Source organism: Erythrobacter sp. (genome assembly GCF_039988855.1).
Classification (GTDB): domain Bacteria; phylum Pseudomonadota; class Alphaproteobacteria; order Sphingomonadales; family Sphingomonadaceae; genus Erythrobacter.
The window spans coordinates 1-228466 of record NZ_JBDXIY010000016.1; the positions used below are offsets into that span (position 1 = coordinate 1).

Genomic DNA, 228466 nt, shown 5'->3' on the forward strand with positions numbered 1-228466 from the left:
GTCCTTCACCACCAGCTCCGCGGACGCTTTGGAATTTGCTCGTTTTGATCTCATCTTCGTTCCTTACAGTCACTACGATGAGACCAAAACACTCCTCTATCCAACTACCTCAGTCTGTCTCATGAACGCTGACGGGGAACATCCGCGCATGCGCTTGGATCATCTTGTCTCGCCGCACTACGTTAGCTCGGCAGGGAGAGGTAGCTGCGCTTCTCCCGTGTACCCTCTCAGCTAAATCGAGCTCTGCTCGCTAAAATCGTAATGCCCATCAATCAATCACAAACATCAGGCGTGTTTGCATCCAACATAATGTAAGAAAGTCAGCATTGCATCGTTTACGGCTGAGAGCCGACATTCCGCAATCGACCCAATTGCGGACAATCAATTGCAATATTTTTGATCCCGCCCCTTGAAAACGAGATTTAGTCTGAGCGTCGATAGCGCAAATGACCTATCGACTTTTCTTTGTGTCTGTAATCTGGTGCGGATGTGCGATTTTGCCTTGGGGATTGCTAGTCTTAGAGTGCCCGGGGCCAATCTCACCTCCGTTTTGTAGCAACAGGAAGCGTAACCAAATCAGCATGAGAGGTACCGCTAAGTTTCGCAGTCTTTTTCGATGGCCGTCACGGCGAGAGAGCATTTCCCTCATTTTGCTCATCGCCTTTATGGGAGTGGTAGTGCCATTCGAACCCTATGATTGGTTTCAGCGGTCGATAACCGCTTCAACCAATTCAAAACTCTACACCGGCAATGGGGTTGTTGTCGCAATTGATGCGAAGACCGAACGGGAGCTTACCTCAAGAGTCTGGTCAGAAGCAGATCTGGCAAAATTGTTGGAGGAGGTTTCCAAGCACTCTCCAGAGCAAATCGTAGTAGCCAATCAATACTTCGATGAAAGGAGTAAGACAGAAACAGCGAAGCTTGCAGCTGCGTTGACAAGACTGCCCGTTACCCCCGCTTGGCAAATCGATCTAGCACCCGAGGACGTCCGTGAACTGACCGAAGACACCGCGCTTGCAACAAGTGAACAACTGGCGCCCTCATCCGCGTGGCTCGCGCCAAAGATTGCTCAGCATGTTACTCCTACCGTCATTGTCTTTCAAACCCTTTGGTTTCGTGCGCCAACCTTCACGCCCTATGCAGTTCAAACAAATGACGGAATCGTCCCCGGAGCGGCAAACGTCTTGGCAAATAAGGCAAAGATCCCGCCGAGAGCCACATTCGAGATAGATCTGAGCTACGATCCAAAATCGATCCCTAAGTTGAGCGCGATTGATGTTCTCAATCAGGATTTTTCACCTTCGGAGCTTCGAAACAAGAAGGTAGTGATCGGCTTCACAGAAAGGCTTGGCAGGGACACGCGCCAAACGCCTTTGGACCAGTACACCTCAAGCGCGACTCTCGTCATCCTCGCCGCGCAAACGCTCGAAGACGGACCTCCCATCGATCTCGGCTGGGCTCCAGCCTTCATAGTTTCGATAGTGGCCGCGCTGTTCTGGGTTGTGTTCCAGAGACCCTATGGCCGGTGGATTGCTCTTGCGACATTTGCGGTAATTACGTTCAGCCCATTTCTTCTCGAAAGGTACCTAGTCTACCAGGGAACATCACAAGGCGTCTTTCTCATACTCATCGTGGGTGTCGCCAAATTCTGGCAACGAGGCAGGGAAGCAATCCAAGTGTATCGCAGCGCGGCCGAAACGAAATCGCAGTTTTTGGCACAAGCGAGCCACGATTTGCGGCAGCCCATCCATGCAATTGGCCTTTTGGCCGACAGACTTTCGCAAACTGACCTGACGCAGGATCAACAGGAAATCATCTCCAAGATATCCTGGTCGGTCGACAATGCACGCCGCATGTTCCGCGCTCTGCTCGACATAGCAGCGATCGAGAGCGGCACTTTGCAAAAGGAAATCGGCGCAGTTTCGGTGAACGAGCTGCTCGCCCAAGTGGACAGCCAAAATGCACTCGCAGCGGAGCAGGCCAATGTGGACCTTCGCCTTGTGCCTTGCGACCTAGTGATCAAGACTGACCGCGCGCTCATCGGAACTATGCTGCAAAATCTGGTGTCTAACGCAATCCGATATTCGCCGGGGGGTAGAGTCGTTGTCGGCTGCCGCCGCGAAGGCGCTGGCTTGTCATTGTCAGTCATCGACAACGGCCGTGGCATTTCCTCCGACGAATTGGAGAATGTGCAGAAGGAATTCTATCGGTCTGTCCAAAGGTCAAACCTGACAACCGTGAATAAGGGTTTAGGTCTGGCCATCGTCAATCGGCTTGCAGGCATCTTGGGCCTGCGGTTTGAACTGAGATCAGAGCTGGGAATAGGGGCGTCAGCAAGGATACACGGTCTGAAAATTATCCCGGCTGCGGCAAAGACGATACCGCTCGCAAAGGAAACCAGACTGCCGTTGTCAGGAGTGCGAGTCGTTTTGGCGGACGACGATGAGGAGACCCTCGATTCCACCCGCGCTGTACTTGATAGATGGGGATGTGAGGTGAGTTCGTACACCGAGCTACCCGATACGATCCCCCCTTGTGATATTGTCCTGAGCGATTTTGACTTCGGATTTGCAGGCACCCTTGCCAAGCGGGCAGAAACCCTTGAGCGCATTCAAGCAAAGGGTTCTTCACTGATCATCATCTCTGGGCACCACCCAGAACAAATCCGCGAACTCTTGCCTTTGCATGAGGGCCTCATTCTCACGAAGCCCTTACGGGCAGCACAATTGCGCTCAGCCTTGATGTCGCTTCGGACGACGAAATCGGTCAGTTAGTACGTCTTAGCTAGTGCACCTACGGCTGCCATGTGTATTCTCAGACTTGCCCCGGCCAAGACGGTCGGACGAATCGAACGGACTGGAGAGAAACCTTGGAAACGAAAGATATTCAGCCATTGCTTGATGCTGAGATTGATGCGGTCGTTGGCGGTATCGATGGTACGGAACCAATCGGCTTTTGGGACGATTGGAGGCCACCATGGTGGGGTGGCGGTGAAAGCAACCCCGGATTGCCACAGTAAATCGCACAAAAAGGGCCGCTCAAAGCGGCTCTTTTTTTGTGCGATTTAGAAAACCTTCAAACGCCGTATTTCGTCGCCATGGCAGCCGCCGCTGTACGCGTCTCGACCTTGAGTTCTCTCAGTAGTGCAGAGACATGGATCCGCACTGTGAAAGGAGAAATGCCAAGATCCTTTGCAATCTGCTTGTTCGAATGGCCCTCAGCGATGCCGCGCAGAACATCCAGTTGACGCGGAGTCAGGCTTGAGAACTGAGAAACCGAAGACGCTCCCTCGATACCTCCAGACGCGCTGACATTGACGAATTCGCCCTCGATGACAGCAAGAATGCCGTCCCGGATTTGTTGCTGACTGGCGGCCTTGCTTATAAACCCATCGACCCCGGTAGACATGATATGATCAGTCGAACGGCGGTCATCTGCCATCGATATGATCACGATTGAAGCGAGCGGGAACTTGGAGCGAAGCTGCGGTACGGCCTTTTCGATATCCATACCGGGAAAGCGCAGATCTAGGAGGAACAGCTGCGGATCACTGCCCGCAAGCGCGACCTCCATTAACTCGTCATAGGTGCTCGCGTGCTCCACCTCAATGTCCGGATCAATCTGATGCAGGATCGCCTCAACGCCCTCTCGAAAGATCGGATGATCGTCGGCGACTAGCATTCTGTGCCCGGCTGGCGGGTTGTCGCGTTGAACTCTCAATTCAGATAACTCCTGTACCGACGCAATCGTGCCTTTTCCGCGCATGCCTGGCTATAGTCCATCGACACTATGGACCTGTATTCAGCCAAAAGAGCTAATTCAATCGGTCTAGATCCTCAATTCTAGTGCCTAAGGGCTAGATAGATGAGGTTAGAATAGGACAACTAGGTCACTGTATCTATTGTGAAAATCTCTCCAGGGTCGATCATAAGTCCATCAGTAAGTGGCTGATACAGAACTTAGGAGACAAGCAATGAACACGATGAAGATGGATTCGCTCAGTGCCACGGAAATCGAGCTAGTGGTTGGCGGTATTGGTGGTGTGCCTGGTGAGCCCACGATCCAAGATTTGATTGATCAGGCCGATCAGTTTGATGAGATCACTCGCTGGCGCCTGGGTATCACTTGATCAATCCTGCGGTGAAAGCCCCCCTTTTCGCTGCAAGTTGGCGCTGAATTGATCGGACTTGGCATTTGGGCGCAAGTCTAAGGCTCTTCCCTTAGAACGACCAACCACCCCACCCAGTCCGGGGATCATCGTCCCTTCAATCAGCGCATGAGGCCGGGGGTAACCGAGCCAATCGCTTGGGCACCTCTGGCCTCCCACAGATCATTGGGTCGAGATCAGATGACCAGCACGGAGCAAGAGTGCCATCCGGGACTGGCCGAATATCCAAGGCGGTTGCGCCTTAGCGGGCGAGGAAGCTCGTCATTTTTCAGGCACTCGAACGTTGGAGAAGACAGATGAAAACTTTGACGAAAACCGAAATCGAAACTGTTGTTGGTGGCTTTAGGCTTGTGGCTCGCCCTGTGCGCCCGACCCCTCTGCCTGCAAATGAGCCTGTGATCATCAATGGCCGCCCCTCAGTGTTTTCATTCTAATCGAGAAGAAAAGGAATATGTCCATGAAAAATCTCAACACACAAGAGATCGAAACCGTTGGCGGCGCATTTGGCGCGGTGCTCGTAATCATTGGGCCGATCGGCCCGCTGATCGCTGCAGGCGAAGCCGGTAAAGAAGCCGCGGAAGACTGATCGAGCCTGACCTGAACGCGGCTGAGGGCTGCGGGCAGGTCCCTCATACAAACAGATGGGAGCCAGGCGACGCATCGGCGTCCTTCGCTCCTGAGGAATTTCGTCGCGCCAAAACAGCGCTTCGGGAGGCGGGGAAGTTGTGTGCCGGAAACCCGCGCTGGCAACCACATTGGAGAAGTGAAATGTCTAACATGAACCATGCCGCGTTCGCGCAGTGCGGAATCCAAGAACTGAGCTTTGATGACATCGAAATGGTCGGCGGTGCTGTTGATTGGGGCGGTGTTTTTGAAGGAGCCGCCACAGCCGCAGCGGGTGTCCTCTTGGTAACTGCGGGATCTGCAGCGACTGCAGGGACGGCTGGAGTCGCATCTATTCCTGGTGGGATCGCCATCGCTGCAGGCGCAGTCGCCATTGTTGCGGGCGGTGCGCAGGTGATCGAATCTGCTATGAAGGACTAAATTCTAGATTGGAGAGGTAAGATGAAAGAACTCACGTTCATTCTGCTCGGATTGATGTCTTTGTATTTCGCATACTATGTTTTCAAGACCGGGAAAGGGCACATGCCTTTGATCGCTTTTGTCGCAGCAAGCGTGTTTGCAACCGCTATCGCGGTATTAGGGTTTGAGAGACCAAGCAGTCTTCTGCAAGTTGGTGGGATTTTGCTTCTTATTTCTCTGATTTTTCTTTGGAAAAAATCAAGAAAGAAACATCATGAAAATTGAATCTGAAAATCGAATTGCCGAACTGAATTTTGCTGAGATTGACGCGGTCAATGGCGCTGGCGAGGACGACAGCTATTGGGGTGGCGTTGGCAAAATTGCACTTGGAGTAGGCGCCGTTGCAGCGGGAGTGGCCACAGGCGGAACCGCGGTGATCGTAGCAAGCGTTATTGTCGGTGCCTACACGGCATATCAAGGATACGACGAGGCGTCAGGCGCTCTCGAATCTGCAGGCAAGTAAACCGGGTGTGGTGCTGGAGTTGTGTGTAGCGCTCCAGCACCCTAACCCACTTGCACTATTCCGCTTTCCCGCCGAACGCGGTTAGTGCTGTGCCATCAAAGGCGCGCCAAGCATAAGGGAAGGTGCAACACCGAGCATGGCATCATTATTCCGCAAAGAAGTCCTCACCCAAAAGAAGGACCGTCTATCGGGCGATGTTTCGATTGCGGTGCCTATGCCGTGGCAAGTCATCGGCTACCTCATCTTTGGCGCTGTGAACGTTGCGCTTATCTTCCTCAGCCTTGCGAGCTACTCGCGGGTTGAGACGGTCACGGGGACAGTGGTCCCTGATCGCGGGGTCGCCTCAATCATCCCGACCCGCTCTGGCACTATCACCGAGGTCATGGTCGACGATGGCCAGCGTGTCGAAGCGGGCGCTACGCTTGTAGCGATCCGCGCGGAAGAGGATGCAGCTTCGGGCCTTTCTGCTGCTGCTCTTACCGAACAAGCCATTGCGCGTCAGGACGCAAGCCTAGAAGCACAGCTTATCGCCTCGCAGCGTTCCGCCGCAGCCCAGCGCAGTCAGATCAGCGTGCAAGCCGCAGGCCTTCGCACCGAGATCGATCAGCTGCGCTCGCAGATAACCTTGCAAGAGAACCTGGTCGCCTCCGCTCAGCAAAATCTTGACCAAGCACAAAGCGTGGCGGAGCGCGGATTTATCAGTCAGGTTGATTTACAAAGGCGCGAAGATACGGTCTTTTCGCGTCAACAACAGCTTGCGCAATTGCAGCAATCGCTGACATCGCGCCGCGCTACCCTTGCAGAGCTTTCGACCAGTTCCGCTAATATCGCAGCGCAAGCACAGAGCCAGGCTGCCGGTATCTCTGCCAGCCGCGCGCAAGTGGCTCAGCAGGCGGCTGGAAATGAAGGCGCACGTTCTTATGCATTGAGCGCCCCGATCACTGGTAATGTGACAGCGCTCACCACGCGATCCGGGCAAAGGGTGGGACCACAAAACCAGATCATGGCGATCGTGCCAGAGGGCTCAATCTTGCGTGCGGAGCTGAGCGTGCCGAGCCAAGCAATTGGCTTTGTGAAGGTAGGCCAAGAGGTGCGCCTTGCGATCGACGCCTTCCCTTATCAGCGTTTTGGTACCGTCACTGGCACCGTGCGCACCGTTGCCAGCAGCGCGTTGACCCAGCAGGCGCCCAATGGAGTGGTTGTCTCAGTCTATCCGGTCGTGGTGGAGCTGCAAGACACCGAAATCAGCGCCTTCGGGCGCATGGAAGCGCTGGTGCCAGGCATGACGCTCACCGCGCGGATCGTCACCGAAGAGCAGTCCCTGATCGAGTGGCTGTTTGAACCCCTCTTTGCTGTGCAGAAGCGTTAACATGGAACTAGATCTTGGATTTATGACGCGCAGCCGAGTGCGTTTGGTGCGCCAGACTGAAGTGGCTGAGTGTGGGCTTGCAAGCCTCACCATGGTTGCCAACTATCACGGCTTTGACGTCGATCTTGGCACAATGCGGCGCAAGTATTCGCCCTCGCTAAGAGGTGCACCTTTGCGGGCGCTGATTGGACTGGCGGATCAGATTGGGCTCACCCCGCGCGCGGTGAAGCTGCCTCTAGAGGAGTTGCAAAACCTCCATATGCCAGCGGTCCTTCACTGGGACCTCAATCATTATGTCGTGATCGAGACGGTGAAGGGCGGGAAGGCACTCATCCATAACCCCGATGGGCGCACCACATGGATGGCCTTGTCCGAGGTTTCGGACCATTTCACCGGCGTTGCCCTAGAGCTTCGCCCGAGCAGTGATTTCGACAAGAAGTCCCTTCGCGAACGCCTCCATCTCTCGCAGCTTTGGCAGAGTATGACGGGAATGAAGCGCGCGCTTGCGCAGATCCTGGCGCTAAGCCTTGTGCTTCAAGCCTTCGTGCTGGCGTCCCCCTATTACATGCAGATCGCGATCGATAACGCGCTGCCTGCATTGGACGGCGATTTGCTCACTACGCTGGCGTTCGGGTTTGGGCTCTTCACGCTTATCAATGTGATCGCGAGCCTCTTGAGGAGTTTTGTCCTGCTCAATGCCGGGACCAGCGTGGGCTATGGCCTCGCGACCAATATCGCACGCCGTCTGTTCCGGCTGCCGATTGAGTGGTTTGAGAAGCGGCACACGGGCGACATCCTCTCACGCTTTCAATCGATCGCGCCCATTCAAAATTTGCTTACCCAAGGCGCGGTGGCAGCGCTTGTCGATGGGGTCATGGCGACTTTCACCCTCGCGGTGATGCTCTTTTACAGCCCGCTCTTGGCGCTCATCGCGATTGTTGCATTCCTGCTCTATGGCGCGGCGCGTTTGATCAGCTTCTCTTTCCAAAGGGAGGCCGAAGAAGCGACCATCGTCACCGGGGGTAAAGAGCAAACTATACTGATTGAATCCTTGCGCGGTATGGTCACTTTGCGGCTGTTTGGGCGCGAAACCCTTCGCCACGCTCTTTGGCAAACAAGGCTGACAGACTCGGTCAATGCAAACGTTCGCCTCGCGCGTATTGGGATCTGGCAATCCGGCGCCAACCTGCTGATCTTTGGGATTGAGAACATTCTCACCATCTGGCTTGCCGTTGGCTTTGTAATTGACGGTGCTGGCTTTAGTGTGGGCATGGTGTTTGCTTACATAGCCTATAAAAACCAGTTCATTGGCAAGTCAGCGGCGCTGATCGACCAAGCGATCCAATTCCGCATGCTGGGCCTGCATTTGGAACGCCTGTCCGACATCGCTTTGTCCGAAGAGGACCGCAGCTTTGCCGATGGCCAAGAGACCCACACTGAGCTCAGCGGCTCGGTTGAACTCAAGGATGTCTATTACCGCTATTCGCCAAGCGATCCGATGGTACTGCAGGGGGTCAATCTCAAGATTGAACAGGGCGAGCATGTTGCGATTACCGGGCCATCGGGCGGGGGTAAGTCGACGCTGCTCAAGATCATGCTGGGCTTAGTCGAACCCGAAGGTGGAGAGGTGCTGATTGACGGCATCGCTCTACCGCGCTTTGGCTACAAGAGCTTCCACCGTCAGGTCGCAGCAGTGTTGCAAGATGACAGCCTGTTTGCCGGATCGATTGCGGACAACATCGCGCTGTTTGACGATGAGTTAGATATGGAGCGCGTGGCCCGCGCCGCCGTTGCTGCCTCGATCGCTGAAGACATCATGGCCATGCCGATGCAGTTTGAAACGCTGATCGGGGATATGGGTTCGACCCTATCCGGGGGCCAAAAACAGCGGGTTCTGCTTGCCCGCGCGCTTTACCGCCAGCCTAAGATTCTTCTGATGGACGAAGGCACCGCTCACCTTGATAGCAAGCACGAGACAGCAGTGAATGAGGCGATCAATTCAATGGGCATCACCCGTATCATCATAGCACACAGGCAAGAGACGATTGCTGCGGCAGACCGAACACTGACACTGTCAGCCGGCAAATTCCAACCGACAGACGACGGCTGATGCACTAAATAAGTTAGTTCCTAGTCTCAGCGATTACACTCGCCGATCTTGTCGAACCCAGACAAACCTAAATAGCCTTCGTTTCAACAGGTAGTGCAAGGATAAACTATCCGGCGAATCCAACTGAGGTTGGTCAGCCAACCCAACTCGGCGTCTACAATGAGAACCTCGGCCTAACCGGGGGCATAGGAGATGTGGAGGATGTTGAAAGTTTGGAAGAGAGTGAAACAGAACCAAGCTCGGCAGACAACACCCCGCTTCCAGTCCTCATTGACCAGCCCACAGTACCTCTGGATCGCCTTGGAAACTTCACTGAAGAAGCGATGAATGCTGGCATTGCTGTCAGGTGGTCTTTCGAGGGAATGTCGGGCTACGTAGTTGCCTCTAACGCCAATGAAGTGGGTTGCCGCGACTACTATTTCACGGACGACAGCCGTCCCGAATGGCGTTCAGCAACCCAAAGTTATTGTTCGGCGGACTGATAGGGTTAGCCTGCCTTCTCAAACCGTTTTCTGATCGCCGACGAAGCTGCTTCAAGCTGTTCATCGAGTTTGCCAGCCAAGACCATTCCGCGGACTTCACACAATGCATGTTCAACCTCATCTAGGTTCTGGCATTCAATCGATACCAGCCCTTTCTGAAGCTCTAGGGACTGCTTCCCGTACTTGATCCTCCGAATCTAGCTCACCGGCCTGTTTGGCTATTTGATCGTACCCCGGCGTCTTCCCTCCAAAATCGGATATCCGAATGCGATCCGTACATGCAGGATTTCAACCCGTTAGAAAATAGGGTCATGCTAAAGCATTGATTTTACGAAGAAAATGGAGCGGGCGAGGCGATTCGAACGCCCGACCCCAACCTTGGCAAGGTTGTGCTCTACCCCTGAGCTACGCCCGCTCACTGACGCTTCAACAGGAAATTGCTAAACAGCACTTCTCTGTCGGGGTGGCGGCGCGATTAGCAGTGGGTGCACAGACCCGCAACCCTAAAAACGCGATAAAATGCAGTGATATTCAATTAGCCGTCTAGCCATCAGCCCTCACGGCCTTCACAAGGCTCCAAAACGTCCCACATAAGGGACCAGTATCACTTAGCGGCGCGCCTTGGTTAGATCAGGTCCGCCATTTCAAAACAGGAGCATCCCCTTGGCAAGCATGGGACTCAACATCGAAGAACAAAAAGCTGTCGATCGCTTCCGCAAGGAGGTGGTTGAGCCCAGCATGACCAAGCTCGTTATTGTCGACTTCTGGGCGGAGTGGTGCGGGCCCTGCAAGGCTTTGACCCCAGTGATCGAAAAGGTGGCGGCCGATTACGCCGATAAGGGCGTCATTCTTGCTAAGATCAATGTCGATGAAGACAAATTCATCGCAGCTCAGTTTCAGGTTAAGTCGATCCCGACAGTCTATGCCTTGTTCCAAGGGCAACCGGTCGCAGATTTGACGCAGGCACGCACCGAAAGCCAGCTTGGCCAGATGCTCGACCAATTGCTGGGTCAACTTCCTATCGAGGCCGGTGCGGCAGATGGCGCGCCGCAGGGGCCTTCTCCGGAAGAGATTGAGCAATTCCTCGCAATGGGCGAGGCAGCGCTGAGTGAAGGCGATGCGCAGCGCGCTGCGGGTATTTTCTCACAGGTCGCCGAATTTGCAGGCGATAATGCCGCGGCTCCTGCAGGTCTTGTCAAAGCGCTCGTGGCGTTGGGGCAGACCGATGAAGCCGGACAGGTTCTGGCAGCAGTGGAAGCCGATCCAAACCTTGCAGGCGATCCTGCGATTGCAGCGGCTAAGAGCGCGTTGGAGCTTGCAGCGAACTCAGTCGATGATGATGAGCTGTCTGGCCTGCTCTCAGCGGCGAAAGGCAATCCCGATGATATGGACGCTCAACTTGCGTTTGCGGAGGCTGCCTTTGCAGCAGGCGCACGCGATGAAGCCGCCGACACGCTTCTTGGCATGGTTGAAAAAGATCGCGGATGGAATGAAGGAGCGGCACGCGCGAAACTTCTGAAGATTTTTGAGGCTGTAGGCCTCGAAGACGAATGGGTGGTGGCCACCCGCCGTCGCTTGTCCAAGATCCTTTTCGGATAAGAGGCCCCCTTGCCTACACGCCTCTCCATCTTTCCGTTAGCCGGTGCTGTCCTCTTTCCTGGCCTGCAACTGCCCTTGCATATCTTCGAACCGCGTTACCGCGCGCTTGTTGGCGATGCTTTAGTGCGCGACCGGCGTATTGCCATGATTCAGCCACAGCGTGCCGTCGATGGCGCACCGCTCTATTCGATTGGGTGCGTTGGGCACATTGGCGAGATCGAGGCGATGGAAGATGGGCGCTATAACCTTGTCCTCGAAGGGCAGTCGCGTTTTCGCATCCTCCATGAAATGGATGTGGCAAGCGCGTTTCGTCAGGTCGAAGCTGAACTGATCGAGGATGATGAAGACGAAACGCTAAGTTTTGCTCAGCGCGGCGGTTTTGAACAAGAAGCGCGCGAATTTGCCGATGCACAAGGATACAGTGTTGATTGGGAATCGGTAAAGCGGCTCGACGATCAATCGCTTATCAACGGTGTGTCGCAGATCGCGCCTTTTGATCCGGCATCAAAGCAGGCTTTGCTTGAAGCCAATTCGCTGACCGACCGCTGCGAACTTTTAGTGCAATTGATGCAGTTCTTTGGCCGCAGCGATGGCACCGAAGAAATCACAACGCTACAATAGCGGCGCTATTCCTCCGCGTTGGCAGCTTCTTGAACAATAGGCGGCGCAGGCAGCGTTCTCAACATTGTGGTGAGCGCGATGAATGAATTGCGCTGTGCTGTCTTGCGATTGTAGCTTTCAGATTGGACTACCAGAACCGCGTCCATGCTTGGTACGAGCGCTACGATATTACCGCCATTGCCTTTCATCATCGCCGCCCCTTCAAAGCCTCGCTGAGAGCGGATCGCCGAAAACCACCACAGATGGCCATAGTGGACATGTTCATCCAATTGGTGTGCTGGCCTGAGAATATCGCGCAACCACGCTCCAGGCAAAACCTCTGTTCCTTCCCACATACCGCCGTCAAGAACCAAGCGCCCAATTTTGAACAAAGCCTCATCCGAGATGGTCAGCTGACCGCCTGATTGTATCTCACCGCTTTTGGATGTGCGCCAGTCTGCGCCATCAATGCCAAGGGGGTCAAACAATCGACGTTGAACATAAAGGTCGAAGCGTTCGCCAACGGCTTTCTCGACCACTTGACCCAAAAGAAACACGCCTGCGGTGCAATAGGAGAAGGGGCCGATACCTCGCTCATCACGGGTAAACTCGCGCTCTGGCAGGCTCAGTGCGAAATCGCGCCATCTACGCTTGGGGTACATGCGTTCTTCTTGGCCCGGTGAGCGACGTTCCCAATCGTTGCAATCAAGCACGCTGGCCATGTTGAGAAGGTCGAGCACGGTGACGGCGTTAAACGGCGCACTACGCTCGGACCCAAGATAGGACCACACAGCCACATCCACTCCGGCTAAATCGCCATCTGCAATTGCTGCGCCCACTGCGAGGGCTGTGATGGATTTACCGGCCGATTTTATATCAACCCTATCGCCCAGCTCGCCTTTTCCGAAACGCTTGCGGTAAACCACCTTACCGCCAACCTCGAGCGCAAGGGCGCGGATTTTGCCAAGATCGCCGTCCTCGATGCGTGTCTCAAGCTCTTCGAGTGATAGGTCTGGAATAGGCTGAGCGTGCGCAATCGATGCCAAGCACAGGCTCAAAACCGCTCCTAGAACCACCGCAATTCGCATCGCCGACCTCCCAGCAAAGTCCGTTGCCCACCCGGCGCTGTTATGAGGCAAAGACTTGAAACGCGAGATGAACCTTAAACGATCCCAAAATTGCCCTTGATGCCGTCAATCACATATTGAGCCGCAAGGGCCGCCAATAGCACGCCTAAGAGCCGCGTGATAACCGCCTCTACCTTGTCACCAAGCAAGCGGATCAACGGACCAGCCGCAACGAGGGCAAGCGCGGTTAGGAACAGAACTGCGCCCAATGCCGCAAAAACCTCGATGGTTTCGGTCGCTGTTTCCGCCTCATTCATAAGCAGCATGACCGCCGCAATCGCCCCGGGACCAGCAAGCATTGGCATTGCCATCGGAAAGACAGAAACGTCCTCGACCTCGGGGTCTGCATTCACCTTGTCAGCGCGGTCTTCGCGGCGTTTGGTGCGTTTTTCAAAGACCATTTCGAACGCGATCCAGAACAGCATGAGACCGCCTGCGATGCGGAAACTATCGAGCTCAATATGGAGCGCACCCAAAAGAGCTTCGCCGAACAGGGCAAAGATCATAAGGATAACCGCAGCGATGGTCGTCGCTCGCCAAGCCATATTGCGTGCCTGTGCAGGCGTGGCTTCTTTCGTAAGGCCCGCATAAATCGGCGCGCAGCCGGGCGGATCGATCACCACAAACAAGGTGATAAAGGCGGAGAGGAAGAGTTCAGGCAACATTGTTGCCCCTCATCACTCATTCGGCGCCGATGCAAGCGTTTCTTCAATCGCAGTGACCCAATTGCCTTCGAAGAAATAATCAGCCGTCACATATTTGAGATTGCCTTCACGGTGTTCCCAACGCCAGCGCAGCGTCCCATCGCGTGATACCTGCATGGCCGAAGCGCCGCCTTGTCCCGCTGGAACTGCAGGGGCCAACGGCACTGTTTCGCCTTGGCGCGGGCAGGTTGCGATGAGGCCTTGAACCAAATCAATCGCCGTCACCACAATATCGCCATCCTCAAAGTCTGGGCGCGGTGGTGGCTGAGGGTTATCCAGGCCCGCAACATCATATGTCCACTTGAAGCTGCCATCATTTTGACGCGTCCAAGTCGTCACATAATTGCCGACCTTACCTTCTCTATCGGCGAAGCGTCCTTGGCTAAGCGCAAGCGAACCATCGCAGCTTTGAACGACAACGCGCGGGGCCCATTGGGTTTGCACGCCTGCCTCTTCGAGAGTCTGTGCAATCGCTTGTACCGGAACAACGCCATCACCTAAATGGATTTGCGCGCCCGGTGCAGCAAAGGACAAAACGGCACCGGCAAAGCCTTGCTCTTTGGCGGCTTTGGCATAGGCGAGTTCAGTCGCGACGATTGTGCTTGGCTGAGCTTTGCCCGGTGCTTTGGCCAGAACTCGCTCAATAACGCTTTTGGAAGGACCGCGCGGCGCTCTGGAAGCGCAAGCTGATAGTGAAACGGCAAGAACACCAATCATGCCATAAGTCAAAACGCGCTTCATGCAGTCTCTCCAAAAACCTTTGATGGCGTAGAGCCTAAAGCCCCTCGGGTACATCTAGATCCGCATTGCGATATGCAGCAACCAAAGTGTTGCGAAGCAAAACCGCGATTGTCATCGGTCCAACACCGCCCGGAACGGGGGTGATGGCCGCTGCAACCTCGCTTGCCTCATCGAATGCGACATCACCAACAAGTTTGCCTTTTTCCTTACCCGGTTCAGGCGGCAGGCGGTTGATGCCAACATCGATGACGGTTGCGCCGGGCTTGAGCCAATCCTTACCAACCATATGAGGCCGCCCCACTGCCGCAACGACAATGTCTGCGCGCTTAACAACACTGGCCAAATCCTTAGTCCGGCTGTGCGCGATTGTGACGGTGGCGTTTGCATCCAGCAAAAGCTGCGCCATTGGCTTACCAACAATGTTGGACCGGCCAATCACGACTGCATCAAGGCCGGATAAGTCACCCAAACGATCGGTCAAAAGCATCATGCAACCCAGCGGCGTGCACGGGACAAAGCCCGATTGCCCAACCGATAGCCGGCCTGCATTGATAACATGAAAGCCATCTACGTCCTTGTCCGGACTGATAGAGGCAATGATCGATTGTTCATCCAAGTGGCCGGGCAATGGCAACTGAACCAGAATGCCGTCCACAGCATCGTCATTATTGAGCTGATCAACCAGAGCCAGCAGCGCCTCTTCGCTGGTATCGTCGGGCAGGCGGTGCTCAAAGCTCTCCATATTGGCAGCGAGCGTAGCCTTGCCTTTAGAGCCGACGTAAACTTGGCTGGCAGGATCATCACCCACCAGAACTACAGCAAGGCCGGGCCTACGCCCCGCAGCATTGGCAAAATCAAGCGCATGGCCGCCAACACGTTCACGCAAGGTGGCGGCGAAGGCTTTGCCGTCAATTCGAGTGGCACTCATAGGGATTGGCTAATCGAGTTAAGAACAATCAAGAGGATTTGCGCGACTACAATGACAACCAGCGGCGACAGATCAAGCGCCCCGGTTTGCGGCATGATGTTGCGCACAGGCCTCAAAACCGGGTCCATCAGGCGGTTCACTGAATCATAGATCTGCATCAAAAACTGGTTCGAATTATTCACCACATTGAAGGCAAACAAGAGCCCGATCACAAACTGCACAATCACGAGCATGACGAAAACATTCACCAGCAAGGAAATGATTTGGATGAGCGTATCAATAAGTGTGGGCATTGGGTTTCAATTACCTTGTCGTTTGACGGCTCGGAAAAGCAAACAGATTGCCTCCTGACCACCAGTGTGAGTCCCTTATCTAGCGTATTACCCGACTAATACGCCATTTTCCAGCCTAGAGCAGATTCTTTAGAGCGCCTTTTCGCCCTCAGTTTATGCATGCACCAGCGTGCCTGCCCCCGTTGCCGTGAAGAATTCAAGAAGCATCGCATGCGGCACACGTCCATCCAGGACAACTGCTGCCTCGCAGCCCGATCCCACTGCCGTTACACAAGTTTCCAGCTTGGGAACCATGCCGCCTTTGACGACGCCTTCTTGTTTGAGCCGTGCAATATCGTCCGGCGTAAGGTCGGTCAAAAGCTCACCATTTGCATCCAGCACGCCGGGCACATCGGTTAGAAGGAACAGACGCGCCGCACCCAAAGCCGCTGCGATAGCGCCGGCCATAGTGTCAGCATTGATGTTGTAGGTTGCACCATCCTCGCCCCCTGCAATCGGCGCAATCACCGGGATCATTCCAGCCGCAACTGCGGTGTCGATCACCGATGTGTCGACATGGGCTGGCTCACCGACAAAGCCGAGATCAACGACTTTCTCAATCTGGCTTTCAGGGTCTTTGGACGTGCGCGTTACCTTGCGCGCCGATACTAATCCGCCATCCTTGCCCGAAAGGCCAAGCGCCTTACCGCCCGCATTGCTAAGCCATCCGACAAGCTCTTTGTTGATCCCGCCGGAGAGAACCATCTCGGCAATTTTCGCCGTTGCCTCGTCGGTTACGCGAAGACCGTCAACAAAGGTGCTTTCCACCCCAAGCCGGGCAAGCATATCGCCAATTTGCGGGCCGCCGCCATGGACGACAACCGGGTTAATCCCAACCGCTTTCAGCAGGACAATATCTTCCGCAAAATCACGCGCCGCTTGGGGTTCGCCCATCGCGTGCCCGCCATATTTCACCACAAAGGTGCGCCCTGCATAACGCTGGAAATAGGGCAAGGCTTCAATCAGCACTTCGGCTTTTGCAAGGTCAGGGGCCCCATTGGCTCCATTGGTTTTGACCATGTTTCCATCTCGCTCTTCTGCTCAGGACGATTCCCTTCACCGAGAGGCGCTTAGCGGTTATGTGCGCACTAGGAAAGAAGGCGATGGAACGTTTCTTTTACAGGGCTAACCTGACCAAGTTGCAAAATTTGCTCTTTTCTTTGTAATCAAATATTGGTTCCATCCGAATCAAGGGTCGATTGGGGGCACATATCCCCCGCCCTACTTCGAAAATTGATGGAGTATTATCATGAATACAAGTCGTCTTAACGGTTCGATCGCTCTTGCTGCGGCCGCTGGTCTTGCTGCTGCATGTTCAGGCGCTGCTGACGCACCAGCGGCTGCAGAAGCAGGTGCAGAAACCGAAGAAGTGGCCGCTACCGATGCTGATGCGAAAGAGAGATGCTTTGGCGTTTCACTTGCTGGCAAAAATGACTGCGCAGCTGGCCCAGGCACAAGCTGTGCCGGTACGTCTGTAGTCGATTATCAGGGCAATGCATGGACCTATGTCGATGCTGGCACTTGTGCCGAAACAGAGCGTCCTGACGGTTCATTCGGATCGCTCGAAGAAACCGCAAACATCAGCTAATCACTTAGCCCATTTGGTTTTTGAAAAGCCGCTCGGTTTACGCCGGGCGGCTTTTCTTTTGCGCGCAATCAAACGAGGCTTCCTTTTAGGCGCGGCGGTGCTAGCCTGACCGAAAGATGCCTCGCAAACCCTCTCGCCCTCGTTTTCGCCGACCGCGTTTGCCGCGCTCGCCTGGTCGGACGACGCTGTATAGCGGATGGCTCTCATGGCGGGTTCCCATCCTTGGGTTTATCGCGGTGGGCGTTTGGTGGTTTGCCATAAAGCCAATCACGCCAGAGCAAGGCTGGGTCAGCGTTGAGCAGAAATTTGCCTTGTGCGGTGAAGGATCGCGCCAACAGGCTTGCGTTGTGGACGGAGACACTGTCCACATTGGTTTTGGCGAAAACCGCCGCCGCATTCGCTTAACTGGATTTAACGCCTCCGAGCTGGACGGCGCGTGCCAATCAGAAAGCGCACTTGCCAGAATCGCCAGAGCCCGTCTTCACAATTGGCTTAACCGAGGGCCGTTCGAATGGGACGGCGCGCATTCACCCCCACGCGATCAATATGGGAGAGAGCTTCGCGAAGCCCGCCGCACTGCGGCTGACGGCTCACAAGAATCCTTGGCCGGTGTGATGATCCATAGCGGCCTTGCCTCTGCAACTGGCTGGGGAGAATATCCGCGCGATTGGTGCGCGCCTTAATTCACTTGAGCAAACAAACAGGAAAGGCTTGCCCTCGCGCGCGCATCGCCTAGTCTAATCTTCGTAAACACACGGCCAACCGTTAGTCAGTCATCAAAGGGGAAATGCCATGACAGAACCAGCCAAAACAGACACCAACCGAGAGGTCGGCCCAAACGGCGGTTTTGACTTCAACCAACCCACCATCATCTCACTTTGCTACCTTGCCAGCTTCGTCACGGGCATCACCGGCCTCGTGGGCATCGTACTTGCCCATGTTTGGAGCGGCGAGAGCAAGGACGACTGGTCGGCCTCGCACTTTTCCTATCTCATCCGCACCTTCTGGTTCGGTTTCGCCGGCTTTGTCATCGCCGGCGTCTTGTCATTCGTGTTTATCGGCATTCTGCTGATGCCGCTGATCGCCATTTGGGTCGGCGTGCGCAGCGTGATGAGCCTCCTCAAAGCGCAAAAGCAGGAACCCATGCCCGACCCGAACACTTTGATGTTCTAAAGCTCGGCTCGGATTTCTCGAGCCGCTTGCTGCTCCGAAACACCGTTCAAGGGTTCACTGGCCTTTGGGCGGTGTTTTACGTTCAAAGATCATTGCAAATCCAAACAGGAATGGAACGCGACATGACGGCCTTGGCGCGCTAACATGGCAGACATGACAGATATCTCCCTTCGCACCATCACTCTTGCCCCTGCCCTGTTGCTGATGGCCTGCTCTCAATCCGATCCTGCCCCCGCGTTACAGGCGGAGGAAGAGGTGCAAAACACCTTCTTCTCGGCCCTCGCCGAGCATTGCGGCAAGGCCTATTCTGGGCAGCTCGTGAGTGACGACGAGGCGGATGCGGACTTTATTGACGCGGCCATGGTCATGCATGTCAGCGAATGTTCGGATGAAGGGATCGCCGTTCCTTTCCATGTCGAACTCAATGGCGAATGGGACCGTTCGCGCACTTGGCTCATCACGCGAACCGATAATGGGTTGCGACTGAAACATGATCACCGGCATGAAGACGGCGAAAGCGACCAACTGACCATGTATGGGGGCGACACCACCGATGAAGGCACAACGAAAGAACAAAGCTTCCCCGTCGATCAATTCAGCATCGATATGTTCAACGCCCAAGGATATGAGGTCTCGGTTACCAATGTGTGGTCAGTAGAAGTAGACCCGGCGGGCAGCGAATCGCCCAAGTTCACCTATCAACTAAAGCGCACCATCGAAGGCGGCGCACCGGAACCGCGCCTGTTCCGGGTGGAATTTGATTTGAGCGAAGAGGTCGAAGCACCGCCCCCTGCATGGGGTCACGAATAGGGGCCCAATCCCGCCTCGTACAAGTCACCAAAAATAGATCAGCGCGAACGCCGCCGCGCATATTTGCAGTCCAGCGATTGTGTGCAGCTGGCTGCTGAACGGCTGTTTGCGGGTCTTATGCCGAAACAACGCCCGTCCAGCATAGGCCCCGCCAATCCCGCCAAAGAACGCAAACTGCAACAACCCCGCTTCTGGCACGCGCCTCCTGCCGTTTTCTGCCGCCGCCTTGTCCCAGCCAAAAGCAGCAAAGGCGGCAAGATTCATCACGCAAAGCGCGGTCGCAAGGTTCGCCGGTTCGAACAACCATTGGATTGCATTCATACTTGGCACATCCTCTGCATCGTTGAACGTTTTATGAAGAGCATTTTAAAATCCGCTTGAAAGCTGAGCTTTTTGAGTAAACACATGGTAGGCTGTGAACATCTTCGAAGTTATGGGGCAATGAACATGCGGTTTCCGATACAATTTTTTGTAGGCGTCGCTGCCTGTGTTGGTCTTGCTAGTCTGTCTGCACAATCAGGCCTTGGCCCAAACAGCCTTAAGGTGGACGGGATCAATTACGAAAGCGAAGTCCAAGCCATCTATCTCGGCGATTTTGCAAATGCGAGGATGCAGCGAGATGGCAATGCCTACGCCTTCCTCCTAAACAAATTCATCGCCGCCTATTCGCGCACCTGCGCCGCCCAATTGCCCAGCAATAAGGTGGAGATCATGGCCACCCGCTGCCTTAGAGAAACCGTGACGCGCAACGGGTTCGGGGTTGAGACCAACCGCTATTGCTCGCAATCGGAAACCTACGGCACCGGGCGATATGCCGACCCTGACCTGATGGCCATTTCAAAGCGGCTTGAAAGCAAGACCGCAGGCGAAGTTCTCGGCAGCATCATACCGAGGCAAGGCCAAGATCCGGGCGCAAGCTCGCGCCGCATGGTGGATCAGGCATTGGCCGCCAACGGCGATATGGAAAAATTGCTGTCGCAAAACAGCTGCAACAGCGCAGCTCTCAAACGGTTTCAGGCCAATTTTGAACGCTTCGGATCGGGCGGTGCGCCGCTAAAATTGGCAAGCGGGGCCACGCTTTCCTCCAGCAGAGGCGGCGGCGGCGCCTATGTCCCGTCCAATTACGGCAAGATGATCAATGACTTGATCGCAGTAAACGCCCAAGGGTGGATGCTAAACCGCTACATCGGAAGCAGCGTGTCGAACGTATCGGTAACCCGCAAAGACCCCGCAGGCCGCCCCCTCACAATCAGTGCCCGCTACCGCTTCAACCAATTGGGTCAGCCAAGCAATGGCACAGTGCGAGTGGAATACCGCGATGGCCGGCCCGTATGCCTATACTTCTTCGACGCGCCGGGCACATGCCGGGTGCCAAGCCCCGGAGTGGTGACCGCATATGAGAAGGGTGAGTATCGGTAGGGCAAGCCTTCGATCAAAGCGCCAATGCCGTTTCACAAGTGATGAGTTCATTGCGTGTATGCTGCGATATGTGAGGCGTCTCCTTTAAGGTTGCGGCGCGGGATTAAGGCCCGTTTTCCCGTAGGAAACCGATCCGAACCAAGCCCATGAAAACAAATGCGAAAAAAGAACTTTTGACACACTTGGCACACTGTCCAAGGGCGAAAATTATTTTACCGTCGAATCCGCTGCTTGAGAGAGGCAAAAGGCAGGCGATAAGGGGATGCGTCATGCCAACGGATGTAGCGGACGAGGTATGGTGTAGGAAAGGTCGGCGGCATGCTAACGGGCATCCGGAAGCGGGATCATGGCCGTGCCGCTCTTGGCCCAGCTGGTGATGAAGACGTCTTTGGGAGAGCCGCTTGGCATTGGCTCATAGGGCTTGAAATTGGGCTTCTCGCCAGAGGCAGCGATGCCCATTACTTCGCAAAACCCCTCAATAGTGGTCGCCTGCACGATTTTGTGTTCCATGATTCCCCCCCGGTGTGATTGTGGTGGGGAGTGTAGCGCGTGGGGAAGCGGGTGGTCTAGTCCAGCTCTTAACGCGAAAACCCCCCGAAATTGGGCAGCTCTGGATATGAGCTCTCTAAACTATGTGGCTCAAACATTGCAGGGGATTCGCGCGGTTCTGCTGTCAGTGTGCGCCAGATCTCACCCATGAATTCAGAACATTTCAGCGGGTGCAATGAAACGAAGCCGCCGTCTTTAAGGACAGGTATCTCTGAGAGCCCGAAAACATCTTCGAGCTCATCGCACACAACAGCCTGGTCAGATTTCGACATTCCAAAACTTGTGCCAAGAATTTGGACGTGCGGTTGCGCTCTTGCAGACAAGACTTTGAGATTGGGTCGATGATATCCAAAACCCAGGAAGACAATTCGATCAGCAGCGGAGATCACACCGTGAATTCCTGAGACGAGATCTTTGTCCTCCACCTGTTCGGTGAATGTGAGAATTTGGGACATTGCGCTTTGTGTATCGCCAGATCCATCGTGACCAAATCTCACGGTCTCACTGCCCTTCTCCCACTCCAACGATCCAGCCTTCCCATACGGGCGAAAGACTGGAACTGAGCTGTACAGCTCTCGGATATCTTGAACCGGCACACCGTAGTACTCTGCAATCGCGAAAGGCAGATACTGTTCTACGATTCGATCATAATTGAAGTTAATCAGCGCAAAGTTATTGAAAATATCGCCTATTTCTGACTTTCGCACGTTCTCGGTTAACAGCTTCACCAGCCGATCAAGCCAAGTATCTGAATAGCTTTGAATCTTAATCTGATCAGGGAAGTGTTCGACCCAGCCACTAAGATCGAGCTTTCCTTCTGAAGCGAGAATACTGCGTACGATCCCCGCTTTTCCTACGAGTGAGGCCTTTGGATCCTCCAACGCATCGAGCACGTTATCGATGGATAGAGCCTGCCGACTCGACTTAACGAGTTGCCAAGCAGCATGTAGGTGTTCGTTGTATCCGCCTACATCCTTTTGTGCCCCAAGAGCTGATCGCAACGCTTCGGCAACGACGTGATCGCCTCGGACCTGTCTCCCAAAGTCGTAGGATATGTCGACAAGTTGGGCGACATCTGAAAGCAAAGCACCGCCGAGAGGCAGACCAAACTCAGAGCTAGCCCCCGCGCCAACGACAAATACTGTCTTAGCGCGGAACACTTACCTACTCCGCCGCTTCGAACATATCCGGGCCGTCGCTCACAGCTTCTTCTTCATTCGCAACTTTCGCCTTTTGGCGGTTGTCAAAGCTCGACCAGACAGTGTTCCAGTCGCCCTTCGTTGCGCCTTTCGAATATTCGGTGGCGCGCGCTTCGAAGAAGTTGGCGTGCTCTACACCGTTAAGCAGCGGTGAGAGCCATGGCAGCGGGTGCTCGTCGATCATGTAGATCGGTTGCAGCTTCAATTGGCCCAAACGCCAGTCGGCGATGTAGCGGATGTATTTCTTAATATCCTTGGCGGTCATGCCCTCAACCGGGCCCATCTCAAACGCAAGGTCGATAAACGCATCTTCAAGGCGCACTGTTTTCTGGCAGATGTCGATGATGTCTTCTTTGACCGACTTGGTCAGGCAATCCCGCTCTTCGCAGAAAGTGTGGAACATCTTGATGATGCCTTCGCAGTGCAGCGTCTCATCACGCACCGACCACGATACGATCTGGCCCATGCCTTTCATCTTATTGTGGCGCGGGAAGTTCATCAGCATGGCGAAAGACGCAAACAGTTGGAGCCCTTCGGTAAAGCCGCCAAACATGGCGAGCGTGCGGGCGATGTCCTCGTCGGTGTCGACGCTGAACTGGTTCATGTAATTGTGCTTGTCGGCCATTTCCTCATAATCGAGGAAGGCGCTGTATTCGCTTTCAGGCATGCCGATCGTGTCGAGCAGGTGCGAATAGGCCGCGATGTGCACTGTCTCCATATTGGAGAAGGCGGCGAGCATCATTTTGATCTCTGTGGGTTTAAACACACGGCCATATTTGTCGTGATAGCAATCCTGCACCTCAACATCGGCTTGGGTAAAGAAACGGAAGATCTGCGTGAGCAGATTGCGCTCATGCTCAGTGATGTTTTGCGCCCAGTCGCGGCAATCTTCGCCCAATGGCACTTCTTCGGGCATCCAGTGGATTTGTTGCTGACGTTTCCAGAACTCGTAAGCCCAAGGGTATTGGAACGGCTTGTAGGTATTACGGGCTTCGAGCAACGACATCTTGTGTATCCCTATTTGCGTGTTGGGTTATAGCTATAGTTGAAAGAGGTTCGAAACCGAAGGCAAGAGTGGATGATTCGGTGGGGATAAGCCGTGCAGAAACTGAGTCGAGTGGATCGGCACGGGCGTGGGTGTGGGCGCAGGCTAAGTGACTTTACCTAGAAATTTCTCGCCAGATGGAGAGACGGCGCCTAACTTGACCGCAGCCGATAGCTAGGGGATCGCGTTCATATGACATTAGAAAACGGCGAGAATACAGGCGCAAATAGGGGGCAGGAGCCGGTCAAAAACAGGCGGCCACTGGCAACCCGAAGCGCAGGCTGGGCTAAGGCACTTGCAAGAGGCCTTGCCGCTGCCGGACTGACCCCCAATGCCATTTCGGTTCTCGGAATTTTCTTTGCCGCCGCCGGGGCGTGGGCATTTATCCAAGCTCCCTATGGAAGCCAATGGCTGTGGCTTGGCGGGGCGCTGGGCATTCAATTGCGCCTGCTTGCCAATATGCTCGACGGGCTGGTCGCGGTGGAAGAGGGCAAGTCTTCGGCGACCGGCGCGCTCTACAATGAGTTTCCCGACCGGATTGAGGATGCGCTTTTGCTGATTGCAGCGGGGTATGCTGCGAATGAACCGGAACTTGGGTATCTTGCTACAGTATTCGCATTCGGCACCGCCTATATTCGTGCGCTTGGCGGATCGCTTGGGTTGGAGCAGGACTTTGTGGGGCCAATGGCCAAACAACACCGCATGTTCTTGCTGACTTTGGGAGCTATTGCGGCGTTCGGCGCGTCATACCTCGCAGCCAATGAACGTTTGCTAGTCTCGCTACCGCGCGACGTGATAGAATGGACATTGTTGCTAATAGTGCTTGGGGCAGCCTTCACCTGCACCATTCGCCTGCATCGCATCGCGAAGCTCTTGCGCGCTAAGGAGGCTGCCGAATGATTGCGCGTCTGGTGGGCGAAGCCTTGTTCGGAGCGGCCAAATTCCTCGTCGGCGGGCAGGCACGCTGGCACGGATGCGAACCTACGACCACACAGCGCATCTACTTCGCCAATCATGCCAGCCACATGGACACGATCATCATGTGCGGCGCACTGCCCGGTTACTTGCGCGAGACCACGCACCCCGTGGCGGCCGCAGATTATTGGGGCGGCGGCGCAGTGCAACGCTTTGTTGCGCTTAAGGTTCTGAACGCAGTTTTGGTTGAGCGCGGCGGGAGCAAAGACCCCCTCACCCCTTTGCGCGAGGTGCTCGAAAGCGGGGAATCGCTGATCATTTTTCCAGAAGGAACACGGCGAGCCGAAGCACTTCCCGGAGCATTCAAGGCCGGGCTGTACCATCTGGCAAAGGAATTCCCAGACGCCGAGCTGGTGCCCGTCTACCTCACCAATTTGGCGCGCGCTTTTCCCAAGGGCGCGATCCTGCCTGCCCCGATTAGCGCCGCTGCGCATTTCGGAATGCCGATCCAATTGGGCAAAGGCGAAGAGAAACCCGCCTTCCTTCAACGCGCCCAAAAGGCGATTCTGACGCTTGCGGGCCAAGATTTGGCCGAAGAAGCGGCGGAAGGAGAGGACGCATGATGCCTGAGCTAAACCTGACCGTGGACCCAACCATGGCAACGCTGTTCGGGGGCGTATTTGCGCTCCTATTGGTCGCATCATCCATCGGTTTCGTGCTGTCCAAGCGGGTTAGCAGCGAAGGCGGGATTGCGACGGTCGAGAACCTCAATCAACGCATCAAAGCCTGGTGGTTTATGATCGCGATTTTTGCGGTCGCCTTTGTGTTTGGGAAGGGGGTGACCATTGTCCTGTTTGCGCTCACCAGCTTCTTTGTGCTGCGCGAATTTTTGTCGCTCACCCCAACGCGGGCCGAAGATCACACCGCGACGGTGGCCGCGTTCTATCTGTTTATCCCATTGCAATATTGGCTGATTTATTCCGATTGGCAGTCGCTCTTCTCAATCTTAGTCCCAGTTTGGGCCTTCCTGCTGTTGCCGCTGCTCGCCGTGCTGAAAGGTGAGACGACCGACTTTCTTGCCCGCTCCGCCAAGATCCAATGGGGCATGATGCTAGGCGTCTATTGCATCAGCCACGCGCCTGCGTTGCTGCTGCTCGACATACCGGGATACACGAACAATTTCCTGCTGCTCTTCTTCCTCATCACCGTCGTCCAACTTTCCGATGTGCTGCAATATGTGTTCGGCAAGCTGTTCGGTAAACACAAAGTCGCGCCCCGCGTCAGTCCTGCGAAAACGTGGGAGGGATTGATCGGAGGAGGCCTCTCAGCAGCCGCCATTGGCGCTGCTCTCTTCTGGATCACGCCGTTTGCCCCATGGGAAGCGGGACTGCTCGCGCTCACAATCGTCTTTGCGGGTTTTGCAGGAGGGCTGGTCCTGTCCGCAGTCAAACGCTCACTGGGAGCAAAGGATTGGGGCACAATGATCGAGGGGCACGGCGGCGCGCTGGACCGGATGGATTCGGTGAGCTTTTCCGCGCCCGTCTTCTTCCATTTGGTGAATTACTTTTTCGTAGCCTAGCGTCTGGTCCTAGTCCCGGCGCTTTTTCGATCCGAAGAAGCTGCCGCCGCCCAAAACGGTGACGCCAAGGAAGAAGCCGAAGTCGTACCAACCCCCGTTATTGGGCACCGCATAGACGGCGATGTCCGGGCTGAAGAGCGATCCGATAAAACTCCATGGGAAGATGAAGCCGTGCCATAGCCCCCAAAGAAAGCCGGGCGTGTTTGGTTCTGCGCTGATGCCTGCGTCAATCTGGCTCGCACAGGCGGAAACTGCAAAAACAAGAGTTATGGCGACAAGAATACGGCGTGTTTGCATGGCGGATGCTCGAAAGTTAGAGGCTCACATAATTGCAGCAAGTTTGACCGCCAGCCACAAAAAAGGAAATGCGATCCCACCAACCACCATGACCAATCGTCCAGTGCTTGAAAGGTCCAGTATTTGAACGGAAGCGCCGGAAGTAAGAACGCGCGGTGTGCGCGGTCAGATCATCCGGCGGACGGGAAGTCCCGAGCTGTCTGTTGCGTGAGCATCATTGGCCAAGTCCCACTCTTCTGCGGCCAAATGCTTAAGCACGCGCGCTGGAAGCGGCCGAGTGAATTCGAGGCCGACGCGGTCACCTTGACGCCAAGCCACCTCCGCCTTGTGAGGGCCCGTTCCAGCGATGATGAGGCTTACGTAAGAGCCAAGACCCAACCCGCCGCGCGGGTCTTCGACCCGGCAACCGCCGCTCGACAGATCTTGGAATGAAACATCCCATTGATAACCGTGATCGGTTTTACAGGTGCCATCCGCACTGGTTGGCACACGCTCAGAAGTACGGGTAATGATGTCCTTCTTTATCAAAGCTCGGATCCCTTAGGCCTTTGAGTGGGACCGCTTTACAAGCTCAAAGTTAATAGATGTTTGCCATGAGGCCGGCCTAGCAAGGCCAAAGAAGACCCCCGCGCGGGCACTTGGCTCGGCGGGGGTTTCGTTTCTTCGTTTAAGGGTCTCACTGACAGCTAAGGCATTCCTCGTAATCGGTTTGCTCTGCGCTCAGTTCAAACTTGGCAGCATCTGCGGTGTTATCTGCTTCCACACCGCCGGCAAAACCTGCGCGCTGAACCGACTTAGACCGGAGATAATAGAGCGATTTGATGCCTTTCTCCCATGCTTGGAAGTGGAGCATCATCAGGTCCCATTTATCGACGTCTGCCGGGATAAAGAGGTTCAGAGACTGTGCCTGATCGATGTAAGGCGAGCGGTCCGCGGCAAATTCAAGCAGCCAACGCTGGTCGATTTCAAAGCTGGTTTTGAAGCTCGATTTTTCCTCTTCGGAAAGGAAGTCGAGGTGCTGAACACTGCCGCCACGCTCAAGGATCGAATTCCACACATTGGCCGAATTCTTGCTTTTCTTATCAAGCAGTTTCTCAAGATATGGATTCTTGACGATGAAGGAGCCCGACAGCGTTTTGTGGGTGTAGATGTTGGCAGGGATCGGCTCGATGCAAGCCGACGTGCCGCCGCAAATGATCGAAATCGACGCGGTCGGCGCGATTGCCATTTTGCAAGAAAAACGCTCCATCGCGCCCATTTCTGCCGCATCCGGGCAAGGGCCGCGTTCTTGGGCAAGCAACATCGACGCCTCAGACGCTTTGGCTTGGATGTGCTTGAACATCTTAAGGTTCATGGCTTTTGCCATAGCGCTCTCAAAACCCAAGCCTTTTTGCTGCAGGAAGGAGTGGAAGCCCATCACGCCCAAACCAACCGAACGCTCCCGCTCAGCCGAATAGCGGGCACGCGCCATTTCATCAGGCGCGCGGTCGATGTAATCCTGAAGCACATTGTCGAGCATGCGCATCACGTCTTCGATGAATTGCTTATCGCCGTTCCACTCATCCCATTTTTCGAGGTTGAGCGATGACAGGCAGCACACAGCGGTGCGGTCATTGCCAAGGTGGTCAATGCCGGTTGGCAGAGTGATTTCAGAGCACAGGTTCGAGGTCGAAACCTTGAGGCCCAAATCGCGGTGATGCTTTGGCATCATGCGGTTCACCGTGTCGTTGAACACGATGTAGGGTTCACCTGTTGCAAGGCGGGTTTCCACTAGCTTCTGGAACAGCGAACGCGCATCGACCTTGCCGCGCACTTCGCCGGTTTTAGGTGATTTGAGCTCAAACTCGGACCCATCACGCACCGCTTCCATGAACTCATCGGTGAGCAGGACGCCGTGGTGAAGGTTCAATGCCTTACGGTTGAAATCGCCAGAAGGTTTGCGGATTTCGAGGAATTCCTCAATCTCTGGGTGCGACACATCAAGGTAACACGCAGCCGAACCCCGGCGCAGAGACCCTTGTGAGATCGCCAGAGTGAGCGAGTCCATAACGCGCACAAACGGAATGATACCGCTGGTCTTACCGTTAAGGCCAACCGGCTCACCAATGCCGCGAACATTGCCCCAATAGGTGCCAATGCCGCCGCCTTTGGAGGCCAGCCACACATTCTCGTTCCACGCGCCAACAATCCCGTTCAGGCTGTCAGACACAGAGTTGAGATAGCAGCTGATCGGGAGGCCGCGTGATGTACCGCCATTTGAAAGAACAGGGGTCGCAGGCATGAACCACAGGTTCGAAATGTAGTTGTAGAGGCGCTGTGCGTGTTCGGCGTCATCCGCATAGGCATCGGCAACGCGCGCAAACAGGTCCTGATATTTCTCACCGGGAAGCAAATAACGATCCGTAAGCGTTTCCTTGCCGAATTCGGTAAGATTTGCATCGCGGCTTTCATCGATCTGCACATCAAAACGGCGATCGTTCACCTTTTTGCTGTCGGTTGACGCCGCAGACTTTGCCGCCTGCGCCACAGCATTGCCAAGCGCCTCTGCGCTCTTCTCTGCGATCAGCGCATCGCTGCCTTTGTCCGCTTTTTCCATCGTTACTGCCTTTTGCGCCTTTTCTTCGGTCCCCGTGACATCACCGGTTTCGGTGTCGCTGAGCACGTCTTCGCCTGCTTTAAATTCCATTATCGCCCCAATTTATGTCACTTCGAATCAGTTGGGCTGCGTCATCAGACAATAGCACCTTTGTTCCGATTCTGTTCCAAACATATTCATCGACAGCTTTTGCCCGTTTTTTCCGTGAGGATACACACAGGTCAAAGCACCACATTTCCTACCAATCCACCACAGCTCCCAAAGACTTGAGTGAATCTTCCCCTGTTTCGCCCTTCAACGTTAAGGAAGAGCCGAAAGAAGCACACAACAATTTGGGGGTCCCATGCGAACCGAACCCCTAGATGATGAATCAGGACTTGAAATGGGTCAACGGGCAATTAACCATGAAATCGCACCAATACCGATTTAAACACTATGTTGCAGCGCAGCGACGCGCGGGAAAAGCTTGAGTCGTGCAATGCGCAAGCCCCAAATTGAATCTGTGAAGAAAAATTTGGTGATTGAATCATGTGAATCAATCCTTGAATCTTTCGCACAAAGGCTTGCAATATTGTTGCGGCATTCAATGCACGGTTCTGAAGATGGAAGCGGAGCACCCACAAACACAAAGAGAGGATTCTGCGTGATTAATTACTCTGCGTTGAACCAATGCATAGATGCGCCCGTCCTTAAAAGGTCGGTGGCCGTATCCATCGTTGTTGGCACCATCCTTTGCGCGATCAATCAAGGCGATGCCATCTTGGCTGGCGAAAGCATCGTAGTTTGGAAGGTAGTCCTCACTTATGTCGTGCCATTTTGTGTGGCGACCTATGGCGCGTACAGCGCCTGTGTCGCTCACTCCAAAATGACAGATGCCAAGCCCAATGTGCCCGGCGCAGATTAGGCGGGTTCGCGAGCTCTCACACTCACAGACCGGGCATGTTCCGCCACATGACCAGCCAAAAGCTCAATCAGTTCAGGCGGCAAGTCGTGGCCCCATCCCGGGATCGTAACAAGCTTTGCGCCGGGAATATGTTTGGCCGTGTCCTGGCCGCCTTCAAGCTTAACCAGCGGGTCTCCCTCACCGTGCAGCACCAATGTCGGCGCGGTGACAGAGGCGAGGCGTGAACGCCTGCAACCATCGTCAATGATCGCGGCCAATTGGCGCGGCAATCCCGGAGGATAGACGCTGCGGCGAACACTCTTAAGGGTCCGCTCACGGGCCCGTTCGGGGTCAGGCGGATAGCCGGGTGAGCCAATATTCCTCGCGATATTGAGCCCGTGCGCCACAAGGTCTTCTTCATCCAAGGATTTGAGCGGGGCAACCAATGCCTCCATCGCGGACTTATCCGCCATCGGAAGCGAACCGTTACCCGTGGTCGACATGATCGAGGTAAGCGACAACAATCGCTCTGGATGATTAATGCCGACAAGCTGAGCGATCATCCCCCCCATGCTCGCGCCCACCACATGCGCCTTGCCGATTTCAAGTGCCGTCATAAGGCCCACAGCATCATCGGCCATCGCTTCAAGCTTGTAAGGCACCTTTGCGGGCCAGCCGATCTTTTTGCGGATGACTTGCCACGCTGGGCTTGGCGCTTTTGCCCCTTCAAATTTTTGCGAGAGGCCAATGTCGCGGTTGTCATAGCGAATGACCCGGAACCCATGACCGACAAGCGCTGCGACCAATTCATCTGGCCACAAAGTCATCTGTGCACCAAGGCCCATGATGAGCAGGATTGTTTCATGCGCAGGGTCGCCATGATCTTCGTAGAAAAGCTCAATCCCGGTGTTGGGCGTGGTGATAGTGGGCATGGGCGCGAAGAATCCTTAAGTTGCTTTCTAGGACCTACAATGCAGACAAGCACGGCAAGAGCAAGTGTTAGTCGTCCAATTGCGGTTCGGAAGGCCCTCGCCAATCGGGCCCGCCAATCAAGAAATCTCGTGCCTCAAGCTGGTCCAGAACGCCGTCTTGCTCCGCCAGAACGCGCAAGGGCACGACTGCAAGTGTGACGCCCGGTTGAGCCGAAGCCTCCGAAATCATGCCCACCCATTGGCCCCGAATTTCATTGCCGAGATCATCATCGGCCCAAGGCCAGCATGTCCCAAGCGCGATTTCCAGCGGGTTGTCCATCACGGCGGGAATATCAAAGCTGCGCCAGTCATCGCCGCGCTTTTCAATAATCGACTGCCCCTCCTCGGTCGCGCTCATTGCGGCTTCAAGGCACGGGATATGGCTTTCTGGCGGCGCGTCAGCCAGATTGTCGAGCAGGTCTTCCCCGCGAAAGCGTTCTGGACGCGAAATCGGCACATCGGCCTTATTCGCGGCTTTCTTCACGATGTCGGTGGCGTCTTTGAGGGTGTCGTCATCAAAATCGAGACGGCGGGCAAGCAGATCAAAGCTTGTCATCAGGAAGGATCGCCGATCGTAGTCGATATCATGTTCTTCTTCGAGCGCTGCCAAGCGCGCGCGCTGCTCATCACTCAGATATTGCGCCGCTACCGTTTTGTCCGGAAGCTTCGTGAACTTGCCCCCGCTAAAGATCAGCCGAAAGGCATCTCCGGGCGAAAATTTGGCCCTAGCGCGAAGGATAACCCGGTCGGCTTCTTTGGTTGCTTCTTCCAAACGGTCCGGAAACCAAGGCGTCGATTCGGGCACAGCGCGGATTTCTCCGACAAGGATGATAGTACTCGCATCCGGGCCAGTGCCGGTATCAATCGTCCACATGGGTGCGCCAGAACGCTGAGCCGTGACGACGATTGAGTTTTGCGAATCACCAGACGCATCTTGAGCAAGGCCCGCAACCGGCGATGCAAACAGTGCCGCAGAGACGAAGCCAAACTTTGTCCAAACCATAGAGATTACATTATCCATGACCCTATGGCTGACAGGTGAACATGGGAGCCAATATCACTTCTTAGCCTGGGCGCGGCTGCGTCCGCCGGGCACTGCGAACTCCAAACGGTTGCCGCTAGGTTCGCGCAGGATCATGTGGATCGTCGGTCCTCCGCCATTGGGTTCAGGCGAAAACTCGATTGTGACACCGGGCCAATCGGCCATTTTCGTATGGAGCTCGTCCAGTGTTTCGATATCGGGCACGGTAAAGGCCAGATGGTGGAGGCCCACATTGTTCTTACGGTCAAAAGAGATCGCATTGGCAGGATCACTCGCCCGCCAAAGGGTCACAAACACGCTGCCATCGGTCACAAATACGGACGGGTAATCGGGAAAACCTCCTGCCGTGCGCCAACCTAAACCATCCACAAAGAATGCCACGCTTGCATCAAGGTCAGTCACGGTCAGCCCAATATGGTTGACGCCCTGAGTAATGGGCTGAGTGATGGGCCGAGTAGTGGAAGAAGGAGCCTCAGAAGGCGTCTCAGCCTGAGCCGAATGCGCCAAAACCGGCGATGCACAAAGGCCCATCATTGCTGCAATGAATAATGAAAAGAGCGTCATCGTTCGTATCATGGCTGAGCCTCCTGAAAGCCTGTTACCGGTTATCCGCGCGCATCAACGCCTTTGTTACAAAGCAATCGGGCCCGAAGCGCTTTACTCCTGAGCGGCAGGCAGCCGCACGATCACAGAAGTCGTCTCGCTGTCATCATCATAGGCGCAGTGAACACGCAGCAAAGGCGGTTTATTGCCTTTGCCCAAAAACCAAAACCCAAGCCATTCCGCATGATAGCATTGCTCGGCTGAAACGGTGCGTTCTTCAAAAAACTGCCTTGTTGTCATTGATGCCGAACGCGGGTGATCGGTCACATTATCAGCCATGAAACGGCCCACATGGTTCAGTTTTGCCTGAATATCTTCGCGCGTGATCCACAACGCTGGACCAGTGTCAAATTGCACTTGGACCGCGCCATCAACCATGGTGATTTTTGCAGTTGGAGTAGACTTAGGCACGGTCAACGCCGCCGTCCAAGGGAGCCCGCCTCGCGCCCTCATGACGCTGTAAGGATCAATAGACTCAATCCCGGCATCGCGCTTGATCGAATAACCGGCCAAATCGCCATCATCGGTGTAATCCGAAGAATGCACAAATTTGTCGACGACGATCACCTCCTCCTCGCCGGACCGAAGGTCTTGAACAATCAGGAATATCTCAGCACGCAAAGCTTCGTAATAGCCAAGGTTATCAGTGACCGTGCGCAGGAGAAACAGATGCGTCCCGCTCATCCCGACAGGCTCTTCGTGGATATCAATGAAGGTATCGGGCGACGCGTTTGCAGGGCTGGCCAATGCCAAGAAACTGGCACAAAATGCTGCGAAAAGGGCCCTGAAAAGGCTCACGGCACCAGCACCGTATCGCGCACGCTCGTCTTCAGCTCGGGATAATCCATTGTATAATGTAGTCCTCGGCTTTCCTTACGGGTCAAGGCCGATTGCACAATCAGCTCTGCCGATTGCAGCAAGTTGCGAAGCTCAATCAGGTCAGTCGTGACAACGAAACTGCCGTAATATTCTTCAACCTCTTGGCGCAGCAGAGCGATGCGGTTGGCGGCGCGCTCCAATCGCTTGGTCGTCCTCACAATGCCGACATAATTCCACATGAAACGGCGGATCTCGGTCCAATTCTGCTTGATCACAACCTGTTCATCGGAATCCGACACCCGGCTTTCATCCCATGGCAGGATCGCAGGGGGTTCAAGCAATTCGTCCCATTTGACCAAAATATCCTCCGCCGCCGCCTCGCCGAATACAAAGCATTCGAGCAAGCTGTTGGATGCAAGCCGGTTGGCCCCGTGAAGGCCGCTTTCAGTGCATTCGCCCGCCGCCCAAAGGCCGGGCAGATCGGTGCGCGCGTGCAAATCCACCACAATCCCGCCGCAGGTATAATGCTGTGCCGGGACAACGGGGATAGGCTCTTTGGTCATATCAATGCCAAGACCCATCAGCTTCTCATGGATCGTGGGGAAGTGTTCGCGCACAAATTCAGGCGGCTGATGACTGATATCAAGATGCACGTAATCAAGGCCAAAGCGCTTGATCTGATCGTCGATTGCACGCGCGACCACATCGCGCGGCGCGAGTTCCATACGCTCTTTGTCGTAATCGGCCATAAAACGGTGGCCGGTTTCTGGGTGGAACAGCCTACCACCCTCGCCGCGCACCGCCTCTGTGATGAGGAAGTTTTTGACTTCGAGATTATAGAGGCACGTCGGGTGGAATTGCATCATCTCCATATTGGAGACACGCGATCCGGCCCGCCACGCCATAGCGATGCCGTCCCCGGTTGCGCCGCGCGGAGCGGTGGAGAATTGGTACACCCGCCCCGCTCCGCCCGCTGCCAGAATGGTGGCGCGCGCAAGGTGGCGTTCGACCCTGCCTGTCTCTTCATTAAGGGCATAAACGCCCCAAACATGGCCTGCGCCCGAATAGTGTTCGCGGTTGCGATCGGTGATGAGATCAATCGCAGTGCGCCCGCCCAGCATGGTGATATTGGGGCTGGCCTTTGCTGCGTTTAAAAGCGCTTCTTGCACCGCCCAACCGGTCGCATCGTCAACATGGACGATCCGGCGGTGCGAATGCCCGCCTTCGCGTGTGAGGTGCAGGTCGCCTGAGTCTTTGTTGAAAGGAACGCCCAGCTCAACCAGCCGGTCAATGCTCTCCGGTGCGCGTTCGATCACAAACTCGACCGCTTCCCGATCGTTCAGGCCCGCGCCTGCAACCATCGTGTCGCGCACATGGTTTTCAAACGTATCGCCTGCATCCAGAACCGCCGCGATGCCGCCTTGCGCCCATGCGGTGGAGCCCCCGGTAAGCGATCCCTTGGCAAGGACGAGCACGCGCTTACTCGTCGCCAGCTCCAACGCAGCGGTAAGTCCAGCCGCACCGGATCCGATTATGATGACGTCAAACGCGCTTGCCGGCGCCTTTGTGCTTTCAGCTTGATTGGCCATAGCCTTACCCAATGGCGCGAAGGTTCAAAGGTGGCAAGGGTTTGAGGCCATGCGCGCTGCCTGAAAAGGCGCCAACTGAGCTTCCCCGGTTAAAGCGGGTTGCGATCCAGTTCCTGCGCAAGCAAATGGCCCGGTGTCGCAATCGTCCAAGCTTTCCAAGCGCAATCCAGTAAGATGGAGAAAATTCTGGAGGATCTTGTCTCAATGAAAAAGTTCGCGATTTCCGTCAAACATCTCGCTGCGTGCGCTGCGATTGGCACCGCTTGGGCCCATCCAGCGGTTGCTCAGGATGCGCCTATCAAAACCGTGTTTCTGGAAAAAACCGATGGCGCGCAGAACGTCACGGTTAAGGCGACCGGAACAGTATGTTCGCTCATTTGGCTCGACAATGCGCAAAACAACAGTTTTTCCATCTCTATCGGCAAGACCGTTATAACCAGTCAGATTATACTATTCAGCACTGAAAACATTGGTGAGCACGCCGGCCAAATGACCTTACGCCGTTTAACAACGGACGGCATAAAAAGCGTCACGACGCAATTCAGCAAAGGCGTGGCCGGCCGCTTCGAGGATATCGTTCTCTACAAATACATCGCGAGCCTTTACCGTTTGGGTTTGGATTTTAGCGTTCTTGAACAGAGCGGCGATCTGCTGCTTCAAACGGACACTGACGGCCCCGCCATTTTCAGTTTCCGAGGTGTTCTGCGTGATGAGGCTGTTGAAGCTTTGGGCACATGCCTTGCATCTCAAGCGCAGCATTGGACGATGGAACAAGGCACCGATATGTGACCGGCCCGCGATTTCACAAACTACAGCGCGTAGCAATCCAGATCATTGGCGACGCTAACAGGGCCTTGGTAATGTTTGCCAATAGCTTCGAGCCCCTCGTCCAGCCGCTTAAGCGATCGCTGCATATTGTGAGTAAGCACCAAGTTTGCAGGCGCAAGAGCAGAGGCCAGCTCACCAATTTGCGAAGGTGTTCGGTGGAGCCCGCGCGGTTGGCCGTCGCCGCCATGGATAACATGATGGGCAAACAGGATGGTGGGCTTGGCGTTTGTGAGATCGGTGAGAAAACGCTCGCTCAAGAAGCTTTGGTCACCAGTGATTGCAACGCTTCTATCGCCCGCTTCAATCACAAACCCCAAAGAGGGAACAGGGCCATGGTGCACGGGGTGCGCCATGATCGAATAGTCATTGGATACATCAAGGCCAGCAGGACCGGCTGATCCTTGTTCAGTGGTGATTTCGCGCGCTTCGATCAGAGGCTTATTCTCAGTCCCATCAAGAAAGCCGCCATTGTATGCAAATGCGCCGCTTTCCTTTGACATAAGGCGCGCAAGAAATTCCTTAGTCCCGGCAAAGCGCGGCGCGGCATCCGGGCCGATAATGATAAGCGGCTCCGTGCGTCCTTCAAACCCGCCAGAGTTCAATATATCGATCAGATCGCCCGCATGATCGGCATGCAGATGGGTGAGGACAATCGCATCCAATGTAGCAATCGATCCGCCGGCTTGCGCAAAGCGAAAGAAACTGCCTGACCCCGCATCCACCAAAACCCGCGCCTCCCCATCAATCCAGAGGAGATAAGACGTTCCAGCGCGCGCCTCAGCACCGCCTTCTGCGATTGGTCCGCCGCTGCCCAGAACTTGGATGGCAGCGCCTTCAGTGGGGCAATCCAGAGGCTGTCCGGCGCGCGGAACGCTACTGACTATCTGTTGCTCTGCCGCCTCGCTGGGTACGCCTCCAAACCAGCAGCCTGACAAGCCCAACATGCTGAGCAGCATCACCGTTTTACGCATAGTCCAAGGCCTTCTTGTTCAGTTGCGGCTTTAATCAAACCGTGTAATTTGTATGCTGGCACATCCGGCAGACAAGCGAAAGGCGAAGAGATGAGGCGGCGAATGAACGGGGCGATTCTCTCAAGTCTGGCTTTTTGCTTTGCGAGCCTGACATTCACAGCCGGCACGCCCTTACTTGCCCAAAGCGAGGCATATTTTAGAGCGAGCGATGCCGCCTTCGATTACCGGATCGATGCAAGACCGGAACTGTGCTCTCTGGTCTTAATCAATCGCACCGATCGATCAGGATTTAATTTCAGCGTCGGCAAAACCGGCGCCCTGAGCACTTTCACACTGTTCTCTCAGGTGGATATGGCACCTGAAAGGGGCGATGATATGCGCCTAAAAATCCACGGGGAAGACAGGACGCTTGAGCGCACAGCTTCTTTTGGTAAGTCACCCGATCCCGGCGGTGTGATCTATTATTACGTCAATCTCTCGGCGATTGGCGCTGATCACACAACGCCGAGATATATCCGCGGCTTTACACTTGAATATCAAGGCAAACAGCCGGGACGTTTCAACATCGCGTTTGACGGACCCGCATATTTGAGGAGCGTAAGCGCATTTGAAACCTGCGTCAGCGAGCTTCCCTCGCACTGGACGTTTTCACCATAGGGCGCAGATAGCAGAGCGAAGATTAGGCACCGCCCCCGGTTAATTGCACAAAGACATCTTCCAGATCCGCCTCACGGGTGGTTACGTCTTCAATCGTGAGGCCCTGGGCCTGAAGAATACCGAGCACTTGGCCTGCGTTCATTTTGTCCTTGTCATAGGTAATTTCGGCCCCGCGCTCGCCTGTGACTTCAACCTTGTTGAACGCATCATGCGAAGGCGCTTTGGCAAGATCATCCGCCACCGTCACCGCGACAATCTTCTCGCGGGCCATATCGACAAGCTCGCGCGTTGGTTTGTGCGCGATAAGTTCGCCGTGATTGATGATCGCAATCTCGTCACACAGCTCTTCGGCTTCTTCGAGATAATGCGTGGTGAGGACAATGGTGACCCCTTCACGGTTTAGCTCGCTGACCAAATCCCAAAGCTGGCGGCGCAGTTCCACATCAACGCCCGCTGTTGGCTCATCCAGAACCAGAATGGGCGGGGAATGCACCATGGCCTTTGCCACCAATAACCGCCGCTTCATGCCCCCGGACAGCGTGCGGGCATAGGCATTGCGTTTGTCGGCAAGGCGCACCGCTTCGAGCAATTCCTCGCTCCGGCGATCGCCAGCGCCAATGCCATAAAAACCGCCTTGATTCTCCAACACCTCAAAAGGAGTGAAAAACGGATCGAAGACGATTTCTTGCGGCACAATGCCGATCGCGCGGCTCGCATTGCGGCGCTGCTCGTCAATATCAAAACCCCAGATTTCAGCAGAGCCATCGGTCTTGTTAACGAGGCCGGCCAGAATATTGATGAGGGTCGATTTGCCTGCACCATTTGGGCCCAGCAGCCCGAAGATCGAACCTTCGGGTACATCAAAGCTAACCCCCTTAAGGGCCAATTTCCCTTCCGCCTCAGCGCCTTTTGCACCTTTGGGCGCAGCGTAACGTTTGACGAGATTGTCGATCCGGATGGCAGGTGCAGTCATAGGGGTCAGCCATAGACGCAAGGCGCGCGGACGCAAGAGGCCCCTAAACATGAATCGCGCGTTAAGTCTGTTTGGTTAGCACCTCGACACACAAGCGTTTTAGTCACCATCATTGTGAAACCAACGTATGACCATAAACAAGGGGCAGCGCCCGTCTTTTCGCTTGCCAAGCTGGTTGCGTCGCTGTGCGCGCTTTGGCTTGTGGCGAACCCCGCTCACGCGCAATCGTCAAGCAATGTCGATACACAGACGGTTCTCCTTGAGCCGCTAACGTTGGCGAAGCTTTCAGACATGGATTTTGGCGATTTGCTCGTCACGACGGGTGGGACAGTCGTATTATCTGCCGATTCAGTGACGACCTGTATCGCCACCGGCGGTGTGGTTCACACACAAGAATGTCAGCCAGCGACCTTTGCTGGCTCTGGCATATCAGGGCAACGTGTCCGGGTTAGGCGCCCAATCGGACGCACCATCACGCTGACGGGGCCAGGCGATGACATGACCGTCACTGATTTCACCATAGATGGCGGCGCAACGCTTAATCTTGTGAACTCCAACCCAAACTGGGAACGCTTCCGGATCAACACCCTCGACGGAGTTTTCATTTTCCGCGTGGGAGGCACTCTGAATGTGAATCCGAATCAGTTGCCGGGCGTTTACGCTGGATCATTCGACATTCGGATCGACTACCAATAATTGCGTACAACCCTTTTGGGCGCATGCACAATCAACCTCGGTGTTCAATAGAGAATTCAACGCGGTTGAATTTGTTTTGCGGTGGGATTAATCCGCTCTCCCATGACCAATACGGCACCTGAAATCATTAAAGTCGAAACTCGGCGAGTAAGCTGCGACGGCGCAAGCTCAATCCGCGGCGGCAAGGGTTATCGCCCTGCAGCGCTTGGCCACCCATTAATCTACATGGAGATTGATGAGCAGGGTTTTGTGGACTGCGGCTATTGCGATCGGCGATTTATTCTAACCGGCGGTCCTGCGGACACATAAGAACCCGTTAACGGCCAAAAACCCGGTAAAATCCCCGCAATTCCGGCAAAAACAACCAATTGGTCGGACACAAATTTCAAAGAAAATTAATGGTCTCTCTTTAATGGTCAATCGTTCGAAGCGGTTAGGCACGACTTAATGATTGACTTGAAGAAACTGATTGGATTGCTGAGCGTAATACTCGGCCTCGGGCTTTTGCCAGCCAGCGCGGCTGCGCAAGACACAGAAGCCGCCGATGCGCAGGCGTTTCTCGTCACGCCGCTAAGTTTTGTTAAGCAGCTCGATCTGGATTTTGGCCAAATCATCCCCGGCGACACGCCAGGTGTGATTGTAATGGACTCAGCTGGAGACATCGTAACAACCGGCGGCGTCACGCAAATTGAAGGCACTCAGCAACCAGCCCGTTTTGCGGGATTTGGCCAGTTTAACCAGACCGTACTCATCAATGTCGACGCCACGTCTTACATCCTGACACGCAATGGCGGAACCGAGACCATGCTGATGGATACGCTGCTTATCGGCAGTCAGCCACCCATCATCATCAACACCAATCCGCGCCGGTTTCGCATTGCCAATCCCGCTGGCTTCTTCTTTTTCACGATTGCAGGCCGCCTTCAGGTCCCCGCCAACGCGGTGCCGGGCGTCTATGAAGGCGAATTTTCGGTCACACTCGAATATGAGTGAACGCCGCCAGTCGGCACAATCGCAAGTCTCCAACCCTGATTAGTTAGTCATCTACCGTTCAGCGACCACGTCACAAGGTGTATGAAAGGGTTTGTAGGAGCTTGTTATGATTCGCACATTCACACCCAAGTTGGTCCTTTCATCTGGGATTGCCGCGCTTGCGCTGCTTGGTGCATCGCCGACCATTGCCGAAGATGTTCCCCAAGACACACAGGCCGACTCATCTGAAGAGATGAGTAAAGGCGAAGCAAGGCTTGCGCGCTTGCTTGAAGGCCGTGTCGCAGGCGAGCCGCGTGATTGCATACGCGAGTTTCGCAGTTCCCGCATGCAGACAATCAATGAGACAGCCTATGTCTATGGCCGCGGAGATACGATCTACGTTCAACGCACGCGCCATCCGGACGATATCGACGATGACGATGTCTTGGTGATCCGTAAGACGAGCAGCACACAGCTTTGCCGCTTGGACTTTATCACCTCGGTTGATCGGTTCAGCGGTTTCTTCACCGGCGGTGTTCAGTTCGACAAGTTCGTGCCTTACACCCGCGTGGACGAAGAGCAGCTTTGATCCTCATAACGCAGCACACAAGGCTGCGTATCGATAGGGCTGCGTATCAATGACGCCATAGGATTGGGCATTGCCCAGACCATTTCATGCGTGCGTCCACGCCAAGCCACCGCGTGGCGTTCGGGCTCTGCTGAAAGTTGCGCGCGGATCTTGGGGCTGTTCCAAATGGCCTCATCGCGAAGGATGGTTTTCGCCTGCGCTCTGACAGCTTCGACTGGCGGCATGCCATCAAAAACGTGACTTCGCCGCCGCTTCTTGGGCATTGGCAGAGGCGGGGTGACCGTCCCCTGGTTTACCAAGCCGCGCACATGCGAGTTGCCGCCAGCAGCAAGCAACATCCATGACCGCCGTCCAGCGAGCCATGCCAGACCAGCTGTCAAAAACAGTGAGCAAACCCAAATGCTTCCAACCACGAGAACGCTCACTACCCTGTCTCCTGACGGGGGTGGTATGGCCCCAAGACAGGAATGGCGTAGTGCAAAAACGGCTAAGGCGAATCCGCAAGGCTACGTAGTCACCCGCCAGTGGCAGATTCGAATTGTGGGCGACTGCGTAAAATGACTCACATCATAAACGAATCGGGTGAGCCGTGGCTTTAACGCCTCCGGCCCGCCCGAATGAATAAGCTCAAGAACTTAGGGGCCTCTCAGGCTGCTTGCATCGCGTTCATGCGGCCAAGGATCGCTTCGGCATCGCCCATGATACCGTCGATCAATTCCTGGCAAGTTGGAATATCGTTGATAAGGCCGGCGACCATGCCGCAGCTCCACGCGCCTTTATCCATCTCACCTTCCATCATGATGGAAGGGTAAACCCCTGCAACTTCGGGCAAAATATCTTGGATCGTTAGATCATCGCCCAACTCTTTTTCTTTCTGCAACAGGCGATCAACCGCTTCGTTTTTCATAACGCGCTCTGTGTTGCGCAGCGGGCGCATGACGAGGCGGGTGTCGAGCTCAGTGGCCTCCACGATTGCGCGCTTCACGTTTTCGTGAACCGGTGCTTCTTTCGTGGCGATAAACCGCGTGCCCATATTCATGCCCTGTGCGCCCATCGCAAGGCTCGCTACAAGACTGCGGCCATCGGCCATTCCGCCTGAGGAGACGAAGGGGATTTCCAGCTCATCTGCCGCGCGCGGCAAAAGGATGAAGTTAGGAATATCGTCTTCGCCCGGGTGACCGCCGCATTCAAAGCCATCAACGCTTACCGCATCGCAGCCGATGGATTGCGCTTTCAAAGAGTGGCGCACGCTGGTACATTTGTGGATCACTTTGATCCCGGCGTCTTTCAAGGGACCGATTAATTCCACCGGGTTGCGGCCCGCTGTCTCGACGGCTTTTACACCGCCTTCGATCACAGCCTTCACAATGCCGGGATAGTCTGGCGGAGTGAGCGTCGGCAGAATTGTGATGTTCACGCCAAACGGCTTGTCCGTCATGTCCTTGCAGCGCGCGATTTCATTGGCGAGATCTGCCGGCGTCTTTTGTGTCAGCCCTGTGATAATCCCAAGGCCGCCCGCATTAGAAACCGCCGCCGCCATTTCGGCAAAACCGACATAATGCATGCCGCCTTGGATAATCGGATGCTGGATGCCGAACATTTCGGTAATGGCGGTTTTCATGGCGCTTTCCTCTCATTTGGTTGCAATTTGAGATGGAACCAAGCCTAATATCGATCTTGGTGCAAGTCTCGGTTTCTAGCCATTGCAATTGGATTGCGCTGAGCCGCCGCGCGCCGTAGCGTAAGCAAAAGAGCAGCACTCTCCTTGTGCTGGCCGTTCCAAGCCGAAAGATGACCATGCCAACACAGCAAACCCCTATCGACTCGCCTTTTGGTTATCGTTCTACTGCGCGCGAAGTGGTGAGCGGCATCGACCTTTCCGGTAAAAATGTGCTGGTGACAGGCGGCTATTCAGGGATCGGCACAGAAACAGTGCGCGCGCTGGCGGGGGCCGGTGCACATGTGATCGTGGGAGCAAGGCGAGCTCAGCAAGCCGAAGCGGTTTTGGCCGAGGCTGAGGGGGCAATCACTGTCCTTCCGCTCGATTTGTCTGATCCTGCCTCAATCGATACCTTTGCAGCGGGGCTGAGTGAGAAATTCGGCCAGCTCGATATTCTCATCAACAATGCGGCGGTCATGGCGAACCCTTTAACCCGCGATGCGCGCGGTTATGAATCCCAATTTGCGACCAATCATTTGGGCCATTTCCAGCTTACTGCGCGGCTTTGGCCCTTGCTTTTGGCGGCGGATAAAGCGCGGGTGGTATGCGTTTCCTCCATTGGTCACCGGCTAAACGCCCTCGATCTAGATGATCTCAATTGGGAGCGGCGCGAATACGAAAAATGGCCCGCATATGGCGCTGCGAAAAGCGCCAATGCGCTGTTTGCACTGCATTTGGATAAAATGGGCGAGCCGCATAAGGTTCGCGCCTTTGCCGTCCACCCTGGCGGCATCGCAACCCCGCTGCAACGTCACCTCACGATGGACGAACAAAAGGCGATGGGATGGTACGATGATGAGGGCAACACGCATGAAGCCTTCAAATCGACCGAAGAAGGCGCATCGACCAGCGTTTGGGTAGCCGTCTCACCTCTGCTTGAAGGGATAGGCGGCGTGTACTGCGAGAATTGCAATATTGGCGCGGTGGCGGATGATGATACGCCAGCGGGCGCAGGTGTCTATCCCCACATCCGGGATGAGGAACTTGCGAACGAACTTTGGCTCAAATCACAAAAACTCACGGGAATTTCTTGGCCCGCGTAGGGCTTTTTCGCAAAACCCGATCCCGGCTGTATCCACTGAACAAAAGGTTCCTTTCAATGTCTTCAAACCCCCACGGCTTTACCCTCAATCATACCATGCTGCGGATCAAAGATCCGGATGCCAGCCTTGCCTTTTACTGCGGCGTTCTTGGCATGACCTTGCTGCGTAAGGTCGATATTGAGGTGGCGGATTTTTCGCTCTATTTTCTGGGGTTTACGGACAGCGACGATGAAGTTCCGCAGGATCCCAAAGAGGCCATCCAATACGTCTTCTCTCGTTCAGGCGTGCTCGAGCTCACCCATAACTGGGGCACCGAAGAGGAAGAAGGCGCGGTTTATCACGACGGCAATTCAGACCCCCGCGGCTTTGGTCACATTGCCTTGGATGTGCCCGATTTTGAGGCGGCTATCGCCCATTTCGACGAAGCAGGCGTGGAGTATCAAAAGCGCCCGGAAGACGGCGCAATGCGGCATATCGCCTTTATCAAGGATCCCGATGGGTATTGGGTCGAAATTCTCAGCGCAAAGATGATGGCCGGGCTTTAATTGCCGGGTTTCCTGAGGGTCAGGACAATACCGGTGAGGATCAAGGCCCCGCCGCCAACCACCTGAAGCGTGAGTGCTTCGGCGAGAAACAACGTGCCGCCTAGAGCGGCTGCAATAGGCGTCGCCAATTGCACACAGGCAACAGTCGCAAGCCCCAAGTCAGGGGCAACGCGGTACCAGATGACATATCCAATCGCTGAGGTGATCGTGCCAGAAAGGACCGCTAAGATGACCCCCTGGGCACTTGGAAATGCGCTGTCAAAGGCGAGCATCGGAGCCACCAGCAGACTTGCGATAAGGAAATAACGCGCGGTGCTGCCACTTGCGCCGCCGGGACGATCCGCCGACCCCCGCCCGATCAGCGTATATGCACCCCAAGCGATCCCTGCCCCTGCCATCAGTAGGCTTGGCAAAAGCGAAGCGGTGCCTCTGGTCGCAGCCTCCCAAGGTGCGAGAACCCACAAGAGGCCAGCGAGCGCCAAAGCAATGCCAAGGCCTCCCAGAACACCGACCTTCTCACCGCGAACAGAGCCATAGAGCAGAATGCTCGCCTGCACCGAACCGAACAGGATCATCGCACCAAGCCCGGCCTCAAGCTGCAAATAGGCAAGCGAGAACCCTGCGACATAGACGGCCAATGCGATGGCTCCGGGAAGATCAGAACGCGAGGGTCGCACACTAAGGTAGGGCAAAAGGATAATCGCGCCTGCTGCCAACCGTATCGCCGAGTAGGCGCCTGCTTCGATCGCTCCATCGCCAAGCGCCGCGCGAGCAAGAAGCGAGTTTCCCGCAAACGCAGCAATCGCGAGCGAAGCGAGGAGGACCTTCTGACCTAATCCAGACATTTTGGTCATTGGGCAAGCACCCCGCCCGACTTGCAATCAGCCCTTAAAGGGCAACCACCGCATTGCGGGGTGCGCGGCCGGCAGAAGGTTTGTCCCAGCTTCTTCAATAGCAGGTGATGTTCATCCATATCGGCCGCCGACCATTCAGACGGAACAATCGGCATGAGTGCATCATAGGTCTTGGCTGTGTCCGCCTTTGCAGGAACCGCCCCCATTCGCTGCATAGTTCGGCGATGGTGACCATCGATCACCATGGCTTTTCGATCAAACGTGCTGGCGTTCATCACGCCCGCAGAATTCTTACGCGCCACTCCGGGAAGCGTCTCCAACCATGCCATCGCTTCCTCAAGCGGAAGGTTTGAAAGATGCGCAAGGCTAACATTGCCCCGCTCGGCGATGATTGCGAGCAGGCAAGCCTTGAGCCGTTTTGCTGCCACGGAAGGGAAACTCTGGCGCTGAAGCCGCGCTTCCAATTCATCCTCTGAGACCGCGGCAACCGCCTCCCAAGAGCCAAATTCCGCGAGCAAACCGTCGCTCGAAGCATTGGACGCAGCGGTCTTGGTTTGCGCGCCGATCACACCATGGACCAACACCCACTCAGGGCTGCGCCGTTTGCTGAGCGGGCGAATGATCCGCCCGAAATGAGAAATCATCGCTTGATGGCTGCGGCGCAAAACCTCGGTCCGATCGTCAGTTCCAAGATCGAGCTGCACGCCGCACTCCCCACCCTACGAGCGCGATCACGGCACATGGAAGCCAAATCCACCAGAGCTCAGACACCAGCGTGTCCAACCCGCGTTCTGAGACGAAATTGCGTCCGATTGGCGATACTAAAATAGGGGTCTCAGGGGCAAAAATACGGGTGTTATCAAACGGCCAAAGAAGCGCAGCTCCCAGTCCGCCATTGGTCAGAGTATCGAGCAATCCGTGACTTGCCATGGACAAAGTCAGGAACGCAAAAGCAACCAAACTGCGCGCATCTTTCCAGATCGCCGACAAAACAGCAGCACAAATCGCGGCAAAGACGATCGAATGGGTCGCACCGCGGTGCCCCCATTCGTGCGCATATTCGATCCCAAACCGGAACCCGGCCACATCCGCGTCGGGCAAAACCGCAAGCACAGCGCCAACGATTGCAAGTCTAGGTGAAACGCGCGTGCGCCCTACTGCAACGGCCAAGGCCAGCGGAACAACTGCATGGGTAAAGACCGTCGGCAAGCTGGCCGCCTAGCGTTCAAAAGCAATCGAGAACGTGACCGGTACAACTGGCGTAATCGAAGAAAGCCCTGCAAGCTCCTGCAATTGGCCCAATTCATCAACAAGTTCGAAACGGCCCGCATCAAGGATGACAGGCTTATCAGTCACAGCGATCACCCGGTCAGGGCCTGCGCGCGTTACGCTTACTTCGGCTTGAAACGGCGCTTCAACGCCAGCCAGCGACAATGTGCCGTCCAGCGTGGTGTCGGTGCTTTCGCCCACGCCGATTGCTTCAAAGGCGGCAGGGTCCACTTGGGCAGTGACAATCGCTTTGGGGTTGCTTGCCACAACGAAGAAAATCTCGCGCATCCGCTCATCGCGAATGTCCACCCCAGTGGATACAGATGCGAGGTCAATCTCAATCGTCGCTGCGCCTTCAGCGGTCACAGAGCCGCTCACGCTTTCAAACGTATTCGCCTCTGCGATCTCGCCCTGCTTGATCGAGACATAGGAAAGCTCAGATGCAGAAGCGTCCACATTCCACGCAGTGCCGGTGAGAGCGGGCGGTTCGGTGGGCGCTTGCGAGCAAGCGGACAGCAGGAGAAGCGCAGCGGCCGTAAGGGTGAAGGTGGATTTCACGCGAAATATCCCGTTTCAAGAATTAAATATGGAACTTGGTTACCACATCACTGGCACTGAGCAAACGCGCTATGCTGAGCCTTGGCGACCTTCTCGTTGCCCAGCGACAAACATGAACACTTTGGCTGCAAGGATCGCTTTCAGGTTCCCGGGCAGTGTCACTTGATCGCCGGCCATCGCCGCATTGTTGGGGAGGCTAGGTCTTTCGCCTGTAATGAGGCCAATTATTCCCACTCAATCGTGCCCGGCGGCTTTGACGTAAAGTCATAGACCACGCGGTTGATGCCTTGCACCTCGTTCACGATGCGGGTCGCAACCTGCGTTAGGAAAGAGGCGTCGAAGGGATAAACATCCGCTGTCATCCCATCGGTGCTGGTCACAGCGCGAAGGCCGCAAACACTGTCATAAGTGCGGCCATCACCCATCACGCCGACAGTCTTGACCGGGAGAAGCACAGCAAACGCCTGCCAGATTTCATCGTAGAGCCCGGCATTGCGGATTTCTTCTAGATAGATCGCATCTGCCTTGCGCAGAATATCACAGCGCTCTTTCGTCACTTCTCCGGGAATGCGGATCGCAAGGCCGGGTCCGGGGAATGGATGGCGGCCCACAAATGCGCCAGGCAGGCCAAGCTCGCGGCCCAAATCGCGCACTTCGTCTTTGAAAAGTTCACGCAAAGGCTCGACCAGCTCCATATTCATGCGTTCAGGCAGGCCGCCGACATTGTGGTGGCTCTTGATCGTAACCGATGGGCCTCCGGTAAAGCTGACGCTTTCGATGACGTCGGGATAAAGCGTGCCTTGGGCCAGGAAATCGGCCCCGCCCACTTTCTTTGCCTCCGTCTCGAACAGGTCGATAAATGCCCCGCCGATAAACTTGCGCTTTTTCTCTGGGTCGGTGACGCCGGAAAGGCCTGCGAGGAAGGTTTCCTCGGCATCCACCGCGACAAGCGGAATGTTGTAATGGTCACGGAAAAGCGAGACGACTTGGTCCGTTTCATTGAGACGCATAAGGCCATGGTCGACGTAAACACAGGTGAGCTGATCACCGATTGCTTCGTGGATAAGCACCGCTGCCACCGTGCTGTCGACCCCGCCTGACAGGCCGCAAATCACCCGGCCAGAACCCACTTGCGCGCGGATTTCTTCAACCTTGGTCTTGCGATATTCGGCCATCGTCCAATCGCCTTTGAGGCCGCAGACATGGCGTACAAAATTCGCCAGCAGCTTGCCGCCATCGGGTGTGTGGACCACCTCGGGGTGGAACTGAGTACCGTAAAATTTTCGGTCCTCATCAGCGATGACCGCAAATGGAGCACCGTCAGAGGTCGCGACAATTTCAAAACCCGGAGCAAACTGTGTCACCTTGTCGCCATGGCTCATCCAAACTTGATGACGCTCGCTATTCTTCCAAAGGCCATCAAACAAAGCGCAGTCTTTGGTAACAGTCAGATATGCGCGCCCGAATTCACCGCCTTCTCCGGTTTCATGCCCGGGCTTAACTTCGCCTCCCAATTGGTGGCTCATCACCTGCTGGCCATAACAAATGCCAAGGATCGGCACGCCTGCTTCGAAGAAGCTTTGCGGCGCGCGCGGGGAACCTTCATCGCAAACACTGGCCGGGCCGCCTGACAGGATAATACCCTTGGGCTTCATTCGCCGAAATGCCTCTTCGGCCACAGTAAAGGGGGCAATTTCGGAATAGACGCCCGCTTCGCGCACACGGCGTGCGATAAGCTGAGTAACTTGGCTGCCGAAATCGACGATAAGGATCGAATCTGGGAGATGCTCTGTTTCCATGCGCGCGGCGTTACGGCAGCGCGGCGCCAACTGTCCAGCGGGCACTTCAAGCAATACCAATCCTATGAACAAAACCCATCAAAATGGGCCTGAAGAACAAGCCTGTTCGCAAATGGTGAGAAATGGGCAACATACCGCCCACCCTTCGCAGGCGCACAATAAAATGCTGTGATGCAACACAAATTTGGGTGCAACCTCCTGATAATGGCGCATTTCCAAGGCTTTTTTGATGCTGCATCGCAGTATTAGAGAGGTTGAGGTGCAAGAATACGTTGCATATCTTGCAACATCTTTGCGATTTTTGTCATTTGAGTTTCGTGCAATCGAACGCCATTTAGGCATCAGTAGCACGGAGCCAGCCTCTTCTCTCTCTCCAAACTGGCCCGACGCTGCTGATGGATCATAGCGCTTCTCCGAACGCAGATCCATCGAAACTGCCTGCCGCAAGCCGGTAGCCATTAGAGTGCGATTTGTGACGGGCCCGGTGACTTCCAGCACCCCGCCCAACAAAGTCCAAATCCCACTCAGCAGCGTTCCCCTCGCTGCGGCTACCTCCGCATCGGTTGGTCCAGCCCTGGCGGCGCTCTTTTGGGCACCGCAATCGCAGGGCTGCTGATCGATGAGGCAAGCGCTAAGCGTGCTACGCAGCTAGCGAGACGCGGCCACCACTCTCTCCCTCTCCCAATGGTGGCCGCGTCTCACAACTTTGCGTTCACACGAGCGCGCAAGGACCGCGGCTCGCAGCTCAGAAAATCTATCATAGAGCATAGGTATTCCAATCAGGAGCAGGGTTATATTACTTCGCACAATGCACTATATATTACGTATTGGCAGGCCCTCTCCCTCTCCAGCCCCTGTCGAAGGAAATTAAAATGCGTAACTTCGCTCAAAACGCGCTCGCAATGTTCGCCGCACTTCTTGTTAGCGGTGCGACATTCAACGCGCTGATCGTGTAATCCTCAGGCAGCCGGGCCGCCTTGTTAAAACAGCGGCCCGGCGCTTGAACAATCGCTAAGCGGAGCCTTCTTGTGCATTGGTCAACGCCAATTCGCGAAGGTCAGTTTTCAAGAGCTTCCCAATATGACTGCGCGGCATTTCATCGATGGCGTGCAAAGCTGAGAGGCGCTGAGTCTTACCAAGGCGTGCATTGACGCTGCCAAGGATCGCATCGATGCCGCGCGCATCCTCTCCCAACACGACAAAGCCCACAGGGGTCTCCCCCCAAGCCCGCGACGCAATTCCAACAACCGCCGCCTCAATCACGTCACTTTCACGCTCAAGCTCGGCTTCGAGGTCGCTTGGATAGATGTTGAAACCGCCGGAGATAATCATGTCTTTGGCGCGGCCAACAAGTTCGACAAATCCATCTTCATCAACCCGGCCAATATCGCCCATGCGCATCCAAACGCCGCCATCGGCATCGACATATTGCGCTTCATTTGTCTTGTCGGGACGGTTTTTATAGCCGCTCATCATGGTTTGCGACCGTCCAATGAGGTTACCCGGAATGCCCGGCGGCACTTCTTCGTCCTCATCGTTCAGAACCTTCATCTCACTACCCGGAGCAGGCCGCCCCACGGTATGAAGCTTATCGGGAAATTCGTGGGCTTGTAGCAGGCACACAACGCCCCCTTCGGTCATCGAATAGATTTCAACCAACCCTCCAGGCATCCGGCTCAAAACCTCACGCTTCAGCTCAGGCGAAAACGGCGCCGAGGTGCAATATTTGAGGATGAGCGAGGACAGATCGTGTTCGTCAAACCCTGGGTAATCCATCAAGCGCTGATATTGGACGGGCACCAACATAGTCAGTGTGGTTCTTTCCTCTTGCGCATGTCCAAGCCAGCGCCCGCAATCAAATTTGCCCATGACCCGCATGGTGCCCCCTGCAAGCAAAGCGGGCAGGAAACCCACCATCGTCGTGTTCGAATACAGCGGTGTTGAGGTGAGCGTGCGCACAGGCAGGCCGGCTTCAGTATAAGAAAGCGCAGTCGAAGCGAATTGGAGCCATCGCATCTGATGCGAATGGACAATCCCCTTTGGGACGCCGGTCGTTCCAGAGGAATAGATGATGTTGAAGGGGTCACTGGGCGCCGGTTCAAAATCGGGTGCAGTGCTGCCCGGAGGCGCCATCCAAGTGTCGATCGCCTCCAATGGCACCCGAATGAGGTCCGGCATAAAATCGGGGCCGAGTTCGGCCGCCTTTCCCGCGTCGATGAAAAGGTGACGTGCGCCGGAATCCTTGGCCATCCCTTGAAGCTGTTCTGGCGAAGCGCTGGTCGTAAGGGGCGCTGCAACGCCGCCAGCGCGAACCGCGGCTAAGAAAACAAGTGCATAATTAACCGTGCTCGTGCCCAAAATAGCGACCGATTGGCCCCGTTCCAATCCGGTCTCCAACAGCCGTGCAGCCAACCTTTCAACCTCGCCAAGAAGCTCTCCCCAAGCGACTTCGCGATTGTCATCCACCATGGCAATGGCGGCGGGTTGTGCCTGCGACCACCACCGCAATACGCCAGGAAAGGAGCCAAAGGGTTCTTTAAGAACAGCGACCAGTGCTTCTTTTGCTTCGTTATCGATCATGGCGGCGGAACATACGGCTCAGATCCCGCCCCACAAGGGGGCACCAGCAAAGAAAGGGCGCCCGGACAAGCTGCCCGGACGCCCGCAAGCATTCGAATGCTATCCGTTTACGAAGTCGGATTGTCCTCAGCTTGATAATATTGCTCTTCTTCAAGTTTCTGGTTTTCAACGCTGCGTTTGCGGAAGAAACCGTATCCACCGCAAGCCGCCGCGAGTACCAATAAAAATGTGAGCAGTGCATTGCCCGCGTTAAGCGGCTTGAGCGCTTCTTCACAGCCGTTTTCATACAATTCAACCGTGTGAACAGTTTCAGCCAATGGTTTGCTGGTGTCGGCAAAGGCACAGCGAGCATCATCTTGGTTCGCGTAGAAATAACCCACCCCGGCCAAGACAAAAAATAGCGGTGCCAAAGCAAAATAGATCATCGGTGGCATTTGAAAAATGAACTTTAAAATTCGAGAGATCATGAATTTACCCCCCTCACTTCACTGCCAACTTGCTTAACTTCAACATCACTCGCTTAGTCAAACACTTGATTGACTTATCCATGGAATAATCGAACATCAGGTTTCGCAGAAACTTAACGCGCAGGAAGCTGGCACCCATAAACTATTAGGCCGTGCTCTTTGAATGTGCAGGGCGGTGGAAAAGCTCGGGTATGGGGCCTCTACAGCTTGGGTTTCGCCAGCAAAATGCCTATGTATTCGGCATGGAAGAAACTTCTAAAAACGAGTCCACAAATCCGTCTCAACCTGAAAAGCAACAGGGCGAATACGGCGCCGATTCTATCAAAGTCCTCAAAGGCTTGGATGCGGTGCGCAAACGCCCTGGCATGTATATCGGCGATACCGATGACGGGTCAGGCCTCCACCACATGGTGTTTGAGGTTTCGGACAACGCTATTGACGAAGCACTCGCGGGGCACTGCGACCTCGTTTTGATCGAACTCAATCCTGATGGGTCTGTTTCGGTCGAAGACAATGGCCGCGGCATTCCCGTGGGCATGCACAAGGAAGAAGGCGTCTCTGCCGCAGAGGTCATCATGACCCAGCTGCACGCGGGCGGTAAGTTTGAAAACACCTCCGATGACAACGCCTATAAAGTATCGGGCGGCCTTCACGGTGTGGGTGTTTCGGTGGTGAACGCTCTGTCTGAATGGCTGGAGTTGATGATCTGGCGCGACGGCAAAGAGCACTGGATGCGCTTTGAACACGGCGATGCTGTCAATTCGCTTGAGATCAAAGGCGATGCACCAAAGGTCGATCAAAACCCGGATGATAACGGCTTCAAAAAGGGCACGCGCGTCACCTTCCACCATTCGAACGACACGTTTAAAAACGTGACCGAATACGATTTTGACAAGCTAGAGCATCGCTACCGCGAGCTTGCCTTCCTCAATTCGGGCGTGCGCATTCTTCTGCGCGATCGCCGCCACGAAGAGCCGGTGGAGCATGACCTCTATTACGAAGGCGGGATTGCCGCCTTCGTGAAATATCTCGACCGTAATAAGGACGCGCTTATCCCTGAACCGATTTCGGTTTCGGCGGAAAAAGAAGGCATTGGCATCGACGTCGCTCTGGAATGGAACGACAGCTATTACGAAAACGTCCTTACCTTCACCAACAACATCCCTCAGCGCGATGGCGGGACGCACCTTGCTGCTTTCCGTGCGGCGTTGACCACCACGCTCAACAATTATGCAGAACGCTCCGGCATTCTCAGCAAGGCGAAGGTCTCGCTTTCGGGTGAAGACATGCGCGAAGGGCTTACCGCGATTGTCAGTGTGAAATTGCCTGACCCCAAATTCTCATCGCAGACCAAGGACAAGCTTGTTTCTTCCGAGGTTCGCCAACCGCTTCAATCGCTGATGGGCGAGAAGATGAATGAGTGGCTCGAAGAAAACCCCAATGAAGCCAAGGCGATTATCCAGAAGATCATTGATGCCGCCGCTGCGCGTGAAGCGGCAAAACGGGCCCGCGAGATGAGCCGTAAGGGCGCGATGAGCGTTGCCTCGCTGCCGGGCAAACTTTCCGATTGCCGTGAACGCGATGCGACGAAGGCTGAAATCTTCCTGGTCGAGGGCGATTCTGCTGGCGGCTCTGCCAAAGGTGGCCGGGACAGCCAGTATCAGGCGATCCTCCCGCTTAAAGGTAAGATTTTGAACGTTGAGCGTGCGCGTTTTGACCGGATCATCTCATCCAAAGAAGTCGGCACTCTCATCCAAGCGATGGGCACCGGCATCCGCGATGAATTTGACCTCGAAAAGCTGCGTTATCACAAGATTGTGATCATGACCGACGCCGATGTTGACGGCGCGCACATTCGCACGCTGCTGCTGACGTTCTTCCACCGCCAAATGCCCGAAATCGTTAAGGCCGGGCACCTCTTCATCGCTCAACCCCCCTTGTTCAAAGTCGCAAAGGGCAAGAGCGAAGTTTATGTGAAAGACGAAGGCGCGCTCGACCGATACCTCGTTGATGCAGGCCTTCAAGGACGCATTCTTGAAACCAGCGGCGGCGCGCGTTCCGGCGATGATTTGCGCGCTTTGATTGACGGAGCGCTGCGCCTCAAAAACATGATCGCTTTCGTCCCGCGCCGTTACAACAGCGAGATTATTGAGCAAATGGCGCTGTCGGGCGCACTTGATCCTGCGCTAAACGATAATGAGCGCTTAACCGCGCTTGAGACGAGCGCTGCCCGGCTTGAGGCGGGCGATCAAGACGCCCGTTGGAGCGTGCGGATGTTGGAAAGCGGCACCGTTCAATTCTCCCGTCTGTGGCGCGGGGTCACCGATGTACACGAGATCGAAGGCCGCTTCCTTATCAGCACAGAGGCGCAAAAACTGCACTCTATCGCCGCCGATCAGGCAGATGCTTATGAACACGCTGTCCGCTTCGTGAAAGCAGGCGAAATCGAAGAAGCCGAAGCACCGGCGGAAGAAGATGCGGGCGATGAACCCGCAGTCTTGGCCGAAGATGCTATTTCTTTGCCGAGCCAGCTTCTCGCCGCTGTAATGGCCGCAGGACGCAAGGGCCTCTCGATCAGCCGTTATAAGGGCCTTGGCGAAATGAACCCCGAACAGCTTTGGGAAACCACGCTTGATCCGGAAAACCGGGTGCTTTTGCAGGTGAAGGTCGAGGATGCCGATGTCACCGATGAAATCTTTACAAGGCTGATGGGTGACGTGGTTGAACCACGCCGCGAATTTATTCAGGAAAACGCGCTTAGCGTGGCAAATCTCGACGTCTGATCGGCGCACCGCTGCCTTCAAGGCAGGGGAGATGAAATTCCAGTTGTGAAGGCACGATCGCCTTGCCTCTTGATGTTTGGGCCAATTGTCCCGACATCGTAGGGGTATGCCCAAAGTTGAACCAAACGACACTTCTGCGCTCGAACACTGGAGCTTTCTGCTCATTTTGGCCGCGGTTTCTTTCCTTCTGGTATGGGTCTCATGGCCTTTTGTCGGCCCGCTTATGTGGGCAACTTTGGCAGCGATCATGTTCCAACCGCTCTATAAATGGTCGTTGGTGAAAACGCGTGGGAGACGCAATCCTGCCGCCGGCCTCACTCTCTTAATCATTTTTGTTGCGGTCCTGCTGCCGGCCCTTTGGATCGGGTCAATGGTCGCCAATGAAGCGATCAAGCTCGTCAACAGATTCCAAGCCGATCCGGTTGATGTAAGCGCGTGGGTCAATGAAACCTATGCAATGCTTCCTTCTACGGCACAGGAATTCGCCGCCGAAAACGGCTTCTCCGACTTCTCTGCCATCCAAGATCGTTTGCAGGGAGTTCTTGGCGAAAGCGCTGGATTAATTGCGCAGCAGGCACTCTCAATCGGGAGCGGTGCCTTGGGCTTTGTCCTGAGCTTTAGTATCGGACTTTATGTCCTCTTTTTTCTTCTCCGCGATGGCACGCGGATCGGTGAAACCATCCTCCATTCCGCTCCAATCGACCGCGGCATCGCCGATAGGCTTGCCGAACGCTTTCTTGGCGTCGTGCGGGCGGTAATTAAAGGATCAGGCGTGGTTGGCATTGTCCAAGGCACGCTTGGCGGCATTATGCTCGCAATTGCAGGTGTTCCTTCTGCACTGTTGCTGGGCGTGGTCATGGCTATCCTTGCGCTCATCCCAGCGGTGGGCACTGCGCTTGTCTGGGCGCCTGCTGGGATTTGGTTGATCGTGATCGGCAATGTCTGGCAAGGCGTCTTTGTTCTGGGCGCAGGCTTCATCATCATCTCAAGCGTCGACAATGTCCTTCGCCCCATTCTCGTGGGCCGTGACACAGGCATTCCTGACTGGATCATCCTCCTGACTACGCTTGGCGGCATTTCGCTTGCGGGTTTCTCGGGGATCGTGCTTGGCCCGCTGGTCGCAGGAATGTTCCTCGCGAGCTGGTCGATCTTCCAAGAACAGCGCGCCGGAGATGAAGACGCTGCGGCCCGGTATCGGATGCGTGTAGGCCCTGATGGCAAGGCGCGGACCGATGAAGAGATCGACGCCATCGAGCGCTTGTCCGATCGCGGCGCGGATCCATCCGCTTCCCCGCAGAAGCAGGGATAGATCATGCATTCAATGGTCGAACCGGGAAGTCAGGCAGAAGAGGTGGGCCGCCTGATTTTGGCCGCCTTTATCGTGTTGGCCCTGCCTTCACTGCCCTTTGGCAATTTCATCGTTTATCCCTTTACGATCCTTACTACATGGTTTCACGAGATGGGGCACGGCCTGACCGCCATCGCCATGGGGCAAAGCTTTGATAGCCTGCTGATCTACGCCGACGGTTCTGGCCTTGCGCAAAGCCAAGTTGCGGCCGACGCATCACCCTTTTTGAGGGCCGCAATTGCCGCCGGGGGGCCGCTTGCACCTACGCTTTTAGGGGCCGGACTTATCGTTGCCAGCGCACATCAGAGGCTGTGGCGTCCGGTTCTTTGGGGCACAGCGATCGCCATCTTTGCATCTGTGATCATTTATGTGCGTTCGGCCGTAGGAATTGCGGTGCTGCCGCTTGTCGCAGTCGCCTTGGCTTTGATCGCGTGGAGAGCCTCGCCGGGCATTAACCGCTTCACCCTACAATTCTTGGGTGTTTTGGGCGCGATGAGCATGTTTAGCGACTATCGCTATTTCTTCACCGAACAGGTGCAGATTGGCGGACGAACCATTCTGTCCGACACAGGACAGATCGAAGCTGCCCTCTGGTTGCCGCATTGGTTTTGGGCTGCATTTATCTTGCTGATATCAGCGGGCGCCGTCGGTGCGAGCCTGAAATATGCGCTTAATGACAAGCGCCGGTTGAACACACGAGGGAAGCCCCCGGCCAATGTTCTGCAATTCAAGCGGACGTCTGATCGCAGTGAGTAGAACCGGGTCAAATAGTCAGTATCAGCTTGCTGCCACTCGAATAGTGTTCAAGCCCTTGGCCTCATCCCCCGTTTCAGCAGACAGCCCGATAAAGATCGTATCGACGATACGCGCGAGCTTATCCTCAGTCAGTTTTTCGCCAAGGTAAATCAGCGAATCTGGCACTGTGTAGTTCGAGATCATCTGGTTGATGAGTGACAAGGCCTCATCAATCTCAAGACCGGCCAAATAGCCATCAGCCTGCGCCTGAACGATTATTTCGCAAAGATAGTGGTCAGCCAAATCGACGTATGATCGAACGCGCTCAAAATTGGCAGCGCCCATTTCACACAGCATGGTGAAATTTTCAGGGTCCTGACGAAAGCGCGCCTGCGAAATCACAAACCGTCGACGGACAAATTCATAGAGCTTGCGATTTGGCGGAAGGTCACAATTAAGGACCTCTTCCATCACCTGCATATGCTCAGCAAGCCAAACAGCGGCCACCGCGTCAAAAAGGTCATCATAGTCTTCGAAGACCCACTCGAACCGGCTTCTGGAAAGACCGCTTTCCGTGTGTGCAACGTTGTAAGAAATCTCAGTCCCACGATCTTGAATCAGATCGAGAACCATGGTCGCTATGCGGGTGCGCTCTTGACGGCGGGTTTTGTCGCTCAAAGGCATTGGTCGGGGTGGCCTCCTGAATTGAGATCAAGATAGGGAGCGGGATTGCAGGTTTGAAGGCATAAGTTCACAAAAATGGTGCGACGCGGCATCCCACTTCATGAAACGGCCGAAAACAGCCTTTGCACTGTGTACAATCCGATCAGAATTCGTTCTTGCCAGCGATGATGTCTTTTGCCTGTTGTTCCAATACTTTATACCGGTCCAAATCCGGTATTTTTGATCGGAACCACTGGGCAATTTTCAGCAGGTCTTCGCCGTAGTTGCCAGAAGGCATCATCGGCGGACTAAATCCGATGGTGCGCTTGTCATTGTCGGCATAGGCAAGGACGATGGGAACACCGGCCGCCTGGGCGATATTGTAAAAGCCCGACTTCCATTTGCCATCCGAATTGCGGGTGCCCTCGCAAGCGATGACAAGGTTTAACTCATCGCGCGAGGCGTATTCGTCTTTCAACTGTTGGATCATGCCGGCTGCTTGGCGTCGATCGACCGAAATTCCGCCCATATCGAGCATGAAATTGCGCATCATGCCTTTGAAAAGTGTGTGCTTTCCCATGAAGTTGGGTTGGACTTTTTCGTCCTTGGTCGCGCCTACGAAAAACACAAAATCCCAGTTTGAGGTGTGCGGCGCTCCAGCGATGACGCACTTCTTCACATCCTTGGGAAAGCGCTCAACCACCTGCCAGCGCAACAGGCCATAGAATATCAGAATGATCCGGTTCGCGAGCCGCGACAGCAGCGTGACATTGCGGGTTTCGTTGTGTTGCAACCGCGGTTTCCTCTTCTCTCTCGTCCACCTGCCTAGCAGCAACGCTGCGGAATGCGAGAGGGTTTAGGCGGGTCCGCGAAGTTCTTGCCCCTCCCCGCATGGCAGGGCATGGACACCAGATGACCTGGATCGACACAGTTTCGCCCGAAGATGCGCAGGGCCGCCTCGCCAAACTATATGCGCGGGTGAAGGGGCCAGATGGACGCGTTGATAACATCCTAATGGCGCACAGCTTACGCCCTCCCACGCTCGAAGGGCATATGGCGCTTTACAAAAATGTGCTGCACCATTCGGCCAATCAGGTTCCCAAGTGGTTTCTGGAGACGATCGGTGTGCTGGTGAGCCTGCGCAATGGCTGCGCGTACTGCGTTGAGCATCATTATGCCGGGTTGGAGCGGCTCTTGGATGATCCAGAAGAAGCAGCAATGATCCGCACTTCTCTTGAAGGCAATTTGTCGGAAGGCAAGGCATGGGGCGCGAAAGAAATCGCCGCGCTGCTCTATGCCGAAAAGTTGACTGAGCGCCCGGCTGATATGGCCAAGAGCGATGCCGCCAAGCTGCGCGAGGCGGGCTGGGACGATGGTGAAATCCTAGAGATCAACCAAGTCGCCGCCTATTTCGCCTATGCCAATCGAACGGTTTTGGGGCTGGGCGTGTCGATTGACGGGGAGCAATTGGGCCTATCACCCAATAGCAGCGAAGATGGCGATTGGGGGCATAAGTGAGGACGGCGCCCATCACATCCTAAACACGCCAAAGCTTGGCCGATCCGCAATCGGTGCCTCCAGCGTCGCGGCGAAGGCGAGGCCCAGCACATTGCGGGTTTCGTTATGTTTCAAACGGGTTGTCCTCTTCTCTCTCAGCAACCGAACTAGCGGTTACGTTGCGGAATGCGATATGGATTTGAGTCGCAGAATAAGGAATGCCTTAAGCGTACCGTGGGTTTAAGAAATGACGTCAACCCCGAGCTCCTTGCTTGTGTAGTTTAGCGCAAGCAGGATCACGACAACAATGCACACATAAAAGAGCTCCAAAGCTATCGTTGACAATGCCCTCAATCCTTCAGACATCTCGCCCTCAAAGTCCATTTTCCTATAGTAATTGGCATCCCCATGGCGTTCATAGTCCATACGTACAAACAGGAAAAAATTATCTGCAGTAAAGCCGACTATGAACACCAATGAAACTGGCCAAATCAGCCAAACGACAAAGAGAACGACGTTCTTTAATGGCCCGCCAAAGGTCACAAGGAACTTTCTCGTGGCGCGAAATATCGCGAAGGCCATTAGGAGGTAGAGGATCAATATGTCTTTTCCGAGCTCAGAAAGCTCTAAAGAAAACACTGCGAGCAAACTTCCGATGACAAAATCGAAAACGGGGTGGAAAAAATCTCGGAATAAATCAGTGATGATCTTGGCCTGCGCCGATAGTTCCAAAGACCATATATTCGCAAGTACGCGAAAAACTGTGACAGCCGCAAAAATTCGCGAAGCGGTCTCTATAGATCGAATGATTAGCCCGTCACTTTTCAAAGTACTGAGGACATAGCAACGTTTTTACATCCTGAACACACCGAACGCAGGCCGCTCCGCAATCGGAGCCTCAAGCGTCGCGGCAAAGGCTAGCCCAAGCACATCGCGGGTTTGCGCCGGGTCAATCACCCCGTCATCCCACAGCCTTGCGGTCGCATAGTACGGGTTGCCTTCGTCCTCGTATTTCTGGCGGATTGGGGCTTTGAACTCTTCCGCCTCCTCCTCGCTCCATTTGTCGGCGTCGCGGTGGACGGTGGCCAGCACGGATGCGGCTTGCTCGCCGCCCATCACGCTGATGCGCGCATTGGGCCAAGTAAAGAGGAAGCGCGGGGAGTAGGCTCTGCCCGCCATGCCGTAGTTGCCTGCGCCAAAGCTGCCGCCGATCACCACGGTGATCTTGGGCACCGTGGCGGTGGCAACGGCGGTGACAAGTTTTGCGCCGTGCTTGGCGATGCCCTCTGCCTCGTACTTGCCGCCGACCATAAAGCCGCTGATATTCTGGAGGAACAACAGCGGGATACGGCGCTGGCACGCCAGTTCGATAAAGTGCGCGCCTTTTTGTGCGCTCTCGGAAAAGAGCACGCCGTTATTGGCGATAATCCCAACCGGCATCCCCCAGATATGGGCAAAGCCGCAAACCAGTGTCGAACCATAATGCGCCTTGAACTCGTGGAACTCGCTGCCATCGACCAGCCGCGCAATCACCTCTTTCACATCGTAAGGCGCGCGCACATCGTCGGGCACGATTGAATAAAGATCGTCTGCATCAAACTTTGGCGGGCGCGGGTCTTTGAGAGCGATGTCTTTCGCCGCCCCGGTGTTCGCGCCCAATTGTGAGACAATATCGCGCACAATGGTGAGTGCATGTTCGTCGTTCTCCGCCAGATGATCGACCACACCCGATTTCTTGGCGTGCAGATCGCCGCCGCCAAGGTCTTCAGCCGTGATTTCCTCGCCTGTCGCGGCCTTCACCAACGGCGGTCCGGCAAGGAAAATTGTGCCTTGGTTACGCACAATCACTGTTTCATCCGACATGGCAGGAACATAAGCCCCGCCCGCGGTGCAAGAACCCATCACGCAGGCAATCTGCGGAATGCCAGCGGCCGACATATTGGCTTGGTTAAAGAAGATGCGGCCAAAATGATCGCGGTCCGGGAATACCTCGGCCTGATGCGGCAAGTTCGCGCCGCCGCTATCAACCAGATAGATGCACGGCAGGCGGTTTTCCTGCGCGATTTCCTGTGCGCGCAGGTGCTTCTTCACCGTCATCGGATAATAGGTGCCGCCCTTCACCGTCGCATCATTGCAAACGATCATCACCTGCCGCCCCGAAACGCGGCCAATCCCGCAGATGATAGAGGCCGCGTTTACGTCGCCCTCATACATACCATTGGCAGCGAGCTGGCCCACCTCAAGGAAGGGCGAACCCGGATCAAGCAGCCGCTCCACGCGTTCGCGCGGCAGCAACTTCCCGCGCGAGACATGCCGATCACGGCTACGCTCTGGCCCGCCCAATGATGCGGTCGCCACCGCGGCGCGCAAATCATCGGCAAGAGCTTTATTGTGCTCTGCGCGCGTTTTGGCCTCTGGGCTTTCGCGGTCGAGTTTCGATGTGAGTGTTGGTGCCGTCATACAAAGCCGTTTAACGCCAATCGGACGCCCTGCAAAGTTGCTTGGTCTGCCTTAGCGTTTCCGCACGAACTCTGCGCGCAGGACCAGCCCTTTAATACCGGGATGTTTACAATCGATCTCTTGATCGTCTCCTGTCAGACGGATCGATTTGATCAGCGTACCCTGTTTCAAGGTCTTGCCAGCGCCCTTTACAGTCAGGTCCTTTATCAATGTGACCTGATCGCCGTCGGACAGGATATTTCCCACCGCATCGCGCACCTCGACGGCGTTTTGCTCCGCCTGTTTGGCCGCCAATTCAGAGGCCGGCATCCATTCACCGCTTTCCTCATCATAGACATAGTCTTCGTCAGAACCTGTTTCGGGAGCGCTCATGCTTCGTCGTCCAAACCCTTGACGATAATCGCTTCAGCCGTGCTGCCTGCATCGCGGAATTTGCCGATCTCTTGGTATTCAGGCGAGGTGAGCCATGCGAAGAGCTTGGGCTTGTCAGGGAATTCGATAAGGACGCTGCGGGTGGCGTTCCATTCGCCAGCGACCACTTGCGGTTCTTCGTCGACGCTGAGCATTTTGCCTTCGAACTTTTCGAAGATTGCCATGAAGCGTTCTTCATATTTGTCGTAACTCGCGCGGTCATGGATCGTCATGCGGCTGATCATGTAAACGGGCATCAGGCGTAAACTCCAAGAATTGCTAAGATCCCGCTAGCACACAAAGTGGGCCAGCCGACATGGCGTCCTCGCGAAGCGGTGAGGGAGAAAAGACCAAGCACCAGCCAAAACCCGCCCACGCTTAGCACAGCGCCCGAAGGCGTATCCGGCCAAACCACAACCACAGCGCATAGGATCATAAAGCCGCTGGTCAAATGCCAAGCAGACCGCATCACTTTGCGCGATTGCGGGTCGGTTAGAGGAGAATTTGGTGCATCCAAAACGGGCCGCACAATCTTGCGCTCGCCCGCCCATGAATGGATCGCGGCGGTGGCGGCCATGGCGGCAGCAGAAAGCCAGAACCACATCACAGCGCTTGCCCTCCAAGGATCAGCGCGCCGATTACGCTAAGCAAAAAACCGCCCGGGTGTTTGGCTTTAAGCATGACCAGATTGGCGATCCCCAAGATGAGCCACAAACCGCCGGTTGCCCAGACCAAAGTCGCAGGCGTGTCAGGCAAAGCAACAATCAATGCGGTTAGCAAAAAGAACCCGGTCGCCGAATGCCAACCAAAGCGCGTGATCGCTTGCGTCATGGGTTCTTGAATAAAGGGGTCATCCACCGCCAGCGTTGGTGTGATCAACTTTTTCTCTCCCAAAACCGAATGGAAGACGGAGGCGAATAGGATCAGCCCCACGGCAATGATATGAAGCCAGCTCACCCACCAGCTCCGATCAATTCGCGCCCGATCAGCATCCGCCGGATCTCATTCGTGCCAGCGCCAATATCGAGCAGCTTTGCATCGCGCATATAGCGTTCAACCGGCCAATCGGTGGTGTAGCCTGCGCCGCCCAAGGCTTGCACGCTTTCGGCGGCGACCTTGAACGAGTTCTCACTCGCATAAAGGATCGCGCCTGCTGCATCGAAGCGGGTGGTTTGGTTCGCATCGCACGCCTTGGCGACTGCATAGACATAGGCGCGCGCCGTTTGGAGCGCGACATACATGTCGGCGATCTTGCCCTGCATCAGCTGGAACGAACCGATGGGTTTGCCGAACTGCTTACGCTCACGAACGTAAGGGATCACCGTGTCGAGGCACGCTTGCATAATGCCGATGGAAAGCCCGGCGAGGACAACACGCTCGTAATCAAGGCCGCTCATCAAAACACCCACGCCGCCGTTCAAAGGCCCCATGATATTTTCCTCTGGCACTTCGCAATTGTCGAAGACCAGCTCTGCCGTGGGCGAGCCGCGCATACCGACTTTGTCGATTTTTTGGCCGATGGAAAAACCCGGCATGTCTTTTTCAATCAGGAACGCCGTGATCCCGCGCGATCCTGCGTGACCGTCGGTTTTGGCGTAGACCACCAGAGTGTCCGCCTCGGATGCATTGGTGATCCAAAACTTGGTACCATTGAGGACGTATCCCCCCTGAACCGCCTCGGCCTTCAATTTCATCGAAACCACATCTGAACCCGCACCTGCCTCTGACATGGCAAGGCTGCCTACATGCTCCCCGCTGATAAGTTTGGGGAGATATTTCGCCTTTTGCTCAGGGCTTGCCCAGCGGCGGATTTGGTTGATGCAAAGGTTGGAATGCGCACCGTAAGAAAGCGACAAAGACGCGCTCGCCCGCGCCACTTCCTCAACCGCGATCACATGCTCAATATAACCAAGGCCAAGCCCGCCATCTTCTTCAGAAACGGTGATCCCGTGCATGCCAAGATCGCCCATGGCCTTCCACACTTCATCGCGCGGGAAATAATCTTCGCGGTCGATTTTATCGCCGAGTGGTACCAATTGTTCATCGACAAAGCGGCCGACGCTCTGCCGGATCATCTCAGCGCTTTCGCCAAGCTGGAAATCAAAATCAGGGGTGGCTCGCATCGGGTCCCTCTCAACTCAAAGAGTATTCATTTGTTGCGCGCCTTAGCAATGTTCTTGGCAAAGGCCAATTCTGCGCGACTAGCTTGAGCCTGCTGTAGCACAGCGCTTGGCCTTACGCGATTTGCGCTCTAGGCTGCACTGACAATGGCTACACAATTGACCCCCGTTCGCTTTCTTGCATGCCTTAGCCTGCTTGTCGTTACCGCTTGTGCTCCCGCTGACGAAGGGGTGGATGAAGCACAGGCTTCCGGGGGTGATAATTCTACCGGCGATGCGCCGCAGGCCGAACCTATGCTAATGGCAGATACCGGTTGGTTGAGTGTTGGTAGCGATGGATCTGTTCAGACAACATTCCTCGACACAGGCGGGCGATACCGCGATTTTCGCAATGGCACTGCGTTGGACACAGGAGATTGGGAACAACGTCCTGATGGCTCGCTATGCTTCACGCCTGATGGAGGACAGGGAGGGTGCTGGACCCCTGATACGCCGGGCGAGGATGGCTCCATCATCGTCACGAGCACCGATGGTAAGCGGGTAGAGATCAAGCGCATTACCTATACCCCGCCTCCGGTAGAAAAAGTGACTGAAGCGAACAACTAAGCTCATAAAAGCTCACGAGGTTAAGGATCATTACACAAGAGCCATCCGATATTGGTGCGGCAGGCGCGCTGATCCGCTTTGAGGCGGCGCAGCGGCGCTATGGCAAGGTTGTCGCTGTAGGCGGTGTAACCTGCGATATTGGGGCGGGCAGCTTCGTGGCTCTGGTGGGATCATCGGGCTCTGGCAAATCGACGCTTCTGAAAATGGTCAACACACTTGTTGAACCCACCGGGGGAAGAGTGCTGTTTGGCGAGGATGATGTGACCACCCTCCCTCAGGCAAAATTACGACGCAGAGTGGGCTATGTCTTCCAGGGCATCGGACTGTTTCCACATTTCACCGTGGGTGAGAATATCGCGATTGGTCCGCGGCTGGCTGGTGAAACATTGCCCGCCAAGCGAGTGACTGAACTGCTTGAATTGGTGGAGCTTGACCCAGAAATGGCAAGCCGGATGCCCGATGCGCTATCCGGTGGACAGCGTCAGCGCGTCGGCGTCGCGCGCGCGCTGGCCAATGACCCTGAACTGCTAATCATGGACGAACCCTTCGGCGCACTGGACCCAATCACCCGCGATGCCTTGGGGGAGAAGGTGCGCGAACTGCACGCAAAGCTTGGCCTAACCACGATCATGGTCACCCATGATATGGCGGAGGCATTGCTTCTCGCTGACCGGGTTTTGGTGATGGATAAAGGCGCTTTGGTCGCTGATGAGATCCCGCGCGCGCTCCTTAAAGGGGAAGGCGGCGATATTGCGCAGGGACTTGTCGCTGTGCCGCGCGAACAGGCCGAACGTCTCGCCCACATGGAAGGCACCTCGTAATGGGCGAAATCTTCGACATCCTGCTTGGCCTTGGCGACAAATTCGCCAGCCACATTGTGCTTGCAGCAAGCGCTATTGGGCTTGGAATTCTGGTTGCGCTTCCGCTCGCCATTTGGGCGAGCCGTTCTCAAACCGTATCGCGCATTGCGCTGGGTTTCGCGAGCCTTGTGCAGACCATTCCGGCATTGGCTTTGTTAGCGCTGTTCTTCCCAATACTGCTCAGCCTCCGATCAGTGTTCGGCGAGGATCTGCCAACGCTCGGCTTCTTGCCCGCTTTGCTGGCGCTTGCGCTCTACGCTTTGCTGCCAATCTTAAGGAACGCTGTCACTGCTCAGGCCAATCTCGACCCGCAAGTTTTGGAGGCCGCAGACGGCGTTGGCATGACCAGCTGGCAGAAACTGCGTCTTGTCGAAGCGCCGCTTGCCGCCCCTTTTGTGATGGCCGGCATTCGCACTGCTAGTGTTTGGACCATCGGCGCGGCAACGCTCTCTACCACCATTGGTCAACCCAGCTTAGGCGATCCAATCTTTGCCGGATTGCAGACCCAAAATTGGGCTCTGGTGGTGGCGGGTTGTATCGCAAGCGCAGGGCTTGCGCTTGTGGTTGATGCACTGCTTGGGATGATCGAAAATGGCTTTGCGAAGCGCCGCAAATGGCAATGGGGCGCTGGGCTTGCGGTGGTTGCGCTGGGTCTGGGAGCAGCCCTATTTGCGCAAGGCAGCGGGGAGGATGACGACACGATCATCATCGCATCAAAGCAGTTTTCAGAGCAATATATCTTGGCACAGCTTATCGGCGCGCAGCTTGAAAAAGCGGGTTACTCTGTGGCCTACCGCGATGGGCTGGGTTCTGCCGTCGTGCATAGCGCGGTGGCGTCCTCCAACATCGACATCTCGGTCGATTACACCGGGACGATCTGGACCAATGAGCTGGAGCGCACCGACAATCCGGGCCGCGAGGCGGTGTATGAAACCATCGTGGAGTGGGAGCGCGAGAATACCGGGGTGCGCGTCCTGGGGCGCCTGGGTTTCGAAAACGCCTATGCCTTTGCGATGCGTGCCGATCGTTCGGCGCAGCTCGGCATTACCAGCCTTGAAGATATGGTTGCCGTGGCCCCTCAACTGACCCTTGGCGGGGACCCGGAATTTTTCGAGCGGCCCGAATGGATTGCGGTGCGCGAAGCTTACGGCCTACGCGTTGGTGAAACGCGCAATTTCTCACCAACTTTCATGTACAATGCGCTTCGTTCGGGAGAGGCGGACGCGATTAGCGCCTATACCTCTGATGGCCGGATTGCGGCTGATAAATTGGTCGTGCTCAAAGACCCGCGCGAGGCTTTGCCCAGCTATGACGCCATGCTCATGATGAGCCCGCGCATTGCAGAGGACGCGGATATCGCCGCAGCCCTTGAACCCTTGATCGGAGCGATTTCGGTCGAGGTCATGCGCGAGGCGAACTATGCCGTGGACCGCGAGGGGGAAGGCAAGCTTTCCCCTAAAGACGCTGCAAAGGAACTGGCGAAAACAATCGGCCTTTAACGCGCGCGCCGCCAAGTTTGGGTCTGGCAGATAAAGCTAACGCAGCCCTTTACCTCAAGAGTGTTTGCACCCGTCCGGCGGATGACTGAACGGAATGTCCGGCCACGATTAGGGTCATAGATCTGTCCTCGCCATAGGTCACCATCCTCACGAAGTTGGGACAGGATGGCCAGACCCAAAAGCTTGCGCCTACGCAAATTCGTGTCGGGATTGTTGATATCGCGCTGATCGGCTCCGTCCGGAGGCATGATAAGAAAACGCGCAATTCGGCCGCAGACCGCGCCGCCGCATTGTTTGATCTCAACCACCGCGTCGCGGTCTTCGGTCACCCATCGCCCGAGGATAGAATCGGCGGCCAAAGCCTGTGATGGCACAGCCAGAAATGCGGCAACCACTATTGTCAGTGACAAAATCAAACGCTGGATCATGGGCCTCTTATTCTGGTCAAAAGGGGATACGCCCAAAAGAGGGGGAAAGTTATGGCTAATCAAAACCAACGCCATCAGGCCAGCGACGCCCGCAAACCCCCAACACCTTAAACAACAATCCCATCTGACCATCATCGACCAAGCGGTCATATTGCCGTTTGATCTTATCGGCTTCGCTAGGATTCTGCCGTTGGAGCGCTTCCATGCGCACATCGATGCCCATTTGCCTGAGCCATTCGCCTTGCATTTGAACACCCATGACATCTGCGCCTTTGGCGCTCGACACGTCTTTGAGCATTTCAAAATCGACATGTGCAGTAAGATCAGCTTGCCCCGGATAGTCAAACACATCGACCTTTTCGTGCGATTTTAGGGCCTGAAGCGTTGATCCAGAGCGCGCCTCAAACGGGCCGTAATCGATTATGAGTGCGGCGCCGCCCTGATCTTTAAGGCGCGTCGCGATCTCGCTCATCAAGGTTGAGCCCGCAGCGCTTGTCTCAATCATGGTGCCCTGGCTTGCACTTTTCCAACCTTTGGGGACGATTGCATCCATTGGCTTATCGCCGGCCACAAAAACAAAGTCATCGCCATCAAGGCCGACCATGCGTTCGTGCCAACCATTTGCGGATCGGATAAGTTGATGGACCGGCAGAGCGTCGAAAAATTCGTTGCCGACAATCAGCAGCGGTGCGTCATCAGGCAGAGTGGACATGTCATCGTGGTGGATGACGTGCGGGAAAGCCTCCTTCTGAATTTTGCGAAGCGCGGGCGATGTTTCGACAAAGTGCACAACAGGGACAAGATCATATCGCGCCGCAGTGCGAAGCGCGTCTTTCGAAAGGGTCGCGCGCCCAGGACCAAGCTCGACATAGTGGATGTGCTTGCGCGCGCCCATTTTGACCCAAAGGTCGGCAAACCAAAGGCCGATAAGTTCGCCAAACATTTGACTGACTTCAGGAGCGGTGATGAAATCACCCTCTTCTCCCAGAGGGTCGCGGCTCGTGTAATAGCGCGCGTTGCTTTCGGCCATGTAGTGCGCGAGGCTGATCGGGCCTGTTTCACGGATAAGCCGGCGGAACGTTTGGCCTAAATTCTTGGCCCTTTCAGCCGCCTCGGCAATCTTTGTAGCCTCTGCCTTTTTGCGGGCTTTCTCCTCCGCAAGCGCTTTCTTCTTGGCTTCGGATTCGGCCTTTTTCTTGGCCGCCGCTTCCGCCTTCGCTTGGCGCTCGGCCTCTTGCTTCGCTTTACGCTCAGCTTCCTCTTTGGCTTTCTTCTCAGCCGCCAGCCGCGCTTTCTCTTCGGCTTCGCGCTTTTTCTTCGCCTCAGCTTCAGCCTTGGCTTTGGCCGCTGCCTTGGCTTTTGCCCTTCTCTCAGCCTCTAGCTTCGCTTGTTTTTCGGCTTCGCGTTTGGCTTTCGCTTCTGCTGCGGCTTTCGCCTTGGCCTCTGCTTCCTCTTTCGCCTTACGAGCGGCCTCTGCTTTGGCTTTCTTTTCGGCTTCCGCTTTTGCCTTGGCCTCTGCCTCGCGCTTGGCCTTCGCCTCTGCTTCGGCCTTCTTCTTGGCCTCAGCCTTCGCTTTGGCTTCAGCCTCTTTGCGCGCTTTTTCCGCAGCCGCTGCTTTGGCGCGCGCTTCTTCTTCGGCTTTTGCCTTTTGCGCGGCTTCTTTTTGAGCTTTGCGCTCTGCTTCTGCGAGCGCCTTTTCTTCGGCTTCTTGCTTGGCTTTCGCCTCTGCAATTTCACGGGCCTTAGCCTGCGCAGCTTCTTTTGCCTTGCGCTCTTTCTCTGCCCTCGCCTTGGCTTCGGCTTCTTCTTGAGCCTTTTGTGCGGCCTGCGCTTTGGCTTCTGCCTCTTGGTGGCGCTTTTGCGCGGCCTCTTCACGAGCTTTCGCCTCACTCGCAGCTTTGGCAGCGAGCGCCGCCTCCTCTGCAATGCGGTCGTCTTCTTCCTCTTTGAGCGCTTTTGCCTTAGCGGCCGCTTCATCGGTTGAAGCATCCGCCAAATCTGGCTTTGTTTTTGGCGCAGGTTTGTCGGGAACGACAGGCGCCTTGGTCAAGACGTCGGTTACCGTGCCGTCTGGTTCGATCAAGCGGAGGGTCGCTGCACGTGCGGTGCGCAGCGTGATAACCCCGAAACCGTCTAAGTCGCCGGGTTCGCTCCCGAGCCGACGGGTGGCCGGGTCGACGCGTAAATCACGACAATCAATCCAGTTAGTATCATGGGAATGCTTAGCCATTGACCCATTGATAACCCGGTTTGTGTGACCAAGTCAGCCAATTGTTCGTCAGGTTGACGGAAAAATTCGTTGAAAAACCGCGCGCACCCCATTCCAAAGGTGAAAACACCCACCAAAAGGCCGGGGCGGAACCGCGCCCGCGTTTTCCAGAAGAGCAGCATTAGCACGACAAGCAAAAGCAGGCCTTCGAGCCCAGCTTGATAAAGCTGGCTTGGGTGACGCGCGATTTCGCCAGCGCGTGCATCGGGGAAAACCATGGCCCACGGCACGTCGCTTGCCCGTCCCCAAAGCTCGCCATTATTGAAATTGGCAAGGCGGCCAAGCAGCATACCCATCGGGATACTGACGACGACGTAGTCAAAAACGCGCAGGAAGTTCAATTTGTCGCGCCACGTCACCCAAGCGATTGCCGCCAGAACGCCAAGCACGCCCCCGTGGAAGCTCATCCCGCCATCCCACATACGCAGCAGCTTCCAACTGACCATTCCTTCGCCCGAAAAATCGGTGAACGCGGAAGGAATGCCGGTGTCGCCGCCGGTGTAAAACGCTGCATATCCGAGCCGCCCACCGAGAATAACACCAAGCGTGCAATAGAAAAACAGATCATCCGCATGCCGCTGAGCCATTGGTGCGCCGGGCGTCTTGAGCGCTTTTGACGTATGCCAATAGGCGAAGATCACACCGATCAGATAGGCGAGTGAATAAAAGCGTAGCTGAAAAGAGCCGATTTCGAACAAATAAGGGCGCATACCCAGATCGGACCAATAGACCGGATCAACTGCGGCGCTGCCAACAGCGGCAACAAGGTTAAGAACGCTGCTTGCAGCAATTAGTGACAACACGAAGGGGACCTCATAAAGCTGTGCGCGTGCCGACCACACCGCACTATGTTTCAGGCGCTTTTGGCACACCGCGTGCCTCTACGCAAAGGGCTTTGACAAGTGCCTCGTAGTCGACCGTGGTCGAAAATCGTAGCATTTGGGCGAAATGGCCTATTGCTAGATCACCCCAAGACCGACAAATAGATTGGCAAGAAGAACGTTCCAAGAATCGGAGCGCAATAAGGAGAGTAATTCGCATGGCCACAGAGCTGGACAATGCACTTGAGGCAATCATCGCAGAGCTGACCAAAGAAGGTCATCCATTTCATACCACGCCATTGATGCGTGATGGCACTGCGATTCCCGAATTCACAACCGCTCCTGCGTCCTTGGCGCATTATTTTGCGCACTTTTGCAACGAGCATAAAGATGTCCTTTTCATCGTGGATGGCGATCTTCGACTGACATTTGGCGAAATCTATCAGGCCGCCGTTTGTGTGACGGAAAGCCTCGTGCACGATCACGGTGTTGAAGTCGGCGACCGCATCGGCATTGCTGCGCGCAACTCCGCCAATTGGATGATTGCATATATGGGCATCGCCATGGCTGGTGGCTGCGTGACCTTGCTCAATGGCTTTTGGTCAGGCGATGAGCTCGCTTATGGTATTCGCCTCGCAGAGTGTAAGATCGTGCTTGCCGATGCAGGCCGGGCAAAACGGCTTGAGGGTACCGATCATTCCTCCAGACTGGTGATGATGGATCACAATGCCCCGCACGAAGGCCTTGCCAATGTTTGGAGAGCTCCAGCGAGCTTTGAAGCCTCTGCCGCGATGGCGATGCTGGGTAAGCTTGGTCCTGATGACCTTGCAACGATCCTTTACACTTCGGGTTCAACCGGAAATTCCAAGGGGGCCTATTCTGACCACCGTGGCGTGATTTCTGGCATCATGAATTATGTCGGCCAAAGCGCGATGGCCAAAGTCCTGATGGAGAGCAAAGGCGTGGACATGAGCGCGCAGCCATGTGCTCTGGTCGCTGTTCCCTTATTCCATGTAACCGGCGCAATCCCGCTGTTCCTTCAATCCTATGCGATTGGGCGCAAGCTCGTGCTTATGCCCAAATGGGATGCACTGAATGCGATCAAACTCATGCATGAAGAGAAGGTCACATACTTCGTTGGCGTTCCGCTGATGAGTTATGAAATCGCCATGCATCCTGAACTTAAGGATTATGACCTTTCCGCCTGTAAGAGCTTTGCCGCAGGGGGCGCGCCGCGCCCTGTTGAGCACGTGACACGCATCAAAGAGGCTCTGCCCGGCGGCTTCCCGCTTCTTGGTTATGGCCTTACCGAAACCAATGCGGTGGGCTGCGGTAACTTCAACGAAAACTACATCGCCAAACCCAATTCCACCGGCAAGGCGTCAAAACCCTTGGTTGATCTTGCGATCCTTGACGATGATGGAAACCCCGTGGCGCAGGGCGGCGTGGGCGAGGTTTGCATCCGCTCCGTTGCCAACTTCCGTGGCTATTGGCGCAATGAAGAGGCAACCAAAGACGCCTTTACCGACGACCAATATTTCCGCACTGGCGACCTCGGCTATCTTGATGAAGACGGCTATCTTTATATCGTTGACCGTAAGAAAGACATCATCATCCGCGGCGGTGAGAACATCACCTGCATTGAGGTTGAAGACGCGATCTATGCGCATAGCGACATTGCAGAATGCTCTGTATTCGGCCTGCCGGACGAGCGTATGGGCGAAGTTCCAGCGGCAGTGTTCAACGTGAAAGATGGCCGCGATCCAATGACAGGCGCGCAGCTTCGCGAATTCCTGCTTTCCAACATTGCCCCCTTCAAGGTTCCGCTCGAAGAGCATATCTGGGTGGTCAATGACCCGCTTCCACGCCTTGGCACGCAGAAGATCGACAAAAAATCCCTGCGCGCGCACTATACCGAACAAGTCACCGCTGCTTGATAATTTTACCCAGCTTGATGTGAAAGGGATACAATGACCGACTGGTCCAAACCCAGCCGCCGTGTCCCCCATCAACGCGCGATCATCAATCGCCGTGCGATTACGGGCCTCGTCGATAATTTGGTTGACGAACACGGCGATGCGGCCAGATCACATGTCCTTGGCGAGCTCAAATCTGCGTTGGAGGCTGGGCATGCCGAGCTTGAAAAGCGCCTCAAAGACAAACCGTCTGCGGGCCACGAGATCACGCTTGGCTATGCGTTTCTTACCGATCAATTGATCCGTGTAATCTACGATTATGTGGTCGTACACGTCTTTCCGGTCGCCAATCGCACAACAGCCGAACGTCTCGCCGTACTGGCAGTGGGCGGATACGGCCGGGCAGAGATGGCGCCCCATTCCGACGTCGACATTGCCTTTATCACGCCAATGAAGCGCTCGCCTTGGTGCGAGCAGGTGATCGAGGCGATGCTCTATCTATTTTGGGATATGGGCCTGAAAGTCGGTCACTCCAGCCGCACGATTGGCGATACCATGCGGATGGCGAAGGAAGACCTGACGATCCGCACAGCATTGCTTGAATCGCGCCTGATCTGGGGCGATCAAGACATTTACGAGGAGCTTCGCCAGCGTTTCTGGGGCGATGTGGTTCGCGGGAACGGGCAACAATTCCACAGCGAAAAACTGGCCGAACGCAATGCCCGTCACAAACGCATGGGCGACAGCCGCTATGTGGTGGAGCCCAACGTCAAAGAGGGCAAAGGTGGTCTTCGTGACCTTCAAACACTCTATTGGATTGGCAAGTTTATGCACCGTGTCGACAGCGCATCGGAGCTGGTCGATGTAGGGCTGTTCACAAAAAGCGAATACAGCAGCTTCCGAAAGGCCGAGGGTTTTTTGCTCGCCGTCCGCTGCCATATGCATTCGATTACAGGTCGCGCTGAAGATCGCCTGACCTTTGATCTTCAACGTCAAGTCGCAGAGGCCATGAATTTTGCCGAACGGACCGGGAAGAGCTCGGTCGAGCGCTTCATGCAATATTACTTCATTCAAGCGAAACGTGTCGGCCACTTGACCGGTGTGTTCTTGTCTCAATTGGATGCAAAGCATGCGAAGAAGCGTGTTTCAAAAGGGTTCTTTGCTGGTTGGTCGTCTAAACCGCGAATGCACAAAGGGTACAGCGTCGAAGCCGGCAAGATCAAAGCGCCCAGCGACCGCTGGTTTATCGACGATCCGGTGCGCTTGATTGAGATATTCAAGATCGCTGAAGAGCAAGGGGTGGAAATTCACCCAGAAACCATGCGGCAGGCAAACCGCGATGCGAAGCTGATCGATAAGGGCGTGAAATCTGACAAGCGGGTCAATGCGCTGTTCCTTGATGTGCTGTGTGGCCGCAAAGATCCGGAAAGTGCGCTGCGGTGGATGAATGAGGCGGGCGTCTTTGGCCGTTTCGTGCCGGACTTTGGCCGCGTTAATGCGCAGATGCAATTCGACATGTACCACCACTATACTGTGGATGAGCATACCATCCGCGCGATCGGTCTTCTTAGCCAGATCGAGCGCGGCCTTCTAAAGGCCGATCACCCGCGCGCAACCGAACAGATCCACAAAATCAGCTCACGCCGCGCGCTTTATGTGGCGGTCTTACTGCACGACATCGGCAAAGGACGCGGCGGAGACCATTCCGTGATCGGCGCGGATATTGCGCACAAGCTGTGCCCACGCTTTGGCCTTGACCAGAAAGAGACCGATCTGGTTTCTTGGCTTATCCTACAACATTTGTTGATGAGTTCGACCGCGCAAAAGCGGGACATTACCGATCCCAAGACGATTGAAGATTTTGTCGCGGAGGTGAAATCGGTCGAACGCCTTCGCAACCTCTCTATCCTGACCTGTGTTGACATTCGGGCGGTGGGTCCAGGCACTTGGAATAGCTGGAAAGGCCAACTTCTGGGCGAGCTTTACGATGCCGCTCAAGAACGGCTTCGCCTTGGTCACAAACGCAGTGGCCGCGAACACCGTGTCGCGGCGCGCAAAGCCGCAGTTTGTGAGATACTCGGCGAAAAAGCTTATCTCACACAGGAAGTCGGCGAATTATTGACGGACGCTTATTGGATTGCCGAACCTGAAGACATCATCGCCAAAAACCTTATTCAATATGAGGAAGCCCGCAGGCTCGAAGAGCAGCTCTCCATCCATTGCGAGGTTTATGAAGAACGCGGTGCCACTTTGGTCAGCGTTATTGCTGGCGATCATCCGGGACTGTTCTATCGTATTGCGGGCGGCATCCATTTGGCAGGCGCCAACATCATTGATGCACGCATTCACACCGCGACTAATGGCTATGCCATCGATAATTTCCTTGTGCAGGACTTGAACAACGGGCCATTTGGAGAAGCAAGCCAGATCGACAGGCTCAAGAAAGGCATCCACGATGCCTTATTTGCGCAAGTTGAGCTTGTTCCCAAACTGGCCGCACGTCCGCTTTCTCATTCGCGGGCTAAGGCATTTGCGGTCGCCCCAACGGTCAACTTCGACAATAAAGCTTCAAACCGTTTCACGGTAATCGAAGTCACCGCACGGGACAGGCCAGCACTGCTCAATCGATTGGCCCATGCCCTGTTCACCTGCAACCTCATCGTCCATTCCGCTCATATCATTGCCTATGGCGAAAGCGCAGCGGACACGTTTTATGTGACGGATCTAACCGGCTCAAAAGTGATCTTGCCTCAACGTTTGGCCGAAATCGAAGCGGTCTTGCTAGAAGCTTCGAGCGATGAGCGCCAGATGGAACTCGAACAAGCATAGGCAAATGCCCTGCACCAAGGCCAATTTTGTTACAATTCGTCAGATTAGGGCTGTTTTTCGTCGAAGAGGGGTTGTAAGGCGCGCAGCCCCCTCAAATGGGTTTCGCAAACAGAACCTAAATCGGAGAGAAATTTATGCGTTCCTTCACCTCGTTGCGCGCGTTGGCACTTTTGGGTGCCGGTATGATGCTGGCCCCCCAAACCGCCCATGCTCAAGATAGTGATGTTGATACCGCCGCCTCTGAAAACGAAGGCAACACCATCCTCGTGACCGGATCGCGCATTCGTCGCCAGTCACAAGCTGACCTTGCATCGCCTTTGGCAACAATCGGAAGTGAGAGCATTTCCGATATCGGCGCGCAAAATATCGGTGATGTTACGCAAACCTTGACGATCAACACCGGCGCGCAAAACAACCCTGACGCGTTTACCCAAGGTGGTACGACCGGCACATCGAACATCAACCTGCGCGGTCTTGGTGTTGCCTCGACCCTGATCCTGTTGAATGGCAAGCGTCAAACGCTTTCCGCCGCGCCAACCAATGACGGTATTAACTTCGTCGACACCGCCTCGCTGGTTCCGCTGATCGCAATTGATCGGGTCGAAATCCTCAAGGACGGCGCATCTTCGCTGTATGGTTCGGACGCTGTTGCAGGCGTGGTGAACTTCATTACGCGTGAAAATTACGAAGGCTTTACCGTGTCGGGTGAATTCACCGAGCACACAAGCGAAGGTGATTATTCCGAATACAACATTCAGGCACTTGCTGGTGTAGAGCTTGGCGGAGTCAACTTGATGGCCGCGGTCAGCTATGTTGACCGTTCACCTCTGACCACTGCTGAGCGCCGCCTATCAGTGCCCAGTGACGACACCTCAATCCTTGGTAATCCAGGCGCATTCATCGGTGTGACCGGAGCGCCTGCCGGAGCGCCGACGTTTGACCCGGGTTGTGCCGACGCAGGCGGAACACCTCTTCCGGCAAGCGCGGCTGCTGCCCCTCTTCTACCAGCCGGCATTGGTTTTTGCGGGTTTGACTTTGGTGAGTTCTTCAATCTCGTTCCTGAAGAAGAGCGTTTGACCGTATTTGTATCGGCCGATGCCGATCTGACGGATTCGATCCGCTGGTCTGCTGAAATCGGTTACGCTGATAACGAGGCAACCCGTGGCAACTCACCTACCTTCCCATTCCTCCAACTGGGTCAGGCTGTTGTTCCTTCGTTCAACCCGAATAACATCTTCGCTGAAGACGTGGTCTTCTTAGGCCGGGCAAGCGGCACCGGCGGTGATGTTTCGCCGCAATTTACCGAAAGCGAAACTTTCCGTTTCTCGACTGAAATTGAAGGTGAATTCGATGGGTTCCTGGCAAACGGCCTGTGGAACGTAAACTTCACTTATGCCGAAAACAATTTCACCACCATGACCGAAGACACAGTGCGTGATCGTTTCGCCTGTGCTCTACGCGGCTTTAACGCAGTCCCAGCATTCAACGATGCAACCGGGCTCGATTGTTCTGCACAAAACCCATTCCTGACTGCAAATCAGGCGGTGATTCCGGCTGACGGGACATTCTTCAACCCCTTCGCAACCGCGCTTGCTGGCGGCACTAATGCCAACGCAGCATTGCTCGATTATGTTACGGAATTCTCAACCGCAGATCGTGGTTCTGAGCTGTTCGTAGGCGAAGCGTTTGTGTCAGGCGAACTGTTCGATCTTCCGGCGGGCCCACTTGGCGTTGCTCTAGGCGTGCAATACCGCGATCAGAGCATCGACGCACAATTCGACGCCATCACAGCATCGGACGGCTTTGCCTTCCTGATCGGTGAACAGCCCTTCAGTGGTTCGCAAAGCGTCTATGCTGTTTTCGGCGAGGTGAACGCACCTCTTACCGATTGGGTCGATCTCCAGCTTGCCATTCGTTACGAAGATTACGGCACTGATGGGGGCGATACGCTTGATCCTAAGATCGCCGTCCTGGCACGTCCTACGGATTGGGTGTCACTGCGCGGGTCGTTTTCGACCTCATTCCGCGCACCTTCGACCTTCCAACTGCAAGGCCAGTCAACCACGCTTCAGCAGGTTTCAGACCCGAACAATGCGGGCGGCAACGTCTTCGCAGCGGTTCGCGCTGGCGGTAACCCGCTTCTGACACCGGAAACATCGACCGCGTACAACTTTGGTTTTACTCTTGAACCAGTGGACGGTCTGGAAATCACAGCTGACTACTACAACTTCGAGTTTGACGACGCGATCGTGCAAACCGCAGCGCAAGAATTGGTGAACGCGGACCCAGACGGCCCGAACATCATTCGTAGCCCTGCTGGCACGATCATTCAGGTCAACAATGGCTATGTGAATGCGGCGAGCGTTGAGACTTCGGGTGTCGACTTCTTAGTGCGTTACCGGGCGGACGTTGGTGCCTTCACCATCACCCCAAGCTTCGAGGGTAACTACGTTATCGACTACAACCTGCAAACGTCGGTGAATGGTCCGGAGATTGATGGCGCAGGCAACCGTAACTTCACCAACTTTGGTGCACCAACGCCTGAATTGCGCTTCAACGCCGGCGTCCAAGTCGCTGCTGGCGCGCATGCTTTCAACGTCTTTGGCCGTTACATCGACAGCTATACCGATGACCAAAACTTAGGCGCAGACATTGACAGCGACTTCCGCGTCGATGCGCAATATTCGCTCGATCTGGCTGAAGCGCTTGAATTGAACAATCAGCTGCAATTGACGGCTGGTGTGCGCAACCTCTTTGGTGTGACCGCACCGCGCGTTGCGACCAATGGCGGCTTTGACAGCCGGGTCCACGACCCGCGCGGCACGCTTGTGACCGTCGGTATTGTGGCTGGCATCTAAGCCTTTGGCGCTGAAACAAAGATGGGCGCTTCCGGAGACGGAGGCGCCCTTTTTGTTGCATAAAGAATGAGGCCTTAGCGTTCTGCGAGGAGCAAAAGAGCAGTTGTTTCGTGGTCAAACCCGACGAAACCCCATTCGGTTGCCGCGCTTGCGATGGGATTCCAAAGACCATCATATCTGTTTGAGACAAGGGTCAGAGCCGGCGCCTCAAACAGGTCAAGAAACTCTTTTGCACATGCCTCTCCCTCTTGATGGGACAGCCAAGGCCGGCTTGGGTTCACTAAATCCTCGGTAAGTGCTTTCACAAGCTCGCCCAAGCCCGAGCGCACCTCACCTTGAGGCGCGCCTGCGTCGAGAAGCTGCCAATTAAAGCCAATGGTTTTGAAGCCCAGAGCTTCTACAAACTGATCCGCGATCTGGCAGTGGTTCCCCGTTTCGGCGGCGCAAGGCCCATAGGCGAAATGGACAAGCGCCCCGCTTTCCAGGACTGGCCGCCAACGTTCAATAAAAGCTCTTGCCTTCTCGCTCATCCTAGCTTGCTCATTCACGAGCACCAAAAAGAGCCGTGCCTACGCGCACATGGCTTGCGCCCAATTGCACCGCGGTTTCGTAATCGCTGCTCATCCCCATGGAGAGACCTGCTACGCCGTTGTCTTTTGCAAGTTTGGCCAGAAACGCAAAGAACGGCGCGGGCTCTGTTCCCGAAGGCGGCAAACACATCAGGCCCGCAAGCGGAATGTCAGCCTCTCGCACTTTGGCGAGAAGTTCCGGTAGCTCAGCAATCGGACAGCCGCCTTTTTGCTCTTCATCGCCAATATTGACCTGCACAAAGCAAGGCACGCGCCGTCCCGCCTTGTCCATCGCTTTCGCAAGCTCTTTCAAAAGGCTCGGCCGATCAAGTGAATGGATGACGTCGAACAATTCGACTGCTTCTTCGGCCTTATTGGATTGAAGTTGCCCGATCAGGTGAAGCTGGGCATCGGGATATTCGTCACGCAGCTTGGGCCATTTGCTTTGGGCTTCCTGCACGCGGTTTTCACCAAAGATGCGCTGTCCAGCCTCCAGCAGCGGAATGATCCGTTCAGCCGGATGGGTTTTGCTGACGGCGATTAGCGTCACATCCTCCGCCTTGCGCCGCGATGGCTTACACATGCGGGCAATGTTTGCGCGGACTTCCCCTAAACGTTCCAGGGCGTGTTTATCGGATGCACTTTCCATGCTGCATCCGCTATAGCGGTGCTGTGCGAAACTCAATCTCTCTTCCCAAAATTTGGGCCATCTCCGATGCGCGCAATGATGCGCTGCTTGAAAAGACATTGGCCCGCCTTCCTCGGGAAAGCGGATTTATCTACCGGCACTACCATTTGGATGATCCGCACCGCTGGCAGCGCTTTCGCGCGCTCCGCCGTATCGCCAAAGCGCATGATCACACCGTCATACTCTCCGACAGCGCACTTACAGCCAAGGAGTGGGGAGCAGATGGCATCTATGGTGCCCCGCGCGCGCTATATCCTAAGCGCGAAGGCCTATTGCATCTTGCGGCCGTGCATAATTTGGAAGAGATTGGCCTTGCCAATAGGCTCGGCGCTGATGCGGTGCTTCTCTCACCAGTTTTCGTCACAAATTCTCACCCCGGCGGTCAGACACTTGGGGCCGCTCGCTTTCATCTATTGGCTCAGCATTCATGCGTCCCGGTGATTGCCCTTGGTGGTATGAACGCCAACAGGGCCCGCACATTAAGAACGGATCGCTGGGCTGCGATTGATGGGTTGAGTTAAATGGCCGCTAATGACGTTGGAGAGGGCGTGGTACGCCCGCAGCGTGAATAGATTAGCAGCGCCGCTTATCGCTCTTTGCTTGACCCGGACTCTTCGAGGATTCATGATGTGTTCCCATCCAATTCCAAATAAGGCACACGCCCTATGGCGAGCAGAGCAGTGAGCACACGCAAGCCCCCCACCGCAGATTGGCGCGTCGGCCTTCGCCGCAGCATTCGCCGCACGGCGCAGATGACCGGCGCAGGCGTGCTTTTGCTTACAATGGTGTTCTTGGGGCTCGCGCTTGCAAGTTATACTCAAACCGATCCAAGCCCTTCCACCGCAGCAGATCCTGCGCAGGTTAGCAATTGGATGGGCAGCTGGGGCGCATGGGCCGCAGACCGCGTGTTGTTTGCCTTTGGCTTGCCGGGCATTCTTTTGTTGCCTCTTCTCTATATCTCAGCGCGCAAGCTGTGGCGGTCTGTGGAGCTTGACACTGAAGAAGGCGAACAAACCCGTTGGTGGCTGCCAATGGGGCTTCTGCTCATCGCAATGGTCCTTTTGGGAACCGTGGTATCGCTCACCTTTGATACAAGCACCGGGTCATTGCCTGCACAATTGGGCGGCGTATCGGGCCTTCTGGGTGCAACCGGGATCGAAGCCGCTGCCTCACGCTTTGGCGAAACCGCCTCTGGCTGGATCACACTGGCGGCCGCGTTCCTATGTCTTGCAGGCGGGACAACACTGCTCACCCGTGTTTTTGCCATTGATTGGCGGGCGCTAATGACTTTGCCCAATTTTGTCCGCAATTCGTCTATTGGCAGCGCAATTGCGGCGCGAATTCCGTTTCTTGGCAGCAAAGAGCCCGCGCTCACATTTGCCGATGACGGTGACGAAACCGCTGCGCCGGCCGCGAAGGCACGGCGAGGCAAGAAGGTCGAGATGGAGCCGAAGGCAGAGCACACACCGCGCCGTTCACCAGAAATCAGCGATCCTTCTGCTCCGCCCAAACGCGCCAACCCGGCGGCCAAAAAGAACCAGCGCGACATGTTCGCCAACTTCGAATTGCCCAGCCTCGATCTGCTGGCCGATGCGCCAGAAGATACCGCGCCCAAACTTGATAAGCTGGCGCTCGAACGCAATGCGCGCCTGCTTGAAAACGTGCTCGACGATTTCAATGTAAAGGGCGAAATTACCGCCGTGCGCACCGGCCCTGTGGTCACCATGTACGAGCTGGAACCAGCGCCGGGCATTAAGGCAAGCCGCGTTGTGGGCCTTGCCGAAGACATCGCCCGCAATATGAGCGCGATTTCCGCGCGCGTCTCCCCCATTCCGGGCAAGACCGTGATGGGGATCGAGCTGCCTAACAATGATCGCCAGATGGTTGTTTTGAAGGAACTGGCGGCGTGCGCAGACTTTGCCGAAAGCAAGGGCGCGCTGCCGATCATTTTGGGTAAAGATATCGCAGGCGAACCGATTGTCGCTGACCTTGCCGCTATGCCTCACTTGCTCGTCGCAGGGACCACGGGTTCGGGTAAGTCAGTTGGTCTCAACTGCATTCTGATGTCGCTCCTCTACCGCTTTACGCCGGAAGAATGCCGCCTGATCCTGATCGATCCCAAGGTGCTTGAGCTTAAGACCTATGACGACATCCCTCACCTTTTAAGCCCGGTGGTGACCGAGCCGCATAAATCCGTGCGTGCCCTTAAATGGGCGGTCGAGGAGATGGAGCGCCGGTACCGCATGATGAGCTCGATCAACTCGAGGAACCTGTCCGGTTTTAACGAAAAAGTGCGCAGCGCGATTGCCAAGGGTAAACCGCTTGGTCGCAGGGTTCAAACCGGCTTCGACCCCGATACGGGCGAGCAGCTTTTTGAAGAAGAACAGCTCGATTACGCGCCGCTGCCGCAAATCGTGCTGATCGTTGATGAGCTTGCCGACTTGATGGTGACCGTGGGCAAGGAAATCGAGATCCTTATCCAACGCCTTTCGCAAAAATCGCGGGCCGCAGGCATTCACTTGATTATGGCAACGCAGCGCCCATCGGTTGATGTCATCACAGGTGTGATCAAAGCCAACCTGCCAACCCGGATCAGCTTTAAGGTCACCAGCCGCATCGACAGCCGCACCATTTTGGGTGAGCAAGGTTCGGAACAACTGCTGGGCAAAGGCGACATGCTTTATAAGCCCAACACCGGGGCGACCGTCCGCGTCCACGGACCATTTGTTAGCGATGACGAGGTTGAGGCGGTGGCCGATTTCTGGAGAGCCCAAGGCGCGCCCGAATATGTCGATGCCGTCACCGAGGAGCCCGAAGATGGCGGCGGGCTCAATTTCGAGGACGAACTCACCGCGTCCGACAACCCGGATGAGCGCAAATATCGCCAAGCTTGCCAGATCGTGATTGAAAACCAAAAAGCGTCCGGGTCTTGGCTCCAGCGCCAGATGGGTGTTGGCTACAATACCGCAGCCAAATGGATTGAGCGGATGGAGAGCGAGGGGCTGGTTGGACCTGCAAACCATGTGGGCAGGCGTGAGATTTTCCGAGACCAGGACGGCAATCCGCTCTAAGGGGCGTCTATATGTCCAATTCCGCTACGTCATCTGCGCTTGAAGCTTACGCAAAATGGGTCGCTGAGAGCCCGCGCGATTGGCCTGAAGAGGCGCTCCACACCGCGACCCGGTCGCTGATCGATACAGCCGCCTGCATGGTACCCGGAGCAGACGACAGCGCTCCGTCAAAACTATGGCCAGTGGTACAAAGCTGGGGGAGCGGACCTTCGAGAGCCACAGCGCGATCCGCGTCCTTGCCTGCGCCTGGCGCAGCCCTATTCAACGGCACCTGCGCCCACGCGCTCGATTTCGACGATAATTTCGATCCGGCGAAAGCTCATGCGTCCGCGGTCCTAATTCCAGCATTGCTCGCTCTGGCCGACGCTGAAGATGCGGCGATTGGCGATGTGCTAGACGGCTATATCGTAGGCCTTCAGATCATGGGGTTGGTTGGCCAGGCCGTAAATCCGTTTCATCGCAGCCGAGGATGGCACGCGACGGGCACCATGGGGGCCATTGGAGCAGCTGCAGCCTGCGCCCGGCTTTTGCGTTTGGATGCCGAAAAAGCGGCGCACGCAATCTCGCTTTCGACCAGCCTATCTGGCGGTTTTATGAGCCAGTTTGGCTCCGACACCAAACCCATGCACGCAGGGTTCGCGGCAAGCGGCGGCGTGCAAGCGGCCCTTATGGCGCGTGCTGGGATTACCGCAGGCACTGACACGCTTGAAGGCGCGACGGGCCTTCGCACGCTTATGGTCGGTCAAGATGTGGAGGAGCTCGCGCAGGCGATGGAAGGCAAGGCAGAGCACGGTCAAACGATGCGCTTCAATGCCGAGAATGTCGGGTCCTCGCTCCACGTCACCGAGCATGGCCTTAAGATCAAACGCTTCCCCAATTGCGGGAGCCTCCACCGGGCGCTTGATTGTCTGCTTGCGCTAATGGAAGAGCATCAGATCACCGGCAATGCGGTTGAAAAAGTCCTCGTGCGCGCGCCTGCTGCGCATCTTCGCAACCTAATGCATGAAAACCCGCAGACGCCTGCGGAGGCAAAATTCAGCCTTGAATACAGCCTTGCAGCTGCCCTTTATGCAGGGGACGTGGGCCTTAGCGATTACGAGCCTGCAAACATTCACCGACCAGAAGTTCGCGCGCTGATGCCGCTTATCACCAAAGAATACGTCGAAAAGCTCGAAAGCGAGTTCCCGACGGAGGTGCACGTAACGCTCAAAGATGGCAGCACCGTCCAGACCGCGCTCGCCATGCCAGTGGGCAGCAAAGCCCACCCCATGTCGGATGCACAATTGTGGCAAAAGCTCGAAACTTGCCTCGCCGCCTCACCCGGATTTTCTGCTGATGCGCTTCTCAAGGAGCTCGCAGAGCTTGACCCCGCCAAACCAGCCCGCCAATTGACCGCAGCGCTTCAATCTTAACCGATAGGTTCACCATGGCCAACACCAGTAAAGTCACCGTCCTAGTCCTCGCTGCAAGCCGCGCGGGGCCGCAAGATGCCGTGGCCAAGCTGCAGAATTTAAGCCACAAATGCCTTGTCGAAATTGACGGCGAGGTCATGCTTGGCCGGGTAGTGCGCGAAATTGCAGAGAGCGAGCATGCAGGCGATATCTACGTCTCGATTGAGAGCGAAGAGTTGATGCGCTCGGTCCCTTATCTCGCCGGTATGATGGACGCAGGGCGGCTCAAATTTGTGGCAGCGGGAGAGAACCTGTTTGCCAGTATTGAGCAAGCAGTGGCCTCTATCCCGAACCCTTATCCCATGGCGGTTTCCACTGGCGACAATGCGCTCCACACCTCAGAGATGTTCGACCATTTCTGCGCAGAAGTGCTGGCCAGCGGTGCCCAGGCAGCGGTTGCGATGACGCCTGCTTCCACCATTCTGGAAGCCTATCCCGACGGCAAACGCGCCTTTCACGAGCTTAAGGACGGCGGCTGGTCGAGTTGCAATCTCTATGCAGTGACCTCTCCAGAGGCGCTCAACGCGGCGCAGGTTTTCAAAACTGGCGGCCAGTTCGGCAAACAACCCAGCCGCATCCTTAAAGCGTTCGGCCTTCGCTTTATGCTCATGTATAAATTCAGCCTCGCCACGATTGATGGCATGGCACGCTATCTTTCGAAGCGCTGGAATGTGAGCATGAGTGTGGTGCGCATGCCCTTTGCCGATGCGCCGATTGATGTCGATAATCCCGGCGATTTCACCCGCACTGAAGGCATTTTGAAGAAGCGCCGCAGGGCCTGAGACCTATTCTGGGCGCTTAACTGCGAAAAGGCGCAAGCACCTCTGGCCGCACCCGGGCCAGCCGCCCGCTTTCCCTATCGAGCATCGCCCAAGTGGTTTGGGCGGTCACAAGCGGCTTTCCGTCAGCATCGGTGAATTCAACCATACGGATGGATTTCGCGCCCTTTGGATCGCCGGGAATATAGGTCGTGCCCGTGGCCGTCTCGCCCGCAGCGATATTCCCGCGATAGTCGATCTCGTGACGGATCACGACCCAGAAGAACTGCTCTTGGTGCGCAGGATCGGCAATCGCAGACCAATGCGCGGTGGCGAGTGTCTGAACCCACGTAACCCAGACCGAATTGTTCACATGACCAAGCTCGTCAATGTGATGCGGTTCGGCGGTGAAGGTTTGGGTGAATTTATGCGGTTCGCTCACTCAGCACCCTCGCTCATCCCCATCTGCCAAAGGATAAAGGCGAACTCTTCAGCGGTTTCCTTCAAGGAGTTCCAGCGGCCCGACTGACCACCGTGGCCTGCGCCCATATTAGTCTTGAGCAGCAGCAGATTGTTATCCGTCTTCACATCGCGAAGGCGGGCAACCCATTTGGCAGGCTCCCAATAGGTGACGCGCGGGTCGTTGAGGCCCGCTGTGACCAGCATGGGCGGATAATCTTGCGCGCTCACTTGATCGTATGGGCTGTAGGAGAGGATATAGGCGAAAGACGCCTTGCTTTCGATCGGGTTGCCCCATTCCTGCCATTCGCCGGGCGTTAGCGGCAGGTCCTTGTTGAGCATTGTATTCAAGACATCGACAAACGGCACATGGCTTACAATTGCGCCATATTGCGATGGGTCTTGGTTGATGATCGCCCCCATCAACTCGCCGCCTGCTGAACCGCCCGATGCCGTCACCATGCCTTCGCCGGTAAAGCCCTTCGCAATCAGGCCGCGTCCTGCGTCAACGAAGTCGTTGAACGTGTTGGTGCGCTCAAACATCTTACCTTGAAGATACCATCGGCGGCCAAGGTCATCCCCGCCCCGAATATGCGCAATCGCATAGGCGAAACCGCGATCCACAAGGGAAAGGCGCGTGGTCGAAAAGCCCGGCGGCACGGCGTAACCATACGCGCCGTATGCATAAAGATGCAGCGGGCCCGGCCCTTCGATCCCGGCCTGCTCGAGGATTTCCGCGCGGTCTTTGCGCATCACAATGCTGACCGGAACCATGGTCCCATCGCGCGCTTCGATCTCGACCCGCTCTGAGGTGTAGAGCGATGCGTCATATCCGCTTGGGATTTCCTGCGTTTTGAGGGTGGTCAGCGTCTTGGCCGCCACGTCATAATCATAGACCGTATCAGGCGTGACCATGCTTTCATACGATAGGCGCAGCACGGTCTGATCGTATTCGGGGTTATAGGTCAGGCCCGCATCATAGCTTGCCTCTGGGAAGCTGATCGGCTCAATCTCAAGCGGCGCGCCGTAGCGGCGGATTTGCACAGAATCGAGACCGTTCAAACGCCCTTCGGTGACGAAGAAGCCTTCGAACAGTTCAAAATCGGTGAGGTAGAAATCGTTGGAGCCCGCAATCACGGTCTCCCATTCCCCCGGCGTGGCGACATCGGCCTTGGCGAGGCGGAAATTGATGTGGTCGTCATTGGTCCACACCCAAAGCTTCGCCCCAGAATCGTCAGTGCGAATATCGACGCTGTATTCGACACCCCTTTGGCGCGCTTTGACTAGCGTCAACTCACCCGTTGGATTGTCGGCAGAAACAAAGCGCACTTCGCTTGTCTCATTGTCTCCTGATGCAATGATCAGATAGTCTTCCTGCGCGGTCAGGCCTGCGCCCACGCTAAAGCTTTGATCGTCTTCCAAGTACAATGAAACGTCGGTGTCATTTGGCTGGCCAATGGTGTGCAGCTTGATCTCCAAACTGCGCCATTCCTCGGTCGAAGGCGTGTAAACCAGCGCGCTGTCGCCAGCGACCCAAGTGAGCCCGCCGCGAAGGTTTGGCATTTCATCAGCCAGAAGCTCGCCCGTCTCCAAATCCTTGATCCGGCCAGTATAACGCTCTGACCCATTGGTGTCGGTCGAATAGGCGAGGAAGCGCCCGTTTTTGCTCACCGACAATGCGCCAAGGCGGAAATATTCCAACCCCTCAGCAAGCGCATTCTGGTCAAGGATCAGCTGCGGTTCTGCCCCTTCGGAAGCGCCAACAGCCTTGCGATAATGCTTCCTATATTGCGCGCCTTCCTCAAACTCGGACCAGTACATGTAATTGCCCGACCGCTGGGGTACGGTGGAATCGTCCTCTTTGATCCGCGCGCGCATCTCTTTGAAAAGGCTTTCGGTCAGTTCCTCCTGACCCGCCATTTTCGCCTCGAAATAGGCGTTCTCGGCTTTCACGTAGTCGAGCACATCTTCGTCATCGATCGTGGGATAGGATTTATCGTAAAGCCAGTCATACGGATCGCTAATCGTTACTCCGTGATGGGTATAAGTGTGCTCGCGCTTTTCGGCGATTGGGGGCGTGGCTGACACGGAAGTTTGATCCTCTTGGGTATTTGCAGATGCGGCGTTTGTGGTGAGCGCCATCAATGCAGCAGCACATGTAAGACTTACCAATCGCGATTGCGACATCCGATTTTCTCCTTGAGGCATAAAGCCTACGCTGGAAAGAACGCGGGCTTAGGCCTATGTGTGCAGCTTGTAGTGAGACACGCCTGCGTAGCAAGTGCCCGCAGCGCAAATAGGAGCCGATGACATGTTAATGCAAACCCACGAAGCGAGATTGCAGGCTCTGCGCGAAGAGCTGAAGCGCCGCGAACTGGATGGTTTTGTCATCCCGATTTCGGACGAGCACATGAGCGAATATGTCGGCGACTATGCCCAGCGCCTTAATTGGCTCACCGGCTTTGGCGGTTCGGCCGGCTTTGCAGCCGTGACGCTCACCCATGCGGCAATCTTTGTCGATGGCCGCTACACCGTGCAAGTGCGCGATCAGGTGGACGGAAATCTGTTCGAGTACCGCTCTATTCCCGGTGATAGCCTTGGTGATTGGCTCAAAAATATCAGCGAAAGCGGCGCGAAGATCGCATACGATCCATGGCTTCACACATGGGACTGGGTCGCGGCGATCGAGAAAGCTGTTGAATCAGCCGGGATCACTATGGTCCCTGCTGACAGCAATCCGCTTGACGCAGTGTGGCCCGATCAACCCACGCCTTCAGATGCTGAGGCGTTCGTGCATGAAGAGAGCCTCGCGGGCCAATCTTCTGCGGAAAAGCGCGCGGCCATCGCCGATTGGCTTACGGATAAGGGCCTTGATGCCGTGGTGGTGCCTGCGCTCGATTCGATTGCATGGCTGCTCAATATTCGCGGAAAAGATGTGGACCATACACCGGTCGCATTGTCTTATGTGGTGGTGCATTCGGATGGAACAGCAGAGCTTTTCATCGCGCCAGAAAAGGTGACACCTGAACTGACCAAGCATTTAGGCAATGCGGTGACGATCCGGGACCGCTCCGCATTCACTGGTGCACTTGGCGAATACTCGGGCAAAAAGGTTAGCATCGACCCCAATTTTGGGGTGGTCGGGATTGCACAAAACCTGCGAGCAGGCGGTGCAAAGTTCTCCTTCCGTGATGACCCCACTATCCTTGCTAAAGCGAAGAAGAACCCTGCCGAAGTGCAAGGGCACATGGACGCACAGGCCCGTGACGGCGCTGCCGTCAGCCGCTTTCTTCGCTGGTTAGAGGTGACCGCTCCCGCTGGCGAAATTGATGAACTTGCCGCTGCGGCCAAGCTGCTCGAGTTCCGCAAAGCGCATGGCGATTTGCGCGACACATCATTCGACACGATTTCTGCAGCTTCCGGGCACGCGGCGCTTCCGCATTATAAGGTCGATGAGGATAGCAATATCCTGATCCCTCCAGGGTCGATTTATTTGGTGGATTCGGGCGGACAATATCCCGCAGGCACAACCGATATCACCCGCACGGTTTGGATCGACACGCCAGATGGTTCGGAGCCCACAGCTGAAATGCGTGACCGCTTCACACGCGTGCTCAAGGGCCATATCCAGATCGATCAAGCGATCTTCCCGCAAGGGACATGCGGAGGTCAAATTGACGCACTTGCCCGCCAATACCTTTGGGAAGCAGGCGTCGATTATGCCCATGGAACAGGACACGGCGTCGGCAGTTTCCTTGCCGTCCACGAAGGCCCCCAACGCATTGCCAAGCCTACTGGCGGGCAAGCCGGCACCAGTGCGGAGCTGCATGCAGGAATGATCCTTTCCAATGAGCCCGGCTATTACAAGCAAGACGCTTTTGGCATTCGGATTGAGAACCTCGTGTTGACGGTAGAGCAGAATATGGAGGGCCAAGAGGGTCGTTATCTCGGCTTTGACTGCCTCACATGGGTGCCGATAGATCGCCGACTGATCGACAAAAGCTTGCTTACTCAGGCCGAAATTGCGTGGCTCGATGACTATCACGCAAAAACCCGCGCGCTTCTTGCCCCTCAGCTTGAAGGCGAGGATCTTGCTTGGGTTGAGAGGGAAACACAGCCGCTTTAAACCTATTTGCGCAAAGCCATTTGTTCTACTAATGTTCCACTTATGCCGAGTCGTAAATGGGCGATTCGCGCAATCAGGGAGAACACACATGATCGGTTACGTAACGCTTGGCACTAATGACTTAGAGAAAGCCTCCGCCTTCTATGACAAGGTCGCTGGCGCCATGGGCTATGGCCGCATGATGGAAGAGGGCGAATTCATCGCTTGGGGCAGTTTCGAAGACGGCACCGCTGGCATTGCTGCCACCAAACCTTTCAACGGCGATACGGCAAGCGTTGGCAATGGCACTATGGTCGCGCTGCAAGTGGACAGCCATGAGAAGGTGAAAGCGGTCTATGACGTCGCAATGGCCAATGGGGCGAGCGATGAAGGTGCACCGGGTCCGCGCGGTGACGATGGTTTCTACGCAGGCTATTTCCGCGATTTGGACGGGAACAAGCTCAACGTCTTTTGCATGACGCCTCCTCAGTCGTGACCGCGCCCAAACTTAACGACACCTTCTTGCATCTGGGGCTCGGCGCAACCGCCGTGCCCCAACCGCCATTTAACGGCATGGAATGGTACGCAGGATACGGCGCGCGGCACGGAGGCGATGGGGCTGAAGGACGCCTGGTCTCACAGCACACCTTCACCCAAGGGTGGGACAGCTGGGAAATGCATCCCAAGGGTGAGGAAGTCGTGATCTGCACTGAGGGCGCGATGGTCCTCACACAGGAATTTCCTGATGGCACGCGCAAAACGACACCCATTGGAGCGGGCGAGTTTGCGATCAACCCGCGCGGCGTCTGGCATATTGCCGATGTGGACGAGAGTGCGACGGCAATCTTTATCACAGCTGGCGAAGGCACTCAGCACCGCCCGCGCTAGAACCGCGACAAGCCCGTGCAAAAATCGTAAAAGAATGGTGCAAGTTGCGCATACATGAACGCGTCTCACGACCTGATACAAACCGCGACAATCTTAGCCTCCTTTGGCATACTCCTGCGACATTGACGCTCTAGAAGGGGAACTGTGAGTTGCGGAAGAGACGCGAAAGACTGGCTCCCCACCCCCTATGACCCGTGTGAGTTAGGGGCCAGTCGATCGCACTTTGGAACGAAGCATAGCCGTCAAGGGTGATTGCTCTTGACCAAATGACCTCTTTCGCAATTCCTCGAAAAGAAAAAATGACCCCGCGAGAACAACAAAAAAGGAACGCCCAATGCGCAAACTAACTCTCTCAATCGCAGCTGCCGCCCTCGTTGCTGGTGGTGCAGGCCTTGCCTACGCACAACAAGGCGAGCGCGGCATGGCCCGTGCCGACAGCAATGGAGACGGGCAGGTCACTCTGACTGAAGCCAAGGCCCAAGCGGATAAACGATTTGCCCGCATGGATGCCAATGGCGATGGGCAAATAAGCCAAGATGATCGCGCCGCCCGCGCTCAGGCTCGCTTTGCCAAAGCAGATGCCAATGGCGATGGCGAAATAACCCCGGCTGAAATGACCGCCGCACATGCAGAACGCGCCTCAAAGCGCCAAGCCCGCGCAGCAGAGCGTCAAACCCGCATGTTCGAGAGGCTGGACACCGATGGCAGTGGCGGATTGTCCGAAGCTGAAATGCTAGCAGGCCGCGAAGCTCGCGCTGAACGCAGAGGTGAGCGCCGAGCCGAACGTGGGACCGAGCGTCGGGCCGAGCGTCGGGCCGAGCGTGGCTCCAAACGGGCAGACCGGCACGGCGAGATGCGCCGCGGTGGCAAACGCGGTGAGCGCGGCGCCATGCGTATGCTACGCCGGGCCGACACAAATGGCGATAAGATCGTGACTAAGGCCGAATTCGATGCAAGCGTAGAAGCGCGCTTTGCCCGAGTGGACAAAGACGGCTCAGGTACAATCACGGCTGAGGAACGTGCAAACGCACGTTCTGAACGGCAGGAACGCCGCGCTAAGTAAGCCTCCATCTCTCCATTGGCAGGCACGATTGCTTACGAGTATGGCTTTTTCAGTCCCCTCCCCCCCGGAAGTCATACTTAATCGTGAATGCCAATACCTCGGCCCGGTAAGCAAGCTCTCCCTAAAGCTTGCTTACCGGGCCGACACCTTTCATGGAGAATACCAGCTATATGACATCCCAAGCGCCCACCTCTATCCTGCTGGTCGATGACGAGGCCACTTTGCGCGAGCCTTTGGCCGATTATCTTGCAGGTCAAGGCTTCACAGTGACCCAGGCGCAAAGCGCAGCGGCTGCGCGCACTGAACTGACGCAAATGCGTCCCGATATCGTGCTGCTCGACATTATGATGCCTGGCGAAGATGGCTTGTCCTTGTGCCGGCATCTGGTTGAAACCCAAGGCCTTCCAGTGATTTTCCTGACCGCGAAAGGCGAGGCCATGGACCGTATCCTTGGGCTTGAACTTGGCGCAGATGACTATGTCGTCAAACCGTTTGAGCCGCGCGAGTTGGTCGCGCGCATCCGCACTGTACTGCGCCGCATTGGTCGCGCACCCTCCGCCCAAAGCGATATGGAGGATTGGCATTACGAATTTGAAGGCTGGACCCTGGATCCGCTAAAGCGCAAGCTTACCGATAGCCAAGGGGTAACTGTTCCCATTTCGACGGCAGAATTCCGCCTTCTGCGTGCCTTTCTCGATTCCCCGCGGCAGGTGATGGACCGTGATTTGCTGCTCGATCTTGTTCAAGGGCGAACCGCCCAATTGTTCGACCGCGCGGTCGACAATCAGGTGAGCCGATTGCGCCGCAAAATTGAAACCGACACAAGCGAACCTCAGCTCATTTTGACGGTGCGCGGTGGTGGCTATCGTTTTGCAGCGGGTGTTAAGCGCGTACCGCCGGGACCTTCACAATGATGAAGCGGTTTTTGCCTTCCAGCCTGTTTGCTCAGGTACTGGTGAGCGTCGCGCTCGCCTTGCTGATTTCGCAGGTGGTCTCTGTCACCCTTCTATATCGGGCTGGCGAAGATCGCCGCGAGAATGCAGCGGTCACTACGGCGGCCTTTCGCCTTATCAATGGATCACAATGGGCGCAGCGCACAGCCGAGCGAGCCGAGCGGCAGCGTTTTCGCGAACAAAGACGACGCCTGCGCGAAGCAGGAGGCGAAACAGCGGAGCGGATCGCACAAGATCGCTTGCCGCGACGCTTGCGTTATACCGTATCTCCGCAGGCTCCCTCGGGAATCGCAGAGGACCTTCGTCGCCCTGACCTTACAGAACGCCTTCGCACCGTTCTTGATGGCGAGGACGTAACCCCTCGCCAAATGTTTGTTGCGGTCATACCTGCAAGTGATGATCCCGGTATCCAACGCCTGTCACAGCGTCGCCCGCGGCCTACTGCCAGCCCAACTTGGCAAGATCACCAAGTGGTGATCGCTGCGATCCAACGTGAAAGCGGTGGCCAGTGGGAGACGGTAAGACTGCTTGCTCCTCGCCCTCCCCAAGGAGCCCTTGGGATTGCGCTGGTCCAAACAATCGTCACTTTTGCTTTTTTGCTGATCGTTCTGTTTTTCGTACTGCGCCGCCTCACCCGGCCCTTGGCCACACTCACCACCCGAGTGACCGAGTTTTCCCACGATCCCGACACCGTTGTTGAACTTGAAGAAACAGGGCCTGCTGACACCCGCCGCCTGATCGCCGCGCACAACACTATGGAAGCGCGCATTGCCGCCTTACTGGACGAAAAGGATGTGATGCTGGGCGCGATTGGGCACGATTTAAAAACGCCATTGGCCGCCTTGCGAGTTCGGATTGAAAGCGTTTCTGATGACGATCAGCGCGATAAGATGGCCGCTTCGATTGAGGATATCACGGTAACGCTCGATGACATTCTTATGCTTGCCCGAATGGGCCGCAAAGGATCGCTTGAAACCGAGGCGGTCGACTTGGGAGCGCTTGCGATCGGCATTGTCGAAGAGTTTGAAGACCTTGGCGATCCCGTCACCATCATCAATCCGCAGCGCCTTGTCGCGCAGGTTCAGGTCACCTGGATCAAACGGGCCTTGCGCAATCTGACCTCTAATGCCGTGCGCTATGCCGGAACCACTCAGGTCTCGATGGTCCGCGGAGAAAACCATGCAATTTTGCGCGTCGAGGACGATGGTCCCGGTATAGCGGAAGACGACATTGCACGGATGCTGGAACCTTTCAGCAGAGGCGAGGAATCCCGCAATCGGGCGACCGGCGGTACAGGGTTAGGCCTGACATTGGCGCGCGCGATTGCAGAGGCGCATGGAGGCTCTTTAGTGCTTGCAAACCGTAACGAAGGCGGTCTTCGCAGCGAAATCCGTTTACCACTTTAGTTTTACGAACATTGCACAGGAGATTTTTCGATGAGTGTCACCATGTTTGGCGCACCGCCCTCACTCTTTTCGGGAAAAGCCCGCGCCTATCTCGATTGGAAGGGGGTCGAATTTTCAGAAAAGCTGCCCAGCGATCCTGACTTTATATCGAAGGTTATCCCTGAGGTCGGGAGACCAGTGATCCCGGTTATACAATTGGATGATGGCACACTCCTCCAAGACACGACTGTCATAATCGACCACTTCGAGCGACAGGCGAATGGGCCGTCGATCTATCCCGAAACGCCACGTCAACGTCTCGCCGCCCTGCTGCTTGAGTGCTTCGGGGATGAGTGGCTGGTGATCCCTGCTATGCATTATCGCTGGCACTACAATGAAGAATGGATCTACTCAGAATTTGGCAAGACCGCTTTGCCCGGTGGAACGCCGCAAGACCAATATGAAGCCGGCAAACAGCGCGGCGCCATGTTCAAAGGCTTTGTGCCGATGCTGGGTATCAATGAGCATACCGCGCCGGCGATCGAAGCCTCCTATGAGGCGCTCTTGGGCGAGCTGGACGCCCATTTTGGTTCTCACGATTTTCTGTTCGGATCGCGGCCCAGCATTGGCGACTATGGGCTGATCGGCCCACTTTATGCGCACAATTACCGCGATCCAAAGAGCGGCGAGCTGATGAAGCGGCTTGCGCCCAATGTTGCTCGCTGGGTTGAGCGCATGATCGAGCCTGAGCCTTTGTCAGGTGAATTTTTGGCCGATGACGAGATTCCAGCCACGCTCGTGCCAATCCTTGCGCGAATGATGCGCGAACACCTTCCCTATCTCAAATCAGTTGCAGAGCTTTTGGACGGATGGGCCGCACAGAACCCCGATGCCGAGGTGCCGCGCACTGTTGGCATGGCCGATTTCACCATTGAAGGCGTGACAGGTCAGCGCGCCGCTTTACCTTTCGGCCTATGGATGTTCCAGCGCTCGCTTGATTATCTCGCCTCGCTCAATGGTGATGCACGCGAGGATACAAAGGCACTGCTTTGTAAATGCGGGGGCGACGCGGTCGTGGAGTTCAAGATGCCCTGCCGTCTCAACTTTGAAAGCTTCAAGCTGACCCATTCACCGCTTGGATAGCTGTGAGTGACCATGTCTGATCAAAGCGATTCGCGTAGATCAAGCCCGCCTTCTGCCTCGCTCGCTCGGGGCAGAAGGGGACGGCGGAGATGAGCGGATCAATACCCCTGCCATCGGACAGGACAACCACCATCTCCAGAGCAAGACCTGAGGCAAAACGGCGACCTGCGAGCGGCCCTATTACCGCATCAATCCGCCAATAAGGTTGCGGACAAATCGTCCGGCGATTGGCCCTGCCAGATCCGTCGCAATTGACCCTGCCGCCGATGTCAGCCCGGAACGCATGGGGTTAGAGCGCGACTTTTTGCCCAGAACCGCCGCTGCCGCTGCGCCTGCAACACTACCAGCGGCAACTTTGGCGCCGCGTGACATCGCTTTTTCCCAGATGGACTTGCTCTTGCGGCTGCGCTTGGCGACCTCAACCTCGCCTTTTTCCTCCACCTCTTTGGCGGTCTCAACCGCGTCCGACGCTTTTTGTGCGAGCACCTCTTCGGCGCTTTGACGGTCGATGACTTCGTCATATTTCCCGTCAAACGGGCTGACCGATTGGATGATGGCGCGTTCTTTTGCGTTCACCGGGCCAAGACGTGAACGCGGCGGCTTAATCAAAGTGCGCTGCACCACAGTAGGCGCGCCTTCTTCGTCGAGGGTAGAGACAAGTGCCTCACCCACTTTCAGTTCTGTGATAGCCTCTTCGACGTCAAGATCGGGATTGATCCTGAACGTCTCGGCTGCCGCCTTGATCGCGCGTTGGTCGCGTTTGGTGAAAGCGCGAAGGGCATGCTGGACGCGGTTGCCCAATTGGCCTGCGACTTCTTCAGGAATGTCGATCGGGTTTTGGGTGACGAAGTAAACGCCCACGCCTTTTGAACGGATCAAGCGAACGACTTGTTCGATCTTGTCCTGTAGCGCCTTGGGCGCATCGTCGAACAAAAGGTGTGCTTCATCAAAGAAGAATACAAGCGTGGGTTTCTCCGGATCACCCACTTCGGGAAGGCTCTCAAACAGCTCAGCCAAAAGCCACAAAAGGAAGGTCGCATAAAGCTTTGGCGAACGCATTAATTGGTCGGCGGCCAGCACGTTTACATAACCGCGCCCTTCTTCGTCCTTCTTGAGAAAATCATCGATCTCAAGCGCGGGTTCGCCAAAGAAATGATCCGCGCCTTGCGATTCGAAGGAAAGCAATTGCCGTTGGATCGCGCCCACCGATTGCCGCGACACATTGCCATATCCTGCGCCTGAGAGCTCCTTTGCATTCTCATTCGCCCATTGGAGCAATGATTGGAGGTCGCCAAAATCCAGGAGCAACAAGCCATTGTCATCAGCATAGCGGAAGACGATTTGCAGCACGCCTTCTTGTGTATCGTTGAGATCGAGCAAACGCGCTAAGAGCAGCGGCCCCATTTCGGTGATCGTGGTGCGGATCGGGTGCCCTTGCTTACCGTAAAGGTCCCAGAAGATCACCGGATTATCGGAGTAATCATAATCGTCCATGCCAAGCTCTTTGGCGCGGCCTTCGAGTTTATCGGCGTGTTTGAATTTCGCACTTCCGGGCATGGCGATACCGGACAAATCGCCTTTCACATCGGCGACAAAAACCGGGACTCCGTCCGCGGAAAAGCTCTCTGCCAAGCCTTGGAGCGTGACCGTTTTACCCGTGCCGGTCGCCCCTGCGATGAGTCCGTGGCGGTTGGCCCGCGATAAGGCGAGGCTTTGATTTTCGCCATTGCCCCCAAGACCCAGAAAAATCTCGCTCATACCTTGCTTAACCCTTTGCCGAATTTCCTTGTTTCGGTGTGGCGGCGAGCGAGGGCTTGGTCAACCTTGCGCAAGCCAATTAGCCAAAGCACCCTATCGACTTGGGGGGTGGAGCAGCCTAAAGCGAAGGCGATGGGTCAGCCTGTGGATTCAAAGTGCTTTGTATTGCTCGACGACGCCCGAGATATGGGCGGGGCGGCGGATACGCTTGTGTTTTCGGCACCGCGCGAAGTGTTTGTTGCCCACCGACCCGAAGAAGTCATCCCCACGCTTGAAGCTGCAGAAGCTGCGCGCCGAAACGCCGTGTCCGACGGCGGTGAGCTTGCCGGGATGATCGCATATGAGGCGGGTCTTGTTCTGGAAGGCAAGCTTGCCCCTTTGGCCGATGCGCGGAGCGGAGCACACGGTCCGCTGGTGTGGCTGGGCCTGTTTGATGCGCCGACACGGATTGCGGCGGCCGATATGCCCGCATGGCTCGCGGCGCGCTCTGAAGGAGATGCAAGCCTCGGCCCGCTCGAACCTCAGCTGTCACCTGCCGGATATGAAACCGCATTCGAAACACTGAGCGAGGCCATTCGCGCGGGCGACATTTATCAGGCCAATCTCACTTATCCCCTTGCCGGGTCTTATCGCGGTGATCCGTTGACGCTGTATTCTCAGCTTCGAAGCGAGGCCAACGCTGGGTATGGCGGGGTGATTTTCGATGGTTCGCATTGGCTGCTGAGCTTCTCGCCAGAGCTATTTGTGGCGCTCGACCCGGAAGGAGGCGCCAAGGCAAAGCCGATGAAAGGCACGCGCCCCAGGGGCAGCGATCCCGAAACAGACACCGCTTTGGCAGAAGAACTGGCAAGCTCGGTCAAAGACAAAGCCGAAAATCTGATGATTGTGGACCTCATCCGCAACGACCTGTCACGCGTGGCTGCCCCAGGCAGCGTTCGGGTGGATACGCCCTTCGCGATTGAGAGTTATCCAACCGTGCATCAAATGGTCTCAAGCGTGCGCGCGAAGCTTGCCGAGGGTATGGGCGCAAGCGAACTGGTAAAGGCGATGTTCCCGTGTGGTTCGATCACTGGCGCCCCCAAAATCCGCGCAATGGAATTAATCCAAGAGGTCGAACGTGATACGCGCGGGCCATATTGCGGGGCGATTGGGCGGATAGGTGCGGATGGCTCGGCGGCCTTCAATGTGGCCATTCGCACACTCAGGCTAACCCCGACTGAGAACGGACACGGAAGTGCAATTCTGGGTGTGGGTTCAGCAATTGTAGCCGATAGCGAGCCTTTAACCGAACGCCGCGAATGCGAGGTGAAAGCGGGCTTCGCAAGGGGGGGCGGGGCGCCAGGCTTTGATCTCATCGAGACGATGGCATTCGATCCTGAAGAAGGAATCCCCCTTCTCGAATTGCACCTTGCACGTATGAAGCGCAGCGCTTCTGCCTTTGGGTTTGAATTTGATCGTCATGCATTGCGCAACAAAATTCAGGCATTGGTTTTTGAACTTTCTGAGCCTGCAAAGGTCCGCCTCTTTGTCGCAAAAAGCGGGGCGTGCGTGATCCAAACCGACGCTATGCCAATGCCGTTCGGCGGTCCCGTTTCTGCTGTGGCCCTACCAAGCACGCTTGACCCCAGCGATTGGCGCCTTGCGCATAAGACCACCGACCGCGGCTTTTATGAGGATGCGTTGAAAGCAGCCCGGGCGCATGGCGCAAATGAGGCATTGCTGGTGCGCGAAGATGGCTTTGTTACCGAAGGCAGTTTCACCAACATTTTCGTTGAGCGCGATGGCACATTGCTCACCCCGCCGGCATCGCATGGCCTCTTACCCGGTATCTTGCGTGAATATCTGATCGAAAAAGGCCAGGCGCGCGAAGCGGAAATAACGCTCGATGATTTGGCTGAGGGTTTTCAACTCGGAAATGCGGTGCGCGGCCTATTTTCGGCTAAACTCGTCTAGCGAGCCCAAAACCGGCTGCTTCCACCACTTGAGTAGTGCAAACATCCTTCGACAAGCTCGGAGCGAAGGGATAGGGGCTTGTCCTATGACCTCCATCCCCATTCTTTTCGAGGACGGCGAAGCGCTTGTGATCAACAAGCCCGCTGGCCTGCCGGTTGATCGCCCCAAACGAGGCGGCCCTTGCCTTAACGACCATCTTGATGAACTAAAACTCGGTTTTCAACGCCGCCCGGTTCCAGTGCACCGGCTCGATACTGATACGTCTGGATGCCTTCTATTGGCCCGTAATCCAAAGGCGTTGAAGCGCTTTAACAAAGCGTTTGAAGACCGGCTGGTGGGCAAGACCTACCTTGCAATTATCGACACTGCGCCGGCCGAAACCTCTGGCACGATTGCGCTGTCGCTTTCCAAGATCAGTTCTGCAGAAAAAGGTTGGCGGATGATTGCTGCGAAAAAGGGCAAGCCTGCGATCTCGCATTGGGAGTTGATTGAGACCATTGGTGAAGGCGCAAAAGTGCGCTCGCTTATCCGTTTCCGTCCAGAAACCGGCCGCACGCACCAATTGCGGGTTCATTCATTGCTTGGGCTTGGTGCACCGCTCTTGGGTGATCCGGTTTACGGGCCTGTTCGCGGCCAGAACAAAGGTGCGCCGCGCACCATGCTGCATGCAGAAACCTTCACGGTTGAGCGTGGCAACAAGCCGGCGATCACCGCAGTTGCTCCATTCCCAGAGGATTTCCTCCGCGCCGGGCTCACCGCGCCTACTCCGCCCGAAATCGGACAAGAAAGACCGGCAGCAGAACCACAACACGAAGCAGATGGATAAAGACCTTCTCGACCGCGCCCATGCATTGGCAGAGGAGAATTTCCTCGCAGGGTCAGGCCCGGGTGGTCAGAACGCCAATAAGGTCGCGACCGAGGTACAATTGCGCGTCAATATTTATGCGCTGCGCCTGTCTCCACCGGTCTTTGCCCGGCTTCGCGAGCTCGCAGGATCCAAGCTGACCACCGCAGGCGACCTTCTTATCACTGCGCGCCAACACCGCACTCAAGACGCGAATCGCAGCCTTGCCCGCCAACGTTTGGAGGAAATGCTTGAAGCCGCCCACCAAAGGCCCAAACAGCGAGCCAAATCGCGGGTCAATCGAGTCGGCAAGACACAGCGCCTGAAGGCAAAAAAGGTGCGCAGCGATGTCAAATCGAAACGCGGCAAGGTGAACCGCTCAGATTGGTGACCTGAGCGCGGCGACTCTTCTTGACTTTTCCCAGTGAATCGCTCAGAGGCGCGCGTCTGTAAGGCGGCTTATCCAGCAATGGACCAATGCCGCTGTTTATTTTTACGGCCTTTGGGCCTCACCTGTATCTGTAGGAACTTGCAATGGCGAAGCCAGCAACCGTGAAAATCCGTCTCGTGTCGACTGCCGACACCGGTTTTTTCTATGTGACCAAAAAGAACCCTCGCAACATCACCGAGAAAATGACTTTCCGTAAGTACGATCCGGTTGTTCGCAAGCACGTTGAATTCAAGGAAGCCAAGATCAAGTAAGATCTGGCTGTGCTCGCTGGGCAAGTGAACCCGAGAGCTTCCTCTAATTCATGGACTGTTCAACGCATTTTGCGTAGCTGTGTTCTCATGAAACATAACAAACTCTTCCGCCCGCTCGGCTTTGGTTTCGCCACTGCGGGCGCGCTTGCGCTTGGTCTATCGCTTGGCAATTCGGGTCCATCGCCCGTTTTCGCTCCGCCTGCACAAGCTCAATCTAGCGCGGATCTGGACCGGGCCGTGACCGCTTTGCGTGCTATTTCGACAATGCGGGCTGATTTCAATCAAATCGACCGCGCTGGCAATGTCGCCTCTGGCACAATGACATTAAAGCGTCCGGGTAAGATTCGATTCGACTATGGCAAGGATGCCGACCTGCTTGTGGTCTCCAATGGTCGCTCGCTTTATATGATCGACTATGAAGTCAATCAGGTCGAACGCTGGCCCATCAGAAGCTCACCCCTAGGCGCGCTGCTCGATCCTAAACGCGATGTCGCTCAATTCGGGACATTGGTTCCCACTGGCAGCAGCGATGTTTTGAGCATTGATGTACAAGACCCGAAAAAACCCGAATTTGGCCGAATCAATCTGATCTTCGTGCGCAAAGCCGGTGCGCCTGGCGGTTTGGAACTGACTCATTGGGTTGCGCTCGATGCGCAGAACCATCGCACGACCGTTCGCCTCAGGAATCACCGCTATGGCGTAGCCGTCCCTGATTCAACATTCAGGTTTCGCGATCCAAGGCGCTCTTCTCGTCGGCCACGGTGAACGCCTCGCCTGCGAAAAGTTGTAATTCTGCGACAAACTTAGTTTTACGTTCATTTACGCGAAAGCCATTGGGCGGTAATAATGATTCTCAAGACGGATGAGAAAGGGTTTCCCCCCTGTTGCCCTTCTCTCTTTTAAGTCCGTCTTGACCAAGCGTGACGAACGCTGACACGGAAACCCCAGTGCCAACGCCCCCCGGTACTGGGGTTTTTTGTGTCCTACATCTTGCCGAAAAGCTTGTAGACGGTCCCACTTGCGCTTAATTGACCCTGCATGCTTAGCGTTGCCACATGGAACATAAATTCTGCGCGTTTGCGCCTTCCCATCATTGAGAAATATCTCGAAATGCAGGCGCCTGACGTTTTGTGCCTGCAAGAGATCAAATGTCAGGAACATCAATTCCCGGCCGAAGCCTTGGCGAAATTGGGATATGAGCATCAGGCGATCTGCGGGCAAAAAGGTTATCACGGCGTGGCAACGGTGAGCCGTGTGCCGATCCGCGAAGATTCGCGGCACGACTGGCAGGCAAATGGCGAAGCCCGCCATGTCGGAGTTGAGGTGTTGGGCCGCGAAGTGGGGGGTAAGAATGTTCGCATCGATAATGTCTATATCCCCGCAGGCGGCGACGAGCCTGATCGCGAGAAGAACCCCAAATTCGGCCAAAAACTCGATTTTCTCGGACGCATGACGGATTGGGCAAAGACGATTGACGCGCCCACTTTGATCGTCGGCGATTTCAACATTGCCCCGCTGGAAAGTGATGTTTGGAACCACAAACAGCTTCTTAAAGTCGTCAGCCACACACCCCTTGAAGTAGAAATATTGGAGCGCTTCCAAAAGGCCCACGACTGGGTTGATATTGGCCGCGAACACATCCGCGATCCTGAACGCTATTTCAGCTGGTGGTCGTACCGGTCCAAAGACTGGCGCGTGAATGATCGGGGTCGCCGCCTTGATCATATGTGGGCTTCACCCGAATTGGCAGCGAAAGCGGCCGGGCACAGTCTTTTGGAAGAGGCACGTGATTGGGAGAAACCATCCGACCATATCCCGCTCATGACCGAGTTTGATATCTAACTCAGATGTGTGACAAGCCCCCTCCAACGCTCAAACAAGCATCGCCAGAACGGCGCGCTGCGCAGGCGGTGGATGCTTTGCGGCACGGTTGGGCACTGGACTTTACTGGCGGGCCAGTGCTCTTGCCAATTGAGACAGCGATTGCATCGGGAGCCAGGTCCAGCCACCTGCTGATTTCGGCGGCGCGGGCGGCGACATTAAAACTTACGAACCAACGTGAAGCGGCGCGCGGTGATTTGCCTCATACGCCCATCCTCATCCGTAGCGGCGAAGCTATAACGCTTGATGTGGCTCGCCCCATTGCTGATCCATCGCTTGACCTCAGTAATCCATTTAAAGGCCCATTTCGGGCTGATCCCATAGAATGGGCCGACGAAGCCGTTGCTGCGATGGAGTATGCCCGCATCGCAGGGATTCTGCCCGCCTTTATGGTCGACCCTGTTGAAGGCGGAGAACCGCACCTGCTGATCGCGAGTGACCTTGCCGCCTACACCAATGCCGGCAGGCTCGATATCATCTCTCGTGCCCGCCTTCCGGTGCGAGCCAACGAAGACGCGCAGATCATTGCCTTCCGCTCCACTGCGGACACACGCGAACATGTGGCGCTCATCATTGGAGAGCAATCAGGCGATCGTCAGCCCTTGGTGCGCCTCCACTCTGAATGTCTAACGGGTGATGTCCTCGGCAGCCTAAAATGCGATTGCGGCCCACAATTGGACGCAAGCCTTGAGGCGATGTCTGAGCATGCTCGCAAAGACGGCGGGTGGGGCATCCTGCTCTACATGCGGCAAGAGGGGCGCGGTATTGGCCTCATCAATAAGCTGCGCGCTTACCGCTTACAGGATCAGGGCTTTGATACGGTTGAGGCAAACGAACGCCTTGGTCTTCCCGACGAGGCGCGCGATTTCCCAGTCGCAGCGCGGATGCTCGAACTGATCGGAGCGCGCAGCGTTCGCCTTCTCACCAACAATCCGGCCAAGGTCAAAAGCCTTGAGAAGGCCGGGATCACGGTAAGCGAGCGGGTGCACCACCAGCTTCCCGACAACCCTCATAACGCCAAATATCTTGCCACCAAGCGCGATAGATCAGGACATTTGTTACGATGAGCGGCTCCCCGATTTCAGTGGCGATCCGCCAAGAAGCACCGGGAGACCAAGACGCGATCTTCAAACTCACCGAGGCCGCATTCAAGGAAATGCCTTTCAGTGACGGCGACGAACAACACCTTGTAACCCGCCTGCGCACAGATGGCGATCTAGCTCTATCACTGGTAGCTGAGGATGGGGAACGCATCGTTGGCCATATCGCGTTTTCACCGGTCACGATCACCGATGGAGCAACCCACTGGTACGGTCTGGGCCCTGTCTCAGTCTGGCCAGAAATTCATCACCGCAGCATCGGCAGCGCGCTCATCAAGCGCGGCATTGCGGATATGAAAGCGATAGGCGCGAAGGGCATCATACTGCTGGGAAGCAATGTCTATTACCCGCGCTTTGGCTTCGCCCATCACCCCCAGCTGACCTATCCCGGCCCGCCGCCTGAATTTTTCCAAGCGCTGTTGCTCGATGGCGAAATGCCAAGCGGCAAAGTCGATTACGCGCCGGGTTTCTACCCTTAGCGCAGCTCGTATTTGGTCAAACCACGCGCAAGCTTATTCCCGCTCATCACAACACGTGAATTGGTCCAATCGGCTAGGAAGACGCTCGCCCGGTTAAGGCCCGGAACAAAGCGTGCGGTGTTATCTTTCACTACAAGGCCATCTGGATCGTGCAGCACGCTCTCCGCGCCCAGCGCGATGAAGGCCGAATAATTTTCCTTGTCGCGGCCTTGGACGAACCAATTGTTCGCAATGGAGCCTTTGCTCCCCGCTGGTAGGTCGATCATGTAATTGGTGCCGGTGCCCGCTGCATCATCGAAACTGTTGTCTTCAAGGATCACATTCGCCGTGCGCGCCTTGACATAGTGACCGCCCCGGCCCTTTTCAAAGCGGCTTTCGCGCACGGTCAGCTCGCCATAATTGCCGATATAGATCGAGTGCGCGCAGCCTGCCGAATGCTCGCAAGTGCCGAGCCCGCTGAAGGTTGAGCGTAAAATATAGATTCGCCCCGTGGGATTATCGGCGGAAAGAATGCCCTGTTGGCTGTTCAAAAACCGTGAGTAAGCAACGTTGAGCGCACCTTTTTCCAACCGGATGCCTGCGCCATTGCCATCGCCCACTGCCATATTGGTGAAAGTAAGGCCGCGGACCTCCGCTCCTAGACCGCGCAGCACCAGAGCCGCTTTGCCCTCGCACGCGCGGCGGTCAAAGGTTACCGTGCCAGCTTCGCGCGCTGCGTAAATGACAACGCCTGCGGTCTGAACCGCGCATTGGCGATAGGTGCCCGGCGCGATTTCAATCGTCCCGCGGCGATCCCCGATCGCATCAACTGCTGCTTGAAGCGTCGCATAGCTGCGCCCGTTCTCCTTGATTACAAACGGCTGTCCACTCTGCGCTTTTGCTGCTGTTCCTGTAATAAGGAACAGCGCCATCAAAAGCACAGCGAGGAAAAACCCATGGTCAAACGCATTAGCAATGCGGACGGGCAAGGGGCGGGCGGTTGGGGTCAGATAACTTCTCATAAGCACAGGGCATACCGCGCCAAGCGCCTGCACGGGAGCATCAGTTAAGCCACTGTACCGTTTCGGTCCACCAATTGGGGCTTGGCTTAACGCCACCTCGCCCGCTACACCCTATCGCTGAAACCATTAGGACGTTTAGTAGGAGGATACCCCAATGAAGAAACTAGCCGTAATCGCCGCTCTCGGAAGTCTGGGTCTTGCCGCATGTGGCAGCACCGATGATGCATCCACCGAGGCCATGCCTGACACCGTCGAAATGCCTGCTGACACGGCGCTCGAGCCAGTATCCGAGGAGCCAGTCGAAGACGCCGAAGTTCTCGAAGAGGTTGATCCTGCGGATAGAGCACCAAGCCTTGAGACAACCGAAGAGGCAGCAGATGCTGCGGCGGGTGTCGCAGCCGAAGCGGCCGCTGCTGCAGAAGCCGCAGAGGCCGCGGCTGGATTGGGTGATGCAGTCGATGCGGCGACCGCCGCCGCTGAAGAAATCTCTGAAGAGATCAACTAAGCCATGAGAGCAACGCGACCCGCTATTGGCGGATTGCTCATTTCCGGACTGTTCCTCTCCGCCTGCGGGTCGGGCGGGGCGGATGGTCCGGGCTCGGTAAGTGTGGACGAAGCACAGGCACTCGATGAGGCCGCTGAAATGCTGGATGAGCGCCGCTTGCCTGAAGGGACGCTTCCTTCTGTTGAAGCGCCACTCAACACCCAAAGCGATGAGACTCAAGAGGAAGTGAGCGAATGAACGCACCGCGAACGCAAGGCTCGTTCAACCCGGGCATGGATGAAGAGACTTTCGAACAATTCGCCGAACAGCTTGAGCGCTATGTTCGCGAACGGCTGATCCCGGCGGAAGCGGATGTCATCGAGAACGATGCGGTCCCTGCTGACATCGTCCAAGAGATGCGCGAAATGGGTCTGTTCGGCCTTACCGTTCCCGAAGAATACGGCGGCGCAGGCCTCAATATGACGCAATATGCGCGCACTGTGAATATCATGGCCTATGCCGCCCCTGCCTACCGTTCGATCTTTTCGATCAATGTCGGCATGTTTGCGAGCGCCCTTAAAAACGGCGCAACAGAAGCGCAGCGGGCTGAATGGTATCCCAAACTTGCAGAAGGCAAAATCGCCTGTTTTGGACTGACAGAGCCGGGTTCAGGTTCAGACAGCGCAGGCCTGCAAACCGCTGCACGGCCAAGTGCGGATGGCAATGGCTGGGTCTTGAACGGCTCCAAACGCTACATCACCAATGCGCCGCATGCCGATGTCGCGCTGATTATGGCGCGAACGGAAAAGGAAAACCTTCCCAAGAACGCGCACGTCAGTGCGTTTCTGGTGCCGATGAATACAGCCGGCGTTTCGACCGGATCGCCGGATAAGAAAATGGGACAATCGGGCAGTCATATCTCGGACATAATGCTCGACGATGTGGAGGTTCCGGGAGAAGCGCTTTTGGGCGGAGAAACCGGCAAGGGTTTTCGCTTTGCCATGCAGAGCCTTGATAATGGGCGCATTTCTGTGGGCGCAACGGCGGCAGGATATGCGCGCCGCGCTCTCGATAGCGCCATCCGCTATGCCAATGAGCGCAAAGCCTTTGGCGAACCCATCGCCAATTTTCAGCTGATCCAGCAAATGCTCGCCGATAGCGAGATTGAGATCTACGCCGCTGAAGCGATGATGAAAGATGTGACAGAGCGCGCCGACAGGGGTGAGAATATCCTGATCAAAGCCGCCGCGTTCAAAGTGTTCTCTTCGGAAATGTGTGGCCGCGTGGTGGACCGGGTGGTTCAAGTTTATGGCGGTGCGGGATATTTGGCCGAATATGATGCCGAACGCTTCTACCGCGATGCGCGTATTTACCGCATTTACGAAGGCACGACGCAAATCCTTCAGCTTCAGATCGCCAAGCATATGCTGCGCGAATGGGAAGCGTTGAACGGCTGATGCGGACTGTCTGCACTTACGTGCAAAACTTGTCCGGGGCGAGCCAAGAGCGAGCCGCATACAAAGGACTACCATGTACCAACTTTTAAACGACCTCTCGATTGTAGAGGTGTCGAGCTTCGTCGCCTCTCCCACAGCGGGGCTTTACTGCGCGCAGATGGGTGCAGAAGTCATCCGCGTGGACCATAAGGCGGGCGGGCTTGATTACGACCGCTATATGCTAACCGAAGAAGGGCGTTCGCTTTCGTGGGAAAATTTGAACCGCGCGAAGAAGTCGGTTGCCTTAGACCTGCGCAGCGGTGAGGGGCGCGAGCTGTGTGTGGAGCTTGCCGCAAAGACCGGACAGTGCATCACCAACCTTCCTGAAAAGAGCTTTATGAGCCACGCGGCAATGCAAGCGAAACGCGATGACATGGTCAGCGTTCGCATCATGGGGTGGCACGACGGGCGTCAAGCGATGGACTTTACCGTCAATGCAGCAGCTGGCTATCCGTTGATGACGGGGCCGGAGGAATGGGACCCGGAGACCGCTCCGCCGATCAGCCAACCCCTTCCAGCATGGGATTTCATCACCGGGGCTTACTGTGCCTTTGCGTTGATGAGCGGGCTGCACAACCGAACCGCGACCGGTCAGGGCGCAGAAATGCGCGTGCCTTTGGGCGATGTGGCGATTGGGACGCTCGCAAACTCGGGCACTATGGCAGAAATGCTCTATCGCGGCTCTGATCGTCAGCGTTTGGGCAATGCAATTTGGGGCGCGTTTGGCCGCGATTTTCAGACCAAATGCGGCACCCGCTTCATGGTCGCCGCCCTCACGCCCAAGCAATGGACGGGTCTTGTTGCCGCCTTTGATGTGGCAGGGCCCATTGCCCAGCTCGAAAGCGAACTAGGTGTTGATTTCAATTCAGGCGACCGGGTGCGCTTCGACAATCGCCACCGCCTGTTCGACCTGTTTCAAGCGGCCGCGGCGAGGTATGATTACGACACGCTTTCCGCCCGCATGGCAGCGCAAGGCGCGACGTTTGAGAAATACCGGACCCACCATGAAGCCTCAAATGATCCGGTTCTGGTGAGCGAAAACCCGCTGTTCGGACCCTCGCCTGCGAACCCATCTGGCTTGGAATATCCGGCCACCCGCTCTTTTGCGAACATTCCTGCACAAGAGGCAGGCGACCCCGCGCCCGCGCCTTTCCTTGGGCAGCATTCCGAAGAAGTGCTGGCAGAAAGATTGGGCCTATCTTCGGGCGCAATCGCCAAACTGATTGATGCAGGGACCGTGTCCCTGTCCGATGAAAACGCCGATTACTCACACCGATAAAAGAGACCGCAAATGACCAGACGTGCCGCCATTGTATCGCCATTGCGCACTCCCGTAGGTAAGTTCCTTGGCGGGCTCTCCAGCCTAAACGCGGGCGAGCTTGGCGCGATTATCTTGAAGGCTTTGATTGAGCGTTCCGGCGTTAATCCGGCGCGCGTTGACGATGTCGTGTTCTCCCAAGGTTACGGCAATGCAGAGGCGCCCGCCATTGGGCACTGGTCGTGGCTTGCCGCTGGGCTTCCTTTGGAAGTGCCCGGCTATCAACTCGACCGCCGGTGCGGGTCTGGCCTTCAAGCTGTCGCGAACGCGGCGATGATGGTGGAAACCGGCATGGCGGACGTAGTGGTCGCCGGTGGGTGTGAAAGCATGTCCAATGTTGAGCATTACACGATCCAAGGTCGCGGCGGGGCGCGGATGGGCGATATTACGCTTCATGACCGGCTTTCACGCGGACGTTTGATGAGCCAGCCGATTGAGCGTTTTGGCGTCATCACCGGCATGATTGAGACCGCCGACAATCTGGCGAAGGATTATAACATCACCCGCGAAGAGGCCGATGCTTATGCCGTTCGCTCGCACCAAAATGCAGCCGCTGCATGGGACGCGGGCAAGTTTGACGATCACCTTGTGACGGTGGACGTCCCCCAACGCCGCGGCGATCCCGTCACCTTTGCGCGTGACGAGGGTTTCCGTACCGACGCATCGATGGAGACGCTGGGCAAACTTCGCGCCATCGACGGGAAACGCGATCCAGAGGCCATCGTCACCGCAGGCAATGCGAGCCAGCAAAACGATGCCGCCGCTGCGTGTCTTGTGGTGGCAGAGGATAAGCTTGAAGAGCTAGGCTTGACCCCGTCGCTGTGGTTTGGCGGGTGGGCTGCGGCGGGCTGTGACCCATCGCGTATGGGCATTGGCCCTGTACCTGCGGCCCAACGCTTGTTTGAACGGCGCGGATACAGCTGGGACGACATCGACCTTGTCGAACTCAACGAAGCTTTCGCCCCGCAAGTGCTCGCAGTGCTTAAGGGCTGGGGCTGGAGCGATGACGACAGCCGCCGCGAGATGCTCAACGTCAATGGTTCGGGCATTTCGCTGGGCCACCCCATCGGCGCAACTGGCGGGCGTATTCTTGCCGATATGGCAGCCGAAATGCACCGCCGCGAAAGCCGCTATGCGCTGGAGACGATGTGCATCGGCGGTGGTCAGGGGATCGCCGCCGTGTTCGAGAGAGCCACATGAGCTTTGATGATTGGATCGGGCGCGAACAGGTCACTCATGACACTTTGACGCCGGGGCACGCCGCGCAGTGGTGCGCGACCTTTGACCTTAAGGCTCCGACACGCTGGATCATGCCGCAGGGTATTCACTTGGCGCTGTGCACACCCGATGCGCCCACCGCGGCTCTGGGCGAAGATGGCCACCCGGCACGCGATGACAGCCCCGACAGCTTCCTCCCAGCCTTCCCCCAATTCGGCCCTGGGCCGCGCCGCATGTGGGCCTCCAGCGATATCCGCTTTTTCGCGCCCATCGCGGCCGGGGCCGTGGTGAAGCGCACCAGCCGCATCGCGTCGATCAGCGAGAAAGAGGGCGGCTCTGGCAAGCTTGCCTTTGTGAACGTCGAACATGAGACGCTCGCCAATGGCACGATAAGCGTGCGCGAGACACAGACGCTGGTTTACCGTGACGCAGCAGGCAGCGATGCGCCGCTTAGCCCGCCGCAGCCGGGTGATGGGACCTTTGATGCCGGCGCATGGGATGTGACCCGCACCATAACCCCCGATCCGCGTCTGCTGTTCCGCTATAGCGCGCTCACATTCAACACCCACCGCATCCATTATGACGCGCCCTATGCGCAGAGCGTTGAACGGTATCGAGGGCTGGTCGTGCACGGGCCGCTGACCGCATCGCTCCTGCTGCAATTGGCGGCAAGCGAGCTTGGCGATAATGCTTTGCGCAAATTCGCGTTTCGGGGCGTCTCTCCCGCTATCGCTGGCGAAGAATTGAACCTTGTGATGCGCAAGAGCAAAGACGGTTTTGAACTCGGCGCATTTGCCAGCGATGGGCGGCAAGTGACCAAGGCAAGCGCCAGCCTCTAGTCCAGCGGATAATCCTTAAGCGGTGCAATCACGCCGTAACTCTCTTCATATGGCTCATGCCCAAGGTCGGGAAAGTCGATCGCGGGCGGCTCAATATGGGTGTCAGGTAGGCGGTCGAGCAGATCGCGGATCAACGTCAATCGCCCGCGTTTCTGATCGTTGAAGTCCACCAAGGTCCAAGGCGCGTTGCCCGTGTGCGTCGCCTTCAACATCGCCTCGCGCGCATCGGTATAGGCCTGATACTGCTCGCGCGCGGCCAAATCGACAGGTGACAATTTCCAACGCTTCAATGGATCTTCGCCGCGCTCTTTAAGGCGTTCTTCCTGCCTGTCCTGATCCGTGGTGAGCCAATATTTGAACAGCAAAATACCATCATCGGTCAGCATCTTCTCGAAGACGGGTGCCGTCTGCAGAAATTTCTGCGCCTCCTCCTCAGAGCAATATCCCATCACCCACTCAACTCCGGGGCGATTGTACCATGAACGGTCGAACAGAACGATTTCGCCTGCATGGGGCAAGTGCTTCACATATCGTTGGAAATACCACTGCGTCTGTTCTTCCTCGCTCGGTTTAGATAGAGCAACGGTGCGGCATTGGCGCGGGTTTAGCTTGTCGCGAACCGCGCGGATTGCGCCGCCCTTGCCGGCCGTATCACGCCCTTCGAAGATCACGACAATGCGCGCGCCCGTCGCCCGCGCCCAGCGCGCCATACCGACCAGCTCCTCGGTCATCGGCTCTAAGAGTTTGCGGTATTCTTTGCCCTTAAGCGCCATAGGGTGCCCCTTATTGTCCTTGCCTTCGTGCTCACTTAGTATCAAATGATACCTTATGACCTCACAGACCCACACTGACACCGATTACACCGCACTTCCAGAGCTGGGAGATGATGTGTTCACCGCGCCGCTGGCAAAGCCTGCGCATGTGGGTGATGATTGGGTTGAGCCTGCACAAACCGATTACTCAGCTGAAGATCACGCCGTTTGGAACGATCTGTTTGCGCGCCAGATGGAAGTGCTTCCCGGTAGGGCGGCAAGCGCCTTTATGGCAGGGCTCGACAAGCTTGACCTATCGCGCGGCGGCATCCCGGAATTTGGTACCCTTTCGGAGGAACTCGGCAAGCTCACCGGGTGGAGCGTTATCCCAGTGCCGATGCTCATCCCGGATCACGTGTTTTTCTGGCACTTGGCCAATCGCCGCTTTCCCGCGGGCAGTTTCATCCGCACCCGTGAACAGTTCGACTACATTCAAGAGCCCGACGTCTTCCACGATGTGTTTGGTCATGTGCCCATGCTGACCGATCCGGTGTTTGCAGATTACATGCAGGAATATGGCCGCGCCGGGTGGAAAGCGATGCGGTATAATCGCCTTAAATCGCTGGGCGCGCTGTACTGGTATACGGTGGAATTTGGCCTGATCGAAGAAGCAGATGGCATTCGCGCATACGGCGCTGGTATCCTGTCTGGTCCAACAGAGGCAAGGTTTGCGGTGGAAGCAAAAAGCCCCAATCGCATCATGCTCAACGTCGACCGAGTTATGCGGACGGACTATGTGATCAACGATCTACAGCCGACTTACTTTGTGATTGAGAGTTTTGACGATCTCTTCCGCCAGACGGTGGAGCGCGATTTTGACCGGCTCTACCGCAATCTGGCGCCCGGCTTCACCTATGCCAATTCGGCCGTCATTGACGTGGATTATGTGGTGAATAGAGGCACTCAGGAATACCACCTTCGCGGCGGCAATGGCTCTGGGGCCGACCCGGTTTAAACTTCGCGGCCTAAACTTCTCTGCCTAACTCTCTCTGGTGGCGAAGGCGTAATAACCAACGATTGCGGGTAAGGTGACACCCACTGCCGCGCCAAATCCCAGCAAACTTAGCGAGCCCAGGAACGTGCCGCCATTGGCGATCAACCCTGCGATAAGGCTTGCAAGAATAGCGACTAATATCATGCGCAAAACCGCGCCCGGTATATCAAGCCGCAAGGCGATTGAGCCAAGCCAGCCCAAAATCGCGCCCAAACCAATCAAGATCATCAATGCCATGGCTAAAAGAAATAGAGCAGCCCGGCGCCCATAGCCACCCGGTAAAGCACAAAAACCATCATGGATGCGCGCTTTAGAAAATTCATCAGGAAGTACATGGTCGCAAAAGCGGCCACAAAGGTGAGCGCGCCGGCGATCAACGCATCAAGCGCAAGTTCCATTCCCGCATCGAATATCTCCGGGACAATCAGCACCCCTGCGCCAGCAACCGCTGGGATCGAGAGAAGAAAGGAGAAGCGCGCCGCTTCCACTCGTTTGTATCCGAGGAAACGCGCCGCAGTCATTGTGACACCAGAACGCGACGTACCCGGAATAATCGCAAGCGCTTGGGCAATCCCAACGATCAAGCCATCTCGCCAGCTCATATCCTCAAATTTTTTGACCTCTTGCCCCACTTTGTCAGCAATTCCCAAAAGCACGCCGTAGAAGATCAAATTGAAAGCGATGAGGTCGGTGAAACGGATCGACGACATGAGGTCGTTATCAACGATCTCAACCCCAAATACCCCTGAGGCTATACCATTGAAGGCACCCATCTTGATCGAAAGACCAAAGGCGACCGCTGGGATGGTTCCCAGCACAATCCACCAGAATAACCGCCGCTCTTGCGGGGCATTGGGGGCCTTTGTGCCCACTCCAATGCTGGCAAACCCGCCGCGCGCAAGGACCAACACGTCCTTCAAGAAATAGACAATGATCGCGAGCAATGAACCCACGTGCACAGCCACATCGATCAGGGGGCCTTGATCCGGATAACCGGTAAAGAACTGAATCAGGATGAGGTGACCTGACGAGGAAACTGGCAGGAACTCGGAAATCCCTTGCACCACGGCAATAATGAGTAGCTGTAAAAACGTCATGGGCCCCACTCCATGAATGAAGCGGGGCCCATGTCAATTTCTGAGTTGCTCAGCTGAGCATTTTTCTACCAGATCTTCACGCGCTTTTCAGGCGGAAGATAAAGGGCGTGGTCCTCGGTCACATTGAACGCTTCGTACCATGCGTCGATGTGCCTCACAGCATTGTTCAAACGAAACTCGCCCGGAGGGTGGTTCGCTGTCATGACCCGGTTGCGTAAGCTCTCTTCACGCTCCATCCCGCGCCAAATTTGAGCAAAGCCGAGGAAGAAGCGCTGATCGCCTGTCAGGCCGTCGATGACCGGAGCCTCCTCGCTGCCAAGCGACATCTTGTAAGCACGGTAAGCCATTTGCAGGCCGACCACATCGCCAAGCGTTTCACCCATTGATTGTCCGGGACGCAGGCACTCAGGACCGTTTGATCCTTCAACCGGGCAGTAGGCCGAAATAAATTCACCCATCTGATTGGTAAATTCCACAAAGCCTTCACGATCTTTTGGCTGCCACCAATTACGCAACGTTCCCGAGGCATCGAACTGCGAGCCCTGATCGTCATAGCCGTGGCCAATCTCGTGCCCGATCACGGCTCCGATACCGCCATAGTTGACGGCTGGATCGGCATCGGCATTGAAGAACGGCGGTTGAAGGATTGCCGCCGGAAACACAATGCGGTTGGTGAGCGGGGAGTAATAGGCATTCACCGTCTGCGGCGTCATGCCCCATTCGGTTGGATCGACCTTCTTTTCGAGGCGCGAACGCATTTCTGCATCCCACCACGAGGCGACTGAGAACGCATTTGCGACCGGATTGTCCGCAGTGATTGTCATCCCGTCATACGTCTTGAATTCGTCCGGATAGCCGATCATCGGCACAAAACCATTGAGCTTGGCGCGGGCCTCTTCGATGGTTGCTGCCGTCATCCATTCGTTGCGATCAAGCGCTTCGTTCATCGACTTGGTGAGGTTGGAAACCAGATCGTCCATCCGCGCCTTGCTTTCGGGCGGGAAGTACCTGTCGACATATAGCACGCCAAGCTGTTCACCGATCGCACTTTCAACCGCGCCGATTGCGCGTTTCCAGCGTTCTTGCTGTTTTTCGCGGCCACTGATCGTGCGGCCGTACAAGTCGAAATTGGCCTCATCGAGCTCGCTCGACAGCACGGATGCGTAACTGCGCAGCAGGCTCTTTGCCATATAGGCTTTGATCGTTGAAAGCGGCGTTTCACCCAGCAGCTGCATCATTGCTGGCAGGCCGCCGCCAATCATATCGAGCTGCGCCTGTGTCAGGCCCATGGTTTCGATCTCTTCCTCAGTCGGAGGAAGTTGGCGCGCAAGGAAACGCGTCTGTCCAGCAAGCTGCGAGGCTTCGAGCACAGCTTGGATCGGGAAATCACCCGCCATCGCGCTCAGCTCTTCTGGCGTTAGCACATTATAGGTGAGTTGCGGCATCCGCAGGACCGGACGGGCCCACTCAAGCGCTGCGACCTTGGTCTCGAAGGCATAGACCGCATCAGCAGCGCCAGCTGGATCCTGATAGCCTGCCGCTCCAAACATAGTGGCAAGGAACTCTTTATACTTCGCGCGAATTTCAAGATTGCTCTCTGAATCGACGAGGTAGTAATCCCGGTCAGGAAGACCCATGCCGTCAAAGCCGATACCAACTGCATAATCGGTTGGATTGCGCGCATCGATGGTGACGTTGGCACCTACGAGCGACGGAAAGCCCGGCTGAGCCGAGACGCGCATCAGCGTATCGAGGTCAGCTGCGCCAAAAATCTGGTTCAGATAAGGCTGTGCGGGGGAAAGCCCGCGAGCATCGATAGCATCAACGTCCATATATGAAGCGTAAGCATCGACGATCCGGCGCGCCTGCGTCCCTGGCGCGGGGTCGGATGCGACGAGATCATCGACAAGCTTTTTCACGTCTTGCGTCGCGCCTTCACGAAGCATGTCAAACGCACCGTAGCGCTGACGATCTGCTGGAATTTCATTCGCCGCAATCCACTTGCCGTTGACGTAGGCGTTGAAGTCATCACCCGGTTCAATTGCCGGATCGATTGTCTGGAGCCCAACTCCCCAGACACCAAAATCCATCGTTGGCGCGGTTGATGCGCTGCCCGTTTCAGTATCAACTTCGAGGTGGTCAGCGACGCCGTGTGGCTCACCAGAGTGTTCGTGATGAGCATCATTTGCGGATGCGCTTGCGCAAAGGGCAAAGGCTGCCGTCCCTGCGAGCAGAAGTTTTGTTGTCCGGATCATGCGATAAGTCCCCGATTGCATTGTGTGAGGTATTCCTCAGCAAACCTATCTAGCGCACAAGGAGACACAAGGTTGCAATTTGTCGCGCGGTAGATGCGGTTCGTCGAAACGAACAGCCTAACACTGCAAAACTCAAGCGGCTTCGTTGGTCGCGAATTGCAGCTTGGCGAGGCGTGAATAAAGCCCGCCTGCTGCCGAAAGCTCAGCATGGGTGCCTTGCTCCGCGATTTTGCCCTCATCGAGCACAATTATGCGATCTGCTGCGCGAACCGTCGCGAGGCGGTGCGCAATCACAAGCGTGGTGCGATCCTTCATCAGTCCATCAAGCGCTTGCTGAACCAATTGCTCACTTTGTGCGTCCAAAGCACTGGTCGCTTCGTCAAGAAGGAGGATTAGCGCATCACGAAGAAGCGCGCGGGCAATCGCCACCCGTTGACGCTGACCACCGGACAATTGCGTGCCGCCTTCTCCCAGATATGTGTCTAACCCTTGGGGGAGCGCCCTTAAGAAATCCTCTGCATTAGCAGCGCGTGCCGCTTCCCAAATGGCGTCATCATCCGCGCCCCAATTGCCGTAACGCAAATTGTCGCGGGCATTGGCACTGAAGAGCACGCCTTCTTGCGGCACAAAGGCAAGGCGTTCGCGAATATCAGCAGGATCTGCCTTCGTCAGCGGTACACCGTCGAGGCGAATTGTTCCGCTTTGCGGATCGTAAAACCGTTCGACCAGCTGGAATATGGTCGATTTGCCCGCTCCCGACGGTCCCACAATCGCGATTGTTTCACCGGGTTGGATTTCAAGGTTGAAATCATCAAGCGCTTTGTCCTCAGGCCGCGCGGGATAACGGAAGGTCACACCCCTAAAAGACAATGAACCACGCGCTGGATTAGGGAGCTGTTCGGGCCGCGCGGGCGGGGCGATCAACGGCTCTGTTTCAAGCAATTCTGCCAAACGGCTAGCAGCGCCCGCTCCGCGAAGCAGGTCGCCATACACTTCGGTCAAAGCGCCAAATGCGCCCGCGACCAGCATCGCGCCCACGAGGAAGGCCAGCAAAGTCCCCGAAGTGACCTCGCCAACCGACACCGCAACCGCGCCGCGCCACAGCAAGAATACGATCGAACCAAACAGCGCAGCAATGACAACCGAGGTCATAATCGAACGAAGGATGATCCGTTTGCGTGCTGTGTTGAATGTGCGTTCAACAGCATCGCCGAAACGATCCGATTCTCTGCTTTCTTGGCCAAAGCTCTGGACGATCTTCATGCCGGCGAGGACTTCTGTCACCATCGCGCCAACATCGGCAACGCGGTCCTGACTGTCGCGCGAAATGCTGCGGATACGGCGCCCGAATATGACGATGGGAAGAACCATGATCGGCAAGCCCACCACTAACCAGACGGTGAAGCCTGGAAGGAGATAGAAGAGGTAAATCGTGCCGCCAATGCCTAGGAACAAATTGCGCAAAGCAACAGAGGCCGTCGTGCCCACAACCGTTTCTATGATTGCGGTGTCGGACGTCATCCGGCTGGAGATTTCTTTGGGTGAGTTTTCTTCGTAAAAGGCAGGCGACAAGCGCATGAGATTGCGGTGCACCTTGCGGCGAATATCGGCGACAACGCGCTCACCAATCCAGCTTACGAAGTAAAACCGGGCCGCAGTTCCCAAGGCGATCACCACAACGATCAGACCCAAATAACGGAACCAGCGAGAGATTTCTTCTCCCTCTTGAACTCCGCCGAACCCGCGATCCACGATCAATTGAACCGCTGCGGGAATAGCAAGCGTGCCAGCCGCCGTGACCGACAAAGCAATGAGCGCAAAGATCACCTCACTAGGGTATTTCCCCGCCTCACGGTACACCATCTTGAGCGGCGCGAGCGAGCGTGACTTGGGAGGCTCCTGCCCCTCAATCATCTCACCGTCGCTCGCCTGATTTTCTGTTGTCTGCCCACTCATACAAGGTCTCACCTAGGCATGATGGGCGCAAATTTCACCTCAAAAAGCGTCAAAAGCCACGCATAAGTTGAGTTGCCAACAGATTGTGCATTGCACAATTTCCTGTCAGTACCCACATTCAATAGAGAAAACACCGCGTGAGGGGCCGAAATTTACAGCCGCACGCACAGAACATAACAACGGGGCATCCATGCTTTACAAAGCCTACGAACTCCAACGCAGCTGGCTCAATTCGGTGAGCACGGTTGCGTCGCTAAGCGCAGAAATGCTCAGTAGTCCGGCCAATCCGTGGAGCAAACTTGGCCTTGGCACGATGAGCGCCCACGCGTTCGACGTTTTGGCCCATGCCACCGCCGATTACAGCAAACCCGCCTTTGGCATCACGCAAGTGGATGTAGACGGGAAGGTTTTTCCAGTCATTGAGGCCACGGTTATGAATCGTCCCTTTGGTGACCTTAAGCGTTTTCGTCTTGATGGCGTGGACGATAACCGCCCGAAAATGTTGATCGTTGCGCCGATGAGCGGGCATTATGCAACGCTCCTTCGCGGCACGGTTGAGCGGATGCTCCAAAGTCATGAGGTTTACATCACCGATTGGGCCGATGCGAAGACGGTGCCCCTGCATGAAGGGCAATTCGACCTCGACGACTACATCGATTACCTGATGGAATTCCTTGAATATATCGAACAGGTTACGCCCGGTCAGCGCCCGCATATGCTCGCCGTATGTCAACCATCCGTACCAGCCTTTGCCGCAACCGCTTTGATGAATCAGCGCGGCTCAAAAGCGACGCCGGCAACGCTCACTATGATGGGCGGACCGATCGACACGCGCGAAAGCCCGACCACGGTCAACGACCATGCAATGAACCGCCCGATTGAATGGTTCCGCCAATCCGTCATCGCCACAGTGCCGATGCAATATCGCGGTGCGGGACGTAAAGTTTATCCCGGTTTCATGCAGCTTTCTGCCTTTATGAGCATGAACCTGCAAAACCACATGATGAGCCATTATGAGATGTTCAAACACCTCACCGCAGGCGATGAGGCATCGGCGCAAGCGACCAAGAATTTCTACGACGAATACCGCGCCGTTTGCGACATGACGGCGGAATTTTACCTGCAAACGGTCGAAGAAGTGTTCCAGAAACACTCCATCCCCAACGGCACATTCGAGCATAAGGGTGAGGTGGTTGATCTCACCCAGCTCACCGACACCGCTCTTCTCGCAGTAGAAGGCGAACGCGACGATATCTCTGGGCTTGGTCAAACGAAGGCAGCATTGAAACTCGCACAGGGCCTTGCCGAAGATAAAAAACGGTATTTCATGGCCGAGGGCGCGGGCCATTATGGTATCTTCAACGGCAGCCGGTGGCGCACCAAAGTCGCGCCTGTGGTTGAGGAATTTGTTGCAGCGCATTCCTAAGGGGGCACATTCGTGATCGAAAGGCTCGATAAAAGCCGTTTTTTGGCGAAGTTTGGGCTTACCACTCCGATCGCTCTTGCCCCTATGGCTTTTGGCACGGGAGGCGCGTTGGCGGCGGCTTGCGCAAAGGCGGGGACGCTTTCTCTTATCGGCGGGGCCTATGGTGATCTTGAATTCACATCGCGCGAATATTCCGCGGCAGAAACGGCTTTGGCCTCAGATCACGACGCCCTCGCAAGGCTGGGATGCGGCTTTATCACATGGCGGCTTGAAGAGGATGCCTCAGCGTTAGATTGGCTCTTGGATCGCCCTGTTAAGCCTGCAGCGATCATGCTGTCCTTTGGCGACCCCACGGCGATTGCGGCGCCTATCGTGGACGCGGGGATCCCGCTCATTTGCCAGGTCCAAACTCTGGCGATGGTTGCGCAAGCGGTCGCAGCAGGGGCAAGCGTCATCGCCGCCCAAGGCGGCGAAGCGGGCGGCCACGGCATGAACGCTCTCGATGGACGCGGGACTTTCACCTTAGTGCCTGAAATCGCAGATTGGCTCGCTGCCAATGCGCCAGAGGTCCAACTCTTGGCGGCAGGCGGCATTGCCGATGGACGCGGTCTCGCAGCAGCGTTGATGCTGGGCGCAGATGGCGCTCTTATTGGTTCGCGGCTTTGGGCCTGCGAGGAATCACTCGCCTCCAAAAATGCAATTGCCGAAGCTATTGCAGCGGACGGTGACAACACAGCGCGATCGAAAATATTCGATCATTTGCGCGAGAAAAATTGGCCCGCACACTTCGACTTTCGAGCCTTGCGCAATGCGATCCATCGCCAATGGGAAGGGCGCTTGGATGAGCTTGCCTCAGACCCGCAAGAAGCTGTGGCGGACTATAAGGCCGGCCTTGCTTCAGGCGATTATTCACGCGCTCATGTTACGGTCGGCGAAGGCACGGGTCTTATCAATGATGCCCCAAAAGCAGCCGACATTATTGCTCAGATAGACGCAGAAGCGCGCAAACTATTCGCCTAAAGCCTATTTACCTCGCCTTAGGGATAAGCCCCAAGGCTAGCGTAAACCCTTCATGCTAAACCCTCCGGCTCACCAGAGTTTCAACCATGGGGGCAAGGATGGTCCAGATTTTCAAAACGCAATTCTCCAAGACGCTGTGCGTAGTGGCGGCCTTTTGCATGGGCAGCGCGGCGCTCGCAGAGAATTCCGGCTGGCGAATCTCTGAAGCTGACGGACAGGTTTCGGTCATTCGGGGCGAAAAATCGCTTTACGGCGCTGAAGGCACGGAATTGCAAGTTGGCGATCTGGTCAAAACCAGCAACGCCGCCAATGCTGTTCTGGTGCGCGGCGATAACTTTGTTGTGATCGAGCCGGGCAAAACCGTGCGGATCAAACCCGCCGAAGAACAAGGCATGTTTAGCCAGATGGTTGAGTATGTGAGCGGACTGCTTGGCCCGTCAGAAGATCGCTCCAAACTCAAACGTCCCCTGCAGGCTGCCGTTGTCAAAGGTCTTGATGGCGAGATGATGACAACCCCAGCGAACCCGCAAACTTCAGAACAAGGCTCTGAACGGTAAGCTAAGCCGCCTTCTTTTTGCGCCCCGACTGTTTTGGTTTGGGCGGCGCCTGTGTTTTTTTGTTCTCATCGACGGGTGAAACCTGCAATCGGTTCCACAGGTCAAGCGCAGCCACTTTGTATCCTTCCGCCAAGGTGGGATAGTTAAAACTGTTCTCAACGAAGTAGTCGATTGTCCCGCCAAGGTTTAGCACCGCTTGCCCGATATGGACGAGATCGGAGGCGCCCTCGCCAACAACATGGACGCCGATAAGTTTGCGCGTTTCGCGGTGGCAGATGAGCTTTAGTATCCCTGCTTCCAGCCCCATGATGTGCCCGCGCGATGTTTCCTTAAACCGCGCAAGGCCGCATTCATAAGGGATGCCTGCCTCACCCGCATCGGCCTCTGTCATGCCGACGGAGGACAATTCCGGCACGGCGTAAACGCCGTAAGGAGGGGCTTGGTCGTCGGCTGAAATGGGCTCGCCAAAAGCGTGGCAGGCCACAGCGCGGCCCTGTTCCATCGAAGTCGAGGCAAGGCTGGGGAAGCCAATCACATCGCCCGCAGCATAGATATGGGGCACCTCGGTTTGGAAGGTGGTTCTGTCTACTTGCAACCGCCCCCGCGCTCCGGGATTCAGCGCCAATCCGGCTGCCTCAAGATTGAGGCTTGATGTGGAACCCTCACGTCCTGCGGCGAACAGCACCATTTTTGAACCAATCAATCGCCCATCGGCAAGCTGGCAAATCGGATCGCCCTTTTCGCTGAAATGCACATAGGAAAGCGAACACCCAAGGCGCAAACACATGCCGCGTTCGCGCATGGATTGGACAAGGTGATCGACGATCTCTTTATCCATAAAGGGCAGCAATTGTTCATTGGGTTCGATCAGCGTCACCGGAATATCGAGCGCGCTAAAGATCGTTGCGTATTCAAGCCCAATTACCCCGCCGCCCACAACCGTCAGCGAGCTTGGCATTTGCGGTTGGAGGATGAAGCTATCGCTGTCGAAGACGTTGGTTTTGTTGAAAGGAATGTGTTCGGGGCGATAGGGGCGCGTGCCCACGGAGATAAGGATCTTGTCGCCCTCAATCACCTCTTCAATTTCCGATCCGCCAAGGTCGCGTTTAATCGCGATTTGCTGGGGACCTTTGAAATATCCGCGCCCCGCAATCGTCTGCACGCCGTTGCGCGCAAATTGGTGCTCAAGCACCGCGACTTCATAGTCGAAGGTCTTGCCGATGCGCTGGTCCAGATCGTCCGAACAGATGGTGGTCCGGGTGCGATAACCCTGCCCATAGAAAGCCCGCTCGCGCCAACCAGAAAGGTTCAGGGCTGTCTCGCGCAAGGTTTTGGAGGGGATGGTGCCAGTGTGAACAGACACCCCGCCCACTTTGGCGCGGTCATCAACCACTACAACGGATTTACCTAGCTTGGCCGCTTGGATAGCTGCTCGCCGCCCAGCAGGGCCTGCACCCAATACGATAAAATCATAACGCGCCATGTGGCCTCCAATCTGAAGACCAGAACGGGCCGCCGGTGACGGGAATTAACCCTCGGAGGTTTCCTTAGGCCTGCGGAAGAACAGGCAGCTGATGACCCGCTTTGCCATCCACAAAAGCGCTAAGACCAGCGCGAGCAATACCGCCGCCACGCCTGCAGCGGCGTAAGGGTATTCATAGGCAAACCACAAAAGCCCCACGGTGGCGACATCCTCTGCCGTTGATACGGCGATATTGCTGACGGGTTCAGGTGAGGTGTTCACCACGGCGCGCGCGCTGGCCTTGCCGCCGTGTGCTAGAAAGCTTGCCCCGCCGCCAAGCAGGAATGCGATCACTTGGGTCGCGGGGTCGGAAGGATCGACAATCGCCAGCGCCAGCAACGCTCCGCCAACCGGCCGCACCAGCGTGTGGATGGCGTCCCAAGCGCTGTCGAGCCACATGACTTTGTCGGCGAAAAACTCAGCCAAAGCGCCAATGGCCGCAATGCCCATCACCCATGGGTTTTCGAGCACGCCAAGGCTCGCCAAATGCTCTGGCACAGGTAGCGCCTCCATTCGCATGGCAAGGCCAGTTGCAAAGATGCAGAGATAGAGCCGCCAACCTGAAAGCAGGCTGACGCTCCCTGCAATGCCGATGATTTCAATGATCCCCATCCCAAGAGTTTGCGTCAGTTGGGGCCGCTATGCAATGTCTGTTCATGATCGATGGGGCACAGAGCGATTCAGGAGGGCTTTATGAGTTTCACCGCATTTCTTGCTGCGAGCGCTGCAATCGCGGTCGACATCCCCCAACCCGAACAGTTTGGCGATTGGGCAATCAGCTGCGACAATGGTCGTTATTGCGCCGCGCAAGCCGCTTTTGAGGATTCGTATGACGGCAAAGCATGGGTGATAAGCATCGGACGCGATGGCAAACCTCAAGCTGCTCCCTCGCTATATCTTAGCCCTGCCTTCTACAGTCCCGAAGCATCAACCCGGATCAAGATAGATGGGCGCATCAGCCGTTTTGGCATCGATAAAAATGGCAGCTTAATTGGCGACCCGGTGCAGTTTTTGGATGCACTAGCAAAGGCACAAAAAGCTGAAATCATCGGTGAGGACGGCACGGTAGTCGGCGGGCTGGCCGTGAGCGGGGCAAGTGCAGCCTTGCGCTGGATGGATGACCGGCAAATGCGTGTAGGAACCGTTTCAGCAATCGTTGCGCGAGGGTCAAAACCAGCAAGCGCTGTTCCCCCTCTGCCATCTTTGCCCAAGATCAATACACCCGAGCAATCAGCTGCCCCGCCGCGCATCATCGACAATGCTCAGATTGCAACAATCAAGGCGCAAGCCAATTGCTCTAAAGCCTATCACGAAGACGAATTTTTCCGCTTGGACAATGCGCATACGCTCGGACTGATCGCGTGCGGGACAGGTGCGTATCAGGGCTTCTCTGTCGCGATATTGATACAGGAAAATGGTGCATGGTCGCCGGCCCCGATCGAGCAAGCAAGACCTCTTTGGGAAGGCGCCAAGACTTGGTCTGCCGCTACGATCACAACAGCCCACTACACGCCCCAATCTCATCTGCTGAACACCTTTGTTAAAGGGCGCGGATTGGGTGATTACGGATTGAGCGCTTCTTGGGTTTGGGATGGCGAGATTTTCAGGCTCGCGAACTATTCAGCTCTCGATAGAGGCAGAGGCGGACCGCCGGGGGATTGGCTACCGCAATGGCAAACCAAAAACGCACCGCGTTTTCCCGCGCAATAGGATGCAGCTGTGTTAATTGGCTCAGGTCAATACAGACAAAAAGGGCGGCGCAGGATTGTCTCCCACGCCGCCCTTTGAATGGCTGAATTGACGTTTGGCTTAGAAGATCTCGAAGAGACCCGCTGCGCCCATGCCGCCGCCGACACACATGGTGACAACAGCGTATTTCGCGCCGCGGCGCTTGCCTTCGATCAACGCGTGGCCGGTGCAACGTGCGCCTGTCATGCCGTATGGGTGACCGATTGAAATCGAGCCGCCATTGACGTTGAGGATGTCGTTGTCGATGCCAAGACGGTCACGGCAGTAAAGAACCTGTACAGCGAACGCTTCGTTCAACTCCCAAAGACCGATATCGTCCATGGTAAGGCCGTGCGCTTTAAGGAGCTTTGGAATAGCGAAAACGGGACCAATGCCCATTTCGTCAGGCTCGGTGCCTGCAACCGCCATGCCGACATAACGGCCAAGCGGCTCAAGGCCCTTTTGCTCCGCAACCTTGGCTTCCATCAGAACGCTTGCCGAAGAACCATCGGAAAGCTGTGATGCGTTACCAGCGGTGATGGTCATGTTTGGACCCATTACCGGCTGAAGACCTTGGAGACCCTCGATAGTCGTCGTCGGGCGGTTGCCTTCATCCTTGCTGAAAGTGTGCTCAACTTGGCTGACTTCGCCAGTTGCTTTGTCTTTCACCATCATTGTGGTGGTGACAGGCACGATTTCCGCGTCGAAATGGCCAGCTTCTTGGCCAGCGGCGGTGCGCATTTGCGATTGCAGAGCGTATTCGTCCATCGCTTCGCGGCTGACATTGTAGCGGGCTGCCACGGTTTCAGCAGTACCAAGCATTGGCATGTAGACGTCTTTGTGCATCGCGATCAGCGAGGGATCAGGAGCTACGCGCATCTCAGGGGTTTGCACCATTGAAATCGAGTCCTGACCGCCGCCAACGACAACATCCATATTGTCGACGATGATCTGTTTGGCTGCCGTTGCGATAGCCATAAGACCTGATGAACACTGACGGTCGATGGTTTGCGCCGCAACCGATGTTGGCGCGCCGCCGCGAAGGGCAACTTGGCGGCCGATATTGCCAGCTTGCGTCCCTTGGTTGAGGACAGCGCCCCAGACAACATCGTCGACTTCGCCGCCTTCGATGCCAGCGCGCTCTACGGCTGCTGCATAAGAGAATGAGCCAAGCGTTGCGCCCGGAGTTGCGTTAAAGCCGCCTTTGTATGCGCGCCCGATTGGCGTGCGAGCGGTGGAGACGATGACTGCGTCACGTGACATATTGGGGGTGTCCTTTCAAACAGGGTTGCTTGTCCCTCATAGGATCGAAGGAGGAGCGAAGAGGAAAATGGGCGCGAGAAACTCTACGCGCCCTGAAAACGTTGCCGGATCAAACGAAAAGCTGGGTGATCCACTCACAGATCAGGGCAGGCTTTTCTTCGCCTTCGATCTCGATGGTAATCTCACAGGTTTGCTGCCATTGACCAGGACGCTTCTCGTTCATTTCGAGCAGCTTCCAATGGCCTCGAATGCGCTTTCCAACGCGGACAGGTGAGATAAAGCGAGTTTTATTGCCGCCATAGTTCACGCCCATTTTCACGCCATCAATCTTTGGCGTGTCTGAGTTTGCGCCAAGATATGGGAGCATCGACAAGGTCATATAGCCATGCACGATGGTGCCGCCGAACGGGGTCATCTTGGCTTTTTCTTCGTCAATATGAATGAACTGATGGTCGCCGGTCGCATCAGCGAACATGTTGACCTTTTCCTGAGTCATTTCGACCCATTCGGATGTGCCGATGTTTTCGCCGACTTTGGCGGCCAGATCTTGTGGTGACATGAGGCTACTCCCTTCCCTTAAACGGCCCACGTCGCGTGGGTCCGCACGGTTTACGTTTACGTTAAGTTGGGAGCATCTTTGGCAGGCGCAAGGCCTAAACGCAACGATAAAGCGAGAGGCCGTGGGCTCGCCGCACCCATGCCGTTACGGCAATGCTAGCTCTGGGTCAGATTTGCGGCCATTGCTTCGGCGATTGGCATCCCTGTTCGGACGCCGCGAGACCTGATCCGTGACCAAAGCGCGCTTTGCCGAATCAAGCCTCGTGATATACGAATACAGCCCGATTTGCAGACCTACGATCATCAACATCACAGGTTGATATCCAATCCCTTGGAAGGTCGCACCGACAAGGTAGATGAGACTTGCAATCTGAAGGGCGGCGGCAAGCGGGGAAATCCATGCCTCGCTTTCATCCGTTTTGCCTTTCCACCGCCTGTAGGTCTTCTCCATCTGAAGGACGCCAAGCCCGTGCAAAAGCAGCCATAGGATAAGGCCGGGATAGCCTTGCTCGCCTAGCAATTCGAAGAAGGACGAGTGGAAAGCGCGCCCTTCATCGGTCACTTCGCGGTATTGCGTGGTGGTCGTGTTGCCGCTCTGCTCACGCACAGGGATGGTGTAGGTAAAAGAGTTGGATCGGTAGCTATCGAACCCGCCACCAAGCGGATTGTCGGCAGCGTAATCAATCGTCCAAGCCCAGACCTGCATCCTTGTAGAGGCGCTTTCGTCTCCTCCCGGCTGCGCAATAGTGGCCATGCGGTCGTAATAGCTTTGGGGTAAGAATGGCAAAGCTATCAATCCCAACACTGGCGCCGCAGCAATGAACATCAGGCGTTTCTCAGTGTAGCGCAGCAGGAAAACACCAAGCGCCGCGATACACACGAGGCCGGTGCGCGCCTCGGTGCCGATGGGGATCATCAGGCAAGCAAAACACAAGGCGGCAGCAAAACCTGTCACCGTCCAATGCGGTTTGATGATCGTTCCGAAGCGGGTGAACCACATGATCACCGGGATAAGGCCAATGGCGACCGTTGCGAGCGTCGAGCTTTCGTAAATCCCGCTATTGTCTTTGACGAAAAACTTGAGACTTCCATATCCGCCTCCGCCCAGCACGGTTTTCATGCCGGTTGAGATCACAATCATCCCCACCGTTAACACCAGAGTGAGCGCGAGCGCTTCTATTCGCTGACGGGTTGTGATGGTGAAGGGAAGGAAGATGGCAAAGACCATGGCCTTCCATACCCAATCCCACTTGGTCTGCGCTTCGACCGGGTAGTCGGCAAATTGCAAGGTGATGAAGCACCAAACCAGCAATGCGAGTATCAACCCCTGCCGCAAAGAAAAGCGTGCGCCTTCCTTGCGGTCGAACAAAACCCAGCCGACAAAAGCGGCCCCAAAGGCAATGAGCGAAACCGGTACGCTTTGAATGACGCCATAGCCAATCAACTGCGGCGCAAGAATGTCGATATAGACATAGAGCAGCACCCACAAATACGGACGCTTCAATCCCAGGGCCAAGACAAATCCGATAAAGGCAAGAAAGATGAAATCGATCATTGCGCAGCCGAACCCTTTTCGGGACCGGAAGAACCGCGCTGCCTGCGCCTATTGCCCTTTCCAACGGACCTCTTTGCATCCGCCGCTTCCTTAAGCTCTGTGATCGCAGGATCGATATCTAAGCTGTCACGCATGACCAGCCGCATAAATGCGAGCACAAGAAGGCAATGGCCCAAAGCAAGAGCGAAATAGTCGATCATTTTCTCTCGCGCTTTACGGCAATGCGGTTGACGCGGCGTTAAGCACAATCGGTTTATATCGCTGCGCATGACACGGATTCTGCACGTTCTAGACCATTCGCTTCCGCTCCATAGCGGCTACACCTTCCGCACGCGCGCAATTTTGAAGGCGCAGGAAGCGGCGGGGCTTGAGGTGCGCGGCATCACGTCGCAGCGGCACAATAACGAAGCGGATTGGACCGAAATGCAGGAGACCTTTGATGGCCTTACGTTTCACCGAACTCAAGGCACACCCAAGGGTCCGATAGGCATTTCTGAGTTTCGCGAGATGACGGCGCTGATGGACGCGATCCTTGAGCTTGCCAAAGAATGGCGCCCTGATGTGATCCATGCCCATTCGCCGGCGCTTTGTGGCGGCGGCGCGATGCGAGCCGCGCGCAAGCTGGGCGTGCCGTTCGTCTATGAAATCCGCGCTTTTTGGGAAGACGCAGCGGTCGGTAATTTGACGGGTAGCGAAGGGTCCATGAAGTACCGCCTTACCCGCACGCTTGAAACCCAAATTGCCTCAAGCGCGGACACAATATTTACAATTTGCAATGGTTTGCGGGATGATTTGATTGCGCGCGGTATTTCGGGCGGCAAAATTGGCGTCATGCCCAATGGCGTGGACCTCACCTTGTTTGGTGAACCTGTACCACGCGACGAAGCATTGGCGAGCGAGTTGAGCCTATCGCCGGATACGCCAGTGGTCGGCTACATCGGAAGTTTCTACGATTATGAAGGCGTCGATGATTTGATCGCGTCGATGCCTCTTCTGCGCGAAACCCACCCTCAAGCCCGACTTCTGCTCGTTGGGGCCGGCAATATGGACAAAGAGTGGCAGGCAGCAGCGTCAGCCCTACCAGAGCCAGAGGCCGTGATTTTCGCAGGCCGCGTGCCGCACGATCAGGTTGAACGTTACTATTCATTGATCGATGTTCTGGCCTACCCGCGCAAAGCCTCGCGCCTCACCAATCTTGTGACGCCGCTAAAACCGCTCGAAGCCATGGCGCAGCAGCGCTTGGTTGCTGCCTCAAATGTGGGCGGTCACCGCGAATTGATAACGCACGGCGAAACCGGCTTTTTGTTTGATCCTGATAGTCCGGCGGCGTGCGCAGATGCCTTGGGTGAATTGTTCGAACGGCGCGATGAATGGGACACTTTGCGCGAAAACGGCCTTAAGCACGTGCAGGCACGGCATAATTGGCATTCAAATGCGCGGCGTTATCTCGATGTTTACCATATCCTTTTAGCGCAAAGCTTGGACGCGAGCACACTGCAGGTGGTGGGCCGCGATCAGGGGTTACAGGCCTAAGGCGCGATCATAAGCGCCAATGGGCCCAAAAAAGGCAAATGAGCGCAATGCAATCGAGTAAGCATATCGGTAAAATTGTCAGGCAACACGCGGACGCCGTGAAGCATGGCAAGTCTACGTCGCGCAAACAAAAAAGCAGCGGCAACAAATCTTCACTCATGTCTATTCCCAAGCACCGCGCCTTTGTGCCGATGGTGACAATCTGGGGAGGTTTGCTTCTCGCTCTGATGACGGCAGTGATGCCCGACCAACCGATCGCGCGGGTTTCATCGCTTACAGGGGTTTACCTTCCTTTGCTTCTCACGCGTATTATTCTTTCAGTAGGGATTGGCCTTGCCGGCGCATTGCTTGGCTATATCGTCGCCAGCGCGCTTTCGAACCGGGCAAAGATGATGGGCGGCGATGGCATTCTTGTGTCGGCATTCAAGTCGCGTGAGCTTCAGCCGATTAACCCAGCCTATGACCTGGGCAGCGACAGTCTTGATGCGCCGCTTGATACCCCTAGCTCCCGCAATGAGGCGGAGCCGGCCGAATTTGCTGAAATGGACGACGCATCCGGCGAGCTCGAGACTTCAAGTGAGGGTGATGGCGTGCAAACGCCGCTTCTCGGAGAACTGGCAAAGCGCGGTTATGAAATGGAGCCGCCCGAAGGTTTTGATGGGGATGATGGAAAGCACAAGAACGGTGAGTGGGCCTTTACTCGCAAGCATTTCAAGGAAGCTTTGATCGAATCATGCGAGGGCGCGACTTGCGAAGCGGCAAACGGCGCTGAAACCGCTTCCCAACCAAGCGTATCCCAAGCCCAATCATTCCAAGCACACGCGAAAAAGCCTCGCGTCCTTGATCTTGATGAATTTGCCTCGCTACCAAGACGAAATGGTGTGTGGGTTGAAGACCAGTCCGAAGCCAGCACGTCTGAAGGTGATCTGCCCCAAAATGCAGTTCAAGCAACGCCCGAACCATCGCCTGCACCTGAGCAAATCACTGCAAACGATGAAAATTTGCCGGAAAATGCCCTCGACAAACTGCGTCAGAAACCTCCTGAAAACCTCAGTCTTGTCGAAATGGTCGAACGTTTTGCAGGCGCATTGCATGACCACCAAACACAGGCACGTGCGCGTGTCGCCGACAATGACATCGCACGCGAGGCCGCATTGGCAGAGGCGCTAAAAGCGCTTGCGCTGTTTACCGAGCATGGCTTCAATCAAGGCGCTCCGACAAAACCCAACGACAACGTCCTTGGCCGGACGGAAGAGGAGTTGCGCAGCGCTTTGGCACACTTGCAAGACCTTCGCGGAGCGGCATAATCGGGCGATTCTGACTAAGATCGCGCGTTTACTGCAAGGCACCTTGCCTAAAGAAACCAAAATTTGACCCGTGGTGAAATAAAATTTCACTCTTCGCGGTTGCAATATGGATAATCCATCTGCAATAGGGTTTGAAACAGATGCTGCGCGCTAAGGCGTGCAGATCTGATTGACCTCGCCACCGCCGCGCGCACTATGCGCACAACGCCCGAGCGGTGGCATCTGACAGATTGGAACCTCGCCATGGGATACCCAGATTCCCAGGGTCTCTACGACCCGATCAATGAACATGACGCCTGCGGAGTAGGCATGGTCGCCCATATCAAGGGCGAGAAAAGTCATGCCATTATTGAGCAAGCGCTTCAGATTCTGGAGCGGATCGACCACCGCGGCGCGGTCGGCGCAGATCCATTGCTGGGTGATGGTGCGGGGCTGCTTATGCAGATCCCGGATCCGATTATGCGCAATTGGGCTGGCGAGCACGGCGTAAACCTGCCGCAGGCGGGCGAATACGGCGTTGCCATGTGCTTTATGCCGCAAAACGAGGCTGCGCGCGCCTTTGTGACCGAACAGTTTGAGAAGTTTACTGCAAAAGAGGGTCAGGTCCTCCTCGGTTGGCGCGATGTGCCGGTAACGATGGATGGGCTTGGTAAAGCGGTTATCGACTCGATGCCCGTAATCCAGCAAGCCATCATCGCCAAAGGCGAGAATTGCGAAGATCAGGACGCGTTTGAACGTAAGCTTCTGGTGATCCGCAAGCAGGTGCAAAACCCGCTCGCCAAGCTTCAGGAAAAGCACGATCTACCGGGTCTCACCGACCTTTATGTGCCGAGCTTTTCAAGCCGCACCATCGTTTACAAAGGGCTTTTGCTGTGTGAGCAGGTGCGCAGTTTCTACGACGATTTGCGCGACCCTGATTGTGTCTCGGCTCTGGGCCTTGTGCACCAGCGTTTTTCCACCAACACATTCCCAAGCTGGCGTTTGGCGCACCCCTTCCGCCTGATTGCCCACAATGGTGAAATCAACACCAATCGCGGCAATGTGAACTGGATGAACGCCCGCCGCCGCACGATGGAAAGTGACCTTTTAGGGCCGGACCTTGATAAGATGTGGCCGATTATCCCGCACGGGCAATCGGACACGGCGTGCCTTGATAACGCGTTGGAATTGCTGTTGGCTGGCGGATATAGCCTTGCCCATGCCATGATGATGCTGATCCCTGAAGCGTGGGGCGGCAATGACCAGATGGACCCAGAGCGCCGTGCGTTTTACGAGTATCACGCAGCATTGATGGAACCATGGGATGGCCCGGCAGCTGTGTGCTTTACCGATGGCCGTCAAATCGGCGCGACGCTTGACCGCAATGGCCTTCGCCCGGCGCGCTTCTGCGTCACCAAAGACGATATTGTGTGCTTGGCTTCCGAAAGCGGCGTTTTGCCGTTTGCCGAAGAAGACATCACGCGCAAATGGCGTTTGCAGCCGGGTAAAATGCTCCTCATCAACCTTGAAGAAGGCCGCATTATTGAGGATGCAGAGCTTAAAGCCGACCTTGCTGAGGCCAAGCCTTACAAGAAATGGCTTGAGCAAGCGCAGTATAAGCTTGCCGATATCAGCGAGATTGAGCCGGAGCTGTCTGAGGTTCTGATCTCTGAAACGACGCTCCTCCAGCGCCAGCAAGCCTTTGGTTACACGCAGGAAGACATCACCAAATTCTTAGAGCCAATGGCGACCAAGGGCGATGACCCTATCGGTTCGATGGGCACTGATACGCCGATTGCAGTGCTCTCAAACAAAGCGCGTCTGCTCTACGATTATTTCAAGCAGAACTTTGCGCAGGTGACCAACCCGCCGATTGATCCGATCCGCGAAGAGCTCGTGATGAGCCTTCTTTCCATGATCGGCCCGCGTCCCAATCTGCTGGGTCATGATGCAGGCACGCACAAGCGGCTTGAGGTGGAGCAACCCATCCTCACCAATGATGATCTGGCCAAAATCCGCTCGGTCGAAGCGGTCTTGGATGGGGCATTCCGCTGCGAAACCATTGATATGACGTGGGATGCCAGCGCCGGGGCCGAAGGCCTTGAGATGGCGATCAAGGAAATGTGCTGGGCCGCGACCGAAGCGGTGTTGCAGGACCAGAACATCCTTGTGATTTCTGACCGCGCGCAAAGCGAGGACCGTGTGCCCATGCCCGCGCTTTTGGCAACAGCAGCGGTGCACCACCACCTCGTGCGGCAAGGCCTGCGGATGCAAACCGGCCTTGTGGTTGAGACAGGCGAAGCGCGCGAAGTGCACCACTTCTGCGTGCTCGCTGGCTATGGTGCAGAGGCGATCAACCCTTATGTAGCGTTCGAAACGCTCGAAGACATCCGCGCGAAAAGGCACTCTGACCTGACCGCCGACGAGGTTCAAAAGAACTACATCAAGGCGGTCGGCAAAGGCATTCGCAAGGTCATGTCTAAAATGGGCATCTCGACCTATCAGAGCTATTGCGGCGCGCAGATCTTTGACGCTGTGGGTCTGTCATCTGAGTTTATCGCAAGCTACTTCACCGGCACCGCAACCACCATCGAAGGCGTTGGTTTGGCTGAGGTTGCTGAGGAAAGCATCCGTCGTCATACGGCCGCTTACGGTGATAACCCGATCTATGCTGGCATGCTCGATGTGGGCGGTATCTACCAATACCGTCTGCGCGGCGAAGAGCACGCTTGGACGCCGGAAAACGTCGCGCAATTGCAGCACGCTGTGCGCGGCAATGACCATGCAAATTACGAGGAGTTTGCGCGTAGCGTGAACGAGCAGAGCGAACGCCTGCTCTCCATTCGCGGCCTCATGGAATTCAAGAAGGCCGATAGGCCGCTTGATATCGGCGAAGTTGAACCCGCCGCCGAAATCGTCAAGCGCTTCTCAACCGGCGCGATGAGCTTTGGCTCGATCAGCCACGAAGCACACTCCACCCTCGCGATTGCGATGAACCGCATTGGTGGGCGCTCGAACACGGGCGAAGGCGGCGAAGAACCGTTCCGCTTTGAGCCGATGGAGAACGGCGACACTATGCGCAGCCGCATCAAACAGGTGGCCTCGGGCCGCTTTGGTGTGACAGCGGAATATCTCGCCAATTCCGACGATATTCAGATTAAAATGGCGCAGGGCGCAAAGCCGGGTGAAGGCGGTCAGCTGCCGGGTCACAAGGTCGACAAGCGCATCGGCGCGGTGCGTCACTCAACGCCGGGTGTCGGCCTGATTTCGCCGCCGCCTCATCACGATATCTATTCGATCGAAGACCTCGCGCAGCTGATCCACGATCTCAAAAACGTGCAGCCATCGGCGCGCATTTCCGTGAAACTCGTGTCCGAAGTGGGGGTGGGCACGGTGGCCGCTGGCGTGTCCAAATCAAAAGCCGATCACCTGACGATTTCAGGCTATGATGGCGGGACCGGCGCATCGCCGCTGACCTCGCTAACGCACGCAGGGTCCCCATGGGAAATCGGCCTTGCCGAAACCCAGCAAACGCTGCTTCTCAACGATCTGCGCTCACGCATTGCAGTCCAAGTTGATGGCGGGCTTCGCACAGGCCGCGATGTGGCTATCGGCGCGCTGCTTGGCGCGGATGAGTTTGGTTTTGCGACCGCTCCTCTGATCGCTGCGGGGTGTATTATGATGAGGAAATGCCACCTCAACACCTGCCCTGTGGGCGTCGCGACACAGGACCCTGTGCTTCGCAAACGCTTCACCGGACAGCCAGAGTATGTGGTCAACTACATGTTCTTCGTTGCCGAAGAGCTGCGCCAAATCATGGCCGAATTGGGCTTTCGCACGGTCGAGGAAATGGTGGGCCGGGTCGACCGTCTCGACATGACCCGCATGCACCGCCACTGGAAAGCGCAAGGCATCAATCTTGATCGCCTATTGTTTGCTCCAGAATTGGAAGAAGGCGCGCCCCTCAACCACACCGAGACGCAGGACCACGGTCTCGATGCTGCGCTCGACAATCACTTCATCAAAGACGCAAGCGAGGCGATCGCGAACAAGACGCCGGTGGAGCTCAATTATGAGATCCGCAACGTCAACCGTACCGCTGGCACCATGCTGTCTGGCACCATCGCCAAGAGCCATGGGCACCAAGGCCTTCCGGTTGATACCGTCCGTATCAATCTGACGGGAGTAGCGGGCCAAAGCTTTGGCGCTTGGCTCGCCCACGGTGTCACGCTTGATCTGGTTGGCGATGCCAATGACTATGTGGGCAAGGGCATCTCTGGAGGCCGCATTATCGTGCGTCCGCCTGAGGGATCACAGCGCGTCGCGAATGAGAACATCATTGTCGGCAACACCGTACTTTACGGTGCGATTTCGGGCGAGGCATATTTCTCAGGCGTCGGCGGAGAACGCTTTGCAGTTCGCAACTCTGGCGCGATTGCCGTTGTCGAGGGCACGGGCGATCACACCTGCGAATATATGACCGGCGGCGTTGTCGTTGTGCTTGGCAAAACGGGCCGCAACTTTGCAGCAGGCATGAGCGGCGGTGTCGCTTATGTTTATGACGAAGACGGCAATTTCTCCGATCTCGTCAACCACGCGCAGGTTGAGCTGGAGCCCATCTCTGGCGAAACGGATGAGAACGAGGGAATGGGCCGTCCAAGCCAACGCACCCTTTCCGTCAACGACCTTGGCATGGGCGATATGCTGCGTCACGATGCAGAGCGCCTGCGTATCTTGGTTGAACGTCATCAGCTCCATACCGGCAGCAAGGTCGCCTCAGACCTGCTCGCCGATTGGAACAAAGCACTGACCAAATTCGTGAAAGTCATGCCAACCGATTACAAACGCGCCCTTGAGGCAATCGAGGCAGAGCGCCTTGAAGCAGCAAGCGTGGCAGCGGAATAGGAATACCAACCATGGGTAAAGACACAGGCTTCCTCGAACTCGACCGCCGCGAACGTGATTATATCGAGCCTGAAAAGCGGCTTAAAAACTACCGCGAATTTGTGGTTCAGCCATCCGATGAGACGCTAAGTTCACAGGCTTCGCGCTGCATGGACTGCGGGATTCCCTATTGTCACAACGGGTGTCCGGTGAACAATATGATCCCGGACTGGAACCATCTCGTTTATGAAAACGACTGGAAGAATGCACTCGATGTGCTGCATTCAACTAACAATTTCCCGGAATTTACGGGCCGCGTTTGCCCCGCGCCTTGTGAAGCGTCTTGCACGCTCAACATTGTTGATCAGCCCGTGACGATCAAATCCATCGAATGCGCGATTGTCGATCGCGGATGGAAAGAAGGATGGGTCACACCGCAAGTTCCCGAAAAGAAGACCGGAAAATCGGTCGCCGTCGTGGGCTCTGGCCCTGCCGGAATGGCAGCAGCCCAGCAATTGGCGCGCGCTGGCCACTCGGTCACTTTGTTTGAAAAGAACGACCGCATTGGCGGGCTTCTTCGCTACGGCATTCCAGACTTTAAGATGGAAAAGCACCTCATCAACCGACGCTGCGTCCAGATGGAAGCGGAAGGGGTGACGTTCAAAACCAGCAAGGAAGTGGGCGTTGATGTCTCCTTCCAATCTTTGCAGGAAAATTACGACGCGGTTGTCTTGTCAGGCGGCGCGGAGAACGCACGTCAGCTGCAAATTCCGGGCGCTGAACTCAACGGTGTTCGTTTGGCGATGGAATTCCTGACACAGCAGAACAAGCGCAACGCAGGCGACGACGAATCGCGCGCCGCACCGCGCGGAACGCTCAAAGCAACCGGCAAGCATGTCGTTGTGATTGGTGGCGGTGACACGGGCTCTGACTGTGTGGGTACATCCAACCGCCAAGGCGCAGCATCCGTTACTCAGCTTGAGATTATGCCCAAGCCTCCTGAAAAGGAAGACAAGGCGATGACATGGCCGAACTGGCCATTGAAACTGCGCACTTCGTCTAGCCACGAAGAAGGCGTCGAGCGTGATTGGGCGGTTCTCACCAAACGTGTTGTGGGCGATGGCGAGAAAGTCACCGGCCTTGAATGTGCACGCGTTGAATGGGTTAAGGACGATAACGGCCGCCACCAAATGCGCGAGATTGTGGGGAGCGAATTCACGATCCCAGCCGATCTGATCTTCCTTGCGATGGGCTTTGTTGGCCCTATCAAAGCGGGCCTCCTAGACCAATCAGGCGTAGAGCTTTCCGATCGCGGCAATGTTGCAGCGAACGAAGAAGACTACGCCACCAGCGTCCCTAATGTCTTTGCTTGTGGCGATATGCGCCGGGGGCAAAGTCTTGTGGTCTGGGCAATCCGCGAAGGGCGCCAATGCGCGCGCGCCGTGGATGAAGCACTGATGGGTGTGTCTGAATTGCCGCGCTGATACCTCTGCACCAAAGGTGGTATTATTGGTACAACTGTAGAATATACCTTATCAGCTCCATAAAATGCTGAACTAGACCCTTGATTTTTACTTTCTTAATCGCCCATCTGTAGTTCCGAGCGGGAAGGCACAATGCAGTGTGCCTCTTTAGAGAGGATCAAAGAGGCAATGTCATCGCGCACTAGCTGCATGTTACCTGTGCGGTTCAAATTCTTGAGTTTGGCCGCGGTAACGATGGTAGCGCCCGCCTGGGCTCAAAACACGCCAGAGAAAGAGGCCAAACCAGCCCTCGCAGCTGAGACAACATTTGCGCCCGCTTTGCCTTCAGGAGCAACTCCAGATACGGCACCGGACATAAGTCAGAGCGCGCCCAAGAACGATCCTCTGGATATCAAAGTCGTTGCCTCCCAATTTGTTGATGCCCCAATCTCGGGTGATGCCCGAACCGTGGTGCGTTATGGCGGCCGCGTTGACGGATATGTGCGCATCAACGGCAGCGCGATCGGCGCCTCCTCCAAACTTACCCTAAACCTTCGTCCGGAACTTCGTTGGGGCGAGGATTCTAACGGCGCCAATGGCCTTATCCCGGGCAACACAGCTCTGTTCCGCGGAGAAGGCAGAGGTCAAGTCGACCTTTCAGCCAGTTTGGAATACAAATGGGACAGCGGTGCTTTGCTGGAACTCGGCAAGCTCAATATCCTCGATGTCACTAAAGTCACCCCGCTTAAGGCGAGCAATGGACATATCGGTTTTCAGAACCTTGGCATCTCTTTGCCCCCAACAGGCATCGCTCCCAACACGGTCACAGGCGCGTTTCTTACTGTGCCCACAAAGAAGGTGATCTACCGCTTGTGGGTCTTTGACGTGGACTCCCAATATCAGCGCAGCGGCCTCGAAGATCCGTTTGATAACGGCGTCGCTTTCCTCGCATCGGCGACGCGCATTGCTAATCTTGGCGGCGAGCCCGGCTATTACACATTCGCGCTTGTTGGTTCGTCCAGAGACGATTTTGCGCGCGACCTTCTACCATCAGCACTCTTCCCACCGCCGCAACCTGTTGGGACATTTGGAGATGAAAGCGGCGAGCTTGCTGTGCAGCTTTCAGGCTATCAATTTATCAAACAGTATCCTGAAGCAAAAGGTAAAGGCTGGGGCGTGATCGCACGTTTTCAAGCGACGATGGGTGATCCATCGTTCCTCGATTATTCGGGGTATTTCGGAATAGCCGGCAACCCGCGCTTTCGCCCACAAGACCGCTTTGGTCTCGCATATTTCCACTATTCGCTGACCAATGAATTGGTCGATGACATAGCGTTTCGTTTGGAGTTGGAAGAAGAGCAGGGCGTGGAAGCATTCTACACCTATCAGATCGATGACTGGCTGGGCGTCACTGCGAATTTGCAAGTGGTCGACAGCACCATTGCCGCGCGCAGCGCCGGCGTGCTCGCTGGCCTGAGGCTGACAACCCAGTTTTAGCGCAAGCGGCAAAGAAACCGTAAGTATCTCGGGTTTCTCAAAGGCGGAAGGCTGCGCCTTTTTTGAAGTTTGTTGTCTCAAGTTTCGCTATTGTAGGTCGGGCCTGCTATTGGTCAGCCATGCGCTTGAGACATCTAACACTCGCCTTGGCGGCAAGCCTTCCTTCAGCCGCGCTTGGACAAGAGGCGTCTTCATCTGGTGAAGAAAGTGCCACTGAAACCACGCAAACCCAAACCGCATCGCAATATGTTGGCCGTTACGACGGCAACAGTTTTGAGACCGCGATGGGCATGATTGTCCGTGAAGACGGCACGTTTGACTGGGGCCTTTCGGTGGGCGGTCTTGATCTGCAGGCAAGGGGTAGGTGGACCGAGGTAAACGGTGCAATACTCTTCAAAAGCGAGCCGAAACCTGTCGCCCCGCAGTTCACTTGGAGCGGTGTGGAGACCACAAATGATGGTCCATTTTTGCGCATTGTGTCGGCTGAGAGCGGTGAGCCTTTTCGGTATGCCGATGTGCGAGGCCTGTGCGCCAATGGCGAAGTCATTTATGGAACTGCAAACACGGGTGAGTGGTCTCCCGATGAAGCCTGCGACAAGCCCGAGACGATCGAACTTTACCTAAGCAGTTATCAAGTTCTCTCGGGGCCTTTTGAACTGCGGGGGGAACGCGCAGTAGGCGAAGGTCAAACCGGGGTCTTTGATTTTCATCGCAACGACCTGGGCGTTGCCGATTTCGACGGGGTGATGGGCTGGTTAGAAGACGGCAAATTGCGCGTTGAGAGCAGCCTTGGCGCAATGACCTTACGCAAACTCCCGCCGCCCAAACCTGAATAGCCCTTTGCTTTGAGCGCCCCGGCTCTTGCACCTTTGACGGCGGCGCTTCGACCTCCTCTGACGCGGCCCGCGAGCTCGTTGAGGACAATCGCTGACCCTCAATCGCCATCCCCTCGCTAAGCGCGCGCTCATCGCTGCCCAGCTCTTCAACGACCAATTCAAAGGCTATTGCGCTGCGCATTTTATACAAGTTGGAATGCTGGGATCATGGCGCAAACGCGCCTCGGCAATCTCTTCGCCGCAGCCCATGCAAAAGCCCCATTCGCCTTCGTCAACTCGCGCCAACGCAGCCTTGATCCGCACAGCTTCGGCGGCTCTGCGCCGCTCGGTTGCCTGTGCCATCGCCTGCTGCTGGAGGGCATCCATCCGGCTGAGACGGCCAACGCTGTCTTGTTGCAGCTCGACCGTATCGCGCGCATCCGCATTGGCCGCATCTTCCCTTGCCAACGCCTCTTGGCGGGCAAGTAATGCGGCTCGGGCTTCGTCTTCAGTCATAAGGACCAATCTATAGAACCGCGGCCCATACTCTCCAAAAAGGCATTCGCTTGACTGAAAGGTTTGGATCCAAAAAAGCCGCGATAGGAAGAAAGTGGTGACGGGTGTGGTGAGTTGATCACGAGATGATGCGCGGCTTTGCCAAGCCCTTTGACCCGTCCCGCTTTTTTCGCCGCGTGGCTGCCCCACAGGATAAAGACGCATGGAGCGCCCCCTTCAACAACCGCTTGAACACAGGCATCGGTAATCGCATCCCATCCGCGTCCCGCATGGCTGTCCGCTTGGCCTGCTTCCACGGTCAAAGTGTTGTTGAGGAGCAGCACGCCTTGCTTTGCCCACGGCATTAAATTCCCAGTTAACGGACGCGCGATGCCAAGGTCATCCTCAAGCTCCTTGAAGATATTGACGAGGCTAGGCGGCTGTTTAACTCCGTCTTGCACTGAAAAGCTAAGGCCGTGCGCTTGCCCTGGTCCGTGATAGGGATCCTGTCCAAGGATCACCACGCGCACTTCTTGCAATGGCGTTGCTTCCAAAGCTGCCAAACGGGTTCCGCGGGGAGGATAGATGACCTTGCCGGCCTTTTCCTCGGCACTGAGCCAACCGCCAAGCTTTCGGGCCTCCGGGGCCGATAGCATCGGTTCGAGCGCCTTGCGCCAACTGTCTGGGATTTGATCGCTTGCCATAAGCGAGAAGCTACACAAAGGAGGCGTTCAGAGGCGAGAGAGAGCTTACGATCTATCCCCCTCTTTCCCTCAGCCCCAATGTGGCGTAGTGGCCGCAACTATATGACAGTACATTTTCATGAAGAAGACCTGCCAGACGGCGTCCTTGAAGGCACAAGCGATCTAGCGGTCGATACAGAGACCATGGGTCTGATCACGCACCGTGACCGGCTTTGCGTGGTACAGATCTCGGACGGATCAGGTGATGAGCACCTTGTGCGCTTTTCACCCGGAAGCGATTATGAGGCTCCCAATCTAACCCGCATTCTCGCCGATACTAATAGGGTGAAGCTCTATCACTTTGGCCGTTTCGATCTCGCTGCGATCCAATATTATCTGGGTGTAACCGCTGGCCCTGTTTTTTGCACTAAGATCGCAAGCAAGCTGGTGCGCACCTATACTGACCGGCATGGGCTCAAGAATCTCACCGAGGAACTCCTTAGTGAGAGCATTTCCAAACAGCAGCAATCCTCTGATTGGGGCGGGCCTGTATTGAACGACGCACAGCGCGACTATGCGGCCTCCGATGTGCGTTTCTTGCACCGCTTGCGCGACGAACTTGTGGTGCGATTGGAACGCGAAGGCCGAATGGAAATTGCGCAAAGCTGTTTTGATTTCCTCCCCACGCGCGCTGCGCTCGACATCGCGGGCTGGGATGGTCGTGACATATTCAGCCACAATGAAGGTTTCACCAAGTAAGCTTGGCATGCCATGGTCATAAAACGCCGCATCGAAACCCAGCGCGCACAAGCGCTACGAAGCAAAAGGCAAGACTTTGCGACGCCGGGTGGCAGTCACGATAAGCTTGTCGGATTTCTTGCGCGCGCTTTGCCGATGGGCGTTGGCGTGTTGGCGGCATTGATGATTATCACGCCTTTGTCCCCGCGCGGCGAGATCAGCTTTCTGCTTGATCGAACGAAAGTGTCCGTGATTGAAGAACGCTTGAGCGTCGACAATGCCATGTACCGGGGGCGCGACGATTCCGGCAGACCATTCTCCATCACCGCAGGCGAGGCGGTTCAACGCTCGAGCGCCGAGGGCAAGGTCCGGATGCAGGATCTGCTGGCACAGCTTCTTTTGGAAGACGGTCCGGCACGCCTTTCGGCAGCAGGCGGCGTCTATGACATCAACAGCGAGATGGTGGATGTGGATGGCACAATGCGCGTGCTCACCGCGGATGGCTATGCGATACAGGCAACTGGAGTGCAATTTGATCTTGAGACCCGCACAATGAGCGGTTCAGACGGTGTCGAGGGCGCGGTGCCCGCTGGCACTTTTTCTGCAAATACAATGCGCGGCAATTTGGACGCGCGAACAATCTCGCTTGATGGGAATGCAAGGCTCACTATGGTGCCGGGCGAATTAAGGGTACCGTGATGGAACGCAAGATTTCTGCAAAAATGGGTAAGATTGCTTTGGGCTGGGCCGCTGGAGGTCTTGTCCTAGGCACGGTTATGGCAGGCGGTATGACACTGCATGCGCAAGGGCTTGCGTCACACAACACCAGCGCTCCGGTCTCTTTTGACGCTGGCAGCATCGACTTTGACGACCGCGCCAACCGCGTTGTTTTAAGCGGCGGGGTCATCGTTAATCAGGCAGGTCTTAGGGTACGTTCAAACCGTATGCTCGCCACTTATACCGACGACGGGTCGCTCGATGTTCAGCGCATTACCGCAAACGGCGGCGTTGTCGTGACACGCGGCAATGAACGCGCGTCGGGCGATGTGGCGGTTTACGACTTCAACAAACGCATCATCACCATGGCAGGCAATGTCTCGCTTAGCCGCGGCGGAGATACTCTGAGCGGAGGCCGTTTGGTGATTGATCTGGCCAGCGGTCTTTCGACGGTTGACGGACGCGCGGCCGGTGGCAGGACCTCTGGCGAAGAAGGCTCAGAAGGCCGGGTAACCGGCACCTTTAGCGTACCACAAAATTAGTACGCATTATCGTGGCTTAGGACCAAGGCGGTCTTGAACACGATCTCGATATCACGCCTGAGCGACCAGCCTGAGATATATTCCAGGTCCGACTGAAGGCGATCAGTCAGATCACTTTCTTTCTCAGTTGCGCCCCTGTGGCCGCGTACTTGCGCAAGACCGGTCAGGCCCGGCTTTAGGCAATGCCTGCGCCAATATTGCGCATCGACTTCCCAGAAGAACTTGTTGTTCGCGCGGCTGCCCAAAGCGTGCGGTCGCGGACCCACAATCGACATATCGCCTTTGAGCACATTGATAAGCTGCGGAAGTTCATCGATGCTCGTCTTGCGAATGAAAGCACCGATCTTTGTGACACGATCGTCTTCGCGGCCCGTAGAACGCGCACCTTCAGCATCATTCTTATCCACCTTCATAGAGCGGAACTTGAACATGTTGAAGAAGGTGTTGCCCCGACCCATACGGCGTTGAACGAAGAAAACCGGGCCGCCATCTTCAAGCTTGATAAGCACAGCAACCAAGATCAACAGCGGTGACAAGACAAGCAATGCGCCGCCCACAATCGCAGTGTCGAACAAGCGTTTTGAAATACGCGAACGCAGTTTCAGAGGGCCGTTGGAGACCACCAAAGTCGTTCGATCTTGGGTTTCATAATGCTGCACACCAAGAGCGCCCAATTCGTGCGCAGGTTGGCTGACGATCTCACCATGCACACCTGCAGATTTCAGCAGGAACGCCCATTGCGCACGTCGTTCGCGCGGGCAGCTGACCACAACCTTGTCTTGGTTTTGCAACAACTTGCCCAGCCGGTCAAACATAAAAGGATCGTGACTTGTCGGATCAAGCGCATAGTCTGATGCCGAAATCGTAAGGCCCTTTGCGACCGCAAAGCTCGGCCCGCCGTCATCGATAACCAATTGATTGGTTGTCCGGCCCGCCCAGAATTTGTCGATCACCATCAACAACACACGGCGGAAGGAAACAATCGCAAGCGCCGACAAAATGAGGCCAAGAGTCACAGAAACCCTCGAAAACTCTGCGTTCGACTTGGTGTAGAACGCAAGGAAGTTGACCAGAGCGGTCGAAACAAGAAGCGCGGTGAGCGCGCGCTTGACTGCGAAGACCCAATCACCAAGCGCCTGTCCGCCATAGCTTCCATTGTAGAGAGCAATGGTAAAAAAGACCGGGAGCATGGTCTGCGCCGCAATCATATTATTCGGAAGCCACCAGACGCCGTGGTAAATCAAGCTCGCCGTCGCAAACGCCAAGTGCAAAAGGACCGCATCCACCAGCATCATCACCGCAAACGTACGCAAACGGCGCTTTTCCAGCGATGGTGCGATTGGTCTCGCCAGTTTTTCCGATTGCGCCGCATCAAGCAGCACACTGGTCTGTTCGTTCATGTTCTAAAGTTTGCCCCTGCAAACACCCTTAACGTTGCTTTATTAACAAGCCCTAGCGGAAAGTACGTAAGAGGGGAATTTATTGCAGGTGCGAAAAGTCACACTTGTCCGATATTGCTACCGTTTCGCGGCAAATCTAGCGATTTGCGTAAGATCTTGCGCGAGCAGGAGCTCTGCGGCCTGACTGTTGGAAAGCAAGCTTTGGTGAAGGGCAGTGAGGCGCGGGATAAGCCGATCGAGTTTAACGCGGGGCCAACGGCTAAGCTGTTGACGTATCTCGCGTTCTTCCTTCCAGAAGATGCCGAGCTGGGCTTTTTCACCTCTGCCCAGATTGTCAAAATTCCCCCGCGCACCCAGTTTCGCGGTAATTTGCGTCAACTGTGCCGCGCGCCGCTCAAGCGCCAACAAAAGGCCAACCGGATTGATGCCAAGCTCTTTCATTCGCTTGAGTTCGCTTGGCAACTTCCCAAGCTCTCCGCCAAAAACCGCATTAACTATCGGCCCAAAACCATCATCTTCGGTCGGCGCACCAATTTCTGCAAAATCTTCCGGACTGGCGGTCTTGGGTGTTTGCAAACTCGCGTCCAAATAGAGCGCCAGTTTATCAACCTCGGACTGGGCCAGACGCACATCGAGGCCGCTGGCGCGCGCGATTCGTTCGGCCATATCGCCCCCGAGTCGCAATCCAGCCGCATCTGCCATCACCCTCACCGCGCCTGCGACACTGGGTAGATCAGGCGGATAAAACATGGTGACGAGCGCATCGGCGCGCTTTTCAAGCAATTTGGCGGTGCGTGATTTGTCGGTGGCTGAGGTTGCGACAACCAATACTGGCGCGGCGTCGCCAGCACCCGCATCGCCCGTTTCAATCAAGGCTTTGAGAGCATCATGGGCTTCATCGCCTGTAACACGAGCAAGAATGTGGCGCTTGTCTCCAAAGAGCGAACCCGAACGCGCTTCGTCCCCAAGAAGGGCGGGATCGCGTCTAAGATCGCCGCCAGACATCTCTATTCTTTCGCCTGCTTCAGGGAACGCCGCGATCACCTTATTCGCAGCAGCAGAAGCGCCCGCTTCATCGGGCCCGCAAAAGAAGAAGATCGAAGCCCCAGATGCCGAACGAGGAAGCCCGCGGGCAAACTCGGAATGTTTGGCCTTCATTGGGCGCCAGCGCGCTCACGCTCCCTGAGCGTTAGAGCAACCCGTGTCACCATCCGGCTCGCCACTTCTTGAGCAAGGTTTTCAAGCGCCCTTTGTTCAGCAGCGATGGTCGCATATTCGGATGAGACGACGTCGATACCCGCGTCAGAACCAGCGGTTGCATCAAGCAAGATTTCGCCCGTCGTCAAATCCACCAACTGATAGCGCGAACGAAGAATACGCAGTTCGCGGCTGATCGTGTCATCGTTAAGAACGCCCAATGCCTCAAGCGCATCGTCGAGCCGCACATCCAACCGGTAACGATAGCCGCCTACATCGCCAGCCGCGCCCAAACGCTCGCGAAGGGCATTGCGAACGAGCCAGCCATCGCGGCCCGGTATCGAAGGCACATCAATTGCGGCAAGGCCTTGCGCCACGCCGCTGGACGCGCCGCCCGAATAAAGCGGCTGGAGCCCGCACCCTGACAAAGGGGGTGCAAAGGCAAGAGCCATCAAGAAAACACGAAAGGTCATCATGTGACGATATTAACGAGACGGTCGGGTACGACAATGACTTTGCGAATTTCTGCACCGTCTAGTGAACGCTGAACCTTCTCAGAGGCCAGTGCCATAGCTTCAAGGTCTTCTTTCGATGCGCCTTTGGGTGCGGTGAGAGTATCGCGCAATTTACCCTTGTGTTGGACTGCGATGGTCACCTCATCTTCCACCAGCATGGCCTCGTCATGGACCGGCCATGGGCTATCTGCGATCAGGCCATCTGCGCCCATTTTGGTGTGAGCCTCTTCGGCCAAGTGCGGCATCATGGGGCTGACCATATGGAGCAGCGCGCGGATGGCGAAATTGCGATCCGCAGACGGCTTTGCCTTTTCAGCTGCGCCCGTGAGTTCGTAAATGCGCGCAACCGCTTTATTGAAGGAGAGCGCCTCAATATCGGCGGCCACAGCCACGATGGCTTGGTGCGCGCGGCGCGCCAGATCCTTGTCTTCGCCAGCCGTGCTTTCATCGAACTGATCGAACAGACGCCACAAACGTTGGACAAAGCGATAGCAGCCTTCGATCCCGGCCTCTGACCATGGAAGATCGCGTTCAGGCGGGCTGTCGGACAGCATGAACCAGCGCACAGCATCTGCGCCATAGTCTCGGATGATATTGTCTGGGTCGACGACGTTCTTCTTCGACTTCGACATTTTGATCACGCGGCCTCGCGTCACCTTGTCGCCGCCGTCCAATGCAAAGGCCTTTTCGCCTTCGATCCGAACCTCATCGGGGGAGAGCCAAGCCCCATCACCAGACTGGTAGGTCTCATGCGTGACCATGCCTTGCGTAAACAGCGACGCGAAGGGTTCTTTCACATCGAACTTGCCAATGTGCGCGAGGGCCCGCGTCCAGAACCTTGCGTAGAGCAAGTGCAAAATCGCATGTTCAATCCCGCCGATGTAATGCTCCACCGGCATCCATTTGGCGATTTCTTCTGCGTCAAACGGCTTGTCCGAAGGCTGAGATGCAAAACGCAGGAAATACCACGAAGAGTTGGTGAAAGTGTCGAGTGTATCGGTTTCCCGGCGCGCTTCACCCCCGCATTTGGGGCAGGAAGTGTGCTTCCATGTGGCGTGGCGCTCCAATGGATTGCCGGGGGTCTCAAAATCCACATCGTCGGGCAGAGTGACCGGCAATTGATCCTTGGGAACAGGCACAATCCCGCAAGTGTCGCAGTGGATGAAGGGAATGGGCGTGCCCCAATAGCGTTGGCGCGAAATGCCCCAATCGCGCAGGCGCCAAACGGTCGTGCCCTCGCCCCAGCCGCCATTTTCGGCGCGGGCAATAACATCGGCCTTGGCGTCTTCCACGCTTTTGCTGTTGAGGAAGTCAGAGTTGACGATAACGCCGTCACCGGACTCCGCCTCATTGCCCATAGGCGCATCAGCTTCCGACACATCCTTTGCCACCACGCGGGTGATGGGAAGCTCGTACTTAGTCGCAAATTCAAAGTCGCGTTGGTCATGACCCGGTACGCCCATAACCGCGCCTGTGCCGTAATCCATCAACACAAAGTTCGCGATGAACAGCGGCATCGGCTCCCCTGTGAAGGGGTGCTTGGCCGTGAGATCGGTTCGAAAGCCCAGCTTCTCCGCCGTCTCAAGCGCCGCTGCCGTGGTGCCGCCTTTCTTGCATTCCTCTATGAATGCCGCGACCTTTGGGTCACCCGCAAGCGCCTGCGCGACCGGATGGTCAGCCGCAACCGCCACAAAGCTAGCGCCGAAAATCGTGTCAGGCCGCGTGGTGTAAACCGGCAAGCTTTCCCCGTTTGAAAGCTCAAACGAAAATTCCAGACCGGAGCTCTTGCCGATCCAGTTTTCCTGCATCAGCTTCACCTTCTCAGGCCAATCTTTAAGATCGCCCAACCCATCCAGAAGGTCTTCGGCAAAATCGGTGATCTTCAAGAACCACTGGTCAAGCTTACGCTTTTCGACCTCTGCGCCTGAACGCCAGCCCTTGCCATCGATCACCTGTTCATTGGCGAGCACGGTCATATCCACCGGGTCCCAATTGACCTCAGACGAACGCCGATTAATCAGGCCGGCTTCATACATATCGAGGATGAGCGCTTGTTCATGCCCGTAATATTCCGGGTCACAGGTCGCAAATTCGCGGGTCCAATCGAGCGCAAAGCCAATGCCTTTGAGCTGCGTCTTCATCGCCTCAATATTGGCATAGGTCCATTTGCCGGGATGGACCTTCTTTTCCATCGCCGCGTTTTCCGCAGGCATGCCAAAGGCGTCCCAACCCATCGGGTGGAGCACTTCAAACCCGCGCATTTTCTTATAGCGAGCAAGCACATCGCCCATGGTGTAATTGCGCACGTGGCCCATATGGATGCGCCCTGATGGATAGGGAAACATCTCAAGCACGTAAGACTTGGGCTTATCGCTGTTCGAATCGGCGGTGAACGTGCCTGCCTTTTCCCAGGCGCCCTGCCAGCGCCCATCAGCTTTGGACGGATCGAATCGTGTATCGGTCATGGGAAACTCGCTAACGCGCCCACGAAAGAGCGCAAGGGGCCGCGCACCGCTGCCCCCTGATTAGGTCTACATTGATGGAAAAGGCTCTTAGGAGCCTCACCCCATTATGAGCTCGAAAGAGCTTTGCGGCGAAGATCGCGCGCTTTGGTGAGGATAATATCCTCAAGCTTCTGGATAGTCGCAGCCTGTACTGGCGCATCAACCCAAGTCCCGGTTTGAGAAACCTGACGGTTGGCGGTCACACGAAGAGCATCAGCGCGAAGGTCTTGATCGAGGATCGCGACGGTCACTTTTACACGTTCACTGGTGTTGGATGGGTTCGCGTACCAATCGGTCACGATCAGCCCGCCATTGCTATCCGCAGTTGCAAGCGGGGCAAAGCTCAAGGTCTCAAGCGCACCGCGCCAAAGATAAGCGTTCACGCCAATCGTGTTGATTTGCGCCGCTGCAAGTTCAGTGCGAGGACGCTCAGAGCCGCCGCACGCAGCCAAGCCTGTAATAGCGGCCGCGCCGATTGCGAGTTTCGTGGCTTTGGTAAATGCTTGTTTTGCGCGTGTCACAGCGAATTCATATCCCTCTTAGCGTCTTGCGCATTGCTCTATAACGGGCAGGGCCCTCGCGGCAAGCGCACTTTCACCGACAACTTTCGGCTCTATATGAAGAGGGGCTAAAAATTCGGCCCTTTATGGCACATGAATTGCGCGCAATTACCCTATCTTTTACCCTGTCTTTGGTTGGAAATGGTTGATGGTTTCGCGACCTTGGCTGACGAGTCTGTGTGCTGTTCGCAACAGGTGTAGGGTTAACCGATCGAAACTTTGCAGAAATGATTGCGGGAACCACTGTCATACTTCTAACACTTTGTGTGGACATAAAGACCGAGTCGCTCTTTGTAACCGAGCAAGCGATCCATACGTATCGTCAGTAAAGGTTCAGGAAGATTTTGGTTTAACGCGCTGGGTAAGAGCAGTGCAGGCCATTGGAAGAGTAGTGAAACAGTAGTGAAACAGGGCACGATCAAGACAGCAGGCAAAAAAGGGGGCGAGCACAAGCGCGCCTCTTGGTCGCTGCCATCTTGGCCCGTTCTGGGTATGGCGACTGCTTTAACCCTTGCATTGCCATCAGCAGGGCTCGCCGTTGTCGGCCTTGGTGACAACGAAATTGCGTCCGGCACTTTTGCTTTTGAGCTGTTTACTCCGACCTCGGTTGATCCGGCGTTGGCCGCGCGTGTTGCTGAAAAAGCCCGCGAACGCGGCATTCGCTTTACGCCTCTTGGCACCAATAATTCCAACAATGAGCGCACAGTGACCGTCGCGGTCCGGCTCGACAATGATGTCGCCCGCGCCATATCGGTCCGTTCCGCAATTGATACGGCCCCTGGCACAGGGACGACACTTGCCGCTGTTCAAGCCAACCGCTTTAACCTTGGCACAGCGCGCGGATACACCAGCTTTGCCCGCACGCAGGCTCCGGCAACCGCGCCGTCGGGCCGCACAATCACCGGCAGCGGCCTGCAGGATTTGGGCATGCCCGATCTTGCCCAGTTTGAGCCTGCTCAGCCTACCCGTGTTGATAAACCGAGCCGCCTTCAACCGCGGATTGAACTTGAAGGTGAACGCACCGCTGGCCGTTCGAGCAACACTCTCGATGCCCTGTCTGCGCAAACCGTCGATCTTGGTGGTAGCTTCCGTCTCTCCCCTAATTTTGACGTGACCGCTGGTGTTCGCCTCAGCCAAGAACGTGATCGTCTGGATCGCCTCGATCCACTGACCAATTCAGTCAAAGACAGTCAGGCTGTCTATGTGGGTACACAGATCCGCTTCTGATAAGGGCGTAGAGAAAATCGTACTCAAGACCTCGCTTCGGCGGGGTTTTTTGTTGCCTGACGTTACGGCATAGTTAGTCTTGCCCCTCAACACATTGAGGGGATCCATTATGAGCAAGGTAGCCATCGTTACTGGCGGGACACGCGGAATAGGTGAGGCGATCTGCCAGCGCCTCAATCGCCAAGGCCACACAGTCATCGCCAATTATGGTGGGAATGACGCAGCGGCAACAGCCTTTACTGAGGAAACCGGCATACCTTCTTACAAATGGGATGTTGGAGATCACGAAGCCTGCCTCGAAGGTTGTGCGCGAGTTGCCGCGGATCACGGGCTTGTCGAAATTGTCGTTAACAATGCCGGGATCACCCGCGACGGCACCTTGCACAAGATGAGTTATGACGATTGGCACGATGTGATGCGCGTCAACCTTGGCGGGTGCTTTAACATGGCGAAGGCCACCTTCCCTGGTATGCGCGAGAGAAAATGGGGACGGATCGTCAACATCGGATCAATAAACGGGCAAGCAGGTCAATATGGTCAGGTAAACTATGCCGCCGCCAAGTCCGGCATCCATGGATTCACCAAAGCACTCGCGCAAGAAGGCGCGAAGTTTGGCGTTACCGTCAATGCGATTGCGCCGGGCTATATCGACACCGATATGGTCGCTGCCGTGCCAGAGCCTGTGCTCGAAAAGATCGTCGCCAAAATCCCGGTGGGCCGGCTCGGGGCTGCCGAAGAAATCGCGCGCGGCGTTGCTTTCCTAACTTCCGACAATGGTGCATTTATGACCGGTTCAACCATGAGCATAAATGGCGGACAGCACATGTATTAATCGGCGAAACGCCCTATAAGAAGGCGTTTCGGGGGGACTTATGGAAATTAAAACACACAATCCGACCGAGTGGCTAACCCACTTTGGCCTCAATCACGCGGTTGAGGTGCGCGGCGGCGAACGCACGCTCTATTTGTCAGGGCAAACCTCATCCGATGCTGAAGGAGAGCCGCTTCACGCCGGTGACTTGGTCGCGCAGTTCAAAACCGCCTGGGGCGAGTTGGTGAAGGCGCTGGAAGCAGCGGACATGACGCCAGCCAATCTGGTGCGAATGAATATCTACGTGCTCGACGTGCCCGCCTTTATGGAGGCCGCTGAAGAGATCATGCCGGTCTATGCAGGCTCCGGCGCACAGCTTAGCGCAACCCTTGTTGGGGTGAAGGAATTGTACCACCCCGATATTATGATTGAGCTTGAGGGGACGGCGGTTGCCTAAAGCTCGGCACTTGGTGTTATCACTTTGCCGGGAGCCAGACACGATTTGTGGGCAATACGGTGTGTTACTGGGGTGAGCGGAAGTCCGCACTTTAGGGTTTCCTTAACCCTCTTCCCCTAACTTCTTTTAAGATAAGTTACGAAAGTTTGAACGGCATGGGATATTTTACCGCCCTGCCGCCTATCACACTTTCGCCAACTCTTTGGGAGTGAGCAGGGTGGAACAATCGAGCTCAAAAGACACAGGCCTACAATCTAAAGGCTCACAGGCCAAAGGCTCACAAGCTTCAGGGCCTGAAGATCGTGCATCACAACATCAATCGCATGACCAATCTCAGGGCCAATCAAAGCGCCAGTCACACCGCGCCAGCTTGCTGCTGCGCCGTGCGAAACTGGTGTGCCAGAGCGGCGAATACCTTTGCCTCATTCGTGATGTTTCCGAAAAAGGTATCGGCCTTGGGTTCTTGCACGACGTGCCACCAGAACCGCGTACCTTGGTGCAATTGGCCAATGGTATGACCTATCCGGTTGAGCGGGTTTGGGCCCAATCACGCCAAGCGGGATATCGCTTTGGCTGTACGGTTACTTTGGAAGAGTTCCTTCGCGAAGAAAGCCCCCATCCAGTGCGCCCTTTGCGTTTAAACGTTGAAGGCGAAGCCCGAATCCAGGATGGGCGCGCGGCGATGGAAGCGCGGCTGGTCGACCTTTCATGTGAAGGCGCAAAGGTTGTGAGCAAAGACGATGTTCGCGCGCGCGGCCTCATCAGCTTCGAACTTCCCGGCATGTCACCGCGCTTGGCGCAGGTGCGCTGGAACGAGGGCGAACATTACGGCCTGCAATTCCAGCACCCACTCGAAAGCGAGGAATTGGCCCATTGCGCGATGAGCTTGCAGCCCTTTGGCGATATGCGCAAAAGCCGTTTTGCAAAGCTGCTAGCGAAAGCGCGGGCGGCGTAAGGATCACCTTAAAGAACACTAAGGCGCTTTGCCGCCACCTATGATAGTGGGCGCCAATGACCGTGCCTTATCATCCACCTGTCAAACGCTCGATTGCGATTGAGGGACACCGAACCTCGATCAGCTTGGAGCCTGTGTTTTGGGATATGCTAAAAGCATCCGCAGATGAGGCAGAGATGCCGATAAGCACGCTGGTCGCTGAGATTGATGCAGAGCGGATACAATCGGACACCCCGCCGGGATTGGCGAGCGCGATCAGGGTGTGGTTGATAGCTCGGGCGAACGCGTGATGCGCATCGTTCAATATGAAGATCAACATTTCGCGCAAGTTGACCAATTGTGGAGCGCCGAATTCCCAGATGATCCACCCCGAAATAAAGCCTCCCAAGCGATCCCAAAGAAACTGGCCGAGGCGGATGGATTATTCTGGGTCGCATTGGATGACGATAGCAGTGTCATTGGGACAATTATGGCCGGATGGGATGGGCACCGCGGCTGGCTCTATAGTGTTGCTGTTACACCCGCGAGCAGGCACAATGGAACCGGCACGGCGCTGGTGAATACGGCCCTTGATGCGCTGAAAAAGCACGGCTGCGTCAAGGTCAACTTGCAAATACGCAGCAACAACAGCGCTGTCGTGCAGTTCTACGAGACACTTGGCTTTGCGACAGAGCCAATAGTGAGCATGGGACGTACCCTTTAGCGCTCCTGCTTAATCGTCGACCCGCTCAATGTTCGCGCCCAGCAACTGCAACTTCTCCTCGAGCCGCTCATACCCGCGATCCAAGTGATAGATGCGGCGCACGGTTGTCTCGCCTTCAGCGGCGAGCGCTGCGATGATAAGGCTCATAGATGCGCGAAGGTCGGTTGCCATCACCTCTGCGCCGGTCAAATCCGCTGGACCTTTCACAATGGCGGTGCGCCCTTCGGTGGCAATGTCCGCGCCCATCCGGGTCAACTCTGGCACATGCATGAAACGGTTTTCAAAGATGGTTTCTTTGAGAACACTAGTGCCTTCCGCTTTGGCGACGAGGCTCATCAATTGGGCTTGCATATCTGTGGCAAGACCCGGGAAAGGCGCGGTGGTGAGGTCGGCTGGTTTCAATGGTCCATTGGCGCGGATCGTCACGCCCTTTTTATCCGCCTCAACCTCCACACCAATGGTGCGAAGGGCCGAAAGGGTGGAGATCATGTCTTCCTCGCTTGCCCCTTCCAATCGCACTTCGCCGCCTGTGATGGCTGCGGCACAGGCATAAGAGCCCGCCTCAATGCGGTCGGGCATGACTTTGTAAGTGGCACCGTTCAGCCGCTTAACCCCGTGGATGGTAAGGTCGGACGATCCGATCCCCTCAATCTCTGCGCCCATGGCAACCAGAAGATTGCACAGGTCCACAATCTCAGGCTCACGCGCAGCGCCCGTCAGGCGGCTTGTGCCATTGGCAAGGACGGCTGCCATCAATGCGTTCTCGGTTGCGCCAACAGAGACCACAGGGAAATCAAAGTCGCCGCCCGGAAGCCCCCCTTTAGGAGCGGTTGCTTTGACGTAACCTGCCGTAAGCTCAATTTCGGCACCGAACGCTTCGAGAGCTTTCAAGTGCAGATCAATCGGACGATTCCCGATCGCGCAACCGCCAGGCATCGAAACCGTCGCCTCACCCATGCGCGCAAGCATCGGGCCAAGCACAAGGATCGAGGCGCGCATTTTGCGAACCAGATCATAGGGCGCGACCGTGGATGTCACACGCGCGGCTTGATAGGTGACGATCCGGCCGAAATCTTCGGGGCGATTGTTGCCTTGAATGCTCACCGCCACACCGAACTGGCCCATCAAATGCTGGAACCCGTCAATATCCGCAAGCCGCGGCAAATTGCGCAAGGTCAGTGGCTCTTCGGTTAGAAGCGCACACGGAATAAGCGTCAGCGCCGCATTCTTTGCACCAGAGACCGGAATAGTGCCCGAGAGGCGGTTGCCGCCTTTGATAATCAATTTGTCCATGACACCGAGCCTTAACGAAACCTCGCTAACGCGCAACTGAACGACATCAATCTTCCGCATCATTGACACATCATTGACGGGAGGCTCCTCTCAAGGCACGGTTTTTACCACAATTGCAATGGACCCGAATTCACTCACCATGAGCCAGAAACCGATCAAAAAAGCCGTCTTTCCCGTCGCAGGGATGGGCACACGTTTCCTGCCCGCGACCAAGGCGATCCCTAAAGAGCTTCTGCCGATTGTTGACCGGCCCTTGATCCAATACGCCGTCGACGAAGCGCGCGAGGCCGGGATCGAGCAGATGATCTTTGTGACAGGCCGCGGCAAAAGCGCGATTGTCGAGCATTTCGATGTCGCCTATGAGCTTGAGACCACGATGAGCGAGCGGGGCAAAGACCTCTCAGTGCTCAATTCCACCAGAGCAACGCCGGGCGATATCATCACTGTGCGTCAGCAAGTGCCGATGGGCCTAGGCCATGCGATCTGGTGCGCGCGCGCGATTGTGGGCGATGAACCTTTCGCGATCTTCCTGCCCGATGAGCTGATGATCGGCAAAAAGGGCGGCACCGGCTGTATGAAGCAGATGGTCGATGCCTACGAACAAACCGGCGGCAATCTGATCAGCGTGCTCGAAGTGCCGATGGAGGAGGTCTCCAGCTACGGCGTGATCGCACCGGGCGCGGAAAATGGTTCTCTTACCGAAGTCACTGGCCTCGTTGAAAAGCCGCCAGTTGCCGAGGCTCCGTCCAACAAAATCGTCTCAGGCCGCTATATCCTGCAACCCGAAGTGATGCGCACCCTTGAGACGCAAGGCAAAGGCGCAGGCGGCGAGATCCAATTGACCGACGCCATGGCCAAGATGATCGGCGACCAGCCGTTCCACGCGGTGACATTCGATGGCAATCGCTATGACTGCGGCAGCAAGCTTGGCTTTGTCGAGGCGACTTTGGCGCTGGCGCTGGAGCGCGAAGATATGGGCGCGGATGTAAGAGCGATGGCCAAGAAGCTTTTGGGCTAGTCCTCAAGCGTCGGCCTTGCGTCGAGCACCTCGAAGATTGTGTCGTCCTCGCCGACGTCTTCGGGATGCATTGAGAAGGGACGCATTCGATAACGGTGGTGTAATGCGCGATTAAGGCAATCCAGGTGCGCCCATGCTGAAAAGCCGATGGCGCTGCTTTGTCCATCGTTGATTTTGGCGTCGACGCTGGCAAACTCCGCATCGCTGAGGGGTGTATTGCAGAAGCAGCACAAGGTCTGCTTGAACCATTCTTCTTCGTAAAATGGCTTTTTCTTCGGAGTAGGTCCCGGTGGAACATGCGAAGCGCGGCGATTGAGCCTGCCAATCAACTCATGAACTGCATCGACAAATTCGCTCGGATCCCCTTCAGACCATAGTCCGAGCAGCTCCCCCCGTTCGAGGACGGCAGCGAGGTGATCGCGCGCGTGCAAGTAAAGCGACTGGCTTGGTCTTCCGAAGCCTGTGACCTGTTCGGCCAAGGCATCTGGCAAATGAGGAGAAGGGAAGCCCCTCATCGCGGCAACGCATTCGGCAACCACGATTATCCGGCAGCCAAGTTCCGCATCGATATCGTGCTCGGGGCTTTCGAGTGTAAGCGGACCAAGCAGGTCTTCAGGCGAGGTGATCTCGCCCGCGAAGTCCATCGCATCGTCATTGTCGAATGATCCAGGCCCCCACGCGCCCATAACAAAACCTCCCAGTCAGCATTTGGCTAACTGGGAGGCGTTGAAATATGATGAATCTACGGCTTACTCAGCCGCTTCACCGTGGCTGTCATTGCCTAGCTTTTCTTCAGCCTCTTGCACCTGCTCGGCGACATCGCTCATGATCTCAGCCAAGGATGCGTCATTGGCAGGAGCAATCTCATCCGCCGCTCCGGCTGCAAGGCTGCCGAGCGAAGACCCATCAAGGCCAAGCTCTTTCATCAGCCCGTCAAGCACAGGGGCCTGTGCGCGGTAGGCAAGAGCTGCGGAGACCGCGTCACTTGCCAAGTTTCCCGAGCCACCGCCGGCACCGCCTGCTGCAGGGGCACCCGTTGAACCGCCGCCATTTTGGGTAAGCCCATCGACCTGAACGATCTTGATCGAGTCGATTGCCTCCAACGGCTTGGCGCTCTCTTTGATGACCTCTGGGAGGACTTTGAGCAGAGCCAATTTTGTCTGAAGGCTGATCTGATCCATCGAAAGGATGTTTGCCGCCTCGTTGACCGCTTGTTGACCAGCGGCCTCAACCTCAAAGCGCACACGGTCCGCTTCGGCGCGAAGGATTTCGGCATCCGCCTCACCCTTTGCCTCAAGCCGTGACGCCTCAGCGCGGTTGGTGGCTGCGTCTTTTTCCGCTTCTGCCTCAACCTTAATCGCAATCGCATCGCGTTCAGCAACCTTGGCCGCTTCGATCAGCTCGATCTTCTTCTGACGTTCGGCAACCTCGCTTTCGCGGCTGGTTGTGACTTGCTCTTCAGCGGCCACAGCAAGCGCGCGAGCATTATCCGCCTCGGCCTTCGCCTGGCTTTCCTCGCGGGACTTGTTCTGCACCTCGATCTGCTGCTCTTGGCGAGCAATTTCGAGCGCCCTCGTCTGATCAATCCGGGCCTCTTCAACCAAGCGATCTGCCTCGATCTGCTGCGCGTCGACCTGCTTCTTCGCCTCAATCTTGGCCGCGTCCGCTTCGCGCTGCCGCTCAGCCTGCTCGCGGGCAATTTCCGCCATCTGGGCCGCACGGCGCACTTCAACTTCGCGCTCTTGAGAAAGCCGTGCGTATTCCTGATCGCGTCCAATCTCGAAAGATTTGGTATCCGCCTCAAGATTCTTCGTCTCCATCTGGACGCGCGTGTCTTGCTCAATATCGTTGCGCAGTTTTTTGCGCGCTTCGATCTGTTCGGTGAGCTTTGTGAGACCTTCGGCGTCAAAGGCGTTGTTGGCGTTGAAATGCTCAATGCTGGTCTGGTCGAGCCCGGTGAGCGAGACCGATTCCAGTTCGAGCCCGTTCATCGCAAGGTCGTTGGAGGACACTTGCTGCACTTTTTGCACAAAGTCTGCGCGTTGTTCGTGCAATTCGTTCATGCTCATGCCAGCTGCCACGGAGCGCAGCGCATCGACGAACTTACCTTCGACGAGATCTTTGAGCATTTCCGGTTGCATCGTGCGCTGACCAAGGGTCTGCGCTGCCATGCCAATCGCACCTGCATCGGGGCGCACGCGGACGTAAAATTCCGCTTTCACGTCGATTCGCAAACGGTCGAGTGTGATCAGAGCTTCGGCATTATTGCGCACAACTGGCAGCACCAGAGTGTTCATATTAACCGGCATAGTCTCGTGAAGGACAGGCAGCACCAATGCGCCTCCGTTCATCACGACTTTCTCACCTCCAACACCGGTTCGCACAAACGCGATCTCTTTCGAGGCTCTGCGATAGAGCGAGGTCAGTGCAACAACGATGATTACTAAGAGCACAAAGCCCAAGCCGACAATGATAGCTAGATCGATCAGGTTTTCGATATTTCCCTCCTGCTGTGTGATGCGCGCGCCTCAGCTTTTCGGGGAGCTGAGCGTTTGCGCGTTTTGATATGTTGTGACTCGGAGCAATCTCAGAGTCCACTGGCTGATTGAGATGACCTCAAAGAGACAGCATTGGGTTTTCATACTGGACGCCGAAGAATGTCTCTCCTTCGCGTCGAACCAGCATGACGGTTTCGCCTTGTTCAAGCGTCGCCTCTGGATCGTTTGGCTCGACCATCACGAAATGTGGGTGGCCATGCCGGTCGATCACTTTTGAGCGCGCAGGTGAACCTGCGGTTGCGCTCCCCATCTGGATTTCGGCATCGCGGCGCACAAGGCTATCGAGCCCCACCGCGCTGGTTTCATCCTGCGGCAAAAGCCGAGCAAGGGGCCGTGTTAGCATGCCCGTCACCGGAAGCGCTGCGGCTCCTGCTGCGATGGCGGCAAGCCATGCTGGAAGCGGTGCCCCCACAGCGCTGACAAGCGTTTGCTGGCCAAACCACCCGATCACCGTAAAGGCGAATAGGAGCACCGAAAGCCAGATTAGAAATGGCACTCGGCCAATGCCAAAGACACTTAAGAGCGCAGCGCCAAAACCGCTGGCCGCTGTCGGATCGGCAAGCTCATAATCGACATCTAGGTCGATATCGGCATCCGCACCTTCAAAAATATCGCCCATGCCAATGACTTGAGCAAGAGCGATAAACACCAGAAGTATCGCAGCCCCCGCAAAAGGCAGGTTATGGGCTTCTAATAGGGTCATACATTCACCTCCTTTCATAAAGGGAGGCGGTTTTTACGAATTCGCAGTCAAATGACATATTGCCCGTAAAAACGCCTCCGACTTCACAAAAAGCGGCGCGCTTCCAATTGCATCCCATGAATGCTGTCTTAACAGATGTTGCCTGTAAAGAACAGTAAAATCGGATCTGTTGTTTCAATAATTCACGCTCCGAAAAGATATTGCGCTTCATATATTGAATTGTTGCACATACATCCCCACATAAGAACTTTGATTACGCGATAGGTCGCTGAAATTTCCCACAGATGCCTGAAACACCTGATGTTGGAGAGCTTCTTCAATACTCCCGCTCGGCTGTATTTTATCAACTAACCCTTTCAGGCAGCGCCCACTCAGGCCGGCGTGATGCGCAAGGGCAGCGTCTTTAGTCCGCCAACAAAGGTGGAGTTCGAACGCTTAGCCTCGCCCGCTGGCTCAATGCTCTCGATCCGATCAAGCAACGCCTCGAACAATATGCGCATCTCAAGCCGCGCCAGATGGAGGCCCAAACATTGGTGCGCCCCTGCGCCAAAGGCGAGGTGGCGATTGGGCGTGCGGGCAGCATCGAATTTGCTAGGGTTCTCGAACTGCGCGGGGTCATGATTGGCCGCAACATAGTTGATCATCATCCAATCGCCCGCCTTAATCTGTTGCCCGCCTATCTCAACATCTTCTGCGGCCGTGCGCATGAAGTGTTGCACAGGGCTGGTCCAACGGATCGCCTCTTCGACAATGCCGGGAAGGAGCGAGCGGTCCGCTTTGACCCGCGCAAACTGCTCTGGATCATTTGCAAGCGCCATCATCGCCCCCGCAGTCGAGGCGCTGGTGGTGTCGTGCCCGGCAGTGGCGACAATGATGTAATAGCCCGCCAGATCGCGCGGCGGCAGCGGCTTCCCATCGACCAGCGCATTGGCGATAACGCTAGCGACATCATCGGTGGGGTTTGCACGGCGCTCCTCAGCCAAAGCCGCGAAGTAGTCTTCAAAGCTCTTGACCGCGACAGAGACCAGCTGGAGCACTTGTTCAGGCGTCATATTGTCCATGCCGCTGCCTGAAAGATCGGCATCTTGGCCGCCGAACATCTGCTGGGTCAACATCATCATGCGGGGTTCGTCTTCCTCAGGCACGCCAAGGATCTGCATCACAACATGCAAAGGATAAGGTCCCGACACCTCTTTCACGAAATCGACTTCGGGACCTGCTTCAACCATCCTATCCACGGTGCGATGCGCCAGATCGCGGATCTCCGCCTCGATCTTGGTCAGATTGCGCGGCATGAACCAATCCATGGTGAGCTTGCGATATTTGGGGTGAACCGGCGCATCGAAAACCACAAGGCTATCGACTAGCATGTTTGATCCCGTCACAGCCTGCGAGAACGCCGTCGCCTCCCGCGTTGAGAACACTACGGGCTTTGGATTGTTGAGGAAGACCTCATTGTCCTTCGAAATCCGCATCGCGTCTTCGTATCGCGTGATCAGCCAGAATGGTTCAAACTTGTCATTTTCTGCGACAACCTTGGCGACAGGCATCTCTTCGCGAAGGCGGGCGAATGTGCCTAGCAGGCTGTTCCATTCGGCATAGCTTTCAGGCGCGATGACTTGGCGGGCGATGGCCTCTGGCAAGACGGCTGGCTGGTTCATGGCTTACCCTTCCGCTTTCGCCGCATACTCATCACGCAGCTCGCGCTTGTAGAGCTTGCCATTGGCCTCACGCGGAAGCTCTGGACGGAAATCGAACTGTTTGGGCATTTTGATGCGGGCCAGATTGGGCGCAAGGAAATCGCGAAGCTCGGCCTCCAAACCATCGCCAGCATCATCCATCGTCATAGGCTGCACCACTGCGATCACTTTCTCGCCCAGCTCGGGGCACGGTGCGCCAATGACGGCTGCGTCCATGATTTTGTCATGGGTGACCAGCAGGTTCTCGATTTCCTGAGGATATATGTTCACCCCGCCTGAGATAATCATGTGGCTCTTACGATCGGTAAGGAAGAGGTAGCCTGCATCATTCACATGCCCGATATCACCAAGGGTCATCCAGCCCTTAGGGTGCATCGCCTCTTTCGTCTTATCTGGGTCTTTGTGATAAGTAGGCAGGATGTCGTTCTCGAAATAAATCAGGCCATCGGTGTTTGCGGGCACCTCTTCACCATCAGGGCCGCAGATGTGAAGCTTGCCATGGATCGCTGTGCCGACAGTGCCCGGATGCTCCAGCCATGCTTGCGACTTAACAAGCGTCATTCCAATGCCTTCGGACCCCGCGTAATATTCGTTGATGATGGGGCCCCACCAATCGATCATTTCGTGCTTGATCGGGACCGGGCAAGGGGCGGCCGCGTGTAAAGCGCGCTTGTGGCTGGACAAGTCATAGCCAGAGCGCGCCTCAGGATCGAGTTTCAGAAAGCGAACAAAATGGGTGGGGACCCATTGGCTATCTGTCACTTTGTATTTCTCAATCGCGGCCAGTGCGTCTTCGGGATCGAACTTTTCCATCACGACAATAGTGCCGCCCAAACGTTGCGCCGTAGACGCCCAGCCAATCGGAGCCGCATGGTACAGCGGGGCCGGACAGAGATAGACCATTGAACCATCCGCTGGCATCCCTGCACCCATAGTCGCAAGTCCCATCAACGGAATGGGTGCTTGAATGTCAGGCTCTGGCGGCGGCGGGGGTCGCACGCCTTTTGGGCGGCCTGTTGTGCCCGAGGAATAGAGCATCACTCGCCCCGGTGTGGGGTTCGCGACCGGGCCAGCCGATTGCGCGGCAAGCGCGGCGGCAAAATCATCATCGCCTCCGCTATCAGCAACCAGAATCTCAAGATCCGGCAATTCGGCTCGAATACCCTCAACAACATCAGCATAAGCCGGCGAAGTGATGAGCAACTTCGCCTCGGCATCGCGCAAGATATAGGAGATTTCAGGCGCGGTCAGACGAGTGGAGACTGGTACCAGCATCGCACCGCAACGCTGCGAACCCCAGATCAGCGTGAAATACTCCATCCGGTTTTCAAGCAGAACGCCAAACGCATCCGCTTCTCCGAAACCCCGATCCCGCAAAAGGTGCACGAAACGGTTTGCAGCCTCGTCCATTTGCTTGAAAGTCATCTGCTTACCGCTCCCAGCCATAATGACAGCCGGGTGATCGGGGCGCGAGGCCGCATGGGCGATCGGGTGCAAACTCATATCTCTCTCCATTACAGTCGCACATCCCCAACTGGGCAGGCGCAAACAGTCTCTAGGAGCAACCTAACGCGGGTTTCCCGCTGCTCAAGTCAATTCGTGGAGTGTGTGTGAGTTGAGCAAAAAAATAGGCGACGGGATAACCCGCCGCCCAATCTCGGACACCCTCTCCAATGTCCGACCCGCTCATTGGCGGGTAGCTCTTGCCCGCGCAAACGGGGTTAAACTCAAATTGCGAGGATTACTCGCCGCCAGCTCCAACCCGGCGCCGTCCTTCAAGCAATGTCCGATCAGTTTCGGTCTGCTGGGTTTCGGCAAGCCTGGCTGGCTCTCTTTCGGCCACCATATAGTGAATTGGGTCTACTGCAACCCCATCAACGCGCACCTCGTAGTGAAGGTGCGGGCCAGTCGACCAACCAGTCGAACCGACGTAACCAATCACTTCGCCCTTTTCCACGGGCTCGCCAGCAGAAACGGCAAGACGTGACAAATGAGCATAGCGGGTTTCAAGATCCGCGCCGTGGTCGATTTTGATATAAAGGCCGTAACCACGTCCCCAACGCGCCAAACCCACGATACCATCAGCAGCAGCATAAACAGGTGTGCCCGTTGGCGCCGCGAGATCAACACCTTTGTGCATGCGGCGTCCGCCACGAACTGGGTGATTGCGTAGGCCAAATTTGCTGGTCATGCGCGCGCCGTTCACTGGGGTTAGTGAGGGAACAGAAACTGTAGGACGCTCAAAAACAGAGATTGGTTCGTTTTCTTGAGGAGATTTTACACTGTCGAGCGCAGTCCAACTCGCAAACAATTCACGGAAACGTTCGTCGCCATTGGCGAGCGTGTCTGCCTGAGCTTCACGAACCGGCGCGGTGATATCAGCAGCTGTGTTCGCGGAGGAATTTGCATGAGCGGCGGGGCTCACAAAGAGCATTGCAGCGGCGCATAATGCGGCGGCTGCTTTTGAAATGGGACGCCAAAGCGTGCTCATACTGACCCGGTCCTATCCGACGCGTTTAACGCCACTCACATTTTTCAACCACACCATTGTTTTGTTCTGAAAGAGGCGGAAAACCTCAGTAAGTGTGGTTAATGTTTCAGAATCATCTCCTTGACCCGAAACTTGTAACAAACAGTTATCGGCGTGATTCGTTAAACCGCAATGTCTTCGTAGAAACCCCGCGACAAACCGGCAGCAAGACGGGCTGAGTCGTTGAACGGTGGCTTAACAGGCCCTCTGAAATACTTGCGAACGAGGGATTTCCAGGCGGATTCGGGCTCTTCATCGCAATCTGCGACCACTTTCAAAAAGTGCTTGGTCCCAAAACCGACATGCCGAATTTCATCGTCAAGAATGCGCGCTAAGATACGTGCACCATGTTCATCGCCAGCAGTTCGGACCCGCTCTAGAGTGGCCGGGGTTACATCCAACCCGCGCGCTTCCAAGACCATCGGAACCACCGCCAACCTTGCCGCTACATCGTGGCGCGTATCATGGGCCGCTTCCCAAAGCCCCCCATGAGCCGGCAGAGCGCCATAATGGCTGCCCATGCTTTCCAGCTTTCGTGCCAGCAAGGCAAAGTGCATGGCTTCATCGGCGGCGACATAGAGAAAGTCGGAGACGAACTCTTCCCCCATCTCCCCGCCAAAGCGGCCCGCCATATCAAGCGCCAGATCAATCGCGACGAATTCAATATGAGCAAGGCTATGCCACAAGGCGATCCGGCCGCGCTCTGACCCAAACTTGCCGCGTTTAGGCATTTTATTGGGCGCAAGAAGCTTGGGGCGATCTGGCCACGCTGGTTCTTCAGGCATCGTTTCGTCGAAGGTAAAGGCAAGCTCGCCTTTACGCCAACGCCGCGCGACATCGCGCGCAGCAAAACACTTGGCGCGCGGGTCCCCTGTCAAAAGGGCTGCACGAATGGCAGATGAAACAGATTGCATAAGCGGCCTAAAGAGCCTTCGCCGCAGTAAGGACTTCCTCAGCGTGGCCCTTGACCTTCACCTTGTTCCAAACTTTTACAATTTTACCATCGCCCCCGACCAGATAGGTCGTGCGGACCATGCCCATATAAGTTTTACCGTACATCTTCTTTTCGGTCCAAATGCCCAAAGCATCAGAAAGACCACCTTCTTCCGCATCTGTCGCAAGCGGTGTTGTTAGCTCGTGCTTGGCGATAAAATTCTGATGCTTTTTTTCACTGTCTTTGGAAATACCGAGCAACTCCACACCAGCGGCATCAAATGCGCCTTTGAGTGCAGTGAAATCCTTCGCCTCAGTCGTGCACCCTGGTGTGTTGTCTTTGGGATAGAAGAACAGCACCAATTTCTTGCCGGTGAAATCAGAGGGTTTCACTGTCCCGCCATCGGGTGTCCCCAAGGCAATGTCAGGGAGCGCGTCACCAGTTGCGGGAAAATCGGTCATCGTTCAAATCTCCAAATTCTCTTCAAAATTCTGCGCCCAACACCTCGCAACGCACTGGCGCGCATTGGCTACATCGGCAAGAAGCTCAGCGTAGCTAGTGTGTCCACACGCCTTGGCAAGAGCCTTCGCAGCTGCAGGTGGAGGTTCTTTTCCTTCTGGAGCCAGAAGCCGTCCCGCAACGAGCACATCCGTCATAAGATCGTAAGACAGCCAAAGCTCCCGCTCGAGTAGATCCAGTTCGATTAGTGCAGGAATGGCGGTAGCGAAATCAGGAGCCAGCATGGCTGCATGTTTATCCGCATATTCCGCCGCGTGGCGCAGTTGGAGGAAATGGACGAGAAACTCGACATCCACCAATCCGCCGCGCTGTAGCTTTACATCTAGAACCCCCTTGGAGTGTTTGTGCGCCGCGATATCGCTGCGCATTTGGAGAACGTCTGATTTGAGCTTTTGCGGATCGCGTTTCTGACACTGAGTGCTGGCGACCACTTGGTCCACCTGCGCCCGCGCCTGCGGAGAGCCCGCTAGCACCCGCGCGCGGTTCAATGCCATATGCTCCCAGGTCCAAGCGCTTTCGCTCTGGTATTTTGCAAAAGCCTCGACCGACACGGCAAGCGGCCCTTGCTTGCCTTGCGGACGAAGCCTTGTGTCCACGTCATACAGCGCCCCTTGCGCCGTCGGCACGCTGAGCGCAGCGCTCACCCGGCTTGCTAGGCGGTTGAAATAAAGCGTCGCGCCAAGGGGACGGTCCCCATCCGATTCAGCGGCGAACTCGCCAGAGAACAGGTAAATCATATCGAGATCAGAGGCAGGCGACAGCGCACCTCCACCAAGCCTGCCAAGGCCAATGACGATCAATTCGCTATTGGCGATATGCCCATGCGTCCGCGCAAACTCTTCATGCGCGGCCTCAAGCGCCGCAGTGATCGCTGCTTCTGCGATTTCAGACAAAGCTGCTGCGATGCGCGAGGGTTTATGCTCTGCCTCGAGCAAGCTGATCCCAAGTGTAAAGCGGGCCTCGCTGATAACTTGCCGAATTTGATCGAGCTTGGCCTCATAATCATCGCGTTCCGCACCTTGGCGCATGTGTTCAAGCGTGCGAGCATAGGTATCGCTGAAATCAATCGGTACGCGCTCAAGCAGCACATCGAGCGTTTCAGGCCTTCGGGCAAGAGTGCCAGCAAGCACAGGCGAGAGCGTCAACGCGGCCACCAATCGATCAAGCAATTCGGGTTCCGCGGAAAGCAAACGGAAAAGAGTAATCGCACTTTGTGTGCGCTCGATAATGCCTTGGAACCGGGTCATCGCTCGTTCGGGATCATCACTTTGAGCAATCGCCTCAAGCAGTAATGGGAGCAGTCGATCAAAGGCTTCCAAGGCTTGCGGTGTGCGGATCGAGGCATATCGCCCATCACGCCAACCCTCAATCCGTTGAGCAAGCGCATCGGCATCGTGAAAACCTAGGCGCACTAAATCCCTGGCGCGGGTTTCTGGCTCGGGAGTAGGGGGAGGTGTGGGGGCCTCCTGTCCGATGAGCTCATCATAAATTGCCCCTGTTTGCGCAGTCAGCTGGGTTAGCTCTTCAACGAGCGCCGCACCGCTTTCCAACCCATCAAGCATTGCCACACGGTCCAGTTTTTCGCCGTCCGGCAGGCTGTGTGTTTGTTGGTCTTCAACCATCTGGAGACGGTGTTCGATTACGCGCAGGCGGTCGTATCCTTGGCCAAGAACTTGTGCGTGAACTGCCTCAATCCGACCTGCTTCTGCCAGAGCGTTAAGCGCATCTCGGGTACCACGCACCCGTAAGGAAGGGTCTCGGCCGCCATGTATGAGTTGATGCGTTTGCGCGAAAAACTCGACTTCTCGGATGCCGCCGCGCCCGCGCTTCACATCATAGCCAGGCCCAGGGTTTGGCGGTCCATCATATTCTTCCCGAATACGGTGCGTGAGTGCGCGAATTTCCTCGATTGCGCCGAAATCCAGTTGTTGCCGCCAAACAAAAGGAGCGATTTCAGTGAGGAACTCTTCTCCCGCCGCAATATCGCCCGCGGCGGCCCTCGATCGAATGAATGCCGCGCGTTCCCACGCGAGAGCTTGCCCTTGATAATGTGTCATGGCCGAAGCGATGGGCACGGCAAGCGGGCTGATCTCACTTGCCGGGCGCAATCGCAGATCGACACGAAGAACGTAGCCCTCCGCTGTGTTTTCGGAGAGAAGTTTCACGATCTTGCGAGCATAGCGCTGGGCCACCTCGCCAGCGTCATCCTTTGCCCTTCGGGGCAAGGTCTCAGGATCGTAAAGCAGAATGGGGTCAATGTCGGAGGAGTAATTGAGCTCACTCGATCCCTGTTTACCCAAAGCCAGGGCAATCATTCCGTCGCTCGCCCATTCGCCGGTGCGATCGGCAACCGCAGTGCGGATCGCCCTATCCAAGGCGCGGTCAGCAAAAGCGCTGAGTTCTTCCATCACACGCGAAAGGGAGAATGCTCCCGCCAAATCGCCAATCGCAAGAGAGGTGGCAAGGCCGAGGCGGTGCCGGCGAAGACCAACACCAGCCTCCTCGTGAAGCCCGCGAGATCGCGACCATTCAAGAGCCTCCTCACCCTTACCTGCTGCAAGAAGCCCTTCCAATTCCTCTTGCCGATCAAGAGCGCGGCCAAGAAATGGCGCATGGGTCCGGGCCCTTGCCAACGCCCCCGTCCAATCGTGATCTTCGAAATCCGCCATAGTCACACACTTGGCCAAGCTGCTTGCTGCCTGCAAGGTCATCTGTAAGAGAAACCTATCGAATGTTGCGAAAGGTCGAAGTTTTGAACGCTCCGGATAAGCCTGGCTTGATGCCGCCAGAATGGGCGCCGCAGGACTGGCTATGGATTGGCTTTCCGCATTTGGCTGAGGAATGGCCCGGCTGGCTTGAACCTGCGCAAGAACAAATCGCTGCCTTCGCCAATGCAGTCGCGGATAGCGGTCAGGAAGTCCGCCTTCTGGTGCGTGATGCGGCCAATGAAGAGCGCGCCCGTTTGATGGTGAGTGAAACTGTGACCCTCGAGTGTCGAACTTACGGGGACATTTGGCTGCGCGATACAGGACCGTTGGTGGTGAGCAACACCCGGGGCCGCACCGCATGCCGTTTTGGCTTTAACGGCTGGGGCGGCAAATATCTTATGCAGGGCGACCAAGAAATCGGGGGTGAGCTTGCTCGGGATGCCGGTCTGCCACTGAAGACATCATCCATGATCCTTGAAGGCGGTGCGGTGGACGGCGATGGCTCAGGGCTTGCCGTGACAACCGCGCAGTGCCTTCTTCATCCTAGTCGCAATCCAAAAAAGTCCCGCGAAGACATCGAAGCTGAACTTTCGAAGATGCTGGGTTTTGAGCGGATTTTGTGGCTCGGCGATGGTCTTATCAATGATCACACCGATGGCCATGTCGACAATCTCGCGAGATTTGTGAGCCAGGGCCGTCTTGTGGTGCCCGAAGCAACAGGCCAGAATGACCCCAATGCTGCCATTTATGCCGATGCAAAAACGCGCGCCGAAAGTTCTGGCATCGACGTCGTCACTATCCCGTCTCCCGGCCTAATAATGCGCGAAGGAGCGATTGAACCAGCCAGTTATGTCAACTTTGCCATCACTACGCATTTAGTAGTGGTGCCAACCTTCGGCTCACCGCATGATACAGCCGGGGTAGAAACCATCGCAGCGCTGTTTCCAGGCCGCGCGACCATAGGCCTGCCAGCCGATGCTGTCCTTGCGGGCGGAGGCGGATTTCACTGCGCCAGCCAGCAAATGCCATCACCCTAAGGCGTCAATTTAACACATCGTTAGGATTTTGCCCTGATTACGGGGCCTATGAGCAGAGCAATCGCCATATCCCGCAGCACATTCTTCGCGGCAAAATCACGCCAAGCCGAGGCGCTGAGCAGCGTTGTCGTCCTTGGCTGTGCGGCCGCGCTCATGTTTGCTGGCCAACCGCTACCGCTTTAACCGCGCCGAGCTTTAGGGCGTAACCAAAGCTGACTTCGGTGCGAACCACTACTTGAGATCAACCAAGTGGGAATTCGGTATGCGCGGGTATCTTCAAACCTTTATCATAGGCGCAGCGCTCGTCGTTACAGCCGCAGCTTTGTTGCCAGAACGGGGCGATGCGCAAACCTATCAGACCCCTTCAGAGCCTGTCCTGATTGAGCTGTTTACCAGCCAAGGATGTTCTTCATGCCCGCCCGCAGATCGCCTGGCGAAGCAGCTCGACAAAGAGGAAGGCGTGGTGGTGATCTCGCGTCCCGTTACGTACTGGGATTATCTTGGTTGGAAGGACAATCTCGCATCCGAAGCCAACACCAATCTTCAACGTGCTTATGCAAGACGGGGGCTTGTGGGATATAACGGCGTTTACACCCCGCAATCGGTGGTCGCAGGAGCACACGGTGAAGTGGGCTCGCGCGAGTCGGCTGTGCGGGGTATGGTTTCCCGCGCTGCTGCCAATGTTGACGCCGCCATCCGAGTGCGCGGCAATGTGACCAAAGGCTTTGGAATTGGTCTTGCGGGAGAGACTCAGCGTCCAGCTGAGCTCGTCCTTATAGGTGTGAAGCGCCAGGCCGAAGTTGATATTGGACGCGGAGAGAACCGAGGCCGCCGGATTGCTTATACCAATGTCCTCAAAGGCGAACGCAGGTTGGCACTTTGGAAGGGCGGCGAGGCTAGCCATGTCGTCCGGCCGCAAGCCCTCAATATCGCGGGCGCAGATCGATACGCCTTAGTTCTGCGCGAAGAAAATGCGGGGCCGGTGCTTGCTGCGCGTTGGCTGGATTAGATCAGCTTTACCAAAGCCGCGATAGCTGCAGCTCCAAGCACGATGCCCACACAAGCTCGCCAAACGCGATCGCTGACCTTGCCAAACGCAAGGCTTCCCACCCAATTGCCAAGCAGGACAAGCGGGAATAGCGCGAGGCCCAGAACGACGATACGCCATTCGAGCACGCCTAAAACGGTGCCAGAGCCAACGCCTGCCATCGCCGATATTCCAAAGATGCCGATCATCGAGGCTTTGGCCGTCGTGCGCGGAATATCGCGTCCTACGTAATAGGGCACGACTGGCGGCCCGGGCATAGCCGCAAAACCTGTGAGCACCCCTGCTGATAGGCCCACTGCGCCCGTGGTGATTGGCCCCGGCTGGGCCCCGCTTCGCTTAGGAAGCAGAATCGCGAAGAAGGCCGACAGCGCGATGAGAGCGATCAGCAGCCGCGCCAGATCTTGGGGCGTTGCATTCAAAAGCATCAATCCCGGAGCCGTCGCAACCATCACCAGTGCGCCCATAATAAAGGCGCTTTTCTCCGCCTCGCGCAGGATCATCCGGATCTCAGTCAGAGCCAAAAGCCCTGCCATAATATTGATTGCCAGAACGGCTTCAACCGGGGTGAGAGCAAGCGCGAGGATCGGTACCAGCAATATGCCAAAGCCGAACCCCGTCAGCCCGCGAATAAACGCCGCGCCCAAAGTGGCTGCCACCGCGACCGCGATTTGCACCGCGCTGAATCCAGCGAGAAATTCCAAGACTTAGGCAGTCAAATCCGGCGCGCTTGCCGCATTGGTTAACATCGCAATCGCCTCGTCCAATGGCAGGACCTTTTGATCCTTCTCACCCAAGGTGCGGATTGCAACCGTGCCTTCTTCCTCTTCGCGCTTGCCCACGATCAGAAGATGCGGGACTTTCGCCAACGAGTGCTCGCGGATCTTATAATTGATCTTCTCATTGCGAAGATCGCTCTCAACCCGGAAACCTGCACTACGAAGCTTGGCTTCGACATCCTTGGCATAGCCATCAACGTCCGAAACAATCGGCGCGATTAGGGCCTGCGTTGGTGCCATCCATAACGGAAGTTTGCCTGCATAATGCTCGATCAAAATACCGATAAAACGCTCAAGCGAGCCAAACAGCGCGCGGTGAAGCATAACGGGGCGGTGCTTTTCGCCATCTTCACCGATATAGCCAATATCGAAGGCCTCGGGCAGGTTCATATCAACCTGAAGCGTACCGCACTGCCAATCGCGCCCAATTGCATCGCGCAGGACGAATTCAAGTTTGGGTCCGTAAAACGCGCCCTCGCCTTCATTGATGGTGTAAGCAAGGCCCATCTCATCAAGCGTATCGACCAACGATGCTTCGAGCGTGTCCCAAATCTCGTCTGAGCCCATACGGTTTTCAGGCCGCGTCGACAGCTTGATCCGCACATCCTCAAAGCCGAATTCTTTGTAGATATCGAGCACAAGCGCGACCACATCGCGGTTCTCATCGTTCAATTGCTCAGGCGTGCAAAAGATATGCGCGTCGTCCTGAGTAAAGTGACGCACGCGCATCAGGCCATGCAGCGCTCCCGACGGTTCATAGCGGTGGACTTTGCCAAACTCCGCCATTCGAAGCGGCAGATCGCGGTAGCTTTTGAGACCATGAGCATAAAGTGACACACCGCCCGGGCAGTTCATCGGCTTCAACGCAAAGTTACGCTCATCCTCCGTAGTGGTGGTGAACATATGCTCATGATAATTGAACCAGTGGCCCGACGTCTCCCAAAGACTGCGGTCCATCACATCGGGCGTGTTTACCTCGACATAGCCAGCGCGCTCTTGGCGGCGGCGCATATATTCAATGAGCTTGTTGAACATCGTCCAACCCTTGGGGTGCCAGAAGACGGCTCCCGGGGCGAACTCTTCGAAATGGAACAAGTCGAGCTCACGGCCAAGCTTACGGTGATCGCGCTTACCGGCCTCTTCGAGGCGGTGAAGGTGCGCCTTCAATTGTTTTTTGTTGAGCCAGCCGGTGCCGTAAATGCGCGTCAATTGCGCATTGGCTTGATCGCCGCGCCAATAGGCACCAGCGGTGCGCATGAGCTTAAAGGCTTGCGGGTCAAGTTTGCCGGTCGATGCCAAGTGAGGCCCGCGGCACATATCAAGCCACGCGCCATCGGAACCCGGCTCACCCGACCAATAGACGGTCAAGTCCTCGCCTTCAGGCAATTCCTTGGCCCATTCAGCCTTAAACGTTTCGCCGTCCGCTTCCCATTTGGCAATGAGATCATCGCGCGACCAAACCTCGCGCACCAATGGCTTGTTCGCCTTGATGATCTCTCGCATCTTTTCTTCGATGGCGGGCAAATCTTCAAGGCCATAGGGTTCGCGCGACGACGGCGCCATAACGTCGTAATAAAACCCATCATCGGTCGCTGGACCGAATGTGATCTGAGTGCCAGGCCACAGCGCCTGCACGGCCTCTGCCAAAAGGTGCGCGTAATCATGGCGCACCAATTCCAGAGCGTCTTGCTCATCTTTGGAGGTGATCAACGCAAGGTCACTGTCACCGTCAAACGGACGGCCAATGTCGCGCACTTCGCCATTCACCCGAGCGGCGAGCGCCGCTTTGGCAAGGCCCGGACCAATGGCCGCTGCCACATCATAAGGGGTCGAGCCCGGCTCCATTTCGCGCACGGAGCCATCTGGAAGGTTGATCTTAAGCAGTTCGGTCATCGTTATACTCGTCTCGTTTGATGCGCGCCTTAATGCATGAAGGCGCGCACCGGAAGAGCGGTGTTTGAGTGTTTAACCGATTTCAAGGGGGACACCGCGCCACCCTGAAACCGGGTGGCGGTGCTCTTTGGCTTAGACCAACAGCAACCGCCCCCGGATATCCGAGGTGGTAGTGGTTGTGGTCGTAGTCAGCAGCTTAGCCATGACGGCCACATAGGCATGCCGCGTTAACAAGTCACCCCTTTAGTTAATGTAACACCGCTGTAGAAGGCAAACACCTTTGCCATTATGGAAAGTATGCTTGACATAGCATCGAATTAATGACAAGTGTGCTTTCCGTAGTTGAAAGGACACTTGACCAATGAAGACGACACATAGCACGCTTATTTGGGCTGCGGGCATCATCGCCGCGGCACTGTATTCAAATTTCATCGGGCTCAGTGACGCAGCGAGTTGGGCCATGATCACGGGAGTGGTTGGCGCGGCTTACGCCTCGACCCTTGGGAAAAGCGGCCGCTGCAAAAAGGCGTGCTCTTAATGACCAAGAACCCCCTCATGCGCCGCTTTATCTGGACGCACCTCATTCTCTCGCTCGGCTATGTCGCATCGGTTGCGCTGGCATCATGGTTCATTCCCGACGACGCAGAGCCCTCACTCACCGTGATTATCTTTGCAGCATTCCCCGGGGTGATGGTGGTCGGCTGGATTTGGAATATGGGGCGGCTCTACCTAACGATGGAGGACGAATTTCTGCGCATGCTCGAAGTGCGCAAAGCCATGTGGGCGACCGCTATCGCACTGGGGATCTGTGGCGGCTGGGGCCTAATTGAACTGTTCGCCAGCGTGCCCCGCCTGCCGGTATTCTTTGTCGTCCCGATCTGGTGCCTCGGCCTTATTGCAGGCCATTTAATCAACCGCTTCACCCACGGTACAGGCGGAGGGAGCCTCTGGTGAAAAACCGCCTCAAAGTGCTGCGCGCAGAACGCGATTGGAGCCAAGCCGACCTAGCCGAGCGCCTGGGTGTTTCGCGCCAAAGCGTCAACGCCATTGAAAAGGGCCGCTACGACCCTTCGCTCCCTCTCGCTTTTTCCATCGCCGAAGTTTTCGACCTCGCGATTGAAGAGATTTTCAGCCGCGACTAAATATCAAGGACCCGCGCCCCGGCTTGCACATTGAGCCTTTTGGTTGCGGCAAGCTGGGTCGAGCGTTTCTTTGTCCCTACAACAAAACGAAACTCACACGACGCAGCCTCAGGCGTCAGATCGACAACCATATAGCCGCGCTGCGAAGTGTCAGCCCATTTAAGTTGCTCGTTCGCTCCTACCAAAGCGCTCTCAAGCACGGCGGGTGGTAGGGCGGAAAGATAGCTTTCGAAACCCGGTGAGCTGACCGATGAAGTGCCGAACTCCACACCCACCGCTTTGCCTTCATGTGCCAGGTCAAATGCCCATGCATTGTGCGTGTCGCCAGCCAGCACCACAAGGTTCGCATTAGCCATTTGCGCGGCATCAAACACCCGGTTCCGAGCTGCCGGATAGCCGTCCCAAGCATCCATATTAAGCGGCACGTCCGCCTCTGCGGCCATAGCGGCGGCGGTCAGGCGCGCCCTAGCAAACTCTGGCACATTATCGCCAAGCAGGCCCGTGATCCCTTTAGGCGAAGACAATTTGCCAATCAGAACTTGCTGGACCAGCACTTGCCATGTGGCTCCGCGCTCGGTGGAATTCTTGAGCCCCTTGCCCAACCATTCTTCTTGGCGCTGACCAAGCAATTGACGCTCGGGATTCACATATTCGCCGTCACGGAAAGTCCTGAGTGCCTCGACCATGGCCTCCGGCGTCTCTTTGCCAGCAATAATCCCGGCAAGGTCAAATTGTTGGTCGCGCCCTTCAAGCCGTGTGTCGATCCGGAAAAGCGTCGCCAAATCGCCAACATCATAAGCGGCATAAGGTTCATCGGAGACCGGCATCCACTCGCGGTAGACGCGCTTCGCGATTTCCTTGCGTGTTTCCCAATCGCCTTCGGTTTCACTCTGGTGGTTTTGCGCCCCGTCTTTCCACGAATCATTCGCGCTCTCATGATCGTCCCACACTGCAATCATGGGGAGCACTTGGTGCAGACGCTGGAGGTCGCGGTCTGCCCGGTATGATGCATAGCGCAGGCGGTAATCGGCGAGCGCGACAATCTCATCGCCCGGCGCCGTGCTGCGGTCAGGGTGGCGTTGATTTTCGGCCGGGTAAGTGTCCCCGCCATATTCGTAGATGTAATCGCCAAGGTGGACCGCGAGATCGACTTCATTCGCCTCAGCTGCATGAGCATAGGCGTTGAAATAACCAAATCCAAAGTTGGCACAGGAGAACACTGCCATGCGGAAATTGAGCGTCGGCCCAACTGGCAAAGTTCGTGTGCGACCAGTCGGCGATACAGTGCCCGATGGCGCAAGGAAGCGGTAAAAATACCAGCGGTCTGGTGAAAGGCCCTTGGCGATCACCTTGGTGCAAAAATCGCGGCCGGGCGATGCAGCGGCTTCCCCTTCGCTGACCAGATCGGCGAAGTCTTGGCTTTCGCTCACCTGCCATTTGAGAGTGGTTTCCCCGTCCGCAACAAACCGCGTCCACAACAGAACGCTTGAGCTGTGCGGCTCTCCGCTGGCAACGCTGTGGGTGAAGCCTTTGCCGAAACTCTGCGCGACCGCTGGCGTTGCGGCAACCGCAGCGGAAGCTCCAGCAAGCGCAAACATTCCTCGGCGAGTGACATTGGTAGCGGGCGTGGCTTTGGTGGTTTTCGGCATTTGACCCCTCTCACAAGTTTTTGTGTCTATTCGCCTGACAACATTATAGCAGAGACTTGCACCAATAAGGCCGTTCAGGGCAAGAAAAGCCGATGACTGATACACGTTTTCACGAAATGCCCGATGGAAGGCGCATCGCGTTTCGCCACACCAAACCCACCCATGCATCATCAGGCCCGACCCTTGTCTTCCTACCCGGCTATATGTCCGACATGGCTGGCGGCAAGGCGAGTGCGATTTTTGAAAGGGCTAAGGCCAAAGGGCGCGGTTGTTTGCTGCTCGATTATTCAGGTTGCGGTGAGAGTTCAGGCGATTTTGCCGATGGAACCCTCTCACACTGGCGTGACGAAGTTCTGTCCCTGATTGACGCCCAAACGCATGGGCCTGTGCTTGTCACGGGTTCATCAATGGGCGGCTGGCTGATGCTGCTTGTCGGGGAGGCGTTGAAAGAACGATTGGCCGGTATCATTGGTATCGCCTCGGCGCCTGATTTCATCAGGTGGGGTTATTCAGAAGAGCAGCGCGCGCAATTGGCAGCAGGCGAGGTTGTGCTAGAACACAACCCCTATGGACCCGAGCCAACACCAACCCATCCCGGTTTCTTTGCCGATGCAGAAGACCTCTATCGTCTAACCCAAAAAATCGCGATCGATGCGCCCGTTCGCCTTATCCATGGCCAGTGTGATGAAGATGTCCCTTGGGAGATCAGCCTTAAACTTGCCGCGGCGCTGCGTTCGGATGATGTACAGGTAACGCTGGTAAAGGACGGGGACCACCGCCTTTCACGCAGCACCGATATCACTGGCCTTCTGGGGTTAGTGGATAGCTTTTACTGACGGAAACCCATCCATTGACGCTCATTTCCTCAATTCTGGTTCTTGCCCTTCAAGTCGGCCCCAACCCATCTGCAATTGATACTTTGGGGGCAGGAGGCGACCTGCGCAATCGCCCAGAACGCGTGCCGCAGGAAAAGAGCATTGAGCAAGATCCGTCGGCTCTTTGGCTTGCGGAATGCTTGGCAATGTTACCAGATCAAGCCGCACGCGCGCACACTCTTGCGCAGGTGCGCCGCAATGAGAGCGAAGGACACAATCGCATCCTTGCCAACCATTGCTTGGGCCTTGCAGCGACACAGCTTGGTCTTTGGGAAGATGCAATTTCGGCCTTCCTTGCCGCCCGCGACGAGGTGCCAGCCGAAGAAATGCGGGCTAAGGCGCGCTTTGGTGCGATGGCCGGCAATGCGGCTCTTGCAGCACGGGATTTGGCGCGTTCGGCCACGATTTTCGCCGCTGCAAAAGTCGATGCAAAAGCATCCGCCTCTGCCCCAATGCAGGCGGTGGTTGCTCGGGATCTGTCCCACGTTTTGGTCGCACTTGACCGTTCAGATGAAGCGCTAGCTGAACTTGAATTTGCGAGCGTTTTGCTCCCAGAAGAAGCAGATACTTGGTTTTTGAAAGCCACGCTTTTGCGGCGGTTGGAGCGTTTGGCTGAGGCGCAAAGCGCGATCGAACAGGCCAGTGCGCTCGCCCCAACCGCAGCTCCTATTGGACTAGAGGCAGGCCTTATCGCGATCCTTTCAGGGCGCGAGGACGCCGCCCGGACAAGCTGGCAATCGGTGATTGATCTGGCTCCCTCGAGCCCGGAAGCCTTGACCGCGCAAGACTATCTTGCGCAGATTGAGCAAGCGCCAGCCTAGGCGTCCTAAAGGGGAGGCTCCATGACGCAATTTTCCGTTCTCGATCTCGTGCCCGTTCGCGAAGGCGGGAGTGTATCCGAGGCTCTAAACAATGCAGCACAGCTTGCTGCTCATGCCGAAGGGCTGGGTTGCAAGAGGTTTTGGGTCGCAGAGCATCACGCAATGGACGGAATAGCCGGCGGCGCGACATCGGTTGTGCTTGCACATATCGGCAATGCGACAAGCACCATCCGCATCGGTTCAGGGGGCATCATGCTGCCAAATCACACACCGTTTCAGATCGCAGAGCAATTCGGGACACTCGATGCGCTGTTCCCTGGACGCATTGATTTGGGACTTGGCCGGGCACCGGGTGCAGGACCAGAGCTGCAACGCGCGCTACGCAAGGATTTGCACAAGGCATCCGAATATTTCCCGCAAGATGTGCTCGAACTGCGAGCACTCATGACAGGCGATACCGATCTTCCAATCAAAGCCACGCCCGGGCTTGGTGCTAATGTCGAATTTTGGATGCTAGGCTCCAGCCTTTTTGGAGCACAATTGGCTGCGAAATTAGGCATGCCTTACGCCTTTGCAGCGCATTTCGCACCTGACCACCTTGATAGCGCGTTGGAAGTGTATCGCCGCGATTTTCAGCCATCCGAGGCCCTCGGCAAACCCCATGTGATGGTTGCGATGAATGTCTTTGCGGCTGACACGCACGAAGAGGCACAGCTCCTGGCCTCCAGCCAGCAACAGAGCTTTGTCGCACTTCGCAGCGGCACCCCAGGCAAACTCCCCCCTCCGATTGCGGACTACACATCGACGATTCCTACACCAGCTCGTGCAATGCTCGACCATCTGGGCCAAGCAGCAGCCGTTGGCACCCCTGACAAAGTGCGCAGCGATATTGCGGCTTTCACAACAAGGACCCGCGCAGATGAAATCATATTGTGCGGCGCGACCTATGATCCGGCTGCCCGTTTGCACTCTCTAAAACTGACCCTCGACGCGTGTCAGACAGTTGCCATTTAGGGACTAAACTCGCTTGCACGTCGGCACCAAAGCGCTGTATTGAGTCTGAACGATAAGAATAACTCGGCACAATATAATTACACCAGTACAGAGCCGAGTTTCAGTGACGAAGGTCATTTAGCCAGGAGAGGAGCCCTCGGCGATGAGTGCGAAATCTGAAACGAGTTCACGACCATCAGATTCATTGGCAAATTCACTGGCGAAGGGGCTAAAAAAGCACCTTCTGGCCTCAGTCCTCCCCGGCGAAGCACAGATCGAGAAAGCCGAGCTTGATAGCGCGGCAAAGTTCTTGCTGGCTGCGGCCCATAAACGCTCGACGTCACGCGCCGTTATTCACCACGAATCCGATACGAGCGAGCGGCGGCTGCGTATCGCAATCATCAATGACGACATGCCTTTTCTGGTGGATTCCATCGCGGCAAGGATCACCGCATCAGGTGTTGCCATTGACCAATTGCTCCATCCTATCGCCCCGGTGACACGCGATGATCAAGGCGTTCTTATGGCCATAGGCGGCAAGTCCGCATCCAAAGAATCTCTGATCTACATTGAAACACCTCGCGTTGATGCAAAGCAGCGACGCACGCTCCTCGGAGATCTTCGCAAAACGCTTGAGGACGTGCGCGCGGCTGTCACTGATTGGCCGAAGATGCGGACCGTTATGGCCCACGATGCCGGTCGCCTTGGCGATAGCGACAGCGCAAAGCTGCTCGATTGGCTCAACGGGGGCATGCTCACGCAGCTTGGCTCCTTAAAGCGTAGCCGTGCTGGTGAAATCAGCGCGGCACTTGGTATTTGCCGCAAGAGTGCAAAAGGGCTCCTCGCCGACACCTCTTTTGAACGTGCATTCAAATGGTTTGAAAAAGCTGGATCAGGCAAGAACTTTTTGGCCGTCAAAGCCAATCAGATTTCCAACGTACACCGCCGGGCGCCCTTGGACGTGTTCCTTGTGCCGGTGCGCGAAGGCAAAAAGGTCACCGCGCTTAGCGTTCACGCTGGTGTGTGGACAAGCGCCGCTCTTGCAACTCCTCCATCCAAAGTTCCCGTCATCGGCCATGCCCTTGCGACGATGACATCGGACTTGGGTTTTGATCCCAAGGGCCATGCTGGAAAAGCGCTCACCCACGCCTTTAGCGTTTTGCCCCGCGATTTGTTGGTGACCTTTAGCCAAGACGACATCGCCAGTCTTGCAACGGCTATGATGAGCCTTGTCGACAGGCCGCGCCCGCGCATCATTCTCGTGCAATCGCCATTGGGCAGGCACGTGTTCGCCTTTGTCTGGCTTCCACGCGATGATCTTTCAACGCAGGTTCGCCATCAGATTCAGGACCTTTTGACAAAGACGACCGGTCTCGACCTCCTAAGCTGGAACCTTGAAGTCGATGGCGGCTCTATGGCGATGCTGCAATTCCTGCTCGATTCGCGTAGCACCGTAAAAATGCCGGACGCTCGCGCGATTGAAGGCGAGCTCGTTGATCTTCTTAAAGGCTGGAATGAAGCGGTCGAAACGCATCTTGCAAAAGCCGATGAGGGCGCTCGTATTCCCGCTATTGCACAGCGTTATGCAGGCGCCTTCCCTCCTGGTTATCGCCTGCGTTACGGGCCAGCAGAAGCCGCGCTCGACGTGGCAGAGATACACGCCATTGCCGCAAGCGATACGCCAGAGGCGCGTTCATGCCGCCTCTATAAGCTCGACAATGACACACGCGGCGATCTGCGCCTGAAGATTTACCATGTGACAGGCAGGGTCGCTCTGTCGGATGCGGTACCAGTGCTTGAGAACTTTGGTTTCCGCGTGTTGTCCGAAGTACCCACGCGCCTTGACGAAGGCAGGCTTGGTACGATCCACGAGTACACGCTAAAGGCCCCGCAAGGCGCATCGATTGACGGCCTTCTGGAACGCATGCACGCAATTGAAAGCGCCATTGCCGAAGTGCTCAATGAGCAATCGGAGAATGACCCGTTCAACCGTCTTGTTGTCGCCAATGGATTGGGTGCGCAGCAGACTGTGTGGTTGCGCGCGATTTACCGCTACTTGCGTCAGACGGGTGCAAATTTCACCATCTACCCGGTGGTCGATGCACTTGAACGCGCAAACGATGTCACGTCTGCGATGATCGACCTGTTTTCAAGCCGACATGACCCTGATTTCTCTGGAAATCGGCAGGCTTCGATTGAAGCTGCGGTTGAAGCATTCAACAAGGGCCTTTCTAAGGTTAGCGCGATCAACGACGACCGGCTTTTGCGCCTGTACCGTGCGGTGATTGATGCGATTTTGCGCACCAATGCATTTGCCCCGGCCGCTGAAGAAGCGCTGGCATTCAAGATCGATTCTAGCCTTGTGCCAGGCATTCCAAAACCTGTGCCATGGCGCGAAATCTTCGTCTATTCGAGGCGCGTTGAAGGCATCCACTTGCGCTCTGGCGCAGTGGCGCGCGGTGGGCTTCGCTGGTCCGACAGGCGCGATGATTACCGCACTGAAATTTTGGGTCTAATGAAGGCACAGAAGGTCAAAAATGCTGTGATCGTGCCGAGCGGGGCTAAGGGTGGCTTTTATCCCAAGCAGCTGCCTTCACCAGCCATCGACCGCGATGCTTGGGCAGCCGAGGGTCAGGCAAGCTACAAGGTATTCATACGCACGCTTTTGTCGGTCACAGACAACATCGTTCACGGCAAAGTTGTGCACCCTACGGGCGTGCGAGTGCACGATGGCGAGGACCCCTATTTCGTGGTTGCCGCTGATAAAGGCACAGCGACCTTCTCTGACGTTGCCAATGGCATTGCCGAAGACGCAGGCTTTTGGCTCGACGATGCCTTCGCAAGCGGGGGGTCAAACGGTTATGATCACAAAGCCATGGGCATCACCGCCAAAGGCGCCTGGGTCAGCGTTCAACGCCACTTCCTGGAAATGGGCGTGGATGTCCAAAGGGACAGCATTCGCGTTGCAGGCTGCGGCGATATGTCGGGCGATGTGTTTGGCAACGGCATGCTCTTGTCCAAAGCGATTCTGCTGGTTGCGGCCTTCGATCATCGCCACATTTTTCTCGACCCTGACCCCGACCCTGCCAGCAGCTGGAAAGAGCGCAGGCGCATATTCGATCTGCCTCGCTCGAGCTGGGAAGATTACAATCCTGACCTGATTTCAAAAGGCGGCGGTGTTTATTCGCGCAGTTCAAAAAGCATCAAGCTCTCCAAGAAAGCGCGTGATATGCTGGGCCTTGAGGATAAGGAAATTCAGCCCGACGCGCTGATTTCGGCAATCTTGAAGGCGCAAACTGATCTGCTTTGGTTTGGCGGTATCGGCACTTACATCAAGGCCGAAGACGAAAACCACATTGAGGTCGGCGATCCGGCCAATGATAGCTTGCGGGTCGATGCCCGCGAAGTAGGGGCCAAGGTGATTGGCGAGGGGGCAAACCTCGGCATTACTCAAGCGGGACGCATCGCGTTCTCGCTCAAAGGTGGGCGCATCAACACAGACTTCATCGACAATTCGGCAGGCGTTGATTGCTCGGACAATGAGGTCAACATCAAGATCGCCCTTGCTGCTGCGACGCGCGAAGGGGCCATCACCACCCCAAAGCGCAACACATTGCTTGCAAAGATGACCGATGAAGTGGGTGAGATCGTACTCGAAGATAACCGTCTTCAAGCGCTCGCCCTTTCGATTGCCGAGGCAGGGGGTGCCGGCGCAAATGCATCCTACATTCGCCTTATCGAAAGCCTTGAGGAAATGGGTGCGCTTGACCGGCGCACGGAAGGGCTCGCCGATAGTGAGAGCTATACCCGGCGCGCGGCCGATGGGCAGGGGCTGACCCGGCCCGAATTGGCCGTGATCTTGTCATCCACCAAACTCGCATTGCAAGACGCGATTGAGGCAAGCGGACTTCCCGACGATCCCATCCTGGAAAGCAATCTGGTCGCGCTGTTCCCTAAACCAATGCAAGGCAAATATGGCGCGTTCATCCGCGACCACCAACTACGGCGCGAACTGGTCGCAACCGATCTTTCCAACCGCATCGTCAACCGGCTCGGCCTGATCCACGCGTTTGAATTGCCAGAAGAGGAAGGGGTCGCTCTAAGCGATGTCGCGGCAGCTTTTGTGGTTGTTGAGCGGCTCTATAACCTCAAAGCAATGTGGCAGGATATTGATGACTCCAAGATGCCCGAGCCTGCGCGGATTGCTTTGCTCGACAGAGCAGCAGCCGCGATTGGCAACCTTATGTCAGACGTGCTGCGCACCACAGGCGGACGTGTCGAAGCAGGCGAGATGGTTGCCCAGCTAAGCACCGGAGTTCAGGCGCTTAATGATCAGCGTGCAAACCTTTTGAGCGGAGACACGCTTGAGCGTTCCCAAGCGTTAAGGGCAGGCTTTATCGATCAGGGCGCGCCTGCTGATCTTGCAAACCGAGTGGCCGATCTGTTCGACTATGACGGGTCTTTGGGGCTTGCCAGCCTTGCCTTGAAGACCGGTATTGATCCGGCCGAACTCACCCGCGCGTTCAGCGATATTGGAGGGCGGATCGGGATTGATTGGGCACAAGGAGTTGCGGCGCATATGTCCCCTTCTGATGTATGGGAGCGGTTGCTTGTCGATGGGCTCGCGCGCGATTTTCAGCATATGCGCACAGAATTCCTGCACCGTCTCACCCGGCGCAAATCGGGCAAAGACAATCCGCAAGGCGCCATTGCCAAATGGGCAGAATCAAACGCGCCCGCAATCATGCAGTTCCGCTCAATGATCGCACGGGCTCAAAACTCTCCGCCCGTAGCTCCCGCAGCTCTGGCTCAGATCGCTGCGCAAGCGCGCAACCTTTTGGAGCGGTGATTGAGCGCTTCTGGCTTGACGCGGACGTTATTTTCAGGCGAACGGACACACCATGAACGCAACAGGACCATCATCGGCCTCTGCCGATATCGTGATCGTTGGCACCGGCCATGGCGGTGCGCAGGCAGCCATTGGGTTACGGCAACAGGGCCATGAAGGCTCGATTATGATGGTCGGGCGAGAGCCGAATCCGCCTTATGAACGCCCGCCATTGTCCAAGGAATATCTGGCCGGAGACAAGGCGTTTGAGCGCATCATGATCCGGCCTGAAAAATTCTGGGCCGACAAGGATGTAGAGCTGCGTCTTGGGAGCGGTGTCGCAAGCATTGATTGGATGCGCCACACGTTGACCCTGTCTGATGGGACGCAGGTTGGCTATCGCAGGCTTATCTGGTCTGGCGGGGCTGACCCTCGGCGTTTGGGAATTCCGGGCGCCAATCTAAAAGGCATTTTCTACGTTCGCGACAAACGTGATGCAGATGGCATGATGGCGGCGCTCGAAGCCGGAGCAAAACGCGCGGTAGTCATTGGTGGCGGGTATATTGGGCTTGAAGCGGCAGCCGTCTTGCGAAAACTCGATTGCGAAGTGACCGTGGTCGAGATGCAGGACCGATTGCTTGCCCGCGTAGCAGGCACCGCGATTTCTGAGTTTTATGCCGAAGAGCATACGCGCCAAGGCGTCGATATACGCCTGTCTCAAGGCGTTTCCGAAGTGGTTGGCGACGACGGGAAAGTGACGGGCGTGTTGCTCGACAATGGCGAAACGCTGCCGTGCGACATGGTCATTGTCGGGATTGGTATTGTGCCCGCTGTCGCACCGCTTATCGCGGCAGGCGCTGCTGGTTCCAACGGGGTCGATGTCGATGTCTTCTGCCGCACGACGCTGGATGATATATTTGCGATCGGCGATTGTGCAGCTCATGCAAATCCCTTTGCGGACAGCGCTGTGATCCGTTTGGAGTCAGTCCAAAACGCCAATGACATGGCGAACACTGTGGCAAAGGCGATCATGGGCGATAAACAACCCTATCACGCGCTGCCGTGGTTTTGGTCCAACCAATATGATCTCAAGCTTCAGACCGCCGGGCTGAACATTGGATATGACGAGACGATTGTGCGCGGGGATCCAGCGACACGTAAATTCACCGTGATCTATATGAAAGAGGGTAGGCCGATTGCCTTCGACTGTGTGGGCACGATGAAAGACTATGTCCAAGGGCGCAAACTTCTGGAAAGCGAGCCAGGCAAGATTGATGCTGCTTTGCTCGCCGATACCGACGTTGCGATCAAAGAGATGATTTGAGCGCACCTTGGCAATAGGCACCCAAGACAATCTGCCAATGCTCCAAGGCCTTAAGGTCGTTGATCTTACCAGCGTGGTCTTTGGGCCATATTGCACCCAAATCCTTGCCGATTACGGCGCCGAGGTCACAAAAATCGAAGCGCCCGGAGGCGACGTCTACCGCCACGGGGCAAAGCCTGCTCGCACCAGAGGCATGGGCCCCGGCTTTATCGCGCTCAATCGCGGCAAAAAATCGTTAATGCTCGACCTCAAGAACGTCGCGGATGTGGGGCGGCTTCGCAACCTTTTGAGCAAAGCTGATGTCTTCATCCACAATGTGCGCGCAGAGGCAATTGAGCGGCTTGGATTTGGGTATGAAGCGGTTAAGGCGCTCAATCCGAACATCATCTACATGCACTGTGTTGGTTTTGGTTCGGCTGGGCCATATGCGGGCCTGCAAGCCTATGATGACGTCATTCAAGCCGCGACCGGCACGACGTCACTCTTGCCGCGCGTCGATGGGGATGAGCGGCCGCGATATCTCCCCTCGCTGATCGCTGACAAAGTGGCGGGACTTCATGCCGCCTATGCGACAATGGCCGCGATCACACACCGCCTTCGCACCGGACGCGGGCAATTCGTCGAAGTGCCCATGTTCGAAGCCTTCACGAGCTTCATGATGAAAGAGCATTTGGACGGTCACACCTTTGACCCGCCCAATAGCGGCGCAGGATATGGCAGGCAGGTTGATCCCAATCGCCAGCCTTTTCCCACGAAAGATGGCTGGGTCAGCATCGTGCCTTATATTCTGCCGCACTTCCCGCTTGTGATTGAGCTTTTGGGCGACGTTGAATTTGCTACACAAGAGCGTTGGAAAGACACAGCCACTTTATTGCGATCCGCACCCGAACTTTACGCCCGCATCGCGGAATTAAGCGCGGAAAAGACCACTGCGCAATGCGTTGAGATTATGCGCGAGGCGAATATCCCATGCATGCCCGCTGTCGATCTTGATGACGTCATCAAAGATGAGCACCTTCATGCAACTGGCTTTTTCGAACGCTCACAGCACCCGAGCGAAGGCACACTTCACCAGATGCGCGATCCCAATCGGTTCAGTGATTGGGAGCAAGGCCCGCTCGGCCACGCACCGCTACTTGGCGAACATAATAAGGAAGATTAGGCGCCCGACAGCCGAGCTTTGGCCCACCCCGCCGCATCCGCTACAGCCGGATCGGGATCGGAGAGCAGCTCATCCACCGGACCGATAAGTCCCTCATCCCCGCTATTGCCCGCCGCATAAAGGCAATTGCGCACAAAGCGATCCCTTCCAATCCGCTTAATCGGGGACCCGGAAAAGAGTTTTCGAAACCCCGCATCGTCAAGGCCCAACAATTCTCCAATCCTGGGAGCGGTGAGTTCCGCGCGCGGCAGAAATTCGCTGGCGGCGTAGGCTTCGCTTGCAAACTTGTTCCAAGGACACACCGCCAAACAATCATCGCAGCCGTAAATACGGTTACCCAAGGGCCCCCGGAATTCCTCGGCGATTGGACCTTTGTGCTCGATGGTGAGGTAAGAAATACATCGTCCCGCATCAATGGTATAAGCGTTGGGAAACGCATCGGTCGGGCATGCATTCAGGCACGCCCGGCAAGAGCCGCATTGGTCGCGGTGAGGGTGTGAAGGCTCCAATTCCAATGTCGTGTAAATCGCCCCCAAAAACAGCCAAGACCCGTGGTCCGGGCTCACCAAATTGGTGTGTTTGCCCTGCCAACCGATACCAGATGCCTCACCCAAAGGCTTCTCCATCACAGGCGCAGTGTCGACGAACACTTTAAGTTCGGTGTCCGGCACCGCGTCCACTAACCAACGGGCAAGCGCTTTGAGCCGTTTTTTGACGACATCATGATAGTCTTTGCCTTGCGCATAGACTGAAATACGGGCGCGCGCGCCTTCGTCCTCCAGCCCAAGCGGATCGAGCGCTGGGGCGTAGCTCATACCCAGGGCAATCACAGACTTCGCCTCTGGCCATAGACCTTGCGGAGAGCGGCGATGGTGGAGGCGGTTTTCCATCCACTCCATAGAGGCGTGACGCCCTTCGCCCAGCCATTCTTCCAAACGCTGGCTTCGCAAGGGGTCTTCTTCTGCGCAAGTAAAGCCAACGCTGACGAAACCCAGCTCTTTTGCCTGCGCCTCAATGCGCTGCTCAAGTCCAGAAGTTGCGCCGGCGTTAACCATGCTTGGGGTTGCTCCCGTTCAGTTTCGCGCGTTAACTGCAGCTTTCATGCATCACGAAGTAAATGATCACATGACGCCAGACAATGGGCCTCCTCTTTTTAACACAGTTCAAGTGGACGCCAATGTCGATGAGCGGCCTCTTGCGATAGAGGCGCGCGGCCTCGTCAAGAGCTTTGACGGCACACGTGCGGTCGATGGCGTCGATCTGTCTGTGCCCGAAGGCGCGATCTACGGCGTTCTTGGTCCTAATGGTGCTGGCAAGACCACGACATTGCGGATGTTGCTTGGCATTATTGATCCCGATGATGGGGTGCGGATGATCTTTGGCCATGACCGCCCACATGATATTGGCCGGTTAATCGGTTATCTGCCCGAAGAGCGCGGGCTCTATCCTGCGATGAAGTCGATTGAAGCGATTGCCTTTATGGGCGCGCTTCGCGGGCTTTCTTTAGCCGAGGGACGCAAACGCGGCATGGAGCTGCTTGAACGCCATGATTTGGCACACGCGGCCAATCGCACCATCCGCCAGCTTTCCAAAGGTATGGCGCAAACGGTCCAATTGCTCGGGACTTTAGTTCATCGCCCGCGCCTTGTTGTGCTGGATGAACCGTTTTCGGGCCTCGACGCCATCAACCAAGGCAAGCTTGAAGGCATGATCCGGAACCTTGCCGAGGACGGCGTGACGGTCATCTTCTCCACTCACGTGATCCACCATGCGGAACGCCTATGCGAAGGTGTAGCGATTATCGCCGGAGGCAAAGTGCCCTATGCAGGCAGCGTTGAGACAGCGCGGGATCGCATCCCGGCACAAGTCAGACTTGAAACGCGGGCCCGCGAAGGCGGATGGACATGCGCCCTTCCCAAAGAAACACGGCGCGAAGGTGATTTCTTCACCTTCTCGCTGCCCGAGACAGGCGTTGAACCCTTGCTCAAGACCCTCATAGACGGCGACGCTGGAATTCTCTCGCTCTCTATTGAACGCGCCGGATTGCATGATGCTTTTGTCGCAATTGCTGGTGAGGCTGCCGCCAAACAACTTGAGGCAGACCAACAGGGAGATGCCAAATGAGCGCTCACGATCAAGCTGCCATTGATACAAGTCCGCGACTGTCCCGCATCGAAGCGGCATGGGTGATTGCCCGCCGCGATTTTGTCGCCGTGCTGTTCAGCCGCGCGTTCTTGTTCTTCCTGATCGGTCCCCTTTTCCCCGTCTTAGTCGGCGGATTAGCAGGCAGCATTGGTGGGCAAGTCTCACGCCAAGCGGTGGTGACCGAAGTAGGTGTCGCCATGGCCGCAGATCATGCGGCTGCCCTTATGGCGGCCCGCGATAGGCTCGCTCCGCAATTGGGCGGCGCTGTGCCGATCTTGCGCGAAGTCTCCGAGGCGGCGAATGATCCCGCATTCGACGCGCGTTCCTTTATGGAAGAGCGCCGCGGCAACTACGCTGCAATCATAACGGGTACATTAGAAGCACCCGAAGTGGTCGGCACCGAAGGGCAAGTCCGCCGCTGGAAAGGCCCAGTTGAGCTGCTTGCCGCCGAAGCAATGGCCGCCACCCCTTTGAGCGTCCCGGCATCGCAAGCAACAACCGTGACCTCAAGTGCAGCTTCGGAACGCACCAACCGCATTCGCACCGCGCAAGCTGCACAAATGGTTATGTTCCTTTTGACCATGCTTCTGGCCGGAATGGTGCTTTCCAACCTTGCTGAAGAAAAAGGCAATAAGGTCATAGAAATTCTCGCTGCCGCAATTCCGATGGATTCGGTTTTTATGGGCAAGCTGTTTGCAATGCTTGGCGTATCCTTTGTCGGGATTGCCGTTTGGGGCAGCGTTGGCTGGGGCTTCTGGGCGATTGCAGAGGACGCGATTGTAACCGTGACCCAAACCAATTTTCGCGAGCTTCCGGGCCCCGCTGTAGGTTGGACAATGTTCTTGGTCCTTGGTGTCCTCTATTTCTCGATGGCCTATCTGCTGTTGGGTGCATTGTTCCTCACCATCGGCGCGATGGCCAGCACCGTTCGCGAGGTTCAAACCATGTCGATGCCGGTCACCATGATGCAGCTTATGGTGTTCTTTCTTGCCGCATATACCATCACACAGCCCGGCTCGATGTTGGAAATGGTGGCCATCGGCTTCCCGCTTTCCTCACCCTTTGCGATGCTTGCCAGAGCCGCTCTCGAAGAGACCTTGTGGACCCATATCGGCGCGCTTGCTTGGCAAGCTGTCTGGGTCGGCCTTCTAGTCAAAGGCGGCTCTATGCTGTTCCGCAAGAAGGTCATGAAGTCAGGCAATGCAGGCACTAAGAAGAGGCGCTGGTCGTTCCGCCGCAATTCCTCCGAAATGGAACCTGCTGAATAAGTAGCGGATCAAAACTCATATTGACATTGCTGTCAGTTAAGGCAGGATGACATAGGAGGGGAGAGTGCCGTGGTATGAGCCCGCACCTCCTATAGGAGAGAAACATGGCCACCGTAGCACCGCCCACCCCCCAAGCGCGTCCTGAGGTTCGCACCTCGCCCACGGCGTACAAGGCTCTGACAGAGCACTTTAAACAGCATCCTGAAGATGTTCCCGTGCACACCCATAAATGGGATTTGAGCCGTTCCGACATCTATTTCGAAGACAAATGGCAGCCAATTGTGGCTGAGATGCAAAAAGCCGGTCCCCTCCACTATATCGATGACAGCCCCTTTGGTCCCTATTGGTCTGTGGTCGGCCATAAGGCGATCCAACATATCGAGGCTCTGCCCGAAACATTCTCTTCAAGCTGGGAACACGGCGGGATCACTATCCTTGACCGGCTGAGCGATGAAGAAGTTGCCGAAACAGGGGCAGATCGCCGCGAACTGCCCATGTTTATCGCGATGGACCGCCCACAGCACACCGGTCAACGCCGCACCGTTGCTCCCAAATTTACGCCTTCGGGCATGAAAGAAATGGAGCCAGAAATCCGCAAGCGGACAGGAGAGCTTCTAGACACTCTCCCGCGCGGCGAGGTTTTCGATTGGGTGGATAAGGTCTCGATTGAACTGACCACCGGTATGCTCGCGATCTTGTTCGGCTTCCCATGGGAGGACCGCCGCTTGCTCACCTTCTGGTCCGATTGGGCAGGCGACACTGAGCTTGCGACTGTGCGTGAACTCGATGAGATGCGCTGGGGTTTCTTGCATGAAATGGCAGCCTATTTCCAAACGCTTTGGATCGAACGCACGCAGGACAAAGAGCCGGGCAATGATCTCATTTCGATGATGATCCATTCCGAAGCGATGAACCAGATGCGTCCAGAGGAATTCATGGGCAACCTCATTTTGTTGATCGTGGGCGGCAATGACACCACGCGCAACTCGATGAGCGGGTTCGTACATGCGCTCGACAAGTTTCCAGATCAGCGAAAAGCGTTCGAACAGGACCCCGACGTCATCCCCAATGCCGTGCAGGAAATGCTGCGCATGCAGACCCCGCTCGCTCATATGCGCCGGACCTGCACAGAAGATACCGAAGTGTTTGGCAAGACGATCAAGAAAGGCGAAAAGGTCATCATGTGGTACCTGGCCGCTAATCACGAGGAAGAGATTTTCCCTGATCCTCACACGCTTGACCTGAACCGCGACAATGCAAAACGTCACATCGCCTTTGGTTATGGTATTCACCGCTGTGTGGGCGCCCGCCTTGCTGAATTGCAATTGCGCATTCTTCTCGAAGAAATGCACAAGCGGCGGATGCGGGTTCATGCGGCCGGCGATGTCGAGCGAGTTCGCGCCAACTTCGTGCACGGCTTCCGCAAGCTTGAGGTTGAAATCACCGAATTTTAGATTTTTTGGGCACGCGGTGTAACCTTTCAGGTTTGCCTTACGTATTCACTGAGTGAAACCAGTGTTTATGAGAGTTCCTATAATGCCGTTCAATGTATCCAACCGACGTTCATTTCTCGCCACCAGCGGGATCGTGGCTGTGCTGCCATTCCTTGGCGGTTGCGGTTCCCGGGTTCAGGCGCGCACCGCCAGCGGGAACTTTCGTGTGACAAGAACCGAAGCTGAATGGCGCAGTAAACTCACGCGCTCTGAATATTATGTGCTGCGCGATGCAGGGACAGAGCGGGCCTTCTCCTCACCTTTGGATAATGAAAAACGCATTGGCACCTTTGTTTGCGCAGGTTGTAACAACAAGCTTTATGCATCAGAGCATAAATACGACAGCGGAACCGGTTGGCCAAGTTTCTGGCAGCCGATTGATGACGGCGCGGTTGGCAGGTCTGTTGACTACAAAATTGGTTTTCCTCGCACCGAAGTCCACTGCGCAGATTGCGGCGGGCATTTGGGCCACATCTTTGGCGATGGCCCGCGCCCAACCGGCGAGCGGCATTGCATCAATGGTGTCGCTATGGATTTCGTGCCAGCGTAAACTGCGGCGGCTTTATTCCGGCGTAACGCGCCAGATCTTTAGCCCGTTCGCGTCGGATACGGGCACTGGCTCAAGCCATTCTGGCACATTGCCATTGGCCAATTGGGGCACAAAGCCTTCAGGAGCAATGCTCTCATAAGTGCGCGTTTCATAAAGGGCAGGACATATAGCAACATAGCTTGAACCGCGTCGCCGCAAGGTTTCACGCGCATTGTCAGTTGTGCCAATTGCCGTCTCGATCAGCACCTTCATCGCCTTGTGTCCGCGATGGTGTCCGGTCGCGACGACGCTATGGTCGCTCACCAATAACAGCTCGGGCGCAATATCGAGAAGCGCGTAAATCTCGCCTTGCGGCAATTCATTCAAAGTCACCGCTGCGTCTTGGACGCGGCAATCCGCCACGCGCAGCGGCACATCGGCTGCACCTCCGACAGAGGCGCGAACGGGCATTGCGCTTGTGAGCAGCACCGCAGGGACAGCTGGAAGAAGCGCGCATGCCACGCCCACCATCGCCGCCATTCGCGGCAGCGGGCTCTCCATCATGCGAATAGTCTTCATCCAGCGGCGAAGCTGCCAGGCGACCAATGGACTTGCGAGCACGCATGCGGCGGCTCCTGTGCGAGCAACGAACACCGAAATCGCCAAGGCGCCGGCAATAATAAGCGCATAGTCGCGCCAAAATTCGCGCAGACCTTCGTGTGAGCGGGCCATTAATTGAAGGGATGCATAGATCGCGATCAGAGGCGCCGCGAGATATTGGAGAGCAATTGCAAGAACCTGCTCCCAAAGCGGCCGTCCTTCGAGCACGTTGGACAGCCAAATGTCCGCTACTAATGGATCTACTTGGGCAAACCCGCCCCCGCTTGCGCATTGGGGCGCGGCGCTCAACATCATGGCCAAGGCGCCTCCGCCTGCGAGCGCAAAACCCGCAAGCCTTAAGCCCAGTGGAACGCGCGCAGGCTGAGCCAGCAATGTCAGACAAAGCGCACCCCAGCCAAACATTGTGAGATGGACCGGGCTGATTGCGTCGCAGTAGGCAGCAAGATCAGAAAACCCGCGCGTCACAGCGAAAAGTGCGGCGCTTACAAGAGCCAATGATTGGATAGCGCTGACAAGCCAAACATGCGCCTTGGGATCGCGCAGCCAGCGAAAAGCCAGGACCGCGAATGTGATCGCAGCCAGCGGCAGACCCTCGATTGAAATCGACAGCCAAGCAGCAAAGCTTGCCCCGATGATCCAACCCGCCCGAACAGCTGAACGCGAAAGCAAGCCGTTGACCGCCGCAAGCGCGCAGACCAATTGCCAACCGTGGTGATCAATCCGCATGGGCGAAAGCTGGAATAGCACAGGGATCGAGATCACAATCACCAAAGCGGTCAGAGTTGCTTCCTCATCACCCCAAAGCCGCCAGGCAATTCGCGAGGCGAGCACCATGACGCAGGCAAGCGTAATCAGAGGAACGATAACAATCGCTGCCGTTTCAGCCATCGCGCTCCCCATCAGGGGCGTCAGCACAAGGATGACGAGTGCAAGTGGTAAATCCACAAGCCGAGACCAGTGCATTGCCGTCCCACCGCCGGGTGCATCAATCCGGGCCTGGCTGACGTCAAACCAGTTTTGCCCGCCCAAAAGATCGCGCACTTGGATGAGGCGCAGAATATCGTCGGGATCAGAGAAATGGAGGCTAGCAATCGTGTTCCAATTGATCGCAATCAGAAAGGCACTGACCAGCGCCCAAACGAGGCCTGCTCTCTTCAAGAAAGGCTTGGGAAAGGCAGATCGCCGGCGTTCAATTTGATTGCCCCCCAACATGGCGTCATGCGCTTGTAGTTAGCGAAGCATCCGCGCGGAAAACAACTTTCGCGCGGATTACCCATGTTGCAAGGAAACTCACACCAATCGCGGCGAGTTTGGCAAGGCGCGGATCAAGACCGCTCCAATCGCCAAGGCCAACAATCAACGTGGTCAGGCCAAGACCGACCAGTGCCGAAATTACAAACAACGCCTTTTGCCGCGAGCGAGCATTGCCTGCATCTGCGACCCGGTCCTGAAACACGGCGCGGCTGGACATGAGCCAGTGCGCCAAAATCCCAAAGGAGTACCCAATTGCAGAAGCCGGAACAGCCATCATCCCAACGGCCATCAGCGCAAGGAAGCTTCCGAAATCGACCGCTAGCGCACCAACGCTTGCGAGCAGGTATCGGATGAACCGCACATCGGCGATCCGAGAGATCAATGGCCGCCGGTACCGCATCACGCCCTCTTGCGAATATCTTCGGCCGGTTCTTCAGGAGCAATACGCTCCGGAACACCGCGCAAAGACGTGAGCGCTGCGATCTGGTCGTCATTAAGAGGCATGGTCTCATCGCTTGCAGGGAGCGCTTTTTCAGCGCCCTCATCGCCCGCTTCGTGATATTCAGCATCCTCATTGACGCACCAAGTGTCGTAAACGCGCTTGCCCGCGACGATGTTTTCAACCGTAAGCATGGCTGTCATCATCGCGTGATCTTGGTTGTTATATCTGTGCATGCCGTTTCGGCCTACGAGGTGCAGGCTTGGGTGCTTTTCCTCAAGCTCGTGACGCATCGCATCGACATTAGCTTCGTAATCGTCGTCATAGACTGGGTAAGCCTTCTCTTGGCGCACAACCGCACCACTGACGACTTTCTTCGGATCGCAGAGACCCATGATCTCCATTTCGCGTGTGGCTTGCGCGATCAAATCTTCGTCTGAGGAAGACCACAGACCGTCCCCTTCGAAGCAGAAATATTCAAGGCCAACACAGGCCATGCTTTCATCCGGGATCATCTCAGGTGACCAGCTGCGGAAGTTTTGCACGCGGCCAACCTGTACCCGGTCATCGTGGATGTAGATCCAATTATCGGGGAACAGATCATCAGATTTTACCATCAAGGCAACGGTCAGGAAGTCGCGGTAACGCAAGTTATCTGCTTTGAGCGTCGACTGCGGCAACGGATGAATACGCTTTGAAAGTTCGCGCATCGGCGCTGAGCTAATGACGTGTTTTGCGCGAATGGTGGCGTTGCCGCTCTCGCCCTTCGCGCTCATCGACCATTCGTAGTCCTCATCATTGGGACCAATTTTGGCAAGACGGTCAAGGCCGTGACCCATCAAAACCTGGCCTTTGCCGGTCGCTAGGATGTGATCGCGCGCCGCATCCCACATCATGCCTGGACCAAGCCGCGGATAGCGGAAGGTTTCAAGCAAGGTTTTTACCTCTTGCCCGTCATTAGGTTTCTTATTGAGGCCAAGCGAGCGTTTAAGCCCATCGACAACCGCGCTCCAAAGAGACAAGCCCTTGATCCGCTGCGCTGCCCAATCGGCGCTCATTTCATCGCACGGCATGCCCCACACTTTCTCAGTGTAGGTCTTGAAAAAGATGGAGTAGAGTTTTTTGCCGAACTGATTGGTCGTCCAATCTTCGAAGCTCTTCACCTCTTTGATCGGAAACAGCTTATATTTGAGATAGCTCGCCATGCAGATAGTCGAGCGAATGATTCCAAGGTTCCAAAGCGCTTCGAATGCGCGAAGGGGGTATGAGTAGAACTTACCCTCGTAATAAATGCGGCTCATGCGTGGGCGTTGGATAAAGTCGTCGGGCAATATCTCATTCCAAAGGTCGACGACCTCTTGGCTTTTTGAAAAGAAGCGGTGCCCGCCAATATCAAAACGGTAGCCCTCATGCTCAACCGTGCGACTTATCCCGCCGACATACGTCTCATCTTTCTCGATGATGACGACTGATTTGCCCTGCTTCGTAAGCAAGTATCCGGCGGTCAACCCTGCTGGTCCTGCCCCGATAATGGCAACATCGCAGTCCAAAGTTCCGGCCATAGTTCCCGGATTGTGAGCGCGCGTTTGCGTCATGAATGGTCCCCGTTTGAGCATTGGTAGTCTTACCTCTGGCCTGCACGGTTGCGGCCAGCTCAAAAACGGAAGTGAAGGAAATTGGTTAGCGAGAAGTAAACATGGCCGGTAAAACCCGTAAAATGTCCAAATCTCAGCCCATACGGCGCGTGCTAGGCGGTTTAGGCATCAGACCGAAGAAGATCCGGGCATTGCAACTCGGCTGCGAGTTTTGCGAATTCTTCGAGCGAAAGGGTGTTCTCAAAGACCACACCATATTCGCTGTCACGCCGCCATCGAACCTTTGCGCCTACTTCACGAAACCGCACCTCATCTTCGGGACAGTCGACAAACAGGTTCTGGTCGATTGCGTAGATGCCTTCACACGATAAGCGTGCGCCGTGCTGCGACAAATTCTCGACAAGGCCTTCGTTCGTTCCGGCGAGGGATCGGACAGTCACCGGGAAGGCAAGGTTTAGCCTTAGGCCGCGTTTGGGAAAATCGGGATTCTCGACAAGAAAGCGCGGGACGTCGATCACATTCACAAATTCATAGCCAACGTGATTGCCGTCCTCTCGAACTTGCCGGATTTCGTATGTACCTCCATCGGGCATCTGAAGCTCGAGCGGTTCACCTGTTGGCGGGTCATGAAATAGACGCAGTCCAACACCGGTTTCAGAGACATCGCGAACAACACAAACAAACTCGCCATGTGGGCTTACCAATTTGCCAGCCCGGATAACCAGATTGTGGCGTAGGGAACGCGTTTGCTGTTCGAATGCCAGATCAAGATCGGGCCCTTGGTCATCGGCAGATGCATCTTGGGCATTGCCAAGTTCCCTCATCATTTGCTGATTGCTTGCCGCGCTTTCCATAGTCCACCGTTAGATTGCGCCGGTCCCATAAGTGAGGCTGCGCAGAAGAGAATGTCTGCAACCTTTATCGAAGAAACTAGAAACAGCAGGTTAAGACCGAGGAAGATCTATTGCCGAGTGATGCGTGGGAAATAGGAAAACAAGTATAAACAAAGACTAAGATCGCCAATCGCATCCAGAATGGATCAACAAAGCAAGTGTCTGATTTATTGTGATCACCAAAGTTTGGTGCGGGTGGTGGGACTCGAACCCACACGATCTATAGGATCAGGGGATTTTAAGTCCCCGGCGTCTACCATTCCGCCACACCCGCAATCAGCCCTGATTAAGGGGTCTTTTCAGACCACTCTAGGTTGTTGCCCAGAACATTCTGGGCAAACAGAAGGGCGCGATAGCAGACAACGCGCCAAGGGCAACTCATGAGACTTGGGAAATCTACTCGCCGTTGAGGCGATTTTTGATTTCTTTGCCGGCCTTGAAATAGGGAACGCGCTTTGCCGGCACGTTCACAGAGTCCCCTGTGCGAGGGTTCCGGCCAACGCGTGCTTCACGTTCGCGGGTGGAAAAGGCGCCAAAACCGCGCAGTTCAACCCGGCCGCCTTCAGCTAACCGTTGTGTGATTTCATCAAAGAAAACGTCAACAACCTGCTCCACTTCTTCAGCGCGAAGGTCAGGATTGTCTTTGTGAAGTTCGTTGAGCAATTCGGATCGTATCATTTTGTCCTCCGAGCGTGAGGTTTTGCACCTGCCCGTGCACTATTTGCGCAGCAGCTAATGAAAGCCATAACTCCAGCCAAGACCCAGACCCGTAGAGCCATGACTAGGTCGATCTTCTGCCAGAGGTTTCAAGAAACTGCAAGGATTGAAGGGATTAACTTGCGGCAATAATTGACCCACAATGGATTTAGTGCCGTTGCCGAAGGGACAAGGAGCAGATTACGTCTGTTCCGCCAGATCCGCCGCTTCGATGCCAAGGCGGGTCATGCGCGCACGGATTTCAGGCCATTCTTCAGCCAGGAACACTTCACGTTCGCGTTCACGCAAGACGCTCGCAGCCCCTTTGACCACATACATGCCCACGCCGCGCTGCACTTCGACCAAACCGTCGTTTTGAAACTGTTGATAGGCCTTTGCGACCGTCAACGGGTTTGCCCCCTCTTTTGCGGCCAAAGTTCGAACCGACGGAAGCATCGCACCTTCGGCATAATCGCCTTGAATAATGCCGGCCGCAATCTGATCGCGCAGCTTGAGATATACTGGTCTGGCCTGAGTCATAGTTGAACTCTTGTCATAGTCGCCTCGCTAGGTGCCTGAGTGCCATAATACACTCACTCGCGTCAAGCAATGCAGAACGGCGCAAGATTGTGTGGTCCACACGAAACAAAAGCTTCACATGAGGGAAATGCGCGTTAGTGTGCGCGCCCAGTAAGCGGCAGGAGAGAACTTCGCCGCACAAGAGGGATCGAAACTCTTATGACAACTCAAGCTTTGCCGCATGGCGACAGCGCAGGCACCTTTCTTGGGCACCCCAAGGGGCTGTTCGTGCTCTTCTTCGCAGAGATGTGGGAGCGTTTTTCCTATTACGGGATGCGCGCCCTTCTGATTTTCTATCTGACCAAGCACTGGCTGTTCTCAGACGGTGAGTCGGGTATCATTTATGGTGCCTACACAGCTCTGGTTTACATTATGCCAGTGATCGGGGGGTACCTGGCAGATAAGTATATTGGTCAAAGAAAAGCGGTCCTGTTCGGGGCGGTATTGCTGACACTTGGTCACTTCTTCATGGCTTTCGAAGGCGAACCCGCGTTTGGCCATGACAACAATCCAATGCTCTATGTCTTCTGGTTCGCATTGGCTTTGATCATCGTTGGCTCGGGCTTTCTGAAGGCCAATATCTCAGTGATCGTTGGGCAGCTGTATCCGCGCACCGACATCCGCCGCGATCCGGCCTACACGATCTTCTATATGGGGATTAACATCGGTGCGGCTGCTGGCTCATTGCTGTGTGGTTATATCGGCGAAACCTACGGCTGGGCATATGGCTTTGGCCTTGCTGGTATCGGCATGTTGGCTGGGCTGATTGTGTTCATTTGGGGTACGCCTCTGCTGCTGGGCCGGGGTGAGCCTCCCAAGCCTCTCGCCAAATCCACCGAGTGGGGAATGTATGCGGCCGGGTTTGGTATGGTTGGCGTCAGTTGGCTGGCCATTCAGTACCAAGATGTCGTGGGCTATGTCTTGGGCGGGTTTGGCGGAGCCTTGGTGCTCTACGTGCTCTTTACTGCCGTGGCGAAATTGCCGTCAGAGGAGCGCGATCGCATCTTCGCAGCGATGTTCCTGATTCTTACATCAATCGTGTTTTGGGCGTTGTTCGAACAGGCAGGCTCCAGCCTCAACCTATTCACCGACCGTCATGTCGACCGGGGCGGCGTACCAGCATCGGTGTTCCAGTCGATCAACGCGATTTACATCATTCTGCTCGCACCGGTGTTTGCCATTCTCTGGCAGCTCCTTGGTCAACGAGGGTTAGAGCCATCTGCGCCGCTGAAATTTGGTCTTGGCGTGGTTCAAGTTGGCCTCGGCTTTCTTGTGCTCGTCTGGGGTTCGCAAGCCGTGGGCCCAGAGATCGCTGTTCCAGTCGTGTTTATCTTTTTGATCTACCTCCTGCACACCACCGGTGAGCTTTGCCTCTCTCCAGTGGGTCTTTCTGCGATGAACCGTCTTGCACCTGCGCATATGGCATCGCTCATCATGGGAGTTTGGTTCTTTGCCTCAGCGCTCGGCAACTTTGCAGCAGGCAAGATTGCTCAGGCAACAGGCGGAGACGGACTCACCGAAGAAGCAGGCAGGCAGGTTGTGATCGACGTTTACAACACGGTTGGCATGTATGCTGTCGGCATCGGCATCGCGGTGATGGTTGTGAGTCCGCTGATTAAGAAACTGATGCACCTCGATACGCTTACCGACGACGATGAGCATATCGAAGGCGAAGCCGAAGCAGGGTTCGAAGCTGGCGAAGCTGGTTTCAGCAAGAGCTGATGCATCTTTCAAAGATGGCCTCCGTTCACTCGTGATGCGAGATGACCGGAGGCCTTTTAATACGACAGGACAAAACAAGATGTCTGGCAATTTGAGCAAATTGGCTGCGTTGATCTGCGCAGCTAGCCTTGGGTTTTCGGCAAGCCTGGCCGCGCAAACCGCCCAAGCTACCACGGAAGCCACAGGCCCCTCGACTAGTGCTGAGCTTGCTGAGCGCGCCTATCACAATGCACAGCAAACTCATCTGTCAGGACTGCAATCCTCGGATGGTTGGTACACGTTGGAAGGGGGCCTTCGTTGGCGCTATGTCGAGTATCGCGGCACCGGTGACAGCCCGACGCCCGCCGACACTGTGACCGTACATTACGCTGGCACGTTCGTTGATGGTGAGACATTCGATAGCTCTTATGATCGGGGCACTCCCGCGACCTTCCCGCTCAGCGGCCTCATCGCTGCGTGGGAAATGGTAATCCCGCAGATGCGTGTGGGTGAGGTGATCGAGCTCGCTTCGCCCGCAAGCCTTGCCTATGGCCCGCGCGGCCGAGGCCCCATTCCAGGCGGTGCGACCCTCTTGTTCAAAGTCGAATTGATCGGGATCGAAGGGCGATAAGCCTTTGAGCGCTAGAGCTTTACGGCCACTGCTTACGCTTTTCGCCGTCTGCGAACAGCTCTGTCTCGCCCCAAATCGCCATCTCCTTGAGAACAGGTGAGAGCGCTTTCGCTCTTTCCGTGAGGACATAGCATGCGCGCTTGCCCTCTGGTGGCTCGCGCATAAGAAGTCCCGCCTCTTGCATCATCTTAAGCCTTGATGTGAGCGCTGAGCGGTTGATGCCGAGCGGCTCAATAAAGTCCTCAAACCGTTCTGCACCTAAGTAAACCTCGCGCATGATCAATATCACCCAGCGATCCCCCAGCACGCGTGCAGCGCGGCCAATCGGGCAAGGCGAGCGGGAGGGCTGATAAGACTTCATATTCGTCTGTATAGCAGACTTGCATCAGGGCATGGCAAGAGACATAAAGTCTGGATTTCAGACTTCAAGGAACTCCGTCATGCAGCACTCTCGCTTTGAAAGCCCAGAAGCCTCCATCGAATATATGAAACGCGTGGCGGTTGGACGCTCGGGCTTTTCCAATTGGCTGCAGGTCGAACCCATCCGCGTTTGGCGCGGAGAGAGCGAATTATTGCTCGATCTGCGCCCTGAAATGACCCAGCATCATGGATTTGCCCATGGAGCGATAGTAGGCCTTATGGCGGACAATGCCTGTGCTTGGGCGGGGGCTTCGGTGCTGGGTGATGTGGTGACTGGCGGCTACACCATCAACTTCCTGCGCCCTGCCAAAGGCAAGCGCCTACGCGCCATTAGCCATGTCATCAAATCTGGCAAACGCCAAGCGATTGCGCGCGCCGATGTCTATGCTGAAGGAGACGGAGACGGAGACGCTTCCGTCCACGTTGCGACCGCTCAAGCAACAATCATACCCACGGGTATCCCCGGTGAAACCTAGACCCATAGCCTAGGTGATTTGTAAAATTGGTGTTAGCCTCTCGCTCAATGGAAACGCCGCTCATCTTACTGGTCCTTGCAAACTTCGCATTTGTCGCGTTGCACTTCTTGATGTCGCACCCTTTGCGGGTGCCTATGGTCAGCCTGCTCGGTGAAATGGGCTTTCAGATTGTATATTCGGCCGTGATCATTGCGACGCTCGCGGGGGTCTATTTTGCGTTCATCCAATCACCTGAGGCGGATCTTTCTGGCACCGGCCAAGTCGGTTGGGCCATTGCGAGCGTCATCACCATACCTGCAATGGTGTTGTTTACCGGATCTTTGATCGGCAATCCCGCTATGGCATCGCCCGGTGCAGAGAAAAACGCACGCGCCGCGCCCAAAGGTGTTTTCACCATAACGCGCCATCCGATGATGTGGAGTTTTGCGCTATGGGCACTGGCGCACATTGTCCTTCATTGGAGTTGGCGAACCACCATCACAGCAACAGCCGTCGGAGTGCTCGCTCTTGTTGGCTCGCGCCTTCAAGACCGAAAAAAGCGCGAGTTGATGGGCGAAGCATGGATGCAATGGGAAGCAAACACCAGCTTTTGGCCGAAGCTTCGCGGCTTTGCAAAAGCCGGCGCGCTGCCTTGGAGCGCAGGGCTCATCCTCTTCGTTTTCCTCACTTGGCTTCACATGCCGATCGGCGGCATACCCGCCGGGATTTGGCGTTGGTTTTAAGAACCTAGACCAAGGCCTCTAACCCATTGCACCCGCGCCTCGCCAGATACGCGCTCGAACGCAAGGCCGTGACCCGACCTCTCGTAGCGTTGAAATTCAATTGCCGGATTGGTTCGACTAACGGCAAGGCCCTGCTCAAACGGCACCACCTGATCGGCAGTGCCATGTTGGATAAGGATGGGCATTGAGAGCTTGGGAAGCTTAGCCGCATTGTCGAATGTATCACGCATCAAAAGACGCACGGGGAACAATGGCAGCTTGTCCGCAGCGACATCAGGCAGGCTGGCAAAGGGGGCGGTCAAAATCAACGCTGCTGGCTGATGTCTTAATGCCATTTCTGCCGCCACGCCGGTGCCAAGGGAATTGCCCCTGATGATCGTTAAATCTGCGGCAACGCCTTGCCTTTGAAGCCATGCCAATGCGGCATCGCCATCGCGGTAAAAGCCCTCTTCACCCGGTTCTCCGCCATGTCCTGCATAGCCTCGATATTCCAACAAAAGCAGGCCAACACCGGCCTCTGCAAACGGCTCTGTCGCGACCTTGGCCCCTGCTAAAGTGCCGCTATTTCCGTGGAAATAGACGAGCGTTGGCTGCCCTGTCACCGCTGCCCGATAGAAGCTGCGCAAATGCAATCCATCGCCGGTCGCAATAACAACCTCTTCAAACCCCTTCGGCAAGGCCGACTGGGTCTGCGGCGCGGGATAGATAAGGCGGGACTGGAAGACGAAGAGAACTGTCAGGACCGCCAAATAAGCAATCGCGCCAAAGCCGAGAAGACGCATGAGGATTGCCAAGTCCTATGACCCCTTAAATTCCGCGGCACGTTTCTCGATCAAAGCCGCAACGCCTTCTGCGTGGTCATCGGTGGTATGCATCATTGCTTGCGTGTTCGCCGCCATTTCAAGGGCCGTGTCATAGTTGATCTGCTGGCCTTGGCGCAGAAGCATTTTGGATTGGCGCAAAGAATGCGGCGGCATGGTGGCGATCTTTTCAGCCTTCGCCATTGCCTCATCCATCAAGCGTTCGTGAGGGACGACTTGGCTCACCAACCCCCAATCCTGGGCGGTCGCCGCATCAATGACATCACCTGTATAAAAAAGATCAGCCGCGCGGCTCATCCCGATAACACGCGGCAAAATCCAAGTGCCGCCATCGCCCGGAATGATTCCCAATTTCAAAAAGGTCACGCCGAACTTCGCCTTTTCACTGGCAATCCGAATATCGGCAAGGCACGCCACATCGCAGCCAAGCCCAATCGCTGGACCATTCACAGCCGCGATAACCGGCACACGGATCGCGTGCAGTGCACGCAGCATCATGTGAATATTGTTGCGATAACCATCCGAAATCGCCGGCGTGCTGCCACCGAACGTGCCTTTCTTATCGCGCATCGCCTTAACATCGCCGCCAGCCGAAAAAGCGCGGCCAGCCCCTGTTAGGATCACACATGAAACACTCATATCTCGGTTGATCTCATTGCAAACACTCTGGAACTCATCCCCATCGCCAGGGCTGCCAAGCGGGTTCATCATTTCGGCCCGGTCGATTGTAAGTGTTGTGACGGCGCCTTGGCGTGTGGTTTGCAAAAGGGACATTTGAGCGGTGTTACCTCTTTTTCTATGTGTTCGGCTTCCTAAGTAACACTAAGTTCATGGAAGCCATGAGAATTGGCTGCAACTGTGCTAGCATAAGCTGCACGCAAAAGGAGACTCTGGATTGCCAAGCGCTTCATTAATGATGATGGCAAGCCCGCTTTTGGCGGGACCCGCACCGGTGCAGGCGGCTATTGAAATTGCCGCTGTGGCTCCGATTGAGGCGGCGACCAGCCATGGGACCCCTCGCCCTTGGGAGACGGTGGCCTCCGACATTTTGGCGATCCAATGGTCTTTGGCGCCTGTTCAAGAGAACGAAGGCCCTCCCGGAGACGGAGAGGCCAAAGGTGACGAGGCCGAAATACTTGTCGAGGGCACGGTTGGGCCCGTCGACCGGGATCCGATGGTTGCCGTGAACGAGGCAAGCTTTCGCATTACCCAACAAGTGGATGCCGCTTTGGTGGAACCGCTCGCAGATGGCTATCGCTCTGGCTTGCCTGGACCCCTGCGCGATGGACTTGGCAATGTTGTTCGCAATTTACGTGAGCCGGCCAACTTCTTGAATTTCCTCCTGCAAGGGAAGGTCGGCAAGGCAGCAGAGACGCTTGTTCGCTTTTCGATCAATTCCACTCTTGGTTTTGGAGGGCTGATCGATCTGGCCGAAAAGCCGGGAATTAACCTACCCTATCGCCAGAATGGTTTTGCCAACACGCTTGGCTTTTACGGGGTAGGCGGCGGTCCTTACCTCTATGTGCCTGTCGCTGGTGCCACCAATGTACGCGACCTTATTGGTAACACGCTCGATCAAAGCTTGTTGCCATTTGTAGTGGGCGAGCCGTTTAACACGCCTGAATATGGCATTCCTCTATTTGTAGTGACGAACTTGGATTCGCGCGTGGCTCTTGATGAAGAAATCGAGCGCTTGAACGATACGGTTGATCCTTATGCTGCACGCCGCGACGTCTATCTCTACCGGCGCGCCCGCGACATCGCTTTGCTCAAGGGTGAAGAGCCGCCCGAACCTCCAGCGATCTTGCGAGAGATCGAACTGGGCCTTGATGCAATTGAAGCAGAGGCAGACGCTGAATTCGAAGCGCAATTGGACGGTGCCAGCGATGGAGAAGGCGTCAGCAACAGCGAACCAACGGTTCAGCCCAGCGACGCTCCGCCAATTGCGAGTACACAGAACGAACAGCCAGTGCCAGTTGCAGTGTTGATCACGCAGCCAAAGACCCGCTAAATTTCTGCTGAGATTGAGAAGGTGCGGGCCCTAAGCCCGCGCCCCTTCCTCAACCGAAGCCGAATTGTGCTTCAGCGCTTTTAGAGCCGTCTCAACAATATGCGGGGCATTCAATCCGGCCTCGTCATATTGCTTGTCGGGCGAATCCTGATCTTGATAAGCATCAGGCAAACGCATGGTGCGGATTTTCAGCCCGTTATCAGTCAAGCCTACATCCGACGCATACGTGAGAACATGCGCACCTAGGCCGCCGATCGCGCCTTCTTCCAGTGTGATCACGACTTCATGCTCACGCGCAAGACGGGCAATCAAATCTTCATCCAACGGTTTGGCGAAACGCATATCCGCAACTGTGGTAGATAGGCCCTTAGCTTCCAATTGGTCTGCCGCTTTCTTCGCCTCTTCAAGACGCGTGCCCAAGGATAAGATCGCAACCTTGTTGCCCTCCCGAACCACGCGGCCTTTGCCAATTTCGAGCTTTTCAAGCGTTTTAGGCATAGCCACACCAGTGCCGCTCCCGCGCGGATAGCGGAAGGCGATTGGCCCCTCGTCATACTCGGCCGCAGTGTAGGTCATATGCGCTAGCTCAGCCTCATCGGCAGCGGCCATCACAACCATGTTGGGGAGCGTTGCAAGGTAAGTGATGTCGAAAGCGCCTGCATGGGTGCACCCATCCGCGCCTACCAGTCCCGCACGGTCAATCGCAAAACGAACCGGCAGGTTTTGGATCGCGACATCGTGGACTACTTGGTCATAGGCGCGCTGAAGGAAGGTGGAGTAGATCGCCGCGAACGGCCGCATGCCTTGCGCGGCGAGACCGGCTGCAAATGTGACACCGTGCTGTTCAGCAATGCCTACATCGAAGCTTCGATCGGGGTGACGCCGCGAAAAGCGGTCCACTCCTGTGCCCGAAGGCATTGCGGCGGTGATCGCGCAGATGCGGCTGTCCTTGTCGGCAAGGTCGGCCAGGGTATCGCCAAAGACGTTCTGGTAATTGGGAGGGCCAGCAGGTCCCTTCTTCTTTTCACCTGTAATCACGTCGAACTTGGGCACGCCGTGATATTTGTCTGCGCTTTCTTCAGCCGGCTTGTAGCCCTTGCCCTTCTCCGTCACCACATGGATCAAAACTGGACCTTCGGACGTGTCACGCACATTCTCAAGCACTGGGATCAGATGGTCGAGGTTGTGCCCGTCAATCGGGCCCACGTAATAAAAGCCAAGCTCTTCAAACAAAGTTCCGCCGGTCACCATGCCGCGCGTATATTCCTCTGCCTTGCGCACGCCTTCGTGCATGCGGCGACTCATTTTCTTGATCGCACGAGATGCCAAACTGCGAAGGCCAAGGTATTCAGACGAGGACACCATGCGCGCAAGATAAGCGGACAATCCGCCTACGGGAGGTGCAATCGACATATCATTGTCATTGAGGATCACGACCAGGCGATTACCTGCCTGGGCCGCGTTGTTCATCGCCTCATAGGCCATTCCAGCGCTCATCGCGCCGTCACCAATCACGGCAATGCCGCGCCCGGGCTTATCATTGAGCTTATTCGCCACAGCAAAACCAAGCGCCGCTGAAATAGACGTCGAAGAGTGAGCGGCGCCGAACGGATCATATTCGCTCTCCGCACGCTTCGTAAAACCCGAAAGGCCGTTGCCTTGCCGGATCGTACGGATGCGATCGCGCCGGCCCGTCAGGATCTTATGCGGGTAACATTGGTGCCCCACATCCCAGATCAACCGATCGTCAGGCGTGTTAAACACATAATGGATCGCAACGGTCAATTCGACCACGCCAAGTCCAGAACCAAGGTGCCCCCCAGAAACACTTACAGCATCGATCATCTCAGACCGCAATTCGTCAGAAAGCTGGCGCAACTGATCGGGTTTAAGCTGGCGAAGCTCGTCAGGTGTTGGAACCGTATCGAGCAAAGGAGTTTGAAGAGGTTGATCCATAGAGCGCGACTTTACACCTGAATTTGAAGTCTGTCGATGAGAGGGTTGGCTTGATAACAGCGGTCAGCGCCCCGTTTGCCCAAGGCATCTCGCCATTCTACTTGCCAAGATTATCCGAATGGGAACTGCCGCTTTTGGAAGGTCAATCGCAATCGTTACAGGTGCCGCGAATTTCCAGGACGGGCCGCTCGGCACGAAACTTCTGCGAACTCGCAATGTTGCGCAAACTCTGCCCAACCTCATGGCTGTCGATATGAGAAGCACCGCCGCATTCATCGCAAACGAGGAAAACACAATCGTGCTCCTCCCCCGGATGCGCATTGGCAAGGAAGGCGTTTGCGCTCTCTATCTTGACCGCTAGATTGTTCGCCACAAACAGATCAAGGATGCGATAAACACTATTTGGGGCTACCCGTTTCCCTCGAGCCTGCGAAAGATCATCGGCAATCTGATAGGCAGATGTGGGTCCGTTATGGCTGGCAAGTTGGAGAAATACCGCCTCGCGCATATCAGTCCATTGCTCTCCGCAAGATACAAGCGCATCGCGAGCCTGAGCCTTAAGGACATCAAGGTTAACGTGAGAATGATCGTGATCATGGGCGCTTGCCATGGCTGATCATATAAGGAGTGTTTCACCGATGCGCCAGTCAGGTAAAGCTACGGCACCGCAAATTTTTTAATTTTCGCGAAAGAATGCCCGCTTGAAGTCGCGCGGTAAGGTGACTTTCAGCGCATCGCCTTTGGGCTTGTCCCAACGCGCGACATATCCGTGACGCGGGTTCTTCTCCATGAAATCCTGATGATAGGTTTCTGCGCTGTTGAATGTGCGTTGGCGTGGCAGCAGAACCGCCGTGATAGCCAGAAAGAGCCGTTTTGAAGTAGGTTAATTGGCGGGCTCATCCAAAGCATGGGCAGATGAAACAGGTGTAGCAATGTAAAGTCCGCTCGCTACGACAGCGGCCGTTGCAAGAGATCCGAAACCCTTCATTCTTCAACTATCCAGAGGAGCGATCAGAAATTCGCTGCTTGGCTGAGGCGCTTCGAAAGGGGTTGCCGCATTGACGGGTGCATCGAGAGTTTTCTCCAGCACACCAAAGGCCGACAGGCCAATGATCAAGCCTCCGCCGACAAAGCCAAAGGCGAAATTGCGAAACAGGTCAGGGGTAAACAGGTTCATAATCGTCTCTTTTTGGCGAACTGCCAAGGGAAGGCGCTTAGGGGTTTTCCTCATAGGAGCGGCTCTATTGCGCCTAAATGAATGGGCAGCTCCGTACATAATTACGTAAGTGCGCAAGATTTGGTTACGCTTTTTGTTTCGTGAAAGCGCATCCGCGCATTCGTCCTCGCTTGGCGGACATGCAAGCGACCCCCGCTACGGACCCGGCCGTACGCCCATAAAGGCCCGTGTTAAGCGAAGCGCCTAGGGATTAGCATCGAGGGCGAAAGCGCCTAATGCCTGAAGTGGCGCATTCCGGTGAAGACCATCGCAACGCCCGCTTCGTCCGCGGCGGCGATGACCTCCTCATCTCGGATGGAGCCGCCCGGTTGGATCACCGCGCTTGCGCCCGCTTCTGCCGCTGAGATCAGGCCATCAGCAAATGGGAAGAACGCGTCCGATGCCACCGCACTGCCTTTTGTGCGCGCAGTTCCCCATTCATAGGTTTCGGCTGCCTCTGCCGCTTTGCTCGCCGCAATCCGTGCCGAATCGCGGCGGTTCATTTGGCCCGCGCCGATGCCAGCGGTAATTCCGTCCTTGGCATAGACAATCGCGTTGGATTTAACGTGGCGCGCAACGGTCCATGCAAACAGGCAATCTTTGAGTTCCTGTTCGGTCGGCTCGCGCTTGGTGACCACTTTCAGGCCATCCATCGTCACCGCGCCATTGTCGCGTCCTTGGATCAACATGCCGCCCGCAATCGTCTTCATAAAGAAGCCGCCACGGCGCGGGTCAGGCATGGTCCCACATTCCAGAAGGCGCAGGTTCTTCTTCTTAGCGAAGATTTCGCGCGCTTCTGCGCTGACCTTGGGTGCGATCACAACTTCGGTGAAGATGCTCGCGATTGCTTCTGCCGTCGCGCCGTCCAGTTCGGTGTTGACCGCAACAATGCCGCCAAAGGCCGAAACGCTGTCGCATTCCAGCGCGCCGTTCCATGCGTCCAGCAGGCTGCCCGACTGCGCCACGCCGCAAGGGTTGGCGTGCTTGACGATAACAACCGCTGGGTCTTGTCCATCAAATTCCGCCGCCAGCTCAAGCGCTGCATCGGCATCATTGAGGTTGTTGTAAGAGAGAGCCTTGCCCTGCAATTGCTCTGCTTGAGGCACGCCATTGGTGCCGGTCACTTGCGGCACATAGATCGCCGCCGATTGGTGCGGGTTTTCGCCATAGCGAAGCGTGTCGGAACGCTTGAACGCCAAAGGCATGGTGTCAGTAAACGGCGTTGCCTTCAGGGCTTCGGCCCCAAGCGGATTGGTGAATGCATCGCCAAAGGCAAACCAATTGGCAATTGCCGCGTCATAGGCGGCCGTGCGCGCATAAGCTTTACCCGCCATGCGAATGCGGAAAGCATCCGATGTCGCACCATCATTGGCGTCCAATTCTTCAAGCAATTCGGCATAATCGCCGGCATCAGTCATGATCGTAACGAACCCGTGATTTTTGGCAGCGGAACGCACCATTGAAGGCCCGCCAATATCGATGTTTTCGATGATTTCCTGCCGCTCGGCGCCTTTGGCAACAGTCGCTTCGAACGGATAGAGGTTGACCACCACCAGATCGATCGCGCCGATGTCGTGCTCTTTCATCGAAGCCACGTGATCATCATTATCGCGCAGCGCGAGCAAGCCGCCGTGAACGGTTGGGTGGAGGGTTTTGACCCGTCCATCCATCATCTCTGGAAAACCGGTAAGGTCCGAGACGTCCTTCACCTCAAGGCCTGCCTCACGCAGCATACGCGCCGTGCCGCCGGTGCTTACTAGCTCCACACCGCGCGCAGCCAACGCTGTGCCCAGCTGTGCCAAACCGCTTTTGTCGGACACTGAAAGAAGCGCCCGTTTGATCACTGTAGATGCCATATTTGGTCTATCCCATTTTTTTGAGGAGCCAGGAGAATTGCCCCCCGCCACGTGAGGCCAAGCCCTCTATCACCAATTGTTCAGTTGCGTGAGGGTATCCCTCGCCATCGACCCAAATGCTATCATCGCGGGTCAATCTGATCTCTTCACCGCCGGGCGCCTCGCTGCGAAGGCGCAGCTGCCACAGCTTGCCTTCAGGGGTCAGGAGGCTTGCACCAAGACCATCGTCAGACAAATGTGTCTCCACCCCTTTTCCAAGGTGAAAACGAATCGCAAAGCCGACCTTGCCGCGTTTGCCTTTGCGCGATGCGGGCACAAGGATGTCCTCGCCCACAATCTCATTGCCGTCATTGGCAATCGTGAGAATGCGTTCATGGATCAGGCCAAAGCGCGCAGCATAACCGTCGTGGCTTGCCTCAATACGGGTACCCTCGCGCCGCTGAGAGCCAGAGCCGCGTCCGATTCCGCGACGTTCGACCTCAACCGTTTCCGCGCCCCGGCCAAGCTTGCCATGAAGCAGAACGGCGGTGGAATTGGCATCGTCAAGCACAAGGGTAGAGTGCGCCGCGGTTGCGCGAAGGCCCTGACCGATGTGAGCCGGGACCAATCCTCCTGCAAGCGCGGCTCCGCCGCAATTGACAACGAGCCGCGATGCACCATCGGAAAGCTCAAATGCGAGTGTTGATGCACAACCACAGCGCGTATGACGCGCGCGTGGGGGAGGGCCAGCATCGAATTGAACGGTGGTTTGGGCGGCACGAATGCGTTGATAGCCCCAGTGCTTTGGCTCGTTCAAAGGCCTTGTGCGAACACCGCTTGCCGCGATCAAAGCCGAAACCTGATCGGCTGAAATCGCCCCTTGCCCTTGCCAGTTGCCAAGCGCTCCATCGCCATGGCGCAGCGCCAGAAGCGGTGGCACCAAAAGTTCACGCATAACCAAAATGGCTTCTGGAGGATCTCGGTCAACCGCATCATAACAGGCAATCAGATCGGTCAGCACCCCAATCGCGTCCATCTGCGCCTGCGGGCACCGGTCAAGACCGCCGCCGTCTTCTGCGACCAGTTCGCCCAACGCTTTGATTAGACCAGCTTCGCCATAGAGACGGCGTGGCCGTCCATCGGGAAGCAGCAACCCTGCCGCTGTTACCGCAGCCCAGCCTGCAACCTGTCCCAGCCCCGCACCGCTGCGCAAAGCTTTGCGATCGAGCCAGCCAGCCGTATCTTCGATCGCATCAAGCAAGCGCGATCGGAGTTCACCGCCAAGCAACAAAGGTGCATGGGTGAGCCAAGCCATAAGCCGCAGCCCCGATGTCTCCACATCCCAAGCCAAGCTCTTTGCCGATGGCTTCACGCGCGCCTCATGCGCATCAAGCCAGCCCCTTGTGATCCGCTCAGCGACACTCGCGCAATCGCCAACAGGGCCACATTCAGCAAGATCAGCGAGCCAAGAAAAGGAATGCAAAGTGCGTTCAAGCCCGGGAGCGAACCGCGTGCCTGCGGTGAAATCCAGAGTGCCGATGGGCTGCTTGACCCCATGCACCTGAAAATGGCCCGCTCTCAATGCAATGCCTGATGCACGGTTACCAGTGGTGGGGCTCGCTACTGTTGCCAAAAGCCGTTTGGCCGACGGCCGGCGGAAAGGAGCCGCCAATGTGTGACCGGGAACCCCCATCCGATAGGCAAGCCGGATCAATGCCTCACCGGGTTTTGCGCGCGGCGCTATCACATCGCTAAGAGCAAGCGCCCGCGAACTGTCGATAGGTTCGGCAGGAAAAGCGGGGCCTTCACAGGCAGGCGCACCTTCTTCGAGAGCGTCTGGCCCCTCTAAGCGCAAAGCCTCCGCCTCTGGCCCAAGCTTTAGCGCGCTCGGTTCCTCATCCATCCGGCCTTCGGCAACGTCAAATTCGCCAAGGCTCGCAGTTTTTTGTCCGCTGAACAGCGTATCCATCAAATCCCCCCTTTAAGCGCCTTGATGTTGGCCGCGTATTGGTCCGGACCGCCCTTAAACGTCGCTGACCCCGCCACCAGCACATCGGCGCCCGCCTCAACGCAGAGCTTTGCAGTCTCGGCATTAACACCGCCGTCGACCTCAAGCCGGATATCGCGTCCGGACGCCTCGATCATGGCGCGAATGCGTGTAATCTTATCAAGCTGCGAATGGATAAAGCTCTGCCCACCAAAGCCGGGGTTCACGCTCATCACAAGGATCAAGTCGACAAGGTCCATCAGATTATCGAGCACCTCAACCGGCGTTCCGGGGTTGAGCACAACACCCGCTTTCTTACCGAGCTTGGAAATCGCTTGGAGAGTGCGGTGCACGTGCGGCCCTGCCTCCGGATGCACAGTGATGATATCTGCGCCGGCTTCGGCGAATGCTTCAATATACGGATCAACCGGCGAGATCATCAGATGGACGTCGAACACTTTGTCAGTGTGGGGCCGGAGCGCCTTCACAACATCGGGGCCGATAGTGATGTTCGGGACATAATGCCCGTCCATCACGTCGATATGCACCCAATCGGCACCTGCTTGGTCGATACGACGCACCTCTTCACCCAATTGGGCAAAGTCAGCGGAAAGGATACTTGGTGAAATTAGCGGTGCTGGCATGGATCACGCTCTCAAAAAGCCGGGGCGCGTTAACTGCGTTCCTACCGCCTTACTCCGGGCGCGAATCGCGCAGCAAGCTAACCTTTTGCCTTTTCCCCGCTCTTTTTGAGGCCCTTTTCTTGTGTTGAATCAATCATCCATCGAGTAATTCAGCGACAATTCAGCACCCAAAAGGCATAAGCGGGTCATATTCTGTGCGTCTTGGGATAAAACCCAAGAGCAATGGACCCAGCCATCTGCTGGGATGAAGGACATGATTTGATGGCAAATTTTCGCAAGCTAACCGCCTTGGGCGGCGCTGCCACGCTGGCTGCTTTGGGCGCGGTAACGCCCGCGGGCCCAGCCTTGGCGCAAGCGTCGGGCACGAGCGATTATCGCAATATCATTGGCAACAATATGCGTTCATGCGCACCCGGAGGCGGGCCTGCTATTCGGATCACGGTCAACGGGATCAAGGCGGCAAGCGGAAAAGTGCGGGCTCAGGTCTATAACGGCACCAGCACAGATTGGCTTGCAAGCGGAAAATGGTTGAACCGGGTGGAATTGCCCGCCCGGCGTGGTCGGATGACGATTTGCCTGCCTGTGCCAAAAAGCGGGAATTACGCGGTCGCAGTGCGTCACGATCTTAATGGCAATGGCAAAACCGACATTCGCACTGACGGCGGCGCAATGTCGAACGACCCTTCGATTAGCATCTTCAATCTAGGCAAACCAAGCATTGATAAGACACGATTCAGTGTCGGCAATGGCGTCAAATCTATTGCTATTACAATGAAGTACTTCGGTTAGGGAAGCATCTCGGCCAAAACTAAGACTTCGCCTTCTTGCGGTGCTTTCTGAGCGCCCAAAGGACGCTTGGCGCGGCGAGCAGCGGATATTTCTCGCGTGATGGCGTAATTTCGACCGGCATTCCTGTGTGCCGTTCAATCTTCCACGCCGCATAGCGCGCTGCCCCTTCAAAGGTCGTGCTTGCCTTGAAAAGCCGGGTGAAGTTTAGCGGTTTGCCCATACGTTGACGCCGCTTCCACCATTTAAGCGTCGCTGCGCGTTCTCTTGCAGTGAGGCTGGGCGTCAAACGTTCGTCGATCATCGAAAAGGCGATCCCGGCCGCCTCCAAAGCGAGGGGCAGAAGCCCTGTGAAATGGTCCTGATTGACGCTGAGAATATCGTTCTCGCGCCCTGCCTTTTCCACCCGAAATTCTGCCCTGTAGGTCGCACGGAAAAGCGCTCGCCAATAATCTTCTGCCGTGCCGGAAGAAGGGCCAAGAGCAGCGGCCAGACGCGCTGATGTTTGCGCAGCTGAACCGATAGCGTCAATCACGTCGGCCCGCGCCGCATCATCTGCCTGCCATACCAAAGCGCTGGGCTGGACAAAGCGGGCCCAAATGGTCGTGTCCAACAGATCTCCCGAAGCAGCCTTCGAAAAAGTCGAAAGCGCCATGGTTGCGATCTTTGCGCGTAAGGTGGTGCCATCGGCCTCTTCGCGCTCTTGATAGCTTACCCGTGGCCAGATCAAGTCGCGCTGTTCGCCAGGGAGCAAGATGTAGAAGTCGAGCACACCGTCGAGCGATTTGGTACGCAGGTTTGACCCGTAGAAAAGCACGGCTGCTGCGCCCGCCTCTTCGGCCAAACTCGATGCAAACTGCGCAACCGCAGGATCGACCTCGGCATTAAGCCGTGCTTCGATCCGGTCTTGGAGAGTAGGAGATAGGCTCGCCATATAGAGCTAAGAGGAGCGCCTTAGGGCGCTATAAATTCAAGCTCAGGCCCCTGACCGATAAGATACTCACCGGGGGGGAATGCCTCACCATCGAGGATAAAGGAATCCTCGATCTTCAACGAAAACTGCGGCGTGCTGAGCTGATGGAAACCTCTTTCCCGAATGCCTTCAGGAGTTTGGCCGCGGATCATTCTGAACAAGATAAGCGCTGACCAGCGCGAAATCTGGTCAGTGGCCGCAAGCTTCAATCCTTCGCGCAGCTTGCCAAATGGCTTCATGCCTGCGGGAAGTTTTTCAAGCGTTGAGGCCAAAACAAGCTGACGAAATTCGGGATCGCCAACGCCTGAATGCTCCATCGGCACGTCTTTGACGCCCAGCCCAATCGTCACTTTTGAACCTCGCCTCCAAGCGTTTTCACGCGAGGCGAACAACCATTGTGAAACCCCCAAAAGGGTCGCGACAGCCACAGCCATCGAATTGAATGCGCCAATCTTATGCGCTTTTTGCCCAGCAGTCGTTGCGGTCGTAAATGCGCCAGCGCCGAGAAAAAAACCTAAAGCTCGCGCATCAGGGCTTCCGCCAATCGGGGTGATCTCAATCGGGCGGCGGCGCACCCGGCTGCCGCCATCAAACGCATCAATCGCCTGTTGCAAGGACCACCCGGAAGGAACGCCGAGGTCAACGGTCAGTGCATTGGTCTTGCCCTTGGGCAGCACCGCGATCGCAGGCCATTTGTCGCCAAAGATCGACGCCCCGCTGGTAAGCACATCGCGAACGGTGCCATCGCCCCCATTTATGACAAGCAAGTCAATGCCTTGCGCTGCAAACTCAACCAATGCCTCGGGCAATTGTGAGCGATCGCCCGGCTTAGCGATATAGACTTGAGGCGAAATGCCGCAGTCAAAGTCAGCGCCCTTATTTCCGTGGCTACGCGGGTTATAGATGACACCAACACGCGGCGCATCGCCCGCCGCGCGTATTGGTCCAGTTTCCGACCGGTCGGTGACCGGCGCTGCTCCTTGAGGAAGCTTTGAAAACTGGTGAATGCGTGATGCCATAGGCATTCTATAGGTGCTTGCGCGGGACAATGCCACTCCCGCGTTGCAAGCCGGAGGCCTAATTGTTGTCGTAGCCAGCTTGGCAGAGAAGCGGCGCGACCTAATATCCGGCATCCGAGGGTGTAGCAGAGACCTGAGTTTTGGTCGTTCCAAAATTGGACTCCTGCGAAACAACGATGCCGCCATTTACAAGCGCTCGCTCATCCCAACGCTTGCGAATTGCCGCGCGCGAAACTCTTGAGAAGTGAAGTGCCACTGATTGATCTCTTGGATATCGATCCCGACCCTCCATTGCCCTTGTTGTGAGTTTATGTGTTGGCTGTATGCCTGTTCAGGGCACTTGGGCCGCCGGTGTAACCGGCGCAGCTTACCGCTCGTACTCCTCCGCGAGAGGAAACCCGGATGAACCTTCGAGATCTCGAATATGTCGCGGCAATTGATCGCTATCGCAACTTCGGCAAGGCTGCGGACGCATGCCATGTGAGCCAACCGTCGCTTTCTGCGCAGGTGAAAAAACTCGAAGAACGGCTTGGAGTCGAACTCTTTGCAAGGACCAATGCCGGCGTGGTCACGACCGATGCTGGAACACGCATTGTTGCAACGGCGCGCGAGGTTCTTCGTTCTGCCAAACGCATTGCAGACACGGCGGCTGAATATCATGACCCCATGGCAGCCCCGCTTCGCATAGGCATGATCCCAACGCTGGCCCCCTTCGCGCTTCCCTATATGGCTTCAACAATTCGCAAGGTCGCACCTGATTTGAATGTCATATACCGCGAACAGCCGACCGATGTCTTGTGGTCGGAACTGGATGACCGCACCATCGATATTGCCGTAATGAGCTACCCAGAAACGCCAGCGGGCTATCGCTTCACTCCGGTCTTTAAGGAGCCCCTTCTGCTGATGGTCGCAAAAGATCATAGACTGGCCAATACATCGGCCATCTCTGCTTGCGATATTCCAATTGAAGAGATGTTGCTTCTGACAAAGGAGCATTGTCTTCGCGCAGAAACCGTTGCGCTTTGCAACGGCAAGAACATTGGGATTGATGTCCCTGACCAATTGCTTGCAACCAATTTTTTGACGATTTCCCATTTCCTATCGCGAGGAGTTGGCTGCACTTTGGTTCCGATGTTGGCCCAGCCAATTTTGGAATGCGCGAACCCTGCTATGAGGTTTGTTACGATTGACGATGCAGCTTATGGGCGAGAGATCGGCTTCGTATCACGCAAAGGCTGTCCACGAGAACATATTCTGATGACACTTTGCGAGTATATCCGAACAAATCTACCGCCCAATGTAACCGTTTTAGGCTAACTCTCGAACTCAATTTCATAACAGATGTTTTATACGCCCAGCCGGCTTGCCACTGCAAGCCGGCTGGGCGCGCTTCCTTCCATTTTATTTCCTTGTTTCAGTGGTTTAGTGGATAGGCATTGCCTATGATGCCCATTGACACCTTGTATTATACAACGCCAAAATCGCACCATATTTGCTGGCCTTGGAAGACGGGCGACCCCATAGACCCTTTCGCTCGTCTTCTTCCAATTTTTGGGAAGGAAAGTCAGCACAATGAAATCCCCTATTTCTCGGAAGGCGGTCCGCACATCAGGCCGTCTATTTCTAACTTCATCCTCTGTCGCATTGCTCTCAACAGCAGCAGCCAACGCTCAAACGGTCATCAATGATGGCGACAACGCGACTGTAACCACTGTAGCAGAGGGCGAGACCATCTCTGCAGCAGCTGGTGTCACAAGCGTTGTTCAAGATGCACCTGTTGTCGTGATCGCAAATAACGATGGGACCGTTGATAATGCGGGCACACTTGCGACAACAGGCATTACGCAAACAGTTCAAGTTGACCAAGCCACGACCGGCGCAACCATCAACAACACAGTGACGGGCCGGATCGAAGCGGATAGCCGCGCGGTGAACTTTGACGGCAACGATGCAGCGCTCAACAATGACGGCGTCATCCTTGGCACTGGCGATCAGCGCAACGGCACTGTTTACGCAAACCGCACCAGCAACAATATCGCCATTAACAATTCGGCCACCGGCTCAATCGATGCTGGCGTGGGCAATGATGGCGCCGGGATTGCTATTGAAGTCGGCGGCGGCGGAGCCCCGCGCGGCGGCGTGGTCACCAACGCTGGTACCATCCAAGGTCGCGGGCAAGCGGCTCCTAGTGGCGGTACAGCAGGCGACGGCATTCGTTTCTTTGGCCCCGGCCTCGCCCCTGAATACATCTATGAAGGCGACGTCACTAACAGCGGCCTGATCAATTCAGAAAGTACGCAAGGCACGGTTGCAGGCATCCGCTTCGCCAACCGCATTGGTTTCCAAGGCACACTGACCAACGAAGCAGATGGCGTGATTTCTGGAGCACAAAATGGCCTCTATTTCGGTAATGACGCCGATCACACCGGGGGCGTGGTCAACAATGCTGGTACAATAAGCTCAGACAGCCGCGCACTTAACATCGACGGCACCGGCCTTGTCGTGAACAACTCGGGTTCGATCCTGGGTACGGGTAACCAGCGCAACGGTACGGTTTACGCCGACAGCACCGCGCAAGGCTTCACCCTCAACAACACCGAGACCGGTGTGATTGATGCGGGCGAAGGCAACGAAGGCGCTGGCTTCTCGGTTGAGCTGTCTTCGGCTGAGACTGGCGGCAACGCGTTCGACATCGTCAACGCGGGCACTATCCAAGGTCGCGGTGACGCTTCCGCTGGTGCGGCGACCGCAGGTGACGGGCTTCGTTTCGAACGCACCCGTGTTGGCGGAATGCTGGATGCGACGACTGATGGTCTATTCGTTGGTAACATCACCAACTCGGGCACCATCGCTTCAGAAGCCGCAAACGGCACGGCAGGCGGTATCCGCTTCGTCAATGGCGTCAGCTTCCAAGGTGTGCTTGAGAACTCCGGCACCATCACCGGTGTCCAAAACGGCCTCTACTTCGGCAACCCGACGCCTGCTGGCGGTGGTGATTTCTCAGGAGCCATCGTCAACAACTCTGGCGTAATCTCGTCGGGAAGCCGCGCACTCAACATCGACGGTGTTGGCCTTACGGTGAACAACTCGGGTTCGATCTTGGGTACAGGCGACCAGCGCAACGGCACTGTCTATGCAGACGGAGGTGCTGATGCCTTCACCTTCAACAATGCTGGCACTGTTGATGCTGGTGAAGGCAACCAAGGCTCTGGCTTTGGCGCAGAGATCGGAAGCGCCGTTGACGGTGCGAACTCCTTCACACTGACCAACACCGGCACCATTCAGGGCCGCGGTCAAGCGTCAGCCGTTGAAAACGGCGCTGGTGATGGTGTGCGCATCGGTAATGTTGGCAACGCCGGGGTTACGGATGCGGTGATTGCCAACTCGGGTACGATCAACTCTGAGAGCACTCAAAGCACCACCGCAGGCCTTCGTGTGGTTAACGGCGTGAATTTCCAAGGTGAGATTGACAACTCTGGCACGATCTCGGGCGGCAACCACGGTATCTACCTCGGTGCTGGCGATCACACTGGGGCAAGCTTCACCAACTCCGGAACTCTCTCTGGCGGGGTGAACGCCTTCTTTGCTGGGAACGCATTGTCAGCGGTGAACTTCACCAATGATGGCGGTACGCTGATTGGCAACTTCGTAGGCACGACGGCCTTCGAAGACACTCTGACAATCACCGGCACAGGTAACTCCATTCAGGGCGACATCCTGAACAATGTCGCGGTGACGACTTCGGCAGATAGCACCACCGCTATCGTGGGCGCTCGCACCCTCAATGGAAGCCTTACCAACAACGGTACGCTCAGCTTCGATCTCGGCGCTGACAGCCTCGCTGTTGAAGGTGACACCACTTTGGCTGACGGAAGCGTGATTACAATCGCGACTACTGGTGTGGGTCAAGCTGATCTGGGAAGCACGATCGACGTCCTTACCGAAACAGGCACCTTCACCAATGAGGGTGCAACCATCAATGTTCTCGAGGACGATTTCCTCATCAATTATGAAGTGGTGCTTGGCTCTGTCGCGGTCGCTGTTTCGGCAACTGACCTTGGCGCGGTGTCTGCTGATGGCAACATCAACAGCTTCGGTTCGGCGATCACATCTGCGGCGGCTGCGGGCCGCTTGGATGCGACTGTGTTCGATGTGATCAACGGCCTGTCTTCCGCAAGCGAGTTTGAAGCAGCCGCTCTCGATCTGCTGCCAGCGATCAACACCGGTGTGACCCGCGAGATCTTCGAAACTCAACGTTTCGCAAGCGCTCTGGTTCAAGACCGTCTGAGCGGCGAAGGGATCGGCCTGTGGGGCGAAGCCTTCTACCGTGATGTCGACGCCGATGCAGAAAGCCTCAGCACACGTGGCTACGATGCTGACGCTACCGGCTTCACACTTGGTCTTGATGGACGCGTGGGTGAGAACACGGTTGTGGGTGTCTTTGCGGGCTACTCCGACATCGACGTGGATGCAGACGGCGCCTCCCTATCTGGCAGCGAAGTGGATGCCTTCCAATTCGGCGCATACGCTGGCTTCGATCTCGATAAGGCATTCGTCAACGCGGAAATTGGTTACTCCACCAGTTCTGTTGACGAAACACGTACAGCGCTTGGGTCACTGGTCACTTCAGACAGCGACGTAGACGGCGTCTTTGCAAGTCTCAACGCAGGCTATGACCTTGGCGGCGATGACATAGCGATCACCCCAACCCTTGGTCTTCGCTACGCCGACCTTTCACGTGACACTTTCACTGAAAACGGTGGTCTTGGCCTCACTCTCGATCAAGAGGGCGCCGAATTCCTCGAAGGCCGTGTTGGCGTCCGGGTGGCGTCGAACGCGGAGCGCGGCTTCCTCCCTTATGCCAGCGTCGACTACGCCTACGACTTCAGCAGCGACCCGCTGGCCATCGCGGCTTCGTTCAACGCAGGAGCGGATAGCTTCATTCTCGTCGCGGACGAAGCCTCTGCTTCGCGCTTTGACCTAAGCGTTGGCGCGGACTTTGTCAGTGAAGGCAATATCTCGGTCGGAGCTCAGTATAGCGGACGCTTCGCTTCTGGATATGAAGCGCACTCGGGCGGTCTTCGGGTTCGGTTTGCGTTTTAAAGGATCAGCCTCTGCAACGGCTGACAACTGGGAGAGAGCCAGTCGCCACCATTCAGACCCTTGATCGGCTGGTTCTCTTCTTTTTGTTCTGATCTCTGCGAGGCGCTCACTTTCACATCTGAAAGCGGGCGTCTTGCGCGTTTGTTTGCTTAGCGGAAAGACCATGGATTTGGCACTCCACGTCTTTGGATTTCAGCTTGAACTGCGGCAAGGCGGTGCAACTTCTTTGCGAGCAAGCAGCAAAGTCATCCAGCGCGGTATTGGTTGAAAGGCAACTGAATGGCGGCTTTTAAACCCTTTTGCTGATTGGGCTCCAACTTTAAAACTCCATCGTGACCGTCGACAATAGCCTTCGTTATTGCAAGGCCGAGACCAAGACCTCCCTTTTCACTTTCTCGAGCATCTGAAAGCCGAGTGAATGGATCAAGAACCCTATTTTTCTGATCATCTGGAATACCAGGTCCGCTATCTAGGACCCAGATTTCGATCCATTCATCACCTTTAACCAGTTCTACATCTGCACTTCCGGCATATTTCACCGAATTATCAATCAGGTTCCTAATCGCACGAGCAAGAGCGATGGGACGACAGTCGTAATGCACGTCACTTTCGCCTGTGAAGCTAACCTGATAACCGAGTTCCTCAAACTCACTGCACTCACTTTCAATGAGCGCTCGCAGGTCGACATGCTGCTTTGGTTCAGATCTCGATTCTCCGCGGACAAAATCAAGCGCAGAAGCAGTGATTCGTTCCATCTTTTCAATGCCAGCGATAATGTCTTCGCGCGCTTCTTCGTTTTCAATAAGCTCGGCCTTTACCCGCAAGGCAGTGAGCGGCGTACGGATATCGTGGCCCACTGATGCAAGCATTTGTGTGCGCCGTTTCATTTCGTCGCGCACTTCGCGCTGCATTGTGTTGAACCTTCTAATGGCCTTCCTGATGTCTACAGGTCCGCTTTCTTCAACGTCTTCCACCTCAAGATTGGTGCCAAATCTCGACACTGCTTGTGTCAAACGAGAGAGGGGACGCGTCAAACGGAGCACGAAGAAGAGTGCGATTATGCCGACCAAAAGGAAGAAGAAATCAATCCGTATGGCAGAGAAGATTGACTCGCCGCCGAACTCAAATCTTCGCTCAGTAACGCTGAGGTTGAACCATTCCCCTGTTTCGAGCTGGATACTGATCACAATGCCATCGATTGGAAATTCGATCTCATCTGCTTCGCACTTAGCGAAAGCAAAATCGCGTTCAGTAAAGGTGGCCCTCGCAACCAAGATATCAGCCATCGACTTGTTAAGGGATATCAAACCCGACATCTTTTCAAGGTTCGCCGCGATGGAACGCCGAATGTCATTCGCGTCCTGTGTGTTGGATGGAGCTGCATAGGGTTCTTCAGTAACGGTGAAACCTTCATCGCAGGACGAGTTTGCATCGACAAACCCCTGCATTTCTTCGGGTCTCATGCGGTCCAAGCTCAGCAGCCTGAACGCGACCGTTTTTCCCGTATATTCGCTTTGCGCCCATTCTTCAGCGGTTCGGTTTTGGCTGACCTGATAGACAGTCGACGCAACCAATAGGACTACAAAAGCCGACACAAGAATTACCAGAATCTGGTTCTCAGCTGTGCCCAATGAAAAGCGAGATCGTTGCTCCTTCACGACCAGGCAAGCTCCGCTGCGAACACATAACCGCCGCCCCATTTTGTCTGAATTATCGTTGGATTTTTAGTGTCTTCTTCCAGCTTTCGCCTCAATCGACTGATTTGATTGTCAATCCGGCGATCAAACACAGGTGCGCTGACACCGCGCGTCAGGTCCATAAGCTGATCCCTCGTCAAGGCAGTGCCTGCATGCTCAATAAGAGCCAAAAGGAGGGCATGTTCTCCGGAACTTAGCGGCACCACCAGATCGCGCGGTCCGACAATCTGTTTTTGGGAAAGATCGAAATGCCAACGATCAAACCTCACTGCACCGTTGAGACGTTCAGAACGCGGTGGCAGCATCAGCGTGCGCCGCAGCACTGTTTTTATGCGCGCCAGAAGTTCTCTCGGATTGAATGGCTTTGCAACGTAATCATCGGCGCCCAATTCAAGGCCCACAATTCGATCGGTGTCATCCTTCAACGCAGTCAACAGAATTATCGGTATGCGAGTGGTTGCCTGCAGCCGTTTGCAGATGGAAAACCCGTCTTCACCCGGCATCATTACGTCAAGTACGATTAGGTCAATGTTTGCCTTGGACATGATTTTGTCCATTTCGCGGCCATTCTCGGCGTTGCTAACCCGATACCCGTTCTCACTGAGATATTTTGCAAGCGGACGCCTGATGTCGCGCTCGTCATCGATGATAAGGATATGGGGGCTTTGCGCTTTGGTCATAGGTATCAGAATTTATATTTGACGATGGTCTTACTCCAACGCTCCGTCACTTGAAGAATTTTTTGTATCCAAATGTCGCAAAAACGAATTTCAAGAAACCCTGAGACAATGTCGGCATTGGCCCGGCAGCACTCAACGCATAGCCATGGTGATACGGGCACAGAAGGCGCCGCAAGCACACATATTTGATAAGAGTGAAGAGGACGACCATGCAAAAAATGTGCGTATTCAACCTGAAAACAGCGCTGTTTTGCTTGATATTCGCAATTTCAGCCGTCTCCCCAATCTCCGCACAACAAACGCTCAGCATCCAGTCTGAAAGCACGCAGGATACTCGAGAAATTGTTGTTCATTTGCCGAAGAATTATGATCCAAACAGCGACGAACGCTACGCGGTCATTTATATGCTGGATGCAGGTGCGGCAGATAAGATGACAGCGGAGATAGCCAGCTTTTACCATTGGGGTGACTTAATGCCCGAAGTGATCGTGGTTGGCCTTGAAAACGTCAATCGCGGACCAGACTTTCTTCCGCATTATTATAGCGTTGAACGTGATGGTGAGCAGATATTTGGCAACGGCCGCAACCTGTTGTCTTATATTGAAAACGAACTCATTCCTTTTGTGAACAGTCAGTTCAAAACCAATGACAATAAGGTCTTTGCAGGGCATTCATGGGCCGGGCAATATTTAGCATACACACTAAGCCAATCGCCAGGTCTGTTTGATGCTTATTTCATAACTAGTCCTGCGTTCGGAGAATGGAGCGGCAAGACTTTTGAAGCGCTGGAAGAGGCTTTAACACAGGATCAAGACTATCCGGACCTCATCTATCTCAGTTCTGGCGGAGACGGATCGCCAGGCCCGTTGTCAGACGCGGAATTGCTGCCGTCTTATTACCGCCTAGCGGCCCTGCTCAGACAACACCTGCCTGACGAAGTGAAATTGGTCCATGAGATCCATGACAGCGCTAATCACACGAGCAATAGCGCAATATCCATGGCCATAGCGCTAGAGCTATATTTTGCCGCTAGCCCAGAAGCAGAATAGAGAAGCGTTGCCGGGCCATCCAAATATGAATGATGGCACGGCCTTTCCCGAAACCGCAATCTGCCGCGTCTAATGGTTGTCGCAAGAGCAAAGCGAATGACCTTCCTGCATTTCAACTTCCATGGTGTTTTTCGGGGCTACCAAACCTTTGGTTAGGTCAGGGAAAATCCAACCTTTCGAAACCCGGATTAGGAGAAACCATGAAACTCAAATACATTTTCCTGACTCCGTTGGCTGCTGTGCTGATGACAAACAGTGGCAGTTACGCTCAAGAAAGCATCCTTGCTCTTGAGGGGCCCTATATGGGGCAAGAACCCCCAGGCGAAACGGCCGAAGTCTTTGCGCCGGGCGTCATTTCAACAGAAGGCTGGGAACTACAAGCGGTGTTCGCACCGGGAATGAATGAGTTCTACTATGTAACCAATAGCGGCAAGCACGAGCGCCCTAAAATCTCAGAATTCAAACCGACAATAATCGGGTACCGATTAGATGATAATCGCTGGCACAAGTTTGTCGAAATGCCGCGCACAGGTGAGCCTTTCATAACAGCTGATGGTCAGACAATGCATTTGGCCAAGGGGCGTCGAGAGCGCACTGCTTCAGGCTGGTCAGATGTCAAAGGTCTCGGCCCGATGTTCGAGCGTGAAGATTGGGGCATCATGCGGCTAACGGCATCAACGGCCGAAACATACGTGTTCGACGACTTTCGAAGCGCTAGCATCCGCATGTCGAGGGTGGTGGATGGCGAGCGGCAAGAGCCGCTTAATTTGCCCGAACACATCAATAGTGGAGACTTCACCGCGCACCCCTTCATCGCGCCGGACGAAAGCTACCTGATATGGGACAGTGAACGTGAGGGCGGATACGGTGAGTCGGATCTCTACATTAGTTTCCGGCAAGCTGATGGAGCTTGGGGAGCCGCCATCAACATGGGGCCTACCGTGAATTCAGACAAAGATGATTTCTATGGCAGCGTGACGCCTGATGGGAAATTCCTGATGTTTGATCGAACGATATCCAGAACGGACGATTACATTGATGTCGACATTTACTGGGTGAGTGCAGAAGTTATCGAGACACTCAGACCTAAAACACAACCCCGATAAGAAGGTCATAGCATCATTCCCGTCGCCAAAGCCCTTCGCGCAATAAAGCCAGCGCATAGCAACCAATTGCAACCATTCCAGGAGTTTGAAGTGATCATCAGTACTAAGTTTAAGGCATTGCTCAGCGCCGTTCTATTAAGCAGCGCTGGTGCAGTAGCTGCCGAGGAAAGCAAGGATCTCGCACCCGAGGCTACGGCCTCTCAGGCTGAGCTCTCATTCAGAGATATCCCTCTTCTCGAGAACGCCTTTATCGATACAGCGCCAGCGGACAGAAACGATGGTGTCTTGGTGGGCGAATTGGGCGTTGATGGCGGTAGCAAGGATGGGATTGTCATGTTGGCCCGAGAGATCGCCAACGGTCAGCACGGAAATTACGACAGTCTGCTCATTGCCCACAAAGGTAAACTTTTGTTTGAAAGCTACTATCTGCGTGGTCGTATCAATTTAGCGCACCCACAAGCTTCAGCTACTAAGGCCCATACTAGCTTGATTTTGGGGCGTGCGATCCAGCTTGGCCATCTGACCATGACAGATTTGGACAGACCCCTGATTGATTTCCTGCCTGACTTGGACCGAACGAACCTTGCTGAAGGCGCGGACAAAATTACACTCCACAAGGCATTGACCATGCATGGGGGGCTCAGCGTCAGTGAGGAAAAGTGGGAGGAGCTCCAAGAAAACCCTGCTCAGTTACAGGGTCAGGGCCTGGTCCAAGCCCTTCTTGAGCACACGGGACCTATAACCGAAGAAACTCAGACCTATCTATACGGAAATTTTAATCCAATATTGGTGATGGCCGTCATTGATGCTGTGGTTCCCGGCACCGCAGAGGAATTCATTAAGAATGAAGTCTTGGGCAAACTGGGTATCACAAATTACAGTTGGAGCACACATATCAGCGGCCTGCCTCAGGCTGGTTGGATGGTGAGCATGACATCCCGCGACATGCTCAGCTGGGGCAGTGTGGTCCTCAACGAGGGCGAATGGAACGGTGAACAGTTTGTGCATGCAGACTATCTCGCCAAGGCCACAAGCAGGCTTGTTAAGCCGGCCGAAGAAGACTGGATGCCCGACAGCTATCGCTACGGCTATTTTTACTATCAAACACCGATCGAAGTTGGCGAAAAAAGCTATGACGCTACCTTTGCTTGGGGCGGCGGCGGACAACGCGTGATCATAGTGGACGAGCTTGAACTAACCATTGTGATCACTGGGCATGACGGGGATGATAAAATCATGACCCAAATATCAAATACCGTCATACCAGCGTTTGCTGAATAAGGTGAGAAGGTCCAGCAACCGCTTCCGCGTTCGGCATGATGCGACCGAATTTTAGCCACTAGGCCGGGCGGCAGCTTTGAGTTGTGAGGCTGCCAGAACCAAGGCACAGCAGGACAAATCAAACAGCGGAGCGAAACCGGAGGATAAGAGAGTGACGAGACCGATCTTTCCGTCAATCTTGGTCATAACTACCGCTGCAACCTTGAGTGGTTGCAGCCCTGACCAGCCCAGTAGCCGAGACTCTTTCGTGCCTTATTTTGGGCAAGAGCCGCCCGGCCTAGTCCCAGAGGTCTTCGCACCCGGTGTTGTATCCCAACTTGGACGGCACGAAGGTGCGGTCTCGTTCTTACCCACGCTCGGCGAGGTCTATTTCAACGCCAACAACAAGGATGGAGAAGCTCATATCTACTTCTCGAAATTCGAAGAAGACCAATGGACTCCGGTCGAAACACTTGACCTAACGGGCGGGCAGATTGAGGAACAAATGCATCCGTCGGTGACACCAGATGGGAAACGACTTTATTTCGCAGCAATTAGCTCAGACCTGACATACAATAAGATTTGGTACGCTGATCGCCTTAACGGCAGTTGGGGTAGCGCCAAGATGTTGGATTCACCAATCAACGAGGGTCAAGTTTTCTTTCCCAACCAGTCTACGAACGGCGACCTCTATTATTTCAATCTATCTAGCTTTCAAAATTACCGTGCCTCTGATGAAGCCAATGGCTTTGCGGAATTTGAGCCCGTTGGGCTAGAGTTCGGCGTTCACGCTTTCATGGCGCCATCTCTGGATTACATCGTGATGAATGCGAGAAATCAGGAAGACCAAGATAGAAACGATAATGATATCTATGTTTCATTTAGAGCAATTGACGGCACATGGGATCGACCGATCAATCTAGGCACCGATATCAATTCAACTGCTAGTGAGAGGGCTCCAACCATCTCCCCCGACGGAAAATTCCTCTTCTTTGGAAAGGATGAATTAGGAGGCGCAGGAGATGCCGATATCTACTGGGTCAGTACGCAGGTCATCGACAATCTAAGGCCGGTGGTAAACTAGGGCGAGCGAAAGGCCGATAACCTCGCACCCGACTGGAAAAGTCCGCCAATCACCTCAAATCAAAGCAAGAATCGGAATGCCGAACAAGGATGAGGCTTTGTTTACTGCCGACCCGTTGCATCAGCGGTTAGATGTGCGCCCCAATCAATTGGAACGACGCGCCGTTGCGTGCCGTTATTTTGAGAGCCCAGGCCGGTACCTACTCGAAGACGCCATCGCGCCCGCAAAGCCCAAATGGCACTCTGCGAGAAGTAATCTCGAAAATCGCAGGGAGCACCTATTGAGGTCGCGGCGATGAAAGACCTGATTGCAGCTGAAGAAGAGCACTCCAAAGAGAATCGGCGATTTCTTCATCGCTGAGCTTCCATCCCGAAGGAAGGTTGAAGTCAGAACATGATGTTTGTGGATTGAAAGAAGCGTGGGGCGCAACTTTCGGCTTTGCCCATGAAGAATTCTGCACACCTAAATTTAGATGCGTGACCCCCGTCACGCGCCCCAAACCCGATGTGACACCATTTTACATGAGAAGACCAACAGGGAGGCCTTTTCATGTTTCGCAAAACTCAGCTCTTGCTCCTATCCGCGTCCGCAATGTCTCTCGCGGCATGCTCGACACCGTTCGGCACAGCGACCACTGACATCAAATGGGACGCAACCCCAGCAGCCGGCACCATCACAGTCTCCGATCCGAAGATCTATCGGCGCGAGGCCTTGATCAATGAGCGCCGCGACGAGCGCAAATGGCTCGATGACCTGCTTGAAAAGAGCAAGACGATTGAGATCAAACCAGAGATCATCCGAGAAATCGAAGTGATCACGGCCTTCTCCGCAGGGTTGGGTCTCAAATTCGATCCGGCGGCCGGTCAAACTTTCACTCGCAATGAGGAAACCAACGATCTCAGACAACAGATCAATGTCATGCGGCTTCAGCTGGAGCTCGACCAATTGCGCCGTGATGCCGAATTGGTTCGCGCTAACTTTGCGGATCAGACGGCACCCGCAAATGAGAATTTGGGCCAACTCGGCACCTCCGATCTGGTCGCCAATCCTGGGGTAACTGCTGAGGCGGCTGCGGACGCCTTTACGACTCTGAAGAGCACCATCGATTCATTGACAGCGCGCCTTGGTGCAACAGTGAACCAACCCCAACTTGCCAACGCGTCGGTCAACCCCATCGACGAATTCCGCGACCGCCAAGCCTACCGCGATATCCTGAAGACAGCACGCAATGCAGCAAGCTTGGACGAACAGCATGACCTCGATGGTAACGCGCTTCTGCGACTGAATTTTCAGGCGACGACATTGCCGGGGCATGAAGAGCCAAATGTTCCCGGCGTGGTGCAGGTGAAACTCAGCCAGCCCGAATTTAGCAAGGCCGAGCGCCAAGGGGTTTATGCCGGATGGCTCTCACACATCAATGATCGCATGAACGTTTTTGAGGGCGGCGCATTCAAGCCGAACCCCGCGCTCTTGGCTGCAGCAACTCTCGGGAACTATGAGCTTGTCGAGTACGATTACCCCAAGACAGAAGCGGCGGTCGACAAGTGCTTTGGATTGAGGCTTCCGGGTGGCCAACAATCCGATCCTGAGCATTGTGGCACTCTTCTGTTTGCCACTCCTGCGTTCTCAGGAAGGGTCCTCGGGGAGGGAGCGTTTTCTCCGCTTTCGGATTACCTTGTGCCCTTCAATCTTCAACAGGATCCCGAAGTCTCGCAGCGCATTTTCCAAAGGCATCGAGCCCGCATTCAAAATAGGGAGACGGTCACCAGTCTTGTCAAAGGTTGCGACGCAGACGAACGATTGGTGCTACAGGACAACCTCCCCGAAGGTGACCCAAATTCCGAAGAAGAAAAGCTATTGAATGCCATTAGGACCGCACAGGCAAAGGTCGCTGGTGGCTCCGTCTTGATCGAACTGGATCGAAAAGCAAAACTAGTTCTTCGCTCCAACGGATTGTTGCTACCCGCCAATAGCAGCGAAGTCTGGCCTAGGGTTCAACAGCAATATCGCCAATCCTCTTTCCTGCTCGCAAGTTTTGAGCAACGCGCATTTACGCGCGAAAACTGTGGCAACAGGCAAGCAACGGCAATTGCAAGTTTCAAAGAAGATGCACCAGTTTTTGATGTTCCGGGCACCTTCAACAGCATTCTCAACAGTCCGCACGAAAGTGTATCAGTCTATGACGTCGCCCCGCGCGAGCAAGTGCAGCGCATTTCCACTTTCGCTCGCAGCGCCAACAGTCTAGGTCTTGCGCTATCAATCGCAGCGTCAAAACCGGGCTCGGGAATTGGTGGGAATCTGGGGGCAAATTTTGTCCGGCAGGCCAATGGCAAAGCCGCCACGATTGAACGTGCTCCGGCAGTTGTCGGCTATTCATTGACTCAAATCGATCGAAAGGCGTCATCCACTTCTCGAACATTTGGATGGGTTCTTGGGCCACAAGCGACAGTACACCCCAAAGGTGGGCGTCTGGAGCTTGAGCAGTCTCTAGCCACATATGATCTTAGTGCTGATGTCTCAGTCCCCGGTTGGTGGCCAAGGATCGCGCTCGATGTGATCACTCGCTGGGCTCCAAGTACCCAAAGCATCACGAATGGGCGGATGCCCAAGCTCGAAGAGACAAGTCCAGGACAACAAAGCGGCACCCTTGAAAATGGAAGATCTTTCACAGTTCGCCGTGCTATCAATGCAGCAGACTATGATGCCCTGACTCAACGACTGACCCACTTTGGTCAAGCATTCACCCGCGCCGTGGAAATCGAAGATCTCTCCGATGAGAAGCTTAGTTACTGCTCAGCCACTACGATCCACATTAAGGGCAATAGTCTATGGCGCGCCACCGCAGCGCTTTTCCTTGGCAAGCAAATCGGCTCAGACGCGATTACACTGGCCCCGGACATGGGCGGAATATTTGTGACATTGCCGGCCGGAAAGACCCTCGGGCACGAGACTGGCGGCAAACAAACGATCTCAATCTTTACACCGACAGGATCAGATTCTGCACAGATCCGACTCCAAGCAAAGCGTGAATGTGAAAAGGAAAAGCCAAAGGCCGATCCAAATGCGATCACCATAACATCGGTGAATCCTCCAAGCTTCACCGTATCCAACAGCGTTCCATTTCGTGTTGAGGGAACCAATCTCGACAAGATCACCAGCGTGAAACTCGGTGGTGCAGAAGAGCTCACGATCGAAAGTCGCGAAGGGAAAACCGTGATGAACTTGCGCCTCAAAGAGACCCAAGCCCGCGGCCTCTCAGGTGAGCAATCGCTGATCTTCTACAAGGATGGGAAAAAGGGAGGGCCAAAGGAAGCGGTAAAAACCGTTCAAGTTCAAGTGAATACTCCCAAAAAGTAACTCACGAAAAGGATAAGAGATATGTTTGAAGGAGGAAACGCATCATTGCCGGGCGGAGCTGGCTGGATCGAAGCTGATAATGGGCCAAGCCCCGTTGAATTCTCACCGTATACCCACTCGACAATCATACCGGGGCGAGTGAGATTTCAACGTCAGGAAGGTGACGAATATTGGGCACCGGTTGTCGTCCAAGACTTTGATTTCTCGTCGCGCGTTGCGGCAGCAATTCCGGCATCTGGATGCACGGCCGCAGCCAAAAGATTGATCCAGGAGCGAGCATTCAATTCCGCGCTCAAAAGGAGTTTTGCGCGAGATGAAGAGGCAATGGCAGCCTTCGATGCCTGCGACCTCCCTCGCTTTACAGCGCTTGGCCAGTCTGATGAAAAACTTACAGTAGCCGGTGTTCGCAAGGAGCTTGGCTAACCGAATGACACGGCAACGAGCGCAGTGTCCAAGGAGTTTAACCACCTAACTTCACGCAACTGAAGACTTTTTAGTTGCTCATTATGTAAAATGTGATTTTACTGCATTCCTCGCATCTGACCGGGGGGTGCAGTAAAGTCTTATGGAAGAAGACGACAAAGAAAACGGGGCGCAATCAAGTTTCAGAGCTTTTATTAGCTACAGCCATGCCGATGCACGGCTGGTTCGCAAATTGCACTCTCAACTTGAAGCCTATCGCCTGCCCAAAGGGCTAGGCGAAATCTCTGCGCAAAATGCGCTCTCACATGGGCTCGGCAAGATTTTCAGAGATCGCGAGTACCTTTCGGTTGCCCAAGACCTTTCAAGCACGGTGAAAGACGCTTTGGTGCAGTCCGAAGTGCTGTTGGTGGTGTGCTCCCCCAACGCCAAGGGCTCGCATTGGGTTGAGCGCGAAATCCAATACTTTCGCAACTTCCATCCCGACCGCCCAATCTTAGCAGCTTTGGTCGAAGGCGAACCCGGTGAGGCCTTCCCTTTGGCGCTGACTGAGGGAGGCATGGAACCTCTTGCCGCGGACCTTCGCAAAGAAGGTGACGGGTGGAAGCTAGGCTTTCTCAAGCTGGTCGCTGGGATCGTTGGGGTTCCGTTGGACGCGCTGGTTCAACGCGATAGCCAAAGGCAAACGACCCGCGTGATGGCGGTCACGGGTGTGGTTGGATTCTTCGCCTTATGCATGATGGCCATGGCATTCGTCGCAATCCAAGCGCGCAATGAAGCGCAATTCCAACAAGGGCAGGCTGAGGAGTTCGTTGGCTATCTGGTCGGTGATCTGCGCACGGAGCTGCGCGGTGTGGGCCGGCTGGACGTGATGCGCAAAGCGAATGAACGCGCCTTGGCGTATTATCAGGCACAAGAAGACTTAGGAGCATTGTCTCCCGAGACTCTGTCTCAGAGGGCAAGAGTCCTTCACGCGATTGGCGAGGATGAGCTCACAACAATTGGCGGAGATCATTTCAAGGCAGGAGAAATTTTCGCGGAAGCATTTCGAGGGACCGAGGCCGGATTGAGAGAAAACCCGAGCGATCCCAAACGCATTTTTGACCACGCTCAGAGCAACTTCTGGCTGGGCAATCATGCCTATGATTCAGGGGATTGGGATAGCACGGAGACGTTCTTTCAGGCCTACCGTGAATTGAGCGCTCAAATGTATCGTCAAGATGAGACGGACTTAACTGCCCTCGTTGAAACCGGATATGCCGAAGGCAATTTGTGCACACTCGAGCTAAAGCGCGATGGGGACATGCAGCTTGCTCGAGAACGGTGCACAGAATCCTTGAAATTGTTTCAGGAGGCAAGACGACGTGAACCCAACAACGCAGGGCATATCGTCAATATTGCTAATCGCTATGCTTGGTTGGCTGACGCTCTCGTACGCACCGGCAGCCTAATTGAAGCCAGGCGCGAGCGCCTCAAAGGCGAGCTGCTGGCACAAGAACTGCGCGAGCGAGAACCAGAAAACAAGGACTGGCAGTACCTCTGGTTGTCCGCTCAAATATCGCTTGCGCAAAACGAGAGAGAATTAGGACTTGCAGAAGAAGCCAGAAAGCGACTGCAACAAGCATTGCCGGTTTCCCAAGCACTATCTGCTTCCGACCCGGAGAACGGAGACTGGAAGTCGCAACTCGAGAAGATCACGGAACTAGGGGGTAATTATGTCAAGTAGATTTGGGTTTTCACCTTTGTCATTG

General features: G+C 55.9%; 218 protein-coding genes and 2 tRNA genes (1 of these 220 cut by a window edge). 118 read left to right on the forward strand and 102 right to left on the reverse strand.

All coding sequences use genetic code 11. From position 1 onward, the window contains the following. Positions 1 to 677 precede the first annotated feature (677 nt). On the forward strand, positions 678 to 2774 hold the full coding sequence (locus tag ABJ205_RS07635; protein ID WP_348155121.1) for an ATP-binding protein: 2097 nt from the start codon (positions 678 to 680) through the stop codon (positions 2772 to 2774). A gap of 95 nt (positions 2775 to 2869) precedes the next feature. Continuing rightward, a complete protein-coding gene (locus ABJ205_RS07640) occupies positions 2870 to 3019 on the forward strand; it encodes a hypothetical protein (RefSeq protein WP_348155124.1) in 150 nt (49 codons plus the stop codon). Positions 3020 to 3075: 56 nt separating this feature from the next. On the opposite strand, the gene ABJ205_RS07645 is transcribed toward ABJ205_RS07640, so the two are convergent. Further along, positions 3076 to 3765 carry a response regulator transcription factor gene (locus ABJ205_RS07645; protein ID WP_348155127.1) on the reverse strand — a complete coding sequence of 230 codons (690 nt, stop codon included), beginning with the start codon at positions 3763 to 3765 and terminating at the stop codon, positions 3076 to 3078. Positions 3766 to 3973: 208 nt separating this feature from the next. Here ABJ205_RS07645 and ABJ205_RS07650 point away from each other — a divergent pair, with 208 nt between their 5' ends. The 9 genes from ABJ205_RS07650 (at position 3974) to ABJ205_RS07690 (ending at position 9675) form a co-directional block, all read left to right on the forward strand. Continuing rightward, entirely contained in the window at positions 3974 to 4129 is a 156-nt protein-coding gene (locus ABJ205_RS07650; RefSeq protein ID WP_348155130.1) for a hypothetical protein, read from the forward strand. A 335-nt stretch (positions 4130 to 4464) separates the two neighbouring features. Continuing rightward, complete coding sequence (locus ABJ205_RS07655; RefSeq protein ID WP_348155133.1) at positions 4465 to 4602, forward strand: hypothetical protein; 138 nt, start codon at positions 4465 to 4467, stop codon at positions 4600 to 4602. 23 nt (positions 4603 to 4625) lie between these two features. Continuing rightward, positions 4626 to 4754 (forward strand): hypothetical protein, encoded by a 129-nt coding sequence (locus ABJ205_RS07660; protein ID WP_348155135.1) that lies wholly within the window; start codon positions 4626 to 4628, stop codon positions 4752 to 4754. 182 nt (positions 4755 to 4936) lie between these two features. After that, positions 4937 to 5212: a hypothetical protein gene (locus ABJ205_RS07665; protein WP_348155136.1), complete on the forward strand. Its 276-nt coding sequence runs from the start codon at positions 4937 to 4939 to the stop codon at positions 5210 to 5212. Positions 5213 to 5233: 21 nt separating this feature from the next. Beyond that, complete coding sequence (locus tag ABJ205_RS07670; RefSeq protein WP_348155138.1) at positions 5234 to 5476, forward strand: hypothetical protein; 243 nt, start codon at positions 5234 to 5236, stop codon at positions 5474 to 5476. Continuing rightward, positions 5466 to 5714 (forward strand): hypothetical protein, encoded by a 249-nt coding sequence (locus ABJ205_RS07675; protein WP_348155140.1) that lies wholly within the window; start codon positions 5466 to 5468, stop codon positions 5712 to 5714. Before ABJ205_RS07670 ends, ABJ205_RS07675 begins: the two co-directional genes overlap by 11 nt. 136 nt (positions 5715 to 5850) lie before the next feature. Beyond that, positions 5851 to 7083, forward strand: a complete 1233-nt coding sequence (locus ABJ205_RS07680; RefSeq protein ID WP_348155142.1) for an HlyD family efflux transporter periplasmic adaptor subunit — start codon at positions 5851 to 5853, stop codon at positions 7081 to 7083. Between the two features lies 1 nt (position 7084). Next, a complete protein-coding gene (locus ABJ205_RS07685) occupies positions 7085 to 9193 on the forward strand; it encodes a peptidase domain-containing ABC transporter (RefSeq protein ID WP_348155145.1) in 2109 nt (702 codons plus the stop codon). 194 nt (positions 9194 to 9387) lie between these two features. Then, a complete protein-coding gene (locus tag ABJ205_RS07690) occupies positions 9388 to 9675 on the forward strand; it encodes a hypothetical protein (protein WP_348155148.1) in 288 nt (95 codons plus the stop codon). Positions 9676 to 10015: 340 nt separating this feature from the next. On the opposite strand, the gene ABJ205_RS07695 is transcribed toward ABJ205_RS07690, so the two are convergent. Continuing rightward, a tRNA-Gly gene (locus ABJ205_RS07695) sits at positions 10016 to 10090 on the reverse strand. Positions 10091 to 10347: 257 nt separating this feature from the next. Here ABJ205_RS07695 and ABJ205_RS07700 point away from each other — a divergent pair. Then, entirely contained in the window at positions 10348 to 11274 is a 927-nt protein-coding gene (locus ABJ205_RS07700; protein ID WP_348155185.1) for a tetratricopeptide repeat protein, read from the forward strand. A 9-nt stretch (positions 11275 to 11283) separates the two neighbouring features. Further along, the gene (locus ABJ205_RS07705) at positions 11284 to 11895 is read left to right on the forward strand and encodes an LON peptidase substrate-binding domain-containing protein (protein WP_348155151.1); all 612 of its coding nucleotides are present in this window, start codon (positions 11284 to 11286) and stop codon (positions 11893 to 11895) included. Positions 11896 to 11900: 5 nt separating this feature from the next. On the opposite strand, the gene ABJ205_RS07710 is transcribed toward ABJ205_RS07705, so the two are convergent. The 6 genes from ABJ205_RS07710 to argB form a co-directional block, all read right to left on the reverse strand. After that, positions 11901 to 12962, reverse strand: a complete 1062-nt coding sequence (locus ABJ205_RS07710; RefSeq protein WP_348155154.1) for a serine hydrolase — start codon at positions 12960 to 12962, stop codon at positions 11901 to 11903. A 74-nt stretch (positions 12963 to 13036) separates the two neighbouring features. Beyond that, positions 13037 to 13663: a MarC family protein gene (locus ABJ205_RS07715; RefSeq protein ID WP_348155188.1), complete on the reverse strand. Its 627-nt coding sequence runs from the start codon at positions 13661 to 13663 to the stop codon at positions 13037 to 13039. Positions 13664 to 13678: 15 nt separating this feature from the next. Continuing rightward, positions 13679 to 14446, reverse strand: a complete 768-nt coding sequence (locus ABJ205_RS07720; protein ID WP_348155157.1) for a hypothetical protein — start codon at positions 14444 to 14446, stop codon at positions 13679 to 13681. 34 nt (positions 14447 to 14480) lie between these two features. After that, complete coding sequence (gene folD / locus ABJ205_RS07725) at positions 14481 to 15374, reverse strand: bifunctional methylenetetrahydrofolate dehydrogenase/methenyltetrahydrofolate cyclohydrolase FolD (protein WP_348155160.1); 894 nt, start codon at positions 15372 to 15374, stop codon at positions 14481 to 14483. Continuing rightward, positions 15371 to 15667 carry a YggT family protein gene (locus ABJ205_RS07730; protein WP_348155163.1) on the reverse strand — a complete coding sequence of 99 codons (297 nt, stop codon included), beginning with the start codon at positions 15665 to 15667 and terminating at the stop codon, positions 15371 to 15373. The genes folD and ABJ205_RS07730 overlap by 4 nt, the downstream gene beginning before the upstream one ends. A 153-nt stretch (positions 15668 to 15820) precedes the next feature. Continuing rightward, entirely contained in the window at positions 15821 to 16726 is a 906-nt protein-coding gene (argB, locus tag ABJ205_RS07735) for an acetylglutamate kinase (protein ID WP_348155166.1), read from the reverse strand. A 229-nt stretch (positions 16727 to 16955) separates the two neighbouring features. Here argB and ABJ205_RS07740 point away from each other — a divergent pair, with 229 nt between their 5' ends. From ABJ205_RS07740 to ABJ205_RS07755, 4 genes are all read left to right on the forward strand, one after another. Then, positions 16956 to 17294, forward strand: a complete 339-nt coding sequence (locus tag ABJ205_RS07740; protein ID WP_348155169.1) for a DUF2282 domain-containing protein — start codon at positions 16956 to 16958, stop codon at positions 17292 to 17294. Positions 17295 to 17410: 116 nt separating this feature from the next. Next, positions 17411 to 17977, forward strand: coding sequence for a hypothetical protein (locus ABJ205_RS07745; RefSeq protein WP_348155172.1), 567 nt, complete (start codon positions 17411 to 17413; stop codon positions 17975 to 17977). A gap of 109 nt (positions 17978 to 18086) precedes the next feature. Then, the gene (locus tag ABJ205_RS07750; RefSeq protein WP_348155175.1) at positions 18087 to 18467 is read left to right on the forward strand and encodes a hypothetical protein; all 381 of its coding nucleotides are present in this window, start codon (positions 18087 to 18089) and stop codon (positions 18465 to 18467) included. Between the two features lie 144 nt (positions 18468 to 18611). Continuing rightward, positions 18612 to 19277 (forward strand): hypothetical protein, encoded by a 666-nt coding sequence (locus tag ABJ205_RS07755; protein ID WP_348155178.1) that lies wholly within the window; start codon positions 18612 to 18614, stop codon positions 19275 to 19277. Between the two features lie 24 nt (positions 19278 to 19301). Here the strand turns inward: ABJ205_RS07755 and ABJ205_RS07760 are convergent, their stop codons facing one another. Next, positions 19302 to 19598, reverse strand: coding sequence for a DUF1294 domain-containing protein (locus ABJ205_RS07760; protein ID WP_348155180.1), 297 nt, complete (start codon positions 19596 to 19598; stop codon positions 19302 to 19304). Positions 19599 to 19724: 126 nt separating this feature from the next. Between ABJ205_RS07760 and ABJ205_RS07765 the strand changes: the two genes are divergently transcribed. Next, positions 19725 to 20696 carry a hypothetical protein gene (locus tag ABJ205_RS07765; RefSeq protein ID WP_348510041.1) on the forward strand — a complete coding sequence of 324 codons (972 nt, stop codon included), beginning with the start codon at positions 19725 to 19727 and terminating at the stop codon, positions 20694 to 20696. Positions 20697 to 21017: 321 nt separating this feature from the next. On the opposite strand, the gene ABJ205_RS07770 is transcribed toward ABJ205_RS07765, so the two are convergent. The 3 genes from ABJ205_RS07770 to ABJ205_RS07780 all read right to left on the reverse strand — a co-directional run bounded on the left by ABJ205_RS07770 (position 21018) and on the right by ABJ205_RS07780 (position 23450). Beyond that, on the reverse strand, positions 21018 to 21206 hold the full coding sequence (locus tag ABJ205_RS07770) for a hypothetical protein (protein ID WP_348159762.1): 189 nt from the start codon (positions 21204 to 21206) through the stop codon (positions 21018 to 21020). Positions 21207 to 21274: 68 nt separating this feature from the next. Further along, a complete protein-coding gene (locus ABJ205_RS07775) occupies positions 21275 to 22330 on the reverse strand; it encodes a hypothetical protein (protein WP_348159763.1) in 1056 nt (351 codons plus the stop codon). Between the two features lie 79 nt (positions 22331 to 22409). Continuing rightward, positions 22410 to 23450, reverse strand: coding sequence for a ribonucleotide-diphosphate reductase subunit beta (locus ABJ205_RS07780; RefSeq protein ID WP_348159764.1), 1041 nt, complete (start codon positions 23448 to 23450; stop codon positions 22410 to 22412). 231 nt (positions 23451 to 23681) lie between these two features. Between ABJ205_RS07780 and ABJ205_RS07785 the strand changes: the two genes are divergently transcribed. From ABJ205_RS07785 to ABJ205_RS07795, 3 genes are read left to right on the forward strand one after another with little or no spacing between them, the layout of a single operon-like run. Next, positions 23682 to 24389 carry a CDP-alcohol phosphatidyltransferase family protein gene (locus ABJ205_RS07785; protein WP_348159765.1) on the forward strand — a complete coding sequence of 236 codons (708 nt, stop codon included), beginning with the start codon at positions 23682 to 23684 and terminating at the stop codon, positions 24387 to 24389. After that, positions 24386 to 25027 carry a lysophospholipid acyltransferase family protein gene (locus tag ABJ205_RS07790; RefSeq protein WP_348159766.1) on the forward strand — a complete coding sequence of 214 codons (642 nt, stop codon included), beginning with the start codon at positions 24386 to 24388 and terminating at the stop codon, positions 25025 to 25027. Before ABJ205_RS07785 ends, ABJ205_RS07790 begins: the two co-directional genes overlap by 4 nt. Next, complete coding sequence (locus ABJ205_RS07795; protein WP_348159767.1) at positions 25024 to 25983, forward strand: phosphatidate cytidylyltransferase; 960 nt, start codon at positions 25024 to 25026, stop codon at positions 25981 to 25983. Before ABJ205_RS07790 ends, ABJ205_RS07795 begins: the two co-directional genes overlap by 4 nt. A 9-nt stretch (positions 25984 to 25992) precedes the next feature. On the opposite strand, the gene ABJ205_RS07800 is transcribed toward ABJ205_RS07795, so the two are convergent. From ABJ205_RS07800 to ABJ205_RS07810, 3 genes are all read right to left on the reverse strand, one after another. Beyond that, complete coding sequence (locus ABJ205_RS07800) at positions 25993 to 26280, reverse strand: hypothetical protein (RefSeq protein ID WP_348159769.1); 288 nt, start codon at positions 26278 to 26280, stop codon at positions 25993 to 25995. 165 nt (positions 26281 to 26445) lie between these two features. Continuing rightward, positions 26446 to 26808: a PilZ domain-containing protein gene (locus tag ABJ205_RS07805; RefSeq protein ID WP_348159770.1), complete on the reverse strand. Its 363-nt coding sequence runs from the start codon at positions 26806 to 26808 to the stop codon at positions 26446 to 26448. Positions 26809 to 26956: 148 nt separating this feature from the next. Then, a complete protein-coding gene (locus ABJ205_RS07810; RefSeq protein WP_348159772.1) occupies positions 26957 to 28966 on the reverse strand; it encodes a ribonucleoside-diphosphate reductase subunit alpha in 2010 nt (669 codons plus the stop codon). Positions 28967 to 29519: 553 nt separating this feature from the next. Here ABJ205_RS07810 and nrtS point away from each other — a divergent pair. Continuing rightward, complete coding sequence (gene nrtS, locus ABJ205_RS07815) at positions 29520 to 29780, forward strand: nitrate/nitrite transporter NrtS (RefSeq protein ID WP_348159774.1); 261 nt, start codon at positions 29520 to 29522, stop codon at positions 29778 to 29780. On the opposite strand, the gene ABJ205_RS07820 is transcribed toward nrtS, so the two are convergent. The 5 genes from ABJ205_RS07820 to nadB all read right to left on the reverse strand — a co-directional run bounded on the left by ABJ205_RS07820 (position 29777) and on the right by nadB (position 34783). Next, entirely contained in the window at positions 29777 to 30691 is a 915-nt protein-coding gene (locus ABJ205_RS07820) for an alpha/beta hydrolase (protein ID WP_348159776.1), read from the reverse strand. The genes nrtS and ABJ205_RS07820 overlap by 4 nt on opposite strands. Before the next feature lie 67 nt (positions 30692 to 30758). Next, positions 30759 to 31733 (reverse strand): TraB/GumN family protein, encoded by a 975-nt coding sequence (locus ABJ205_RS07825; RefSeq protein ID WP_348510042.1) that lies wholly within the window; start codon positions 31731 to 31733, stop codon positions 30759 to 30761. 54 nt (positions 31734 to 31787) lie between these two features. Then, positions 31788 to 32348 carry a VOC family protein gene (locus ABJ205_RS07830; protein WP_348159779.1) on the reverse strand — a complete coding sequence of 187 codons (561 nt, stop codon included), beginning with the start codon at positions 32346 to 32348 and terminating at the stop codon, positions 31788 to 31790. A gap of 81 nt (positions 32349 to 32429) precedes the next feature. Beyond that, positions 32430 to 33173, reverse strand: coding sequence for a hypothetical protein (locus ABJ205_RS07835; RefSeq protein ID WP_348159781.1), 744 nt, complete (start codon positions 33171 to 33173; stop codon positions 32430 to 32432). Further along, on the reverse strand, positions 33170 to 34783 hold the full coding sequence (gene nadB / locus ABJ205_RS07840) for an L-aspartate oxidase (protein ID WP_348159783.1): 1614 nt from the start codon (positions 34781 to 34783) through the stop codon (positions 33170 to 33172). The genes ABJ205_RS07835 and nadB overlap by 4 nt, the downstream gene beginning before the upstream one ends. A gap of 204 nt (positions 34784 to 34987) precedes the next feature. Between nadB and ABJ205_RS07845 the strand changes: the two genes are divergently transcribed. Then, positions 34988 to 35572, forward strand: coding sequence for a hypothetical protein (locus ABJ205_RS07845; protein ID WP_348159785.1), 585 nt, complete (start codon positions 34988 to 34990; stop codon positions 35570 to 35572). A 20-nt stretch (positions 35573 to 35592) separates the two neighbouring features. Here ABJ205_RS07845 and ABJ205_RS07850 read toward each other — a convergent pair whose 3' ends face one another. Next, entirely contained in the window at positions 35593 to 36582 is a 990-nt protein-coding gene (locus tag ABJ205_RS07850; protein ID WP_348159786.1) for an MBL fold metallo-hydrolase, read from the reverse strand. Positions 36583 to 36684: 102 nt separating this feature from the next. Between ABJ205_RS07850 and ABJ205_RS07855 the strand changes: the two genes are divergently transcribed. Beyond that, complete coding sequence (locus tag ABJ205_RS07855) at positions 36685 to 37239, forward strand: hypothetical protein (RefSeq protein WP_348159787.1); 555 nt, start codon at positions 36685 to 36687, stop codon at positions 37237 to 37239. A 22-nt stretch (positions 37240 to 37261) separates the two neighbouring features. On the opposite strand, the gene ABJ205_RS07860 is transcribed toward ABJ205_RS07855, so the two are convergent. Then, positions 37262 to 38212 carry an ABC transporter ATP-binding protein gene (locus ABJ205_RS07860; protein WP_348159789.1) on the reverse strand — a complete coding sequence of 317 codons (951 nt, stop codon included), beginning with the start codon at positions 38210 to 38212 and terminating at the stop codon, positions 37262 to 37264. 114 nt (positions 38213 to 38326) lie between these two features. Here ABJ205_RS07860 and ABJ205_RS07865 point away from each other — a divergent pair, with 114 nt between their 5' ends. From ABJ205_RS07865 to ABJ205_RS07880, 4 genes are all read left to right on the forward strand, one after another. Beyond that, a complete protein-coding gene (locus tag ABJ205_RS07865) occupies positions 38327 to 38908 on the forward strand; it encodes a DUF4402 domain-containing protein (protein ID WP_348159790.1) in 582 nt (193 codons plus the stop codon). Positions 38909 to 39010: 102 nt separating this feature from the next. After that, positions 39011 to 39217 carry a zinc-finger domain-containing protein gene (locus ABJ205_RS07870; RefSeq protein ID WP_348159792.1) on the forward strand — a complete coding sequence of 69 codons (207 nt, stop codon included), beginning with the start codon at positions 39011 to 39013 and terminating at the stop codon, positions 39215 to 39217. A gap of 138 nt (positions 39218 to 39355) precedes the next feature. Continuing rightward, positions 39356 to 39901 carry a DUF4402 domain-containing protein gene (locus ABJ205_RS07875; protein WP_348159793.1) on the forward strand — a complete coding sequence of 182 codons (546 nt, stop codon included), beginning with the start codon at positions 39356 to 39358 and terminating at the stop codon, positions 39899 to 39901. Between the two features lie 106 nt (positions 39902 to 40007). Continuing rightward, complete coding sequence (locus ABJ205_RS07880) at positions 40008 to 40469, forward strand: hypothetical protein (protein ID WP_348159795.1); 462 nt, start codon at positions 40008 to 40010, stop codon at positions 40467 to 40469. Here ABJ205_RS07880 and ABJ205_RS07885 read toward each other — a convergent pair. Then, entirely contained in the window at positions 40439 to 40894 is a 456-nt protein-coding gene (locus ABJ205_RS07885; protein ID WP_348159797.1) for a hypothetical protein, read from the reverse strand. The two genes, ABJ205_RS07880 and ABJ205_RS07885, sit on opposite strands and share 31 nt — an antisense overlap. Positions 40895 to 41115: 221 nt before the next feature. Next, positions 41116 to 42090: a nitronate monooxygenase family protein gene (locus ABJ205_RS07890; protein WP_348159799.1), complete on the reverse strand. Its 975-nt coding sequence runs from the start codon at positions 42088 to 42090 to the stop codon at positions 41116 to 41118. A gap of 170 nt (positions 42091 to 42260) precedes the next feature. Between ABJ205_RS07890 and ABJ205_RS07895 the strand changes: the two genes are divergently transcribed. Both ABJ205_RS07895 and gloA read left to right on the forward strand, forming a co-directional pair. Continuing rightward, complete coding sequence (locus tag ABJ205_RS07895; RefSeq protein WP_348159801.1) at positions 42261 to 43232, forward strand: oxidoreductase; 972 nt, start codon at positions 42261 to 42263, stop codon at positions 43230 to 43232. A gap of 56 nt (positions 43233 to 43288) precedes the next feature. Further along, positions 43289 to 43777 carry a lactoylglutathione lyase gene (gloA, locus tag ABJ205_RS07900; RefSeq protein WP_348159803.1) on the forward strand — a complete coding sequence of 163 codons (489 nt, stop codon included), beginning with the start codon at positions 43289 to 43291 and terminating at the stop codon, positions 43775 to 43777. Here the strand turns inward: gloA and ABJ205_RS07905 are convergent. The 8 genes from ABJ205_RS07905 to ABJ205_RS07940 form a co-directional block, all read right to left on the reverse strand. Then, positions 43774 to 44631 (reverse strand): DMT family transporter, encoded by an 858-nt coding sequence (locus ABJ205_RS07905; protein WP_348159804.1) that lies wholly within the window; start codon positions 44629 to 44631, stop codon positions 43774 to 43776. The two genes, gloA and ABJ205_RS07905, sit on opposite strands and share 4 nt — an antisense overlap. Beyond that, positions 44628 to 45335, reverse strand: a complete 708-nt coding sequence (locus tag ABJ205_RS07910; protein ID WP_348159806.1) for an endonuclease III — start codon at positions 45333 to 45335, stop codon at positions 44628 to 44630. Before ABJ205_RS07910 ends, ABJ205_RS07905 begins: the two co-directional genes overlap by 4 nt. Continuing rightward, positions 45313 to 45840 carry a metal-dependent hydrolase gene (locus ABJ205_RS07915; RefSeq protein WP_348159808.1) on the reverse strand — a complete coding sequence of 176 codons (528 nt, stop codon included), beginning with the start codon at positions 45838 to 45840 and terminating at the stop codon, positions 45313 to 45315. Before ABJ205_RS07915 ends, ABJ205_RS07910 begins: the two co-directional genes overlap by 23 nt. A 9-nt stretch (positions 45841 to 45849) precedes the next feature. Then, entirely contained in the window at positions 45850 to 46458 is a 609-nt protein-coding gene (locus tag ABJ205_RS07920; protein WP_348159810.1) for a YceI family protein, read from the reverse strand. Between the two features lie 69 nt (positions 46459 to 46527). Then, positions 46528 to 46692 carry a hypothetical protein gene (locus ABJ205_RS07925; RefSeq protein WP_348159812.1) on the reverse strand — a complete coding sequence of 55 codons (165 nt, stop codon included), beginning with the start codon at positions 46690 to 46692 and terminating at the stop codon, positions 46528 to 46530. Continuing rightward, positions 46683 to 48257, reverse strand: coding sequence for a glutamine-hydrolyzing GMP synthase (gene guaA / locus ABJ205_RS07930; protein ID WP_348159997.1), 1575 nt, complete (start codon positions 48255 to 48257; stop codon positions 46683 to 46685). Before guaA ends, ABJ205_RS07925 begins: the two co-directional genes overlap by 10 nt. Before the next feature lie 1011 nt (positions 48258 to 49268). Then, positions 49269 to 50837 (reverse strand): class I adenylate-forming enzyme family protein, encoded by a 1569-nt coding sequence (locus ABJ205_RS07935; protein ID WP_348159814.1) that lies wholly within the window; start codon positions 50835 to 50837, stop codon positions 49269 to 49271. A 107-nt stretch (positions 50838 to 50944) separates the two neighbouring features. After that, a complete protein-coding gene (locus ABJ205_RS07940; RefSeq protein ID WP_348159816.1) occupies positions 50945 to 51304 on the reverse strand; it encodes a hypothetical protein in 360 nt (119 codons plus the stop codon). A gap of 242 nt (positions 51305 to 51546) precedes the next feature. Between ABJ205_RS07940 and gyrB the strand changes: the two genes are divergently transcribed. The 3 genes from gyrB to ABJ205_RS07955 all read left to right on the forward strand — a co-directional run bounded on the left by gyrB (position 51547) and on the right by ABJ205_RS07955 (position 56191). Beyond that, positions 51547 to 54087, forward strand: coding sequence for a DNA topoisomerase (ATP-hydrolyzing) subunit B (gyrB, locus tag ABJ205_RS07945; RefSeq protein ID WP_348159999.1), 2541 nt, complete (start codon positions 51547 to 51549; stop codon positions 54085 to 54087). Between the two features lie 106 nt (positions 54088 to 54193). Continuing rightward, positions 54194 to 55396, forward strand: a complete 1203-nt coding sequence (locus ABJ205_RS07950; RefSeq protein WP_348159818.1) for an AI-2E family transporter — start codon at positions 54194 to 54196, stop codon at positions 55394 to 55396. A gap of 3 nt (positions 55397 to 55399) precedes the next feature. Next, positions 55400 to 56191, forward strand: a complete 792-nt coding sequence (locus tag ABJ205_RS07955) for a M50 family metallopeptidase (protein ID WP_348159820.1) — start codon at positions 55400 to 55402, stop codon at positions 56189 to 56191. Positions 56192 to 56212: 21 nt separating this feature from the next. On the opposite strand, the gene ABJ205_RS07960 is transcribed toward ABJ205_RS07955, so the two are convergent. Next, positions 56213 to 56854 (reverse strand): hypothetical protein, encoded by a 642-nt coding sequence (locus tag ABJ205_RS07960; protein WP_348159822.1) that lies wholly within the window; start codon positions 56852 to 56854, stop codon positions 56213 to 56215. Positions 56855 to 56996: 142 nt separating this feature from the next. Continuing rightward, positions 56997 to 57626, reverse strand: coding sequence for a lysophospholipid acyltransferase family protein (locus tag ABJ205_RS07965; RefSeq protein WP_348159823.1), 630 nt, complete (start codon positions 57624 to 57626; stop codon positions 56997 to 56999). Positions 57627 to 57745: 119 nt separating this feature from the next. On the opposite strand from ABJ205_RS07965, the gene ABJ205_RS07970 reads away from it, so the two are divergent. After that, positions 57746 to 58351 carry a peroxidase-related enzyme gene (locus ABJ205_RS07970; RefSeq protein ID WP_348159825.1) on the forward strand — a complete coding sequence of 202 codons (606 nt, stop codon included), beginning with the start codon at positions 57746 to 57748 and terminating at the stop codon, positions 58349 to 58351. 219 nt (positions 58352 to 58570) lie between these two features. Here the strand turns inward: ABJ205_RS07970 and ABJ205_RS07975 are convergent, their stop codons facing one another. The 7 genes from ABJ205_RS07975 to ABJ205_RS08005 all read right to left on the reverse strand — a co-directional run bounded on the left by ABJ205_RS07975 (position 58571) and on the right by ABJ205_RS08005 (position 63324). Further along, entirely contained in the window at positions 58571 to 59062 is a 492-nt protein-coding gene (locus ABJ205_RS07975; RefSeq protein ID WP_348159827.1) for a hypothetical protein, read from the reverse strand. Between the two features lie 120 nt (positions 59063 to 59182). Next, the gene (locus ABJ205_RS07980) at positions 59183 to 60790 is read right to left on the reverse strand and encodes a carboxyl transferase domain-containing protein (protein WP_348159829.1); all 1608 of its coding nucleotides are present in this window, start codon (positions 60788 to 60790) and stop codon (positions 59183 to 59185) included. A 51-nt stretch (positions 60791 to 60841) separates the two neighbouring features. Next, positions 60842 to 61162 carry an alkylphosphonate utilization protein gene (locus ABJ205_RS07985; protein ID WP_348159830.1) on the reverse strand — a complete coding sequence of 107 codons (321 nt, stop codon included), beginning with the start codon at positions 61160 to 61162 and terminating at the stop codon, positions 60842 to 60844. Then, entirely contained in the window at positions 61159 to 61458 is a 300-nt protein-coding gene (locus ABJ205_RS07990) for a DUF1330 domain-containing protein (RefSeq protein ID WP_348159832.1), read from the reverse strand. The genes ABJ205_RS07985 and ABJ205_RS07990 overlap by 4 nt, the downstream gene beginning before the upstream one ends. Next, the gene (locus tag ABJ205_RS07995) at positions 61458 to 61805 is read right to left on the reverse strand and encodes a hypothetical protein (protein ID WP_348159834.1); all 348 of its coding nucleotides are present in this window, start codon (positions 61803 to 61805) and stop codon (positions 61458 to 61460) included. Before ABJ205_RS07995 ends, ABJ205_RS07990 begins: the two co-directional genes overlap by 1 nt. Beyond that, positions 61805 to 62158: a hypothetical protein gene (locus ABJ205_RS08000; protein ID WP_348159836.1), complete on the reverse strand. Its 354-nt coding sequence runs from the start codon at positions 62156 to 62158 to the stop codon at positions 61805 to 61807. The genes ABJ205_RS07995 and ABJ205_RS08000 overlap by 1 nt, the downstream gene beginning before the upstream one ends. Next, positions 62155 to 63324, reverse strand: a complete 1170-nt coding sequence (locus tag ABJ205_RS08005) for an isovaleryl-CoA dehydrogenase (protein ID WP_348159838.1) — start codon at positions 63322 to 63324, stop codon at positions 62155 to 62157. The genes ABJ205_RS08000 and ABJ205_RS08005 overlap by 4 nt, the downstream gene beginning before the upstream one ends. A gap of 144 nt (positions 63325 to 63468) precedes the next feature. Here ABJ205_RS08005 and ABJ205_RS08010 point away from each other — a divergent pair, with 144 nt between their 5' ends. The 3 genes from ABJ205_RS08010 (at position 63469) to ABJ205_RS08020 (ending at position 66286) form a co-directional block, all read left to right on the forward strand. Continuing rightward, positions 63469 to 63927 (forward strand): hypothetical protein, encoded by a 459-nt coding sequence (locus ABJ205_RS08010; protein ID WP_348159840.1) that lies wholly within the window; start codon positions 63469 to 63471, stop codon positions 63925 to 63927. A 68-nt stretch (positions 63928 to 63995) separates the two neighbouring features. Beyond that, positions 63996 to 64748 (forward strand): ATP-binding cassette domain-containing protein, encoded by a 753-nt coding sequence (locus tag ABJ205_RS08015; protein WP_348160001.1) that lies wholly within the window; start codon positions 63996 to 63998, stop codon positions 64746 to 64748. Beyond that, a complete protein-coding gene (locus ABJ205_RS08020; protein ID WP_348159842.1) occupies positions 64748 to 66286 on the forward strand; it encodes an ABC transporter permease/substrate-binding protein in 1539 nt (512 codons plus the stop codon). Before ABJ205_RS08015 ends, ABJ205_RS08020 begins: the two co-directional genes overlap by 1 nt. On the opposite strand, the gene ABJ205_RS08025 is transcribed toward ABJ205_RS08020, so the two are convergent. Genes ABJ205_RS08025 through lgt form a run of 3 tightly spaced genes read right to left on the reverse strand, consistent with a single transcriptional unit; the run spans position 66283 to position 69786 of the window. Beyond that, positions 66283 to 66714 carry a DUF2147 domain-containing protein gene (locus ABJ205_RS08025; protein WP_348159843.1) on the reverse strand — a complete coding sequence of 144 codons (432 nt, stop codon included), beginning with the start codon at positions 66712 to 66714 and terminating at the stop codon, positions 66283 to 66285. The two genes, ABJ205_RS08020 and ABJ205_RS08025, sit on opposite strands and share 4 nt — an antisense overlap. Before the next feature lie 55 nt (positions 66715 to 66769). After that, positions 66770 to 68944 (reverse strand): SAM-dependent methyltransferase, encoded by a 2175-nt coding sequence (locus ABJ205_RS08030; RefSeq protein ID WP_348159845.1) that lies wholly within the window; start codon positions 68942 to 68944, stop codon positions 66770 to 66772. Beyond that, positions 68848 to 69786, reverse strand: coding sequence for a prolipoprotein diacylglyceryl transferase (lgt, locus tag ABJ205_RS08035; RefSeq protein WP_348159847.1), 939 nt, complete (start codon positions 69784 to 69786; stop codon positions 68848 to 68850). The genes ABJ205_RS08030 and lgt overlap by 97 nt, the downstream gene beginning before the upstream one ends. Before the next feature lie 236 nt (positions 69787 to 70022). Between lgt and ABJ205_RS08040 the strand changes: the two genes are divergently transcribed. From ABJ205_RS08040 to ABJ205_RS08050, 3 genes are all read left to right on the forward strand, one after another. Further along, the gene (locus tag ABJ205_RS08040) at positions 70023 to 71741 is read left to right on the forward strand and encodes a class I adenylate-forming enzyme family protein (RefSeq protein WP_348159849.1); all 1719 of its coding nucleotides are present in this window, start codon (positions 70023 to 70025) and stop codon (positions 71739 to 71741) included. A gap of 33 nt (positions 71742 to 71774) precedes the next feature. Next, positions 71775 to 74549 (forward strand): [protein-PII] uridylyltransferase, encoded by a 2775-nt coding sequence (locus ABJ205_RS08045; RefSeq protein WP_348159851.1) that lies wholly within the window; start codon positions 71775 to 71777, stop codon positions 74547 to 74549. Positions 74550 to 74683: 134 nt separating this feature from the next. Continuing rightward, positions 74684 to 77407 (forward strand): TonB-dependent receptor, encoded by a 2724-nt coding sequence (locus ABJ205_RS08050; protein WP_348159853.1) that lies wholly within the window; start codon positions 74684 to 74686, stop codon positions 77405 to 77407. A gap of 74 nt (positions 77408 to 77481) precedes the next feature. Here the strand turns inward: ABJ205_RS08050 and ABJ205_RS08055 are convergent, their stop codons facing one another. Both ABJ205_RS08055 and ABJ205_RS08060 read right to left on the reverse strand, forming a co-directional pair. Beyond that, entirely contained in the window at positions 77482 to 77937 is a 456-nt protein-coding gene (locus tag ABJ205_RS08055; RefSeq protein WP_348159855.1) for a hypothetical protein, read from the reverse strand. Positions 77938 to 77947: 10 nt separating this feature from the next. Continuing rightward, positions 77948 to 78625, reverse strand: coding sequence for a YggS family pyridoxal phosphate-dependent enzyme (locus tag ABJ205_RS08060; protein WP_348159857.1), 678 nt, complete (start codon positions 78623 to 78625; stop codon positions 77948 to 77950). 23 nt (positions 78626 to 78648) lie between these two features. Here ABJ205_RS08060 and ABJ205_RS08065 point away from each other — a divergent pair, with 23 nt between their 5' ends. The 4 genes from ABJ205_RS08065 (at position 78649) to ABJ205_RS08080 (ending at position 83968) form a co-directional block, all read left to right on the forward strand. Then, positions 78649 to 79185 carry a thiamine phosphate synthase gene (locus ABJ205_RS08065; RefSeq protein WP_348159859.1) on the forward strand — a complete coding sequence of 179 codons (537 nt, stop codon included), beginning with the start codon at positions 78649 to 78651 and terminating at the stop codon, positions 79183 to 79185. A 144-nt stretch (positions 79186 to 79329) separates the two neighbouring features. Continuing rightward, positions 79330 to 81735: a DNA translocase FtsK 4TM domain-containing protein gene (locus ABJ205_RS08070; protein WP_348159861.1), complete on the forward strand. Its 2406-nt coding sequence runs from the start codon at positions 79330 to 79332 to the stop codon at positions 81733 to 81735. Positions 81736 to 81746: 11 nt separating this feature from the next. Then, on the forward strand, positions 81747 to 83147 hold the full coding sequence (locus ABJ205_RS08075; RefSeq protein ID WP_348159862.1) for an MmgE/PrpD family protein: 1401 nt from the start codon (positions 81747 to 81749) through the stop codon (positions 83145 to 83147). Between the two features lie 14 nt (positions 83148 to 83161). Beyond that, the gene (locus ABJ205_RS08080; RefSeq protein WP_348159863.1) at positions 83162 to 83968 is read left to right on the forward strand and encodes an NTP transferase domain-containing protein; all 807 of its coding nucleotides are present in this window, start codon (positions 83162 to 83164) and stop codon (positions 83966 to 83968) included. A 16-nt stretch (positions 83969 to 83984) separates the two neighbouring features. Here ABJ205_RS08080 and ABJ205_RS08085 read toward each other — a convergent pair whose 3' ends face one another. Together ABJ205_RS08085 and ABJ205_RS08090 are read right to left on the reverse strand one after the other, a co-directional pair. Then, a complete protein-coding gene (locus ABJ205_RS08085) occupies positions 83985 to 84386 on the reverse strand; it encodes an acyl-CoA thioesterase (protein WP_348159865.1) in 402 nt (133 codons plus the stop codon). Then, positions 84383 to 86590, reverse strand: coding sequence for a S9 family peptidase (locus tag ABJ205_RS08090; RefSeq protein ID WP_348159866.1), 2208 nt, complete (start codon positions 86588 to 86590; stop codon positions 84383 to 84385). Before ABJ205_RS08090 ends, ABJ205_RS08085 begins: the two co-directional genes overlap by 4 nt. Before the next feature lie 124 nt (positions 86591 to 86714). Here ABJ205_RS08090 and ABJ205_RS08095 point away from each other — a divergent pair, with 124 nt between their 5' ends. The 7 genes from ABJ205_RS08095 to ABJ205_RS08125 all read left to right on the forward strand — a co-directional run bounded on the left by ABJ205_RS08095 (position 86715) and on the right by ABJ205_RS08125 (position 93940). After that, a complete protein-coding gene (locus ABJ205_RS08095; protein WP_348159868.1) occupies positions 86715 to 88529 on the forward strand; it encodes an aminopeptidase P family protein in 1815 nt (604 codons plus the stop codon). A gap of 88 nt (positions 88530 to 88617) precedes the next feature. Beyond that, positions 88618 to 89004 (forward strand): VOC family protein, encoded by a 387-nt coding sequence (locus ABJ205_RS08100; RefSeq protein WP_348159870.1) that lies wholly within the window; start codon positions 88618 to 88620, stop codon positions 89002 to 89004. Then, positions 89001 to 89396, forward strand: a complete 396-nt coding sequence (locus ABJ205_RS08105) for a cupin (RefSeq protein WP_348159872.1) — start codon at positions 89001 to 89003, stop codon at positions 89394 to 89396. Before ABJ205_RS08100 ends, ABJ205_RS08105 begins: the two co-directional genes overlap by 4 nt. A 334-nt stretch (positions 89397 to 89730) precedes the next feature. Further along, positions 89731 to 90459: a hypothetical protein gene (locus ABJ205_RS08110; protein WP_348159874.1), complete on the forward strand. Its 729-nt coding sequence runs from the start codon at positions 89731 to 89733 to the stop codon at positions 90457 to 90459. A 170-nt stretch (positions 90460 to 90629) separates the two neighbouring features. After that, on the forward strand, positions 90630 to 91373 hold the full coding sequence (locus tag ABJ205_RS08115; protein WP_348159875.1) for a response regulator transcription factor: 744 nt from the start codon (positions 90630 to 90632) through the stop codon (positions 91371 to 91373). Continuing rightward, on the forward strand, positions 91370 to 92818 hold the full coding sequence (locus ABJ205_RS08120) for an ATP-binding protein (protein WP_348159877.1): 1449 nt from the start codon (positions 91370 to 91372) through the stop codon (positions 92816 to 92818). Before ABJ205_RS08115 ends, ABJ205_RS08120 begins: the two co-directional genes overlap by 4 nt. Positions 92819 to 92848: 30 nt before the next feature. Next, positions 92849 to 93940 carry a glutathione S-transferase family protein gene (locus ABJ205_RS08125; protein ID WP_348159878.1) on the forward strand — a complete coding sequence of 364 codons (1092 nt, stop codon included), beginning with the start codon at positions 92849 to 92851 and terminating at the stop codon, positions 93938 to 93940. Between the two features lie 180 nt (positions 93941 to 94120). Here ABJ205_RS08125 and ABJ205_RS08130 read toward each other — a convergent pair whose 3' ends face one another. Next, positions 94121 to 95698: a helicase HerA-like domain-containing protein gene (locus tag ABJ205_RS08130; protein ID WP_348159880.1), complete on the reverse strand. Its 1578-nt coding sequence runs from the start codon at positions 95696 to 95698 to the stop codon at positions 94121 to 94123. A 132-nt stretch (positions 95699 to 95830) separates the two neighbouring features. Between ABJ205_RS08130 and pabB the strand changes: the two genes are divergently transcribed. From pabB to ABJ205_RS08170, 8 genes are all read left to right on the forward strand, one after another. Continuing rightward, positions 95831 to 97651: an aminodeoxychorismate synthase component I gene (gene pabB / locus ABJ205_RS08135; RefSeq protein ID WP_348159881.1), complete on the forward strand. Its 1821-nt coding sequence runs from the start codon at positions 95831 to 95833 to the stop codon at positions 97649 to 97651. Positions 97652 to 97736: 85 nt separating this feature from the next. Beyond that, the gene (locus tag ABJ205_RS08140) at positions 97737 to 98477 is read left to right on the forward strand and encodes an RNA pseudouridine synthase (RefSeq protein ID WP_348159883.1); all 741 of its coding nucleotides are present in this window, start codon (positions 97737 to 97739) and stop codon (positions 98475 to 98477) included. Next, a complete protein-coding gene (arfB, locus tag ABJ205_RS08145) occupies positions 98470 to 98886 on the forward strand; it encodes an alternative ribosome rescue aminoacyl-tRNA hydrolase ArfB (protein ID WP_348159885.1) in 417 nt (138 codons plus the stop codon). Before ABJ205_RS08140 ends, arfB begins: the two co-directional genes overlap by 8 nt. 143 nt (positions 98887 to 99029) lie before the next feature. Continuing rightward, positions 99030 to 99197 carry a 50S ribosomal protein L33 gene (rpmG, locus tag ABJ205_RS08150; RefSeq protein WP_034961594.1) on the forward strand — a complete coding sequence of 56 codons (168 nt, stop codon included), beginning with the start codon at positions 99030 to 99032 and terminating at the stop codon, positions 99195 to 99197. 87 nt (positions 99198 to 99284) lie between these two features. Then, complete coding sequence (locus ABJ205_RS08155) at positions 99285 to 99962, forward strand: outer membrane lipoprotein carrier protein LolA (protein ID WP_348159886.1); 678 nt, start codon at positions 99285 to 99287, stop codon at positions 99960 to 99962. A gap of 273 nt (positions 99963 to 100235) precedes the next feature. After that, positions 100236 to 101039 (forward strand): exodeoxyribonuclease III, encoded by an 804-nt coding sequence (locus ABJ205_RS08160; RefSeq protein ID WP_348159888.1) that lies wholly within the window; start codon positions 100236 to 100238, stop codon positions 101037 to 101039. 5 nt (positions 101040 to 101044) lie between these two features. Further along, positions 101045 to 102145 (forward strand): GTP cyclohydrolase II, encoded by a 1101-nt coding sequence (gene ribA, locus ABJ205_RS08165; RefSeq protein ID WP_348510043.1) that lies wholly within the window; start codon positions 101045 to 101047, stop codon positions 102143 to 102145. After that, complete coding sequence (locus ABJ205_RS08170; RefSeq protein WP_348159892.1) at positions 102142 to 102657, forward strand: N-acetyltransferase; 516 nt, start codon at positions 102142 to 102144, stop codon at positions 102655 to 102657. Before ribA ends, ABJ205_RS08170 begins: the two co-directional genes overlap by 4 nt. Here the strand turns inward: ABJ205_RS08170 and ABJ205_RS08175 are convergent. Further along, positions 102654 to 103658, reverse strand: a complete 1005-nt coding sequence (locus tag ABJ205_RS08175) for a right-handed parallel beta-helix repeat-containing protein (RefSeq protein ID WP_348159894.1) — start codon at positions 103656 to 103658, stop codon at positions 102654 to 102656. The two genes, ABJ205_RS08170 and ABJ205_RS08175, sit on opposite strands and share 4 nt — an antisense overlap. A 154-nt stretch (positions 103659 to 103812) precedes the next feature. On the opposite strand from ABJ205_RS08175, the gene ABJ205_RS08180 reads away from it, so the two are divergent. The 6 genes from ABJ205_RS08180 to ABJ205_RS08205 all read left to right on the forward strand — a co-directional run bounded on the left by ABJ205_RS08180 (position 103813) and on the right by ABJ205_RS08205 (position 109013). After that, complete coding sequence (locus ABJ205_RS08180; protein WP_348159896.1) at positions 103813 to 104163, forward strand: hypothetical protein; 351 nt, start codon at positions 103813 to 103815, stop codon at positions 104161 to 104163. Between the two features lie 3 nt (positions 104164 to 104166). Then, positions 104167 to 104400, forward strand: coding sequence for a hypothetical protein (locus tag ABJ205_RS08185; RefSeq protein WP_348159898.1), 234 nt, complete (start codon positions 104167 to 104169; stop codon positions 104398 to 104400). Beyond that, positions 104397 to 105599 (forward strand): acyl-CoA dehydrogenase family protein, encoded by a 1203-nt coding sequence (locus tag ABJ205_RS08190; RefSeq protein WP_348159899.1) that lies wholly within the window; start codon positions 104397 to 104399, stop codon positions 105597 to 105599. The genes ABJ205_RS08185 and ABJ205_RS08190 overlap by 4 nt, the downstream gene beginning before the upstream one ends. A 73-nt stretch (positions 105600 to 105672) precedes the next feature. Next, positions 105673 to 106917 (forward strand): CoA transferase, encoded by a 1245-nt coding sequence (locus ABJ205_RS08195; protein ID WP_348159901.1) that lies wholly within the window; start codon positions 105673 to 105675, stop codon positions 106915 to 106917. A 12-nt stretch (positions 106918 to 106929) separates the two neighbouring features. Beyond that, on the forward strand, positions 106930 to 108156 hold the full coding sequence (locus ABJ205_RS08200; RefSeq protein WP_348159903.1) for an acetyl-CoA C-acetyltransferase: 1227 nt from the start codon (positions 106930 to 106932) through the stop codon (positions 108154 to 108156). Next, complete coding sequence (locus ABJ205_RS08205; RefSeq protein ID WP_348159905.1) at positions 108153 to 109013, forward strand: MaoC family dehydratase N-terminal domain-containing protein; 861 nt, start codon at positions 108153 to 108155, stop codon at positions 109011 to 109013. Before ABJ205_RS08200 ends, ABJ205_RS08205 begins: the two co-directional genes overlap by 4 nt. Here ABJ205_RS08205 and ppk2 read toward each other — a convergent pair. Then, a complete protein-coding gene (gene ppk2, locus ABJ205_RS08210; protein ID WP_348159906.1) occupies positions 109010 to 109786 on the reverse strand; it encodes a polyphosphate kinase 2 in 777 nt (258 codons plus the stop codon). The genes ABJ205_RS08205 and ppk2 overlap by 4 nt on opposite strands. A 55-nt stretch (positions 109787 to 109841) precedes the next feature. Here ppk2 and phhA point away from each other — a divergent pair, with 55 nt between their 5' ends. Beyond that, on the forward strand, positions 109842 to 110780 hold the full coding sequence (gene phhA, locus ABJ205_RS08215; RefSeq protein ID WP_348159908.1) for a phenylalanine 4-monooxygenase: 939 nt from the start codon (positions 109842 to 109844) through the stop codon (positions 110778 to 110780). A gap of 24 nt (positions 110781 to 110804) precedes the next feature. On the opposite strand, the gene ABJ205_RS08220 is transcribed toward phhA, so the two are convergent. The 4 genes from ABJ205_RS08220 to ABJ205_RS08235 form a co-directional block, all read right to left on the reverse strand. Further along, a complete protein-coding gene (locus tag ABJ205_RS08220) occupies positions 110805 to 111047 on the reverse strand; it encodes a hypothetical protein (RefSeq protein WP_348159909.1) in 243 nt (80 codons plus the stop codon). Positions 111048 to 111058: 11 nt separating this feature from the next. Beyond that, the gene (locus ABJ205_RS08225) at positions 111059 to 111916 is read right to left on the reverse strand and encodes an undecaprenyl-diphosphate phosphatase (protein ID WP_348159911.1); all 858 of its coding nucleotides are present in this window, start codon (positions 111914 to 111916) and stop codon (positions 111059 to 111061) included. Between the two features lie 65 nt (positions 111917 to 111981). Continuing rightward, positions 111982 to 114171: a M13 family metallopeptidase gene (locus tag ABJ205_RS08230; RefSeq protein WP_348159913.1), complete on the reverse strand. Its 2190-nt coding sequence runs from the start codon at positions 114169 to 114171 to the stop codon at positions 111982 to 111984. Between the two features lie 132 nt (positions 114172 to 114303). Then, positions 114304 to 116127, reverse strand: coding sequence for an ABC transporter transmembrane domain-containing protein (locus ABJ205_RS08235; protein ID WP_348159914.1), 1824 nt, complete (start codon positions 116125 to 116127; stop codon positions 114304 to 114306). Positions 116128 to 116317: 190 nt separating this feature from the next. On the opposite strand from ABJ205_RS08235, the gene phaZ reads away from it, so the two are divergent. The 3 genes from phaZ to ABJ205_RS08250 all read left to right on the forward strand — a co-directional run bounded on the left by phaZ (position 116318) and on the right by ABJ205_RS08250 (position 119130). Continuing rightward, positions 116318 to 117553: a polyhydroxyalkanoate depolymerase gene (gene phaZ, locus ABJ205_RS08240; RefSeq protein ID WP_348159915.1), complete on the forward strand. Its 1236-nt coding sequence runs from the start codon at positions 116318 to 116320 to the stop codon at positions 117551 to 117553. 12 nt (positions 117554 to 117565) lie between these two features. Beyond that, positions 117566 to 118573 (forward strand): nitronate monooxygenase, encoded by a 1008-nt coding sequence (locus tag ABJ205_RS08245; RefSeq protein WP_348159917.1) that lies wholly within the window; start codon positions 117566 to 117568, stop codon positions 118571 to 118573. Between the two features lie 98 nt (positions 118574 to 118671). Then, positions 118672 to 119130 carry a hypothetical protein gene (locus ABJ205_RS08250; protein ID WP_348159919.1) on the forward strand — a complete coding sequence of 153 codons (459 nt, stop codon included), beginning with the start codon at positions 118672 to 118674 and terminating at the stop codon, positions 119128 to 119130. Between the two features lies 1 nt (position 119131). Here ABJ205_RS08250 and sthA read toward each other — a convergent pair whose 3' ends face one another. After that, positions 119132 to 120613: a Si-specific NAD(P)(+) transhydrogenase gene (sthA, locus tag ABJ205_RS08255; protein ID WP_348159921.1), complete on the reverse strand. Its 1482-nt coding sequence runs from the start codon at positions 120611 to 120613 to the stop codon at positions 119132 to 119134. A gap of 45 nt (positions 120614 to 120658) precedes the next feature. Beyond that, complete coding sequence (locus tag ABJ205_RS08260) at positions 120659 to 121264, reverse strand: DUF4126 domain-containing protein (protein ID WP_348159922.1); 606 nt, start codon at positions 121262 to 121264, stop codon at positions 120659 to 120661. 81 nt (positions 121265 to 121345) lie between these two features. On the opposite strand from ABJ205_RS08260, the gene ABJ205_RS08265 reads away from it, so the two are divergent. Further along, positions 121346 to 122362 carry a DUF1176 domain-containing protein gene (locus ABJ205_RS08265; protein WP_348159924.1) on the forward strand — a complete coding sequence of 339 codons (1017 nt, stop codon included), beginning with the start codon at positions 121346 to 121348 and terminating at the stop codon, positions 122360 to 122362. A 99-nt stretch (positions 122363 to 122461) separates the two neighbouring features. On the opposite strand, the gene ABJ205_RS08270 is transcribed toward ABJ205_RS08265, so the two are convergent. The 4 genes from ABJ205_RS08270 to ABJ205_RS08285 all read right to left on the reverse strand — a co-directional run bounded on the left by ABJ205_RS08270 (position 122462) and on the right by ABJ205_RS08285 (position 125956). Then, the gene (locus ABJ205_RS08270) at positions 122462 to 123643 is read right to left on the reverse strand and encodes an acetyl-CoA C-acyltransferase (protein ID WP_348159926.1); all 1182 of its coding nucleotides are present in this window, start codon (positions 123641 to 123643) and stop codon (positions 122462 to 122464) included. Positions 123644 to 123752: 109 nt separating this feature from the next. Continuing rightward, positions 123753 to 124202 carry a MaoC family dehydratase gene (locus ABJ205_RS08275; RefSeq protein WP_348159927.1) on the reverse strand — a complete coding sequence of 150 codons (450 nt, stop codon included), beginning with the start codon at positions 124200 to 124202 and terminating at the stop codon, positions 123753 to 123755. A 144-nt stretch (positions 124203 to 124346) separates the two neighbouring features. Next, positions 124347 to 125756 carry a putative O-glycosylation ligase, exosortase A system-associated gene (locus tag ABJ205_RS08280; RefSeq protein ID WP_348159929.1) on the reverse strand — a complete coding sequence of 470 codons (1410 nt, stop codon included), beginning with the start codon at positions 125754 to 125756 and terminating at the stop codon, positions 124347 to 124349. Further along, entirely contained in the window at positions 125753 to 125956 is a 204-nt protein-coding gene (locus ABJ205_RS08285; protein ID WP_348159930.1) for a hypothetical protein, read from the reverse strand. The genes ABJ205_RS08280 and ABJ205_RS08285 overlap by 4 nt, the downstream gene beginning before the upstream one ends. A 67-nt stretch (positions 125957 to 126023) precedes the next feature. On the opposite strand from ABJ205_RS08285, the gene ABJ205_RS08290 reads away from it, so the two are divergent. The 6 genes from ABJ205_RS08290 to ABJ205_RS08315 all read left to right on the forward strand — a co-directional run bounded on the left by ABJ205_RS08290 (position 126024) and on the right by ABJ205_RS08315 (position 137255). After that, positions 126024 to 127289: a TIGR04063 family PEP-CTERM/XrtA system glycosyltransferase gene (locus tag ABJ205_RS08290; RefSeq protein ID WP_348159932.1), complete on the forward strand. Its 1266-nt coding sequence runs from the start codon at positions 126024 to 126026 to the stop codon at positions 127287 to 127289. A gap of 158 nt (positions 127290 to 127447) precedes the next feature. Continuing rightward, positions 127448 to 128596 carry a hypothetical protein gene (locus ABJ205_RS08295; protein ID WP_348159934.1) on the forward strand — a complete coding sequence of 383 codons (1149 nt, stop codon included), beginning with the start codon at positions 127448 to 127450 and terminating at the stop codon, positions 128594 to 128596. Positions 128597 to 128839: 243 nt separating this feature from the next. Then, entirely contained in the window at positions 128840 to 133480 is a 4641-nt protein-coding gene (gene gltB / locus ABJ205_RS08300; protein ID WP_348159937.1) for a glutamate synthase large subunit, read from the forward strand. Between the two features lie 11 nt (positions 133481 to 133491). Then, positions 133492 to 134943 (forward strand): glutamate synthase subunit beta, encoded by a 1452-nt coding sequence (locus ABJ205_RS08305; RefSeq protein WP_348159938.1) that lies wholly within the window; start codon positions 133492 to 133494, stop codon positions 134941 to 134943. 234 nt (positions 134944 to 135177) lie between these two features. After that, entirely contained in the window at positions 135178 to 136419 is a 1242-nt protein-coding gene (locus ABJ205_RS08310) for a carbohydrate porin (protein WP_348510044.1), read from the forward strand. Positions 136420 to 136544: 125 nt separating this feature from the next. Beyond that, on the forward strand, positions 136545 to 137255 hold the full coding sequence (locus ABJ205_RS08315) for a hypothetical protein (RefSeq protein WP_348159942.1): 711 nt from the start codon (positions 136545 to 136547) through the stop codon (positions 137253 to 137255). Positions 137256 to 137420: 165 nt separating this feature from the next. On the opposite strand, the gene ABJ205_RS08320 is transcribed toward ABJ205_RS08315, so the two are convergent. Beyond that, positions 137421 to 137750 carry a TraR/DksA C4-type zinc finger protein gene (locus ABJ205_RS08320; RefSeq protein WP_348159944.1) on the reverse strand — a complete coding sequence of 110 codons (330 nt, stop codon included), beginning with the start codon at positions 137748 to 137750 and terminating at the stop codon, positions 137421 to 137423. Then, positions 137747 to 138433 carry a uracil-DNA glycosylase gene (gene ung, locus ABJ205_RS08325; protein ID WP_348159946.1) on the reverse strand — a complete coding sequence of 229 codons (687 nt, stop codon included), beginning with the start codon at positions 138431 to 138433 and terminating at the stop codon, positions 137747 to 137749. The genes ABJ205_RS08320 and ung overlap by 4 nt, the downstream gene beginning before the upstream one ends. A 102-nt stretch (positions 138434 to 138535) precedes the next feature. On the opposite strand from ung, the gene ABJ205_RS08330 reads away from it, so the two are divergent. Genes ABJ205_RS08330 through ABJ205_RS08340 form a run of 3 tightly spaced genes read left to right on the forward strand, consistent with a single transcriptional unit; the run spans position 138536 to position 140409 of the window. Next, positions 138536 to 139171 carry a ribonuclease D gene (locus ABJ205_RS08330; protein WP_348159947.1) on the forward strand — a complete coding sequence of 212 codons (636 nt, stop codon included), beginning with the start codon at positions 138536 to 138538 and terminating at the stop codon, positions 139169 to 139171. Positions 139172 to 139183: 12 nt separating this feature from the next. Continuing rightward, positions 139184 to 139849, forward strand: a complete 666-nt coding sequence (gene lptC, locus ABJ205_RS08335) for an LPS export ABC transporter periplasmic protein LptC (RefSeq protein ID WP_348159949.1) — start codon at positions 139184 to 139186, stop codon at positions 139847 to 139849. After that, entirely contained in the window at positions 139849 to 140409 is a 561-nt protein-coding gene (locus tag ABJ205_RS08340) for an LptA/OstA family protein (RefSeq protein ID WP_348159951.1), read from the forward strand. The genes lptC and ABJ205_RS08340 overlap by 1 nt, the downstream gene beginning before the upstream one ends. On the opposite strand, the gene ABJ205_RS08345 is transcribed toward ABJ205_RS08340, so the two are convergent. The 5 genes from ABJ205_RS08345 to ABJ205_RS08365 form a co-directional block, all read right to left on the reverse strand. After that, a complete protein-coding gene (locus ABJ205_RS08345; RefSeq protein WP_348159952.1) occupies positions 140406 to 141809 on the reverse strand; it encodes an exopolysaccharide biosynthesis polyprenyl glycosylphosphotransferase in 1404 nt (467 codons plus the stop codon). The genes ABJ205_RS08340 and ABJ205_RS08345 overlap by 4 nt on opposite strands. Before the next feature lie 117 nt (positions 141810 to 141926). Continuing rightward, positions 141927 to 142967, reverse strand: a complete 1041-nt coding sequence (holA, locus tag ABJ205_RS08350) for a DNA polymerase III subunit delta (protein WP_348159954.1) — start codon at positions 142965 to 142967, stop codon at positions 141927 to 141929. Further along, on the reverse strand, positions 142964 to 143479 hold the full coding sequence (gene lptE, locus ABJ205_RS08355; RefSeq protein ID WP_348160003.1) for an LPS assembly lipoprotein LptE: 516 nt from the start codon (positions 143477 to 143479) through the stop codon (positions 142964 to 142966). Before lptE ends, holA begins: the two co-directional genes overlap by 4 nt. Continuing rightward, on the reverse strand, positions 143479 to 145986 hold the full coding sequence (leuS, locus tag ABJ205_RS08360; RefSeq protein ID WP_348159956.1) for a leucine--tRNA ligase: 2508 nt from the start codon (positions 145984 to 145986) through the stop codon (positions 143479 to 143481). Before leuS ends, lptE begins: the two co-directional genes overlap by 1 nt. A gap of 104 nt (positions 145987 to 146090) precedes the next feature. Next, a complete protein-coding gene (locus tag ABJ205_RS08365) occupies positions 146091 to 146501 on the reverse strand; it encodes a DUF3576 domain-containing protein (RefSeq protein ID WP_348160004.1) in 411 nt (136 codons plus the stop codon). 486 nt (positions 146502 to 146987) lie between these two features. On the opposite strand from ABJ205_RS08365, the gene ABJ205_RS08370 reads away from it, so the two are divergent. From ABJ205_RS08370 to ABJ205_RS08395, 6 genes are all read left to right on the forward strand, one after another. Then, positions 146988 to 147812, forward strand: coding sequence for a hypothetical protein (locus ABJ205_RS08370; RefSeq protein ID WP_348159958.1), 825 nt, complete (start codon positions 146988 to 146990; stop codon positions 147810 to 147812). A gap of 109 nt (positions 147813 to 147921) precedes the next feature. Next, entirely contained in the window at positions 147922 to 148644 is a 723-nt protein-coding gene (gene phbB / locus ABJ205_RS08375) for an acetoacetyl-CoA reductase (RefSeq protein WP_348159960.1), read from the forward strand. A gap of 40 nt (positions 148645 to 148684) precedes the next feature. Beyond that, a complete protein-coding gene (locus ABJ205_RS08380) occupies positions 148685 to 149080 on the forward strand; it encodes a RidA family protein (protein ID WP_348159962.1) in 396 nt (131 codons plus the stop codon). 217 nt (positions 149081 to 149297) lie between these two features. Further along, positions 149298 to 150035, forward strand: coding sequence for a PilZ domain-containing protein (locus ABJ205_RS08385; RefSeq protein WP_348159963.1), 738 nt, complete (start codon positions 149298 to 149300; stop codon positions 150033 to 150035). 56 nt (positions 150036 to 150091) lie between these two features. Then, positions 150092 to 150325, forward strand: a complete 234-nt coding sequence (locus tag ABJ205_RS08390) for a ribbon-helix-helix domain-containing protein (protein WP_348159965.1) — start codon at positions 150092 to 150094, stop codon at positions 150323 to 150325. Beyond that, positions 150298 to 150738: a GNAT family acetyltransferase gene (locus tag ABJ205_RS08395; protein WP_348159967.1), complete on the forward strand. Its 441-nt coding sequence runs from the start codon at positions 150298 to 150300 to the stop codon at positions 150736 to 150738. Before ABJ205_RS08390 ends, ABJ205_RS08395 begins: the two co-directional genes overlap by 28 nt. Before the next feature lie 9 nt (positions 150739 to 150747). Here ABJ205_RS08395 and murA read toward each other — a convergent pair whose 3' ends face one another. After that, positions 150748 to 152031, reverse strand: coding sequence for a UDP-N-acetylglucosamine 1-carboxyvinyltransferase (murA, locus tag ABJ205_RS08400; RefSeq protein ID WP_348160006.1), 1284 nt, complete (start codon positions 152029 to 152031; stop codon positions 150748 to 150750). A 139-nt stretch (positions 152032 to 152170) separates the two neighbouring features. On the opposite strand from murA, the gene galU reads away from it, so the two are divergent. Then, positions 152171 to 153049, forward strand: coding sequence for a UTP--glucose-1-phosphate uridylyltransferase GalU (galU, locus tag ABJ205_RS08405; RefSeq protein WP_348160008.1), 879 nt, complete (start codon positions 152171 to 152173; stop codon positions 153047 to 153049). Here the strand turns inward: galU and ABJ205_RS08410 are convergent. The 9 genes from ABJ205_RS08410 to glnE all read right to left on the reverse strand — a co-directional run bounded on the left by ABJ205_RS08410 (position 153046) and on the right by glnE (position 164704). Further along, the gene (locus ABJ205_RS08410; protein WP_348159969.1) at positions 153046 to 153735 is read right to left on the reverse strand and encodes a DUF4259 domain-containing protein; all 690 of its coding nucleotides are present in this window, start codon (positions 153733 to 153735) and stop codon (positions 153046 to 153048) included. The genes galU and ABJ205_RS08410 overlap by 4 nt on opposite strands. A gap of 63 nt (positions 153736 to 153798) precedes the next feature. Then, entirely contained in the window at positions 153799 to 155547 is a 1749-nt protein-coding gene (locus tag ABJ205_RS08415) for a flotillin domain-containing protein (protein WP_348160009.1), read from the reverse strand. 118 nt (positions 155548 to 155665) lie between these two features. Further along, positions 155666 to 156310 carry an OB-fold-containig protein gene (locus tag ABJ205_RS08420; RefSeq protein ID WP_348159971.1) on the reverse strand — a complete coding sequence of 215 codons (645 nt, stop codon included), beginning with the start codon at positions 156308 to 156310 and terminating at the stop codon, positions 155666 to 155668. Between the two features lie 371 nt (positions 156311 to 156681). Further along, on the reverse strand, positions 156682 to 157971 hold the full coding sequence (locus ABJ205_RS08425; RefSeq protein WP_348159972.1) for a cytochrome P450: 1290 nt from the start codon (positions 157969 to 157971) through the stop codon (positions 156682 to 156684). A 3-nt stretch (positions 157972 to 157974) separates the two neighbouring features. Continuing rightward, on the reverse strand, positions 157975 to 159513 hold the full coding sequence (locus tag ABJ205_RS08430) for an acyl-CoA synthetase (protein WP_348159974.1): 1539 nt from the start codon (positions 159511 to 159513) through the stop codon (positions 157975 to 157977). Positions 159514 to 159751: 238 nt separating this feature from the next. Continuing rightward, a complete protein-coding gene (locus tag ABJ205_RS08435) occupies positions 159752 to 160501 on the reverse strand; it encodes a M23 family metallopeptidase (RefSeq protein ID WP_348159976.1) in 750 nt (249 codons plus the stop codon). 161 nt (positions 160502 to 160662) lie between these two features. Next, complete coding sequence (locus ABJ205_RS08440) at positions 160663 to 161454, reverse strand: ferritin-like domain-containing protein (RefSeq protein WP_348159977.1); 792 nt, start codon at positions 161452 to 161454, stop codon at positions 160663 to 160665. Between the two features lie 7 nt (positions 161455 to 161461). After that, entirely contained in the window at positions 161462 to 161935 is a 474-nt protein-coding gene (locus ABJ205_RS08445) for a peroxiredoxin (RefSeq protein WP_348159979.1), read from the reverse strand. A 3-nt stretch (positions 161936 to 161938) separates the two neighbouring features. Further along, complete coding sequence (gene glnE / locus ABJ205_RS08450; RefSeq protein WP_348159981.1) at positions 161939 to 164704, reverse strand: bifunctional [glutamate--ammonia ligase]-adenylyl-L-tyrosine phosphorylase/[glutamate--ammonia-ligase] adenylyltransferase; 2766 nt, start codon at positions 164702 to 164704, stop codon at positions 161939 to 161941. A gap of 20 nt (positions 164705 to 164724) precedes the next feature. On the opposite strand from glnE, the gene ABJ205_RS08455 reads away from it, so the two are divergent. The 3 genes from ABJ205_RS08455 to ABJ205_RS08465 all read left to right on the forward strand — a co-directional run bounded on the left by ABJ205_RS08455 (position 164725) and on the right by ABJ205_RS08465 (position 166747). Continuing rightward, a complete protein-coding gene (locus ABJ205_RS08455) occupies positions 164725 to 165738 on the forward strand; it encodes an agmatine deiminase family protein (RefSeq protein ID WP_348159983.1) in 1014 nt (337 codons plus the stop codon). A gap of 48 nt (positions 165739 to 165786) precedes the next feature. Next, on the forward strand, positions 165787 to 165921 hold the full coding sequence (locus tag ABJ205_RS08460) for a hypothetical protein (RefSeq protein ID WP_348311908.1): 135 nt from the start codon (positions 165787 to 165789) through the stop codon (positions 165919 to 165921). Positions 165922 to 166000: 79 nt separating this feature from the next. Then, on the forward strand, positions 166001 to 166747 hold the full coding sequence (locus ABJ205_RS08465; protein WP_348159985.1) for a DUF1223 domain-containing protein: 747 nt from the start codon (positions 166001 to 166003) through the stop codon (positions 166745 to 166747). On the opposite strand, the gene ABJ205_RS08470 is transcribed toward ABJ205_RS08465, so the two are convergent. Continuing rightward, positions 166744 to 167460 carry a sulfite exporter TauE/SafE family protein gene (locus ABJ205_RS08470; RefSeq protein ID WP_348159987.1) on the reverse strand — a complete coding sequence of 239 codons (717 nt, stop codon included), beginning with the start codon at positions 167458 to 167460 and terminating at the stop codon, positions 166744 to 166746. The genes ABJ205_RS08465 and ABJ205_RS08470 overlap by 4 nt on opposite strands. Before the next feature lie 30 nt (positions 167461 to 167490). After that, on the reverse strand, positions 167491 to 169455 hold the full coding sequence (gene thrS / locus ABJ205_RS08475) for a threonine--tRNA ligase (protein WP_348159989.1): 1965 nt from the start codon (positions 169453 to 169455) through the stop codon (positions 167491 to 167493). 361 nt (positions 169456 to 169816) lie between these two features. Between thrS and ABJ205_RS08480 the strand changes: the two genes are divergently transcribed. From ABJ205_RS08480 to ABJ205_RS08490, 3 genes are read left to right on the forward strand one after another with little or no spacing between them, the layout of a single operon-like run. Continuing rightward, positions 169817 to 169993, forward strand: a complete 177-nt coding sequence (locus ABJ205_RS08480; protein WP_348159991.1) for a hypothetical protein — start codon at positions 169817 to 169819, stop codon at positions 169991 to 169993. Beyond that, complete coding sequence (locus ABJ205_RS08485; RefSeq protein ID WP_348159992.1) at positions 169993 to 170409, forward strand: hypothetical protein; 417 nt, start codon at positions 169993 to 169995, stop codon at positions 170407 to 170409. The genes ABJ205_RS08480 and ABJ205_RS08485 overlap by 1 nt, the downstream gene beginning before the upstream one ends. Continuing rightward, positions 170406 to 170597, forward strand: coding sequence for a helix-turn-helix transcriptional regulator (locus tag ABJ205_RS08490; RefSeq protein WP_348159994.1), 192 nt, complete (start codon positions 170406 to 170408; stop codon positions 170595 to 170597). Before ABJ205_RS08485 ends, ABJ205_RS08490 begins: the two co-directional genes overlap by 4 nt. Here the strand turns inward: ABJ205_RS08490 and ABJ205_RS08495 are convergent. After that, complete coding sequence (locus tag ABJ205_RS08495; protein ID WP_348510045.1) at positions 170594 to 172246, reverse strand: alkaline phosphatase D family protein; 1653 nt, start codon at positions 172244 to 172246, stop codon at positions 170594 to 170596. The two genes, ABJ205_RS08490 and ABJ205_RS08495, sit on opposite strands and share 4 nt — an antisense overlap. Before the next feature lie 92 nt (positions 172247 to 172338). Here ABJ205_RS08495 and ABJ205_RS08500 point away from each other — a divergent pair, with 92 nt between their 5' ends. The 6 genes from ABJ205_RS08500 (at position 172339) to ABJ205_RS08525 (ending at position 182249) form a co-directional block, all read left to right on the forward strand. Next, positions 172339 to 173082: an alpha/beta hydrolase gene (locus ABJ205_RS08500; protein WP_348159247.1), complete on the forward strand. Its 744-nt coding sequence runs from the start codon at positions 172339 to 172341 to the stop codon at positions 173080 to 173082. A gap of 14 nt (positions 173083 to 173096) precedes the next feature. After that, positions 173097 to 173942, forward strand: a complete 846-nt coding sequence (locus ABJ205_RS08505) for a hypothetical protein (protein ID WP_348159248.1) — start codon at positions 173097 to 173099, stop codon at positions 173940 to 173942. A gap of 21 nt (positions 173943 to 173963) precedes the next feature. Continuing rightward, positions 173964 to 174956, forward strand: coding sequence for an LLM class flavin-dependent oxidoreductase (locus ABJ205_RS08510; RefSeq protein WP_348159249.1), 993 nt, complete (start codon positions 173964 to 173966; stop codon positions 174954 to 174956). Positions 174957 to 175098: 142 nt separating this feature from the next. Further along, on the forward strand, positions 175099 to 179784 hold the full coding sequence (locus ABJ205_RS08515) for an NAD-glutamate dehydrogenase domain-containing protein (protein ID WP_348159250.1): 4686 nt from the start codon (positions 175099 to 175101) through the stop codon (positions 179782 to 179784). Positions 179785 to 179836: 52 nt separating this feature from the next. Next, complete coding sequence (locus ABJ205_RS08520) at positions 179837 to 181087, forward strand: FAD-dependent oxidoreductase (RefSeq protein ID WP_348159251.1); 1251 nt, start codon at positions 179837 to 179839, stop codon at positions 181085 to 181087. A gap of 7 nt (positions 181088 to 181094) precedes the next feature. Then, entirely contained in the window at positions 181095 to 182249 is a 1155-nt protein-coding gene (locus ABJ205_RS08525) for a CoA transferase (protein ID WP_348159252.1), read from the forward strand. Here ABJ205_RS08525 and queG read toward each other — a convergent pair. Beyond that, on the reverse strand, positions 182246 to 183304 hold the full coding sequence (gene queG, locus ABJ205_RS08530) for a tRNA epoxyqueuosine(34) reductase QueG (protein WP_348159253.1): 1059 nt from the start codon (positions 183302 to 183304) through the stop codon (positions 182246 to 182248). The two genes, ABJ205_RS08525 and queG, sit on opposite strands and share 4 nt — an antisense overlap. Positions 183305 to 183350: 46 nt before the next feature. On the opposite strand from queG, the gene ABJ205_RS08535 reads away from it, so the two are divergent. The 4 genes from ABJ205_RS08535 (at position 183351) to msrB (ending at position 187705) form a co-directional block, all read left to right on the forward strand. Continuing rightward, positions 183351 to 184373: an ATP-binding cassette domain-containing protein gene (locus ABJ205_RS08535; protein WP_348159254.1), complete on the forward strand. Its 1023-nt coding sequence runs from the start codon at positions 183351 to 183353 to the stop codon at positions 184371 to 184373. Beyond that, on the forward strand, positions 184370 to 185662 hold the full coding sequence (locus ABJ205_RS08540) for an ABC transporter permease (RefSeq protein WP_348159255.1): 1293 nt from the start codon (positions 184370 to 184372) through the stop codon (positions 185660 to 185662). The genes ABJ205_RS08535 and ABJ205_RS08540 overlap by 4 nt, the downstream gene beginning before the upstream one ends. Before the next feature lie 104 nt (positions 185663 to 185766). Then, positions 185767 to 187116, forward strand: a complete 1350-nt coding sequence (locus ABJ205_RS08545; RefSeq protein WP_348159256.1) for a cytochrome P450 — start codon at positions 185767 to 185769, stop codon at positions 187114 to 187116. An 82-nt stretch (positions 187117 to 187198) separates the two neighbouring features. Next, complete coding sequence (gene msrB / locus ABJ205_RS08550) at positions 187199 to 187705, forward strand: peptide-methionine (R)-S-oxide reductase MsrB (protein ID WP_348159258.1); 507 nt, start codon at positions 187199 to 187201, stop codon at positions 187703 to 187705. A gap of 12 nt (positions 187706 to 187717) precedes the next feature. Here the strand turns inward: msrB and ABJ205_RS08555 are convergent, their stop codons facing one another. From ABJ205_RS08555 to ABJ205_RS08585, 7 genes are all read right to left on the reverse strand, one after another. Beyond that, complete coding sequence (locus tag ABJ205_RS08555; protein ID WP_348159259.1) at positions 187718 to 189517, reverse strand: hypothetical protein; 1800 nt, start codon at positions 189515 to 189517, stop codon at positions 187718 to 187720. Between the two features lie 4 nt (positions 189518 to 189521). Next, complete coding sequence (locus tag ABJ205_RS08560; protein WP_348159261.1) at positions 189522 to 189959, reverse strand: GtrA family protein; 438 nt, start codon at positions 189957 to 189959, stop codon at positions 189522 to 189524. Beyond that, positions 189959 to 191593, reverse strand: coding sequence for an NAD(P)/FAD-dependent oxidoreductase (locus ABJ205_RS08565; protein WP_348159262.1), 1635 nt, complete (start codon positions 191591 to 191593; stop codon positions 189959 to 189961). The genes ABJ205_RS08560 and ABJ205_RS08565 overlap by 1 nt, the downstream gene beginning before the upstream one ends. 161 nt (positions 191594 to 191754) lie before the next feature. Continuing rightward, a complete protein-coding gene (locus tag ABJ205_RS08570; protein ID WP_348159264.1) occupies positions 191755 to 192420 on the reverse strand; it encodes a PilZ domain-containing protein in 666 nt (221 codons plus the stop codon). Positions 192421 to 192673: 253 nt separating this feature from the next. Beyond that, a tRNA-Leu gene (locus ABJ205_RS08575) sits at positions 192674 to 192760 on the reverse strand. 122 nt (positions 192761 to 192882) lie between these two features. Continuing rightward, positions 192883 to 193164: an integration host factor subunit beta gene (locus ABJ205_RS08580; protein WP_348159266.1), complete on the reverse strand. Its 282-nt coding sequence runs from the start codon at positions 193162 to 193164 to the stop codon at positions 192883 to 192885. Between the two features lie 219 nt (positions 193165 to 193383). After that, a complete protein-coding gene (locus ABJ205_RS08585; protein WP_348159267.1) occupies positions 193384 to 193722 on the reverse strand; it encodes a GntR family transcriptional regulator in 339 nt (112 codons plus the stop codon). 198 nt (positions 193723 to 193920) lie between these two features. Here ABJ205_RS08585 and ABJ205_RS08590 point away from each other — a divergent pair, with 198 nt between their 5' ends. Beyond that, positions 193921 to 195483, forward strand: a complete 1563-nt coding sequence (locus ABJ205_RS08590; RefSeq protein ID WP_348159269.1) for a peptide MFS transporter — start codon at positions 193921 to 193923, stop codon at positions 195481 to 195483. Positions 195484 to 195562: 79 nt separating this feature from the next. After that, the gene (locus ABJ205_RS08595; RefSeq protein WP_348159271.1) at positions 195563 to 196093 is read left to right on the forward strand and encodes an FKBP-type peptidyl-prolyl cis-trans isomerase; all 531 of its coding nucleotides are present in this window, start codon (positions 195563 to 195565) and stop codon (positions 196091 to 196093) included. A 19-nt stretch (positions 196094 to 196112) separates the two neighbouring features. Here ABJ205_RS08595 and ABJ205_RS08600 read toward each other — a convergent pair whose 3' ends face one another. Then, positions 196113 to 196454, reverse strand: coding sequence for a helix-turn-helix domain-containing protein (locus ABJ205_RS08600; protein ID WP_348159273.1), 342 nt, complete (start codon positions 196452 to 196454; stop codon positions 196113 to 196115). Between the two features lie 79 nt (positions 196455 to 196533). Here ABJ205_RS08600 and ABJ205_RS08605 point away from each other — a divergent pair, with 79 nt between their 5' ends. Both ABJ205_RS08605 and ABJ205_RS08610 read left to right on the forward strand, forming a co-directional pair. Then, positions 196534 to 196989: a PaaI family thioesterase gene (locus ABJ205_RS08605; protein ID WP_348159274.1), complete on the forward strand. Its 456-nt coding sequence runs from the start codon at positions 196534 to 196536 to the stop codon at positions 196987 to 196989. Positions 196990 to 197036: 47 nt separating this feature from the next. Beyond that, positions 197037 to 197711: an NnrU family protein gene (locus tag ABJ205_RS08610; RefSeq protein ID WP_348159276.1), complete on the forward strand. Its 675-nt coding sequence runs from the start codon at positions 197037 to 197039 to the stop codon at positions 197709 to 197711. On the opposite strand, the gene ABJ205_RS08615 is transcribed toward ABJ205_RS08610, so the two are convergent. Together ABJ205_RS08615 and ABJ205_RS08620 are read right to left on the reverse strand one after the other, a co-directional pair. After that, positions 197708 to 198505 (reverse strand): hypothetical protein, encoded by a 798-nt coding sequence (locus ABJ205_RS08615; protein ID WP_348159278.1) that lies wholly within the window; start codon positions 198503 to 198505, stop codon positions 197708 to 197710. The genes ABJ205_RS08610 and ABJ205_RS08615 overlap by 4 nt on opposite strands. A 3-nt stretch (positions 198506 to 198508) precedes the next feature. Further along, positions 198509 to 199306: a crotonase/enoyl-CoA hydratase family protein gene (locus ABJ205_RS08620; protein ID WP_348159280.1), complete on the reverse strand. Its 798-nt coding sequence runs from the start codon at positions 199304 to 199306 to the stop codon at positions 198509 to 198511. A gap of 121 nt (positions 199307 to 199427) precedes the next feature. Between ABJ205_RS08620 and ABJ205_RS08625 the strand changes: the two genes are divergently transcribed. Then, the gene (locus ABJ205_RS08625) at positions 199428 to 200543 is read left to right on the forward strand and encodes a VacJ family lipoprotein (RefSeq protein ID WP_348159282.1); all 1116 of its coding nucleotides are present in this window, start codon (positions 199428 to 199430) and stop codon (positions 200541 to 200543) included. A gap of 30 nt (positions 200544 to 200573) precedes the next feature. Here ABJ205_RS08625 and dxs read toward each other — a convergent pair whose 3' ends face one another. From dxs to rpe, 6 genes are all read right to left on the reverse strand, one after another. Further along, entirely contained in the window at positions 200574 to 202499 is a 1926-nt protein-coding gene (dxs, locus tag ABJ205_RS08630) for a 1-deoxy-D-xylulose-5-phosphate synthase (protein ID WP_348159283.1), read from the reverse strand. Positions 202500 to 202641: 142 nt separating this feature from the next. Beyond that, entirely contained in the window at positions 202642 to 203109 is a 468-nt protein-coding gene (locus tag ABJ205_RS08635; protein WP_348159285.1) for a transcriptional repressor, read from the reverse strand. Between the two features lie 381 nt (positions 203110 to 203490). Next, positions 203491 to 203730, reverse strand: coding sequence for a hypothetical protein (locus ABJ205_RS08640; RefSeq protein ID WP_348159287.1), 240 nt, complete (start codon positions 203728 to 203730; stop codon positions 203491 to 203493). Between the two features lie 218 nt (positions 203731 to 203948). Beyond that, positions 203949 to 205571: a bifunctional phosphoribosylaminoimidazolecarboxamide formyltransferase/IMP cyclohydrolase gene (purH, locus tag ABJ205_RS08645; protein ID WP_348159289.1), complete on the reverse strand. Its 1623-nt coding sequence runs from the start codon at positions 205569 to 205571 to the stop codon at positions 203949 to 203951. A 7-nt stretch (positions 205572 to 205578) separates the two neighbouring features. Further along, positions 205579 to 207519 (reverse strand): heparinase II/III family protein, encoded by a 1941-nt coding sequence (locus ABJ205_RS08650; protein WP_348159291.1) that lies wholly within the window; start codon positions 207517 to 207519, stop codon positions 205579 to 205581. Continuing rightward, positions 207519 to 208181, reverse strand: coding sequence for a ribulose-phosphate 3-epimerase (rpe, locus tag ABJ205_RS08655; RefSeq protein ID WP_348159293.1), 663 nt, complete (start codon positions 208179 to 208181; stop codon positions 207519 to 207521). Before rpe ends, ABJ205_RS08650 begins: the two co-directional genes overlap by 1 nt. 261 nt (positions 208182 to 208442) lie before the next feature. On the opposite strand from rpe, the gene ABJ205_RS08660 reads away from it, so the two are divergent. Further along, positions 208443 to 208970 (forward strand): DUF2141 domain-containing protein, encoded by a 528-nt coding sequence (locus tag ABJ205_RS08660; protein ID WP_348159294.1) that lies wholly within the window; start codon positions 208443 to 208445, stop codon positions 208968 to 208970. Positions 208971 to 208989: 19 nt separating this feature from the next. Here the strand turns inward: ABJ205_RS08660 and ABJ205_RS08665 are convergent, their stop codons facing one another. Both ABJ205_RS08665 and ABJ205_RS08670 read right to left on the reverse strand, forming a co-directional pair. Beyond that, positions 208990 to 209901: a hypothetical protein gene (locus ABJ205_RS08665; protein ID WP_348159296.1), complete on the reverse strand. Its 912-nt coding sequence runs from the start codon at positions 209899 to 209901 to the stop codon at positions 208990 to 208992. Positions 209902 to 209921: 20 nt separating this feature from the next. After that, the gene (locus ABJ205_RS08670) at positions 209922 to 210959 is read right to left on the reverse strand and encodes an acylglycerol kinase family protein (protein ID WP_348159297.1); all 1038 of its coding nucleotides are present in this window, start codon (positions 210957 to 210959) and stop codon (positions 209922 to 209924) included. Between the two features lie 402 nt (positions 210960 to 211361). Here ABJ205_RS08670 and ABJ205_RS08675 point away from each other — a divergent pair, with 402 nt between their 5' ends. Together ABJ205_RS08675 and ABJ205_RS08680 are read left to right on the forward strand one after the other, a co-directional pair. Further along, positions 211362 to 212276 (forward strand): LysR substrate-binding domain-containing protein, encoded by a 915-nt coding sequence (locus ABJ205_RS08675; RefSeq protein ID WP_348159299.1) that lies wholly within the window; start codon positions 211362 to 211364, stop codon positions 212274 to 212276. 255 nt (positions 212277 to 212531) lie between these two features. Then, entirely contained in the window at positions 212532 to 216062 is a 3531-nt protein-coding gene (locus ABJ205_RS08680; RefSeq protein ID WP_348159301.1) for an autotransporter domain-containing protein, read from the forward strand. A 245-nt stretch (positions 216063 to 216307) separates the two neighbouring features. On the opposite strand, the gene ABJ205_RS08685 is transcribed toward ABJ205_RS08680, so the two are convergent. Continuing rightward, positions 216308 to 217720: an ATP-binding protein gene (locus tag ABJ205_RS08685; RefSeq protein ID WP_348159303.1), complete on the reverse strand. Its 1413-nt coding sequence runs from the start codon at positions 217718 to 217720 to the stop codon at positions 216308 to 216310. Then, the gene (locus ABJ205_RS08690) at positions 217717 to 218439 is read right to left on the reverse strand and encodes a response regulator (protein WP_348159305.1); all 723 of its coding nucleotides are present in this window, start codon (positions 218437 to 218439) and stop codon (positions 217717 to 217719) included. Before ABJ205_RS08690 ends, ABJ205_RS08685 begins: the two co-directional genes overlap by 4 nt. A 209-nt stretch (positions 218440 to 218648) precedes the next feature. Here ABJ205_RS08690 and ABJ205_RS08695 point away from each other — a divergent pair, with 209 nt between their 5' ends. From ABJ205_RS08695 to ABJ205_RS08730, 8 genes are all read left to right on the forward strand, one after another. Then, positions 218649 to 219488 carry an alpha/beta hydrolase-fold protein gene (locus tag ABJ205_RS08695; protein ID WP_348159307.1) on the forward strand — a complete coding sequence of 280 codons (840 nt, stop codon included), beginning with the start codon at positions 218649 to 218651 and terminating at the stop codon, positions 219486 to 219488. Between the two features lie 200 nt (positions 219489 to 219688). Continuing rightward, on the forward strand, positions 219689 to 220594 hold the full coding sequence (locus ABJ205_RS08700; protein ID WP_348159309.1) for a hypothetical protein: 906 nt from the start codon (positions 219689 to 219691) through the stop codon (positions 220592 to 220594). 66 nt (positions 220595 to 220660) lie between these two features. Continuing rightward, positions 220661 to 221875: a serine hydrolase gene (locus ABJ205_RS08705; protein WP_348510046.1), complete on the forward strand. Its 1215-nt coding sequence runs from the start codon at positions 220661 to 220663 to the stop codon at positions 221873 to 221875. A 247-nt stretch (positions 221876 to 222122) separates the two neighbouring features. Next, a complete protein-coding gene (locus tag ABJ205_RS08710; RefSeq protein ID WP_348159313.1) occupies positions 222123 to 222938 on the forward strand; it encodes a hypothetical protein in 816 nt (271 codons plus the stop codon). A gap of 549 nt (positions 222939 to 223487) precedes the next feature. Beyond that, positions 223488 to 226295, forward strand: coding sequence for a hypothetical protein (locus ABJ205_RS08715; protein WP_348159314.1), 2808 nt, complete (start codon positions 223488 to 223490; stop codon positions 226293 to 226295). Between the two features lie 21 nt (positions 226296 to 226316). After that, on the forward strand, positions 226317 to 226718 hold the full coding sequence (locus tag ABJ205_RS08720; RefSeq protein ID WP_348159316.1) for a hypothetical protein: 402 nt from the start codon (positions 226317 to 226319) through the stop codon (positions 226716 to 226718). A 142-nt stretch (positions 226719 to 226860) separates the two neighbouring features. Further along, positions 226861 to 228441 carry a toll/interleukin-1 receptor domain-containing protein gene (locus ABJ205_RS08725; protein WP_348159318.1) on the forward strand — a complete coding sequence of 527 codons (1581 nt, stop codon included), beginning with the start codon at positions 226861 to 226863 and terminating at the stop codon, positions 228439 to 228441. Then, positions 228431 to 228466 carry the start of a hypothetical protein gene (locus tag ABJ205_RS08730; protein WP_348159320.1) on the forward strand. The gene runs 849 nt beyond the window's last position, so 36 of the gene's 885 nt are visible here — the first part of the coding sequence; the start codon lies at positions 228431 to 228433; the stop codon falls past the right edge of the window. The genes ABJ205_RS08725 and ABJ205_RS08730 overlap by 11 nt, the downstream gene beginning before the upstream one ends.

Bases quoted from the DNA above. Each gene is read 5' to 3' on its own strand.
- ABJ205_RS07645 (WP_348155127.1), bottom strand. From the start codon at position 3,765: ATGCGCGGAAAAGGCACGATTGCGTCGGTACAGGAGTTATCTGAATTG.
- ABJ205_RS07650 (WP_348155130.1), top strand. From the start codon at position 3,974: ATGAACACGATGAAGATGGATTCGCTCAGTGCCACGGAAATCGAGCTA.
- ABJ205_RS07655 (WP_348155133.1), top strand. From the start codon at position 4,465: ATGAAAACTTTGACGAAAACCGAAATCGAAACTGTTGTTGGTGGCTTT.
- ABJ205_RS07660 (WP_348155135.1), top strand. From the start codon at position 4,626: ATGAAAAATCTCAACACACAAGAGATCGAAACCGTTGGCGGCGCATTT.
- ABJ205_RS07665 (WP_348155136.1), top strand. From the start codon at position 4,937: ATGTCTAACATGAACCATGCCGCGTTCGCGCAGTGCGGAATCCAAGAA.
- ABJ205_RS07670 (WP_348155138.1), top strand. From the start codon at position 5,234: ATGAAAGAACTCACGTTCATTCTGCTCGGATTGATGTCTTTGTATTTC.
- ABJ205_RS07675 (WP_348155140.1), top strand. From the start codon at position 5,466: ATGAAAATTGAATCTGAAAATCGAATTGCCGAACTGAATTTTGCTGAG.
- ABJ205_RS07680 (WP_348155142.1), top strand. From the start codon at position 5,851: ATGGCATCATTATTCCGCAAAGAAGTCCTCACCCAAAAGAAGGACCGT.
- ABJ205_RS07685 (WP_348155145.1), top strand. From the start codon at position 7,085: ATGGAACTAGATCTTGGATTTATGACGCGCAGCCGAGTGCGTTTGGTG.
- ABJ205_RS07700 (WP_348155185.1), top strand. From the start codon at position 10,348: ATGGGACTCAACATCGAAGAACAAAAAGCTGTCGATCGCTTCCGCAAG.
- ABJ205_RS07710 (WP_348155154.1), bottom strand. From the start codon at position 12,962: ATGCGAATTGCGGTGGTTCTAGGAGCGGTTTTGAGCCTGTGCTTGGCA.
- ABJ205_RS07720 (WP_348155157.1), bottom strand. From the start codon at position 14,446: ATGAAGCGCGTTTTGACTTATGGCATGATTGGTGTTCTTGCCGTTTCA.
- folD (WP_348155160.1), bottom strand. From the start codon at position 15,374: ATGAGTGCCACTCGAATTGACGGCAAAGCCTTCGCCGCCACCTTGCGT.
- ABJ205_RS07730 (WP_348155163.1), bottom strand. From the start codon at position 15,667: ATGCCCACACTTATTGATACGCTCATCCAAATCATTTCCTTGCTGGTG.
- argB (WP_348155166.1), bottom strand. From the start codon at position 16,726: ATGGTCAAAACCAATGGAGCCAATGGGGCCCCTGACCTTGCAAAAGCC.
- ABJ205_RS07740 (WP_348155169.1), top strand. From the start codon at position 16,956: ATGAATACAAGTCGTCTTAACGGTTCGATCGCTCTTGCTGCGGCCGCT.
- ABJ205_RS07745 (WP_348155172.1), top strand. From the start codon at position 17,411: ATGCCTCGCAAACCCTCTCGCCCTCGTTTTCGCCGACCGCGTTTGCCG.
- ABJ205_RS07750 (WP_348155175.1), top strand. From the start codon at position 18,087: ATGACAGAACCAGCCAAAACAGACACCAACCGAGAGGTCGGCCCAAAC.
- ABJ205_RS07755 (WP_348155178.1), top strand. From the start codon at position 18,612: ATGGCAGACATGACAGATATCTCCCTTCGCACCATCACTCTTGCCCCT.
- ABJ205_RS07760 (WP_348155180.1), bottom strand. From the start codon at position 19,598: ATGAATGCAATCCAATGGTTGTTCGAACCGGCGAACCTTGCGACCGCG.
- ABJ205_RS07765 (WP_348510041.1), top strand. From the start codon at position 19,725: ATGCGGTTTCCGATACAATTTTTTGTAGGCGTCGCTGCCTGTGTTGGT.
- ABJ205_RS07770 (WP_348159762.1), bottom strand. From the start codon at position 21,206: ATGGAACACAAAATCGTGCAGGCGACCACTATTGAGGGGTTTTGCGAA.
- ABJ205_RS07780 (WP_348159764.1), bottom strand. From the start codon at position 23,450: ATGTCGTTGCTCGAAGCCCGTAATACCTACAAGCCGTTCCAATACCCT.
- ABJ205_RS07785 (WP_348159765.1), top strand. From the start codon at position 23,682: ATGACATTAGAAAACGGCGAGAATACAGGCGCAAATAGGGGGCAGGAG.
- ABJ205_RS07790 (WP_348159766.1), top strand. From the start codon at position 24,386: ATGATTGCGCGTCTGGTGGGCGAAGCCTTGTTCGGAGCGGCCAAATTC.
- ABJ205_RS07795 (WP_348159767.1), top strand. From the start codon at position 25,024: ATGATGCCTGAGCTAAACCTGACCGTGGACCCAACCATGGCAACGCTG.
- ABJ205_RS07800 (WP_348159769.1), bottom strand. From the start codon at position 26,280: ATGCAAACACGCCGTATTCTTGTCGCCATAACTCTTGTTTTTGCAGTT.
- ABJ205_RS07810 (WP_348159772.1), bottom strand. From the start codon at position 28,966: ATGGAATTTAAAGCAGGCGAAGACGTGCTCAGCGACACCGAAACCGGT.
- ABJ205_RS07820 (WP_348159776.1), bottom strand. From the start codon at position 30,691: ATGCCCACTATCACCACGCCCAACACCGGGATTGAGCTTTTCTACGAA.
- ABJ205_RS07825 (WP_348510042.1), bottom strand. From the start codon at position 31,733: ATGGTTTGGACAAAGTTTGGCTTCGTCTCTGCGGCACTGTTTGCATCG.
- ABJ205_RS07830 (WP_348159779.1), bottom strand. From the start codon at position 32,348: ATGATACGAACGATGACGCTCTTTTCATTATTCATTGCAGCAATGATG.
- nadB (WP_348159783.1), bottom strand. From the start codon at position 34,783: ATGGCCAATCAAGCTGAAAGCACAAAGGCGCCGGCAAGCGCGTTTGAC.
- ABJ205_RS07845 (WP_348159785.1), top strand. From the start codon at position 34,988: ATGAAAAAGTTCGCGATTTCCGTCAAACATCTCGCTGCGTGCGCTGCG.
- ABJ205_RS07850 (WP_348159786.1), bottom strand. From the start codon at position 36,582: ATGCGTAAAACGGTGATGCTGCTCAGCATGTTGGGCTTGTCAGGCTGC.
- ABJ205_RS07855 (WP_348159787.1), top strand. From the start codon at position 36,685: ATGAACGGGGCGATTCTCTCAAGTCTGGCTTTTTGCTTTGCGAGCCTG.
- ABJ205_RS07860 (WP_348159789.1), bottom strand. From the start codon at position 38,212: ATGACTGCACCTGCCATCCGGATCGACAATCTCGTCAAACGTTACGCT.
- ABJ205_RS07870 (WP_348159792.1), top strand. From the start codon at position 39,011: ATGACCAATACGGCACCTGAAATCATTAAAGTCGAAACTCGGCGAGTA.
- ABJ205_RS07875 (WP_348159793.1), top strand. From the start codon at position 39,356: ATGATTGACTTGAAGAAACTGATTGGATTGCTGAGCGTAATACTCGGC.
- ABJ205_RS07880 (WP_348159795.1), top strand. From the start codon at position 40,008: ATGATTCGCACATTCACACCCAAGTTGGTCCTTTCATCTGGGATTGCC.
- ABJ205_RS07890 (WP_348159799.1), bottom strand. From the start codon at position 42,090: ATGAAAACCGCCATTACCGAAATGTTCGGCATCCAGCATCCGATTATC.
- ABJ205_RS07895 (WP_348159801.1), top strand. From the start codon at position 42,261: ATGACCATGCCAACACAGCAAACCCCTATCGACTCGCCTTTTGGTTAT.
- gloA (WP_348159803.1), top strand. From the start codon at position 43,289: ATGTCTTCAAACCCCCACGGCTTTACCCTCAATCATACCATGCTGCGG.
- ABJ205_RS07905 (WP_348159804.1), bottom strand. From the start codon at position 44,631: ATGACCAAAATGTCTGGATTAGGTCAGAAGGTCCTCCTCGCTTCGCTC.
- guaA (WP_348159997.1), bottom strand. From the start codon at position 48,257: ATGGAAACAGAGCATCTCCCAGATTCGATCCTTATCGTCGATTTCGGC.
- ABJ205_RS07935 (WP_348159814.1), bottom strand. From the start codon at position 50,837: ATGATCGATAACGAAGCAAAAGAAGCACTGGTCGCTGTTCTTAAAGAA.
- ABJ205_RS07940 (WP_348159816.1), bottom strand. From the start codon at position 51,304: ATGATCTCTCGAATTTTAAAGTTCATTTTTCAAATGCCACCGATGATC.
- gyrB (WP_348159999.1), top strand. From the start codon at position 51,547: ATGGAAGAAACTTCTAAAAACGAGTCCACAAATCCGTCTCAACCTGAA.
- ABJ205_RS07950 (WP_348159818.1), top strand. From the start codon at position 54,194: ATGCCCAAAGTTGAACCAAACGACACTTCTGCGCTCGAACACTGGAGC.
- ABJ205_RS07955 (WP_348159820.1), top strand. From the start codon at position 55,400: ATGCATTCAATGGTCGAACCGGGAAGTCAGGCAGAAGAGGTGGGCCGC.
- ABJ205_RS07960 (WP_348159822.1), bottom strand. From the start codon at position 56,854: ATGCCTTTGAGCGACAAAACCCGCCGTCAAGAGCGCACCCGCATAGCG.
- ABJ205_RS07970 (WP_348159825.1), top strand. From the start codon at position 57,746: ATGACCTGGATCGACACAGTTTCGCCCGAAGATGCGCAGGGCCGCCTC.
- ABJ205_RS07980 (WP_348159829.1), bottom strand. From the start codon at position 60,790: ATGACGGCACCAACACTCACATCGAAACTCGACCGCGAAAGCCCAGAG.
- ABJ205_RS07985 (WP_348159830.1), bottom strand. From the start codon at position 61,162: ATGAGCGCTCCCGAAACAGGTTCTGACGAAGACTATGTCTATGATGAG.
- ABJ205_RS07990 (WP_348159832.1), bottom strand. From the start codon at position 61,458: ATGCCCGTTTACATGATCAGCCGCATGACGATCCATGACCGCGCGAGT.
- ABJ205_RS07995 (WP_348159834.1), bottom strand. From the start codon at position 61,805: ATGTGGTTCTGGCTTTCTGCTGCCGCCATGGCCGCCACCGCCGCGATC.
- ABJ205_RS08005 (WP_348159838.1), bottom strand. From the start codon at position 63,324: ATGCGAGCCACCCCTGATTTTGATTTCCAGCTTGGCGAAAGCGCTGAG.
- ABJ205_RS08010 (WP_348159840.1), top strand. From the start codon at position 63,469: ATGGCTACACAATTGACCCCCGTTCGCTTTCTTGCATGCCTTAGCCTG.
- ABJ205_RS08020 (WP_348159842.1), top strand. From the start codon at position 64,748: ATGGGCGAAATCTTCGACATCCTGCTTGGCCTTGGCGACAAATTCGCC.
- ABJ205_RS08025 (WP_348159843.1), bottom strand. From the start codon at position 66,714: ATGATCCAGCGTTTGATTTTGTCACTGACAATAGTGGTTGCCGCATTT.
- ABJ205_RS08030 (WP_348159845.1), bottom strand. From the start codon at position 68,944: ATGGCTAAGCATTCCCATGATACTAACTGGATTGATTGTCGTGATTTA.
- ABJ205_RS08040 (WP_348159849.1), top strand. From the start codon at position 70,023: ATGGCCACAGAGCTGGACAATGCACTTGAGGCAATCATCGCAGAGCTG.
- ABJ205_RS08045 (WP_348159851.1), top strand. From the start codon at position 71,775: ATGACCGACTGGTCCAAACCCAGCCGCCGTGTCCCCCATCAACGCGCG.
- ABJ205_RS08050 (WP_348159853.1), top strand. From the start codon at position 74,684: ATGCGTTCCTTCACCTCGTTGCGCGCGTTGGCACTTTTGGGTGCCGGT.
- ABJ205_RS08055 (WP_348159855.1), bottom strand. From the start codon at position 77,937: ATGAGCGAGAAGGCAAGAGCTTTTATTGAACGTTGGCGGCCAGTCCTG.
- ABJ205_RS08060 (WP_348159857.1), bottom strand. From the start codon at position 78,625: ATGGAAAGTGCATCCGATAAACACGCCCTGGAACGTTTAGGGGAAGTC.
- ABJ205_RS08070 (WP_348159861.1), top strand. From the start codon at position 79,330: ATGGCGAGCAGAGCAGTGAGCACACGCAAGCCCCCCACCGCAGATTGG.
- ABJ205_RS08075 (WP_348159862.1), top strand. From the start codon at position 81,747: ATGTCCAATTCCGCTACGTCATCTGCGCTTGAAGCTTACGCAAAATGG.
- ABJ205_RS08080 (WP_348159863.1), top strand. From the start codon at position 83,162: ATGGCCAACACCAGTAAAGTCACCGTCCTAGTCCTCGCTGCAAGCCGC.
- ABJ205_RS08090 (WP_348159866.1), bottom strand. From the start codon at position 86,590: ATGTCGCAATCGCGATTGGTAAGTCTTACATGTGCTGCTGCATTGATG.
- ABJ205_RS08095 (WP_348159868.1), top strand. From the start codon at position 86,715: ATGTTAATGCAAACCCACGAAGCGAGATTGCAGGCTCTGCGCGAAGAG.
- ABJ205_RS08100 (WP_348159870.1), top strand. From the start codon at position 88,618: ATGATCGGTTACGTAACGCTTGGCACTAATGACTTAGAGAAAGCCTCC.
- ABJ205_RS08110 (WP_348159874.1), top strand. From the start codon at position 89,731: ATGCGCAAACTAACTCTCTCAATCGCAGCTGCCGCCCTCGTTGCTGGT.
- ABJ205_RS08115 (WP_348159875.1), top strand. From the start codon at position 90,630: ATGACATCCCAAGCGCCCACCTCTATCCTGCTGGTCGATGACGAGGCC.
- ABJ205_RS08120 (WP_348159877.1), top strand. From the start codon at position 91,370: ATGATGAAGCGGTTTTTGCCTTCCAGCCTGTTTGCTCAGGTACTGGTG.
- ABJ205_RS08125 (WP_348159878.1), top strand. From the start codon at position 92,849: ATGAGTGTCACCATGTTTGGCGCACCGCCCTCACTCTTTTCGGGAAAA.
- ABJ205_RS08130 (WP_348159880.1), bottom strand. From the start codon at position 95,698: ATGAGCGAGATTTTTCTGGGTCTTGGGGGCAATGGCGAAAATCAAAGC.
- pabB (WP_348159881.1), top strand. From the start codon at position 95,831: ATGGGTCAGCCTGTGGATTCAAAGTGCTTTGTATTGCTCGACGACGCC.
- ABJ205_RS08140 (WP_348159883.1), top strand. From the start codon at position 97,737: ATGACCTCCATCCCCATTCTTTTCGAGGACGGCGAAGCGCTTGTGATC.
- arfB (WP_348159885.1), top strand. From the start codon at position 98,470: ATGGATAAAGACCTTCTCGACCGCGCCCATGCATTGGCAGAGGAGAAT.
- rpmG (WP_034961594.1), top strand. From the start codon at position 99,030: ATGGCGAAGCCAGCAACCGTGAAAATCCGTCTCGTGTCGACTGCCGAC.
- ABJ205_RS08155 (WP_348159886.1), top strand. From the start codon at position 99,285: ATGAAACATAACAAACTCTTCCGCCCGCTCGGCTTTGGTTTCGCCACT.
- ABJ205_RS08160 (WP_348159888.1), top strand. From the start codon at position 100,236: ATGCTTAGCGTTGCCACATGGAACATAAATTCTGCGCGTTTGCGCCTT.
- ribA (WP_348510043.1), top strand. From the start codon at position 101,045: ATGTGTGACAAGCCCCCTCCAACGCTCAAACAAGCATCGCCAGAACGG.
- ABJ205_RS08170 (WP_348159892.1), top strand. From the start codon at position 102,142: ATGAGCGGCTCCCCGATTTCAGTGGCGATCCGCCAAGAAGCACCGGGA.
- ABJ205_RS08175 (WP_348159894.1), bottom strand. From the start codon at position 103,658: ATGAGAAGTTATCTGACCCCAACCGCCCGCCCCTTGCCCGTCCGCATT.
- ABJ205_RS08180 (WP_348159896.1), top strand. From the start codon at position 103,813: ATGAAGAAACTAGCCGTAATCGCCGCTCTCGGAAGTCTGGGTCTTGCC.
- ABJ205_RS08185 (WP_348159898.1), top strand. From the start codon at position 104,167: ATGAGAGCAACGCGACCCGCTATTGGCGGATTGCTCATTTCCGGACTG.
- ABJ205_RS08190 (WP_348159899.1), top strand. From the start codon at position 104,397: ATGAACGCACCGCGAACGCAAGGCTCGTTCAACCCGGGCATGGATGAA.
- ABJ205_RS08195 (WP_348159901.1), top strand. From the start codon at position 105,673: ATGTACCAACTTTTAAACGACCTCTCGATTGTAGAGGTGTCGAGCTTC.
- ABJ205_RS08200 (WP_348159903.1), top strand. From the start codon at position 106,930: ATGACCAGACGTGCCGCCATTGTATCGCCATTGCGCACTCCCGTAGGT.
- ABJ205_RS08205 (WP_348159905.1), top strand. From the start codon at position 108,153: ATGAGCTTTGATGATTGGATCGGGCGCGAACAGGTCACTCATGACACT.
- ppk2 (WP_348159906.1), bottom strand. From the start codon at position 109,786: ATGGCGCTTAAGGGCAAAGAATACCGCAAACTCTTAGAGCCGATGACC.
- phhA (WP_348159908.1), top strand. From the start codon at position 109,842: ATGACCTCACAGACCCACACTGACACCGATTACACCGCACTTCCAGAG.
- ABJ205_RS08220 (WP_348159909.1), bottom strand. From the start codon at position 111,047: ATGATCTTGATTGGTTTGGGCGCGATTTTGGGCTGGCTTGGCTCAATC.
- ABJ205_RS08225 (WP_348159911.1), bottom strand. From the start codon at position 111,916: ATGACGTTTTTACAGCTACTCATTATTGCCGTGGTGCAAGGGATTTCC.
- ABJ205_RS08230 (WP_348159913.1), bottom strand. From the start codon at position 114,171: ATGATCCGGACAACAAAACTTCTGCTCGCAGGGACGGCAGCCTTTGCC.
- ABJ205_RS08235 (WP_348159914.1), bottom strand. From the start codon at position 116,127: ATGAGTGGGCAGACAACAGAAAATCAGGCGAGCGACGGTGAGATGATT.
- phaZ (WP_348159915.1), top strand. From the start codon at position 116,318: ATGCTTTACAAAGCCTACGAACTCCAACGCAGCTGGCTCAATTCGGTG.
- ABJ205_RS08250 (WP_348159919.1), top strand. From the start codon at position 118,672: ATGGTCCAGATTTTCAAAACGCAATTCTCCAAGACGCTGTGCGTAGTG.
- sthA (WP_348159921.1), bottom strand. From the start codon at position 120,613: ATGGCGCGTTATGATTTTATCGTATTGGGTGCAGGCCCTGCTGGGCGG.
- ABJ205_RS08260 (WP_348159922.1), bottom strand. From the start codon at position 121,264: ATGGGGATCATTGAAATCATCGGCATTGCAGGGAGCGTCAGCCTGCTT.
- ABJ205_RS08265 (WP_348159924.1), top strand. From the start codon at position 121,346: ATGAGTTTCACCGCATTTCTTGCTGCGAGCGCTGCAATCGCGGTCGAC.
- ABJ205_RS08270 (WP_348159926.1), bottom strand. From the start codon at position 123,643: ATGTCACGTGACGCAGTCATCGTCTCCACCGCTCGCACGCCAATCGGG.
- ABJ205_RS08275 (WP_348159927.1), bottom strand. From the start codon at position 124,202: ATGTCACCACAAGATCTGGCCGCCAAAGTCGGCGAAAACATCGGCACA.
- ABJ205_RS08280 (WP_348159929.1), bottom strand. From the start codon at position 125,756: ATGATCGATTTCATCTTTCTTGCCTTTATCGGATTTGTCTTGGCCCTG.
- ABJ205_RS08285 (WP_348159930.1), bottom strand. From the start codon at position 125,956: ATGATCGACTATTTCGCTCTTGCTTTGGGCCATTGCCTTCTTGTGCTC.
- ABJ205_RS08290 (WP_348159932.1), top strand. From the start codon at position 126,024: ATGACACGGATTCTGCACGTTCTAGACCATTCGCTTCCGCTCCATAGC.
- ABJ205_RS08295 (WP_348159934.1), top strand. From the start codon at position 127,448: ATGTCTATTCCCAAGCACCGCGCCTTTGTGCCGATGGTGACAATCTGG.
- gltB (WP_348159937.1), top strand. From the start codon at position 128,840: ATGGGATACCCAGATTCCCAGGGTCTCTACGACCCGATCAATGAACAT.
- ABJ205_RS08305 (WP_348159938.1), top strand. From the start codon at position 133,492: ATGGGTAAAGACACAGGCTTCCTCGAACTCGACCGCCGCGAACGTGAT.
- ABJ205_RS08310 (WP_348510044.1), top strand. From the start codon at position 135,178: ATGGTAGCGCCCGCCTGGGCTCAAAACACGCCAGAGAAAGAGGCCAAA.
- ABJ205_RS08320 (WP_348159944.1), bottom strand. From the start codon at position 137,750: ATGACTGAAGACGAAGCCCGAGCCGCATTACTTGCCCGCCAAGAGGCG.
- ung (WP_348159946.1), bottom strand. From the start codon at position 138,433: ATGGCAAGCGATCAAATCCCAGACAGTTGGCGCAAGGCGCTCGAACCG.
- ABJ205_RS08330 (WP_348159947.1), top strand. From the start codon at position 138,536: ATGACAGTACATTTTCATGAAGAAGACCTGCCAGACGGCGTCCTTGAA.
- lptC (WP_348159949.1), top strand. From the start codon at position 139,184: ATGGTCATAAAACGCCGCATCGAAACCCAGCGCGCACAAGCGCTACGA.
- ABJ205_RS08340 (WP_348159951.1), top strand. From the start codon at position 139,849: ATGGAACGCAAGATTTCTGCAAAAATGGGTAAGATTGCTTTGGGCTGG.
- ABJ205_RS08345 (WP_348159952.1), bottom strand. From the start codon at position 141,809: ATGAACGAACAGACCAGTGTGCTGCTTGATGCGGCGCAATCGGAAAAA.
- holA (WP_348159954.1), bottom strand. From the start codon at position 142,967: ATGAAGGCCAAACATTCCGAGTTTGCCCGCGGGCTTCCTCGTTCGGCA.
- lptE (WP_348160003.1), bottom strand. From the start codon at position 143,479: ATGACCTTTCGTGTTTTCTTGATGGCTCTTGCCTTTGCACCCCCTTTG.
- leuS (WP_348159956.1), bottom strand. From the start codon at position 145,986: ATGACCGATACACGATTCGATCCGTCCAAAGCTGATGGGCGCTGGCAG.
- phbB (WP_348159960.1), top strand. From the start codon at position 147,922: ATGAGCAAGGTAGCCATCGTTACTGGCGGGACACGCGGAATAGGTGAG.
- ABJ205_RS08380 (WP_348159962.1), top strand. From the start codon at position 148,685: ATGGAAATTAAAACACACAATCCGACCGAGTGGCTAACCCACTTTGGC.
- ABJ205_RS08390 (WP_348159965.1), top strand. From the start codon at position 150,092: ATGACCGTGCCTTATCATCCACCTGTCAAACGCTCGATTGCGATTGAG.
- murA (WP_348160006.1), bottom strand. From the start codon at position 152,031: ATGGACAAATTGATTATCAAAGGCGGCAACCGCCTCTCGGGCACTATT.
- galU (WP_348160008.1), top strand. From the start codon at position 152,171: ATGAGCCAGAAACCGATCAAAAAAGCCGTCTTTCCCGTCGCAGGGATG.
- ABJ205_RS08410 (WP_348159969.1), bottom strand. From the start codon at position 153,735: ATGGGCGCGTGGGGGCCTGGATCATTCGACAATGACGATGCGATGGAC.
- ABJ205_RS08420 (WP_348159971.1), bottom strand. From the start codon at position 156,310: ATGACCCTATTAGAAGCCCATAACCTGCCTTTTGCGGGGGCTGCGATA.
- ABJ205_RS08425 (WP_348159972.1), bottom strand. From the start codon at position 157,971: ATGAACCAGCCAGCCGTCTTGCCAGAGGCCATCGCCCGCCAAGTCATC.
- ABJ205_RS08430 (WP_348159974.1), bottom strand. From the start codon at position 159,513: ATGAGTTTGCACCCGATCGCCCATGCGGCCTCGCGCCCCGATCACCCG.
- ABJ205_RS08435 (WP_348159976.1), bottom strand. From the start codon at position 160,501: ATGAGCACGCTTTGGCGTCCCATTTCAAAAGCAGCCGCCGCATTATGC.
- ABJ205_RS08440 (WP_348159977.1), bottom strand. From the start codon at position 161,454: ATGCAATCTGTTTCATCTGCCATTCGTGCAGCCCTTTTGACAGGGGAC.
- ABJ205_RS08445 (WP_348159979.1), bottom strand. From the start codon at position 161,935: ATGACCGATTTTCCCGCAACTGGTGACGCGCTCCCTGACATTGCCTTG.
- glnE (WP_348159981.1), bottom strand. From the start codon at position 164,704: ATGACCTTGCAGGCAGCAAGCAGCTTGGCCAAGTGTGTGACTATGGCG.
- ABJ205_RS08455 (WP_348159983.1), top strand. From the start codon at position 164,725: ATGTTGCGAAAGGTCGAAGTTTTGAACGCTCCGGATAAGCCTGGCTTG.
- ABJ205_RS08460 (WP_348311908.1), top strand. From the start codon at position 165,787: ATGAGCAGAGCAATCGCCATATCCCGCAGCACATTCTTCGCGGCAAAA.
- ABJ205_RS08465 (WP_348159985.1), top strand. From the start codon at position 166,001: ATGCGCGGGTATCTTCAAACCTTTATCATAGGCGCAGCGCTCGTCGTT.
- thrS (WP_348159989.1), bottom strand. From the start codon at position 169,455: ATGACCGAACTGCTTAAGATCAACCTTCCAGATGGCTCCGTGCGCGAA.
- ABJ205_RS08480 (WP_348159991.1), top strand. From the start codon at position 169,817: ATGAAGACGACACATAGCACGCTTATTTGGGCTGCGGGCATCATCGCC.
- ABJ205_RS08485 (WP_348159992.1), top strand. From the start codon at position 169,993: ATGACCAAGAACCCCCTCATGCGCCGCTTTATCTGGACGCACCTCATT.
- ABJ205_RS08495 (WP_348510045.1), bottom strand. From the start codon at position 172,246: ATGCCGAAAACCACCAAAGCCACGCCCGCTACCAATGTCACTCGCCGA.
- ABJ205_RS08500 (WP_348159247.1), top strand. From the start codon at position 172,339: ATGACTGATACACGTTTTCACGAAATGCCCGATGGAAGGCGCATCGCG.
- ABJ205_RS08510 (WP_348159249.1), top strand. From the start codon at position 173,964: ATGACGCAATTTTCCGTTCTCGATCTCGTGCCCGTTCGCGAAGGCGGG.
- ABJ205_RS08515 (WP_348159250.1), top strand. From the start codon at position 175,099: ATGAGTGCGAAATCTGAAACGAGTTCACGACCATCAGATTCATTGGCA.
- ABJ205_RS08520 (WP_348159251.1), top strand. From the start codon at position 179,837: ATGAACGCAACAGGACCATCATCGGCCTCTGCCGATATCGTGATCGTT.
- queG (WP_348159253.1), bottom strand. From the start codon at position 183,304: ATGGTTAACGCCGGCGCAACTTCTGGACTTGAGCAGCGCATTGAGGCG.
- ABJ205_RS08535 (WP_348159254.1), top strand. From the start codon at position 183,351: ATGCATCACGAAGTAAATGATCACATGACGCCAGACAATGGGCCTCCT.
- ABJ205_RS08540 (WP_348159255.1), top strand. From the start codon at position 184,370: ATGAGCGCTCACGATCAAGCTGCCATTGATACAAGTCCGCGACTGTCC.
- ABJ205_RS08545 (WP_348159256.1), top strand. From the start codon at position 185,767: ATGGCCACCGTAGCACCGCCCACCCCCCAAGCGCGTCCTGAGGTTCGC.
- msrB (WP_348159258.1), top strand. From the start codon at position 187,199: ATGCCGTTCAATGTATCCAACCGACGTTCATTTCTCGCCACCAGCGGG.
- ABJ205_RS08555 (WP_348159259.1), bottom strand. From the start codon at position 189,517: ATGTTGGGGGGCAATCAAATTGAACGCCGGCGATCTGCCTTTCCCAAG.
- ABJ205_RS08560 (WP_348159261.1), bottom strand. From the start codon at position 189,959: ATGCGGTACCGGCGGCCATTGATCTCTCGGATCGCCGATGTGCGGTTC.
- ABJ205_RS08565 (WP_348159262.1), bottom strand. From the start codon at position 191,593: ATGACGCAAACGCGCGCTCACAATCCGGGAACTATGGCCGGAACTTTG.
- ABJ205_RS08570 (WP_348159264.1), bottom strand. From the start codon at position 192,420: ATGATGAGGGAACTTGGCAATGCCCAAGATGCATCTGCCGATGACCAA.
- ABJ205_RS08580 (WP_348159266.1), bottom strand. From the start codon at position 193,164: ATGATACGATCCGAATTGCTCAACGAACTTCACAAAGACAATCCTGAC.
- ABJ205_RS08585 (WP_348159267.1), bottom strand. From the start codon at position 193,722: ATGACTCAGGCCAGACCAGTATATCTCAAGCTGCGCGATCAGATTGCG.
- ABJ205_RS08590 (WP_348159269.1), top strand. From the start codon at position 193,921: ATGACAACTCAAGCTTTGCCGCATGGCGACAGCGCAGGCACCTTTCTT.
- ABJ205_RS08595 (WP_348159271.1), top strand. From the start codon at position 195,563: ATGTCTGGCAATTTGAGCAAATTGGCTGCGTTGATCTGCGCAGCTAGC.
- ABJ205_RS08600 (WP_348159273.1), bottom strand. From the start codon at position 196,454: ATGAAGTCTTATCAGCCCTCCCGCTCGCCTTGCCCGATTGGCCGCGCT.
- ABJ205_RS08605 (WP_348159274.1), top strand. From the start codon at position 196,534: ATGCAGCACTCTCGCTTTGAAAGCCCAGAAGCCTCCATCGAATATATG.
- ABJ205_RS08610 (WP_348159276.1), top strand. From the start codon at position 197,037: ATGGAAACGCCGCTCATCTTACTGGTCCTTGCAAACTTCGCATTTGTC.
- ABJ205_RS08620 (WP_348159280.1), bottom strand. From the start codon at position 199,306: ATGTCCCTTTTGCAAACCACACGCCAAGGCGCCGTCACAACACTTACA.
- dxs (WP_348159283.1), bottom strand. From the start codon at position 202,499: ATGGATCAACCTCTTCAAACTCCTTTGCTCGATACGGTTCCAACACCT.
- ABJ205_RS08635 (WP_348159285.1), bottom strand. From the start codon at position 203,109: ATGGCAAGCGCCCATGATCACGATCATTCTCACGTTAACCTTGATGTC.
- ABJ205_RS08640 (WP_348159287.1), bottom strand. From the start codon at position 203,730: ATGAGGAAAACCCCTAAGCGCCTTCCCTTGGCAGTTCGCCAAAAAGAG.
- purH (WP_348159289.1), bottom strand. From the start codon at position 205,571: ATGGCATCTACAGTGATCAAACGGGCGCTTCTTTCAGTGTCCGACAAA.
- ABJ205_RS08650 (WP_348159291.1), bottom strand. From the start codon at position 207,519: ATGGATACGCTGTTCAGCGGACAAAAAACTGCGAGCCTTGGCGAATTT.
- rpe (WP_348159293.1), bottom strand. From the start codon at position 208,181: ATGCCAGCACCGCTAATTTCACCAAGTATCCTTTCCGCTGACTTTGCC.
- ABJ205_RS08660 (WP_348159294.1), top strand. From the start codon at position 208,443: ATGGCAAATTTTCGCAAGCTAACCGCCTTGGGCGGCGCTGCCACGCTG.
- ABJ205_RS08665 (WP_348159296.1), bottom strand. From the start codon at position 209,901: ATGGCGAGCCTATCTCCTACTCTCCAAGACCGGATCGAAGCACGGCTT.
- ABJ205_RS08670 (WP_348159297.1), bottom strand. From the start codon at position 210,959: ATGGCATCACGCATTCACCAGTTTTCAAAGCTTCCTCAAGGAGCAGCG.
- ABJ205_RS08675 (WP_348159299.1), top strand. From the start codon at position 211,362: ATGAACCTTCGAGATCTCGAATATGTCGCGGCAATTGATCGCTATCGC.
- ABJ205_RS08680 (WP_348159301.1), top strand. From the start codon at position 212,532: ATGAAATCCCCTATTTCTCGGAAGGCGGTCCGCACATCAGGCCGTCTA.
- ABJ205_RS08690 (WP_348159305.1), bottom strand. From the start codon at position 218,439: ATGACCAAAGCGCAAAGCCCCCATATCCTTATCATCGATGACGAGCGC.
- ABJ205_RS08695 (WP_348159307.1), top strand. From the start codon at position 218,649: ATGCAAAAAATGTGCGTATTCAACCTGAAAACAGCGCTGTTTTGCTTG.
- ABJ205_RS08700 (WP_348159309.1), top strand. From the start codon at position 219,689: ATGAAACTCAAATACATTTTCCTGACTCCGTTGGCTGCTGTGCTGATG.
- ABJ205_RS08715 (WP_348159314.1), top strand. From the start codon at position 223,488: ATGTTTCGCAAAACTCAGCTCTTGCTCCTATCCGCGTCCGCAATGTCT.
- ABJ205_RS08720 (WP_348159316.1), top strand. From the start codon at position 226,317: ATGTTTGAAGGAGGAAACGCATCATTGCCGGGCGGAGCTGGCTGGATC.
- ABJ205_RS08725 (WP_348159318.1), top strand. From the start codon at position 226,861: ATGGAAGAAGACGACAAAGAAAACGGGGCGCAATCAAGTTTCAGAGCT.